This is a genomic window from Bradyrhizobium sp. CCBAU 25360 (assembly GCF_028128695.1).
GTDB classification, from domain to species: Bacteria; Pseudomonadota; Alphaproteobacteria; order Rhizobiales; family Xanthobacteraceae; genus Bradyrhizobium; species Bradyrhizobium ottawaense.
This window is the reverse complement of the sequence record NZ_LBJA01000037.1, coordinates 57,013-280,677: the sequence shown is the minus strand read 5'-3', so window position 1 is coordinate 280,677 and position 223,665 is coordinate 57,013. Positions and strand designations below refer to the sequence as shown.

The 223,665-nt window shown below is 64.6% G+C and carries 228 protein-coding genes and 4 tRNA genes (2 of these 232 cut by a window edge); 86 read left to right on the top strand and 146 right to left on the bottom strand.

The features are described 5' to 3' along the window. The 6 genes from XH81_RS15615 to XH81_RS15590 form a co-directional block, all read right to left on the bottom strand. Window positions 1-605, bottom strand: partial view of an SDR family oxidoreductase gene (locus XH81_RS15615; RefSeq protein WP_028140971.1) — the 5' portion only. 274 nt of this gene lie to the left of the window's left edge; 605 of the gene's 879 nt are visible here — the first part of the coding sequence; the start codon lies at window positions 603-605; its stop codon lies beyond the left edge, outside the window. A gap of 159 nt (window positions 606-764) precedes the next feature. Beyond that, on the bottom strand, window positions 765-1,625 hold the full coding sequence (locus tag XH81_RS15610) for a MaoC family dehydratase (protein WP_028140972.1): 861 nt from the start codon (window positions 1,623-1,625) through the stop codon (window positions 765-767). Window positions 1,626-1,769: 144 nt separating this feature from the next. Continuing rightward, window positions 1,770-2,159, bottom strand: a complete 390-nt coding sequence (locus tag XH81_RS15605) for a Zn-ribbon domain-containing OB-fold protein (RefSeq protein ID WP_014494555.1) — start codon at window positions 2,157-2,159, stop codon at window positions 1,770-1,772. Continuing rightward, window positions 2,159-3,316, bottom strand: a complete 1,158-nt coding sequence (locus tag XH81_RS15600) for a thiolase domain-containing protein (protein ID WP_028140973.1) — start codon at window positions 3,314-3,316, stop codon at window positions 2,159-2,161. The genes XH81_RS15605 and XH81_RS15600 overlap by 1 nt, the downstream gene beginning before the upstream one ends. Window positions 3,317-3,878: 562 nt before the next feature. Continuing rightward, window positions 3,879-4,685, bottom strand: a complete 807-nt coding sequence (locus tag XH81_RS15595; protein WP_179879914.1) for a hypothetical protein — start codon at window positions 4,683-4,685, stop codon at window positions 3,879-3,881. Between the two features lie 364 nt (window positions 4,686-5,049). Next, entirely contained in the window at window positions 5,050-8,541 is a 3,492-nt protein-coding gene (locus XH81_RS15590) for an indolepyruvate ferredoxin oxidoreductase family protein (protein ID WP_028140974.1), read from the bottom strand. Window positions 8,542-8,825: 284 nt separating this feature from the next. Between XH81_RS15590 and XH81_RS15585 the strand changes: the two genes are divergently transcribed. Beyond that, on the top strand, window positions 8,826-10,046 hold the full coding sequence (locus XH81_RS15585) for a c-type cytochrome (protein ID WP_038973505.1): 1,221 nt from the start codon (window positions 8,826-8,828) through the stop codon (window positions 10,044-10,046). A gap of 56 nt (window positions 10,047-10,102) precedes the next feature. Here the strand turns inward: XH81_RS15585 and XH81_RS15580 are convergent, their stop codons facing one another. Continuing rightward, a complete protein-coding gene (locus XH81_RS15580; protein ID WP_038950427.1) occupies window positions 10,103-10,747 on the bottom strand; it encodes a trimeric intracellular cation channel family protein in 645 nt (214 codons plus the stop codon). 175 nt (window positions 10,748-10,922) lie between these two features. On the opposite strand from XH81_RS15580, the gene XH81_RS15575 reads away from it, so the two are divergent. Further along, complete coding sequence (locus XH81_RS15575; protein ID WP_271596270.1) at window positions 10,923-11,315, top strand: hypothetical protein; 393 nt, start codon at window positions 10,923-10,925, stop codon at window positions 11,313-11,315. 63 nt (window positions 11,316-11,378) lie between these two features. Here the strand turns inward: XH81_RS15575 and XH81_RS15570 are convergent, their stop codons facing one another. From XH81_RS15570 to XH81_RS15560, 3 genes are all read right to left on the bottom strand, one after another. Then, window positions 11,379-12,188, bottom strand: coding sequence for an isocitrate lyase/PEP mutase family protein (locus XH81_RS15570; RefSeq protein ID WP_028140978.1), 810 nt, complete (start codon window positions 12,186-12,188; stop codon window positions 11,379-11,381). Between the two features lie 133 nt (window positions 12,189-12,321). Continuing rightward, the gene (locus tag XH81_RS15565) at window positions 12,322-12,672 is read right to left on the bottom strand and encodes an antibiotic biosynthesis monooxygenase family protein (RefSeq protein WP_026202720.1); all 351 of its coding nucleotides are present in this window, start codon (window positions 12,670-12,672) and stop codon (window positions 12,322-12,324) included. A 24-nt stretch (window positions 12,673-12,696) separates the two neighbouring features. Then, the gene (locus XH81_RS15560) at window positions 12,697-13,005 is read right to left on the bottom strand and encodes an NIPSNAP family protein (RefSeq protein ID WP_018322300.1); all 309 of its coding nucleotides are present in this window, start codon (window positions 13,003-13,005) and stop codon (window positions 12,697-12,699) included. Window positions 13,006-13,250: 245 nt separating this feature from the next. Between XH81_RS15560 and XH81_RS15555 the strand changes: the two genes are divergently transcribed. Both XH81_RS15555 and XH81_RS15550 read left to right on the top strand, forming a co-directional pair. Continuing rightward, window positions 13,251-13,949 (top strand): winged helix-turn-helix domain-containing protein, encoded by a 699-nt coding sequence (locus XH81_RS15555; RefSeq protein WP_028140979.1) that lies wholly within the window; start codon window positions 13,251-13,253, stop codon window positions 13,947-13,949. A gap of 344 nt (window positions 13,950-14,293) precedes the next feature. After that, window positions 14,294-14,542 carry a GCG_CRPN prefix-to-repeats domain-containing protein gene (locus XH81_RS15550; protein WP_026202719.1) on the top strand — a complete coding sequence of 83 codons (249 nt, stop codon included), beginning with the start codon at window positions 14,294-14,296 and terminating at the stop codon, window positions 14,540-14,542. Window positions 14,543-14,717: 175 nt separating this feature from the next. On the opposite strand, the gene XH81_RS15545 is transcribed toward XH81_RS15550, so the two are convergent. Both XH81_RS15545 and XH81_RS15540 read right to left on the bottom strand, forming a co-directional pair. Then, complete coding sequence (locus XH81_RS15545) at window positions 14,718-14,993, bottom strand: twin-arginine translocation signal domain-containing protein (RefSeq protein WP_097668573.1); 276 nt, start codon at window positions 14,991-14,993, stop codon at window positions 14,718-14,720. A 132-nt stretch (window positions 14,994-15,125) separates the two neighbouring features. Further along, window positions 15,126-15,440 (bottom strand): hypothetical protein, encoded by a 315-nt coding sequence (locus XH81_RS15540; RefSeq protein ID WP_028140981.1) that lies wholly within the window; start codon window positions 15,438-15,440, stop codon window positions 15,126-15,128. A gap of 130 nt (window positions 15,441-15,570) precedes the next feature. Between XH81_RS15540 and XH81_RS15535 the strand changes: the two genes are divergently transcribed. Further along, the gene (locus tag XH81_RS15535) at window positions 15,571-16,227 is read left to right on the top strand and encodes a glutathione S-transferase family protein (protein WP_271596269.1); all 657 of its coding nucleotides are present in this window, start codon (window positions 15,571-15,573) and stop codon (window positions 16,225-16,227) included. Between the two features lie 118 nt (window positions 16,228-16,345). Here XH81_RS15535 and XH81_RS15530 read toward each other — a convergent pair whose 3' ends face one another. Together XH81_RS15530 and XH81_RS15525 are read right to left on the bottom strand one after the other, a co-directional pair. Then, on the bottom strand, window positions 16,346-16,693 hold the full coding sequence (locus XH81_RS15530) for a hypothetical protein (RefSeq protein ID WP_028140983.1): 348 nt from the start codon (window positions 16,691-16,693) through the stop codon (window positions 16,346-16,348). 110 nt (window positions 16,694-16,803) lie between these two features. After that, window positions 16,804-18,336, bottom strand: a complete 1,533-nt coding sequence (locus XH81_RS15525; protein WP_028140984.1) for an acyl-CoA carboxylase subunit beta — start codon at window positions 18,334-18,336, stop codon at window positions 16,804-16,806. Window positions 18,337-18,474: 138 nt separating this feature from the next. Here XH81_RS15525 and XH81_RS15520 point away from each other — a divergent pair, with 138 nt between their 5' ends. The 3 genes from XH81_RS15520 to XH81_RS15510 all read left to right on the top strand — a co-directional run bounded on the left by XH81_RS15520 (window position 18,475) and on the right by XH81_RS15510 (window position 20,841). Continuing rightward, window positions 18,475-18,879, top strand: a complete 405-nt coding sequence (locus XH81_RS15520; protein ID WP_028140985.1) for a DUF4260 domain-containing protein — start codon at window positions 18,475-18,477, stop codon at window positions 18,877-18,879. Between the two features lie 153 nt (window positions 18,880-19,032). Beyond that, window positions 19,033-19,626: a hypothetical protein gene (locus tag XH81_RS15515; protein ID WP_038950218.1), complete on the top strand. Its 594-nt coding sequence runs from the start codon at window positions 19,033-19,035 to the stop codon at window positions 19,624-19,626. A 210-nt stretch (window positions 19,627-19,836) separates the two neighbouring features. After that, window positions 19,837-20,841, top strand: coding sequence for a dienelactone hydrolase family protein (locus XH81_RS15510; protein WP_028140987.1), 1,005 nt, complete (start codon window positions 19,837-19,839; stop codon window positions 20,839-20,841). A gap of 154 nt (window positions 20,842-20,995) precedes the next feature. Here XH81_RS15510 and blaOXA read toward each other — a convergent pair whose 3' ends face one another. The 4 genes from blaOXA to XH81_RS15490 all read right to left on the bottom strand — a co-directional run bounded on the left by blaOXA (window position 20,996) and on the right by XH81_RS15490 (window position 24,653). Next, window positions 20,996-21,835, bottom strand: a complete 840-nt coding sequence (gene blaOXA / locus XH81_RS15505) for a class D beta-lactamase (protein WP_028140988.1) — start codon at window positions 21,833-21,835, stop codon at window positions 20,996-20,998. Window positions 21,836-21,939: 104 nt separating this feature from the next. Further along, a complete protein-coding gene (locus XH81_RS15500; RefSeq protein ID WP_028140989.1) occupies window positions 21,940-22,203 on the bottom strand; it encodes an EscU/YscU/HrcU family type III secretion system export apparatus switch protein in 264 nt (87 codons plus the stop codon). Further along, complete coding sequence (locus tag XH81_RS15495; protein ID WP_271596268.1) at window positions 22,200-23,801, bottom strand: flagellar hook-length control protein FliK; 1,602 nt, start codon at window positions 23,799-23,801, stop codon at window positions 22,200-22,202. The genes XH81_RS15500 and XH81_RS15495 overlap by 4 nt, the downstream gene beginning before the upstream one ends. Before the next feature lie 57 nt (window positions 23,802-23,858). Then, window positions 23,859-24,653: an ATP12 family chaperone protein gene (locus tag XH81_RS15490; RefSeq protein WP_028140991.1), complete on the bottom strand. Its 795-nt coding sequence runs from the start codon at window positions 24,651-24,653 to the stop codon at window positions 23,859-23,861. A gap of 122 nt (window positions 24,654-24,775) precedes the next feature. On the opposite strand from XH81_RS15490, the gene XH81_RS15485 reads away from it, so the two are divergent. Continuing rightward, window positions 24,776-25,222, top strand: a complete 447-nt coding sequence (locus XH81_RS15485; RefSeq protein ID WP_028140992.1) for a hypothetical protein — start codon at window positions 24,776-24,778, stop codon at window positions 25,220-25,222. Between the two features lie 192 nt (window positions 25,223-25,414). On the opposite strand, the gene XH81_RS15480 is transcribed toward XH81_RS15485, so the two are convergent. Genes XH81_RS15480 through XH81_RS15470 form a run of 3 tightly spaced genes read right to left on the bottom strand, consistent with a single transcriptional unit; the run spans window position 25,415 to window position 29,437 of the window. Further along, window positions 25,415-26,647, bottom strand: coding sequence for an RluA family pseudouridine synthase (locus XH81_RS15480; protein ID WP_028140993.1), 1,233 nt, complete (start codon window positions 26,645-26,647; stop codon window positions 25,415-25,417). A 52-nt stretch (window positions 26,648-26,699) separates the two neighbouring features. Beyond that, complete coding sequence (locus XH81_RS15475; RefSeq protein ID WP_028140994.1) at window positions 26,700-28,034, bottom strand: replication-associated recombination protein A; 1,335 nt, start codon at window positions 28,032-28,034, stop codon at window positions 26,700-26,702. Beyond that, window positions 28,031-29,437, bottom strand: coding sequence for a DegQ family serine endoprotease (locus XH81_RS15470; protein WP_028140995.1), 1,407 nt, complete (start codon window positions 29,435-29,437; stop codon window positions 28,031-28,033). Before XH81_RS15470 ends, XH81_RS15475 begins: the two co-directional genes overlap by 4 nt. A gap of 312 nt (window positions 29,438-29,749) precedes the next feature. Between XH81_RS15470 and XH81_RS15465 the strand changes: the two genes are divergently transcribed. Then, a complete protein-coding gene (locus tag XH81_RS15465; RefSeq protein WP_028140996.1) occupies window positions 29,750-31,363 on the top strand; it encodes an OprO/OprP family phosphate-selective porin in 1,614 nt (537 codons plus the stop codon). Between the two features lie 174 nt (window positions 31,364-31,537). Here the strand turns inward: XH81_RS15465 and XH81_RS15460 are convergent, their stop codons facing one another. Further along, entirely contained in the window at window positions 31,538-31,915 is a 378-nt protein-coding gene (locus tag XH81_RS15460; RefSeq protein ID WP_028140997.1) for a winged helix-turn-helix transcriptional regulator, read from the bottom strand. A 133-nt stretch (window positions 31,916-32,048) separates the two neighbouring features. On the opposite strand from XH81_RS15460, the gene XH81_RS15455 reads away from it, so the two are divergent. Further along, window positions 32,049-33,062: a zinc-binding alcohol dehydrogenase family protein gene (locus tag XH81_RS15455; protein ID WP_028140998.1), complete on the top strand. Its 1,014-nt coding sequence runs from the start codon at window positions 32,049-32,051 to the stop codon at window positions 33,060-33,062. A 132-nt stretch (window positions 33,063-33,194) separates the two neighbouring features. Here XH81_RS15455 and XH81_RS15450 read toward each other — a convergent pair whose 3' ends face one another. From XH81_RS15450 to rpsL, 33 genes are all read right to left on the bottom strand, one after another. Beyond that, on the bottom strand, window positions 33,195-33,983 hold the full coding sequence (locus XH81_RS15450) for an SDR family NAD(P)-dependent oxidoreductase (protein ID WP_028140999.1): 789 nt from the start codon (window positions 33,981-33,983) through the stop codon (window positions 33,195-33,197). A gap of 200 nt (window positions 33,984-34,183) precedes the next feature. Next, window positions 34,184-34,600, bottom strand: a complete 417-nt coding sequence (gene rplQ, locus XH81_RS15445; protein ID WP_018322277.1) for a 50S ribosomal protein L17 — start codon at window positions 34,598-34,600, stop codon at window positions 34,184-34,186. 120 nt (window positions 34,601-34,720) lie between these two features. Further along, window positions 34,721-35,752, bottom strand: coding sequence for a DNA-directed RNA polymerase subunit alpha (locus XH81_RS15440; protein WP_008136316.1), 1,032 nt, complete (start codon window positions 35,750-35,752; stop codon window positions 34,721-34,723). Between the two features lie 112 nt (window positions 35,753-35,864). Beyond that, window positions 35,865-36,254 carry a 30S ribosomal protein S11 gene (rpsK, locus tag XH81_RS15435; protein ID WP_007603045.1) on the bottom strand — a complete coding sequence of 130 codons (390 nt, stop codon included), beginning with the start codon at window positions 36,252-36,254 and terminating at the stop codon, window positions 35,865-35,867. 121 nt (window positions 36,255-36,375) lie between these two features. Beyond that, window positions 36,376-36,744, bottom strand: coding sequence for a 30S ribosomal protein S13 (gene rpsM / locus XH81_RS15430; RefSeq protein ID WP_008549231.1), 369 nt, complete (start codon window positions 36,742-36,744; stop codon window positions 36,376-36,378). A 187-nt stretch (window positions 36,745-36,931) separates the two neighbouring features. Beyond that, window positions 36,932-37,822: an adenylate kinase gene (locus XH81_RS15425; protein ID WP_028141000.1), complete on the bottom strand. Its 891-nt coding sequence runs from the start codon at window positions 37,820-37,822 to the stop codon at window positions 36,932-36,934. After that, complete coding sequence (locus tag XH81_RS15420) at window positions 37,819-38,943, bottom strand: preprotein translocase subunit SecY (protein WP_240536483.1); 1,125 nt, start codon at window positions 38,941-38,943, stop codon at window positions 37,819-37,821. Before XH81_RS15420 ends, XH81_RS15425 begins: the two co-directional genes overlap by 4 nt. 83 nt (window positions 38,944-39,026) lie before the next feature. Then, window positions 39,027-40,358: a preprotein translocase subunit SecY gene (gene secY / locus XH81_RS15415; protein ID WP_028141002.1), complete on the bottom strand. Its 1,332-nt coding sequence runs from the start codon at window positions 40,356-40,358 to the stop codon at window positions 39,027-39,029. Window positions 40,359-40,508: 150 nt separating this feature from the next. Beyond that, a complete protein-coding gene (gene rplO, locus XH81_RS15410) occupies window positions 40,509-40,994 on the bottom strand; it encodes a 50S ribosomal protein L15 (RefSeq protein ID WP_028141003.1) in 486 nt (161 codons plus the stop codon). 15 nt (window positions 40,995-41,009) lie between these two features. Further along, a complete protein-coding gene (gene rpmD / locus XH81_RS15405) occupies window positions 41,010-41,204 on the bottom strand; it encodes a 50S ribosomal protein L30 (RefSeq protein ID WP_018322272.1) in 195 nt (64 codons plus the stop codon). Between the two features lie 23 nt (window positions 41,205-41,227). Beyond that, window positions 41,228-41,824, bottom strand: a complete 597-nt coding sequence (rpsE, locus tag XH81_RS15400) for a 30S ribosomal protein S5 (protein WP_018322271.1) — start codon at window positions 41,822-41,824, stop codon at window positions 41,228-41,230. A gap of 44 nt (window positions 41,825-41,868) precedes the next feature. Continuing rightward, entirely contained in the window at window positions 41,869-42,231 is a 363-nt protein-coding gene (gene rplR, locus XH81_RS15395) for a 50S ribosomal protein L18 (protein ID WP_007603036.1), read from the bottom strand. Window positions 42,232-42,242: 11 nt separating this feature from the next. Continuing rightward, a complete protein-coding gene (gene rplF / locus XH81_RS15390) occupies window positions 42,243-42,776 on the bottom strand; it encodes a 50S ribosomal protein L6 (RefSeq protein WP_028141004.1) in 534 nt (177 codons plus the stop codon). Window positions 42,777-42,792: 16 nt separating this feature from the next. Next, complete coding sequence (gene rpsH, locus XH81_RS15385) at window positions 42,793-43,191, bottom strand: 30S ribosomal protein S8 (protein ID WP_018322269.1); 399 nt, start codon at window positions 43,189-43,191, stop codon at window positions 42,793-42,795. A 14-nt stretch (window positions 43,192-43,205) separates the two neighbouring features. Then, window positions 43,206-43,511: a 30S ribosomal protein S14 gene (gene rpsN, locus XH81_RS15380; RefSeq protein ID WP_018322268.1), complete on the bottom strand. Its 306-nt coding sequence runs from the start codon at window positions 43,509-43,511 to the stop codon at window positions 43,206-43,208. Window positions 43,512-43,557: 46 nt separating this feature from the next. Beyond that, on the bottom strand, window positions 43,558-44,115 hold the full coding sequence (gene rplE / locus XH81_RS15375; protein WP_018322267.1) for a 50S ribosomal protein L5: 558 nt from the start codon (window positions 44,113-44,115) through the stop codon (window positions 43,558-43,560). After that, complete coding sequence (gene rplX, locus XH81_RS15370) at window positions 44,108-44,422, bottom strand: 50S ribosomal protein L24 (RefSeq protein ID WP_007603031.1); 315 nt, start codon at window positions 44,420-44,422, stop codon at window positions 44,108-44,110. The genes rplE and rplX overlap by 8 nt, the downstream gene beginning before the upstream one ends. Beyond that, on the bottom strand, window positions 44,422-44,790 hold the full coding sequence (rplN, locus tag XH81_RS15365) for a 50S ribosomal protein L14 (RefSeq protein ID WP_007603030.1): 369 nt from the start codon (window positions 44,788-44,790) through the stop codon (window positions 44,422-44,424). The genes rplX and rplN overlap by 1 nt, the downstream gene beginning before the upstream one ends. An 83-nt stretch (window positions 44,791-44,873) precedes the next feature. Next, window positions 44,874-45,122 (bottom strand): 30S ribosomal protein S17, encoded by a 249-nt coding sequence (rpsQ, locus tag XH81_RS15360; protein ID WP_007603028.1) that lies wholly within the window; start codon window positions 45,120-45,122, stop codon window positions 44,874-44,876. Between the two features lie 13 nt (window positions 45,123-45,135). After that, entirely contained in the window at window positions 45,136-45,342 is a 207-nt protein-coding gene (gene rpmC, locus XH81_RS15355; protein ID WP_026202715.1) for a 50S ribosomal protein L29, read from the bottom strand. Between the two features lie 5 nt (window positions 45,343-45,347). Further along, window positions 45,348-45,761: a 50S ribosomal protein L16 gene (gene rplP / locus XH81_RS15350; protein WP_008136349.1), complete on the bottom strand. Its 414-nt coding sequence runs from the start codon at window positions 45,759-45,761 to the stop codon at window positions 45,348-45,350. A gap of 30 nt (window positions 45,762-45,791) precedes the next feature. Next, window positions 45,792-46,517, bottom strand: coding sequence for a 30S ribosomal protein S3 (gene rpsC, locus XH81_RS15345; RefSeq protein WP_014494500.1), 726 nt, complete (start codon window positions 46,515-46,517; stop codon window positions 45,792-45,794). A gap of 17 nt (window positions 46,518-46,534) precedes the next feature. Beyond that, window positions 46,535-46,921, bottom strand: a complete 387-nt coding sequence (gene rplV / locus XH81_RS15340) for a 50S ribosomal protein L22 (RefSeq protein ID WP_008136353.1) — start codon at window positions 46,919-46,921, stop codon at window positions 46,535-46,537. 10 nt (window positions 46,922-46,931) lie between these two features. After that, entirely contained in the window at window positions 46,932-47,210 is a 279-nt protein-coding gene (gene rpsS, locus XH81_RS15335; protein WP_008136357.1) for a 30S ribosomal protein S19, read from the bottom strand. 12 nt (window positions 47,211-47,222) lie between these two features. Then, window positions 47,223-48,056, bottom strand: coding sequence for a 50S ribosomal protein L2 (gene rplB / locus XH81_RS15330; RefSeq protein ID WP_018322265.1), 834 nt, complete (start codon window positions 48,054-48,056; stop codon window positions 47,223-47,225). Window positions 48,057-48,068: 12 nt separating this feature from the next. Beyond that, on the bottom strand, window positions 48,069-48,371 hold the full coding sequence (locus tag XH81_RS15325) for a 50S ribosomal protein L23 (protein ID WP_018322264.1): 303 nt from the start codon (window positions 48,369-48,371) through the stop codon (window positions 48,069-48,071). Beyond that, window positions 48,368-48,988, bottom strand: coding sequence for a 50S ribosomal protein L4 (gene rplD, locus XH81_RS15320; RefSeq protein ID WP_020508797.1), 621 nt, complete (start codon window positions 48,986-48,988; stop codon window positions 48,368-48,370). The genes XH81_RS15325 and rplD overlap by 4 nt, the downstream gene beginning before the upstream one ends. 1 nt (window position 48,989) lies before the next feature. Then, the gene (rplC, locus tag XH81_RS15315; protein ID WP_028141005.1) at window positions 48,990-49,706 is read right to left on the bottom strand and encodes a 50S ribosomal protein L3; all 717 of its coding nucleotides are present in this window, start codon (window positions 49,704-49,706) and stop codon (window positions 48,990-48,992) included. A 52-nt stretch (window positions 49,707-49,758) separates the two neighbouring features. Beyond that, the gene (gene rpsJ / locus XH81_RS15310) at window positions 49,759-50,067 is read right to left on the bottom strand and encodes a 30S ribosomal protein S10 (RefSeq protein WP_002712302.1); all 309 of its coding nucleotides are present in this window, start codon (window positions 50,065-50,067) and stop codon (window positions 49,759-49,761) included. A gap of 83 nt (window positions 50,068-50,150) precedes the next feature. Further along, complete coding sequence (gene tuf / locus XH81_RS15305) at window positions 50,151-51,341, bottom strand: elongation factor Tu (protein WP_008136415.1); 1,191 nt, start codon at window positions 51,339-51,341, stop codon at window positions 50,151-50,153. 40 nt (window positions 51,342-51,381) lie between these two features. After that, on the bottom strand, window positions 51,382-53,454 hold the full coding sequence (gene fusA / locus XH81_RS15300; protein ID WP_038950207.1) for an elongation factor G: 2,073 nt from the start codon (window positions 53,452-53,454) through the stop codon (window positions 51,382-51,384). A gap of 30 nt (window positions 53,455-53,484) precedes the next feature. Beyond that, the gene (gene rpsG / locus XH81_RS15295) at window positions 53,485-53,955 is read right to left on the bottom strand and encodes a 30S ribosomal protein S7 (RefSeq protein ID WP_018322260.1); all 471 of its coding nucleotides are present in this window, start codon (window positions 53,953-53,955) and stop codon (window positions 53,485-53,487) included. 15 nt (window positions 53,956-53,970) lie between these two features. After that, complete coding sequence (gene rpsL / locus XH81_RS15290) at window positions 53,971-54,342, bottom strand: 30S ribosomal protein S12 (RefSeq protein WP_007603006.1); 372 nt, start codon at window positions 54,340-54,342, stop codon at window positions 53,971-53,973. A 688-nt stretch (window positions 54,343-55,030) separates the two neighbouring features. On the opposite strand from rpsL, the gene XH81_RS15285 reads away from it, so the two are divergent. Then, window positions 55,031-56,275, top strand: a complete 1,245-nt coding sequence (locus tag XH81_RS15285; protein WP_028141008.1) for an FAD-dependent oxidoreductase — start codon at window positions 55,031-55,033, stop codon at window positions 56,273-56,275. Here XH81_RS15285 and XH81_RS15280 read toward each other — a convergent pair. The 14 genes from XH81_RS15280 to XH81_RS15215 all read right to left on the bottom strand — a co-directional run bounded on the left by XH81_RS15280 (window position 56,197) and on the right by XH81_RS15215 (window position 77,456). Then, complete coding sequence (locus XH81_RS15280) at window positions 56,197-58,224, bottom strand: ABC transporter ATP-binding protein (protein WP_028141009.1); 2,028 nt, start codon at window positions 58,222-58,224, stop codon at window positions 56,197-56,199. The genes XH81_RS15285 and XH81_RS15280 overlap by 79 nt on opposite strands. A gap of 134 nt (window positions 58,225-58,358) precedes the next feature. Beyond that, entirely contained in the window at window positions 58,359-60,419 is a 2,061-nt protein-coding gene (locus XH81_RS15275; RefSeq protein ID WP_028141010.1) for an FAD-dependent oxidoreductase, read from the bottom strand. A gap of 191 nt (window positions 60,420-60,610) precedes the next feature. Further along, window positions 60,611-64,807 (bottom strand): DNA-directed RNA polymerase subunit beta', encoded by a 4,197-nt coding sequence (gene rpoC, locus XH81_RS15270; protein ID WP_271596267.1) that lies wholly within the window; start codon window positions 64,805-64,807, stop codon window positions 60,611-60,613. Between the two features lie 129 nt (window positions 64,808-64,936). Next, window positions 64,937-69,055 (bottom strand): DNA-directed RNA polymerase subunit beta, encoded by a 4,119-nt coding sequence (gene rpoB, locus XH81_RS15265; protein ID WP_028141012.1) that lies wholly within the window; start codon window positions 69,053-69,055, stop codon window positions 64,937-64,939. Between the two features lie 482 nt (window positions 69,056-69,537). Then, the gene (rplL, locus tag XH81_RS15260; RefSeq protein WP_018322255.1) at window positions 69,538-69,915 is read right to left on the bottom strand and encodes a 50S ribosomal protein L7/L12; all 378 of its coding nucleotides are present in this window, start codon (window positions 69,913-69,915) and stop codon (window positions 69,538-69,540) included. 54 nt (window positions 69,916-69,969) lie between these two features. Further along, on the bottom strand, window positions 69,970-70,488 hold the full coding sequence (gene rplJ, locus XH81_RS15255; protein WP_028141013.1) for a 50S ribosomal protein L10: 519 nt from the start codon (window positions 70,486-70,488) through the stop codon (window positions 69,970-69,972). A gap of 579 nt (window positions 70,489-71,067) precedes the next feature. Next, the gene (locus tag XH81_RS15250) at window positions 71,068-72,021 is read right to left on the bottom strand and encodes a 2-hydroxyacid dehydrogenase (RefSeq protein ID WP_028141014.1); all 954 of its coding nucleotides are present in this window, start codon (window positions 72,019-72,021) and stop codon (window positions 71,068-71,070) included. Window positions 72,022-72,110: 89 nt separating this feature from the next. Next, window positions 72,111-72,803, bottom strand: a complete 693-nt coding sequence (rplA, locus tag XH81_RS15245; protein WP_014494487.1) for a 50S ribosomal protein L1 — start codon at window positions 72,801-72,803, stop codon at window positions 72,111-72,113. Between the two features lie 6 nt (window positions 72,804-72,809). After that, complete coding sequence (gene rplK, locus XH81_RS15240; RefSeq protein WP_006611824.1) at window positions 72,810-73,238, bottom strand: 50S ribosomal protein L11; 429 nt, start codon at window positions 73,236-73,238, stop codon at window positions 72,810-72,812. 133 nt (window positions 73,239-73,371) lie between these two features. After that, a complete protein-coding gene (gene nusG / locus XH81_RS15235; protein WP_008136441.1) occupies window positions 73,372-73,926 on the bottom strand; it encodes a transcription termination/antitermination protein NusG in 555 nt (184 codons plus the stop codon). Further along, entirely contained in the window at window positions 73,926-74,117 is a 192-nt protein-coding gene (gene secE / locus XH81_RS15230; RefSeq protein ID WP_026202711.1) for a preprotein translocase subunit SecE, read from the bottom strand. Before secE ends, nusG begins: the two co-directional genes overlap by 1 nt. Window positions 74,118-74,482: 365 nt before the next feature. After that, window positions 74,483-75,751, bottom strand: a complete 1,269-nt coding sequence (locus tag XH81_RS15225) for a class I SAM-dependent methyltransferase (RefSeq protein ID WP_028141015.1) — start codon at window positions 75,749-75,751, stop codon at window positions 74,483-74,485. Between the two features lie 85 nt (window positions 75,752-75,836). Then, entirely contained in the window at window positions 75,837-76,856 is a 1,020-nt protein-coding gene (locus tag XH81_RS15220; protein WP_028141016.1) for a lysylphosphatidylglycerol synthase transmembrane domain-containing protein, read from the bottom strand. Window positions 76,857-76,868: 12 nt separating this feature from the next. After that, window positions 76,869-77,456 (bottom strand): SIS domain-containing protein, encoded by a 588-nt coding sequence (locus XH81_RS15215; protein ID WP_240536482.1) that lies wholly within the window; start codon window positions 77,454-77,456, stop codon window positions 76,869-76,871. Between the two features lie 165 nt (window positions 77,457-77,621). Between XH81_RS15215 and XH81_RS15210 the strand changes: the two genes are divergently transcribed. The 19 genes from XH81_RS15210 to XH81_RS15120 all read left to right on the top strand — a co-directional run bounded on the left by XH81_RS15210 (window position 77,622) and on the right by XH81_RS15120 (window position 98,775). Beyond that, complete coding sequence (locus XH81_RS15210; protein WP_028141018.1) at window positions 77,622-78,638, top strand: SDR family oxidoreductase; 1,017 nt, start codon at window positions 77,622-77,624, stop codon at window positions 78,636-78,638. Between the two features lie 82 nt (window positions 78,639-78,720). Further along, window positions 78,721-80,286 (top strand): PfkB family carbohydrate kinase, encoded by a 1,566-nt coding sequence (locus tag XH81_RS15205; RefSeq protein ID WP_028141019.1) that lies wholly within the window; start codon window positions 78,721-78,723, stop codon window positions 80,284-80,286. Window positions 80,287-80,313: 27 nt separating this feature from the next. Further along, window positions 80,314-81,315, top strand: a complete 1,002-nt coding sequence (locus tag XH81_RS15200) for an NAD-dependent epimerase/dehydratase family protein (RefSeq protein WP_028141020.1) — start codon at window positions 80,314-80,316, stop codon at window positions 81,313-81,315. Between the two features lie 5 nt (window positions 81,316-81,320). After that, window positions 81,321-81,932 (top strand): hypothetical protein, encoded by a 612-nt coding sequence (locus XH81_RS15195; protein WP_240536481.1) that lies wholly within the window; start codon window positions 81,321-81,323, stop codon window positions 81,930-81,932. Beyond that, entirely contained in the window at window positions 81,929-82,966 is a 1,038-nt protein-coding gene (locus XH81_RS15190; protein ID WP_049801998.1) for an aminoglycoside phosphotransferase family protein, read from the top strand. The genes XH81_RS15195 and XH81_RS15190 overlap by 4 nt, the downstream gene beginning before the upstream one ends. Continuing rightward, complete coding sequence (locus XH81_RS15185; protein ID WP_080670094.1) at window positions 82,941-83,789, top strand: transketolase; 849 nt, start codon at window positions 82,941-82,943, stop codon at window positions 83,787-83,789. Before XH81_RS15190 ends, XH81_RS15185 begins: the two co-directional genes overlap by 26 nt. 10 nt (window positions 83,790-83,799) lie before the next feature. Continuing rightward, on the top strand, window positions 83,800-84,759 hold the full coding sequence (locus XH81_RS15180) for a transketolase family protein (protein WP_028141024.1): 960 nt from the start codon (window positions 83,800-83,802) through the stop codon (window positions 84,757-84,759). Window positions 84,760-84,767: 8 nt separating this feature from the next. Beyond that, entirely contained in the window at window positions 84,768-85,874 is a 1,107-nt protein-coding gene (locus tag XH81_RS15175; protein WP_028141025.1) for a DegT/DnrJ/EryC1/StrS family aminotransferase, read from the top strand. Then, complete coding sequence (locus XH81_RS15170) at window positions 85,864-86,982, top strand: DegT/DnrJ/EryC1/StrS family aminotransferase (RefSeq protein WP_028141026.1); 1,119 nt, start codon at window positions 85,864-85,866, stop codon at window positions 86,980-86,982. The genes XH81_RS15175 and XH81_RS15170 overlap by 11 nt, the downstream gene beginning before the upstream one ends. Continuing rightward, window positions 86,979-87,785 (top strand): sporadic carbohydrate cluster 2OG-Fe(II) oxygenase, encoded by an 807-nt coding sequence (locus XH81_RS15165; protein ID WP_018322239.1) that lies wholly within the window; start codon window positions 86,979-86,981, stop codon window positions 87,783-87,785. The genes XH81_RS15170 and XH81_RS15165 overlap by 4 nt, the downstream gene beginning before the upstream one ends. Further along, window positions 87,778-88,170 carry an LIC12192 family sporadic carbohydrate cluster protein gene (locus XH81_RS15160; RefSeq protein ID WP_028141028.1) on the top strand — a complete coding sequence of 131 codons (393 nt, stop codon included), beginning with the start codon at window positions 87,778-87,780 and terminating at the stop codon, window positions 88,168-88,170. The genes XH81_RS15165 and XH81_RS15160 overlap by 8 nt, the downstream gene beginning before the upstream one ends. Before the next feature lie 25 nt (window positions 88,171-88,195). Beyond that, complete coding sequence (locus XH81_RS15155) at window positions 88,196-88,861, top strand: class I SAM-dependent methyltransferase (RefSeq protein WP_028141029.1); 666 nt, start codon at window positions 88,196-88,198, stop codon at window positions 88,859-88,861. After that, window positions 88,839-89,414 (top strand): WbuC family cupin fold metalloprotein, encoded by a 576-nt coding sequence (locus tag XH81_RS15150; RefSeq protein ID WP_049801999.1) that lies wholly within the window; start codon window positions 88,839-88,841, stop codon window positions 89,412-89,414. Before XH81_RS15155 ends, XH81_RS15150 begins: the two co-directional genes overlap by 23 nt. Further along, window positions 89,380-90,456, top strand: a complete 1,077-nt coding sequence (locus tag XH81_RS15145) for a lysylphosphatidylglycerol synthase transmembrane domain-containing protein (RefSeq protein ID WP_244439230.1) — start codon at window positions 89,380-89,382, stop codon at window positions 90,454-90,456. The genes XH81_RS15150 and XH81_RS15145 overlap by 35 nt, the downstream gene beginning before the upstream one ends. Before the next feature lie 28 nt (window positions 90,457-90,484). Further along, a complete protein-coding gene (locus tag XH81_RS15140; RefSeq protein ID WP_080670098.1) occupies window positions 90,485-92,773 on the top strand; it encodes a hypothetical protein in 2,289 nt (762 codons plus the stop codon). Window positions 92,774-92,821: 48 nt separating this feature from the next. Continuing rightward, the gene (locus XH81_RS15135) at window positions 92,822-95,047 is read left to right on the top strand and encodes a hypothetical protein (RefSeq protein WP_131233056.1); all 2,226 of its coding nucleotides are present in this window, start codon (window positions 92,822-92,824) and stop codon (window positions 95,045-95,047) included. Between the two features lie 276 nt (window positions 95,048-95,323). Then, entirely contained in the window at window positions 95,324-96,541 is a 1,218-nt protein-coding gene (locus XH81_RS15130) for a class I SAM-dependent methyltransferase (protein WP_028141034.1), read from the top strand. Further along, the gene (locus XH81_RS15125) at window positions 96,534-97,727 is read left to right on the top strand and encodes a class I SAM-dependent methyltransferase (RefSeq protein ID WP_028141035.1); all 1,194 of its coding nucleotides are present in this window, start codon (window positions 96,534-96,536) and stop codon (window positions 97,725-97,727) included. The genes XH81_RS15130 and XH81_RS15125 overlap by 8 nt, the downstream gene beginning before the upstream one ends. Window positions 97,728-97,740: 13 nt before the next feature. Continuing rightward, window positions 97,741-98,775 carry a Gfo/Idh/MocA family protein gene (locus XH81_RS15120; protein WP_028141036.1) on the top strand — a complete coding sequence of 345 codons (1,035 nt, stop codon included), beginning with the start codon at window positions 97,741-97,743 and terminating at the stop codon, window positions 98,773-98,775. Here XH81_RS15120 and XH81_RS15115 read toward each other — a convergent pair. Beyond that, the gene (locus XH81_RS15115; RefSeq protein ID WP_049802000.1) at window positions 98,765-100,435 is read right to left on the bottom strand and encodes a hypothetical protein; all 1,671 of its coding nucleotides are present in this window, start codon (window positions 100,433-100,435) and stop codon (window positions 98,765-98,767) included. The genes XH81_RS15120 and XH81_RS15115 overlap by 11 nt on opposite strands. 152 nt (window positions 100,436-100,587) lie before the next feature. Between XH81_RS15115 and XH81_RS15110 the strand changes: the two genes are divergently transcribed. The 3 genes from XH81_RS15110 to XH81_RS15100 all read left to right on the top strand — a co-directional run bounded on the left by XH81_RS15110 (window position 100,588) and on the right by XH81_RS15100 (window position 102,515). Continuing rightward, window positions 100,588-101,094: a hypothetical protein gene (locus XH81_RS15110; protein ID WP_028141038.1), complete on the top strand. Its 507-nt coding sequence runs from the start codon at window positions 100,588-100,590 to the stop codon at window positions 101,092-101,094. A gap of 9 nt (window positions 101,095-101,103) precedes the next feature. Further along, window positions 101,104-101,610 (top strand): hypothetical protein, encoded by a 507-nt coding sequence (locus XH81_RS15105; protein WP_028141039.1) that lies wholly within the window; start codon window positions 101,104-101,106, stop codon window positions 101,608-101,610. Between the two features lie 143 nt (window positions 101,611-101,753). Then, window positions 101,754-102,515, top strand: a complete 762-nt coding sequence (locus tag XH81_RS15100) for a glycosyltransferase family 2 protein (protein ID WP_038950191.1) — start codon at window positions 101,754-101,756, stop codon at window positions 102,513-102,515. A gap of 121 nt (window positions 102,516-102,636) precedes the next feature. Here XH81_RS15100 and XH81_RS15095 read toward each other — a convergent pair. Both XH81_RS15095 and XH81_RS15090 read right to left on the bottom strand, forming a co-directional pair. Then, window positions 102,637-102,712 (bottom strand) — tRNA-Trp (locus XH81_RS15095). Between the two features lie 95 nt (window positions 102,713-102,807). Beyond that, on the bottom strand, window positions 102,808-103,434 hold the full coding sequence (locus XH81_RS15090) for a hypothetical protein (protein ID WP_038974958.1): 627 nt from the start codon (window positions 103,432-103,434) through the stop codon (window positions 102,808-102,810). Between the two features lie 210 nt (window positions 103,435-103,644). Between XH81_RS15090 and XH81_RS15085 the strand changes: the two genes are divergently transcribed. Next, entirely contained in the window at window positions 103,645-104,868 is a 1,224-nt protein-coding gene (locus XH81_RS15085; RefSeq protein ID WP_028141042.1) for a serine hydrolase domain-containing protein, read from the top strand. A 166-nt stretch (window positions 104,869-105,034) separates the two neighbouring features. On the opposite strand, the gene XH81_RS15080 is transcribed toward XH81_RS15085, so the two are convergent. Next, window positions 105,035-105,802 carry an SDR family NAD(P)-dependent oxidoreductase gene (locus XH81_RS15080; protein ID WP_028141043.1) on the bottom strand — a complete coding sequence of 256 codons (768 nt, stop codon included), beginning with the start codon at window positions 105,800-105,802 and terminating at the stop codon, window positions 105,035-105,037. A gap of 81 nt (window positions 105,803-105,883) precedes the next feature. After that, window positions 105,884-106,582, bottom strand: coding sequence for a histidine phosphatase family protein (locus XH81_RS15075; protein ID WP_028141044.1), 699 nt, complete (start codon window positions 106,580-106,582; stop codon window positions 105,884-105,886). A 134-nt stretch (window positions 106,583-106,716) separates the two neighbouring features. Here XH81_RS15075 and XH81_RS15070 point away from each other — a divergent pair, with 134 nt between their 5' ends. Next, the gene (locus XH81_RS15070; protein WP_028141045.1) at window positions 106,717-107,502 is read left to right on the top strand and encodes an SDR family NAD(P)-dependent oxidoreductase; all 786 of its coding nucleotides are present in this window, start codon (window positions 106,717-106,719) and stop codon (window positions 107,500-107,502) included. 890 nt (window positions 107,503-108,392) lie between these two features. Continuing rightward, window positions 108,393-109,565, top strand: coding sequence for an acetylornithine deacetylase (gene argE, locus XH81_RS15065; RefSeq protein ID WP_028141046.1), 1,173 nt, complete (start codon window positions 108,393-108,395; stop codon window positions 109,563-109,565). A gap of 205 nt (window positions 109,566-109,770) precedes the next feature. Here the strand turns inward: argE and XH81_RS15060 are convergent, their stop codons facing one another. Further along, entirely contained in the window at window positions 109,771-110,829 is a 1,059-nt protein-coding gene (locus XH81_RS15060) for a phosphotransferase family protein (protein WP_028141047.1), read from the bottom strand. Between the two features lie 240 nt (window positions 110,830-111,069). Beyond that, window positions 111,070-112,305, bottom strand: a complete 1,236-nt coding sequence (locus XH81_RS15055; RefSeq protein WP_028141048.1) for an acyl-CoA dehydrogenase family protein — start codon at window positions 112,303-112,305, stop codon at window positions 111,070-111,072. A gap of 320 nt (window positions 112,306-112,625) precedes the next feature. Here XH81_RS15055 and XH81_RS15050 point away from each other — a divergent pair, with 320 nt between their 5' ends. Continuing rightward, on the top strand, window positions 112,626-113,288 hold the full coding sequence (locus XH81_RS15050; protein WP_028141049.1) for a TetR/AcrR family transcriptional regulator: 663 nt from the start codon (window positions 112,626-112,628) through the stop codon (window positions 113,286-113,288). 4 nt (window positions 113,289-113,292) lie between these two features. Here the strand turns inward: XH81_RS15050 and XH81_RS15045 are convergent, their stop codons facing one another. From XH81_RS15045 to XH81_RS15020, 6 genes are all read right to left on the bottom strand, one after another. Then, complete coding sequence (locus XH81_RS15045) at window positions 113,293-113,685, bottom strand: RidA family protein (RefSeq protein WP_028141050.1); 393 nt, start codon at window positions 113,683-113,685, stop codon at window positions 113,293-113,295. Between the two features lie 98 nt (window positions 113,686-113,783). After that, window positions 113,784-113,999 carry a hypothetical protein gene (locus tag XH81_RS15040; RefSeq protein WP_028141051.1) on the bottom strand — a complete coding sequence of 72 codons (216 nt, stop codon included), beginning with the start codon at window positions 113,997-113,999 and terminating at the stop codon, window positions 113,784-113,786. 104 nt (window positions 114,000-114,103) lie between these two features. Further along, complete coding sequence (locus tag XH81_RS15035; protein WP_028141052.1) at window positions 114,104-114,982, bottom strand: 3-keto-5-aminohexanoate cleavage protein; 879 nt, start codon at window positions 114,980-114,982, stop codon at window positions 114,104-114,106. A gap of 100 nt (window positions 114,983-115,082) precedes the next feature. After that, window positions 115,083-116,312 carry a CaiB/BaiF CoA transferase family protein gene (locus tag XH81_RS15030; RefSeq protein WP_028141053.1) on the bottom strand — a complete coding sequence of 410 codons (1,230 nt, stop codon included), beginning with the start codon at window positions 116,310-116,312 and terminating at the stop codon, window positions 115,083-115,085. Window positions 116,313-116,491: 179 nt separating this feature from the next. After that, window positions 116,492-117,697: an MFS transporter gene (locus tag XH81_RS15025; protein WP_028141054.1), complete on the bottom strand. Its 1,206-nt coding sequence runs from the start codon at window positions 117,695-117,697 to the stop codon at window positions 116,492-116,494. A gap of 131 nt (window positions 117,698-117,828) precedes the next feature. Beyond that, window positions 117,829-118,557: an NUDIX hydrolase gene (locus XH81_RS15020; protein WP_028141055.1), complete on the bottom strand. Its 729-nt coding sequence runs from the start codon at window positions 118,555-118,557 to the stop codon at window positions 117,829-117,831. Window positions 118,558-118,658: 101 nt separating this feature from the next. Between XH81_RS15020 and XH81_RS15015 the strand changes: the two genes are divergently transcribed. Together XH81_RS15015 and XH81_RS15010 are read left to right on the top strand one after the other, a co-directional pair. Continuing rightward, window positions 118,659-119,705 (top strand): SPFH domain-containing protein, encoded by a 1,047-nt coding sequence (locus tag XH81_RS15015; RefSeq protein WP_028141056.1) that lies wholly within the window; start codon window positions 118,659-118,661, stop codon window positions 119,703-119,705. Then, window positions 119,689-120,624: a sugar kinase gene (locus XH81_RS15010; protein ID WP_028141057.1), complete on the top strand. Its 936-nt coding sequence runs from the start codon at window positions 119,689-119,691 to the stop codon at window positions 120,622-120,624. Before XH81_RS15015 ends, XH81_RS15010 begins: the two co-directional genes overlap by 17 nt. A 23-nt stretch (window positions 120,625-120,647) precedes the next feature. On the opposite strand, the gene XH81_RS15005 is transcribed toward XH81_RS15010, so the two are convergent. The 11 genes from XH81_RS15005 to XH81_RS14955 all read right to left on the bottom strand — a co-directional run bounded on the left by XH81_RS15005 (window position 120,648) and on the right by XH81_RS14955 (window position 129,357). Further along, window positions 120,648-120,818, bottom strand: a complete 171-nt coding sequence (locus XH81_RS15005; protein WP_162832278.1) for a hypothetical protein — start codon at window positions 120,816-120,818, stop codon at window positions 120,648-120,650. Window positions 120,819-120,856: 38 nt separating this feature from the next. After that, entirely contained in the window at window positions 120,857-121,060 is a 204-nt protein-coding gene (locus XH81_RS15000) for a hypothetical protein (RefSeq protein ID WP_028141058.1), read from the bottom strand. 67 nt (window positions 121,061-121,127) lie between these two features. Further along, complete coding sequence (locus XH81_RS14995; RefSeq protein ID WP_028141059.1) at window positions 121,128-122,465, bottom strand: PQQ-dependent sugar dehydrogenase; 1,338 nt, start codon at window positions 122,463-122,465, stop codon at window positions 121,128-121,130. Continuing rightward, complete coding sequence (locus tag XH81_RS14990; protein WP_038950489.1) at window positions 122,462-122,902, bottom strand: DUF2231 domain-containing protein; 441 nt, start codon at window positions 122,900-122,902, stop codon at window positions 122,462-122,464. Before XH81_RS14990 ends, XH81_RS14995 begins: the two co-directional genes overlap by 4 nt. A 136-nt stretch (window positions 122,903-123,038) precedes the next feature. Next, window positions 123,039-123,362 (bottom strand): hypothetical protein, encoded by a 324-nt coding sequence (locus tag XH81_RS14985; RefSeq protein ID WP_028141061.1) that lies wholly within the window; start codon window positions 123,360-123,362, stop codon window positions 123,039-123,041. Window positions 123,363-123,462: 100 nt separating this feature from the next. Further along, window positions 123,463-124,251: an ABC transporter permease gene (locus XH81_RS14980; protein WP_028141062.1), complete on the bottom strand. Its 789-nt coding sequence runs from the start codon at window positions 124,249-124,251 to the stop codon at window positions 123,463-123,465. Continuing rightward, window positions 124,248-125,111: an ABC transporter permease gene (locus XH81_RS14975; RefSeq protein ID WP_038950492.1), complete on the bottom strand. Its 864-nt coding sequence runs from the start codon at window positions 125,109-125,111 to the stop codon at window positions 124,248-124,250. Before XH81_RS14975 ends, XH81_RS14980 begins: the two co-directional genes overlap by 4 nt. A gap of 18 nt (window positions 125,112-125,129) precedes the next feature. Next, a complete protein-coding gene (locus tag XH81_RS14970; protein WP_028141064.1) occupies window positions 125,130-126,176 on the bottom strand; it encodes an ABC transporter substrate-binding protein in 1,047 nt (348 codons plus the stop codon). Window positions 126,177-126,198: 22 nt separating this feature from the next. Further along, window positions 126,199-127,506, bottom strand: coding sequence for an NAD(P)/FAD-dependent oxidoreductase (locus tag XH81_RS14965; RefSeq protein ID WP_028141065.1), 1,308 nt, complete (start codon window positions 127,504-127,506; stop codon window positions 126,199-126,201). Window positions 127,507-127,522: 16 nt separating this feature from the next. Next, complete coding sequence (locus tag XH81_RS14960) at window positions 127,523-128,239, bottom strand: HAD family hydrolase (protein WP_028141066.1); 717 nt, start codon at window positions 128,237-128,239, stop codon at window positions 127,523-127,525. A gap of 35 nt (window positions 128,240-128,274) precedes the next feature. Continuing rightward, window positions 128,275-129,357, bottom strand: a complete 1,083-nt coding sequence (locus XH81_RS14955; protein WP_028141067.1) for an ABC transporter ATP-binding protein — start codon at window positions 129,355-129,357, stop codon at window positions 128,275-128,277. A 213-nt stretch (window positions 129,358-129,570) separates the two neighbouring features. Here XH81_RS14955 and XH81_RS14950 point away from each other — a divergent pair, with 213 nt between their 5' ends. Beyond that, window positions 129,571-130,509 (top strand): LysR family transcriptional regulator, encoded by a 939-nt coding sequence (locus tag XH81_RS14950; protein WP_028141068.1) that lies wholly within the window; start codon window positions 129,571-129,573, stop codon window positions 130,507-130,509. 209 nt (window positions 130,510-130,718) lie between these two features. Here the strand turns inward: XH81_RS14950 and XH81_RS14945 are convergent. After that, window positions 130,719-130,792: transfer RNA gene (locus XH81_RS14945), tRNA-Gly, on the bottom strand. Window positions 130,793-131,120: 328 nt separating this feature from the next. Beyond that, window positions 131,121-133,526 carry an ATP-binding protein gene (locus XH81_RS14940; RefSeq protein ID WP_028141069.1) on the bottom strand — a complete coding sequence of 802 codons (2,406 nt, stop codon included), beginning with the start codon at window positions 133,524-133,526 and terminating at the stop codon, window positions 131,121-131,123. Window positions 133,527-133,872: 346 nt separating this feature from the next. Between XH81_RS14940 and XH81_RS14935 the strand changes: the two genes are divergently transcribed. Next, complete coding sequence (locus tag XH81_RS14935) at window positions 133,873-134,586, top strand: substrate-binding periplasmic protein (RefSeq protein WP_028141070.1); 714 nt, start codon at window positions 133,873-133,875, stop codon at window positions 134,584-134,586. A 12-nt stretch (window positions 134,587-134,598) separates the two neighbouring features. Here XH81_RS14935 and XH81_RS14930 read toward each other — a convergent pair whose 3' ends face one another. Both XH81_RS14930 and XH81_RS14925 read right to left on the bottom strand, forming a co-directional pair. Then, a complete protein-coding gene (locus XH81_RS14930; protein ID WP_028141071.1) occupies window positions 134,599-134,802 on the bottom strand; it encodes a hypothetical protein in 204 nt (67 codons plus the stop codon). A gap of 22 nt (window positions 134,803-134,824) precedes the next feature. Further along, window positions 134,825-135,007 carry a hypothetical protein gene (locus XH81_RS14925; protein ID WP_038950498.1) on the bottom strand — a complete coding sequence of 61 codons (183 nt, stop codon included), beginning with the start codon at window positions 135,005-135,007 and terminating at the stop codon, window positions 134,825-134,827. A gap of 211 nt (window positions 135,008-135,218) precedes the next feature. Between XH81_RS14925 and XH81_RS14920 the strand changes: the two genes are divergently transcribed. Beyond that, window positions 135,219-135,599, top strand: coding sequence for a YciI family protein (locus tag XH81_RS14920; RefSeq protein ID WP_028141072.1), 381 nt, complete (start codon window positions 135,219-135,221; stop codon window positions 135,597-135,599). A gap of 9 nt (window positions 135,600-135,608) precedes the next feature. Here XH81_RS14920 and XH81_RS14915 read toward each other — a convergent pair whose 3' ends face one another. Continuing rightward, window positions 135,609-136,199 carry a TMEM175 family protein gene (locus XH81_RS14915; RefSeq protein WP_028141073.1) on the bottom strand — a complete coding sequence of 197 codons (591 nt, stop codon included), beginning with the start codon at window positions 136,197-136,199 and terminating at the stop codon, window positions 135,609-135,611. A gap of 126 nt (window positions 136,200-136,325) precedes the next feature. Between XH81_RS14915 and XH81_RS14910 the strand changes: the two genes are divergently transcribed. Then, entirely contained in the window at window positions 136,326-138,383 is a 2,058-nt protein-coding gene (locus tag XH81_RS14910) for an ATP-dependent helicase (RefSeq protein WP_028141074.1), read from the top strand. Window positions 138,384-138,439: 56 nt separating this feature from the next. Continuing rightward, complete coding sequence (locus tag XH81_RS14905; protein ID WP_028141075.1) at window positions 138,440-139,420, top strand: NADPH:quinone oxidoreductase family protein; 981 nt, start codon at window positions 138,440-138,442, stop codon at window positions 139,418-139,420. A gap of 41 nt (window positions 139,421-139,461) precedes the next feature. Here the strand turns inward: XH81_RS14905 and XH81_RS14900 are convergent, their stop codons facing one another. The 3 genes from XH81_RS14900 to XH81_RS14890 are packed head-to-tail and all read right to left on the bottom strand — an operon-like array spanning window position 139,462 to window position 142,579. After that, window positions 139,462-140,709 (bottom strand): metal-dependent hydrolase family protein, encoded by a 1,248-nt coding sequence (locus XH81_RS14900; protein ID WP_028141076.1) that lies wholly within the window; start codon window positions 140,707-140,709, stop codon window positions 139,462-139,464. A gap of 17 nt (window positions 140,710-140,726) precedes the next feature. Next, the gene (locus tag XH81_RS14895) at window positions 140,727-141,224 is read right to left on the bottom strand and encodes a GAF domain-containing protein (RefSeq protein WP_028141077.1); all 498 of its coding nucleotides are present in this window, start codon (window positions 141,222-141,224) and stop codon (window positions 140,727-140,729) included. Continuing rightward, on the bottom strand, window positions 141,221-142,579 hold the full coding sequence (locus XH81_RS14890) for an MFS transporter (RefSeq protein ID WP_028141078.1): 1,359 nt from the start codon (window positions 142,577-142,579) through the stop codon (window positions 141,221-141,223). Before XH81_RS14890 ends, XH81_RS14895 begins: the two co-directional genes overlap by 4 nt. 87 nt (window positions 142,580-142,666) lie before the next feature. Here XH81_RS14890 and XH81_RS14885 point away from each other — a divergent pair, with 87 nt between their 5' ends. Both XH81_RS14885 and XH81_RS14880 read left to right on the top strand, forming a co-directional pair. Next, window positions 142,667-143,614, top strand: coding sequence for a LysR family transcriptional regulator (locus XH81_RS14885; protein WP_256379470.1), 948 nt, complete (start codon window positions 142,667-142,669; stop codon window positions 143,612-143,614). A gap of 150 nt (window positions 143,615-143,764) precedes the next feature. Beyond that, window positions 143,765-144,796, top strand: coding sequence for an LLM class flavin-dependent oxidoreductase (locus XH81_RS14880; protein WP_028141080.1), 1,032 nt, complete (start codon window positions 143,765-143,767; stop codon window positions 144,794-144,796). Window positions 144,797-144,813: 17 nt separating this feature from the next. Here the strand turns inward: XH81_RS14880 and rlmB are convergent, their stop codons facing one another. Beyond that, on the bottom strand, window positions 144,814-145,641 hold the full coding sequence (rlmB, locus tag XH81_RS14875; protein WP_028141081.1) for a 23S rRNA (guanosine(2251)-2'-O)-methyltransferase RlmB: 828 nt from the start codon (window positions 145,639-145,641) through the stop codon (window positions 144,814-144,816). A 206-nt stretch (window positions 145,642-145,847) separates the two neighbouring features. Between rlmB and XH81_RS14870 the strand changes: the two genes are divergently transcribed. Further along, window positions 145,848-145,933, top strand: a tRNA-Tyr gene (locus tag XH81_RS14870). Window positions 145,934-146,134: 201 nt separating this feature from the next. On the opposite strand, the gene XH81_RS14865 is transcribed toward XH81_RS14870, so the two are convergent. Together XH81_RS14865 and XH81_RS14860 are read right to left on the bottom strand one after the other, a co-directional pair. After that, window positions 146,135-146,626, bottom strand: a complete 492-nt coding sequence (locus tag XH81_RS14865) for a hypothetical protein (protein ID WP_097668565.1) — start codon at window positions 146,624-146,626, stop codon at window positions 146,135-146,137. 43 nt (window positions 146,627-146,669) lie between these two features. Then, window positions 146,670-147,155: a hypothetical protein gene (locus XH81_RS14860; protein ID WP_028141083.1), complete on the bottom strand. Its 486-nt coding sequence runs from the start codon at window positions 147,153-147,155 to the stop codon at window positions 146,670-146,672. Window positions 147,156-147,437: 282 nt separating this feature from the next. Here XH81_RS14860 and XH81_RS14855 point away from each other — a divergent pair, with 282 nt between their 5' ends. Then, complete coding sequence (locus XH81_RS14855) at window positions 147,438-147,914, top strand: hypothetical protein (RefSeq protein WP_028141084.1); 477 nt, start codon at window positions 147,438-147,440, stop codon at window positions 147,912-147,914. 166 nt (window positions 147,915-148,080) lie between these two features. Continuing rightward, window positions 148,081-148,155 (top strand) — tRNA-Thr (locus tag XH81_RS14850). An 18-nt stretch (window positions 148,156-148,173) separates the two neighbouring features. Here XH81_RS14850 and XH81_RS14845 read toward each other — a convergent pair. The 4 genes from XH81_RS14845 to XH81_RS14830 all read right to left on the bottom strand — a co-directional run bounded on the left by XH81_RS14845 (window position 148,174) and on the right by XH81_RS14830 (window position 153,416). Then, complete coding sequence (locus tag XH81_RS14845) at window positions 148,174-148,587, bottom strand: GFA family protein (RefSeq protein WP_271596266.1); 414 nt, start codon at window positions 148,585-148,587, stop codon at window positions 148,174-148,176. A gap of 195 nt (window positions 148,588-148,782) precedes the next feature. Then, window positions 148,783-150,615, bottom strand: coding sequence for an outer membrane protein assembly factor BamB family protein (locus XH81_RS14840; RefSeq protein ID WP_028141086.1), 1,833 nt, complete (start codon window positions 150,613-150,615; stop codon window positions 148,783-148,785). Window positions 150,616-150,714: 99 nt separating this feature from the next. After that, complete coding sequence (locus XH81_RS14835; protein WP_028141087.1) at window positions 150,715-151,428, bottom strand: class I SAM-dependent methyltransferase; 714 nt, start codon at window positions 151,426-151,428, stop codon at window positions 150,715-150,717. A gap of 290 nt (window positions 151,429-151,718) precedes the next feature. Beyond that, a complete protein-coding gene (locus XH81_RS14830) occupies window positions 151,719-153,416 on the bottom strand; it encodes a methyl-accepting chemotaxis protein (RefSeq protein WP_028141088.1) in 1,698 nt (565 codons plus the stop codon). Window positions 153,417-153,653: 237 nt separating this feature from the next. On the opposite strand from XH81_RS14830, the gene XH81_RS14825 reads away from it, so the two are divergent. Further along, window positions 153,654-153,854 carry a hypothetical protein gene (locus tag XH81_RS14825; protein WP_038950518.1) on the top strand — a complete coding sequence of 67 codons (201 nt, stop codon included), beginning with the start codon at window positions 153,654-153,656 and terminating at the stop codon, window positions 153,852-153,854. A 3-nt stretch (window positions 153,855-153,857) separates the two neighbouring features. Here XH81_RS14825 and XH81_RS14820 read toward each other — a convergent pair whose 3' ends face one another. Next, window positions 153,858-154,124 (bottom strand): hypothetical protein, encoded by a 267-nt coding sequence (locus tag XH81_RS14820; RefSeq protein WP_131233057.1) that lies wholly within the window; start codon window positions 154,122-154,124, stop codon window positions 153,858-153,860. Between XH81_RS14820 and XH81_RS14815 the strand changes: the two genes are divergently transcribed. After that, a complete protein-coding gene (locus XH81_RS14815) occupies window positions 154,123-154,497 on the top strand; it encodes a hypothetical protein (RefSeq protein WP_028141089.1) in 375 nt (124 codons plus the stop codon). The two genes, XH81_RS14820 and XH81_RS14815, sit on opposite strands and share 2 nt — an antisense overlap. A gap of 407 nt (window positions 154,498-154,904) precedes the next feature. After that, window positions 154,905-155,159: a hypothetical protein gene (locus tag XH81_RS14810; RefSeq protein WP_028141090.1), complete on the top strand. Its 255-nt coding sequence runs from the start codon at window positions 154,905-154,907 to the stop codon at window positions 155,157-155,159. A gap of 27 nt (window positions 155,160-155,186) precedes the next feature. Here the strand turns inward: XH81_RS14810 and XH81_RS14805 are convergent, their stop codons facing one another. From XH81_RS14805 to XH81_RS14790, 4 genes are all read right to left on the bottom strand, one after another. Further along, window positions 155,187-155,429: a DUF6719 family protein gene (locus tag XH81_RS14805; protein WP_028141091.1), complete on the bottom strand. Its 243-nt coding sequence runs from the start codon at window positions 155,427-155,429 to the stop codon at window positions 155,187-155,189. A 252-nt stretch (window positions 155,430-155,681) separates the two neighbouring features. Then, on the bottom strand, window positions 155,682-156,389 hold the full coding sequence (locus XH81_RS14800; RefSeq protein ID WP_028141092.1) for an outer membrane protein: 708 nt from the start codon (window positions 156,387-156,389) through the stop codon (window positions 155,682-155,684). A gap of 288 nt (window positions 156,390-156,677) precedes the next feature. Further along, window positions 156,678-157,112: a hypothetical protein gene (locus XH81_RS14795; RefSeq protein ID WP_038974968.1), complete on the bottom strand. Its 435-nt coding sequence runs from the start codon at window positions 157,110-157,112 to the stop codon at window positions 156,678-156,680. Between the two features lie 211 nt (window positions 157,113-157,323). Continuing rightward, a complete protein-coding gene (locus tag XH81_RS14790; RefSeq protein WP_028141094.1) occupies window positions 157,324-157,716 on the bottom strand; it encodes a His-rich protein BRANT in 393 nt (130 codons plus the stop codon). Window positions 157,717-157,968: 252 nt separating this feature from the next. Between XH81_RS14790 and XH81_RS14785 the strand changes: the two genes are divergently transcribed. Then, window positions 157,969-158,511, top strand: coding sequence for a tetratricopeptide repeat protein (locus tag XH81_RS14785; protein WP_028141095.1), 543 nt, complete (start codon window positions 157,969-157,971; stop codon window positions 158,509-158,511). 106 nt (window positions 158,512-158,617) lie between these two features. Next, entirely contained in the window at window positions 158,618-160,000 is a 1,383-nt protein-coding gene (locus tag XH81_RS14780) for a serine hydrolase domain-containing protein (RefSeq protein WP_028141096.1), read from the top strand. A gap of 51 nt (window positions 160,001-160,051) precedes the next feature. On the opposite strand, the gene XH81_RS14775 is transcribed toward XH81_RS14780, so the two are convergent. After that, complete coding sequence (locus XH81_RS14775; protein WP_028141097.1) at window positions 160,052-161,620, bottom strand: S10 family peptidase; 1,569 nt, start codon at window positions 161,618-161,620, stop codon at window positions 160,052-160,054. Window positions 161,621-161,868: 248 nt separating this feature from the next. On the opposite strand from XH81_RS14775, the gene XH81_RS14770 reads away from it, so the two are divergent. The 3 genes from XH81_RS14770 to XH81_RS14760 all read left to right on the top strand — a co-directional run bounded on the left by XH81_RS14770 (window position 161,869) and on the right by XH81_RS14760 (window position 163,901). Beyond that, window positions 161,869-162,648, top strand: coding sequence for an NAD kinase (locus XH81_RS14770; protein ID WP_028141098.1), 780 nt, complete (start codon window positions 161,869-161,871; stop codon window positions 162,646-162,648). A gap of 100 nt (window positions 162,649-162,748) precedes the next feature. Further along, window positions 162,749-163,294 carry a response regulator gene (locus tag XH81_RS14765; RefSeq protein ID WP_008549760.1) on the top strand — a complete coding sequence of 182 codons (546 nt, stop codon included), beginning with the start codon at window positions 162,749-162,751 and terminating at the stop codon, window positions 163,292-163,294. 28 nt (window positions 163,295-163,322) lie between these two features. Beyond that, a complete protein-coding gene (locus XH81_RS14760) occupies window positions 163,323-163,901 on the top strand; it encodes an Hpt domain-containing protein (protein WP_028141099.1) in 579 nt (192 codons plus the stop codon). Window positions 163,902-164,054: 153 nt separating this feature from the next. On the opposite strand, the gene XH81_RS14755 is transcribed toward XH81_RS14760, so the two are convergent. The 4 genes from XH81_RS14755 to folE all read right to left on the bottom strand — a co-directional run bounded on the left by XH81_RS14755 (window position 164,055) and on the right by folE (window position 167,890). After that, window positions 164,055-165,230 carry a DUF2336 domain-containing protein gene (locus tag XH81_RS14755; protein ID WP_028141100.1) on the bottom strand — a complete coding sequence of 392 codons (1,176 nt, stop codon included), beginning with the start codon at window positions 165,228-165,230 and terminating at the stop codon, window positions 164,055-164,057. A gap of 285 nt (window positions 165,231-165,515) precedes the next feature. Further along, the gene (locus XH81_RS14750) at window positions 165,516-166,577 is read right to left on the bottom strand and encodes a transglycosylase (protein ID WP_028141101.1); all 1,062 of its coding nucleotides are present in this window, start codon (window positions 166,575-166,577) and stop codon (window positions 165,516-165,518) included. A 170-nt stretch (window positions 166,578-166,747) separates the two neighbouring features. Next, entirely contained in the window at window positions 166,748-167,170 is a 423-nt protein-coding gene (gene hisI / locus XH81_RS14745) for a phosphoribosyl-AMP cyclohydrolase (protein WP_028141102.1), read from the bottom strand. Between the two features lie 27 nt (window positions 167,171-167,197). Continuing rightward, on the bottom strand, window positions 167,198-167,890 hold the full coding sequence (gene folE / locus XH81_RS14740; RefSeq protein WP_028141103.1) for a GTP cyclohydrolase I FolE: 693 nt from the start codon (window positions 167,888-167,890) through the stop codon (window positions 167,198-167,200). A 236-nt stretch (window positions 167,891-168,126) separates the two neighbouring features. On the opposite strand from folE, the gene XH81_RS14735 reads away from it, so the two are divergent. Further along, the gene (locus XH81_RS14735) at window positions 168,127-168,582 is read left to right on the top strand and encodes an iron-sulfur cluster assembly scaffold protein (protein WP_028141104.1); all 456 of its coding nucleotides are present in this window, start codon (window positions 168,127-168,129) and stop codon (window positions 168,580-168,582) included. A 66-nt stretch (window positions 168,583-168,648) separates the two neighbouring features. On the opposite strand, the gene XH81_RS14730 is transcribed toward XH81_RS14735, so the two are convergent. Further along, window positions 168,649-169,548 carry a hypothetical protein gene (locus XH81_RS14730; protein WP_028141105.1) on the bottom strand — a complete coding sequence of 300 codons (900 nt, stop codon included), beginning with the start codon at window positions 169,546-169,548 and terminating at the stop codon, window positions 168,649-168,651. Window positions 169,549-169,795: 247 nt separating this feature from the next. Here XH81_RS14730 and yidD point away from each other — a divergent pair, with 247 nt between their 5' ends. Together yidD and XH81_RS14720 are read left to right on the top strand one after the other, a co-directional pair. Then, on the top strand, window positions 169,796-170,134 hold the full coding sequence (yidD, locus tag XH81_RS14725) for a membrane protein insertion efficiency factor YidD (RefSeq protein ID WP_028141106.1): 339 nt from the start codon (window positions 169,796-169,798) through the stop codon (window positions 170,132-170,134). A gap of 92 nt (window positions 170,135-170,226) precedes the next feature. Then, the gene (locus XH81_RS14720) at window positions 170,227-170,466 is read left to right on the top strand and encodes a hypothetical protein (protein WP_028141107.1); all 240 of its coding nucleotides are present in this window, start codon (window positions 170,227-170,229) and stop codon (window positions 170,464-170,466) included. Here XH81_RS14720 and XH81_RS14715 read toward each other — a convergent pair whose 3' ends face one another. Both XH81_RS14715 and XH81_RS14710 read right to left on the bottom strand, forming a co-directional pair. Then, a complete protein-coding gene (locus XH81_RS14715; RefSeq protein WP_028141108.1) occupies window positions 170,467-171,681 on the bottom strand; it encodes a hypothetical protein in 1,215 nt (404 codons plus the stop codon). 2 nt (window positions 171,682-171,683) lie between these two features. After that, complete coding sequence (locus tag XH81_RS14710; RefSeq protein ID WP_028141109.1) at window positions 171,684-173,051, bottom strand: APC family permease; 1,368 nt, start codon at window positions 173,049-173,051, stop codon at window positions 171,684-171,686. Window positions 173,052-173,401: 350 nt separating this feature from the next. On the opposite strand from XH81_RS14710, the gene XH81_RS14705 reads away from it, so the two are divergent. After that, entirely contained in the window at window positions 173,402-174,691 is a 1,290-nt protein-coding gene (locus tag XH81_RS14705; RefSeq protein ID WP_049802004.1) for an alpha/beta hydrolase, read from the top strand. Window positions 174,692-174,862: 171 nt separating this feature from the next. Further along, window positions 174,863-175,189, top strand: a complete 327-nt coding sequence (locus tag XH81_RS14700) for a GrlR family regulatory protein (protein WP_028141111.1) — start codon at window positions 174,863-174,865, stop codon at window positions 175,187-175,189. 34 nt (window positions 175,190-175,223) lie between these two features. Here the strand turns inward: XH81_RS14700 and XH81_RS14695 are convergent, their stop codons facing one another. Both XH81_RS14695 and XH81_RS14690 read right to left on the bottom strand, forming a co-directional pair. Continuing rightward, complete coding sequence (locus tag XH81_RS14695) at window positions 175,224-175,601, bottom strand: hypothetical protein (RefSeq protein ID WP_028141112.1); 378 nt, start codon at window positions 175,599-175,601, stop codon at window positions 175,224-175,226. Window positions 175,602-175,692: 91 nt separating this feature from the next. Further along, a complete protein-coding gene (locus XH81_RS14690; protein ID WP_028141113.1) occupies window positions 175,693-176,862 on the bottom strand; it encodes an MFS transporter in 1,170 nt (389 codons plus the stop codon). Between the two features lie 184 nt (window positions 176,863-177,046). Here XH81_RS14690 and thrS point away from each other — a divergent pair, with 184 nt between their 5' ends. Then, window positions 177,047-179,101, top strand: a complete 2,055-nt coding sequence (gene thrS / locus XH81_RS14685) for a threonine--tRNA ligase (RefSeq protein ID WP_028141114.1) — start codon at window positions 177,047-177,049, stop codon at window positions 179,099-179,101. Between the two features lie 6 nt (window positions 179,102-179,107). Here the strand turns inward: thrS and XH81_RS14680 are convergent, their stop codons facing one another. Both XH81_RS14680 and XH81_RS14675 read right to left on the bottom strand, forming a co-directional pair. Further along, window positions 179,108-179,479, bottom strand: a complete 372-nt coding sequence (locus tag XH81_RS14680) for a helix-turn-helix domain-containing protein (RefSeq protein ID WP_028141115.1) — start codon at window positions 179,477-179,479, stop codon at window positions 179,108-179,110. A gap of 10 nt (window positions 179,480-179,489) precedes the next feature. After that, window positions 179,490-179,795, bottom strand: a complete 306-nt coding sequence (locus XH81_RS14675) for a type II toxin-antitoxin system HigB family toxin (protein WP_028141116.1) — start codon at window positions 179,793-179,795, stop codon at window positions 179,490-179,492. Window positions 179,796-179,940: 145 nt separating this feature from the next. Here XH81_RS14675 and XH81_RS14670 point away from each other — a divergent pair, with 145 nt between their 5' ends. Next, a complete protein-coding gene (locus XH81_RS14670; protein WP_028141117.1) occupies window positions 179,941-180,504 on the top strand; it encodes a nitroreductase family protein in 564 nt (187 codons plus the stop codon). Between the two features lie 63 nt (window positions 180,505-180,567). Next, on the top strand, window positions 180,568-181,836 hold the full coding sequence (locus XH81_RS14665) for a serine hydrolase domain-containing protein (RefSeq protein WP_028141118.1): 1,269 nt from the start codon (window positions 180,568-180,570) through the stop codon (window positions 181,834-181,836). Here the strand turns inward: XH81_RS14665 and XH81_RS14660 are convergent. Continuing rightward, the gene (locus XH81_RS14660) at window positions 181,822-184,284 is read right to left on the bottom strand and encodes a putative bifunctional diguanylate cyclase/phosphodiesterase (RefSeq protein ID WP_271596265.1); all 2,463 of its coding nucleotides are present in this window, start codon (window positions 184,282-184,284) and stop codon (window positions 181,822-181,824) included. The two genes, XH81_RS14665 and XH81_RS14660, sit on opposite strands and share 15 nt — an antisense overlap. Window positions 184,285-185,594: 1,310 nt before the next feature. Then, window positions 185,595-186,455 (bottom strand): LysR family transcriptional regulator, encoded by an 861-nt coding sequence (locus XH81_RS14655; protein WP_271596264.1) that lies wholly within the window; start codon window positions 186,453-186,455, stop codon window positions 185,595-185,597. Between the two features lie 102 nt (window positions 186,456-186,557). On the opposite strand from XH81_RS14655, the gene XH81_RS14650 reads away from it, so the two are divergent. Continuing rightward, window positions 186,558-187,550 (top strand): zinc-dependent alcohol dehydrogenase family protein, encoded by a 993-nt coding sequence (locus XH81_RS14650; RefSeq protein ID WP_244439233.1) that lies wholly within the window; start codon window positions 186,558-186,560, stop codon window positions 187,548-187,550. Between the two features lie 36 nt (window positions 187,551-187,586). Here XH81_RS14650 and XH81_RS14645 read toward each other — a convergent pair whose 3' ends face one another. Together XH81_RS14645 and XH81_RS14640 are read right to left on the bottom strand one after the other, a co-directional pair. Beyond that, on the bottom strand, window positions 187,587-187,781 hold the full coding sequence (locus XH81_RS14645) for a hypothetical protein (RefSeq protein WP_018322145.1): 195 nt from the start codon (window positions 187,779-187,781) through the stop codon (window positions 187,587-187,589). A 434-nt stretch (window positions 187,782-188,215) separates the two neighbouring features. Then, window positions 188,216-189,289, bottom strand: a complete 1,074-nt coding sequence (locus tag XH81_RS14640; RefSeq protein WP_028141122.1) for a hypothetical protein — start codon at window positions 189,287-189,289, stop codon at window positions 188,216-188,218. 244 nt (window positions 189,290-189,533) lie between these two features. Between XH81_RS14640 and XH81_RS14635 the strand changes: the two genes are divergently transcribed. Then, the gene (locus tag XH81_RS14635) at window positions 189,534-190,568 is read left to right on the top strand and encodes a patatin-like phospholipase family protein (RefSeq protein WP_028141123.1); all 1,035 of its coding nucleotides are present in this window, start codon (window positions 189,534-189,536) and stop codon (window positions 190,566-190,568) included. Here the strand turns inward: XH81_RS14635 and XH81_RS14630 are convergent, their stop codons facing one another. Then, complete coding sequence (locus tag XH81_RS14630) at window positions 190,569-190,997, bottom strand: CBS domain-containing protein (RefSeq protein ID WP_028141124.1); 429 nt, start codon at window positions 190,995-190,997, stop codon at window positions 190,569-190,571. A 190-nt stretch (window positions 190,998-191,187) separates the two neighbouring features. Next, complete coding sequence (locus XH81_RS14625) at window positions 191,188-192,009, bottom strand: rhomboid family intramembrane serine protease (RefSeq protein ID WP_028141125.1); 822 nt, start codon at window positions 192,007-192,009, stop codon at window positions 191,188-191,190. Window positions 192,010-192,317: 308 nt separating this feature from the next. Between XH81_RS14625 and XH81_RS14620 the strand changes: the two genes are divergently transcribed. The 3 genes from XH81_RS14620 to XH81_RS14610 all read left to right on the top strand — a co-directional run bounded on the left by XH81_RS14620 (window position 192,318) and on the right by XH81_RS14610 (window position 194,973). Then, window positions 192,318-192,620, top strand: a complete 303-nt coding sequence (locus XH81_RS14620; protein ID WP_028141126.1) for a GIY-YIG nuclease family protein — start codon at window positions 192,318-192,320, stop codon at window positions 192,618-192,620. Window positions 192,621-193,175: 555 nt separating this feature from the next. Continuing rightward, window positions 193,176-193,730, top strand: a complete 555-nt coding sequence (locus XH81_RS14615; protein WP_018322140.1) for a PAS domain-containing protein — start codon at window positions 193,176-193,178, stop codon at window positions 193,728-193,730. 109 nt (window positions 193,731-193,839) lie between these two features. Beyond that, on the top strand, window positions 193,840-194,973 hold the full coding sequence (locus XH81_RS14610; protein ID WP_028141127.1) for a DJ-1/PfpI family protein: 1,134 nt from the start codon (window positions 193,840-193,842) through the stop codon (window positions 194,971-194,973). Between the two features lie 8 nt (window positions 194,974-194,981). Here the strand turns inward: XH81_RS14610 and XH81_RS14605 are convergent, their stop codons facing one another. Then, on the bottom strand, window positions 194,982-195,368 hold the full coding sequence (locus XH81_RS14605) for a COG4315 family predicted lipoprotein (protein ID WP_271596263.1): 387 nt from the start codon (window positions 195,366-195,368) through the stop codon (window positions 194,982-194,984). 138 nt (window positions 195,369-195,506) lie between these two features. Between XH81_RS14605 and XH81_RS14600 the strand changes: the two genes are divergently transcribed. Together XH81_RS14600 and XH81_RS14595 are read left to right on the top strand one after the other, a co-directional pair. Then, the gene (locus tag XH81_RS14600) at window positions 195,507-196,013 is read left to right on the top strand and encodes a GNAT family N-acetyltransferase (RefSeq protein ID WP_028141129.1); all 507 of its coding nucleotides are present in this window, start codon (window positions 195,507-195,509) and stop codon (window positions 196,011-196,013) included. Window positions 196,014-196,139: 126 nt separating this feature from the next. Beyond that, window positions 196,140-196,439, top strand: coding sequence for a hypothetical protein (locus XH81_RS14595; protein ID WP_028141130.1), 300 nt, complete (start codon window positions 196,140-196,142; stop codon window positions 196,437-196,439). A 78-nt stretch (window positions 196,440-196,517) separates the two neighbouring features. Here the strand turns inward: XH81_RS14595 and XH81_RS14590 are convergent, their stop codons facing one another. Then, window positions 196,518-198,488, bottom strand: a complete 1,971-nt coding sequence (locus XH81_RS14590) for a DEAD/DEAH box helicase (RefSeq protein ID WP_028141131.1) — start codon at window positions 198,486-198,488, stop codon at window positions 196,518-196,520. 284 nt (window positions 198,489-198,772) lie between these two features. Here XH81_RS14590 and XH81_RS14585 point away from each other — a divergent pair, with 284 nt between their 5' ends. Both XH81_RS14585 and XH81_RS14580 read left to right on the top strand, forming a co-directional pair. Continuing rightward, window positions 198,773-199,513 (top strand): metallophosphoesterase family protein, encoded by a 741-nt coding sequence (locus XH81_RS14585; RefSeq protein ID WP_028141132.1) that lies wholly within the window; start codon window positions 198,773-198,775, stop codon window positions 199,511-199,513. 122 nt (window positions 199,514-199,635) lie between these two features. Further along, complete coding sequence (locus XH81_RS14580; RefSeq protein WP_028141133.1) at window positions 199,636-199,989, top strand: cupin domain-containing protein; 354 nt, start codon at window positions 199,636-199,638, stop codon at window positions 199,987-199,989. Window positions 199,990-200,010: 21 nt separating this feature from the next. Here XH81_RS14580 and XH81_RS14575 read toward each other — a convergent pair whose 3' ends face one another. The 4 genes from XH81_RS14575 to XH81_RS14560 form a co-directional block, all read right to left on the bottom strand. After that, on the bottom strand, window positions 200,011-200,523 hold the full coding sequence (locus XH81_RS14575) for a hypothetical protein (RefSeq protein ID WP_028141134.1): 513 nt from the start codon (window positions 200,521-200,523) through the stop codon (window positions 200,011-200,013). A 108-nt stretch (window positions 200,524-200,631) separates the two neighbouring features. Beyond that, a complete protein-coding gene (locus XH81_RS14570) occupies window positions 200,632-201,060 on the bottom strand; it encodes a VOC family protein (RefSeq protein WP_028141135.1) in 429 nt (142 codons plus the stop codon). Between the two features lie 106 nt (window positions 201,061-201,166). After that, window positions 201,167-201,649 carry a DUF5680 domain-containing protein gene (locus tag XH81_RS14565; protein WP_028141136.1) on the bottom strand — a complete coding sequence of 161 codons (483 nt, stop codon included), beginning with the start codon at window positions 201,647-201,649 and terminating at the stop codon, window positions 201,167-201,169. A 3-nt stretch (window positions 201,650-201,652) separates the two neighbouring features. Then, the gene (locus XH81_RS14560) at window positions 201,653-202,804 is read right to left on the bottom strand and encodes a zinc-binding dehydrogenase (protein WP_028141137.1); all 1,152 of its coding nucleotides are present in this window, start codon (window positions 202,802-202,804) and stop codon (window positions 201,653-201,655) included. Between the two features lie 471 nt (window positions 202,805-203,275). Here XH81_RS14560 and XH81_RS14555 point away from each other — a divergent pair, with 471 nt between their 5' ends. The 3 genes from XH81_RS14555 to XH81_RS14545 all read left to right on the top strand — a co-directional run bounded on the left by XH81_RS14555 (window position 203,276) and on the right by XH81_RS14545 (window position 206,218). Further along, window positions 203,276-204,517: an MFS transporter gene (locus XH81_RS14555; protein WP_028141139.1), complete on the top strand. Its 1,242-nt coding sequence runs from the start codon at window positions 203,276-203,278 to the stop codon at window positions 204,515-204,517. A gap of 135 nt (window positions 204,518-204,652) precedes the next feature. Next, window positions 204,653-205,264: a PilZ domain-containing protein gene (locus tag XH81_RS14550; RefSeq protein ID WP_026202686.1), complete on the top strand. Its 612-nt coding sequence runs from the start codon at window positions 204,653-204,655 to the stop codon at window positions 205,262-205,264. A gap of 330 nt (window positions 205,265-205,594) precedes the next feature. Further along, window positions 205,595-206,218 carry a transglutaminase-like cysteine peptidase gene (locus XH81_RS14545; RefSeq protein ID WP_028141141.1) on the top strand — a complete coding sequence of 208 codons (624 nt, stop codon included), beginning with the start codon at window positions 205,595-205,597 and terminating at the stop codon, window positions 206,216-206,218. A gap of 118 nt (window positions 206,219-206,336) precedes the next feature. On the opposite strand, the gene XH81_RS14540 is transcribed toward XH81_RS14545, so the two are convergent. The 4 genes from XH81_RS14540 to XH81_RS14525 all read right to left on the bottom strand — a co-directional run bounded on the left by XH81_RS14540 (window position 206,337) and on the right by XH81_RS14525 (window position 212,822). Next, entirely contained in the window at window positions 206,337-208,094 is a 1,758-nt protein-coding gene (locus tag XH81_RS14540; RefSeq protein ID WP_028141142.1) for a CYTH and CHAD domain-containing protein, read from the bottom strand. Window positions 208,095-208,561: 467 nt separating this feature from the next. Continuing rightward, on the bottom strand, window positions 208,562-209,920 hold the full coding sequence (locus tag XH81_RS14535) for a metal-dependent hydrolase family protein (RefSeq protein ID WP_028141143.1): 1,359 nt from the start codon (window positions 209,918-209,920) through the stop codon (window positions 208,562-208,564). A gap of 237 nt (window positions 209,921-210,157) precedes the next feature. Continuing rightward, a complete protein-coding gene (locus tag XH81_RS14530) occupies window positions 210,158-211,705 on the bottom strand; it encodes an FAD-dependent oxidoreductase (RefSeq protein ID WP_028141144.1) in 1,548 nt (515 codons plus the stop codon). A 409-nt stretch (window positions 211,706-212,114) separates the two neighbouring features. Further along, window positions 212,115-212,822, bottom strand: coding sequence for a GntR family transcriptional regulator (locus XH81_RS14525; RefSeq protein ID WP_028141145.1), 708 nt, complete (start codon window positions 212,820-212,822; stop codon window positions 212,115-212,117). 270 nt (window positions 212,823-213,092) lie between these two features. Between XH81_RS14525 and XH81_RS14520 the strand changes: the two genes are divergently transcribed. The 6 genes from XH81_RS14520 to XH81_RS14495 all read left to right on the top strand — a co-directional run bounded on the left by XH81_RS14520 (window position 213,093) and on the right by XH81_RS14495 (window position 218,698). Continuing rightward, window positions 213,093-214,079: an ABC transporter ATP-binding protein gene (locus XH81_RS14520; protein ID WP_028141146.1), complete on the top strand. Its 987-nt coding sequence runs from the start codon at window positions 213,093-213,095 to the stop codon at window positions 214,077-214,079. A gap of 42 nt (window positions 214,080-214,121) precedes the next feature. Beyond that, complete coding sequence (locus XH81_RS14515; RefSeq protein ID WP_026202682.1) at window positions 214,122-215,411, top strand: ABC transporter substrate-binding protein; 1,290 nt, start codon at window positions 214,122-214,124, stop codon at window positions 215,409-215,411. Window positions 215,412-215,415: 4 nt separating this feature from the next. Then, entirely contained in the window at window positions 215,416-216,375 is a 960-nt protein-coding gene (locus XH81_RS14510) for an ABC transporter permease (RefSeq protein WP_028141147.1), read from the top strand. A gap of 3 nt (window positions 216,376-216,378) precedes the next feature. Then, entirely contained in the window at window positions 216,379-217,257 is an 879-nt protein-coding gene (locus XH81_RS14505; protein WP_028141148.1) for an ABC transporter permease, read from the top strand. A 37-nt stretch (window positions 217,258-217,294) separates the two neighbouring features. Then, window positions 217,295-218,026 carry an aspartate/glutamate racemase family protein gene (locus XH81_RS14500; protein ID WP_028141149.1) on the top strand — a complete coding sequence of 244 codons (732 nt, stop codon included), beginning with the start codon at window positions 217,295-217,297 and terminating at the stop codon, window positions 218,024-218,026. 177 nt (window positions 218,027-218,203) lie between these two features. Next, window positions 218,204-218,698: a hypothetical protein gene (locus XH81_RS14495; protein ID WP_028141150.1), complete on the top strand. Its 495-nt coding sequence runs from the start codon at window positions 218,204-218,206 to the stop codon at window positions 218,696-218,698. 175 nt (window positions 218,699-218,873) lie between these two features. Here XH81_RS14495 and XH81_RS14490 read toward each other — a convergent pair whose 3' ends face one another. Next, window positions 218,874-219,248 carry a hypothetical protein gene (locus XH81_RS14490; RefSeq protein ID WP_028141151.1) on the bottom strand — a complete coding sequence of 125 codons (375 nt, stop codon included), beginning with the start codon at window positions 219,246-219,248 and terminating at the stop codon, window positions 218,874-218,876. Window positions 219,249-219,351: 103 nt separating this feature from the next. Next, entirely contained in the window at window positions 219,352-219,690 is a 339-nt protein-coding gene (locus tag XH81_RS14485; protein ID WP_038974974.1) for a hypothetical protein, read from the bottom strand. A gap of 94 nt (window positions 219,691-219,784) precedes the next feature. Between XH81_RS14485 and XH81_RS14480 the strand changes: the two genes are divergently transcribed. Next, window positions 219,785-219,949 carry a hypothetical protein gene (locus tag XH81_RS14480; protein WP_162832279.1) on the top strand — a complete coding sequence of 55 codons (165 nt, stop codon included), beginning with the start codon at window positions 219,785-219,787 and terminating at the stop codon, window positions 219,947-219,949. Window positions 219,950-219,977: 28 nt separating this feature from the next. Here the strand turns inward: XH81_RS14480 and XH81_RS14475 are convergent, their stop codons facing one another. The 3 genes from XH81_RS14475 to XH81_RS14465 form a co-directional block, all read right to left on the bottom strand. Further along, complete coding sequence (locus XH81_RS14475; RefSeq protein ID WP_028141153.1) at window positions 219,978-221,672, bottom strand: PAS-domain containing protein; 1,695 nt, start codon at window positions 221,670-221,672, stop codon at window positions 219,978-219,980. Between the two features lie 128 nt (window positions 221,673-221,800). Further along, window positions 221,801-222,331, bottom strand: a complete 531-nt coding sequence (locus tag XH81_RS14470; RefSeq protein ID WP_028141154.1) for a gamma carbonic anhydrase family protein — start codon at window positions 222,329-222,331, stop codon at window positions 221,801-221,803. An 89-nt stretch (window positions 222,332-222,420) separates the two neighbouring features. Further along, window positions 222,421-222,750, bottom strand: coding sequence for a DUF6949 family protein (locus tag XH81_RS14465; RefSeq protein WP_028141155.1), 330 nt, complete (start codon window positions 222,748-222,750; stop codon window positions 222,421-222,423). Window positions 222,751-222,973: 223 nt separating this feature from the next. On the opposite strand from XH81_RS14465, the gene XH81_RS14460 reads away from it, so the two are divergent. Beyond that, a protein-coding gene (locus tag XH81_RS14460) for a hypothetical protein (RefSeq protein ID WP_028141156.1) crosses the window boundary here: on the top strand, window positions 222,974-223,665 show its 5' portion. 16 nt of this gene lie beyond the right edge of the window; 692 of the gene's 708 nt are visible here — the first part of the coding sequence; it begins with the start codon at window positions 222,974-222,976; the stop codon falls past the right edge of the window.

Here is a 223,665-nt window from a genome sequence, read left to right as displayed (position 1 = left end):
GCGGTCATGCGGGTCAGGGCGCCCGGGGCCAGCGTCCAGATCCGGATGTTGTATTTGCGGCCCTCGATCGCCAGCACGTTGGACAGGCCCCAGATGCCGCCCTTGGCCGCGCCGTAATTGGTCTGGCCGAAATTGCCGATCAGCCCTGATGTCGAGGAGGTGTTGACGATGACACCGCCGCCATTTTCCCGCATCCAGCGAAACACCGGCATGGTGCAACAAAAGGTGCCCTTCAGATGCACCTTGATGACCTTGTCCCAGTCGGATTCGCTGGCCTTTGCGAAGGTCTGGTCGCGCAAAATGCCGGCATTGTTGACGAGGATGTCGGCGCGGCCGAAATGCTTGATGGCGTCGTCGAACACCGACTGGCCGCCCTCCATGGTGGAGATATCGGCGCCGTTGGCGACCGCCTTGCCGCCCTCGGCCGTGATCGCGTCCACCACGAGCTGCGCCATCGACTTGTCGGCGCCGGAGCCGTCACGGGGACCGCCGAGGTCATTGACGACGACCGAGGCCCCCTCCCGCGCAAACAGCTTCGCGTAGGCCTCACCGAGCCCGCCGCCAGCGCCGGTGATCAGCGCGACCTTGCCGTCGAGTAGTCCCATGGTGGCCTCTCCCTTGCTCTTATTGTTTCGCGTCCCGGACGCGATGCAGCGTGAAACGCTGCTTCGCAGAGCCGGGACCAGCTCTTTGCGACCGCCTCTGGGCCCCGGCTCTGCAGCGCATCACTGCGTGCTGCGCTGCGTCCGGGGCACGAGACTGCCCTAACCTAAGACCGTCTTGCCGTTCTTGATCACGGTGACGCCGCGCGACTTCACCTTGGCTTCGAACGAGATCGTGTTGCCGTCCTTCCAGAGGTCCATGGTCACGGTCTCGCCGGGATAGACCGGCGAGGAGAACCGCGCGACGTGCTGGCGGAAGGCGCTGGCGTCGTAGTCGGCATAGGTCTGCAGCACGCCGCGGCAGGTGATGCCGTAGGTGCACATGCCGTGCAGGATCGGACGCGGGAAGCCGGCCTTCTTGGCGAACTCGGGATCGCTGTGCAACGGGTTGCGGTCGCCGCAGAGGCGATAGACCAGCGCCTGGTCGGGACGCGTGGTGATGTCGATCGTCTTGTCGGGCGTGCGCGAGGGGATCTTGTGCGGATCTGGCTGGGTCAGGCTCGGCCCGCCGAAGCCGCCGTCGCCGCGGGCAAAGCGCGAAGCGACGAGTGTCGCGAGCTTCTCGCCCTTCTCGTTCTTGAGCACCGTCTGGTGCGCGATGACGACGCCCTTGTCCTTGCCCTTGTCGTAGACCTCGACGACGGAGGAGTCGGCCGTGATGTGCGCGGCCACCGGCAGCGGCTGGTGGAAGGTGATGTCGCGCTCACCGTCGACGACCATGACGCGGTTGAGGTTCATCTCGCCGGGGCCCGCGCCCCAGGCTGCGACGGACGCAAACGTCGGTACCACCTTCAGCGGCCGCGGCGTCAGCGTGCCCTCGTTGACGAAAGCGAGCTCCTTCTCGTCCATGGGATCGGCGCCGAGGCCGATGCCATAGGCATAGAGCATCACCTCGCGGTCGGTGTAGGCGTATTTCTGGCCAAGGTTCTTCAGGCCTTTGAGCTCTTCGTATCTGGCGGACATTTTTTTGGTTTCCTCTGGTTCTCATCCTCATGGTGAGGAGGCGCTCTTGCGCCGTCTCGAACCATGAGGATGCCCGAAACGCTTCTTTGCCGCGGCCATCCTTCGAGACGCTTGCTTCGCAAGCTCCTCAGGATGAGGACCGCCCTAGGCCGGTGTGAAGAACGGCAGCGGTGCGCCGTCGGTCGGCTTGAACACCACCTTCACCTTCTGACCGATCTTCAGCTTCTCGAGATCGCAGTCGACGAAATTGGTCTGTACCGACGGCCCCTCCTTCAGCGTGACGTAGCCGATGGCATAGGGCCCGGTCGGCGATTTCCGCATCAGGCTCCAGGTGTAGATCGTGCCCTCGCCCGACGCTTCCTCCCACACCGTCTTGTCGGAGTAGCAGAACGGGCAGATCGAGCGCGGGAAGTAATGCGCTTCGCCGCACGCCGTGCAGCGCTTGATCATGAACTTGCCTTGCTTGGCTGCGTCCCAGAACGCTGCGGTCTCGGGGTTCGTCACCGGAGCCGGATATTTCTTTGCATCTACCATCACACGCGCTCCAGAATGGCCGTCGAGGCGGCGTGGCGGACGCCCAGGAGGCCGCCGGTGCCGTGGGCAATGGCGAGATCGCAATTCCTGACCTGCACCTTCGGATGCGCCTCGCCGCGCAGCTGCCTGACGGCCTCGATGATCTTGGTCATGCCGCCGCGGTTGACGGGATGGTTGCTGCAGAGGCCGCCGCCATCGGTGTTGAACGGCAGCTTGCCGACGCCCGAGATCAGATTGCCGTCGGCGACGAACTTGCCGCCCTCGCCCTTCTTGCAGAACCCGAGATCCTCGAGCTGCATCAGCACCGTGATGGTGAAGCTGTCGTAGATCGAGGCGTATTTGATGTCCTTCGGCGTGATGCCGGCTTCCTCGAAGGCGCGCGGGCCGGACCAGATGCCGGCGGAGTACGTGAGATCGAGATCCTTGCCGCCGCGCGGGCCCTTCATGGCTTCGCCATGGCCGATCAGCTTGACCAGCGGCTTCTTCAGGCTCTTGGCAATCTCCGGCGTCGTCACGATCAGCGCGCCGCCGCCGTCGGAGACGACACAGCAATCCATGCGGTGCAGGGGATCGGAGATCATCGGTGAGTTCAGGACGTCCTCGACGGTGACGACGTCCTTGAGCATGGCATGCGGATTGTATTGCGCGTGATGGGAGGCTGCGACCTTGATCCAAGCCAGTTGCTCCGAGGTGGTGCCATAGTCGTGCATATGGCGCATGGCACACATGCCGTAGGCATTGTGCGTGGTCGCGCCGTAAGCGGATTCGAAATCGACCTCGGCGCCGGCCGCACGCGGCGGCATCGCGCCGGTGCGCGGCTTGCCGGCGAGCGTGATCAGCGCGATCGAGCACTTGCCTGCCGCGATCGCCTCAGCGGCGTGGCCGAGATGGATGATGTAGGAACAGCCGCCGGTCTCGGTGGAATCGACGTGGCGGAGCTTTTTGGTGTTGAGGCCGAGATAATCGACCATCGGCCAGGCGCCGCCCGGAGCATCGCCCGCGCAGAAATAGCCGTCGACGTCGTCCTTGCTGATCCCGGCATCCTCGATCGCGCCCTTGGCGACCTCGGCATGGAGCTGGGCGGTGGATTTGTCCGGCGCATGCCGGGTCGGGTGTTCGTAGATCCCGGCAATGTAGGCCTTGCCCTTGATGGTCAAACTTCAGGTCTCCGCTGGCTTTTCTTATTTGCCCCGTTTTTCTGAACCGCACTGGGCAGATTGGCAAGCGCGGAAATATTCCGCCCCGCGAGAGGGCAGCGGACTGGCGCAAGTGGGGTATGTTCTGGTGTCCCGGACGCGCTGCAACGCTTCGGCGTTGCTGCGCAGAGCCGGGACCCATGCGGCCGCGTTTTCGTTGCGAGATGGGCCCCGGCTCAGCAGCGCATCACTTCGTGCTGCGCAGCGTCCGGGGCACGAGACCTTGTCCTGCAGACACGCCCCCGCATCCTCGCGGCATGTTTCGCCCGAGCTTTGCTTCCGTCTCGCTCCCTCCTTGAACAGAGGGCGCAGGGAAGACCGGGTGCCGGCTGGGCACCCACGGTCCGCTGTGCGCGATTGCGCGAAGAACAGATGCACAGCGGCATACAGGTGCGGCCAAACATCCGGCCTTCCCTGCGCAGTGGCTTTACGGCTTATGTCGCGCTCTCCCCGGGGAGCGATGCACTATTGCCCCCGTCGCCTTGCGAGCGAAGCGCAAGACTTGACGCCAGCCTGCGGGGCGTCAGGACCACACGATTTTGCCGAAACTGATATGGGTCGGTCCGTAGGCCTGCTGTCGTCCGCTCTTGTCGATCCACGCCAGCGTCACGAGATAGCTCGGGGCCTCACCGGCCTTGTTCACCTCACCGTAGGCGCGGGTAACATCGGCGGTAGCTTCATCGCCATGGGCGAGGATCTCATTCAACGTGCTTTGCTCAATGTAGGAGTTCACCAGCATGTAGCCGCCGAACGGAAGCATCACAGCAGTCAGGGTCCCGAGGATGTAAGGAAAGGGACGCCTTGCTCCGGCGGCGATCGTCGCGCTCCCCGGCCCGCCTCGACGCGCCGACCATGCCTGCCATCCGATCACGAGCATCATGAGCACGGCGCAAACGCCCGCTCCCGCCGCCATGAACCTCGACGTGGACCGGATGTGGCTCAGATGGTCGTCGAGATCTTCGACAATGACCGGAAGCGATGAATCGTCGTCAACGGCCTGGATTGGGATCGTCAGGAGCTTGAGCTGATTGCCAACCATGATCCGCGCCGCATAGGCAGCACTGACCGCTATGCCCGTGCGCTCGCGCTGGACGCCATCCCTGCCGGTCCACTGCAATCCGATCGACAGATTTTCGTCGACATAGCGCGGCCAGCCGCCGTCAAACACGAACGGAAACCGCGGCGAGACGACTTTGGCCGAAATGATATTTCCGGTGGTGCCATAGCCATCGCGCATGACGCGTTCGATGGCATGCTGATTCCAGAACATCCCCAACGCCGCCAACACACCGACGGCCAGAAACAGAATCAACACAGTGCGCAATGACATCGATCATCGCCCCGCATAGCGCACGGCCGCATCGCCCGGCGCGCTTCACTATCGCAAGTTGCTGATATCGCGCGGCCACAACTCTTGTCAAACGGATGAATTTAGTCCGTAGGGAAAAAGCGACTTGTCCGCTGTAGCTCGAAGGGCGACGGCGGAAGCGTGCCCACGTCTTCTGGTGCAGTCGTGGCGAGATGGTGGGCACGGCGCTTTGCGCCTTTGCCCACCCTACGAGAGCGCCTTATTCCTGGAAGGAGTGCCGTAGGGCGGATTAGCCGAAGGCGTAATCCGCCGTATTGATCTCCACGGCAACGGACGTGGCGGATTACGCTTCGCTAATCCGCCCTACAGCACCTACGGAACCGCCCTACTCCGCCGCGATCTGCCTTGGCGCGGGCGGCGGGTTGGCGAGATCGGCGGCGAGCTGGGCGTAACGCATCTTTGCGTCCGCGACAGCTTTCTCCTTCACCGGGCCGTAGCCGCGGATGCGGTCGGGGAGTGAGAGCAATTCCACCGCGGTGTCGATCGTGACCGGCGACAACAGGCCGAGCACGGTTGCGACGTCCTTTTCGTAGCCGGCGATCAAATCACGCTCGAGCTTGCGGTCGGCGCTGCGGCCGAAGATGTCGAGCGGCGTTCCGCGCAGGAATTTGAGTTTCGCCAGCACGCCGAAGACGTTCAGCATCCAGGGGCCGAAGGCTCGCTTCTTCGGGCGTCCCAGCGCGTCGAGGCCGCCGCCGAGGATCGTCGGCGCAAGGTTGAAGTTGAACTTGAAGTCGCCCTCGAACTGATCGCGGAGCTGCTGGGCGAAGGCGCCGTCGGTGTAGAGGCGCGCGACTTCGTATTCGTCCTTGTAGGCCAGCAGCTTGGCGTAGTTCACTGCGACCGCGCGCGGCAACGCATCGCCATAACCGCCCTTCACCGCGGCGTCGCGCACCTGGTCGATCAGCCTGCGATATCGCTTGGCGAGACGGCTGTTCTGATAGGCCGTGAGGTGCTTGGCGCGGTGCTCGATGACTTCATCGAGCGTCATGGCCTCCAGCGACTTGGGCGCTGCGACCTGGTCCGTGCCCTTCAGCATGTCGGCCAGACGCGCGGGATCGGCGACCGCGAGGCGACCAAGGCGGAAGGCCTCCTTGTTCATCTTGATCGAGACGCCGTTGACCTCGATCGCCTGCTCGATCGATTCCGCCGAGAGCGGGAACAGGCCCCTCTGATAGGCGTAGCCCATCATCATCATGTTGGTGGCGATGCTGTCGCCGAGCAGCTGCTCGGCCGGCTTGGTGAAATCGAAGAAGACCGAGTCCTTGTGCAGCGCCGTTTCCAAGAGCCCATTCAGCTTGCGGGTCTGGAAATTGAAGTCGCGGTTGAGGACGAAATCGGCGGTCGGAATGACGTGGCTGTTGATGATGCCGCGGGTCCGTGTGGAGTCGCAGAGCGAGATCGTGTCCTTGGCGACCGCGACCACCTCGTCGGCGGCGAGCACGAGATCGGCCGTGCCGGTGACGATGCGCGAGCAGGTCACTTCCGCGGGGTGATCCGACAGGCGGACATGGCTGAGCACCGCCCCGCCCTTCTGTGCAAGGCCCGACATGTCGAGGATCATCGAGGCCTTGCCCTCGATATGGGCGGCCATGCCGAGCAGCGCCCCGATGGTGAGAACGCCGGTGCCGCCGACGCCGCCGACCGCGATGTTATAGGGCTTGTCGAGTGTCGGCCGCGACGCCGGCTCGGCAATCGCACCGATGTCGGAAAGGTCGGCCGGCGCGCGGTGGCGTGGCTTGCCGCCATCGACGGTGACGAAGGACGGGCAAAAGCCCTTCAGGCACGAATAGTCCTTGTTGCAGGAGGACTGGTTGATGGCGCGCTTGCGACCGAACTCGGTCTCCAGCGGCTCGACCGAGATGCAGTTCGATTGCACCGAGCAGTCGCCGCAGCCTTCGCAGACGGCCGGATTGATCATGACGCGGCGCGCCGGATCCTCCATCAGGCCGCGCTTGCGGCGGCGGCGTTTTTCCGCGGCGCAGGTCTGCACGAACACGATCGCCGATGTGCCCTTGTGTTCCCGGCACATCTTCATGACGTTTTGCAGCTCGTCGCGATGGTAGAGCTTCACGCCCGGCGCGATGGTGCTGGCCGGATAGGCATCGGGCGCCTCCGAGACCAGATAGATCTCGCGGATGCCTTCGGCGTGGAGTTGATGGGTGATCTGCTGCGGCGAGAGATCGCCGTCATGGCGCTGGCCGCCGGTCATGGCCACCGCGTCGTTGTAGAGGATCTTGTAGGTGATGTTGGTCTTGGACGCCACCGCCTGGCGGATGGCGAGAAGGCCCGAGTGGAAATAGGTGCCGTCGCCGAGATTGGCGAAGATATGGTTCTCGTTGGTGAAGGGTGCGATGCCGACCCACGGCACGCCCTCGCCGCCCATATGCGTAAAGGTCTCGGTCGAGCGGTCCATCCACAGCGCCATGAAGTGGCAGCCGATGCCGGCGAGCGCCCGGCTGCCTTCGGGGACCTTCGTCGAGGTGTTGTGGGGACAGCCGGAGCAGAAATACGGGGTGCGGGAGACAGGTGCGACCGCTTGCATCTGGGTGGCCTGACGGCCGTTGAACCAGTCGGCCTTGGCGCGGAGCATCGAAGCAATCTCAGGGTTGAGATCGAGCTTGAGAAGTCGCTCGGTAAGCGAGGTCGCAAGCGAGGCAACGCTGAGCTCGGCGGCGAAGGTCAGGAAGCGCTTGTCGTGCTCGTCCATCTTGCCGACGATGCGCGGGCGCACGTCATCGCGCCAGTTGAACAACACCTGCTTGACCTGGTTCTCGACGATCTCGCGGCGCTCCTCGACGATGAATATCTCTTCGAGGCCGATGGCGAATTGATGCACGCCTTCCGGCTCCAGCGGCCAGGGCATGCCGATCTTGTAGAGGCGAAGGCCGATCTTGGCAGCGACCTCTTCGGTGACGCCGAGCTCGCGCAGCGCCTGACGGACGTCCTCATAGCTTTTGCCCGACGCCATGATGCCGAAACGGGCGTTCGGCGAATCCATGGTGATGCGGTTGACCTTGTTGGCGCGCGCAAAGGCGATCGCGGCAAAGCCCTTGTAGTCCTGCAGGCGACGGTCCTGCTCGAAGCGGTCGTCGGGCCAGCGCAGATTGAGTCCGCCTTGCGGCATCTCGAAATCGGCGGGGATGATGAACGGCTTCATCTCGTCGGTGAGATCGATCTCGGCGGTGGTCTCCACCGTCTCCGTGATCACCTTCATGCCGACCCAGCAACCGGAATAGCGTGACATCGCGATGCCGAGCAGGCCCATCTCGATCATCTCGTGGATGCTCGAGGGATAGAGATACGGCATCAGCGCCGACATGAAGGCGTGGTCGGACTGATGCGGGACGGTCGAGGATTTTGCGCCATGGTCGTCGCCGGCAAGGCACAGCACGCCGCCGTTCTTGGCGGAGCCTGCGGCATTGCCGTGGCGGAACACGTCGCCGCAGCGATCGACGCCGGGGCCCTTGCCGTACCAGATGCCGACCACCCCGTCATATTTCGCGCCGGGCGAGAGGTTAAGCTGCTGCGAGCCCCAGATGGCGGTGGCCGCCAGATCCTCGTTCACGCCGGGCTGGAACTTGATGTTGTACTGTTCGAGATGCTTGCGGGCGGCAAACAGCTGCTGGTCGTAGCCGCCGAGCGGCGAGCCGCGATAACCGGAGATGAAGCCCGCGGTGTTGAGGCCGCTGGCGCGGTCGCGCCGGATCTGGGCCATGGGCAGGCGGACCAGGGCCTGGATGCCCGTGGTGAAGACATGCCCGGTTTCCTGGGTGTATTTTTGATCGAGACTGATCGGACCCTGGTTGATGCCCATGCTGTCCTCTTTTTGCGCCCTGTTCAGGTCTTGCTGACTTAAGCCGTTGCCTTCCCGTTGTTTTTAGCTAGGGCGCGCCGACCAGTTTCGCCACTCTATGTCGGATATTTCAGGATCCGCATCACAAATCTGGACCAAAGGGAGCGCCGGGTAAAAATCGCAACTTCGTGGCCTGAAACACGCTGGGCATTTTCAATTTGTGTCACCATACCCCCACTGTGGCGAAACGAACTGATGCCCCTGTCGTGCCCGATGCGGGCGATTGGTCGCAGGAGAGGCTTGCGATGCGGACGATTCTGACTGGCTCGGCTCTTGTCGGCCTGGCGTTGTGCAGTGCGGTTGCAAGCGCAGCCCGCGCTGCCGAGCCGTCGCCGGAGCTGATCGCCTACGGCAAGACGCTGGTCGAGGCCGGCGACTGCGCGGGCTGCCACACCGCCGATCCGGCAAAACCGTTCGCGGGCGGCAAGCGCATCGACACGCCATTCGGCGCGATCTATGCGCCGAACCTGACCCCGGACCGCGACACCGGGATCGGCGCCTGGCTGGATGCCGATTTCACCCGCGCATTGCGCACGGGCGTCGCGCCCGACGGGTCGAACTACTATCCGGCCTTCCCCTATCCCTACTTCACGAAGATGACGAAGGACGACACGCTGGCGATCCGCGCCTATCTCGGCACGCTTGCGCCCGTCGTCAGCCGCAACAAGCCGCCGGAGCTGCGCTGGCCGTTCGGCTATCGCGGCCTGATGCGGGTCTGGAACGCGATGTATTTCAAGCCCGGCCTGTACGAGCCGGACCAGAGCCAGAGCGCGGCGTGGAATCGCGGCGGCTATCTCGTCACCGGGCTCGGTCATTGCGGCGCCTGCCACACACCGAAGAACTATTTTGGCGCGGACAAGCAGGCGCAGGCGCTCGCGGGCAACGAGGTCGGTGGCTGGTACGCGCCAAGGCTCGACGGCGCTTCCCGCACGGGCCTGAAGTCGTGGAGCGAGGCGGACATCGCCGAATATCTGCAGAGCGGGCGCAATGTCAGGAGTCATGCCGGTGGGCTGATGGCGGAGGTCGTCGTCAATTCGACCTCGAAGATGAGCGATGCCGATGTGCGCGCGATCGCGGTGTACCTGAAGAGCCTGCCGCCGTCGCGGCGCGAGACGATCGTGGCGCCGCCTGATGATGCCGAGATGAAGGCGGGCCAGGCGGTCTACGCAAAGCTCTGCATCGCCTGCCATGAAGCCGACGGCTCGGGTGCGCCGCGCATCTATCCACCGCTGCCGGGCAATGCACTGCTGCAATCGATCAATCCGTCCTCGACGTTGCGCATCATTCTCGACGGCGCCCACACCGTGACCACACCGCGCGCGCCCAACACCGGCGAGATGCCGCCCTATGCCAGGCTGTCCAATGAGGAGATCACGGCGGTGACGAACTACATCCGCAACTCCTGGGGCAATGCGGCCCCGCTGGTGACGCCGGCGCAGGTGGCGAAGGCCAGGAAGCAGGAGTAGCTCCATCCCCGTCATTGCTGTAACGACGATGTGGATGGAGTGAGGTCACGTAACCTCTACCTCTCCTCGTCCCCGGTGAACACGAATTTCGGCATCTCCCATTTGTAGCGCACCGCGAGCAGGCGCAAGCTGAGACCGAGCACGAAGGTCAGGATCGTCCAGAGCTCGGCGTTGAGGTTGAGGCCGAAGGCGGTGGCGTAGAACAGTCCCGTCACGACCGAGACGCTGGCGTAGAGCTCGGACCGAAACAGCAGCGGCACGTCGTTGCAGAGCACGTCGCGCAACACGCCGCCGGCGCACCCGGTCACCATGCCCGAGACGATCACGATCGGCAGCGAAGCATCCATCTGCCAGGCGACGTCGCAGCCGGCCATGGTGAAGACGACGAGCCCGATCGCGTCGAGCACGATGAAAGCGACCTTCAGCCGGTGCACGAGGCGCGCGAACAGAATGGTGAGGAAGGCCGCACCACCGGCCAGCGCCAGATAGATCGGATTGGCGACCCAAACCAACGGATAGTGCCCGAGGAAGAGATCGCGCAACGTGCCGCCGCCAAGCGCGGTGATGCAGCCGAGGAAGCACACACCTAACCAGTCCATGCTGCGGCGTCCGGCAGCAAGTGCAGCCGTCATGCCCTGGGCGGCTATCGCAACCAGGGACAGGAAATGCAGCACGGTATCGCTTGGCGGCACACTCCACATTGGCTTGTTCCCTCGGGCTTGTTCTCGTCGCAGCCATGGAACTCGCGTCCAGTTCCCGAATGAACAGGTTCCCGATTCCCGGTGGCGGGGCAACATGCGACGAAAGCATAAGGAGGCGCGGAACAGAATCTCGCATCCACGGGTTGTCCGGGCGTCACAACCGAGGAGACAATCGATGGCTGACGACCGTTTTCCCAACGATCCGTACCGCCCGAACCTCGCCGACGATGAGTATCTTCGCGCGGCGCGCCGGGATGGCGACCTTCAGGCCGATCCCGAGCTGGGCGAAGGCCCCGCCTCCAGCGGCAAGGTTGCGTTATTCGCCGTTGCGATTGCACTGGTGCTGGGTGCCGTGTTCTACGGCTTGAAAAATACGACCACTGGCAACCAGGCCAGCAACGCGCCGGCGACTCAGACCGCACAGCAGGCGCCTCCTGCCAATCCGGCCGCGCCTCCCGGTATGCGCGACGTGACGCCGCGCAACAACACCGAGCCGGGCGTGACGACCGGTGCGGCGCCGACGAAGCCGGCCCCGGACACGCAGAAGCCGTCTGACGGCGCGAAGTAACACTTCGCAATAGCGCGTGAAGCGGCGGGACTCAAAAAGTCCCGCCGCTTTTTCGTTGTGTTCCTAGCTGAACATCTTGTTGAGTTCGCCGCCGGGATAACCGCTGCCGAGCTCGGTGAATGTCCCCTTCTCCGCCATCTCCTTTGCCGCACGCATGAAGCCGCCCCAGGCAGCGCGGGCGAGCGAGCCGCCGACGCTGATCCGGCGCACGCCGAGATCTTCGGCCTGCTGCAATGACAGGCCGGATGCGCCGATCAGGAGGTTGAACGGCTTTGGTGCGACAGCCTTCACCACAGCAGAGATGTCCTCGCGGGTCTTCAAGCCCGGCGCATAGAGGCAGTCCGCGCCGGCATCGGCGTAAGCGGTGAGCCGGTCGATGACGAGCTTCAAATCGGTCACGCCCCACAGATAGGCTTCGCAGCGGCCGACCAGCAGCGTGCCGCTGTCGCCGATCGCCTTGCGCGAGGCCTTGATGCGCTCGACCGCGAGGGCGCGATCGTAGAGCGGCTTGTCCTTGTCGCCGGTGGAATCCTCGATCGACAGGCCGGCGACGCCGGTGCGCACGCAGCGCTCGACATTGTCCGCGACCCTGTCCGGCTCGACCGCAAAGCCGCCCTCGAAATCGGCGTTGACGGGGATGTCGACGGCCGAGCTCAATGCTGCCAGATGCTGACAGACGTCCTCGACGTTGACGTGGTTGTCGGCCTTGCCGATGGTCCAGGCAAAGCCCGCGCTCGACGACGCAATCGCCTTGAAACCGAGATGCTGCAATGCCTTGGCACTGCCGTTATCGACCGGATTGGGCAGGATGAAGCAGCCGCTTTCGTGCATCTTCTTGAAGGTGGCGCGCTTGTCCGCGGTCGTGACGTGCATGTTTCTTCTCCCTTTGTTGGCCGCGCAGACATAGGCGCCCTAACCTGGCAGCGCCAGTGCGCGCCTGGCAGCGCCAGTGCGCGCCCGGCAGCGCCAGTGCGCACCCGGCAGCGCCAGTGCGCACCCGGCAGCGTTAGTGGGCGTCGTGCACCGCCCGGCTGTCCTTCGGCGCCTGCTCGCGGTCATTCATGCCGTAGTCTCTGACCACGCTGGCGATGCGCAGATGATAATCGGCAAAGATCTGCGCCCGGCCCTTGGCCTGGGTGCGGCGGTGCTCCATCGTGTTGCGCCAGGCCTGCACCGCCGCCTCGTCGCGCCAGAACGACACCGACAGGATCTTGCCCTTCTCGGTCAGGCTCTCGAAGCGCTCGACCGAGATGAAGCCGTCGATGGTTTGCAGGATCGGCTTCAGATCGGCTGCGAGGTCGAAATAGTCCTGGCGGTGTTCCGGCTTCGGCCAGACCTCGAAGATCACGGCGATCATGGGCATCTCCTGCTGCTATCGGACCTACAATACCACCTTGCGCAGGAAGGTGCGCTCTTCCGCGAGGATGAATTTGTGTTCCTCGGCGAAATGGAAATTCGCCATTCCTTCCGCGTCCTGCCGCAGCCGCGCGCGATAGGCCTCGTATGCGGCCAGACTCTCGAAGCTGATCAGACCGAAGGCGATGTTGTTGGTGCCTTCATGCGGCATGAAATAACCGATCAGGTCACCGCCGCATTTCGGGATGATGGTGAGCCAGCGCTTCGAATATTCCTCGAACTGCGCGCGCTTGAACGGGTCGATCTGATAGCGGATGAAGACGGTGACGGACATGATGGGCTCCTGGGTTTCCGTCGTCACTGCAAGCCGCGAAGTCTCGTAGGGTGGGCAAAGCGACTTGTCCGCCGTAGCTCGAAGAGCGAAGGCGGAAGCGTGCCCACGTCGTTTCCCCGCAACGACGAATGGTGGGCACGTCGCTACGCTCCTTTGCCCACCTACGGCTTCGCTGCGCGCGCAATGACGACTTGGTGAGAAGCTACGCCCTTGCCCGACCACAATGCTTCGGCTACCATCGAAGCATGAAATCAGGACCCGACATCGCCCTGGTCGCTTCGCTGGTCGGCGATCCCGCGCGCGCCAACATGCTCACCGCGCTGATGAACGGCCGCGCGCTCACGGCGAGCGAGCTGGCGCAGGAGGCCGGCATCACGCCGCAGACTGCGAGTTCGCATCTGGCCAAGCTCGAGGCCGGCGGGCTGGTCGAGCCGGAGAAGCAGGGCCGCCACCGCTACTATCGCCTCACCGACGACGACGTCGCCGGCGTGCTCGAGGGCCTCGCAGGCCTGGCCGCGCGGACCGGCCACATGCGGGTGCGCACCGGGCCGAAGGACCCGGCGCTGCGGCGCGCGCGGATCTGCTACGACCACCTCGCCGGCGATCTCGGCGTGCAGATGCTGGATTCCCTGCGCGAGCGGAATCTGGTCAGGCAGAAAAAGCAGGACATCGAGCTGACGGCTGAGGGCGAACGCTTCCTCGCCAAGCATCTGCAGATCTCGACCGGCATGCTCACCCATCCGCGCCGCCCGGTGTGCAAGGCCTGCCTCGACTGGAGTGAGCGGCGGCATCACCTCGCCGGCACGCTGGGGGCCGCCATGATGCAGCGTTTCGCCGAGCTGAAATGGGCGGCGCGCGACGCCACGCCCGGCAGCCGCGTCGTCAACTTCACCCGCACCGGCGAGAAGCAGTTTGCCGCGCTGTTCGGCGACGGGAAGGACTGACCCGCGCGCCGCGGCACCGGCAGTGCGCGCCTGAACGCTCCCGGGCCGGCGTCCTGGAGGATTTCTGCCGAGCCGGCCGCCAACACCAGTTTCTGTCGCGCCAAGCCGCATGCGGGGAACGTTCATGCCGCATTCAGGTCATGATTGGCAGATTTGGATCGCGCCGTGTCGGCATGTTGCAAAATTTAACATGTCGAATCGTGTCTTTTGATTCATTGTGCGCCGCGAGCGCCAAGCCGCTAAAGACTTGCTCCAAAGACTTGCCCCAAAGACTTGCCCCAAAGACCCGCCCCCGAAAGACCTGCCCCCGAAAGACCTGCCCCAAGGACGAGAAGGAAGATCACATGAAATACCTGTTCGCCGCCGCCATGCTCGCCAGCGCGGTTGTCGGTTTCAGCGAGGCCGCCAGCGCCGCGCAGGGTTGCGGCCCGGGTTGGTATCGTGGCGCCTACGGTGGCTGCCGCCCGATGCGCGGCGCGGTCGTTGTGCGCCCCGCCCCTGTGGTGGTCGCTCCGCCCGTCGTCGTCGTGCCGCGCGCGCGCGTTTGCCCCTATGGCTTCCGCTGGTACGCCGGCCGCTGCCGCCCGTTCTGATCTGTTTGCATCGCAAGATGGCCGCGCAGGTTCAGCCTGCGCGGCCATTTTCGTTTTCAGGCTCGTTCGCTTTCAGGCTTGCCGCCGACGATTCGTCCGCCGTGGAATTGAGCGGCCTGGAATCGAAACGGGGACCGCAGCAGCGATCCCCGTCCAATTCGCGGCTTGCCGCGGCTTACCAGTGACGCCGATGCCAACGCCGGCGACGCCAGCCCCAATGACGGCGACCCCAGCCCCGGTGGCGGCCATGCCAGTGAACCTGTTCCGGCGTCAGCTTGGCGGCTTCCTCGCTGGTGGTGACGGCAGGATGAGCGTCGGGGTTGCCTTGCGGCATGCGCGCGGGATCACTGAGCGGCTGCGGCGACAACGGCGCGGCCTGTGCGGTCGCGGCGAAGGCGGCGGCGCCCGCCGTCACTCCCAATGCAAGTTTCAAAAAGTTCCGGCGCTCCATGACATGTCCTCTAGGCTATCGAGCAAGTGATGCCCGAGGAGTGTCGCGGTCACGACATGAACCAAGGCTGAATCCTGTGTTCAGATTCAAGAATGAAGTGAGGTGGAGAATTCGTAGCTTGGATGGACCTCGCTACTTCGCAAACTCCTGCGCCAGTACCAGCGTCTCGCGCGAGCGCTTGACGTCGGGCCAGTCGCGGTTGAAATCGGCGACGAGCTGCTTGAGCGCATCGCCCTTCAGCACCGCCGCAAGCTTGGCCTCGTCATCGAACTGATACATCGCCTGATGCAGCGAGGGATCGTCCAGGCTCCAGAACCGCCAGGCTTTACTCACGCCGAATGCCTTCACCGCGTCGGGCACATGTTCCGTCTCGTACCATTTGTCGAAAGCAGCGCGCTGGGCGGGATCGGAGACGGTGGCGCGGACGACGAAGAAAGCTGATGGCATCGGGTTTCCTCCTGTTGTTTGGCGCGAGCCTAGCCGGATACGCCGCCGCCGACAAAAAGACTTGGCGCGGGTGTCGGAACGGGCGCCCTTCGCTCGTCCTTTGTTTCGAACCAGGACACGGAGACAGCAAATGGCCGACCTCACCCTGACCACCTTCAATTGGGTTCCCGAACAACCGCGAGGATTCGTGCGCGACCTTCGCGTGCGCTGGGCGCTCGAAGAGGCCGCGCTGCCCTATCGCGTCGCGAGCGCCCCGTTCGACGATCGCGGCGCCGCACATTTCGCGCACCAGCCGTTCGGCCAGGTGCCGTGGCTGACCGACGGCGACCTCTCGATCTTCGAGACCGGCGCGATCCTGCTGCATCTCGGCGGGCTCAGTGCGAAGCTGATGCCGACCGATCCGCGCGGCCGCGCCGAGACGACGGAATGGGTGTTCGCGGCACTCAATTCGGTGGAGATGGCGAGCCTGCCCTGGGGAATGTCGAAATTCATGGGCCATCCCACCGACACGGCTGCGTGGAAATTCGTCGACGACTTCCTCAAGCTTCGGCTGAAGCATCTCGAGCCGGTGCTGGCCGGCCGCGAATGGCTGGCCGGCTCCTTTTCCGTCGCCGACATCCTGATGGCGGACGTGCTGCGCGTCATCGGTGGTTTCGACGGGCTGGCGGACAGTCCTGCCTGCCGCGCTTACGTCGCGCGCGCCACAGCCCGCCCGGCGTTCATCAAGGCCCATGCCGACCAGATGGCGCATTTCGCCGCCGCGGATAAGGCACGCACCGGTGCGTAGGGCGGATTAGCGGAGCGTAATCCGCCAACGCCTCCATCCGGCGAGGCGGACGTTGGTGGGTTACGCTAGCGGACTGCGCTTCGCGCAGCCGCAAGCTAACCCACCCTACGGCACCGCGTCACACCAGCTTCAGCGGTGCATCAGCGACGACGCGCAGGTCGATGCTGCCGATCAACGCCGCACGGCGTGCCTCCGCTGCGCTGATGGCGTCGTCCGTCTGTCGCAACGTGCTGATGTTCGAGCCGAGCGACACGATCCCGCCAAGCACCAAGGCGATCGATCCGAGGGCTGCGGTCTGACCGAAGCCGAACACACCGAGGATCGTCACCAACAGCAGCGCCGCCCCGCCCCCGATCGCGATCTTGGACGCCAGGATGTACTTCCGGCACCGCTCGGCGATCTCGGCCAGCCGCTCGATGCGATCTTCGATGTCGGAGATTTCGTCGGTCGGATCGTCTTCGGTCATTGGATCGAGGATGCCAAATCAGCAGAACGCGGTCGCCCGCACGAGCAAAGGGACATGCGGGACCTCGGCAAAGACCCGGATGTCGCTGCGCTCATCCGGGCTACGTTCCCTCACAACGGCAAATTGTCGTGCTTCTTCGCGGGCGTTTCGACCTTCTTGTCCTTCAGCATCGCCAGCGCGCGGGCGATCCGCTTGCGCGTCGAGTGGGGCATGATGACGTCGTCGATATAGCCGCGCTCGGCGGCGATGAAGGGGGACAGGAAGCGGTCCTCGTATTCCTTGGTGCGGGCGGCGATCTTGTCGGGGTCGCCGATGTCACTGCGGAAGATGATCTCGACCGCGCCCTTGGCGCCCATCACCGCGATCTGGGCGGTCGGCCAGGCGTAGTTCATGTCGGCGCCGATCTCCTTGGAGGCCATGACGTCAAAGGCGCCGCCATAGGCCTTGCGGGTGATGATGGTCACCAGCGGCACGGTGCACTGCGAATAGGCGAACAGCAGTTTCGCGCCGTGCTTGATCAGGCCGCCATATTCCTGCGCGGTGCCCGGCAGGAAGCCCGGCACGTCCACGAAAGTGACGATCGGGATGTTGAAGGCGTCGCAGAAGCGGACGAAGCGCGCGGCCTTGCGCGAAGCGTCGCTGTCGAGCACGCCGGCCAGCACCATCGGCTGGTTGGCGACGAAGCCGACGGTGCGGCCCGCGATGCGGCCAAAGCCGGTGACGATGTTCTTGGCGAACATGTCCGCGATCTCGAAGAAGTCGCCCTCGTCCACGACCTTCAGGATCAGCTCCTTCATGTCGTAGGGCTTGTTCGGATTGTCGGGGATCAGCGTGTCGAGCGACATGTCGACGCGGCCGATGTCGTCGAAGCTCGGCCATTCCGGCACGCCGTCGCTGTTGTTGGATGGCAGGAAGTCGATCAGGCGACGCATCTGCAGCAGCGTCTCGACGTCGTTCTCGAAGGCGCCGTCGGCGATCGAGGAGCGCGTGGCGTGCACCGAGGCACCGCCCAGCTCTTCGGCGGTGACGACCTCGTTGGTCACGGTCTTCACCACGTCGGGGCCGGTGACGAACATGTAGCTGGTGTTCTTCACCATGAAGATGAAGTCCGTCATCGCAGGCGAGTAGACGTCGCCGCCGGCGCAGGGGCCCATGATGACGGAGATCTGCGGGATCACGCCGGAGGCGAGCACGTTGCGGCGGAACACGTAGGAATAGCCGGCGAGCGCGGCGACGCCTTCCTGGATGCGGGCGCCGCCCGCGTCATAGAGGCCGATGATGGGCGCCCGCGCCTTCATCGCCATGTCCTGGAGTTTCGTGATCTTCAGCGCGTGCGTCTCCGAGAGAGAACCGCCGAACACCGTGAAGTCCTTCGCGAACACGAACGTCTTGCGGCCATTGACGGTGCCCCACCCGGTAACGACGCCGTCGCCGGGCACCTTGTTCTTCTCCATGCCGAACTCGGTGGAGCGGTGCTCGACGAACATGTCGAATTCCTCGAACGACCCCTTGTCGAGCAGCAGCTCGATTCGCTCACGCGCGGTCAGCTTGCCGCGGGCGTGCTGCGCCTCGATGCGCTTCTCCCCGCCGCCGAGCTTTGCGCCGGCGCGACGATCTTCAAGGGCGTCCAGGATGTGTTTCATTTGCTCCCGCCAGTTCTTAAGTGATGCGAGGTTCTAACACGGCATTTTGCGGACCGGAAAGCGCCTTTCCGCGCCGCAGGGCTGCCCTGTCCGGGCTAAAAGCGTGAGAGATTACAAAGTTTTGCCCGGGAGGCGAGCATGGATGAGAGAATGGCCGAGACCGGTGCGGCGACGGGCGGCGTCAACATCCTGTTGCGATTGGAGGGCCTCACCCTGTTTATCGGGATGGTGATGCTTTACTGGGCCTGGGACGGCTCCTGGCTGGTCTTTGCCCTGCTCTTCTTCGTCCCCGATCTCAGCTTCCTGGCATACCTGTCCGACGCCAAATTCGGCGCGCTGGTCTACAACGCTGCCCATAGCTACATGGCGCCGGTGTCGCTGCTGACGCTGGGCTTCGGCCTCGGCTCGCCGCTCACCTTGTCCATCGCCCTGATCTGGCTGGCCCATATCGGCATCGACCGGGCACTCGGCTATGGCCTGAAATATTCCGCAGGGTTCGGCTTCACCCATCTGGGCCGGATCGGGCGGCAAAAGGACGCCTGACACCGGCAAATTTGGTGGCCCGGCCCGGTTGACCGGGCCTGCCGATTCAGGCTTGCTTCGACCTCGCGATCAGGCGCCGAATGTTGCGTGAGCCCAGTTGGTACGGCGGCGGTCGTTACGCCTTGGCTCGAGCATCACGCAAGCATCACTGAGATGTCCGCGACGGTCGTCCCCCTGCCGCCGAACTCGTCATCCCAAACCATCGACTTCTTGCGGCGGATGGCCAGCATGGTGTCGAGGCGGAACGGCGAGATGCTGCTGCGTGCCGCAAGCCTCATCGAGTCACTGGCACGGCGGGCAATGTCGGCCGAGCGGCTCTATCATGAGCAGCTGGATGCGAGCACGCGTAACGCCGAGCTGCGCAAGGCCGCCGATCTCGCCTCCGATGCCATGGTCGGCCAGATCGAGGTGCTGCGCGTACAACTTGCCGAGGTCACCGCGGCCGCCGCCGCCGAGCGCGCCGCCTTCGACGCCGAGCGCGGCAAGCTGATCGGCGTGATGCAGAATGCCGAGAGCCATATCGGCAAGCTCACGACCGAGCTGGACAGCTTGCGCGCCTCCGTCGACAGCTTCAACGCGACCGCGGTCTCGGTGCCGATCGAGGTGCTGCGGCTGGCGCGGACGCAGTTCGATTTCCTCTCCGCCGGCTTTGCCCGCAACGGCGACGTGATCTCGCAGGCGATGAGCGAGATCGGCGGCTTTGCGATCGACCAGGCGCTGACGGCGAAGAAGGCGGACACCGCGTGAGGCGGTGCCCAAGGAGGTCGTCATGCCCGGGCTTGTCCCGGGCATCCACGTTCTTAGCAGCAGTCGATAGACAAGATCGTGGATGGCCTGTGGAAGCGTCGAGGTCTCGAACTCTCACCTCATATGCGGTTGCGCTGAATCTGCCTGCGTCAAATTGACAGCGCGCAGGACGGTTGATCTACTGCCCGAAAATATCAGGGAGGGATCGCGATGGCCACCAACTGGCGCGCTACAGCAGTGCTCATGGCGCTGTGCATTTCGAGTTCGTTAGCGGCCTGCGAAGCCGTCGCGCAATCCCTGCCCAAGGAAGTCGCCACCCGGGCCGAGATCTATCCGATCCCCTCGCTCACTCTCTCCGACCAGCAATTTCTCAGCGGCGAGGCGGCGGCCGGCAAGCCTGTGACAGTCGCCGGCGAATTCCGCGTCGCGCAAGGCAGCGGAAAGCTCCCCGTCGTGGTGCTGATGCACGGCTCCAGCGGCGTCGGCGCCACCACGGAGGCCTGGGTGCACGCGTTCAACGCTATGGGCATCTCGACCTTCGTGATCGACGGATTCACCGGCCGCGGGCTGACGGTGGTGGGACCAAATCAGGCGCTGCTCGGCCGGCTCAATTTGATCGTCGACATCTACCGCTCGCTGGAAATTCTGGCAAAGCACCCGCGCGTCGATCCTGACCGCATCGTGCTGATGGGCTTTTCGCGCGGCGGACAGGCGACGCTCTATGCGAGCCTCGACCGCTTCAACAAGCTCTGGAACAAGTCCGGCATCCAGTTCGCCGCCTATATCCCGTTCTATCCGGATTGCTCGACGACGTATCGGAGCGACGACGAGATCGCCCCGCGTCCGATCCGCATCTTCCACGGCACGCCGGATGACTACAATCCCGTCAAGAGCTGCAAGGCTTTGGTCGAGCGGCTCAAGGTCACCGGCCGCGACGTCGTGCTGACGGAATATCCTGATAGCGCGCACGGGTTCGACAGCGGCCTGCTTGGTGCCAACACGGTGGCCGTATCAGCCAATGCGCAGACCGTGCGCAACTGCCACATCAAGGAAGGCGACGGCGGCGTGCTGATGAACGGTGATACCAATGCGCCGTTCACGTACAAGGATGCCTGCGTCGAGCTGAACCCGCATGTCGGCGGCAATCCGAAGACGGCCGCCGAGTCGCGCAAGGCGGTGGAGGAGTTTTTGCAGGTGTTGTTCAAATTGGGCTGAGAACGCCCTCGGCCTGCACCGGTGCCGTAGGGTGGGCAAAGCGTAGCGTGCCCACCATTTGCCGATAACTAGAGAGATGGTGGGCACGGCGCTACGCGCCTTTGCCCACCCTACGGCGGCTGCGCTCGACGAGAACGATTGCACGACTCACAGGCTAGATCGCGCCGATCTCGGCAAGGCAGGCTTGCGTCAGCGTCATGCGCTCGCCGACGAGACGCGGCTCCTTGCAGTCCATGTTGAGCGCGAACACCGTGTGCGCCTCGCCCTTCTCGGCCCAGCCCACCATCCAGCCGAGCGACGGCTCGCCGCGTTCGGCCCCCAGCAGTCCGGACTTGGCGCGAATGACGCTGTCGCCGACCTTGGTCACCGGCAGAATATCGGCGACGAGATCCTGGCTGCGCTTGCTGACCGGCAACGTGCGGCGCCGCAGCCGGTCGACGAAATCGACCTGCTCGACCGGATCGATGCGTAAATTCCCGGTGAGCCAGAACTGGTCGATGCCGCCGCCGATGTCACGGTTGCCATAGTCGAACTCGTCGACATATTTCTGCATCCGCTCCTGCCCGATCCGTCGCGCGATCTCCTGATAGACCGGCACCGCGCTCACGGCGATCGCGCTACGCAACGTGTGATCCTTGTTCCAGGCTTCGATCGGACGCTTGACGCCGTCCCAGGGGAATACGTCCTTGTCGGGGTCAGTGACGACGCCCGTCTCCAGCGCGATCAGCGAGTTCGGGATCTTGAAGGTCGAGGCCGGCAGCTTGCCCTCGCCCGAGCGCTCCTTGTCACTGGCGACGATGAGATAGTCCTCGACCTTGTAGCCGACAAAGGTGCCTGATGTGCCGAGGTCGGTGAAGCGCTTTGCGAGGCTATCACGGATCTCATTGCGCGGCGGCGCGACATGGGCGAGCGCGCGCTGCGGCAGGATGGCAGATGCGGCGAGAAGGCCGAGGGTGGAACGGCGGGTGAGCAAGAGCGATGTCCATTGAGTCATGAAAGCGGCGCGACCATGCAGCCGCTCCATGGTGAAACGATGACAGGTCACTTCTTGAGCATGATCTATTCGGAAAACCGCTGCACACTTTTCCGGATCATGCTCTACCGCCCCCGACCCGACAGCCGCAGCACGAACACCAGCACCTCGGCGACGGCCTTGTAAAGGTCCGGCGGGATCTCCTCGCCGAGCTCGACCTTGGACAGCGCGCCGGCCAAAACCTCGTTTTCCTCGATCGGGATGTCGTGGGCCTTGGCGATCTCCACGATCTTTTCGCCGATCGTGCCCTTGCCCTTGGCGACGACGACGGGCGCGTTGGTACCCTTTTCGTAATGCAGCGCGATGGCGAGCTTGGACGGATCGCTCATGTCGCCCGATCCAGAAAGTGGCCGGCGCGGGCTGGTGCCGGCTGCGGTGGCGTGCCCTCGCGGACCAGAATGTCGCCGGGATTGAGCTCGGCTCGTGTCAGCGCCTGATTGAGCTCACCGATGCCGGCGCGGAGCTGCTGGACCGTCGCCGGCCGCTCCGCCCACATCCGCACGAAAGTCTTGTCGCCGTTCAGCGTGATCAGCGCGTGCACGGGGCCGGCCGGCTCGACGTTGAGCGAGAAGCGCGCGCGCCAGGCGCGCTTGGCGGCATCGGCGGATTCGCCAGCGCCATCGCGCGAGATCTCGAACTGCGCCATCGCGGTGCCCTGCGGCGTTGCGAACGGAATCTCGAAATTCCACTGCGGCACGGCCGGGTCGATGCGGTGGCCACTGGCGTCGGTGCGATCCGGGAGCGAAGCGATTTGCAACAATGTCTGCCGCGCAATCGCCGCATCAGTGTCGTCGATCAGGCGATGCACGGTTGCAGAGAGCGGCGTGTCCGGCGCGAGCGAGGGCGAGGCGATCGCCTGCGGCGAGGGCAATGCACCGCGGAACGGCGGTGGCGTCGCGCGTGAGGCTGCTTCGAAGATCTGGCCGTCCGGCACGGCTTTGTTCGAGCCGGGCACGTTGCCGGTCAGACGCGGCAGGTTTTGCGTGACCTCCTGCAGCAGGCTCGCGGCAAGGCCGGCGGACATGGTGCGCGGCATCGCGGCTTGCTGAGCGTTGCCGGCAACGTCCGCCAGCACGGCGGCCGCGAGATTGGCGTTGCGCGGCGTCTGCGCGATCTCGGGGCCGGACGGGGGCGCGGATTGCGCGGCCTCACCTGCGGCCTGAGCAGGCGCGATGGCGACCTGCGGTGTCCCCGTCGTCGCAGCCGGAATTGCCGCGCCGTGTGGCGCGGCGGTTTCGAGCGTGGTCAGCGTCTGGCGCAGCACCAGCAGCGCCGCCTTCAGGTCGGGCGTCGTGCCGGCGGGCGGCCTCGCGCCGGCGGCCAGCGAAGCCTCGAAGAACAAGCCGGATTTCTGGAACGCGGTTTCGACATCGGCGCCATCGAGCCCGGGACTGAGCGGCGTCTGCTGCGCCAGCACGTCCAGCACCGCCTGCTTCAAGCCCGCAGGCAAATCGCTGGCGGTGACGACGGATGCCAGATTGGCGAACAGCGGCGCCTGGCTGCCCTGTTTTGTGGCGGCCTCAGCCGAGGCCGCGGTGACGGCGACCTGCTCCAATGGCGTCAGCGTGTTGCGCGTCGTGGTCGCGGATGGCGCCAGCGGCGGGCTTTCCACCAGCGAAGCCGCACGCGGCGTCAGCGTGATCTGATCGGGAGTTGCCTCGCCTGCCCCGCTCATCACGGCGAGCCTGATGGTGCCGTCGTTCTGCGACACCGCCAGCTGGAGATTCTGCCCGGGCGTCAGCGCCACCTCCGACACCACGTCCATCGAGAGGTTGGCGATCGCGATCCGCACCAGATTGTCGGCCATCACGCTGACGACCCTGGCATCGACGACGCTGCCGGCCTGCAGCACGAGGTCCGGCGTCGTCGCATCAGCCACGGGGCTGGCGGCACTGACGGGAAGGATGGAAGTGACCGGCGTCGGCATCTCAGGGGGCCCATGGAGCGCTGGCCACACCCTAAGGCCGCCGTCGTAAACCTCTCGTTAAGGACCTTCGACTGCGGACGCCTTTGCCGCCGCCAGAACCGCCACGGCGGCCTCGAAATCCCTGAGACGGGTGGCCCGGCGGCTGGCGGCCTCCTCGTCCACGCCCCATTGGTCGATGTTCCAGTCCTCATCGACATGGGCGGCGGCCCAGACCTGGCCGGCATCGCGCACGCCATGAGCGAGCGCCAGCGCCAGCAGCGCCGAGCCGGTCAGGGTCGTCACCACGTGGAGTGCGGCGACCGACCAGGCGTCCCCCGGCAGCGCCGCGCGCGCGGCCTCGACCGCCTCGTCGGGCTGCTTCACATGCATGACGCCCTCGGACAGGATGAAATGCGCGCCCAGCGCGTCCGCGGCCCAGAACAGCACGGGATCCCAATGCGCGGCCTCGCGGGCGACCAGCCCTTCGGGATGGCCGGCACGATAGAACAGCAAATCGGACTCGAGATATTTCGCGAGGTCGTCGCTGACCAGCTCGACCTTATCGACCACGCCCTCGACCACGCTGTTGGCGATCCGCGTCAACGGCATGGTCATGGGGTCGATGCTCTCGCCCTGAGCCGCCCATTCCGCGGCCACCGCATCGGCGAGCGCGCGCGACGGAATCACCACCTGGCGGCCGGAGGGCGTGCGGATCGGCTTGCCGTCGAGCGTGATGGCGAAACCGCCCTCGGCTTCGGTCGCGCTCGCCTCCTTGTAGAAGCGCTTGCGCTGCGGCGTGCGCGCGGACGCGCGCGCAGATTCCCGCGGATCCGGTGGGGGCTGCCCTGCAGCTTCTTCGAACAATTCGCGCATGTGAGTTCTCGGTCCCGGTCGCTGGATGCTAGGCTTTTAAGATAAGACCGTTTTAAGCCAAGACCGTCTTAAGCCAAGACCGTCTTAAGCCAAGACTTGCGGCCGATAAAGCGAGCGCGGGCATGAGGGAACTTGCGGGCATTGCGGCCCTGTTCGCCGGGCTATGGCCAGCTGCGGCGGAGGCGGGCTTTCGCACCCCGGAATCGCTGGTGCGCAACGTCTACGCCCATTACGGCGACGGCGCGCCGGAGCTGTCCAAAGGCCTGCCGCGGGATGCGGTGACCGCCCGGCAATTTTTCGATGCGCCCCTGCGCAGGGCCTGGAGCGCGCCGCGGGTCGAGCCCTACGACTTCCTGGTGCAGAGCCCGAGCTGGCAGCTCGGCCCTGTTACGATCGCGGTCGTGCGCAGGCAATACGACAAGACCTATGTCGCGGCGAATTTCGACAATCGCGGTCGGAAGGTCGCGCTGAACTTCGTCCTGGTCAACGGCCCCGATGGCTGGCTGATCACGGACATCGAGAGCGCGCATGACAGTTTGCGGATGTTTCTGGAGCAGTTTCGGAAGTGAGCAACGTTAGCCAGCCAAATCCTTGGTGTCGTCCCGGCGAAAGCCGGGACCCATAATCACAGGGAGAAGTTTGGCGAAGACCGCAGTTGAACTTCTTCGTCGGTACGAAGACTGCGCGTCACAGATAGATTCCGCGGTATGGGTCCCGGCTTTCGCCGGGACGACACCGGGGAAACTCGCGCCCTCCGCCCCCTACTCCTCCGGCGCGTTCTCGATTGGATCAAACCGGCTTGCATCGAGCCCGAGCAGATTCCACGACTGCTGCATGTGCGGCGGCAACGGCGCCGTGGCGTCGATCACGCCGCCGCGCGGATGCGGAATGACGATGCGGCGTGCCAGCAGATGCAGCCGGTTTTGCAGGCCCCCCGGCAGCTGCCAGTTCTCGATGTTGAAATATTTGGGATCGCCGACGATGGGATGGCCGATATGCTCCATGTGGGCGCGCAGCTGATGGGTGCGCCCCGTCACCGGCTTCAGCGACACCCAGGTCAGCTTGTTGCCGGCGGTCTCGACCACCGCGTAATATGTCACCGCGTGGCTGGCGCCCTCGTCGCCATGCTGGGCGATGCGCATGATGGTGTCGTCCTCGCTCTCTTCCTTGGCGAGGAAGGTCGAGATGCGGCCCTGCTTCGGCTTCGGCAGGCCCGGCACCAGCGCCCAATAGACTTTTCGCGCCGAGCGCGAGCGGAACGCGCCGGTCAGATGCGAAGCGGCGAAGCGCGTCTTGGCGACCAGCAGACAGCCTGACGTCTCCCGGTCGATACGATGCACCAGGCGTGGCTTCTGGCCCTTGGAATCGCGCATCACCTCCAGCATCTGGTCGATGTGCCGCGTCATGCCCGAGCCGCCCTGCACCGCAAGGCCGGCCGGCTTGTTCAGCACGAGGACGTCGTCGTCCTCAAAGATCGTCATCTCCTTCAGCGCCTTGAGCGTCTTCTGGGCAGCTTCCGAGAGCTCGCCGACGGCCTTCGGCGTGTCGAGCTTGAGCGGCGGAATGCGGACGCTCTGGCCCTCCTCCAGGCGGTCCTTGCTGTCGACACGCTTGCCGTCGACGCGCAACTCGCCTTTGCGGACGACACGCTGGATGTGGGAGAACGACAGGCCGGGAAAGCGCGCCTCGAGGAAACGATCGACGCGCATGTTGTTCTCGTCGGCGGTCACCTTGACGGTCTGCACCTTGGTCGGCAGCAGCGCCTCCACGGGCTTCTCGGGCGCGGCCCTTTCCAGCTCAGCCTTCTCCAGCCTGGCCTTGGGCGCGCGCCGCTCGGCACGCTCGCCGGCAAAGCGCGGCGGCTTGCTGCCGCCGGGCTTGCCACCCGGCCGCGGTCCCGCGGTCTTCGCGCTACGCGCCTTGAACGGGCGGGATTCCTTGCGCTCGTCGCGCGAGCGGGGCTTTGGATCGGTTCTTTTGATGCGGCGGCTCATGGTTGCCTGCGTACCCTAAAAGCCGGGTCCCGTCACGGCGAAATGGCCGTTTTTAGCGCGAGCCGCCCCGCTCCTTCCGCAGCTTGGCCCAGTAATCCAGCCGCTTCCGGATCTCGCGCTCGAAGCCGCGCTCGGGTGGGTCGTAGAAGGTCTGGCGGCCCAGGGCTTCCGGAAAGTAGTCCTGGCCGGAAAAGGCATCGGGGGCGTCGTGGTCGTATTCGTAAGACGCGCCGTATCCTTCCGACTTCATCAGCTTGGTCGGCGAATTGAGGATGTGCTTGGGCGGCAGCAGCGAGCCGGCTTGCTTTGCGACCTGCATCGCGGTGCCGAAGGCGGTGTAGACTGCGTTCGATTTCGGCGCGGTGGCGAGATAGACGACGGCCTGCGCGATGGCGAGCTCGCCTTCGGGATGGCCGAGGAAGTCGAACGCGTCCTTGGCCGCACTGGCGATGACGAGCGCCTGCGGATCGGCAAGGCCGATGTCCTCCACCGCCATGCGCACGACGCGGCGGGCCAGGAACAGCGGGTCCTCGCCGGCATCCAACATGCGCGCGAGATAATACAGCGCAGCATCGGGATCGGAGCCGCGCACGGACTTATGCAGCGCCGAGATCAAATTGTAATGGCCATCGGCCGATTTGTCGTAGATCGGCGCGCGACGCTGCAAAATCTCCTGCAACTGCGCAGCATTGAAAATCTCGTCCGCCCTCGCCGAGCGCCAGACCTCTTCGGCGAGCGTCAGCGAGGCGCGGCCATCGCCATCGGCCATGCGCACCAGCACCGCGCGCGCCTCGGCATCGAGCGGCAGCTTCTTGCCTTCGACCTCCTCGGCATGCGCGAACAGTTTTTCGATCGCGGCGGCATCGAGCGAGCGAAACACCAAGACGCGCGCGCGCGAGAGCAACGCCGCGTTGAGCTCGAAGGACGGATTCTCGGTGGTGGCGCCGACCATCACCACCGTGCCGTCTTCCATCACGGGCAGAAATGAATCCTGCTGGGCACGGTTGAAGCGATGCACCTCGTCGACGAACAGCAGCGTGCCCTTGCCCATCTCGCGGCGGGCGCGCGCGGCGTCGAACGCCTTCTTCAGATCGGCGACGCCGGAGAACACCGCGGAGATCTGCTCGAAATGCAAATCCGTCGCATCCGCGAGCAGCCGCGCCACCGTGGTCTTGCCGGTGCCGGGCGGGCCCCAGAACACCAGGGAGCCGAGCGTGCGCGTCTCCAGCATGCGGGTCAGCGCGCCGTCAGGGCCGAGGATGTGATCCTGGCCGACGACCTCCGACAGCGCGCGCGGGCGCAGCCGGTCCGGCAGCGGATGCGGAGCCTCGTGGTCGAGCCCCGCCGCGGCAAAGAGCGTTGGCGTTTGTGGTCGCTTCGGACTCATCCGCCCAGCGTGACGTTGATCTGCTGGCCGCCGCGCACCAGCGTGATACGCCAGATGCGCGGGCGCTCTCCGGCCGCCTTTTCGAGGTCACCGGTCCTGCTGATCTTCTGGTTGTTGACCGCCAGAATGATATCACCCTTCTGGAAGCCGACATTTGCGGCCGCACTGTCGCCGCCGAGATCGGTGATCACGACACCCTCGGTATCTGCATCCAGATGCAGCTCATCGGCCACCGCCGGCGTGATGGTCGAAACCTTCGCGCCCTGGAACGGCGATCGCGCGGTGACGACGAGCTCGTTACGTCCCGTATCGGGCGCGGTCTCCAGCGCCACCGTCAGCTTGAGCGGCTTGCCGCTGCGCTGCACGTCGATCTGCGCGCTGCCGCCGAGCGGACGGGTGGCGAAGCGATAGTCGAAGGCATTGGGATCATCCACGGTCTGGCCATCGATCCCGGTGATGAGATCGGAGGACTTCAGGCCGGCCTTCGCGGCGGGGCCGTTCGACACCACGCTCGCGACCAGCGCGCCGGTTGGCGAACGCAGGCCGAGGCTCTCGGCGATCTCGGGCGTCACCGCCTGCAATCTTGCCCCGAGCCACGGCCGCTTCACCGCTTTGCCGCCGCTCTTGGCGGAGGCGACGACGACACGCACCATGTTCGCAGGGATCGCAAATCCGATGCCTTGCGAGCCGCCGGAGCGCGAATAGATCGCGGTGTTGATGCCCGCCAGCTTGCCGGCCATGTCGACCAGCGCGCCGCCGGAATTGCCGGGATTGATCGCCGCATCGGTCTGGATGAAAAACTGATAATCGGTGATGCCGACCTGCGTGCGCGCCAGCGCCGAGATGATGCCGTGAGTCACGGTCTGGCCGACGCCGAAGGGATTGCCGATCGCGAGCACGACGTCGCCGACCAGCAATTCGTCGGAATTGGTGAAATCGAGGGTCGGGAATTTCTCCTTGGTGTCCTTCAGGCGCAGCACGGCAAGATCGGTGCGCGTATCCTTCAGCAGGATCTCCGCCTCGAACTCGCGCTTGTCCGACAGCGACACCTTCACCTGGTCCGCGCCCTCGATGACATGGACGTTGGTGACGACGAGGCCGGACGCATCGACGATGACGCCGGAGCCGAGCGAGCGCTGCATCTGCTCGGGCTGCTGGCCCGGCACGCCGAAGAAGCGGCGGAAGATCGGATCGTCCAGCAGCGGATTGCGGTTCTGCACCACCTTGGCGGCATAGACGTTGACCACGGCCGGCTGCACCCGCTGCACGATCGGCGCATAGGACAGCCGCAGCTCGGCCGGCGACGACGGGACCCGACGGTCCTGCGCCGCGGCCGGGTTGAAGTGGGCGGAAAAGCCTATGCACAGTGCCGTGACGACGGCGGTCCGGATCGATCGAAACATTCCTACCTCTTGGAAAAGACGCCGGAATATAGGCGCGTTCGCCCCCCAATAGAAGGGCGCCGGGCGGCAATTCGCCCCCCTTTCCGGTGTGTCCGGAATGCAAGCTCGGCGTGCGAATCGGCAATTTGCCTGAGGGCTCGATTGGCATGATGTGCATCATCCCGCATTGTGGAGCCGAGGGGATTCGGTTGCGGCGAATTTGCATCAGCAGGAACCCGCTTAACGGGGCGCAGCGTCGCGGGGCAGTCATCTATCATACCTAGGCTCTTCCGCCGGCGGCTTAGAATTTTCGTCAAACGATGGAGTCATGACGTGAGCAGGACAAGGATTGCAGCCACGGCGATCGGCCTCGCCGGAGCGTTGGCGGCCTCGCAGGCCCAGGCCCAATCAGCAAGCAGCAGCGAGCAGGAGATCGCGCTGCTCAAACAACAGTTGAAGATGCTGGAGCAGAAGCTCGACAAGCTCCAGAGCCAGACCGCCGCAAACACGGCGGCCACGGCAAAAGCCAAGGCCGAAGCAAAGGCCGAGGCCAAAGCCGAAGCGCGCTCGGAGGCGAAGGCGGTGGTGGCCAACGCGAACGCGGCGATCCCCGTCAAGGGACCGGCGACTGCGTCCGGCGTGGTCGTGACCATGCCGAACAACCGGCCGACCATCTGCACCGCGGACCAGGCAAATTGCGTCGCCATCACCAGCCGCCTGCACTGGGATGTCGGCGGCTATGACTATCGTCCCAACACGGCGGCGACCGTGCCGCAGAAGCTCGACAGCGGCCAGAACGTCCGCCGCGCGCGCATCGGCGTCACCGGCAAATTCTTCAACGACTGGAACTTCGCGCTGGTCTACGATTTTGGCGGCTCGTCCGACGGTTTTGGCGGCACGGCTCCTGGATCACTGCCGGGCGGCGGCGTCTCCGGCGTCGAAAATGCCTATCTCAGCTACACCGGCTTGAAGCCGTTCGGCGGCAAGATGGCGATCGAAGCCGGCATCATGGATCTGCCCTACACGCTCGATGAGGCCACGAGCTCCAATGACATCATGTTCATGGAGCGCGCCTCGGCCGGCATCATCGCCACCAATATCGCTGCCGGCGACTTCCGCTCCGCGGCCGGTACGCGCTGGTACAACGACCAGCTCTGGATCGGCGGCTATGTCACGGGGCCGTCGACCGGTGCGATCCACTCGGCTTCAAGCGCGGCGCCGGCAGGTACGAGCGAGCAATACGGCGCTGTGGCGCGCATTGCCGGCAACCCGATCAGCGGCAAGGACTATTCGGTGCATATCGGTGCCGACGCCCAATGGCTGATCCAGCCGCCGCGCAATCTCATCGCCAACACGCAAACCGTCACGCTCAGCGATCGTCCGGAATTGCGTCTCGACCCGACCACGCTGATCTCGACCGGCGCGATCGCCAATGTCTCGGGCGCGCAGGTCTATAGTGTCGAAGCGGCCGCAACCTACGGTCCGCTCATCGTTCAGGGCGAATATTTCTGGTACAATGTCGACCGGACCGCCAACACCGGCGTGCCGCTGGTCGGCGCATCCAGCCTGAAATTCCAGGGCGGCTACGCGCAGGCCGGCTACGTGCTGACGGGCGAAGGCCGCAGCTACAACGCGGCGAACGCGGCCTATAGCGGCGTCAAGCCGGCGCATCCGTTCTCGCTCGAAGGCGGCGGCTGGGGTGCGTGGGAGATCGCGGGGCGCTTCTCGACGGTCGACCTCAACAATCAGTTGGGCACAGCAACCGGCATCGCCGGCGGCCGGCAGACCGTCTACACGCTGGCGCTCAACTGGTACGTCAACGGCAACGTCCGCTTCATGCTCGACTATCTGCATGGCACGGTGTCGAGGCAAGCCTCGCCGATCTCGACCGCAGACGTCGGCTCGAAGTTCGACGCGGTCGCGATGCGCACGCAATTCGCGTTCTGAGGCCATGGACGTCGTCCCGGGGCGCGCGACCGCGGGAACCCGGGACCCATAACCACAGGGAGTAGTTTGGCGAAGGCTCGGAGTTGGCAGCTCGTGCTGAAACTTCTTCCTGGGGTTATGGATCCCCGCGTTCGCGGGGATGACACCGAGAGTGCGGCGCCACCTTGGACAAACTCACGCCGCGCGCTTCGGCTTCTTCACCACGGCCGGCGCCGGCGCGCAGGACAGGCGCTGCTGATGGCTCTCGCCCCAGGCCTTCAGGATATCGATCACGGGCTTGAGGCTCTCGCCGAGGTCGGAGAGGCAATATTCGACGCGCGGTGGCACCTCGGCATAGACCTTGCGGATGACGAGCTTGTCCTCCTCCAGCGCACGCAGCTGCTTTGTCAGCATGCGCTGGGTGATGCCGGGCATCCGGCGGCGCAATTCGCCGAAGCGCTGGGTGCCGCTCTGCAGATGGTAGAGGATCACGCCCTTCCACTTGCCGTCGATCAGATCCAGCGTCGCTTCGACCGAGCAGCCCGGGCGCCGGGCAAAATTGCGCCGTTTCATGCGTGTTCCCCAATAGTATCCAAACAGGGACTATACCCCCGAATTTACAGTACTTGCCAAATTGGAGCTAGCGGGACAGTTAGCAGGCCAGGCGCGCCCATGCCAAGCTGCGCGCATCTGATGGAGACAAGCCATGAAAGCCGTCGGCTACAAGAAATCGCTTCCGATCGAGGATCAGGATGCGCTGATCGATTTCGAAACCGCAAAGCCCGAGCCCGGAGGGCGCGACATCCGCGTCGCCGTGAAGGCGATCTCGGCCAATCCGGTCGATTACAAGGTGCGCAAGCGCGCAGCGCCGCCCGAGGGCGAGACCAAGATCCTGGGTTATGACGCGGCCGGCGTGGTCGATGCCGTCGGGCCCGAGGTCACGCTGTTCAAGCCGGGCGACGAGGTGTTCTACGCAGGCTCGATCCTGCGCCAGGGGACCAATTCCGAATTCCATCTGGTCGACGAGCGCATCGTCGGCAACAAGCCGAAGAGCCTCTCGTTCGCGCAAGCCGCTGCCCTTCCCCTCACCTCCATCACCGCCTGGGAATTGCTGTTCGATCGGCTCGGCGCGGTGCCCGGCAAGAGCGTCGATCCGCGTACGCTATTGATCACGGGCGGCGCCGGCGGCGTCGGCTCGATACTGATCCAGCTCGCCCGCCGCCTCACCGGATTGACGGTGGTTGCGACCGCGACGCGGCCGGACTCGCAGAAATGGTGCCTCGATCTCGGCGCGCATGCGGTGATCGACCACGGAAAACCGATGAAGGAGCAGATCGAGAAGCTCAAGCTGCCGCCGGTCGCGCTGGTGGCGAGCCTCACCTTCACCGATCAGCACTACAAGGCGATCGCCGAGTTCATGGCGCCGCAGGGCCGGTTCGGCCTGATCGACGATCCCCCGGAATTCACCATGGGCACGTTCAAGGGCAAGGCGATCTCGGTGCACTGGGAATCGATGTTCACGCGCTCCTCGTTCCAGACATCAGACATGATCGCGCAGCATCATCTGCTGAACGACGTCGCCGACCTCATCGACAAGGGCGTGCTGCGTACCACGCTCGACCAGACTTTCGGCACGATCAACGCTGCCAACCTCAAGCGCGCGCATGCGCTGCTCGAGAGCGGCAAGTCGCGCGGCAAGATCGTGCTGGAGGGGTGGTAGGCGAAGGCCTCGTAGGGTGGGTTAGCGCAGCGTAACCCACCTCTTCTGCGTCCGCGGATAGTACCAGTGGTGGGTTACGCCGAGCAGATGCGCTTCGCGCATCTGCTCGGCTAACCCACCCTACCGCCTCACCTAGGCGATGGTATTGACGATGCCGCCCTCGGCCCGCAGCGCCGCACCGTTGGTCGCGGACGCTTGCTTCGACGCAACATAGACCACCATGTTGGCGATCTCGTCGACACTGGCGAAGCGTTGCAACAGCGAGCTCGGGCGATGCTGCTTGACGAAATTGGCGGCGGCCTCGTCCACGGACTGACCGTTCTGCTTCGCGAGATCTTTCACAAAAGTCTCGACGCCCTCCGACATGGTCGGGCCCGGCAGCACGGAATTGACGGTGACGCCGGTGCCGCGGGTAAGCTGCGCAAGACCGCGCGCGACCGAGAGCTGGGCCGTCTTGCTCATGCCGTAGTGGATCATCTCGACGGGAATGTTGAGCCCGGACTCCGATGAGATGAAGACGATGCGGCCCCAGTTGCGCTTGAGCATGCCCTTCAGATAAGCGCGCGACAACCGCACGCCGCTCATGACGTTGACTTCGAAGAAGCGGCTCCAGTCCTCGTCCGGAATCTCGAAGAAATCCTTGGGCTCGAAGATGCCGGCGTTGTTGATGAGGATGTCGACCTCTGGCAGCGCCGCAACGAGCGCCTTGCAGCCCGCCGCGGTCGAGACGTCGGCAGCGATACCGCGCACCTTCGCGCCCGTCCCTTCCAGCTTGCGCACGGCGGCATCGACCTTGTCCTGGCCGCGCCCGTTGATCACGACACTCGCGCCGGAGGCCGCGAGGCCTTTGGCGATGGCGTGGCCGATGCCGGCCGTCGAGCCGGTTACGAGGGCGGTCTTTCCGGAAAGGTCGATGTTCATGTCTCATCTCCATCAATGTCGGTGGAGATATCGGGCGCTCGACATGAGACCGCAATTGGCGCTCACTCAGGCGTGAGGAAGGCATGGACTCGTCGTCACGGCGAAAGCCGGGACGATACCGCAAGCACCGATAAGGTACGGCGCCGGCCAAAAAAAAGCGGCGCCCGAAGGCGCCGCTCTCGAATTCAATGCCGATCGGCTTACGCCGCCTCGGCTTCCTTCTCCTGCACCGGACCGGAATCCTGGCCCTTGGCATCGACGTCGCGATCGACGAACTCTATCACGGCCATCGCGGCATTGTCGCCGTAGCGGAAGCCGGCCTTGATGATGCGGGTGTAGCCGCCCTGACGGTCCTTGTAGCGAGGCGCCAGCACGTCGAACAGCTTCTTGACCTGGTCCTTGTCGCGCATCTCGGAGATGGCCTGGCGGCGCATGGCCAGCCCACCCTTCTTGCCGAGGGTGACGAGCTTCTCGACGATCGGACGCAATTCCTTCGCCTTCGGCAGCGTGGTGACGATCTGCTCGTGCTTGATCAGCGCGGCGCACATATTGGCGAACATCGCGCGGCGATGCTCGGCAGTGCGATTGAGCTTCCGATGAACCTTGCCGTGACGCATGTGACTATTCCTTACGTAAAAACTGCCGCGACGGTTCGTCGGACATGTTGCTCAGGTGGGCTGCCTGCGTTCGCCCGCTAAAGCGCGATGAACTCGCGCTTTAGCCTGTCGTAGCTCGGATCAGTAGTGATCCTCGAAGCGCTTGGCGAGCTCGTCGATGTTCTCCGGCGGCCAGCCCGGCACTTCCATGCCGAGATGCAGACCCATCTGGGCCAGCACTTCCTTGATCTCGTTCAGCGACTTGCGGCCGAAGTTCGGAGTGCGGAGCATTTCCGCCTCGCTCTTCTGCACGAGGTCGCCGATGTAGACGATGTTGTCGTTCTTCAAGCAGTTGGCCGAACGCACCGACAGCTCGAGCTCGTCCACCTTCTTGAGGAAGGCCGGGTTGAAGGCGAGGTCCGGGATGATCTCCTGGGCAACTTCCTTGCGCGGCTCTTCGAAGTTGACGAACACGTTGAGCTGATCCTGCAGGATGCGCGCGGCGTAAGCCACGGAGTCATCCGGCGAGATCGCGCCGTTGGTCTCGATCGTCATGGTCAGCTTGTCGTAGTCGAGGATCTGGCCCTCGCGGGTGTTCTCGACCTTGTAGGAGACCTTGCGGACCGGCGAGTACAGGCTGTCAACAGGGATCAGGCCGATCGGCGCGTCCTCGGGGCGGTTGCGCTCGGCGGGCACGTAGCCCTTGCCGGTGGCGACCGTGAACTCCATGCGGATCTCCGCGCCCTCGTCGAGGGTGCAGATCTGCAGATCGGGGTTCAGCACCACGACGTCGCCGACGGTCTGGATGTCGCCGGCGGTGACGACGCCCGGGCCCTGCTTCTTCACGACCATGCGCTTGGGGCCTTCGCCCTGCATCTTGATCGAGATGTCCTTGATGTTGAGCACGATGTCGGTGACGTCCTCACGAACGCCAGCGATCGAGGAGAACTCGTGCAGCACGCCGTCGATGTGCACCGACTGCACTGCCGCGCCCTGGAGCGAGGAGAGCAGGATGCGGCGCAGCGCGTTGCCGAGCGTCTGGCCGAAGCCGCGCTCGAGCGGCTCGGCGACGATGGTCGCGAAACGGTTCGAATCGCTGCCGGGCGTGACCTGGAGCTTGTTCGGTCGAATCAGTTCTTGCCAATTTTTCTGGATCGTCACTGTTTCACCCATACAGGCCAGTCAATTTGAAAGCTCAAATACTGGCGTTGGAGAAAGGCCGCGGATCATTCCCGCGGCTTCTTAGAAAAGTCATTGCGGGCGCCAATGCGCCCGCAACTCGAAATCAAACGCGCCGACGCTTGCGGGGACGGCAACCGTTGTGCGGGATCGTGGTCACGTCACGGATCGAGGTGACGGTGAAGCCCGCGGCCTGAAGCGCGCGGAGCGCCGACTCGCGGCCCGAACCGGGACCTGCGACTTCGACTTCCAGCGTGCGCATGCCGTGCTCCTGCGCCTTCTTGGACACATCCTCGGCGGCAACCTGCGCGGCGTACGGGGTCGACTTGCGCGAGCCCTTGAAGCCCATCGTGCCGGCGGAAGACCAGGCAATCGTGTTGCCCTGCGCGTCGGTGATGGTGATGGTCGTGTTGTTGAACGACGAGTTCACGTGCGCGACGCCGGAGGCGATGTTCTTGCGCTCACGACGACGAACGCGGGTGGCTTCCTTGCCCATAGAGTACCTTTCCTGAAGATCTCAAACGCCGCCGTAATGCCAGCGGCTACACCTGTGGAACGAAAGGCGCGTGGCGAACGGGTCATCCCTGTTCGCCACACGCCGCGATTGGATTCGAAACTTACTTCTTCTTGCCGGCGATGGCCTTGGCCGGACCCTTGCGCGTGCGCGCATTGGTGTGGGTGCGCTGGCCGCGTACCGGCAGGCCGCGACGATGACGCAGGCCGCGATAGCAGCCGAGGTCCATCAGACGCTTGATGTTGATGCCGACCTCACGACGCAGGTCGCCCTCGACGAGATAGTCGCGGTCGATCACTTCGCGGATCTGGAGCACTTCGGCGTCGCTCAGCTGATTGACGCGACGATCCACGGGGATCTTCACCTTCTCCAGGATCTCACCGGCGATCTTCTGACCGATGCCATGGATATACTGGAGCGCGATCAGCACGCGCTTGTTGGTCGGGATGTTCACGCCGGCAATACGGGCCACGGCCTTCTCTCCTGTTGCCGATCCCTCGTCAGGAACCGGTCTTTAAGTGCTTGGTTTCTCGGGCAGGTGTTCACAAACGCGAACACGACGCCCACCCCTGGTCTTCCTGGGGCCCGGCATCGTTTGAAACTATCCGACTTGGATGCGGGGCTTATTAGGGGATTCCAGGGGCTTTCGTCAACCGCTGCTAGCGCTTAGCTCGCTTTTTCGTGACCTTTTTTGCGGCCTTTTTGGCACCCTTTTTGACAGCCTTCTTGGCGGTCTTTTGGGCTGCCTTTTTCGCCGCTTTCTTGCCGGCTTTCTTGGCCGTCTTCTTGGGGCCCCTCACCGCCGTCTTGGCGGCCTTTTTGGCCGATTTGGCGGGTTTTTTGGTCGTTTTGGAGGGCTGTTTGGCTGTTTTCCTGGCTTTCTTGCTCGCCTTCTTGCTGGCCTTGGCCTTCTTGGCCGGGCCCGCCTTGGCTGCGCTTTTGGCGTGGGTCTTGGGCTCGACTGCCCCTAACGCCAGGAGCTGGCGATGAATGGCGCGGGTGACCTCGTCGATGGCCATCATACCGTCGATGGTCGAGAGCTTGCGCCGCTCGGAATAGTAGTGAATCAGCGGTTCCGTCTGGTTGCGGTAGCTGGCTAAGCGCTTGGTCAGGACCTCCGGCGTGTCGTCGAGTCGGACCTCCTCCCCGCGCTCACGCATCTGGGCGACGCGGGTCTCGACACGGTTCAGCAGCGCGCTCTCGTTGACGCGGAGCTCGATCACGGCGTCGAGCTTGAGGTGCTTGTGCTTGAGCAGCTCGTCCAGCGCCTCGGCCTGCGGCACGGTGCGCGGGAAACCGTCGAGGATGAAACCGTTCTTGGCGTCCGGCTGGTCGATCCGATCGGAGATGATTCCGACCACGACCTCGTCGGGTACGAGACCACCGCTGGCCATGATCTCCTTGGCCTTCAGCCCGACCGGCGTACCGGCCGCAACCGCGGCACGCAGCATCTCGCCGGTCGAGAGCTGGACGATGCCATAGCGTTGCACCAGCAACTGCGCCTGGGTCCCCTTGCCCGACCCCGGCGGTCCCAGAAGTATAATTCTCATCGGCGTACGCCCCCCGGATTGGTGAGCGATACGTCGCGCACCTGTGTTTTGATATCAAGAGCGGTGCAAACCACAACCAGCGCCCCACCGCCATTGATCATCATACTATAAGGCAGCCCGATCCCGTAAAGCTCGAAGACCTCCGGAATCAACTGCAACACAGTCAGGTAGACGGCTCCGACGACTGTCGTCAATGACACGACGCGGTCGAGATAGTCGGCGGTCGCCTCGCCCGGCGCGACACCGGGAATCGTGCCGTCGCGCGCGGCCAGGGATTTGGCCGCGTGCTCGGGATCGACGACGTAGGCCGTGTAGATGAAGGCCAGCACAAAGATCGCAACCGATCCAAGCACCAGATGGGCCAGCATGCCAAAACCAAGGTGCCGGTAGGCGGCGGCGACCCACGGCGTATCGGCACCAAAGACGTAGGCCAAACCGGCCACCGGCAGAAACAGGATCCAGGGCGCCACCGTGGCCGGCACCAGAAAACCTGCGCTGTTGATCTTGATCGGGAGAATCGCTGCTCGCGCGGGCAGCAGGCGATCTCCGAGTCTGCGCTCGGCGAACTCGACGCCGACATTGCGTCGCGCACCCTCGACGAAGACGATCAGGGCGATGACCCCGATCCAGACGATCGCGTGGACCAGCACGACACTGCCGGATACCTGGCCGTCCTGCAGAAGGCGTGCGATGCCGGCGATGTCGACCGGGACATGAACGAGAATATTGACGCTGAGCAGCAGCGCCAGGCCATTGCCGATGCCGTGGCGGGTGATCTGTTCGCTGAGCCAGACCAGGACGAACACGCCACCCACGATCGAGGCCGTGGCCGCGAGCACGGGCCATTCGTCGGGATCGGGGACCAGCGCCGGAATTGTCCGAATGGTCGAGGCGTAGCCGTAGGCCTGGAAGGTGGTGAAGACCAGAGTCACGATCAGCGTGTAGCCGGAGATCCTGCGCCGGCCGCGCTCGCCCGATCTCTCGAGCGAACTCAAGCGCCGCGATACCAGCGAAACAAGCCGGACGACGATCGCGGCCGTCAGATAGGGAAGGATACCGAGCGCGAAGATCGAAAAGCGAACCACATGTTCGCCTGAGAACGACGGGCCCGGCGCCCCCATCCCGACGAACGGGACCTGGGTGCCGAGCCTGAAGAGGAGCAGCGCGCCAATCGTGAAAGCGATCCGGCGCGCGAGCTCCCTTCTCATCTACGGCGGCCGCGCAGCTTCGACTTGCGGATCAGGCCTTCGTACTGATGCGCCAGCAGATAACCCTGCACCTGTGCCACCGTGTCCATGGTGACGCTGACCACGATCAGCAGCGAGGTGCCGCCGAAGTAGAACGGCACCGAGGCGTAGGAGATCAGGATCTCCGGGATCAAGCAGACGATCGCCAGATAGACCGCGCCGAGCACGGTGATGCGCGAGAGCACGTAGTCGATATATTCCGCGGTACGCTCGCCGGGACGGATGCCCGGAATGAAGCCGCCGTGCTTCTTCAGATTGTCCGCGGTCTCGGTCGGGTTGAACACGATCGCGGTGTAGAAGAAGGCGAAGAACACGATCAGCGCCAGATACATGATCAGGAACAGCGGACGGCCATGGCCGAGCTGGGTCGTGATCCACTGGAACCATTCCGGCCCGCTGCCCGCGTTGAAGTTCGCTACCGTGGTCGGCAGCAGCAGCAGCGAGGACGCGAAGATCGGCGGGATCACGCCGGAGGTGTTGAGCTTGAGCGGCAGATGCGAGGACTGGCCCTCGAACATCTTGTTGCCGACCTGGCGCTTCGGATACTGGATCAGGAGGCGGCGCTGCGCGCGCTCCATGAACACGATAAAGGCGATCACGGCGACCGCCATGATGATGACGACCAGGATCAGGCCGGTCGACATCGCGCCCTGACGGCCGAGCTCGAGCATGTTGGCGAGCGCGGCGGGCAGTTCGGCGACGATGCCGGCGAGAATGATCAGCGAGATGCCGTTGCCGATGCCGCGCGAGGTGATCTGCTCGCCCAGCCACATCAGGAACATGGTGCCGCCGGTCAGCGTGATCGCGGTGGACAGGCGGAAGAACAGGCCGGGGTCGCTGACGACGTTGCCGGCGCCCTCGAGGCCCACCGCGATGCCGTAGGACTGGAACGCGGCCAGGATCACCGTGAGATAGCGGGTGTACTGGTTCAGCAGCTTGCGGCCGGACTCGCCTTCCTTCTTCAGCGCCTCGAGTTGCGGCGAGACGGTGGTGAGGAGCTGGATGATGATCGAGGCCGAGATATACGGCATGATGTTCAAGGCGAAGATCGCCATGCGGTGGATGCCGCCGCCGGCGAACATGTTGAACATGCCGAGGATGCCGCCCGCCTGGGAGCGGAACACCTGCTCCCAGATATTGGGATCGATGCCGGGGAGCGGGATGTAGGTCCCGAGCCGATAAACGAGCAGCGCACCCAGGGTGAACCAGATGCGCTTCTTCAGTTCGTCAGCCTTGGCAAACGCACCGAAATTGAGATTGGCTGCCAGTTGTTCCGCTGCAGAGGCCATCTTGGACTTTCTCCCGCCGCCTATTGCGCCGTCATGCCCGCGGCCGGGCTACATTATACCGGACACCGGACATTATCTGGGGCTCGGCTTCGATAAGTCCACGTCCCGCACGCGTAAAGGCCCGCGAGCCGCGGGCCAATGACGCAGTTGTTACGCCGCCTCGCCTTCTTCCTTGGCAGGGGCGAGGATCTTCACCGAGCCGCCGGCCTTCTCGACCGCGGCGATCGCGGTCTTGGTGGCGCCGTGGACTTCGATGTTGAGCTTGGACTTGAGCTCGCCGCGGCCGAGCAGCCGCAGGCCACCCTTGGGCCGGCGCAGCACGCCGCCCTTCACCAAGGCCTCGACGTTCACGACGCTGCCGGCGTCGATCTTCTTGGCATCGACCGCTTCCTGGAGCCGGTCGAGATTGATCTCGGCGAACTCGACACGGAAGATGTTGTTGAAGCCGCGCTTGGGCAGACGGCGATGCATCGGCATCTGGCCGCCTTCGAAACCCTTGATGCGCACGCCCGAACGCGCGGTCTGACCCTTGCCGCCGCGGCCGGACTGCTTGCCCTTGCCCGAACCGATGCCACGGCCGACGCGCATGCGCTTCTTGCGCGAGCCGGCGTTGTCGGCGATATCGCTGAGCTTCATCGCCCTTCTCCTTATTTACTTCTCGTCGACGATGCGGACGAGATGGTGAACCTTCTCGATCATGCCACGGACTGCCGGGGTGTCCTGCAGTTCGCTGGTGCGACCGATCTTGTTGAGCTTGAGCCCGATCAGCGTCGAGCGCTGCGAGTGATGGCGCCGGATCGCGCTGCCGGTCTGCTCGAGCTTGATCGTCTTGCTGGCCTTGGCCATGGGAGTCTACTCCAGAGCTTCCGTTAGTCGGCAGCCGCCTCGGCATCACCACCGATACGGCGGGACTGCAGAGTGGACACCTTGATGTTGCGGCGGGCTGCGACCGAACGCGGCGAATCCTGATGCTTCAGCGCGTCGAAGGTCGCGCGAACCATGTTGTAGGGGTTCGACGAGCCGATCGACTTGGCGACCACGTCCTGGACGCCGAGCGTCTCGAACACGGCGCGCATCGGGCCGCCGGCGATGATGCCGGTACCGGCGGGAGCTGCACGCAGGTAGACACGGCCCGCGCCATGACGGCCGGCGATGTCGTGATGGAGCGTGCGGCCCTCACGCAGCGAGACGCGGGTCAGGTTGCGCTTGGCGGACTCGGTGGCCTTGCGGATCGCCTCCGGCACTTCGCGCGCCTTGCCGTGACCGAAGCCGGCGCGGCCCTTCTGGTCGCCGATCACGACCAGCGCTGCGAAACCGAAGCGCTTGCCGCCCTTGACGACCTTGGCCACGCGGTTGATGTGGACGAGCTTGTCGACGAACTCGCTGTCGCGCTCCTCGCGCTCCCTGCGTTCACGTCCGCCGCCGCCGCGTTGATCGCGTCCACCACGTTGTTCGCGTTCTGCCATTTTTCCAATCCTTCAGAGGCTTGCGCCTCAATCCTCAAATTCTGTTAGAAGCTCAGCCCGCTCTCACGCGCTGCGTCGGCAAGAGCCTTGACGCGCCCGTGGTAGAGGTAGCTGCCGCGATCGAACACGACTTCCTTGACGCCCTTCTCGGCGGCGCGCTCGGCCAGCAGCTTGCCGACCGCCTTCGCCGCATCGATGTCGGCGCCGGTCTTGCCGCCGTCGCGCATCGACTTCTCGAGCGAAGAGGCAGAGGCCAGCGTCTCGCCCTTCAGGTCGTCGATGACCTGGGCGTAGATGTGCTTGGACGAGCGGAACACCGACAGACGCGGACGACCACCACCGGAGCGGCGCAGCTTCAGCCGCACACTCCGCTTGCGCCGGGCATTGGTAACCTTGGCTTTGGACATGACCGGCTCCGTTACTTCTTCTTGCCTTCCTTGCGGAAGATGAATTCGCCAACATACTTCACGCCCTTGCCCTTGTAGGGCTCCGGCGGGCGATAACCGCGGATCTCGGCCGCAACCTGGCCGACGCGCTGGATGTCGCTGCCCGTCACCGTGATCTCGGTCGGCTTCGGCACGGTGATCGTGATCCCCTCGGGGATCGTGTAGATCACGTCGTGGCTGTAGCCGAGCGCGAGCTGCAGGTTCTTGCCCTGCATCGCGGCGCGGTAACCGACGCCGGTGATCTCGAGCTTCTTCTCGAAGCCCTTGGTGACGCCTTCGACCAGATTCGCGACCTGGGCGCGAGCGGTACCGTAGAGCGCGCGGGCGCGATTGGTCTCGAGCCGCGGCTTGACCATGATCTGGCCGCTCTCGAGCTTCACCTCGACGTCGTCATGAACGACGAACTGAAGCTGGCCCTTCGGCCCCTTCATCTTGACGGTCTGCCCATCGACGGTCGCGGTCACACCCGACGGAACCGCCACAGGCCTTTTGCCAACACGTGACATGGATCAAAAATCCTTCTCAGAACACCGTGAAGAGGACTTCACCGCCCACATTCGCGTCGCGCGCGCTGTGGTCGGCCATGATCCCCTTCGGCGTCGACAACACCGAAATGCCGAGCCCGTTGTTGACCCGCGGCAGGTTCTTCACCGAGGCGTAGACGCGACGCCCGGGCTTGGAAACACGTTCGATCTCGCGGATGACGGGCTCGCCGTCGAAATACTTCAGCTCGATCTCGATCTCGCTGCGGCCCGAGGAGTGCTCGAGCGTGGCGTAACCGCGGATGTAGCCCTCGGACTTGAGGACCTCGAGCACGTTCTCGCGCATCTTCGAGCCAGGCGTGGAGACCTTGGTCTTGGAGCGCATCTGCGCGTTGCGGATACGGGTGATCAGATCGCTGATTGGATCGTGCGTAGACATCTAAACGACCCTCCTTACCAGCTGGACTTCACGAGGCCCGGGACCATGCCCTTGGAGCCAAGTTCGCGCAGCGCGATACGGGACAGCTTGTTCTTGCGGTAGTTCGAGCGCGGGCGGCCCGACAGCTCGCAGCGCAGGCGGATGCGGGTTGCCGACGAGTTGCGCGGCATTTCCGCCAGCTTCAACGTCGCAGCGAAACGCTCCTCCATCGGCAGCTTCTTGTCGGCGATGATCGCCTTCAACCGCTCGCGCTTGGCGGCGGCGTTCTTCACCATCCGCTTGCGCCGGTTGTTCTTCTCGACTGAACTCTTCTTTGCCATGCTTGGCTCCTGGGTATCCGCGTTTGAGAGGCTTTAGGTCAGCGTCTCACTGCCGGAACGGGAAATTGAAAGCGGTCAACAAGGCCCTCGCCTCTTCGTCGGTCTTGGCCGTGGTGCAGACGGTGATGTCCATGCCGCGGGCTTCCGTGACCTTGTCGAAGTCGATCTCGGGGAAAATGATGTGCTCCTTGATGCCGAGCGAGTAGTTGCCGCGGCCGTCGAAGCTCTTCGGGTTCAGGCCGCGGAAGTCGCGGACGCGCGGCAGCGCGACCGTCACCAGGCGATCGATGAACTCGTACATGTGGGCCTTGCGCAGCGTGACCTTGCAGCCGATCGGCTGGTTCTCACGCAGCTTGAAGGTCGCGATCGCGATACGCGAATAGGTCACGATCGCCTTCTGGCCGGCGATCTGGGTCAGCTCGGCAGCGGCGGTCTCGGCCTTCTTGCGATCGTTGACGGAGTCGCCAACGCCCATGTTCAGCACGACCTTGTCCAGACGCGGAACCTGCATGACGTTCTCATAACCGAACTTCTCGGTCATGGCCGTGCGGATCTTCGCATCGTATTCCGCGCGCAGGCGCGGCGTGTAAGCGGCCTCAGCCATCGATCTCAGCTCCCGAGCTCTTGGCGATGCGGACCTTCTTGCCGTCCGCCAGAATCTTGAATCCGACGCGGGTCGGCTTTCCGTCCTTGCCGACATACGCGATGTTGGACAGTTGGATCGGCGACTCCTTCGAGATGATGCCGCCCTCCTGGGCCTGCGTCTGCTTCTGATGACGCTTGACCATGTTGATGCCGCGCACGAGCGCCGTGCCGGCGTCGGGACGCACTTCGAACACTTCGCCGGTGCGGCCCTTGTCGCGGCCGGTCAGCACGACGACCTTGTCGCCCTTGCGGATCTTGGCAGCCATCACAGCACCTCCGGCGCGAGCGAGATGATCTTCATGTGGTTCTTCGCGCGCAGCTCGCGCGGCACGGGCCCGAAGATACGGGTGCCGACCGGCTCGGACTGGTTGTTGATCAGAACGGCGGCGTTGCGGTCGAAGCGGATGACCGAACCGTCGGCGCGGCGGATGTCCTTGCGGACGCGCACCACGACGGCCTTCATCACGTCGCCCTTCTTCACCTTGCCACGCGGAATTGCTTCCTTGATCGAAACGACGATGATGTCGCCGATCGTGGCGTAGCGGCGCTTGGAGCCCCCGAGCACCTTGATACACATGACACGGCGTGCGCCAGAATTGTCGGCCACGTCGAGGTTGGTCTGCATCTGAATCATTGATGCACCTCGTCCTCTTCTCTTTGCGCCAGCCCAGCCGGCGCTCAACATTTCCCTGAAGTCAGTCGGCTAAAGCCAACAGATCAGGCGCTTTTCTTGTGTTCGCCCCGGATCACGACCCAGCGCTTCAACTTCGAAATCGGCTTCGATTCCTCGATCCACACCATGTCGCCCGGCTTGAACTCGTTGCTCTCGTCGTGCGCGTGGTAGTTCTTCGAACGGCGGATCGTCTTCTTGTAGATCGGGTGCGTGAAGCGGCGATCGACGCGCACCACGATGGTCTTGGCTTGCTTGTCGCTGACGACCACGCCCTGCAAAGTACGTTTCGGCATCTTCGTAAGCCTCTTACTTCTTCTTCGCGCGCGTCTGCGCGGCGACGGTCTTGATCCGGGCGATGTCACGGCGGGCCTCGCGCAGGCGCGAGGTGTTCTCGAGCTGCCCGGTGGCGCGCTGGAAGCGCAGGTTGAAGCGCTCCTTCTTCAGGTTCAGGACGGCGTCGTCCTGCTGGTCGGGGCTCATCGCGCGGATGTCTTCGATCTTCATCTGGGCCATGGCCATTACTCCGCAATGCGCTCGACGAAGCGCGTCTTGATCGGCAGCTTGGCGGCCGCCAGGGTCAGCGCCTCTCGCGCCGTCTGGGTGTTGACGCCGTCGATCTCGAACAGCACCCGGCCCGGCTTGACGCGCGCGACCCACAATTCCGGCGAACCCTTGCCGGAGCCCATGCGGACTTCGGCCGGCTTCTTCGACACCGGAACGTCGGGGAACACGCGGATCCAGACGCGGCCGGCGCGCTTCATGTGGCGGGTCAGCGCGCGGCGAGCGGCTTCGATCTGGCGCGCGGTGACGCGCTCAGGCTCGGTCGCCTTCAGGCCGAACTGGCCGAACGCCAACGTCGCGCCCGAAGACGCAACGCCGTGGATGCGGCCCTTATGCGCCTTCCGGAACTTCGTTTTCTTAGGTTGCATCATGGCTTTAAGCCCTCAAATTCCTGTGCGGCTTTAGGCTGCAGCCGTATCGCGGCGCTGACGGCCACCACGATCACCACTGCCACCCGTCTCGCCTTCGGCCATTCTCTTGTCCTGGGCCATCGGATCGTGCTCGAGGATCTCGCCCTTGAAGATCCAGACCTTGACGCCGCAGGTGCCGAAGGTCGTGAACGCGGTCGCAACGCCGTAGTCGATGTCGGCGCGCAGCGTGTGCAGCGGCACGCGACCTTCGCGATACCACTCCATGCGCGCGATTTCCGCACCGCCCAGACGTCCCGAGCAGTTGATGCGGATGCCTTCCGCGCCGAGACGCATCGCCGACTGAACGGCGCGCTTCATGGCACGGCGGAACGCCACGCGGCGCTCGAGCTGCTGCGCGATCGACTCGGCCACCAGCGTCGCATCGAGTTCCGGCTTGCGGATCTCGACGATGTTGATGACGACGTCGGACGAGGTGATGTCCGCGACCTTCTTGCGCAGCTTGTCGATGTCGGCGCCCTTCTTGCCGATCACCACGCCCGGACGAGCCGAGTGGATGGTGACGCGGCACTTCTTGTGCGGACGCTCGATCACGATGCGGGCGACGGCCGCCTGCTTGAGCTCCTTGTGCAGGATCTCACGGATCTTGACGTCCTCGTGCAGCAGCTTGCCGTATTCCTGCTTGCCGGCGAACCAGCGGGAATCCCAGGTGCGGTTGATGCCGAGACGCAGACCGATCGGATTGATCTTTTGACCCATCGTGTTCTCCTGCGCCCTTAAGCGGCTGCTTCGGCTTCGACCTGACGAACGATGATCGTCAGCTGCGAAAATGGTTTGTAGACACGGCCCGAACGGCCACGGCCACGAGCGGCGAAGCGCTTCATCACGAGGCCGTTGCCGACGAAGGCCTGAGCCACGACGAGATCGTCGACGTCGAGATCGTGGTTGTTCTCGGCATTGGCGATAGCCGATTCCAGGCACTTCTTCACGTCGACCGCGATCCGCTTGCGCGAAAACTGCAGATCGGCGAGCGCAGCAGCTGCCTTCCGGCCGCGAATGAGCTGGGCGACCAGGTTGAGCTTCTGCGGGCTCACCCGCAGCATCCGGGCGACCGCCTTGGCCTCGTTCTCGGCGAGGCTCCGTTCGCGCTTAGGTTTGCTCATCGTTTAATCCTCAAGCCTTCTTGGCTTTCTTGTCGCCGGAGTGGCCATGGAAGGTCCGGGTCGGCGAGAACTCGCCGAACTTGTGACCAACCATTTCCTCGTTGACGGCCACCGGCACGTGCTTCTGACCGTTGTAGACGCCGAAGGTCAGGCCGACGAACTGCGGCAGGATCGTCGAGCGACGGCTCCAGATCTTGATGACGTCGTGACGGCCGGACGCGCGGGCGGCATCTGCCTTCTTGAGCAGAGAACCCTCGACGAACGGGCCTTTCCAGACTGAACGAACCATGTCCGGCGTTCCTTACTTCTTCCGCTTGTGGCGGCTTAGGAGAATGAATTTGTTGGTCGACTTATTGGTGCGGGTCTTCTTGCCCTTGGTCGGCTTGCCCCACGGGGTGACCGGGTGGCGGCCGCCCGAGGTACGACCTTCACCACCGCCGTGCGGATGGTCGATCGGGTTCATCGAAACACCGCGGTTATGCGGCTTGCGGCCCAGCCAACGGTTGCGGCCGGCCTTGCCGATCGAGGTGTTCATGTGATCCGGGTTCGACACCGCGCCGATCGTGCCGCGGCAACGGCCGTGCACCAGGCGCTGCTCGCCCGAGTTCAGGCGGATGATCACGTAGTCCTGGTCGCGGCCGACGAGCTGGGCATAGGTGCCGGCGGAACGGGCGAGCTGGCCGCCCTTCCCGATCTTGACCTCGATGTTGTGGATGATCGTGCCGACCGGCATGTTGCCGAGCGGCATGACGTTGCCCGGCTTCACGTCGACGTAGTTGCCGGCGATGATGGTGTCACCCACGGCCAGGCGCTGCGGCGCCAGGATGTAGGCCTGCTCGCCGTCCTGATACTTGATCAGCGCGATGAAGCCGGTGCGGTTCGGATCATACTCGAGACGCTCGACGGTCGCGGGGACGTCGATCTTCTCGCGCTTGAAATCCACGGTGCGCAGCGTCTTCTTGTGGCCACCGCCACGGAAGCGCACGGTGATGCGACCGGTGTTGTTGCGGCCGCCCGAGGAGTGCTTGCCCTCGGTGAGCGCCTTGACCGGCTTGCCCTTGTAGAGGGCCGAACGATCGACCATGACCAGCTGGCGCTGGCCCGGCGTCGTAGGATTGAATGTCTTCAGTGCCATCGTCGTACGACCTTACAGACCGGTGGTGACGTCGATCCGGTGGCCCTCTTCGAGGGTCACGATCGCGCGCTTGGTGTTCGACTGCGAGCCGAGATTGCCGCGGAAGATCTTGGTCTTGCCCTTGCGGACCAGCGTGTTGACGCTCTTGACCTTGACGTCGAACAGCTTCTCGATCGCTTCCTTGATCTGCGGCTTGGTCGCCTTGGCGGCCACCTTGAACAGCACCTTGTTGTGCTCCGAGGCGATCGTGGCCTTTTCGGTCACGACCGGCGACAGGATCACGTCGTAGTGGCGAGCCTCGATGTTCTTCGTCATTTGAAGCGCGCCTCCAGCGCATCGATGGCGGCCTTGGTCAGAACGAGCTTCTGACGGCGCAGGATGTCGTAGACGTTGATGCCCTGGATCGGCAGCACGTCCATGTTCGGGATGTTGCGGGCCGCAGCGGCGAAGCCGTTGTTGAGCTCGGCGCCGTCGATGATCAGCGCGTTGGTCAGACCCAGACCCGAGAAGTGACCGAGCAGCGCCTTGGTCTTGGCGGCTTCCAGCGCGGCCTTCTCGATCACGACGAGATCGCCGTCCTTGGCCTTGGCCGAGAGCGCATGCTTCAGCGCCAGCGCGCGGACCTTCTTCGGCAGGTCGGTGGCGTGCGAACGCACCACCGGACCGAAGGCACGGCCGCCGCCGCGGAACTGCGGCACGCGGGCCGAGCCGTGACGAGCACCGCCGGTGCCCTTCTGCTTGTACATCTTCTTGCCGGTGCGCCAGATCTCGGCGCGGCCCTTGGCCTTGTGGGTGCCGGCCTGACGCTTGTTGAGCTGCCACTGCACGCAACGCGCAATGATGTCCTGACGCGGCTCGAGGCCGAAAATGGTGTCGGACAGCTGGACCGAGCCGGCTTCCTTACCTTCGAGGGTGGTGACCTTCAATTCCATCTCACGCACCCTCCTGCTGGGCCGCAGCCTCGGCTTCGCCACCGGCAACCTTAAACTTGCCGGGCTTCGGAGCTTCCTTCGGCAGCGGCTTCTTGACGGCGTCGCGCACGCGGATCCAGCCACCCTTGGAGCCGGGAACGGCGCCTTCGACGAGGATCAGGCCGCGCTCGACATCGAGCTGAACGACGCGAAGGTTGAGCGTGGTGATGCGGTCGACACCCATGTGGCCGGGCATCTTCTTGTTCTTCCAGGTCTTGCCGGGGTCCTGACGGCCACCGGTCGAACCGATCGAGCGGTGCGAGACCGAAACGCCGTGGGTGGCGCGCAGACCGCCGAAGTTCCAGCGCTTCATGCCGCCGGCGAAGCCCTTACCGACCGAGGTGCCGGTGACGTCGACGAACTGGCCGACGACGAAGTGGTCGGCCAGGATCTCGGCGCCGACCGGGATCATGGCATCCGCGGTGACGCGGAATTCCTCGACCTGCCGCTTCGGCTCGACTTTGGCGACCGCGAACTGGCCGCGCTCCGCCTTGGGCATGTAAACGGTCTTGCGGCTGCCAGAACCAAGCTGGAGCGCGACGTAACCGTTCTTCTCTTCGGTACGGTGGCCCACGACCTGGCAATTGCCGAGCTTCAGCACGGTCACGGGGATATGTTCGCCGGCCTCAGTAAAGACCCGCGTCATCCCGACCTTTTGTGCGATCACTCCGGAGCGCATCGGCTTGCTTCCTGTTCTTTCTGTCCGCTTGCGCGAACGGGATCCAAAAATCTTAGAGCTTGATCTCGACGTCGACACCGGCGGCCAGGTCGAGCTTCATCAAAGCATCGACGGTCTGCGGGGTCGGATCGACGATATCGAGCAAGCGCTTGTGAGTGCGCATCTCGAACTGCTCGCGGCTCTTCTTGTCGACGTGGGGCGAACGGTTGACGGTGAACTTCTCGATGCGGGTGGGCAGCGGAATGGGTCCGCGGACCTGCGCGCCGGTGCGCTTCGCCGTGTTCACGATCTCGCGGGTCGACGTATCGAGGATACGATGGTCGAACGCCTTGAGACGGATACGAATGTTTTGGCCGTTCATTGCCGTGGTCTCTCTTCAGTGGGGTGGCGAATAGCGAATAGCGAATGTCACCATTCGCTACTCGCCGATCCCTGTTCTCGTAATTACTCGATGATCGAGGCGACGACGCCGGCGCCGACGGTGCGGCCGCCTTCGCGGATCGCGAAGCGGAGCTTCTCTTCCATCGCGATCGGCACGATCAGGTGCACTTCCATCGCGATGTTGTCGCCCGGCATCACCATCTCGGTGCCTTCCGGCAGGTGCACGACACCGGTCACGTCGGTGGTGCGGAAGTAGAACTGCGGACGGTAGTTGGTGAAGAACGGGGTGTGGCGACCGCCCTCTTCCTTGGTGAGGATGTAAGCCTCAGCCTTGAACTTGGTGTGCGGCTTGACCGAACCCGGCTTGCACAGCACCTGGCCGCGCTCGACGTCTTCGCGCTTGGTACCGCGGAGCAGCGCACCGATGTTGTCGCCGGCCTGGCCCTGATCGAGCAGCTTGCGGAACATTTCGACGCCGGTGACGGTGGTCTTCTGGGTCGCACGGAGACCGACGATCTCGATTTCCTCGCCGACCTTGACGATGCCGCGCTCGACACGGCCGGTCACGACGGTACCGCGGCCCGAGATCGAGAACACGTCTTCAACCGGCATCAGGAACGGCTGGTCGATCGGACGCTCCGGCTGCGGGATGTACTCGTCGACGTTCTTCATCAGCTCGAGGATGGCGTCGTGGCCGAGCTTCTTGTCGGAATCTTCGAGAGCGGCGAGCGCCGAACCCTTGATGATCGGGATCTTGTCGCCCGGGAAGTCGTACTTCGAGAGCAGCTCGCGGACTTCGAGCTCGACGAGCTCAAGCAGTTCCGGATCGTCGACCATGTCGCACTTGTTGAGGAACACGACGAGTGCGGGCACGCCGACCTGGCGGGCGAGCAGGATGTGCTCGCGGGTCTGCGGCATCGGGCCGTCAGCGGCCGACACGACCAGGATCGCACCGTCCATCTGGGCGGCGCCGGTGATCATGTTCTTGACGTAGTCGGCGTGGCCGGGGCAGTCGACGTGGGCGTAGTGGCGGTTCGGCGTCTCGTACTCGACGTGCGCGGTCGAGATGGTGATGCCACGCGCCTTCTCTTCCGGCGCCTTGTCGATCTGATCGTACGCGGTGAACGTCGCACCGCCGGCTTCGGCGAGAACCTTGGTGATCGCCGCGGTCAGCGACGTCTTGCCATGGTCGACGTGACCGATGGTGCCGATGTTGCAGTGCGGCTTGTTACGTTCAAACTTTGCTTTGGCCATTTGACTCTCCGTTCAATCGTCAGTTCGTGACCGACGACAATCAGGCAAACTTCTTCTGGACTTCTGCCGACACGTTGGCCGGCGCTTCTGCGTAGTGGTCGAACTGCATGGTGAAGGTTGCGCGCCCCTGGCTCATCGAGCGCAGGTTATTCACGTAACCGAACATGTTCATGAGCGGCACCATCGCATTGATGACGTTGGCGTTGCCGCGCATGTCCTGACCCTGGATCTGACCGCGCCGCGAATTCAGGTCGCCGATGACCGAGCCGGTGTAGTCTTCCGGGGTCACCACTTCGACCTTCATGATCGGCTCGAGCAGGACGGACTTGCCCTTCTGCAAGGCTTCGCGGAATGCCGCGCGCGATGCGATTTCGAAGGCGAGCGCCGACGAGTCGACGTCGTGATACTTGCCGTCGACGAGCTGAACCTTGACGTCGACCACGGGGAAGCCCGCGACGACACCAGAGCTCATCACGCTGTTGAGGCCCTTTTCAACGCCGGGGATGTATTCCTTCGGAACCGCACCACCGACGATCTTGGATTCGAACTCGTAGCCCTTGCCGGGCTCGTTCGGCTCGACCACGATCGACACTTCCGCGAACTGACCGGTACCGCCGGTCTGCTTCTTGTGAGTGTACTTGACCTCGGCCTTCTTGGTGACGCGCTCACGGAACGCAACCTGGGGCGCGCCGATGTTGGCGTCGACCTTGTAGGTGCGGCGGAGAATGTCGACCTTGATGTCGAGGTGGAGTTCGCCCATGCCCTTGAGAATGGTCTGGCCGGACTCCTGGTCGGTCGACACGCGGAAGGACGGATCCTCCGCAGCGAGCTTGGCCAGAGCCACGCCCAGCTTTTCCTGGTCGGCCTTGGACTTCGGCTCGATCGCGATCTCGATGACCGGCTCGGGGAATTCCATCTTCTCGAGGATCACCTGCTTGTCGGGATCGCACAGCGTGTCACCGGTGCGCGCTTCCTTCAGGCCGGCCAGTGCGACGATGTCGCCGGCATAGGCTTCCTTGATGTCTTCGCGATTGTTCGCATGCATCAAGAGCATGCGCCCGATGCGCTCCTTCTTCTCACGGGTCGAGTTCACGACGCCGGTGCCGCTCTGCAGAACGCCGGAGTAGATGCGGCAGAAGGTGATGGTGCCGACGAACGGGTCGTCCATGATCTTGAACGCGAGCAGCGCGAGCGGCTCCTTGTCGTCCGCCTTGCGCACGACTTCGTTGCCGCGATCGTCGGTGCCCTTGATCGCGGGCACGTCGATCGGCGACGGCAGATAGTCGACGACGGCGTCGAGCAGCGGCTGAACGCCCTTGTTCTTGAAGGCCGAGCCGCACAGCACGGGATAGAACGCGCCGGTCAGGACCGCCTTGCGGATCAGCCGCTTCAGCGTCTCTTCGTCCGGCTCCTTGCCGTCGAGATAGGCGGCCATGGCGTCGTCGTCGAGCTCGACGGCGGCTTCCACCATCTTCTCGCGGTATTCCTTGGCCTGCTCGACCAGATCTTCCGGGATGTCGACATAGTCGAACTTCGCGCCGAGCGATTCATCGTTCCAGATGATGCCCTGCATCTTCACGAGGTCGACGAGACCCTTGAAGTTGTTCTCGGCGCCGATCGGAAGCTGGATCGCGATCGGCTTGGCGCCGAGGCGGTCGACGATGTCGGCCAGGCACTTGAAGAAGTCGGCGCCGGTCTTGTCCATCTTGTTGGCGAAGACGATGCGCGGAACCTTGTACTTGTCGCCCTGGCGCCAGACGGTCTCGGTCTGGGGCTCGACGCCCTGGTTCGAGTCGAGCACGCAGACGGCGCCGTCGAGCACGCGCAGCGAACGCTCGACTTCGATGGTGAAGTCGACGTGGCCGGGGGTGTCGATGATGTTCAGGCGCTTGCCGGCCCAGAACGCAGTGGTCGCAGCCGAGGTGATCGTGATGCCACGCTCCTGCTCCTGCTCCATCCAGTCCATCGTCGCGGCACCTTCGTGCACTTCGCCGATCTTGTGGCTCTTGCCGGTGTAATAGAGGATGCGCTCGGTGGTCGTGGTCTTACCGGCATCGATATGCGCCATGATACCGAAGTTGCGGTAATTCTCTATGGCATGAACGCGGGGCATAGGGTGTTCCTTAGATTCCGTGTGTCGCCGTTACCAGCGATAGTGCGAGAAGGCGCGGTTGGCTTCCGCCATCCGGTGCACGTCTTCACGCTTCTTGACGGCATTCCCGCGGTTGTTCGACGCGTCCAGGAGCTCGGCCGAGAGCCGCTCGGTCATGGTCTTCTCGTTGCGATCACGCGCAGCGGAGATCAGCCAGCGGATGCCCAGCGCCTGACGGCGGGTCGAACGAACTTCGACCGGAACCTGGTAGGTCGCGCCGCCGACGCGGCGGGAGCGCACTTCGATCGTCGGCATGACGTTCTCGAGTGCCTGCTCGAACACGCCGAGCGGGTTCTGCTTGGTCTTGGTTTCGATGATACCGAACGCACCGTAGACGATGCCTTCGGCGACCGACTTCTTGCCGGCGTACATCACCGAGTTCATGAACTTCGTGACGATGATGTTCCCGAACTTCGGATCGGGAAGGACTTCGCGCTTTTCCGCTGAGTGGCGACGAGACATGGAGCTGGTTCCCGCTTACTTCGGACGCTTCGCGCCGTACTTCGAACGACGCTGCTTACGGTTCTTGACGCCCTGGGTATCCAGAACGCCGCGGAGGATGTGGTAGCGCACGCCGGGCAAGTCCTTGACGCGACCGCCGCGGATCATGACCACCGAGTGCTCCTGGAGGTTATGGCCTTCACCGGGGATGTAGCCGATCACCTCGAAGCCGTTGGTCAGGCGCACCTTGGCGACCTTACGAAGCGCCGAGTTCGGCTTCTTCGGGGTCGTGGTGTAGACGCGGGTGCAAACACCACGCTTCTGCGGCGACTGCTGCAGCGCCGGCACCTTCTTGCGCGACTTCTGCACTTCACGCGGTTGAGCGATCAGCTGGTTGATCGTCGGCATCCTGGCCTTACCCTTTGTTCTGTCGCAGACCCTTTTCGGATCCGCTGTCTTGCCGCAGCCCGTCGCCGGGACTGCAAATTCTTTCGAGCTGCCCGCCCGACGAGGTCGCCTTGCGCGGAACAATCCGCACAAAGCGAAATCGCGCCAACCGCCCCATCAACGGGCGGAAAGCGCTTCGACGCCACAGAGGACCGCAGTATTGAGGCCGCTCAGCATAAAGCCGCGGCCCGCGCACTGAGGTCATGCATCCGAATTCGATCTCAAGAGAATAAGCTCAAGAGAACTAGAATCGCACTGGCATTGCCTAGCTATGATCGACAGCGTTTGAGCGGCATTCGTCGAGGTTGGTGCCCGCCTTTTAGCGATCCCTGGTGGCTTTAGTCCTTGGGGATCTAACGGGTGGCCCGTTCCGACGCTGGCGATGCTCACCGCCTGTCGTTAAGTGAGGCGCTTTCTATGCGTGAGAATCGATCAAGTCAAGGCGAAACGACAGCCACGAAGCGCTTCAGGAGCCTGTCAAAATCGCGGTTTGCCGCCCTCGCCGCACCACTCCGATATGGGAACGGACTCTCGGTTCCGCCAGCTTGAGAATTATTATACCCGGGCGAAAAGTACTTTTATAACCAGGGCTAAGGCTTTTTTTCCTGTTGATGCGTCAATCTGGGCCCTTCGGCAGGAAATGGGCGCCATGCGGTACACCGACATTGCCATTATCGGCGGCGGATTGGCGGGCTCGACCGCCGCCGCGATGCTCGGCCGGGCCGGCATTTCGACCGTCCTGATCGATCCGCATGAGAGCTATCCGACGGACTTTCGCGTCGAGAAACTCAGTGGTCAGGAGCAGGTTGGGCGATTCCTGAAGACCGGAATCGCAGAATCAGTGCTGCGCCGCGCGACCTTTACCGGCGAGAACTGGATCGCCCGCTTCGGCCGCCTGCTCGACAAGGCACCGAGCCGGCAGTTCAACATCCTCTACGATTCCCTGGTCAACGCGGTCCGCGACGAAATCCCCGCTTCCGTCGAGCGCATCTGCGCCAAGGCCATCGCCGTCGAGACGAGCGAGGAGCGGCAGCGGGTCGTGCTCTCCAATGACGAGACGATCTCGGCCCGCCTGGTGGTGCTCGCCAATGGCCTGAATGTCGGCCTGCGCCACCAGCTCGGCATCGCCCGAAAAGTCATCAGCGCCTGCCATTCGATCTCGATCGGGTTCGACATCGTCCCGGTCGGGCGCTCAGCATTCGCCTTCCCGGCTCTGACCTACTTCTCCGAACGTCCGAGCGACCGCATCCCGTACATCACGCTGTTTCCGGTCGGCACGCGGATGCGCGCCAATCTGTTCGTCTATCGCGCCTGCGACGACCCCTGGCTGCGCGAGCTGCGCCGCGCCCCGACCGAGACGCTGGATGCGGCCCTGCCCCGGCTCGAGGCCGTCACCGGCCCGTTCGAGATCCCGGGCGAGATCAAGATCCGCCCGGTCGATCTCTACGTGAACGATTGCCGCGGCCAGCCCGGCCTCGTGCTGGTGGCCGATGCCTTCGCGACCTCCTGCCCGGTCGCCGGCACCGGCTGCGACAAGGTCTTCACCGACGTCGAGCGGCTCTGCAACGTCCACATCCCGGCCTGGCTCGCCTGCGACGGGATGAGTGCGGCCAAGATCGCTGCCTTCTACGCAGATCCGGTCAAGCGGGCCTGTGACGAATGGTCGGCGGCGAAGGCGTTCGACTTCCGCTCAGTCTCGATCGGTACGAGCCCCTACTGGACGGCGCAGCGCTGGGCCCGCTTCATCGCCTGGTCGGCTCAAGGCCTGCTGCGGCCGCTTGGAGGCGCCTTCGAGCTGGAGCCGAACTTGCTCGGTCATTCCTCCTCGTCGTCCTCGTCCTCGGCATCCTCGAGGTCGTCTTCGTCCTCATCGTCCCTGCCGTCGTCGGCGTGAGCCGCCGCGCCGTGCGGCTGATGGATCTGGTCGTTCCACAGCTTGCGATAGGTCCCGTTCTTGGCGAGCAGCTGGGCATGCGAGCCGCGCTCGATCGCCCTGCCCCCTGAGATCACGATGATCTCGTCCATCTCCACCACCGAGGTCAGGCGGTGGGTCGACCAGATCATGGTGCGGCCCTTGGCGACCTTGAGCAGCGTGCGGTTGATTGCGGCTTCCGTGGTCTGGTCCAGCGCCGAGGTGGCTTCGTCCAGCAGCAGCACCGAGGGGTTGCGGATGACCGCGCGCGCGATCGCGATGCGCTGGCGCTGACCGCCCGACAGGGTGTCGCCGCGCTCGCCGACCGGCGTGTCGTATCGCTGCGGCAGGCTCATGATATAGCGGTGGATCTCGGCCTTCTTGGCGGCCTCCTCCACCTCCTCGTCGGTCGCGCCCTCCTTGCCGAGCCGGATGTTCTCGCGGATCGACATGTTGAACAGCATGTTCTCCTGGAACACCACCGCCATGCTCCGGCGCAGCGAATCCAGCGTCACTTTGCGGACGTCGACGCCGTCGATGGTGACCCGCCCCTCGTCGGGCACGTAGAGCCGCAGGATCAAATTGAGCAACGTGCTCTTGCCGGAGCCGCTGGGGCCCACGATCGCGATGCGCTTGCCCGCGTTGAGCTTGAGACTGAGATTGTCCAGCACCGGGGTCTGACTGCCCTCGTACTGGAAGGTGACGTGATCGAACGTGATGTCGTTGGTGATGCGCGGCAAATCGGGCGCGCCGGGGCGGTCGGCAGCGCGGGTCGGCTCGTCCAGCAGCTCCTGCATGTGCCGGATCGCCGCCGCCGAGGAGATCGACACCGGGATGAAATGCATCACATGGGCGATGTTGTAGGAGACCTCCCAGAAGGCGCTCTCGAAGGTGACGAAGGTGCCGATGGTGATCTGGCCCTTGGTGGCAAGATAAGCGCCGATCGCGAGCACCACGAGGTGCAGCATCAGCACCGAGATGGTGACCGTCCGCTCCACCATGGTCGACAGGAACGCGGCTGAGGCGATCTTGTCGCGCGCCTCGTGGTTGCGGAAGGTGAAGAAGCCGAACATCTTGCGCTGCAGGCTGAACGCCTTGATCACGGCCTGCGCCGCCACGTTCTCCTGCACCATGCCGAGCAGCGCGCTCTCGTTGAGCTTCTGCTCGTAATTGGCCTGCACCGCCTTGGGCGTCAGGATCCGCGGGCCGATCAGTGTGATCGGGAACACAAGCAGCGCGACCGCCGCGAGCTGCCAGTTCAGGAACACCATCAGGATGATGCCGGCGATCAGCTCCAGAAACGGCAGCGCGGCACTGTTGGCAAACGTCTTGACCGAGCCTTCGAAGGCCGACAGGTCGACGGAGAAGCGCGACAGGATCTCACCGCGCTTGGTGCGGCCGAAATAGGCCGCCGGCAGGTCCTGAACGTGCTCGAACAGGCGCTTGCGGACGTCGGAGATGATGCAGGCGGCCAGCCGCGCGTCCCAGCGCTCGTACCAGACCGCGACGATCGAGGTGAAGATGCCGGCGACGGCGAGCACGCCGAGGATCTTGTACAGCGCCTGGAAGTCCTCCTCCCCGAGCGCGTCGTCGATCAGGAACTTGAGGCTGAGCGGCATGATGACGTTGAACAGCGTCTCGACGCAGACGCCAAACGCCACGAAGGACAGCATCCGCTTGTAGTTCGCCAGGAACGGCTTGACGAACCCGACGATGGTCGCGAGCGCGCCCGCGGCCTCGCGCGCGGTAAAGACGACGAGGTCCTCGTCCTCATCATCGTCGTCGAGCTCCAGCTCGTCATCCGCCTCGTCTTCGCCATCCTCGTCGTCTTCGAGGTCCGGCTTGGCAGTCGACGCGAGCTTGTCGTCGAGCTCGGCCGCCTCTTCGGCGGCGAGCTTCTGTTTGTCGGGCGAGAAAGGCTTGGATGCCATGAAACCAACCGATGCTGACGGCCGGCATGACCGCAGAGAAAGCAGGACATAGCGGAAAGCCGCTATTGCACCGATTCTATGCGATCAGGATGAATTCGGCAAAACAATTGGCGAATTCGACACGCGCCCCGCGGCTAATCCTCGTCCTCGTCCTCGACCTTGTCGAAGAAGGAATAGCGCAGGCTATCGGCGTCGGCGTACCACTGCCCCGGCCCCTTGTTGGCGGCGAGCGTCGCCTCCCAGAGCGCATCGGTGCAATCCTTGCGGTGCATCGAGAGGTCGAAACCGTTGCCGAAGAACAGTTCGGACCATTCCCACCACGTGCCGAGTTTCTTGACCCCGCGCAGGAGGTCGTAGCGGTCGATCAGCGCGGGCGCCATGTCCGAGGTAATCGAGCCGAACACGAGGCCGGTCTTGACCACGCGGTTCAGTTCCTTGATTGCGCGGACCACCTGCTTCGGGGAAACGTGGCAAAGGCTGGTTTCGAACACGAAGTCGAACGCGCCGTCCTTGAACGGCATGTCGGTGATCGAGCCGAGCTTGTTGTACTTCTTCAGCGCCTTCGGCGTCCTGGCGTGGATGGCGCGGTTGCTCTCGATGCCGAAGGCATCGATGCCGCGCTCGCGCAGCGCGCCGACCAATTCGCCGCTGGCCGAGCCCGCGACGAGCAGCCTGGCGCCCTTGGTCTTGCCCCAGACGATGCCGAGCAGCCGGGTGAGGTAATCGGGATCGGTGAAGTGGCGCCATGCCTCGTGATAGGGGCCGAGGCCGCGATAGTTCTCGAAATAGTCCCGATCGATCTTGTCGGAGAGCGGCTTGTCGTCCTGCGCGCGCTCGCGGCGCAGGCGCATCATCTCGGTCAGGATGATGTCGGTTGCCGCATCCGAGGAGTCGAGCAGGCCGTTCAGCGTCGAGTCGAACAGATAGTCGCCGACCACCACGATGCCGGGATGCTCCTTCGGCTCGGGCCGGTGATTGGTCATGACATCGCGCACCGGCAGGCCGCCCGGAATCGCGTTCACCGACGACAACCAGCGATGGATCTTGCCTTCCATGAAATGCAGGCGCGCATCGCCGAGCGAGGCCGGCAGCGATTTCAGCGCGGCATCGATCAGCTCCTGGTCGGACAGATTGGCGAAGGCCAGCGCGTCGGAGCCGGGAATCAGCCAGTTCAACACGCCGTGCTTGCCGACGTCGTGGCGCGCACCCTCGTTGTAGACGCAGCAGCCGCCGAAGGCTTCCGACATGAACCAGGCGCCTGGAATCTTCTCGCCCCAGAACGGCGTGTCGAACAGGATCGAGACGCGCAAATAGTGCGCGGGACGGTCGAAGTAAGAAACGTGCTTGACCATCGACTTGCGGAGCTGTTCGCCTTCCCACCCCATGGTGGCGAGCCAGGAATGCGGCAAGCAGACCAGCACGAGATCGAAGTCGCGCGTCTCCGGTCCCTTGCCGTTCATCATCTTGAGCTGGTAGCGGCCGGTCGGCGCCTTGCCGACGGTTAGCACGCGGTGATTGAGCTGGATGTCGGCGTTGACCTCCGACTGCAGGCATTCGATCAACTGCTCGTTGCCGTTCTGGATGGAATAGAGGCCGATATAGCCGTCGACATCCATCAGATAGTTCTTGAGCGCGTTGAGGCCGTTGGTGTTGTGGCTCTCGGTGGCGATGTCGGAGCGTGCCATCACCTTGAAGAACCGCTTTGCGGTTTCGTCCTCGACCTCCTCGTCGAGCACCTGCTCGGCGGTCTTGTAGGCCCAGGGATTCTCATTGTCGTGCGCGCCGACGCCCTCGTAATATTCGATCGGTGACATCGCCTCAGCACAACGCTTGCGGAACGCCTCGATCGCCGCGGCGGTCTTGGCGCCATACTTGCGGCGCATGCCCGGCACGTCGTCGAGAAGCTCGCCGCCGAACTGCACCTGCTCGGCATCCATCGGAATCGTCTGCAGCCCGAAATGCTGGATCAGCTCGCGCAGCGGATCCGGCCCGGTCATCGAGTAGTCGTAGATCTCGGCAACGCCGGCCTCGTACATCGCGGGCGCGGAATCGAATTTGCGGGTGACGATCTTGCCGCCGAGCCGATCGGAGGCCTCGTAGATGGTGACGCGACAGAGGTCGCCGAGCTTGCGCTTCAGATACCAAGCGCTCATCAGCCCGCCGGGGCCGCCGCCTACGATTGCAAGATCAAGCATGTGAGTTCCGTGGTCTCCGGCCCGCCCCCTTCACGGGACCACCGGTCTAAACTCTCCTAGCAGAAGCGCTTTTGCGGCTGAAGGAAAGATGAACAAAGGTTGATCTCGCATCGCAACAGACAAGCAAAGCAACAAAAAGGCCGGCTTTCGCCGGCCTTTTCATTGTCCTCGGTAGTCCTACGGATGAACGATCATTCCGCGGGCGGCAGCGCAGGAAGCTCCGCTTCCGGCGCGGGCGACACGACCGCCGCCTGCTTCTCGCGCTCGTCCAGGATCAGCTTGTCGCGCTTCATGGCGACTTCGCGAATCTTGGCCATGGAGGCGCCGGTGCCTGCCGGAATCAGCCGGCCGACGATGACGTTCTCCTTGAGGCCTTCGAGCGGATCGACCTTGCCGTTGACCGCCGCTTCCGTGAGGACGCGGGTGGTCTCCTGGAACGAGGCCGCCGAGAAGAAGGAGCGGGTCTGGAGGCTCGCCTTGGTGATGCCGAGCAGAACCGGCGTCCCCGTAGCGATCTTCCTGCCCTCTTCCTTCGCCTTCTCGTTCAGCGCGTCGAACTCGATCTTGTCGACCTGCTCGCCGGAGATCATGTCCGTGTCGCCCTGGTCGGTGACTTCCACCTTCTGGAGCATCTGACGGACAATCACCTCGATGTGCTTGTCGTTGATGAGCACGCCCTGGAGCCGGTAGACCTCCTGGATCTCGTTGACTAGGTAGGCCGCGAGTTCCTCGATGCCCTTGACCGCCAGGATGTCGTGCGGCGCCGGGTTGCCTTCCACGATGAAGTCGCCCTTTTCGACAACGTCGCCGTCCTGAAGGTGGATGTGCTTGCCCTTCGGGATCAGGTACTCGCGCGGCTCGTCGGTCTTGTCCATCGGCTCGATCGAGATGCGACGCTTGTTCTTGTAGTCGCGTCCGAACCGGATGGTGCCCGAGATTTCGGCAATGATCGCCGCATCCTTCGGACGCCGTGCCTCGAACAGTTCCGCCACCCGCGGCAGACCGCCGGTGATGTCACGCGTCTTGGCGCTTTCGGTCGAGACACGGGCGAGGATATCGCCCGGATTGACCTTGGCGCCGACGTCGACCGAGAGAATGGCGTCGACCGACAGCATGTAGCGGGCATCGCCGCCACGGGCGAGCTTGAGCACCTTGCCGTCCTTGCCCTTGACCACGATGGCCGGACGCAGGTCCGCGCCGCCGCGGGTCGAGCGCCAGTCGATGACCACGCGCTTGGCGATACCGGTGGCTTCGTCGAGCGTTTCCGAGATCGACTGCCCCTCGACCAGATCCTCGAAGCCGATGGTACCTTCGACCTCGGTGAGGAGCGGACGGGTGTAGGGATCCCACTCGACGATGCGCTGGCCACGCTTGACCATGTCGCCTTCGTCGACGTGCAGGCGCGAACCGTACTGAACGCGGTGCGTCGCACGCTCGGTGCCGTCGGCATCGACGATCGCCACCACCATGTTGCGCACCATCGCGACCAGGTGGCCTTCGCTGTTGCGGGCGATGGCCTTGTTCCGGATCACGATCTTGCCGTCGAAGTTGGCTTCGACGAACGACTGCTCGTTGAGCTGCGCCGCACCACCGATATGGAAGGTGCGCATGGTGAGCTGGGTGCCCGGCTCGCCGATCGACTGCGCCGCGATGACGCCGACCGCTTCGCCGTGGTTGACCGGCGTGCCGCGGGCGAGGTCGCGGCCATAGCACTTGCCGCAGATGCCGTTGACGAGTTCGCAGGTCAGCGCCGAGCGGATCTTCACCTCCTGCACACCACCCTGCTGGATCGCGTCCAGATGGCTTTCTTCCATCAGCGTATCGCGCTTGATGATCACCTTGCCGGAGCTGTCACGGATATCTTCGCAGGCCGTGCGTCCGAGGATGCGCGAGCCGAGCGAAGCCACCACGGTGCCGGCATCGACGATGGCGCGCATCTTGATGCCGAGCTTGGTGCCGCAGTCGCTCTGCGTGATGATGCAGTCCTGCGCGACGTCGACGAGACGACGGGTCAGGTAGCCCGAGTTCGCGGTCTTCAACGCGGTGTCCGCGAGGCCCTTGCGGGCGCCGTGGGTCGAGTTGAAGTACTCGAGAACCGAAAGGCCTTCCTTGAAGTTCGAGATGATCGGCGTCTCGATGATCTCGCCCGACGGCTTGGCCATCAGGCCGCGCATGCCGGCGAGCTGGCGCATCTGGGCCGGCGAACCGCGGGCGCCGGAGTGAGCCATCATGTAGATCGAGTTGATGTCGGCATCCGCTCCACTCGCCGTCTTCTTGGTGGAGGAGATCTCCTTCATCATCGCCTTGGCGATTTCTTCCGTGGCCTTCGACCAGGCGTCGACGACCTTGTTGTACTTCTCGCCATGGGTGATCAGGCCGTCGTTGTACTGCTGCTCGAAATCCTTCGCCAGCGTACGGGTGGTGTCGACGATCTTCCACTTGGAGTGCGGCACGACCATGTCGTCCTTGCCGAACGAGATGCCGGCCTTGAACGCGTTGTAGAAGCCGAGCGCCATGATGCGGTCGCAGAAGATCACCGTCTCCTTCTGGCCGCAGTGGCGGTAGACCTGGTCGATGACGCCCGAGATCTCGCGCTTGGTCATCAGCTTGTTGATGATCTCGTACGGGACGCGCGGGTTCTTCGGCAGCAGATTGCCGAGCATGACGCGGCCAGCGGTGGTCTCGATCCAGCGCTTCGAGATCTTGCCGGTCTCGTCGATGCCTTCCCACCGGTACTTGATCTTGGTGTGGAGGTGGATGACCTTCGCGTGCAGCGCGTGCTCGAGTTCGGCCATCTCGCCGAACACCTTGCCCTCGCCGGGCAGGCCTTCGCGCATGATCGAGACGTAGTAGAGACCGAGCACGATGTCCTGCGACGGCACGATGATCGGCTGTCCGTTCGCCGGGTGCAGGATGTTGTTGGTCGACATCATCAGGACGCGCGCTTCCAGCTGCGCTTCGAGCGACAGCGGGACGTGCACGGCCATCTGGTCGCCGTCGAAGTCGGCATTGAACGCGGAGCAGACCAGCGGGTGAAGCTGGATCGCCTTGCCCTCGATCAGCACGGGCTCGAACGCCTGGATGCCGAGACGATGCAGCGTCGGTGCGCGGTTGAGCAGCACCGGATGCTCGCGGATGACCTCATCCAGGATGTCCCAGACCTCGGGCCGCTCCTTCTCGACCAGCTTCTTGGCCTGCTTCACCGTGGTGGACAGGCCCTTGGCGTCGAGCCGCGAATAGATGAACGGCTTGAACAGCTCGAGCGCCATCTTCTTCGGCAGGCCGCACTGATGCAGGCGCAGCTCGGGACCGACCACGATCACCGAACGGCCCGAATAGTCGACACGCTTGCCCAGAAGGTTCTGACGGAAGCGGCCCTGCTTGCCCTTGAGCATGTCGGCGAGCGACTTCAGCGGGCGCTTGTTGGCGCCCGTGATGACGCGGCCGCGGCGGCCGTTGTCGAACAGCGCATCGACCGCTTCCTGAAGCATGCGCTTCTCGTTGCGGATGATGATGTCGGGCGCGCGGAGCTCCATCAGCCGCTTCAAGCGGTTGTTGCGGTTGATGACGCGGCGGTAGAGGTCGTTCAGATCCGACGTCGCGAAGCGGCCGCCGTCCAGCGGCACCAGCGGACGCAAATCCGGCGGAATCACCGGGACCACGGTCATGATCATCCATTCCGGCTTGTTGCCGGAGTGGCGGAACGCTTCCACGATCTTCAGGCGCTTGGCGAGCTTCTTGTGCTTGATGTCGGAGTCGGTCTCCTGCATCTCCAGGCGCAAGGTCGCCTCGAGCTTCTCGAGGTCCATGCCCTTGAGCAGCTCGCGGATCGCTTCCGCGCCGATCATGGCGGTGAAGCTGTCCTGGCCGTACTCGTCCTGCGCCTTCAGATACTCGTCTTCCGACAGCAGCTGGCGGTCCTTCAGCGCGGTGAGGCCCGGCTCGAGCACGACGTAGTATTCGAAGTAGAGGATCCGCTCGAGATCCTTCAGCGTCATGTCGAGCAGCAGGCCGATGCGCGAGGGCAGCGACTTCAGGAACCAGATGTGGGCGACGGGGGCTGCGAGCTCGATATGGCCCATGCGCTCGCGCCGGACGCGCGACAGCGTGACCTCAACCGAGCACTTCTCGCAGATGATGCCCTTGTACTTCATGCGCTTGTACTTGCCGCACAAGCACTCGTAATCCTTGATCGGCCCGAAGATGCGGGCGCAGAACAGGCCGTCGCGCTCGGGCTTGAAGGTGCGGTAGTTGATGGTCTCCGGCTTCTTGATCTCGCCGTAGGACCAGGACAGAATCTTCTCTGGAGACGCGATCGAGATCCGGATCTGGTCGAAGACCTGAGCCGGCGTCGTCGGGTTGAAGAGATTCATAATTTCTTGGTTCATCGTCTTCTCCTCGCGTGCCGGTCGCCTCCGGCCGCAAATTCGAAAATCACTCAAGCAGGGCGCCCTGCCCTCAAGGCATCGGGAGGGGCGCCAATGCCCGGCCGTGAAGGCCGGGCATGAAAGGTCGTGTTACTCGGCCGCTTCCGACGTCGGCGCCGGTCCAACCTTGGAGTTGTGCAGGTCGACGTTGAGGCCGAGCGAGCGCATTTCCTTGACCAGCACGTTGAACGATTCCGGAATACCGGCCTCGAACGTGTCGTCGCCGCGCACGATCGCCTCGTACACCTTGGTACGGCCGGCGACGTCGTCCGACTTCACCGTCAGCATTTCCTGGAGCGTGTACGCCGCGCCGTAAGCCTCGAGCGCCCACACCTCCATTTCGCCGAAGCGCTGGCCACCGAACTGCGCCTTGCCGCCCAGCGGCTGCTGGGTGACGAGCGAGTACGGACCGATCGAACGCGCGTGGATCTTGTCGTCCACGAGATGGTGCAGCTTGAGCATGTAGATGTAGCCCACTGTCACCTTGCGATCGAACGCATCGCCGGTACGGCCGTCATAGACGGTCGACTGACCCGAAGCGTCGAGACCGGCAAGCTTCAGCATCTCCTCGATGTCGGCTTCCTTGGCGCCGTCGAACACCGGCGTCGCGATCGGCACACCGCGGCTGAGGTTATGGCCGAGCTCGATCAACTCGTTGTCGTTGAGCGTCTTGATCGTCTCGTCCTCGCCGTAGACCTTCTTCAAGGTCTCCTTCAGCGGCTTGATGTCCTGCTTCGACAGGTACGCATCGACGGTCTGGCCGATACGCTTGCCGAGGCCGGCGCAGGCCCAGCCGAGATGGGTCTCGAGGATCTGTCCGACGTTCATGCGCGAAGGCACGCCGAGCGGGTTGAGCACGATGTCGGCGTGCGTACCGTCTTCGAGGAACGGCATGTCCTCGATCGGCACGATCTTCGACACCACGCCCTTGTTGCCGTGGCGGCCGGCCATCTTGTCGCCGGGCTGGATCTTGCGCTTCACCGCGACGAAGACCTTGACCATCTTCATCACGCCGGGCGGCAATTCGTCACCGCGCTGAAGCTTCTCGACCTTGTCGAGGAAGCGCTGTTCCAGCCCCTTCTTCGACTCGTCGTACTGCTTCCGCATGGCCTCGATCTCGGCCATCAGCTTGTCGTTCGGCGAGGCGAACAGCCACCACTGCGACTTCGGGTACTCCTCGAGCACCGCACGGGTGATCTTGGTGTCCTTCTTGAAGCCCTTCGGGCCGGCAATGCCCTGCCGCCCTTCGAGCAGCTCGGCAAGACGGTTGTAGACGTTGCGGTCCAGGATCGCCTGCTCGTCGTCGCGGTCCTTGGCCAGACGCTCGATCTCTTCCCGCTCGATCGCCAGCGCACGCTCGTCCTTGTCGACGCCGTGACGGTTGAACACGCGCACTTCCACGATCGTGCCCTGCACGCCCGGAGGAACGCGCAGCGAGGTATCGCGAACGTCGGAAGCCTTCTCGCCGAAGATCGCGCGCAGGAGCTTCTCTTCCGGCGTCATCGGGCTCTCGCCCTTCGGCGTGATCTTGCCGACCAGGATGTCGCCGGCGCGCACTTCCGCACCGATGTAGACGATACCGGCTTCGTCGAGGTTCTTCAGCGCTTCTTCCGAGACGTTCGGAATGTCGCGGGTGATTTCCTCAGGTCCGAGCTTGGTGTCGCGGGCCATCACCTCGAACTCTTCAATATGAATCGAGGTGAAAACGTCTTCCTTCACGATCCGCTCGGAGAGCAGGATCGAGTCTTCGAAGTTGTAGCCGTTCCACGGCATGAACGCGACGAGCACGTTGCGGCCGAGCGCGAGCTCACCGAGATCGGTCGACGGACCGTCGGCGATGATGTCGCCCTTCTTGACGATGTCGCCGACCTTCACCAGCGGACGCTGGTTGATGCAGGTCGACTGGTTCGAGCGCTGGTACTTCATCAGACGGTAGATATCGACGCCCGACTTGGTCGGATCGAGATCTTCCGTGGCGCGGATGACGACGCGGGTGGCGTCGATCTGGTCGATCACGCCCGAACGGCGCGCCGCGATCGCGGCGCCCGAGTCACGCGCAACCACGCCTTCCATGCCGGTGCCGACGAACGGCGCCTCGGCACGAACCAGCGGCACCGCCTGGCGCTGCATGTTCGAGCCCATCAGCGCGCGGTTGGCGTCGTCGTTCTCGAGGAACGGGATCAGCGCCGCGGCCACCGAAACGAGCTGCTTCGGCGAAACGTCCATGTAGTCGACCTTGTCGGGCGTCACCGGCAAGACTTCGCCGGCATGACGGCAGACCACGAGGTCTTCGGTGAAGCGGCCCTTCGGGTCGAGCGGCACGTTGGCCTGCGCGACCGTGTAGCGGCCCTCTTCCATCGCCGAGAGATACACGACCTCGTCGGTGACGCGGCCATCCTTGACCTTGCGATACGGCGTCTCGACGAAGCCGTACTTGTTCACGCGCGCGAAGGTCGCGAGCGAGTTGATCAGGCCGATGTTCGGACCTTCCGGCGTCTCGATCGGGCAGATGCGGCCGTAATGCGTCGGATGCACGTCGCGCACCTCGAAGCCGGCGCGCTCGCGGGTCAGACCGCCCGGTCCAAGCGCCGAGAGACGACGCTTGTGGGTGATCTCGCTGAGCGGGTTGGTCTGGTCCATGAACTGTGAGAGCTGCGAGGAGCCGAAGAACTCGCGCACGGCGGCAGCCGCCGGCTTCGCGTTGATCAGGTCCTGCGGCATGACCGTGTCGATGTCGACCGAGGACATGCGCTCCTTGATCGCGCGCTCCATGCGCAGCAGGCCGATGCGGTACTGGTTCTCCATGAGCTCGCCGACCGAACGCACGCGGCGATTGCCGAGATGGTCGATGTCGTCGATCTCGCCCTTGCCGTCGCGCAGATCCACCAGCGTCTTGATGACGGAGAGGATGTCTTCCTTGCGCAGCGTACGCTGGGTGTCGGGCGCATCGAGGTCGAGGCGCATGTTCATCTTGACGCGGCCGACCGCGGAGAGGTCGTAGCGCTCGGCGTCGAAGAACAGCGACTGGAACATGGCCTGCGCCGAATCCAGCGTCGGCGGCTCGCCCGGGCGCATCACGCGGTAGATGTCGAACAGCGCGTCTTCACGCGTCATGTTCTTGTCGGCCGAGAGCGTGTTGCGGATATAGGCGCCGACATTGACGTGGTCGATGTCGAGCAGCGGCAGTTCCTTGTAGCCGTGCTCGTTGAGCACCTTCATCGACTTGTCGGTGATTTCCTCACCGGCCTCGGCGTGGATCTCACCGGTCTTCGGGTTGACGAGGTCCTCGGCGATGTAGTTGCCGACCAGCTCCTCATCGGCCATGCGCAGCGCCTTCAGCCCCTTCTCCTGGAGCTGGCGGGCGGCACGGACGGTGAGCTTCTTGCCGGCCTCGAGCACGACCTTGCCGGTGTCGGCATCGATCAGGTCGTTGATGGTCGAGTAGCCGCGGAAACGGTTGGCGTCGAACGGAACGCGCCAGCCTTCCTTGGTCCGCTTGTAGAGGATCTTCTTGTAGAACGTCGACAGGATCGCCTCGCCGTCGAGGCCGAGGGCGAACATCAGCGACGTCACCGGAATCTTGCGGCGGCGGTCGATACGCGCATAGACGATGTCCTTGGCGTCGAACTCGATGTCGAGCCAGGAGCCGCGATACGGGATGACGCGGGCGGCGAACAGCAGCTTGCCCGAGGAATGGGTCTTGCCTTTGTCGTGATCGAAGAACACGCCGGGCGAGCGGTGCATCTGCGAGACGATGACGCGCTCGGTGCCGTTGACGATGAAGGTGCCGTTCATCGTCATGAGCGGGATATCGCCCATGTAGACGTCCTGCTCCTTGATGTCCTTCACCGACTTCGCGCCGGTTTCCTCGTCGATATCGAACACGATGAGGCGCAGCGTCACCTTGAGGGGAGCCGCGAAGGTCATGCCGCGCTGGCGGCACTCGTCGACGTCGTATTTCGGCTGCTCGAACTCGTAGCGGACGAATTCCAGCATCGAGGTGCCCGAGAAATCGGAGATCGGAAACACCGAGCGGAACACCGCCTGCAGACCCTCGTCGAGACGGCCACCCTGGGGTTCATCGACCATCAGGAACTGGTCATAGGACGCCTTCTGAACCTCGATGAGGTTCGGCATCTCGGCGACTTCCTTGATGTGTCCGAAGAACTTGCGAACGCGTTTGCGACCGGTGAATGTCTGCTGCGCCATCGTGGCCTCTCATTTTCGTCGCCCGCTCTGGGCGAACCGTCCGAGACGCGGCTGCCACCGCTCCCCGGGTTGAATTTTTCGAACCCGCTTTGGGGGCCGGAGACTCAGCTTCAGGCCGGAATGTCCTGAATCTGTTCTTCAGACCTTCAAAACGCAAAACGACGCGCGGGGCGCTGGTGCGCGCCCGCCCGTCACAACGATCGTTTCACGGACTGCAAAAGCCCGAAATAGCTTGCTCTCCCAACGGCTTACAGGGAATCCGCTATCCCTGCCCACCGCGCTTTCGTGCTGCCGAACCGATATGGGGCGACAATAGTGGAGATTCGAGGGGCGAACCCTCAAATCCCCACACTTTTTCGTGTTCGGCCTGCGTCGGGACGTTCCGTCGCACGCCTTTTGCATCAGGCTCGCCCCTTTTTGAGGGGCAAGCAGGATCTCGGACCAAGCTTACGCTCGCCCGAGACCTCGCCAGTAAGCGGTGCTTACTTGAGCTCGACCTTCGCGCCAGCCTTCTCGAGCTGGACCTTGATCTTGTCGGCTTCGTCCTTGTTCACGCCTTCCTTGACAGGCTTCGGCGCGCCCTCGACGAGGTCCTTTGCTTCCTTCAGGCCCAGGCCGGTGATGGCGCGGACTTCCTTGATGACCTCGATCTTCTTGTCGCCGGCGCTGGCGAGAACGACCGTGAACTCGGTCTTCTCTTCCGCCGGAGCGGCGGCAGCGCCACCACCAGCCGGGCCGGCCACGGCGACAGCCGCGGCAGCCGAAACGCCCCACTTTTCTTCGAGGAGCTTCGCCAGTTCAGCGGCTTCGAGCACGGTGAGGCTCGAGAGGTCGTCAACGATCTTCTGCAAGTCAGCCATTGTTCAGTTTCCTTACGTGTAAGTCTGGTTCGGGTTTGAGTTTTGCGAAGGGCGTCAGGCCGCTTCGCCCTTTGAGGCATGAGCCTGGATGACGCGCGCGAGCTTGCCCGCGGGCGCATTGGCGAGCTGAGCGATCTTGGTCGCCGGGGCCACAAGCAGGCCGACGATCTTGGCGCGCAGTTCATCAAGCGACGGCAGCGAGGCAAGCGCCTTCACGCCGTCGACATTCAGGACGGTCTTCCCCATCGAGCCGCCGACGATGACGAACTTTTCGTTCGCCTTGGCGAATTCGATGGCGACCTTTGGCGCCGCTACCGGATCGTTCGAAGTGGCGATCACGGTCGGTCCCTTCAGCATGGGGCCGATGGCAACGACGTCAGTGCCTTCAAGAGCAATTTTGGCGAGACGGTTCTTCGAGACCTTCACCGAAGCGCCAGCCTGCTTCATCTGCATGCGCAGCTTCTGCATCTGGGCGACGGTCAGGCCGGAATATTGAGCAACGACCGCGACGCTCGTGGTCTTGAAGACCCCGTTGAGCTGTTCGACCGCTTCCTTTTTTGCCGCTCGTTCCACAGCAAGCTCTTTCCGGTTGGCGGTCATCGCGAAAAGCGGGACCGCCGGGTTGCACCCATCGCCCCACCCAAAACCTGAACCTCCGGGTCAAAACCCATCGGACACGCGCCGGGCGAGACGACGATTCAAAGCCTGCCCTCCGGGAGCTCGTGAGAGCCCACGGCGTGTCGAGGTCCGAACCAGACCCGTTTCGCAACCACCCTTAAGGTGGAAGGCGAAGTGAAATCCGGTCTTCACCCGTCTATGCAGGCCATGCGATTAAGCCCTTGAGAAATCGAAATTCCCCGCAGGCGCCTGCAGTCTTGGACAGGACAAGGTCAGCCGGCGAACCGCCCGACCTCTGCCCGCACTCCACCAGCCGACGGGTCTTTCTTCCTTTTCGGGCAAATCCTCACGGACGTCCTGAAAAGGAATTTCTCCTGTCTTCGGTTTTCGGAATGCGTGCACGAACGCGCCAGCCGAGGCCGGCACGTCCGGAAGCGGTTCTTTAACCGCTCCGTGCCTGCTTGCCAAGAGCAAAATTCACACCAGTTCCAATCCGTTGCCCTGGGCGCTTGATCCGGGCCGATAAGGACCGATTCAGGCCGATTTGACCGCATGAGGCAGCGGCCTGCCCTCGAAGGACGCGGTCAGATTGGCCAAGACGCAGCCTTGCATGGCGACGTGCGATTCGAGGGTGTGGCCGCCGATATGGGGGGCGAACACCACGTTCGGCAGCGCGGTCAGGGCGTCGGGGGCGTGCGGTTCCTTCTCGAAGACGTCGAGGCCGGCGCCGGCGATGGTCTTGTCGGTCAGCGCCGCCACGAGCGCCTTCTCGTCGATCACGGAGCCGCGGGAGATGTTGACGACGTAGCCGTCCGCGCCGAGGCGCCCCAGGATATCGGCATTGACGACGTGCTGGGTCTCGGCCCCTGCCCGGACCGCGATCATCAGCACGCTGCACCAGTCAGCCAGTGCCTCCAGGGTCGGGAAATATTGATAGGGCAGATCGTATTTGCTGCGGCTGAAATAGCCGATCTCGCTCTCGAAGGCGGCGCAGCGCGCCGCGATCTTGCGGCCGATTTCGCCCATGCCGTAGACGCCGATGCGGCGGCCGGGCATGCCGGCCTGCGGCCGCATCATCGGCGATTGCTTCGACGCCGCCCAGTCACCGCTGCGGACATATTGGTCGGCCACCAGGATCCGCCGGGTCGTCGCCAGCATCAGGGTCATCGCGATGTCGGCGACCGAGGCCGCGTTGGCGCCCGGGCTGTGGCCGACCGCGATGTTGCGGCTGGCTGCCGCCTTCAGATCGACGCCGTCATAGCCGGTGCCGTAGCAGACGATCGCGCCGAGCTTCGGAAACAGGTCCATCGCCTCCGCGCCGAGCGGCGAGCCGCCTGCGGTCAGCAGTGCGCGGATGCCACTGAGCTCCTCCGCCGAAAACACCTCGCTAGCGGGCTTGCCACCGGTGTCGAGCAATTCGAACCGCTCGGCGAAACGCGCCATCATCGTCTTGGGAAAGCGCGAATAGATCAGGACCTTGTCAGCCATTGCTCTTGTTTCCGGTGAGCCCTGCCACAAACGACGAGGGGCGGAATCGGTTGCCCAATTCCGCCCCTCGCCTCATGCAATTTTCAGACTTAGCCGAGAATGGTGCCCGGCTCGACCTTCACGCCGGGGCCCATGGTCGAGGACACCGCAACGCGCTGGATGTAGGTGCCCTTGGAACCGGCCGGCTTCGCCTTCGAGACAGCATCGGCCAGAGCCTTGATGTTCTCGACCAGCTTCTCCTCGGAGAACGAGGCCTTGCCGACGCCGGCCTGCAGGATGCCGGCCTTCTCGACGCGGAACTCGACCGAGCCGCCCTTGGCACCCTTCACCGCACCAGTGACGTCCATGGTCACGGTGCCGATCTTCGGGTTCGGCATCAGGCCGCGCGGGCCGAGCACCTTACCGAGACGGCCGACCAGCGGCATCATGTCGGGGGTGGCGATGCAGCGGTCGAAATCGATCGAGCCGTTCTGCACCTTCTCGACCAGGTCCTCGGCACCGACGACGTCGGCACCAGCAGCCTTGGCCTCATCGGCCTTGGCACCGCGGGCGAACACGCCGACGCGGAGCGTACGGCCAGTGCCGTTCGGCAGGGTCACGACGCCGCGGACCATCTGGTCGGCGTGACGCGGATCGACGCCGAGATTGATCGCGACCTCGATGGTCTCGTCGAACTTCGCTTTCGCGCGTTCCTTGACCATCTTGATGGCGTCCGCGAGCGGGTAAAGCTTTTCGCGGTCAACACCTTCGCGGGCTTTGTTCAAACGCTTTCCGATTGCCATGACCGCTTACCCCGCCACTTCCAGGCCCATCGAACGGGCAGAGCCCTCGACCATCTTCATGGCCGATTCGATGGAATCGCAATTGAGATCCTTCATCTTCTTCTCGGCGATCTCGCGCACCTGCGCCTTGGTCACCTTGCCGGCCTTGTCACGGCCCGGCGCCTTCGAGCCGGACTGGATCTTGGCGGCCTGCTTGAGGAAGAAGGACATCGGGGGCGTCTTCATCTCGAACGTGAACGAACGATCGGCGTAGATCGTGATCACGACGGGAATCGGGGTGTTCTTCTCTTCCTTCTGGGTCTGCGCGTTGAACGCCTTGCAGAACTCCATGATGTTGAGACCGCGCTGACCGAGCGCGGGACCGATCGGGGGCGAAGGATTCGCCGCACCGGCCGGGACCTGAAGCTTCAGGTATCCGGTCACTTTCTTTGCCATGTATCACTCCTGTTGTGCCGGCAGGCTGCCAGCGGTTTCAGGTTCGTGGTCTGGGTCGGATGCGGCTGGCAACCGCCCTCTCCCTCCCACGGCCTCTTGCTAACGCGAGACCGAAGTCTCACGCCTCGTCCGGTCAGACCTTCTCGACCTGACCGAATTCCAATTCGACCGGCGTGGCACGGCCGAAGATCGACACCGCGACCTTCACGCGCGAGCGCGCCTCGTCGATTTCCTCGACGACACCCGAGAACGAGGCGAACGGGCCATCGGCCACGCGCACGTTCTCGCCGATCTCGAACGACACCGACGCCTTCGGCCGTTCCACGCCTTCCTGCACCTGGTGCAGGATGCGCATGGCCTCGGATTCCGAGATCGGCATCGGCTTGTTTTCAGCGCCGAGGAAGCCCGTGACCTTCGGCGTGTTCTTGATGAGGTGAAATGCTTCGTCGGTCAGCTTCATCTTCACCAGCACATAGCCGGGGAAGAACTTGCGCTCGGCGTCGATCTTGCGGCCGCGGCGCACTTCCGTGACCTTCTCGGTCGGAACCAGCACCAGCTCGAACAGTTCCTCGAGCCCGCGCTGCTTGGCCTGCTCGCGGATCGATTCGGCGACCTTCTTCTCGAAGTTCGAGTAGGCGTGGACGATGTACCAGCGCTTGTCGGACAGTTGAGCGGTTGCGGTTGCCATCAGTGAATGCCCAGAAGGTAAGTGATGAGGACACGGATGATCTGGTCGGCGGCGAAGAAGAAGATCGAGGCCACGGCGACCATGACGAACACCATGATGGTGGTGATCGTGGTCTCGCGGCGGGTCGGCCAAGTGACCTTGGCGGTCTCCGAGCGCACTTCCTGCAAGAACTTGAACGGGCTGACTGCCATCGTTTTGATGTCCAACGTCCGTCGACAGACGCGAATGAATTTCAGGGATCCGAACAGCCGCCGTTGGCCCAGCCCTCTGTCTCGAAGGATGAGCCGGAAACCGGGCTCGATTGTTCGGGGATTTCAAAGCCGCGCCGGAGATCCGCGTCTAACGGGCCGGCTGCGAGTGCGGGGTATCTACTGCGGATAGGACCAAAGGTCAAGATATAGAGGGCCCGACTGGACCAGCCGACCTTCCCGGGCGCTCGAGCAGAGCCCAGCCGGATCAAAGGCTTATCCACCCACCCTTCAGGGCGCAATCGCAGCGCCCGACCGGTTCCTTCCGGACGCTCCCCCGGAGCGCCCGCCTCGGCGCCGTTGCGCGGTCAGTCGGCCCGCTCGACCATGGAAATGCCCGGCAGCGGCACCACGAACTTTCCGCCTTCGGCGAAATAGCGGGCGTGCTTGGCCCGGATCGGGTCGACATAACGCCAGGCGAAGACGACGACGAACGCCGGCTTGCGCTCGTAAAGGGCGGCAGGCGGCAGGATCGGGATGTCGTAACCCGGGCCGGCCATCACGTTCCCCTTCTTGGGATCGTCGTCGACCAGGAAGTCGATCTTGTTCTCCAGGCCGAACTGCGGCAGCAGCGTCGTGGTGCCGACCGAGACGCCGTAGCCGGCAACGAGCTGCCCGCGCGCATGGGCGGCATCAGCCATCGCGACCAGCTCGTCGCGGATCGCGGCGATCCGCTTCACATAGGGCGCATAATAGGCCGGCTGATCGACGCCGAGCCGTTCTTCCTCGGCGACGAAGCGCGCGACCTCAGCCGACGGCTTCTTGGCGCCACCGGCACGCTGCACGGTCACGCGGATCGAGCCACCCTTGGTCCAGATGTGCTGGACGTCGATCAGCTCCATGCCGAGCCGGGCAAAGAAGCGGATCAGCGGCTTGATGTTAAAATACGACAGATGCTCGTGATAGACGGTGTCGAGCAGGTTCTTCTCGGTGACGTCGACGCCGTATTGCGTTTCGAAGACGAACAATCCGTCCGGCGCGAGCACGTCGCGAACCCCGATCACCAGCGGATCGAGATTGTCGACATTGGCGATCATGTTGTTGGCGATCACGACGCTCGCCGCACCGTGGCTCTGCAGGATGCGGTGACCAATGGCATCGGTGAAGAAGTCGCCGATGGTCTCGATCCCCGCTTCCGTCGCGCGCTTCGCGATGTCCACAGCGGGATCGACACCCAACACCCGCATGCCGCGCTCTTTGAAGAAGCCGAGCAGCGATCCATCGTTGCTGCCGAGTTCGACGACCAGCGAGCCGGGCGCGACACCGAAGCGGCTGACGACGTCGTTGGCGTAGCCGGCGAAGTGCTCGCGCAGACCGAGCGAGAGCGAAGTGGTGTAGACGTAGTTGCGGTACTGGATCTCGGGATTACCAACATGGAGAATCTGGAGATGACCGCAATCCCTGCACAGATGCAGCGCCATCGGCACCGCAGCGCGGAACACGGGATCGTCGACGCTGGCGTCCGGGACCTGGAAGTTCGGCGTGCCGATCGGCATGCCTGCCATCGGGACGACAAGCTCCTGCTTGTCCGAATGACAGAGGCGGCAGGTGTGGCGGACGTAGAACAGATTTTTCATCGTGGAACCGAAAAATGAGATACGCGATCGGGTGAGGCAATCCCACCCCGTGAAGACCAGACCGCCAGCAACGGACTCAAGCGGGTCATGGGTGGCTCGAGACTTCCTTGCCCAGCCCGTCGTAGCTGGGGGCTTCCTCCGCCGCCTTGGCGGCCTTGTCCGCTGAATACGATCCGCGCTCCGGACTTGCCAGCCAGATCGCTCCGCCGACGAGCCCGATGATCACGCTGATGGCGCCCAGCAGCAGCGAAACCGACAGCGCCTCCTCGGAAGGGACACCCGCCAGACCGAGGCAGGCGACCATCGCCCCCTCGCGAACACCCCACCCGCTGATCGAGATCGGGACCGCCGTCAACAGCACCACGGGCGGAATCAGGATGCCGGCGTCCACCACCGAAAGCTGTGCTCCGACACCGCGCGCCAGGGCGAAGCAAGCCGCCGCGGTCACGAGATGGATGAGCAGCGCCGACCCGAACAGCAAAGCACGGCGCTCGGACTGCAGCAGGAGAAACCTGACCAGCGCTCCGAACCGGACGAAGCTTGCGATCGCCGGATGGGCGGTGAGGCGCTTGGGCAGACGGTCGAGCGTCAACAGAACCACGGTGCCAGCGACGCCGGCCAGCGTCAGCCCGCCGATGGCCAGGATCGCGGCCTGATCGGACACGCGCGACAACAGGAACGGCAATCCGGCCACCATCAGCGCGATCAGCCCGATCAATGCCGTGAAACGGTCGGCTGCAACGCCCTTGACCGCCTCCGGCCACTGCACGCCGCGCTGGCGCAGCAGCCACATCCGCACCGCATCACCGCCGACCGAGGACGGCAACACCTGATTGAACCAGAGGCTGATCATGAGGATCCGCCAGCCCGCGAGCCAGTCCAGCGACACGCCGAGCGCGCGCATGATCAGCTCCCACCGGCCGTTGAGCACGAAGGTCTGGAAGAAGATCAGCGCCAGCGCCAGGACGAACAGCAAAGGATCGACCGAGACGAGATGGCTGCGCAACCGCTGCAGATCGAGACCGCGCGCGATGTAGACCAGGACGGCAATCGACAGCAGCAGCTTTACCGAAAACAGGGCCGCCTGTTTGAACCGCGACTGCATCGGATGCCCGCCTCAGGATGCCGGATATTCCGCGCGACCGATCACGAGATCGATCGCGGCCATCATCCAGAACTGGTGCGTGGTCTCGACAATGTTGTAGCTGCGGCTATCGACGAAGAAATTGACGTCGCCGAGATTGCGCAGCGGATTGTCCGCATTCATGCCCGACAGCGTGATCACATCGAGCTTCATCGTCCGCGCCTGCGCAACCGCGTTGAGAATGTTCTTCGAGCGCCCCGAGGAGCTGATCGCGACGAGGCAGTCGCCGGCACGCGCGCTCAGCCGCACGGCGTGCGCGATCCAGTCCTCGAATCCGTAATCGTTGGCAAGGCACGACATCATGCTCGCGTCGCTGAAGCAGAGCGCAGGCACCGATGCGTTCTTCGCCAGATCGATCGCCAGATGCGAAGCGATGCCGGCCGAGCCGCCATTGCCGATGAAGATGACGCGGCCGCCCTGCTCGCGCGCGCGCAACCATGTGGCGCGGGTGGCGGAGATTGCGGCGAAAGCGCCGTCGTCGATCGCCGTCGCGCGGTGGAGGCGCCCCACGTAATCGTCAAGGAAAGCCTTGTGATCGGGATCGACGGACACGGCGGGCATGGGCTGGCGGCTCGATTGCAACATGACCGGGTGATACCGGCTATTACCAAGGATTGCAAAGGTATAATACTTGCAAAGTCGGCGAGCGGCTGGTAGTCGGCTTTCGGGTTTCACTCAACATTGGCGGGCCTGTTTCGCTGGGCATTCGCGTCACGGATGTTCCTCATGAAATGCATCGTTACTGGCGGCGCCGGCTTCATTGGAAGTCACCTCGTCGATCGTCTCCTCGACGACGGCCACGAGGTCATCGCGCTCGATAATTTCGTGATCGGTCGCCCCGAAAATCTGGCCGCACGCGCCGGTTCGAGCCAGTTGAAAGTCGTCCGGGCCGACGTCACCGATCTCGAGTCGATCAAGCCGTATTTCCACGGTATCGACTGGGTCTTCCATCTGGCGGCGCTGGCCGACATCGTTCCCTCGATCGAGTCCCCGATCCCGTATCATCGCGCCAATGTCGACGGCACGGTCAACGTCCTCGAAGCGGCGCGGCACGCGGGCGCCAAGCGCTTCGTCTACGCCGCCTCGTCGTCCTGTTACGGCATTCCCGACGTCTATCCGACGCCGGAGAGCGCCGAGATCCGGCCGATGTATCCCTACGCGCTTACCAAGAATCTCGGCGAGCAGTGCGTCATGCACTGGTGCCAGGTCTACAAACTGCCTGCGGTCGCGCTGCGCCTGTTCAACGTGTACGGGCCGCGCCATCGCACCACCGGCACCTACGGCGCCGTGTTCGGGGTGTTCATGGCGCAGAAGCTTGCCGGAAAGCCCTTCACGGTGGTCGGCGACGGCGAGCAGACGCGCGATTTCACCTTCGTCAGCGACGTCGCGGACGCCTTCGTCACCGCCGCGCGCTCCGATGTCTCGCACGAGATATTCAACGTCGGCTCGGACAACACCTACAGCGTCAACCGGCTGGTCGAGCTTCTCGGCGGCGACAAGGTCCATATTCCCAAGCGTCCGGGCGAGCCCGATTGCACCTACGCCGACATCACCAAAATCAAACGGGTCCTGAACTGGACGCCGAAGGTGAAATTCGAGGACGGCGTCGCGACGATGCTGAAGTCGATGGATCAGTACAAGGACGCGCCCTTGTGGACGGTCGACAAGATCGCCGACGCCACCAAGGACTGGTTCAAATATCTCGGTGACGACGACGGCTCACCGCAGAAGGCAAGCTCTTGAACAGGCTCGCCGGATATCGTTGCTGCGAGTCGATCATTTCAGGCCGGCCATCTGAGACCTGCCGGCGCTTTGGGTAATCCACATGGGTAATGCTGCGACAGACAAGCCGACCGGCCATCCGGCACCGCACGACAAGATCAGGACGATCGAGGAACTGGGCGAGATTGCTCGCGCCGCGCAGGCCAAGGGCCTGACCGTCGCGCTCTGCCACGGCGTGTTCGATCTGGTGCATCTCGGCCACGTCCGGCACATCCTGGCGGCGCGCAACGAGGCCGACGTGGTCATCGTGACCATCACCGCCGACCGTTTCGTCAACAAGGGCCCGGGACGGCCGATCTTTCCGGAAAACATGCGCGCCGAGATGCTGGCCGCGCTCGGCACGGTCGACTGGGTCGGCATCAACCGGACCTCCAGCGCCGAGCCGGTCCTCGATACCGTGCGCCCCGACACCTACGTGAAGGGCTCGGACTACGAGAATCCCGAGGATGACGTCACCGGCAAGATCGCCACCGAGCGCGAGGCCGTCGAACGTCATGGCGGACGGATCGTCTTCACGCGCGACGTCACCTTCAGCTCGTCGTCGCTGCTGAACCGCTATTTCGACATCTACGATCCCCCCCTGCGCGACTACCTCCAGAAGGTACGCGAAGGTGGCGGCGCCGAACGCCTGCTGAAGCTGATCGACAAGATCCAGGACATGCACGTCGTGCTGGTCGGCGATACCATCATCGACGAATACCAGTACGTCACGGCGCTCGGGAAGGCTTCGAAGGAGAACATTGTCGCCACTCTGCTCAAGAATGGCGAGCAATTTGCCGGCGGCGTCATTGCCGCGGCCAATCACGTGGCGAGCTTCTGCAAGTCGGTGGAGATCGTCACGACGCTGGGCGGCAACGACTACCCCGAGGAGTTCATTCGCGCGCATGTCCGCCCGAATGTCACGCTGACGCCGATCCGCATTCAGGGCCGACCGACGACCCGCAAATTGCGGTACGTCGAGATGGGCTATCTGCACAAGCTCTTCGAAGTCTACACCATGGACGACACGCCGCTCGACGAGGCCGAGCGCAAGGAGATCGACCGAATCACCGCCGAGCGCGTTCGTGGCGGAGACGTGGTGATCGTCACCGATTTCGGTCACGGCATGATCGCGTCCAGCACCATCGACACGCTCATCGCGAACTCCAAGTTCCTGGCGGTCAACGCCCAGAGCAACAGCGGAAACCACGGCTACAATCTGATCACGAAATATCCGCGGGCCGACTACGTCTGCATCGACGCGCCGGAAGCGCGGCTGGCCGCGACCGACAAGTTCAGCGACATCGCGTCGGTGATCGAGAATCGCCTGCACGGCAAGATCGATTGCGACAACATGATCATCACGCACGGCTCCTTCGGCTGCTACCCCTTCTCGTCGAAGACCGGCGTCGCGCGCGTGCCCGCTTTCACCAAGACCGTCGTCGACACGGTCGGCGCCGGCGATGCCTTCCTGACGATCACGGCGCCGCTGGTGGCGGCCGGCGGCAATATCGAGGACGTCGCCTTCATCGGCAACGCGGCAGGCGCGATCAAGGTCGGCATCGTCGGTCACCGCAACTCGGTCGAAAAGGCGCCGCTGGTCAAATTCGTCACCGCGTTGTTGAAGTAACGCGAACCGGAAATCTGGAGAACGACAGTGATTGATCAGAAATGGAACGTGATGGTCACCGGCGGCGCCGGCTATGTCGGCAGCGTGCTGGTTCCCCAGTTGCTGGCAGCGGGCCACAAGGTCACGGTGCTCGACCTGTTCATGTATGGCGAATCCGTCTTCGACGCGGTTCGCAACAATCCGAACCTTCGCCTGATCAAGGGCGACATCCGCGATGAGGCCGCGATCAACGAGGCCCTGCGCGGCAACAATGCGGTGATCCACCTCGCCTGCATCTCCAACGATCCCTCGTTCGAGCTCGATCCGGGGCTCGGCAAGTCCATCAACTACGACTGCTTCCGTCCGATGGTGCGCGCCGCGAAGAAGGCCGGCATCAAGCGCTTCATCTACGCCTCCTCCTCGAGCGTCTACGGCATCAAGGACGAGGCCGAGGTGACCGAGGAACTGTCCTGCGAGCCGCTCACGGACTACTCCAAGTTCAAGGCGATGTGCGAGACCGACCTCGCCGAAGAGGCCGCGGCCGGCTTCGTCACCTGCACGGTTCGTCCCGCCACCGTCTGCGGCTATGCACCGCGGCAGCGGCTCGACGTCGTGGTCAACATCCTGACCAACCTCGCGGTCAACACCGGCCGCATCCGCGTGTTCGGCGGAACGCAGAAGCGGCCCAATCTGCACATCGAGGACATGTCGGCGGCCTATCTGTTCCTGCTGCAGCAGGATGACGCGAAGATCGACGGCAAGACCTACAATATCGGCTACGAGAACCACTCGCTGATGAAGATCGCCGACATCGTCAAATCGGTGGTCGGAAACAACGTCGAGGTCGCCGTCGAGCCGACCGACGATCTGCGCTCCTACCACGTCTCCTCGGAGAAGATCCGCCGCGAACTCGGATTTGCACCGACGCACACGATCGAGCAGGCCGTGTCCGGCCTCGTGGACGCCTTCAGGTCCGGCCGCCTGCCGAACTCGCTCAACGATCCCCGGTATTTCAACATCAAGATGATGCAGAACATCAGCCTGAAGTGAGCGGCGTGCGGATCGGCATCGATTTCGACAACACGATCATCTGCTACGACAAGGTCTTTGCCGCCGCGGCGCGTCAGCGCGACCTGGTGCCGGAGGGCTGGGAGGGGCTGAAGAACGATGTGCGGGATCTCTTGCGATCCCGCACGGGTGGCGAACTCGCCTGGCAAGGCCTGCAAGGCTTCGTCTACGGCAAGGGCATTGGCGGCGCCGAAATTTATCCGGGCGTGCGCGAATTCCTCGCGGCGTGCAGACAGGCCGGCGCCAGGGTGTACATCGTCAGCCACAAGACCCGATTCGGTCATCAGGACCCCGACCATACCGACCTGCGCGAGGCCGCACGCGGCTGGCTGCGTGGCGCCGGCCTCATCGACGCTGCGGAGGCGGCAGTGGCCAGTGGCGATGTTTATTTCGAGGACACGATGGCGGCCAAGGTCGACAGGCTCGCGAGCCTGGAGCTGGACATCTTCATCGACGATCTCGTCGAGGTCTTCGAGCAGCCGCATTTCCCGAAGGACACGCGATCGATCCTGTTCACGCGTTCGCAGTCCCCGCACCCCGAACATTGCACGCCGATCGCGACATGGGCCGGCATCCGCGACGAGGTGTTTGCGGCATGAGCGAGCCCGACATCAGCGCAGCGGATGCGATGTCGATCGGCAGCCGCCTTGCCGGAGCAACGGTCGCGGCCGCCCACCCGGCGCGGTCCGGCGGCAACAACAGGGTGTTTCGGCTGGAGATGGCGGAGGGTCCACCCCTCGCCCTCAAGCATTATCCGTCCGACGGGCGCGACCGGCTGGGACAGGAATATGACGCGCTGACGTTTCTGTCGCGCCATGGGATTACATCGACGCCGCGGCCGATTGCAAAGGACGCGGATGCGTTCTGCGCGCTGTATCAATGGTTCGACGGTGACGCGGCGGTGCTGCGTCCCCGGGACGACGATGCCGACCAGCTGGCCGATTTCCTGATCGAATTGCAGAAGCTGCGCGACGCCGAAGGTGCGCAGACCTTGCGCAATGCGTCAGCCAGCATCTTTTCACCCGAGGAAGCCATCGCCCAGTACGAGCAGCGCCTCGACGGGTTGACGCGCGAGTCGCAGGATCACCCCGAGCTGCGTACGTTCATCGACGGCAGCCTGGTTCCCAGCACGGCCGTCGCCATCCAAAGGCTCCGCCAACGTTATGCGGAACTGGGGCGGGATCCCGCAGCGGACCTTCTGCCCGCGCATCGCGCATTGAGCCCGTCCGATTTCGGACTGCACAACGCGCTGCGCGGCGAAGACGGCCGCCTGCGCTTCATCGACTTCGAATATTTCGGCTGGGACGATCCGGTCAAACTGCTGTCCGATACCGCGATCCACCCCGGCAGCGATCTGCCCGCAACAAGCGCGAATCGCCTCATCGAACGCCTCACGCAAGCCTTTGCGGCTAGGGATGACGCGTTTGCGATCCGCCGTGACGTACTGTATCCTGTGTTCGGGGCGATCTGGTGCCTGATTGTCCTGAATGCCTATTTGCCCGAAAGCCGCTCCCGGCGCGCCTTGGCTGCGCAAGGTGGCGATCTGACGGTCCGCCTTGCCGGTCAGCTCGACAAAGCACGCCGGCTTCATCAAACGATTTGCCAACGTGATCCAGATCTCACCCCACGCTGAAGCCGCCCTCACCTGCACGCTGGACGAGCGCAGTCTCTATTTGCGCCGCCTGGTCCTTGGTTCTGTTCGCTCCGCAGGACGCGGCCATGTCGGTCCGGCCCTGTCGCTGATCGAAATGGTCCGCGTGCTCTACGACGACATCCTGCGGATCGATCCGAACAACCCGCGCGATCCGGAACGCGACCGCGCGATCCTCAGCAAGGGGCACGGGTGCCTGGCGCTCTACGCGCTGCTCGCCGATCGCGGCTTCTTCCCGCTGTCGGAGCTCGACGGCTTTTGCGGCTCCGACAGTATCTTGGGCGGACATCCCGAATACGGCATGGTGCCGGGTGTCGAGGCGTCGACCGGCGCGCTCGGACACGGCCTGTCGATCGGCGTCGGCCTTGCGCTCGCCGCCCGCATGCGCGAGCGCAATTACCGGACCTTCGTGCTGCTCGGCGACGGCGAGATCAACGAAGGATCGGTGTGGGAGGCCGCCATGGGCGCGGCCAAGCACGGGCTCGACAACCTCGTCGCGATGATCGACTACAACAAGCTTCAGAGCTACGGCCCCACCGACTACGTGCTGCCGCTGGAGCCGCTTGCGGACAAATGGCGCAGCTTCGGCTTTGCCGTGCAGGAGCTCAACGGCCACGACGTCGGCGCCCTGCGCACCGTCCTGAAGCAGGTCCCGGCCGTACCGGGCAAGCCCACCGCGGTGATCTGCCATACCGTCAAGGGCAAGGGTCTGCCGCCCGCAGAATCCAACGCCGATTGGCATCACAAGAACAAGCTGTCCGACAGTGAGCTCGACGCCATCCGCGTCGCCGTCGGCGATTTTTGATCGGCTCCCCATGCGCAACACCGCGATGAACATGGTCCACAAGCTCGCCGCGCGCGACGAGCGTGTGCTTTACATCGGCTCCGATCCCGGCGCCGGCACGCTGCGTGCGATGAGCAAGGAGTTTCCCAAGCGCCATCTGATCGAGGGCATTTCGGAAGCGCACATCATCGGCATGTCGGCCGGCCTCGCGATGGAAGGCTTCGTGCCTTACGTCAATACCATCGCGACCTTCCTCACCCGCCGCTGCTACGAGCAGGTGGCCGTCGATCTCTGTTTGCACAATCTGCCGGTGCGGCTGATCGCCAATGGCGGCGGGCTCGTCTACGCGCCGCTCGGCCCCACCCACCAGGCGATCGAGGACATCGCCATCATGAGGGCGCTGCCGAACATGACGGTGGTCTGCCCATGCGACGCCGACGAGGCCGCGCGCATGATGGACAAGACGCTCGACTGGACCGGACCAATCTACATCCGGCTCGGCAAGGGCGGTGATGCCATCGTCTCGAAGGCCGAGCACGGCTTCGAGATCGGCAAGGCCATCCTGATGCGCCCGCCGGGCGACGTCCTCATGGTGACCACCGGCATCATGCTCCAGCGCGCCATCGCCGCAGCCGACCTGCTGGCCGCGCAAGGCATTCGCGCCGGCATCCTGCATATGCATACGGTGAAGCCGCTCGACACCGAAGCGCTACTGCAAGCGATCCGCGGCATCAAGCTCGTGGCAACGCTGGAGGAGCACGTGCCCTCCGGCGGCCTCGGCAGTGCGGTTGCGGAGACGCTGATCGACAAGCTCGGCTCCGGCCTGCCCGCGATGCTGCGGCTGTCGCTGCCGGACCGCTTCATGCACAATTACGGCTCGCAGGACTCGCTGCTGAAGAAGCACGGCCTCGCGCCCAACGCCATTGCGACCTCGATCGAGCACGCGCTCGCGGCGTCGCGCACCTCCGCTCCTCAACTCCATTCCACCTGACGGGTCACATGTACGACGTTCGATATTCCTATCTGCTCGAGCAATTCTCCGACCCCGCCCCGATCCTGGCCGAGATCGGCCGGCTGGTCGCGACCGGTGACTTCACCCTTGGCAAGCCCGTCGCCGAATTCGAGAAGCGCTTTGCCGAACTGATCGGCGTGCGTCACGCCATCGGCGTCGGATCCGGCACCGACGCACTCAAGCTGCCGCTCAAGGCGCTCGGCATCGGCCATGGCGACGAGGTCATCACCGCCGCCAACACCTTCATCGCCACCGTCGGCGCGATCGCGGAAACCGGCGCCACCCCGGTGCTGGTCGACTGCGACGATTCCTTCTGCATGAACGTCGACCAGGTCGAAGCCGCCATCACCAAGAAGACCAAGGCGATCATGCCGGTTCAGTTGACCGGCGAGGTCACCGACATGGGCAAGCTGATGGCGATCGCGCAGCGCCATAACCTTCCCGTCGTCGAGGACGCCTGCCAGGGCATCCTCTCGGAGTTTGCGGGAAAGCGCTCCGGCACCCACGGCATCGCCGCCGGCTTCTCCCTGCATCCGCTCAAGAACCTCAACGTCTGGGGCGATGCCGGCGTCGTCGTCACCAATGACGACGGCATGAACGAGAAGCTCCGCCTGATCCGCAACCACGGCATGAAGAACCGCGACGAGATCGCGATCCTCGGCTGCAATTCGCGGCTCGATTCCCTGCAGGCCGTCGTCGGCAACTGGCTGATCGGCCAGACCAGCGAGATCACGCGGCGCCGAATCGAGAACGCGGCCTATTACGACGCGGGCCTTGCCGGCCTGCCCGGCCTGCGCGTTCCGCCGCGCCGGCCCAACGTGAAGCACGTCTACCATCTCTACATGGTGTTCGCCGAACGCCGCGACGAGCTCTACCAATACTGCCTGGACAACGGCATCGAGGCCAAGATCCACTATCCGATCCCGCTGTATCAGCAGGAAGGCCTCAAGCATCTCGGCTACGCGCCCGGCACCTTCCCGGTCACCGATCGCCACGCCAAGGAAGTCATCAGCTTCCCCGTCGACCAGCATCTGACGCGCGCACAGCAGGACCGCGTCATCGAGACCGTCAGGAAGTTCTGCCATGGACGCTGACACCGGCCGCCGGCGCATCGGTTACGTCAATCTTCCCGCCCAGTTCGAGGAAGAGCGCACCGAGATCATGCAGGCGGTGGAAGGCGTATTCCAGCGCGGCGATTTCATCGGCGGGGCGGCGGTCGGAAAGCTCGAGGAGGAATTGTCCGCCTATCTCGGCTCGCCCCATGTCGTGACGCTGAATTCCGGCACCGACGCGCTGATCCTTTCCTTGCGGGCGCTCGACATCGGTCCCGGCGACGAGGTGATCACCCCGCCGAATTCGTTCGTGGCCTCGACCGCCGCGATCATCGCGGTCGGCGCCACGCCTGTCTTTGCGGACGTGCTGCCGGACCAGAACATCGATCCGGCCGCGGTCGAGGCGGCCGTCACGCCGCGCACCAAGGCGATCATGCCGGTACACCTGACCGGGCGCATGGCCGACATGACCCCGCTGATGGCGATCGCGGACAAGCACGCGCTCGCCGTGATCGAGGACAGCGCCCAGGCGGTCGGCTCGACCTATGACGGGCGGATGAGCGGCACCATCGGCACGTTCGGTTGCTTCTCCGCCCACCCCTTGAAGAATCTCAACGCCGCGGGCGATGCCGGCTTCCTCGTCACTGCCGACGCCGAGCTCGCCGCAAGAATCCGCCGGCTGCGCAATCACGGCCTCATCAACCGCAGTGACGTCCAGGAGTGGGGCATCGTATCACGGCTCGACACGCTGCAGGCCGAGGTGCTGCGCATTCGCCTGCGTCACCTGCCCTCCGTGATCGAGCGTCGGCGGCGCAACGCCGCGCAATACCGCGCCGAGCTCGCAGGGCTTCCTCTGTTCATTCCGCCCTGCCGCAACATCGAGTTCAACACCTTCCACACCTTCGTGGTGCAGACCGACCGCCGCAACGACTTCCAGAAATATCTGGCCGACAAGGGCATCGAGACCGCGATCCATTATCCGGTCCCGATCCATTTGCAGCCGGCGGCGGCGCATCTGGGTCAAGGCCGCGGCGCGTTCCCGGTGACCGAGCGGCAGGCAGACCAGATCCTCACGCTTCCCATCAACCAGTTCCTGTCGGCCGCCGATATCAGCTATATCTGCGCGACCGCCCGGGAGTATTTTGCATGACGGATACGGACTTCCTTCAGGCCGATGAGCAGGCGCTGGCGCAGCGCTTCATCGACAACGGCTTCGTCACCACGCCGGCCGACGATCGCGCAGGCCTCGACCGCATCCAGCGGCGCGCCGCTGAACTCGCGGCGGACTATCTCAAGCTGCCGCACAGCAACGATCCCTATGCGATGCTGGACAGCATCCACACCCGGGTGAGCGTGGACGATCTCAACGGCCTGCGGCTGCACGTCTTCAACGGCCTCAACGCCGAGCCGTGGTTCCGGCCGACTTATTTCCGCCTGGCGCGTTCGACGATCGAGACCATCGTCGGCAACGAGCTCTGCATGCAGCGCCGCGTCAATCTCAGCATCCAGATGCCCGGCGACGATTCTTCGCTGCTCGCCACCCATTCCGATGTCTGGTCGGGCGACTCGCCGTTCGAGGTCGTGGTGTGGGTGCCGCTGGTGGACGTCCACCACACCAAGGCGATGTATCTGCTGCCGCCGTCGCTGAACGGCGATATGCAGGACCGGATGGCAAGCCTGCGCAGCGCCGAGGAGCTGTACAAGACGATCAAGCCGCACGCGACCTTCATCGAGATCCCCTACGGTCACGTGATGCTGTTCAACCAGACCCTGATGCACGGCAATCGCGTCAACGAGGAGCCCGGCACGCGCTGGAGCATGAACTGCCGCTTCAAGAGCATCATGTCCCCCTACGCGGATAAGCGCTTCGGCGAGTTCTTCGAACCGATCCTGCTGCGCCCGGCGACGCGGGTCGGCATGCAATACAAGCTCCCAGGGGGCTTCCATGGCTGAGCGAGCCGGCCATCGCGGCTATATCGGCGCGCGGCCGCTGAACGGCAGCCGCACCCCGCAGCACGTCCAGAACATCGTGATCCGCGACTACGCGCGGCGCAAGAACCTGCAATTTCTGCTCAGCGCCGTCGAGCACATCATGCCCGGCAGCTACATGGTGCTCGAGGACATCCTGGACGAGTTGCCCCGCCTGGATGGCCTGATCCTCTACAGCATCTTCATGCTGCCGCCCGACGAGGCACGGCGACGGGAGATCTACGACCGCGTGCTGCGCGAGGGCTGCGACCTCCACGCCGCCGTCGAGGAGATCACGCTGTCGTCGCAGAAGGACATCCAGGCCGTCGAGGACATCCTGCTGGTCAATAAATACGCCACCATCCTGTGACGATGCCGCGGACCGGTTGGGCCCCATGAGCGAGATCAACCTGCTCCAACCGATGCACGCATCGACCAGGCGGAACTACGTTCAGCGCGTGGTCGAGCACGACAAGGCAGAATCCGCCACCGTCGCGCGGCAATGGGGGCAGGACTACTGGGACGGCGACCGGCGCTACGGCTATGGCGGCTATCGTTATGACGGACGCTGGCGCCCGCTCGCCCAGACCCTGATCGATCGCTACGGCATCAAGCCCGGCATGAGCGTGCTCGACGTCGGCTGCGGCAAGGGCTATTTGCTCTACGAGTTCAGCCAGCTTGTCCCCGACCTCAGGATCGCCGGCATCGACATCTCCGACTACGGCATCGCCAACGCCAAGGAGGAGGTGCGGCCGCTGCTGAAGGTCGGCAGCGCCGTCGAGCTCCCCTACCCCGATCACAGCTTCGACCTCGTGGTGTCGCTCGGCGTGCTGCACAACCTTCCGCTCGAGGACGTGTTCCGCGCGGTGTCGGAGATCGAGCGCGTCGGGCGCGGCACCTCGAAATATCTGATGGTGGAATCGTTCCGCAACGAGCGCGAGAAGGCGAATCTCCTCTACTGGCAGCTCACCTGCCTGAGCTTCCACGGCCCGGAAACCTGGGCGTGGATCTACGACAAATGCGGCTATCGGGGCGACCATGGGTTCATCTTCTTCGAATGAAGCCGGCCTGCGCCGGCCGACGTCGCTACGCGCGCAAAATCCGGAAGTGTATTATTCGGACGACGCCATCGTCACGGCGGATGACGCCACGATCGCGGAGCTGAAACGCATCGCCGCCGGCAACCCGCGTCTGCGCAGCCGGCTGTGCACGCACCCCGATCCCGCGTCCAGCCTGCACGAGATGCTGATCGTGCATCATCGCGAGGCCTATGTCCGGCCCCACAAGCATTTTGGCAAACCTGAATCGTTTCACGTGATCGAGGGCACTGCGCAGGTCGTGATCTTCGAGGATGACGGCCGCATTCGCGACGTCCTCGAGATGGCGCCCTACGGCCAGGGCAAGCGCTGCTATTACCGGATGCCCGAAAAGGTCTTCCACTCGATCCTGATCACCTCGGAATGGCTGGTGTTCCACGAAACCACCGCCGGCCCGTTCGATCCCTCACGCACGGCATTTCCCGACTGGGCCCCGGATGGCGGCGACGCTGCCGAGGTCCACGACTACGTCACGCGGATTGGTGCGCTCGCCGTGGAGCATCTGGCGAGACGGTAAATTTCGACCCCTATCGCTGCTCGACGATCCCGCCGTGAATGATCGAGGACGAAACCAGACGATGAAGCCGCCTGCAAAAGCACTGGTTACCCTGGTCAAGTTCGCGGTGTCGATCGGGATCCTGGTATTGCTCTTGCGCAGCCAGGACTTGTCGTCCCTGAAAGCCGATCTTCTCGCCGTCAACTTGAACATGCTGGCGCTTGCTGTGTTGCTGCTGTTCGCCCAGACCTTCATTCTCTGCCACCGCTGGATCCTGATCCTCCGCGCCATGAGCGTGCCCCTGAGATGGCTGGCCGGCTGGCGCATTCTGATCATCAGCACCTTTTTCAATCAGGTGCTACCCGCGGGCGGTGACGCGGTCCGGATCTGGATGCTGCGGCGGAATGGCGTGCAATGGTCGCAGACGATCGGCAGCATCGTGGCCGATCGCTTCCTGGCGCTGCTGGCGCTCGGTCTCATCGTCCTGGCGGGAATGCCGTTCCTGCTGCCTCGCGTCCACGACAACTCACTCCTTTTCGCGATCGTGACCGTTCTGGCGGCTGCATGCCTCGGCGCAATCGCCCTGGCGACGCTGGACCGGTGGCCGCCACGCTTGATCGCGGCCGTGCCGGCCAGGATCGTGCAATTCGCGATGCTGGTCAGGGCTCCGTTGCTGGCGGCCGGAGGGCGGGCAATGTTGATCGTATCAGCCATTGTCGTCCACCTGATCACCGTTGCGACCTGCTATGTCCTCGCGATCGGACTGGAGGCGCCCCTCACCGCACTTGACGCCTTCGTGCTGGTCCCGCTCGTCATCCTGTCTTCCGCGGTCCCCATCTCGATCGGAGGCTGGGGCGTGCGCGAAGGCGCGATGGTCGCTGCGCTTGGCCTCGCCGGGATCGCATCCGACAAGGCGCTCGCGATATCGGTCCTGCTGGGTCTTGGCGGCCTGATCGTCGGGCTGTTCGGCGGGCTGGTATGGCTGATCGCGCCCGAGCGCACCGGCTTCAGCCCTGAGGAGGCGCGGGCCATCGCCGAACGAACCGATGCAGCGCCGGTCTAGCATGGGCAACGCCGGACAAGACCATGCGATGACATCTGCCGAGGTGCGTTTTCGTACCATCGTCGAGACATGGTCGTGGCGCGCGCTCATTTTCGCGCCGGCCGCTCTTTCCATCTGGTGCCTGAACCGCGACGGCACTTATCGAACGCTGCTATTTGACGGTGGCTGGACAACGCGATTTTACGTCCTCGCCTGGATCGTCCTGACGCCGTATCTCGGCTGGTTCATCATGGCGACCGGCCGCCTGACATTCTCGCTCATCAGGCACGAACCCACTCAGCGCGTCGACGAGTTCTTTGTCGGCGCGGCCACGCTCATCTTGACGGGATTTGGACTCGGCGCTCTTTCCATCCTGTACCCACAAATCGTTCTCGGATTTGCGATCGCGGTGCTGCTGTGGGACAGCCGCAGCTTTCGGAAGCCGCAGAAACCCGCGGTGACCTTGCCGCTGATCGCAACATCGCTGCTGGGTCTTTGGCTTCTGGCGACGGTGTTCCTCGACCGCGCCATCATACCCGATGTCATTTCGACCGACGTTCAACAGCTCTACGCCCCGTATCTGGCGGAGGTCGCGAGAAATCACAGCATCTGGCTTGCGGCCGACAATCCCATCTTCTCCGACTTCGAGATCGGTCACGGAAACGGGCTGCACCTGTTGCTGGCGACGTTCCTGCCGCCCCACGTCGCCCAGATCATTTCGTTTCTCTATTTCGTCGGGATCGGCGCTGTCATTTTCGAACTCGCCCGCCTCGTTCTTCCATTCAAGGCTTTCGGACGCCGGTGCGAAGAAGCTGCGATCCCGATCGCACTCGGCCTGGCAATTCTCGGGCTTGCTTGGCCGAGGACGGTGCCGACCGTTACACCCGGCCTCCACATCATGGAGTTTGGAAAGTACCACCTTCAGACAGCGGCATTCTTCGTCTATTTCCTGCTGGTCGTCATCCGCTCTTCCCAAAGTCGAGACAGGCTCGCCGCCGGCATTTGCGCCTTTGCCGTCGCGGCTTCCTATCCGCTCTACGCCGCGTTCGTCTTTTTGATTTCGGCGTTGGGAGTGCTCACCAAGGCGCTTCAGCGCGACCTGTCCGGCGTCATGACCGGCGTGCTGCTCGGGGTCGGAGCGATCGCCGGGTGCATATTGGCCTTCTCCGTCAATTATCTCTACCTCGGAATCCCGGCCACCAACCCGTATTCGCTGTTCCGGGGCGCCGCATCGGTCGAGCGTTTCTCACAATTCGGAAGCCTCGATATTCTCGACTATTTCGTGCTGGCGCAGTCGCTGGAGGTCAGCGACTTCCTCAGCAAGGCGGGGTTGTTCGCCTTCTTCAAGCAGGTCAGGTCCGTTCTCCTCGTTGCCATTGCTCTCGCGGCGGCAACTTGCACCGTGGCTTACATCGACTCGAAGCTGTTTCCGGATCGCTCCGGCGCCTCGAAGTCGCGAATGTCGTTCAATGCTGCGGGGCTCTTGATCATCATCGCCTACGTAGCCAGCGTCCGGCTTCTGGATATGACGCTGAATATTCCGAGCCTGATCAGGCTATCCGTTCATGTCACCGCGCTATTCCCGCTGGCGACCGTGGCCATCGCCTGTTGGGCACTGGTTGTCGTGCGGCGGTTGGCCTCAACCTGGTCCCCCGGGCGCTACGCGCCTCATGTGGCCCTTCTGGCGCTCCTGATCACCTGCGCCTGGACAACCCTTTCCTATCCCTGGCAGAGCTTCAGGGACGACGGGACCCTCGCCTTTGTGACCGGGCGGCCCCTTCGCCAGTTGCCCCGTGTCAGCCTGGACTGGCAGCGCTGTGACGAACTGCAGCAATCGACGGGGTCTGAGCGCATTTTGCCTCTCAACGGCTATCGCGCGTTGGTGCCATGCTATTTCTCGCCGCTCCTCACGCGAGGCAAGGTCATTCATACCTATCAGAGCGATGTCGCGCGCGATTTCAAGAAGGTCGCGCTGGGGACTGCCGATACGGCGCAAGCCACGCTTCGCGCGTTGGGGGTGAATCTCTTCTACGTCCAGAGGGAGAATTGCGATTTTTGGCTGAATGGGTTCTCAGACCTCTTCCAGAAAGAAGAACTGGCGAGACGTTTTGCGGTTCGCGCCGAGACTCCGCATTACTGGCTATTGACGTGGCGGGCTGGTGATCAGCCATTGACTCCGGAAACGGCAGCGGCAATCTCGACGCTGAGGACGAGATCGAAGGATATTTATCGAATGGCTTACGGTGTCGAGCCCTTTGAGGTGGTGAGGCACCAGTTGCCACCAGACGGCAAGCCAAGAGACCTCGCGATTCTCGATCAGTTGTCCAAATGCCGCTGAGGGTTGCTGATTTGACGGCGGAAAGCGATCCTCCGCGGAGACATCTACATGCATTCCGGTAAACGCAGGTCTTGGGGAGGCTGGCGAACAAGCGCGCGCGCCGGCTTGATGACGGCTCCATTCCTCATCGCGGCCTTAGGCCTGCTGATCAAGGTTCCTCCCGAGGTCCAGTTCTTCAGCGGCGGCCCCTTGGTCGCCTGGAACAGCTTGTGTCTCGCTGTCCTCGCTCCCTACGTGGCTATTGCGTTTGTCGGAATGGGGGCCCTGCTCGTTCACCGGCTCGACGAAGGCAACGACCTCGACGCCGCCGATTTGCTCGTGCTGCAGTTCTTCGGCGGCGCTGCTCTGTGCGTCTTGATTGGCGTTTGCCTCGGTGCGGCGGGATTGCTCTTCCCGTGGATCACCATCCCATTCTTGACGGGCATCATCGCCTGGCACCTTGCGCGTCCATCCCGTGGCCGTTGGATGCCATCTACGGCTGCGGAGTGGCTGCTGGTTGGACTAATCGGTTTGTCGGCCGTCGTGCTTCTGCTGGTGAAGGGCGTCGTGCTCGACGCGACGCGCGGTGATATCCCGCAACTTTATCTTCCGCTCCTCGCTGACCTGCAGAACCGCCACACCCTCTGGCTCGACTCCGAACAGCCAAAGCTGTTCTGGTTCTTGCTCGGCCGCGGCCACGGGGCCGACATGTTGCTCGTGAGCTTCGGTGGTCCGACGGCTCATCAAATCCTCTCGGTCGTCTACTTGCTGTCCATCGCGGCTCTGGTCCATCGCATGGCGGTGCGGCTGACAACCGGCTGGATATTGCCGGGATGCGCGGCCCTGATCGCAATGTGGTCGAGCTTCATCGGATTGGAGACGGGGCGCTTTCACTATGAGACCGGCGCCTTCCTCCTGTTCGTCTGTTGGGCAGGGCCGCTCTATGCCACCACCAAGGCCCGCGTGATCTTCCGCGCCTTGGTGCCAACCGTGATGTCGATCGCCATCATGGTCCCCCAGGCGGCGATCATCGCCACGGCCTTCTTGATGGCGGGAGCGGGCGCCGGCTGGTTCGCTCATGGCCCGCGCGGCATCGTGCGGCCACTCGGAGTGGCCGCAATCGGTCTTGGCACAGCGGCTCTCAGCCTTCTGGTCAACCAGATCTATCTCGGCATCGCCGAGGTCAATCCGATCGGCGTGTTCATGCCGCTCATCAACGTGGAGCGCTTTCGTCAAATCTCGAGCCTGGAGCTCATGGTCTACGTAAACAACGCGCAGGGCATCAAATATGCAGGATTCTCGATGCGCGACATCGTGGCTGCTTTCGGCCGCCTGCGGGAGGTGCTCTGGAGCCTATTCTTTGGCACGAACTTCTGGACATATCCGGCTTTCATTGTCGCGTGCGCAGCCTTGCTCAGAGTACGGCGCCCCCAAGGAAATGGCCCATTCGTCGTAGGTCTCGCTCTCTGCCTGCTCGCTGTCATCAGCCTGATCACACTCACCTCACATGGAAGTCTGGAGCGCATGCTGGCCTTCCGATCGGTCGCGACTCCGCTCATTGCCATTTCAATCATCGTGCCGCTCGCCGATCTCTTTCGGCGGCGTCAGTTGCAACTTCGCCTCGTCTCTCTGCCTTCTGCGATGGTGACGATCGGTTTGGCGGCCCTTGTCGCGACTGTGGTTGCGAGGTCGCAGGGCGAGATAACGCGCGTGCGCATGCAGGGCGCCTTGGCGTTTGTCACCGGTCGCATCGGCCTGGTTGGCACCTCCCCGTCCTTTGACGACCTCGATCCACGCCGCTGTCGGGAGGTTTCAAGTCACGTCCCTGCTGACTGGCACATCCTCCCCGTCAATTCCGCTTTGCGTTTTCTGCCGACCTGCGCCGAGTCCCCTCTCCTGCCATCTGGCCGGGTCGTGGATACCTTGCATCCGGTGTTTCTGCCCGATTATGGAGACGTCCTGCTTGGGCCCGCCCCAATCAGCATTGCCGCGCTACGCCGCCACAATGTGAATGCCTTTTACATAGAGGGCGACCGGCTGGATTTCTGGGCGCATGGGCAAAGCCCGCTTTTTGATTCAGACAGCATGCCGCGCAATCTGGACGTCCTCCACGTCGGAGCTGATTACATCTTGCTGACTTGGAAGGGCCTGGGAGCGCCAATCAGCGACGAACAGGTTGCAGCAATCACCGCGCTACGGAACCGCAGCCGCGTGACCGGTCCAGGCAAAGACTATTGGGATGGTATCGCAACGCTTGCGGCGTGGCGGTCGCGGCAAGACTCTACCGAAAAGTGAGCGGCCGCGCGCTTCCGCCTCCACCGCGGCGCGGAAAAGAGTCTTCGCGCGAAGCCGGACCCCATCCTGAATGGTCACCGCAAAATCCTGCCGAATCGGCTCTGTTTTTCGCGAGTCCGACGATCGGATAAGATGCCGGCGGACAGCGTGGGGGATCTCAACTTATCAATTGAGGTGCACGCTGTGGCCCTATATAGCCGTACAATGGCTGCCAGCCGCGGGCCGTAATGGCTCGGAACGCCGATTCCAGACCTGCTCCTGCAAAGAGTTAAAGCCGTGACCGACCATTGCCGCCTTTGCCATTCGACCAACCTGCGTCCGGTCATCGACCTCGGACTGATGCCGATTGCGCATCGGCTTCGGCATAGCCGAAACGAGCAGGACGAACGCTTTCCGTTCGAGGTGATGGCCTGCGCCGAATGCGGCCTCCCCCAGATCGTCAAGCCGATCGATCCAGATATTCTGTACCGGCAGTTCAACTACAATTTCAGCAGCTGGAAGCCGGAGCCGCATCAGGCAGACGAGCTCGACACCATCGCGAAATTCTCCAAGCACCAGTCCGTGTTCGAGATCGGATGCAACGACGGGCTGTTCATGGACAAGCTGCGCGAGCGCGGCACCAAGGTCATGGTCGGCGTCGAGCCCAATCCGGTGTCGGGCAAGATCGCCCGCGAGCGCGGCATCAAGGTCTATGCCGACATGCTCAGCCCGGCGATGGCCCACGATGCTGTCGCTCAGTCCGGCAAGTTCGACCTCGTCATATCGCGCCAGGTGCTGGAGCACATCGTCGATTTCGAGAACTTCTTCGACTGCGTCAAGATCGCGCTCAGCGACGACGGTTTGCTGTTCATCGACGTGCCTGATTTCGCCCCGGGGTCAGCGGAGGGAGACCTCTCCGTCCTCTGGGAGGAGCACGTCAGCTATTTCACCGAACCGACCCTGCTCGCGCTGCTGGCGCGCCACGGCTTCGAGGCGGTGTCCGTGAAGAAATACAATTTCAGCGGCGGAAGCCTCGCGATCGCAGCCCGCCGTGCCAAGGGCGCCGTGACGGCGCCGCCCGCGCCGTCCGGCGTTGGCGAGAAATTCGGTCAGCGTGCGAGAGAGTATGGCGCGCGTCTCCGCCCGATTCTCGAAAAAGCCCGCGCCAACGGCGCCGAGATCGCCATCTACGGTGCCGGCTGCCGCGCCTGCACCTTCACCAACGCCCACGAGCTTGCGAATCTCGTCGACCTCTCGGTCGACGACCAGAAGGAGCGCCAGGGGCTGTTCCTGCCCGGCACCGGCATTCCGATCCGTTCGCCCGAGGATCTCACCGCCAAGTCGGGTCCGCTCGTCTGTCTTCTCGCCGTGAACGAGGAGAACGAGGCCAAGGTCAGCAGCCGGCTGCGCGAGAGCGTGAAGCGTCCGCTCGAGATCGTTGCGATCTTCGCGCCGAACGACATCTGGAGCGAGCTCGATCGTCTCGAGGCGGCGCTAAGGTCGCGGCATGGCTGAGGACAAGCTCTTCAACTATTACGAACGTCAGGATGTTCTGCCGACGTTCGGGAATTTCAAATCGTCCACCGAGCTCGGGGCCTACGCCAGCCAGCGGCGCGAGCTGTTCTCGGACAAGCTGGTGCTGCCGCCGCGGCTGTTCCGCGATGCCGATGTGCTCGAATTCGGTCCCGATTCCGGCGAGAATGCACTGGTGTTTGCCGGTTGGGGCGCGAACATGACGCTCGCCGAGCCGAACCGGCATGCACACCCGAAAATCCAGGCCTACTTTGCACATTTCGGCCTGACCCAACGTCTCCGCGAGCTCGGACTGGCCGACGTCGAGGGCTTCCGCAGCGAGCGCCGCTTCGACATCATCGATGCCGAGGGCTTCATCTACACGGTGCAGCCGAGCGAAAAATGGCTCGGCATCTTCCATCGGCTGCTCAATCCGGACGGTTATGCCGTCGTGTCCTATTACGAGCGCTATGGCGGCTTCTTCGAGCTCGCGCTCAAGGCGATCCATGCGGCCGGCAAGGCATTGGGCGGTCGCGCTCCGCTCGACACGGCAAAGATGCTGTTCGAGGCGAAGTGGGACAGCATTCCGCACACCCGCAGCTTCGAATCCTGGCTGATGGACGTGCTGGAAAATCCTTTCGTCCGGCATCGCTACTTCCTCGACGCGGCCACCTTGTGCGCGGCGGCGCATCAACAGGGGTTCGACGTCCATTCGGCGTGGCCCGCCTACCGCGACAGCCTCGACATCTACTGGCACAAGAAAGTCCTGTCCGGCGACGAGAAGCTGCATCGCGCCAGACGCCATCTCGACCGCAGCCGGCTGAGCTTCCTCGGCGGACGAAAGCTCTATCTGGTCGGCAAGGCCGATGCCGTGCAGGCGATCTCGGCCTCGATCGAGGCGCTGGTGCTCGACGTCGATGGCATGATCGACGATCCCTTCGGCGAGAGCCTGCCGCGCGTGGTCGCGGGCCTTGCGTCGCTGCGCGAGACGATCCGGACCACCGACATTCTGGCCGACGATGCCGCCGACATCGACGCCATCATTGCGACGCTCGACAGCTTCCATCGCATCTTTGGCGCAATCGGGCGACGGGATGCGTCTGCGGTCGCCGCCCTCACCCAGTCGGATGCGGCCTTCATCAACATTTGGGGACAGCCGGCGCATTTCCTCGTGATCCGGAAGCGCTAAGGGATCATAGTCAGTGAAGCCAGGCATTGGCATCATCGGAACGGGCATGGTCGGCCAGATGTGCCACCTCGCCAATTTCGCTGCCAATTCCGCCTGCCGCGTCGTCGCGATCGCCGATCTCCGGCCGGACCTCGCCGCCGCCGCGGCGCAGAAGTTCGGCATCCCCCGGGTTTACAGCACGCACCGGGAACTGCTCGCGGACAGTGCGGTGTCCGCCGTCGTCGTCGTGACGAAGCGTCGTGCCACCGGCCCGATCGTCCTGGACGCGTTGAACAGCGGACGGCACGTGCTGTCGGAAAAGCCGATGGCCTACACGACGGCCCAGGCCAGTTCGCTGGTCGAAGCCGCGCGGCGGCAAAACCTCGTCTACAGCATCGGCTACATGAAGCGTCACGATGCCGGCGTGGCGCGGGCGCTGCAGGTGCTGACGCGCCTGCGCGAAGACCAGTCGCTCGGACGCATTGTCCGGGCCGAGGGCTGGTGCTTCGGCGGCGACACCGGCCGGTCGCACGACAATTTCGTGATGACCGGCGAAGCGCGACCGGACGGGATTGAACTCTGGCAGGATGGCCCCGACTGGATGCCGCGCGCGGCGCGTCCCGGCTACGATAATTTTCTGAACGTCTTCAGCCATATCATCAACCTGGCGCGCTACCTGCTCGGTTCGTCGCCGACGGTCGCCGAAAGCGCGATCGAGGCTTCGGGTGCCGGGCGCATCACGCTCGACTTCGACGGCATCGCCTGCGCACTGGATCTCGTGAACGGCTCCGAAGGCAGCTGGCGCGAAGGGCTGACGATCGATTTCGAGCGCGGTGCGGTGACCCTGGAATTGCCGCCACCTTTCGCCGAGCAAGAGGCGGAGGTCATCGTCGATCACGATGGTCAGAGCACGCGGCTGACGGGCGAAAAGAGCTGGGCATTCCGGCGCCAGGCCGACGCCTTCGTTTCCGACGTCGCCGCGCGAGGCGTACCCTTGGCCTCCGGCGCGGATTCAGTGACCGACATCGCGCTTGCGGAGACCGTCTGGAAACAGCGGGCTAGCGGCTAGGCGCTGCATCCTTGCTTGCGCCCTCGAGCGGCAGGACGCCCGCGATGGGCCCAAGCTTGATCGTGACCTGCGCAAGTTGAGCCAGGAACTCTGCAACATCGCAGCGCGCCAGGAACCGGCACGCATAGTACTTCCGCACCAAGGTCTGGTTCGGTGCGGCTCCCGGGCCCGGCTGGAACGAGATCGTCGCCTGCGGCCCCGTCGGATCGAAATGATGGAATGCACTTCCCGGAGCGGTCCGCGCCTCGTCCATTCCCCGCAGGATGTCGGGCCGCTCGGCGCGCAGCGCAAATCCGAAGAACGGCTGATTGCCCCAGGCAAGTCGCAGCATGCCGGTGACCTCGGCGAGGCCGAACGGCACGTGCCGTGAGGGGTAGTCGAAAAAGCCGTCATCGAGCGCATAGACCGTCGCCGCGGGCTGGGCGCCGCCGGCAAGGTTGCGCGTCAGGGCCTCCTGCTTCAGCGTTCTCGCCTGCATGAAGACGTAGTCGCTCCACAGCATGCCGATCGACATGATCAGGCCCGATCCGAATATGGCTGCAAAGGCGATGCTGGGACTGGTCCAACGTTCGGCCAGCCGCTTGATTGCGAGAAACGCCAGCGCCGACGGCACACCCAACATCAGCAGATGACGGCTCTCGTAGAAATGCGTCGACGACGGCCGCAGGCCGGCGATCAGATAGGGCGACGACAATGCGAGGAACAAGACCAGGGCGAGCACGAGCGGCAAGGCGATCGCGGTTCCGGACGTGGTCGGCTTCGGGTCGGCGCGCAGCAGCAGCAAGACGAAGCCGACGAGCACCGCCGCCAAAATGAACAGCCCCGGGACGGCAATCGCCGCGCGCAACGCGTGGGCCAGGACGTCCCTGTAGCCGGTGATGAAGAATGCCAACCATCCCTTCGCCAACTCGCCGAGCGTCGGGAAATGGGCATCATAGTGCTGCGCGTACACGCCGATCCGCTTGAACCAGATATTGAGCGTGCCCCAGTAGATCAGAGGAAGCAGGATCAATTCCGGATAACCCAGGGCGCAGCGCCAGGCTGCGAGCCATGTGCGGCGAACGAAACCGTCCGTCGCCTTCCCGCCCCGCCAAATCGCAACGAAGAGACCCAGCATCACGAAGGCATAGAGCACGATCGTCGAGTTGAGCGCGAAGCTCAGGAGGAACACGAGCGCACAGGCCACGCGAAGCTGCGTGCGCCGCAGGCCGCGGGCGCTGAAGGCCAGCGTCAACAGCCATGCGCCGACGAACAGCAATCCGAAGCTGAAGACGTAGACCGCGTTCGCCTTGCCCGCCCAAAGCTGATAGCCGGGATAGGTCCAGACGATCAGCGCGAAACCGACCGCCTCGGCGCGGTCGAGCAGACCGAGACGCGTTGCGGTGAGCGCGAGCGATGTTGCGCCAAAGACGATCCCGGCGAACGCCAGCGAGACCATCACGACAACCGGGGCGCCCGTCCAGTTCGCGAACGTGTCGTAGCTGTAAAAGATCGGATGACCGGCGCCGTTCAGCAGGAAATCGATGTTGATGAAATAGTCGGGACGCGGCTTGAGCACCAGCCAGTCGTCCATGAAGAGACCATCGTTCACGAGCATCGGCGCATGCGCAGCCAATAGCACGACGAGGAGGACGACTATCGCACGCAGCAATGGGGACATCTCGGACGGAGGAACGGCATCGCCGGCAGGATTCGCACGCCCACGTGACGTCCGCAAGGCGGGATGATGGGCTCCCTTGACCGGAAAAATGCGACCTTTTATAGACTTTTGCTCTGGCTGGGCCTCAGAGGCGTCCGGGACGATTTTCCGCAATGAACATGCTCCCGGGCCCGGCGCAAGCCGCTGCGATTGGTCTCAGTGTCGCGCTGCCGCTGCTGTTGCTGTGCTACGCGCGCATCGCCGCCACCGGCGGATCCGGCCGCCGCTTCCGGCTCGGCTGCATCAGCATCTTGGCCCTTTACGCGATCGCCTGTCTCGCGCTTCCCGGTCAACGCCATTATGACGACGTGCTTGGCGGCTTGTTCCTGCTCGCGACTGCGATGATGTTTTTCTACATCCTGTTCAGCCTGCTCGCCTGGGGCTTTACGCTGACGCTGCTCACGGCACTCGTTAAGGCCGGGCGTCCCCTCACCTGGGAGCAATGGGCCGTAGCCTACATGCAGGGCGGAGATCTCGGCACCTTCACGCACAACCGCCTGAAGCTCCTGGTCGGCGCGGGGATGTTGACCATTGCAGACGGCAGGCTGGCTCCGACGGCCAAGGGGGTGGCGGTCGCGCGTCTCGTCAAACTCGTTCGTCTGTCGACGGGCCTTGGGTAAGAGGCCGCGATGTCCTTCGTTGTCGGATTCCTCGCCGCCGTCAGCTTCGTCCTGCTGTCGCCTGCCTTGCAGCTCATGGCCCGCGCTCGCGGGTGGCCTGTTGGAGCCGTGACCCTGCTCGCGATCGCCGCGATCCTCACCCACGGTCTCGGCGTGATGCTCGGAATCCTCGTCGTCCCGGAATTCCAGTATTGGGACGCCGCGTCGATTTTCGGTTTTTGCGTCATGGGTTACGTGTTCGCTTTTGGCGCAGTGTACAAATCGGTTTCCCTGGAGATTCTGCTCGGCATCGTCGACCGGCCCGAGCGGAAGGCTCCGCTTTCCGAAATCGTCGAACGGCAGGTTCCAGATCTGTTCCAGGGACGAATTAGGAACCTGGTCGACGGCGGCCTTGTCGAACCGGTGGATTCACACTTCGCGGCGACGGCGGCGGGCCGAAATATGGCAGGCCGCGTCGGACAGCTGCGCCGCGCCTTCGGTATCGGCGATACCAGTCTCTATGATTTTTCCGAATAGTTGCCGGGAACACACACATCGCCGGTTTCGTGCCGGTTGTGCAGGGCATATCTGCGGGCCCCTTATTGTTCGGTCGGCGCAGATGACCTAGAGTTGCGCTGGGGTTCCACCAGTAAAGAGTGGCCGGCAACAGGCGGCATAAGATGACACCTTCCAGGGCGGCAAAGAGACTTACGATCGTCATCCCTGCACTGAACGAGCAGGACAAGATCGCCGACACCATTGACGGCGTGCTGCCGCTCGCCCGCGAGCTGCTCGACGATTTCGAGATCTTCCTGATCGACGACGGCAGCACCGACGCCACCGGCGCGATCATGGACGAGTTCGCGGCCGGCGAGCCGCGCATCGTCGTGCAACATAACGCCGAGCCGCGAGGTGTCGGTGCCGGCTTCGAATACGCGCTGTCGCGCGCGAAATTCGATGCCATCACGCTCATTCCCGGCGATCACGCCTTCCAGAACGAGGGTATTGCCCGGATGTTCAAGGCGGCGGGCGCCGCCGACCTCGTCATCACCTATCGCGACAACCAGTCGGACCGCTCGGTCAACCGCTCGCTGCAGTCGCATTCGCTGCGGTTCATCCTGAACTGCCTGTTCGGCTTCTGGCTGTCCGACTACCACAGCATGATCGTCTACCCCGTGAAATGGCTGCGCCAGATCGCGGTCAAGGCCGACGGCTACGGCTATCAGATCTGCGCGTTGATCTCCCTGCTCCAGCTCGGCCTCACCTATGTGCAGGTGCCCGTGAGCCTGAACGCGGAGCTGAAGGGCTCCTCCCGTGCGCTGCGGCTGCGCACCTATTTCGAGCTCGGCGGCACCATCGTCTCGCTGCTGCGCCGCGTTCCCATCCGGCACGTCGACCTCAGCCAGGTTCCTACCGACGCGGAACGGGCCCCGGCGCGCTAGTCGAGGGCCTCGTCGGGCTTGGGCTTGGGAAATCGAGCGGATGGGCAGGCGCGCGGCGATTCGCCCGCGGGACGCCCTCGTCCCTATCCTGCCAGCACCTGACTTAAGTGATTGATTTGACTGGCAGGAGTGGCAGGGCTCGAACCTGCGACCCCCGGTTTTGGAGACCGGTGCTCTACCAATTGAGCTACACTCCTACGGACCCTGCGTCGCCCCAGGATCAGGGCCGCTTTCAAGCACAGAGAGCGGCCGGATTGCAAGAGCGAAGCGAGTGCCATGCGCGTACTTCGCGCTAGGCCCCCCCATCTTTCAGCAGCCAGTTGCGGTAGATCTCCCCGTAGCGCACGCTCACCTTGTCCACCGGGGTTTGCGTCGCGTTATTGTCGATAGCAGCCTGCACCGCCGCCCCAACGATCCCCTGCCCGGTATAGAGCGCTGCGTTCAGCTCGGGATAGGCGACGATCAGCGCACCGGTTCGGGCATCGACGAGATTGGCGTCCGCGATCATGCCGCGATGGCCGCCGATCACGACACGCTGGATGGCTGACGGGAACAGCAAGCTCTTCACCCGGATGTCGAGCCGCACCGGCCGCGTGCCCGCCAGCCGAGCGGCCAAGACCTGCTCGACGCCGGCCTTGATCCGCGGCGTCAGCAGGCCTTGAACGAAAGCCTTTACCTCCGGAACGTCGGCCATTGTTGCCGCCTGCTCCAGGCTGACCGCCTTCGAGTCCGCATAGGCGCGGAGACCGTCCTCCCACTGTATGCGTGCGTCGGGTGCAAAACTGACCGCAACGCCGGTCAGCTTCATGCCGGCTATGTCGCTCTGCGACAGCGAATTATTGGCGGCGGTTACGCAGCCCGCAAGCGCAAGCATTCCGCCCAGCGCGACAATCCGCGCCAGTCCCAGCAGCAATCTCAACAACGCCCCCTGTCCCCGTAACCCAATCTCAGCCCGGCCCAAAAATAGGGTGTTCCGCCCGCTGCTGTCTACCCCGAATTGTATTGCCGTGCATAAGACCCGATGCCGAGCGTCCGCTGCAGATGTCACCGCGCCGAATGCATCTGTTCTTCACGGGGCTTCTGAGCCACACTTTTCCGATCGACCAAAAACAAGAGCCCGGGAGCCTCCATGAACGCCCAAGCCGCCACGAAAGCCACCTCGACGCCGCTGACCCCGCCCTTGCCCGAGGTCCGCCCGGAGACGCTCGGGCTGTCGCGGCTGCGGCTCCAGGCCATGTCGGACGCCTTCAGGCGCGAGATTGACAAGGGAACCGTTCCCGGCCTCACCGTGCTGGTGGCGAGGCGCGGCCAGGTCGGCTGGTTCGAGGCGCTCGGCAGGCAGAGCCCGGCGGACGCCGCGCCAATGGCGCGGGATTCGATCTTCCGGATCTTCTCGATGACCAAGCCGATCGTCTCGGTCGCCATCATGGCGCTGGTCGAGGACGGCCACCTCCTGCTCAGCGACGCCGTCGCAAAATTCATCCCGGAATTTGCCAGCCAGCAGGTCGGCATCGTCAAGGACGGCAAGCTGGAGCTGGTGCCGCCGGCGCGGCCGATGACCGTGCAGGACCTGCTTCGCCACACCTCGGGCCTGACCTACGAGCACCAGGGCGACGGCCCCGTGCACAAGCTCTACCAGGAGTCCCGCGTCCGCAGCCGCAAGATCACCAACGCCGAGCACGCCGCCCTGGTGGCGAGCTTCCCGCTGGTCTGCCAGCCCGGCGCGGAATTCAACTACAGCCGCTCCACCGACATCCTCGGCCGCATCATCGAGGTCGTCAGCGGCAAGTCGCTCGGCACGTTCCTCACCGAACGCGTGCTCGCCCCGCTGCAGATGGCCGAGACCGGCTTCTCGACCTCCGAGGCCAATGCGGGCAGGCTCGCCGAGCCTTTCGCGGCCGATCCCTGGACTGGCGACAAGGTCGCGCTGTTCAACATGCACGAAGCACCGGTGATGGAGTCCGGCGGCGGCGGCCTGGTCTCGACCACGATGGACTATGCCCGCTTCTGCCTGATGCTGCGCAACGGCGGCACGCTCGACGGCCACAGGATCATCGGCCGCAAGACGCTGGAGCTGATGGCGTCCGATCACCTCGGGCCGCAGGTTCAGACCAACGGCACCCTGCTCTCGCCCGGCCACGGTTTTGGTCTCGGCTTCGCGGTGCGCCGCGAGGCCGGTATCGCCCCCTTCCCCGGCAGCGTCGGCCAGTATTTCTGGAGCGGCATTGCCGGCACGTTCTTCTGGATCGATCCGAAGGAGGATCTGTTCGCGGTGTTCATGAGCCAGGGCCCGGGCCAGCGCGATTTTACGCGCACGCTGGTGCGGGATCTGGTTTACGCGGCGGTGGAGTAATCGCCGCTCTCGTGCCCCGGACGCAACGCAGCGCGTAGCGGTGCGTTGCTGAGCCGGGGCCCACGTCTCCGCGATCTCGTTCTTGGCTTTCTGGGCCCGGCTCTGCGGAGCAGCACTTCGTGCTGCGCCGCGTCCGGGACACGAGAAACTCAGCGCGTCGTCGACCTCAGCTGATCGTCGCGCCGCCGTCGATCACCATGGTCTGGCCGGTCATGAAGTCGCCGGCCCTGGACCCCAGGAACACCGCGGCGCCCGCGATCTCGTCGGGGATGCCGATGCGCAGGAGCGGCGAGCGCGCGGTCGAGGCCTTCAGGTTCTCCGGATTGTCCCACAGCGCCTTGGCAAAATCGGTCTTGATCAGGCCGGGCGCGATGCAGTTCACGCGGATGTTGTCCTTGCCGTATTCGCAGGCGAGGTTGCGCGCGAGCTGCATGTCGGCGGCCTTCGAGATGGCGTAGGCACCGAGGATGGTCGAGCCTTTCAACCCGCCGATCGAGGAGACGATGATGATGGAGCCGTCCTTGCGCTCGATCATCTGCGGCACCACCATCGAGATCAGCCAGTTGTTGGCGACGATGTTGTTGTCGAGGATCTTCCTGAACTGATCGTCGGAGATGCCGGCGAGCGGACCATAATACGGGTTCGAGGCGGCGTTGCAGACCAGCACGTCGATTTTGCCGAAGGCGCGGTTGCTCTCATCGACGAGGTTTTGCAGATTCTCTTTCGATGAGATGTTGGCGGCAACCGCGACCGCGGTGCCCTTGCCGAACCTGTCGTTGATGCCCTTGGCCACCTGCTCGCAGACATCGGCCTTGCGCGATGAGATCACGACCTTGGCGCCGTGCTCGGCCATGCGCTCGGCGATCGCAAGCCCGATGCCGCGCGTCGAGCCGGTAATGACGGCGACTTTCCCCTTCATGTCGAACAAGGTCATGTTTCTCTCCCAGATTGATCTTGGTATTCACGTCGAGATTCCGGGCCTGGTCCTTCGGACCATCCCGGAATGACGCCTTACTCAGGCGAGCTTCTTGACTTCCGGTCCCGCGGGCTGATGCATCGCCGCATGCGCGGCATCCGCGATCCACGGCTGCTGGTTCACCATCGGCAGCCGCCAGACCTTGCGCTCGGGAGTTGCGAAATAATCCAATCGCGTCACCGAGCAATTGTCGATGTCGAACGACAATCCCCGCTCCGGCTGGCCGTCGAGCGCGAGCCCCAGCGCCGCCTTGATGGTGCCGCCATGCGCGACCGCGATGATGTCCTGGCCTGCCGCCTCGGCGTTGATCCGCTCTATGGTGCGGCGCGTGCGGTTGTAGAGATCCATGAAGCTCTCGCCGCCGGGCGCGGGCTCGTTGATGTCGGCAAACCAGCTCGTGCCCACGGGGCGGCTGGCGATGAACTGGGCGCGGTTCATGCCCTGCCATCGGCCGAGATTTTGCTCGGCAAGGTCCGCTTCCCATTTCATCGACGCAGGCCTTGGGAAGCCGGCCGCCCAGATCGCTTCCGCGGTCTGGTGCGTGCGCACCAGATTGCTCGAATACCAGACCGCCGTGCGTGGCAGCACCTTGGCAACAGCGTTGAACACATAGGTATCGCTGGTGTCGCAGGCGATGTCGCTTTGTCCGTAGATGTTGCCGCCGTCGTTGCGCACCGGCGCGTGACGGACCCACCACCACCGTGTCATGACCACATTGGGCTTGTCTGCGCCTGCCATCGAAACCCTTCCATCCCGTTTGATGTCGCTGTACGTCAGGTGTGAACGTGTCTCAAGACACTTTACCGTTTGAAATCTTGTTTGAAATTCCGTCGCGCGGCAAGCGTCGCGCGAGGCACCACAGGGAGAAACGCATGGGCCGCCTGCAAGGCAAATCCGTCATCATCACCGGCGCCGGCAGCGGCATCGGTCGCGCCGCCGCGCTACTGTTCACCCGGGAAGGCGCCAAGCTGATCGCGGTCGATCGCACCGAGGCGGTGAAGGAGACCGTCGACGAGGTGAAGAAGGCCGGTGGCATCGCGGAAGCCATGATCGCCGACGCGGGCTCCGAGACGGACGTCATCGCCGTGATCGACAACGCGGTGAAGACCCACGGCCGGCTCGACGTGATCTGGGCCAATGCCGGCGTCAGCGGCGGCCTCGTTCCGCTCGGTGAGCAAACCGTCGAGCATTGGCAGGAGGTGTTGCGCGTCAATCTGATCGGGCCGTTCCTCGCGGTGAAGCATGCGATGCCGCATATGGTGAAGCAGCAGTCCGGCGCGATCGTGCTGACCGCGTCCGTCGCAGGCCTCAAGGCCGGCGCCAGCGGGCATCCCTATGCCGCGAGCAAGGCCGGCGTGATCAGCCTGGTGCAGACCACGGCGTATTCGCTCACCGGAACCGGCGTGCGCATCAACGCGGTGTGCCCGGGCCTGATCGAGACCGGCATGACAAAACCGATCTTCGACCGCGCCAAGGAGCGCGGCACCCAGGACAAGATCGGCCAGCTCAATCCGCTCAAGCGCCCCGGCCAACCGCACGAGCTCGCGGCGATGGGCCTGTTCCTGGCCAGCGACGAAGCCTCGTATGTGAACGGCCAGGCGTTCCCGGTCGACGGCGGCCTCACCGCGTCGATGCCGTATACGGGCAAGCCGGTTTAACTCTCGCGTGTCCCGGACGCGCTGCAACGCGAAGCGTTGCTGCGCAGCGTCCGGGGCACGAGAGCTTGGTTCAACGATAGACATAGTTCGTCATCCTCGCGGCTCATCTCGCCCGAGCTTTGCTTCGTCTCTTCACCCTCATAATTGAAAGAGGGCGCAGGGAAGACCGGGAGCCCGCTGGCACCCGAGGTCCACTGTGCGAAATTGGAGTAAGAAGTTTGCACAGCGGCATACAGGTGTAGCCAGGACATCCCGGCCTTCCCTGCGCAGTGGTTTTACGGCTTATGTCGTGCTCTCCCCGGGGAGCGTTGCACTATTGCCCCCGTCGCCTTGCGGATGGCTGACGTATGCGTCCGGTTGGACGACACCCATCACCGCAAGACTTGGCGCACAGACCCCGGGCGCCAGGACCACACGATTTTGCCGTACGCCGATCACACCGGTCGTGTGCGCGAGGTGTCTTTGCTCACGGCTCTCCGCCCTGCAAAACCCTTCGCGCCGATGTCACCCACGTCCACCGCCGCCCAGCCCGCATTCGTGACGATCGCGATACGCCCCTCTTCCTTGGGCCGGGTTGCGGCGACACATACGCCGTTTCCGAATTTCGGTAAAGTGGAATCTTTTCGCCGCCATGCGTTGACCGATACCTTGGGTGTTTTGCCCGTCAGGCAACGCAAGGGATTGTGGCTCCCCTCGTCATTCCGGGGCGCGACGAAGGCGCGAACCCGGAATTCATTTCGCAGCGCGTGATGCGGACCGATGGATTCCGGGCTCGATGCTGCACATCACCCCGGAATGACGGTTGCGATGTTGATTTGCCCGACGAGGCCTCACGTTGGTATGGTTCCTGCAAGCACTTCAGCCTCCATACTCCCTGACAGAACGAGACAATGCCAAGACCCGACCGTATTCGCAAACTCCTCGCCGACCTCGTCGGCTTCGACACCGTCAGCGACCGCACCAACCTGCCCCTGATTGCCCATATCGAGAGCTACCTCGCCGCGTTCGGCGTCAAGGGCGAGCGCATCGTCGACGTAACAGGGCAAAAGGCCTCGCTGTGGGTCACGATCGGCCCTGAAGATCGCCCCGGTTTCGTGCTGTCAGGCCATACCGACGTTGTGCCCGTCGTGGGGCAGGACTGGAGCCACGATCCGTTCAAGCTGATCGAGCGCGACGGCAAGCTCTATGGCCGCGGCACCACCGACATGAAGGGCTTTGTCGCGGTGTGCCTCGCCATGGTGCCGGAGATGCTGGAAGCAAGGCTCGCAACGCCGATTCATCTCGCGATCTCCTATGACGAGGAAATCGGCTGCGTCGGCGTGCGCCCGATGCTCGGCGAGGTCGCGAAGAAACGGATCATACCGCTCGGCGCCTTTATCGGCGAGCCGACCGAGATGAAAGTCATCATCGGCCACAAGGGCAAGCACGGCGTGCGCGCGACCTTTCGCGGCCTCGCCCGCCACTCCTCGATCGCGCCCGACGGCGTCAACGCGATCGAATATGCCGCCGAGTTGATCGTCGAGATCCGCCGCCGCGCCGTGGCGCTCGCAGCCGTGCGAGCGAGCGACAGCCTCTACGACGTTCCCCACTCGACGCTGCTCACCAGCATCGTGCACGGCGGCGCCGCGCTGAACATCGTGCCCGACACCTGCACGGTGGACTTCGAATGCCGCGGCATCGGCATCACCGAGTCCAGGGAGGTGACGGATGCGATCGTCGCCTGGGCCAAGGCCGAACTCGAACCGGCGATGAAGAAGCAGCATCCGGAGTGCGGCATCGATTTCGAGGAGATCCTCGACTACCCCGCCCTGGACACCGCCGCCGACGCCGCGATCGTCACGCTCGCCAAGAGCCTTGCCGGGCGCAACGACCACGCCAAGGTCGCCTTCGGCACCGAAGCGAGTTTGTTTGCCAGCATGGCCGACATCCCCTCGGTGGTGATCGGACCGGGCTCGATCGCGCAGGCGCACACGCCGGACGAGTTCGTCGAGATGGCGGAGCTGGAGAAATGCGCAGGCTTCGTGGAGAGGCTGATCGCGCATTGTGCGAAAGCCACGGCGTAGGTGCCGTAGGGTGGGCAAAGCGGAAGCGTGCCCACCACTCTGCCCGCGAACGCTGAAGGATGGTGGGCACAGCGCTACGCGCTTTTGCCCACCCTACGAAGACTGGATTTGCCCGCCTTCGAGGGGAATGGCAGCGGCTGTGTGGAAACACCGACGCGGCCCAAAGAAAAAAGGCGCGGCCACATCGGCCGCGCCTTCGTCATTTCTACACCGCGCCCGCCTTTTGCGCGTATTCCCATGAGGCCTGCGACAGCGGTACGGTGCGCTTGGCGGACTCCAGCGCCTTGGCGTTGGCGGCGGTGCCGTCGCGGACGCGGCCGGCGATGCCTTGCGTGATGCCGGCGAGACGGAACAGATTGTAGGCGAAGTACCAGTTGAGATCAGGCACCGTCATCTTGGTGACGTTGCAATAGATCTGCGCGGCTTCTTCCACGCTCGGGATGTTGAGCGCCTTGAGGTCCGCGCCCTGCAGACCCGGCATGATCCACTGCATCAACAGGTAGGTGAAGTCGGCCATGGGATCGCCGAGCGTCGACAGCTCCCAGTCCAGCACGGCCTGCACGCGCGGTTCCGTCGCGTGGAAAATCATGTTGTCGAGACGATAGTCGCCGTGGACGATCGAGACGCGCGCCTGCTCCGGCACGGTCTTGGGCAGCCATTCGGCGACCTTCTCGAACTCGGGAATGTGCTGGGTCTCGGACGCCCGGTACTGCTTGGTCCAGCGGTCGATCTGCCGCGCGAAATAATTGCCGGGCTTGCCGAACTCGCCGAGCCCGATCGCAACAGGATCGTACATATGGAGCTTCGCCAGCGTCTCGATCTTGCTGGTGAAGATCTTGCGCCGCGCGTCGCCATCCTGGCTCGGCAGCGTCGGATCCCAGAACACCCGGCCCTCCTCCATCGACATGATGTAGAAGGCCGCACCGATGACGCTGTCGTCCTGGCACAGCGCATAGGCGTGCGCGACCGGGAAACCCTGCTTGCCGAGCGCTGCGATCACGCGATATTCGCGATCGACCGCATGCGCCGAGGGCAGCAATTTGCCGAACGGTTTTCGGCGCATCACGTAGGAACGGTTCGGCGTGTTCAGCCGGTAGGTCGGATTGGACTGGCCGCCCTTGAACTGGAGCACGACCAGCGGTCCCTCATAGCCTTCGACGTTGTCGCGCATCCAGGCTTCCAGGCGCAGTTCGTCGAAGCGATGACGCTCCTCGACCGGCTTGGTGCCCGAGAACTCTTCGTCTTTCCTGACGCCGTCAGCCACGATGACGCTCCCTCTTCAGTCCTGACCATTTCAGGTCGGAGCATGATCCTAATCGGTAACCGCTGACGCACTTGCGTCAAGCGGTCACCGCATCATGCCCTGTCGTTTCTTCAGATCGGGAGCGCCTCCCGGCTCTCCCTCCAGAGATTCCGTTCCGAAAAATCGGAACGGTATCCCTAGTTTCTTGTTTTGACGCGTTTTCTTAGCGCGAACCGGTGTCCACTTCGCTGGAAAACGCTCTCAATGATTGGGAGAATTTGCATACTTCCGAACCTCAAGTCTGGCAATGGCGCGATTGTGCACCTCGTCCGGACCGTCGGCGAGACGGAGCGTGCGGATGTGGGCGTAGTCCTTGGCGAGGCCCGCCTCGTCCGAGACACCGGCGCCGCCGAAAGCCTGGATCGCCTCGTCGATGATCTTCAGCGCCATGTTGGGCGCTGCGACCTTGATCATGGCGATCTCGGCCTGCGCGGTCTTGTTGCCGACCTTGTCCATCATGTCGGCAGCCTTGAGGCAGAGCAGGCGCGTCATCTCGATATTGGTGCGGGCATCGCCGATGCGCTGCTCCCACACGGAGTGCTCGACGATCTTCTTGCCGAAGGCGCTGCGCGAGGACAGGCGCTTCACCATCTTCTCCAGCGCCTCCTCGGCCTTGCCGATGGTGCGCATGCAGTGATGGATACGGCCGGGGCCGAGCCGGCCCTGCGCGATCTCGAAGCCGCGGCCTTCGCCGAGCAGGATGTTCTCCTTCGGCACCCGCACGTTGTCGAGCAGCACCTGGGCGTGGCCGTGCGGGGCGTCGTCGAAGCCGAACACCGGCAGCATCTTCTCGACCTTGATGCCGGGGGTATCGAGCGGAACCAGGATCTGCGACTGCTGCTGATGCTTGGCCGCCTTGAAATCGGTCTTGCCCATCAGGATCGCGATCTTGCAGCGGGGATCGCCGACGCCGGACGACCACCATTTGCGGCCGTTGACGACGTAGTGGTCACCGTCGCGCTCGATGCGGGTCTCGATGTTGGTGGCGTCCGACGAGGCCACCGCAGGTTCCGTCATCAGGAAGGCGGAGCGGATCTCGCCGTCCATCAGCGGACGCAGCCATTTGCGCTTCTGCTCCTTCGAGCCGTAGCGGATGAACACTTCCATGTTGCCGGTGTCGGGCGCGGAACAGTTGAACACTTCCGAGGCCCAGCTGATGCGGCCCATCTCCTCCGACAGCAGCGCGTATTCGAGATTGGTCAATCCCGCGCCGCGGAATTCGTCATCCTCATGCTCGCTCGGCGGCATGAACATGTTCCAGAGGCCTTCGGCCTTCGCCTTCTTCTTGAGGTCCTCGAGGATGGGGATCACCTTCCAGCGCTCGCCGGCGTGATCCTGCTGATCATAAATCGGCACCGCCGGGCGCACGTGCTTGGCCATGAAAGACCGCACGCGGTCGAGCCATTCCTTCTGCTTGGGGGACAGATCGAAATCCATGGGACGCTCCTCGTCTCTCTTTGCGAACCTGTTTGCTTCGCGAGCCTGTTTTGCGCCGGACCGTCCTCCCGCTGCGCGCGGCCCGCAAGCGCGCGGCTTGCGGGCGCTTCGGAACCGGCTTCGCGAGTTGCGAACGAGTCCCGATTGCGATTGACATCTCCGGCCTTCAAACGATAGTTTCATACAACTGTTTGAATTGCAACTCCCTCGCTCACGACGTCATTCCGGGGCGGCCCGCAGGGCTGAACCCGGAAACTCGAAATGTGGGGCGAGATTCCGGGTTCTCGCTTCGCGAGCCCCGGAATGACGGGATGAAGGTCATGGCCAGCGATCATACGAGATCTGCCATTCTCGCCGCCGCCGAACGGCTCTATGCCGATCGCGGCTTTGGCGACGTGACGCTGCGCGACATCGTCGCGGAGGCGGGCGTCAACCTCGCCGCGGTGAACTATCATTTCGGCTCGAAGGACGAGCTGATCGCGGAATTGTTCGTCACCCGCTCGATCGCCACCAACCGCGAGCGCCTGCGCGAATTGAAGGCGGCAGAGGAAGAAGGCGGCGGCCGCGCGCCGATCGAGGTGATCTTGCATGCGCTGGTCGGACCGACGCTGCGCGGCTGCCTTGGCCCTGAGAACCAGCGCTCCACCGCGGCGCGCTTCATGATCCGCGCCTCGATCGAATCCGTGCCGCCGATCCGCCGCATCAAGAACCGCGAGATCGACCATTTGCGCAAATTCGCCGGCGCGATGCGCCGCGCCTTGCCCGACCGCAGCGACGTCGATATCTACTGGGGCCTCAACTTCGCGCTCGCGATGGCGCACCACACCATCCGCGAAAGCGAGCGGCTGACGAAACTGTCGGAAGGCAAATGCGACCTCGACGACGTCGAGGACGTGATCGCGCGCGTGGTCAGCGTGGCGACGATGGCGCTGACGGCGGGACGGAGCGAGGCAAAGGCGCCGTCGAGGGTGGCGGCGCGGTAGTCCATCACGCCATCGCGATGCAGTCGATCTCGACGTCGAAGGGACCGAACCATTCCGGCGTGCAGACGAAGATCCGCGCCGGCGGATCGATCGGGAAATAGCGCGCATAGATGGCGTTGAACGCGGCGAAATGTTTCGTCGAGGTGCAGTAGACGTTGCACTTCATGACGTTGTCGAGCGAGGCGCCGGCCGTCTGGAGGCACAGCTTCATCTGCTCCATGACGATCTCGCTCTGCCGCTCGATCGGCATTTGCGCGATCTCGCCCGTCTCCGGGTCGAACGGCGGCAGGCCGGCAACAAAGATCATGTTGCCGGCGCGCGTCACCGGCGAGACCGGTGCGTTGCGGCGGTCAAGAAAGGTCGAGATCGGTTCGACGCGGAGCGCTTCGCGTTTCATGGCAGCCACCTTCGGTTCGAGCGAAACCGACGCCTGACTACATTATCCTGCAGCCGGCATGCTTCGCTTCTAATCGAAGTGTGGTTGGGGCCGCGGGTTCAGGCCCGCTGCGGCATCTCCTCGGCCTCTTCCTTGGCGAGCAGCAGCAGCATCTCGATGCCCATCTCGCCTTCCTGCGGCGAGCGGATGAACTTGATCTCCTCGGCACTCTGGCGCAGTGCGGCAATGATGGCGACGGCCTGATTGGCGGTGGCCGCCTCGGTCGCCAGAATTGCCTTCTGGTCCTTGGCCTGGAACCCGATCGTGTAGGACATCCATTTCCCTCCCGACATTACTGGAGAGATCGAATCAGAGTCGGGCGCAAAGCGGAAGCCTGTGCGACTACGGACCGGGATTATCTGGGGATGGCGGGCAAGCCTCAGGCAAGCCCCAGCATCGCCCGCGCGTCCTCCGCGCGCGCAACGCTCGCCCCCAGGCTTTTCAAGATACCCGCGGCATGGGCGACCAGCTCGGCATTGGTCTTCGCCAGCACGCCCTTGGACATATAGAGATTGTCCTCCATGCCGACCCGGACATGGCCGCCGAGCAGATAGGCCTGCGCCACCATCGGGAATTCGGCGCGGCCGATGCCGAAGCCGGACCAGATCGCGCCCGGCGGCAGCAGGCTGCGGGCGTAGAACATGGTCTCGGGCGTCGCCGAGAAGCCGTATTTCACCCCGAGCACCAGCGAGAACAGGCCCGGCCCCTTCAGCGTGCCGTCGGCGAACAGGTCGCGCGCCAGATGGCAGTCGCCGCTGTCGAACAGCTCGATCTCCGGCAGCACGCCGGCCGCCTTCATCCGTTCGGCCATGATGCGGACATTGCGCGGCGTGTTGATCACGACCTCGCCGCCGGAATTCATGGTGTTGAGGTCGAGCGTGCAGATGTCGGGCTTGAGCAGCTCGATATGCTCGACGCGCTTCTCAGGGACAAGCAGCGTGGTGCCGGGGCCGGCGACGCGGGGGTCTTCGACCGAGGGCACGAAGCGGCCGCCGGGGCCGGTCGTCAGGTTGATGACGAGCGAGGTGTTGCGGGCGCGGATGCGCGCCACCACGTCGCGGTAGAGATCGATCTCCATCGAGGGCCGCCCCGTCGCGGGATCGCGCACATGGATGTGGACGATGGCGGCACCGGCCTCGGCGGCTTCCAGCGCGGAGGTCGCGATCTGCTCGGGGGTGATGGGTAAATACGGCGACTGCTCGGGCTTTGTGAGGTTGCCCGTGATGGCGCAGGTGATGATGGTTTTGCCTGATGTCATGGAATTCCTCCGCTTCGCAACTCAATGAGTCTAGCTGAACGCGTTGCCGCAGAGTAGCTGCGCCCCCTCTCCCCGCACGCGGGGAGAGGCGAAGACAAGCCTAGATGATCCCCTGCTGCTTCAGCGTCTCGATCTTGCCGGCGTCATAGCCGAGCTTGCCGCCGAGCACCTCCTGCGTGTGCTCCCCTAACAGCGGCGGTGCGCGATATTCGGTGATGGGGGTGCCCGACAGGGTCAGCGCGTTGCGGATCAGCGAGAGCTCGGGCTCGAACTTGTGCTCGGTCTTCACCCGCATGCCGCGCGACTGGACGTGCGGATCGGAAAACACCTGCTCGAAATTGTTGATCGGGCCCGAGGGCACGCCGGCCTCCTCCAGCTTGTCCAGCCAGTAGGCCACCGGCTGCTTCAGGAACAGGCCGGCGAAGATCGCCATGATCTCCTTGCCGTGCACGACGCGGTCGTTGTTCTTGATGAAGCGCGGATCAGTCGCCAGCTCCGGCGCGCCGAGCACGGCGCAGGTGCGCTGGAACTGACCGTCATTGCCGACCACCAGCATCAGCTCGCCGTCGGTGCAGCGGAACACGCCGGCCGGCATGCCGCCATTGCCCCAGGTGCCGCGGCGCGGCGGCGTCTTGCCGTTGACGAGGTAGATCTGCAGCCAGTGCGACAGCGAGGCGATGACGGTGTCGAACAGGCAGACGTCGATATGCTGCCCCTCGCCGCCGTTGACGTCGCGATGATAGAGCGCCGAGAGAATCCCGATCGAGGTGTTCATGCCGGTCATGTAGTCGACGATCGACGGGCCGACCTTCATCGGGCCCTCGCCGGGCTCGCCGTCGATATGACCGGTGACGCTCATCAGGCCGCCCATCGCCTGCAGGATCGCGTCATAGCCGGCGCGCGGCGCATACGGTCCAGTCTGACCGAAGCCGGTCACCGAACAATAGATGATGCCGGGGTTGATCGCCTTGATCGTCTCGTAGTCGAGGCCGTAGCGCTTGAGATCGCCGACCTTGTAATTCTCCATGAAGACGTCGACGTCCTTGGCGAGCTCGCGGATGATCGCCTGCCCCTCGGGCTTGGCGATGTTGACGGTGACCGACTTCTTGTTGCGGTTGGCGCAGAGATAGAAGGAATTGTTGTTGTTGGCCTTTCCTTCCGGATCGGTCAGGTAAGGCGGCCCGAACGCGCGCGCGTCGTCGCCGGTGCCCGGCCGCTCGATCTTGATCACCTCCGCGCCCAAATCGCCCAGCATCTGGGCCGACAAGGGCCCGGCAAGCACGCGCGTGAGGTCAAGGATCTTGATGCCTGAGAGCGGCAAGGCCGACATGTCGATTTCCTCCGGGGAACTGGATCTTGGCGCGGCGGCTTTGAGCGGCCGCGCTCCCCAGCGGATACACTATTTTGGCGCCTTGAGCACTGCACTGGCGGCATACGGCTATCCGCGGCTCCGGCAGCAAGCGAATTCGTGTCCGCAACTTTCCACGCCGCGAATATTGCCTGATCGGCTCAGGTCACGGCTGCCGCCGCAACCCGCGGCCGCCGCCGTCCGAGCAGGACCAGGATCAGCACCGTCGCGCAGGAGAACACCAGCGTGAGACCAAGCGCGCCGCGGCTGCCGAATTGGGTGAGCAGGCCGACCAGAAGCGGCGGCGAGATCGCGGACGCCAGATTGAGCGGCAGCGCGATCATCGACATCGCCTTGGCGAACTCGGCCTGGTCGTAGAACACGAGCGGGATGGTCGCCCGCGCCACCGCCATGGCGCCGCTGCCGGCGCCATAGAGCAGGATGAAGACCGCCACCGCCCAGGTCGCGCCCTCACTCAGCATCAGCAGCAGCATCGCGACGGGCAGTGCCGTGCCCGCGACGAGCCCGGTCGTGATCCCGTCCCACCGCCCGCCGCCGAGGAGATCGAGCCCGCGGGCGCTGACCTGGATCACGCCCAGCATCGAGCCGAACGCGAGGGCCTGCGCGGGCGTGAGCCCCTCCGCCCGCAACAGCTCGATCATGATGGCGCTGATGCCGAAATTGACGAAGGCGTTGAGCGTGATCGCGGCGACGACGAGGCCGAACGTGCTCCTCGGAATCGCGGGCACATCGGCAGACCTGGCCAGCGTGCCGCCATCGTCCTTCGCAAGTCTCCGGCGCGGCGCCACGAATGCATAGAGCGGAAGCGACACGAGGGTCAGCATGGCCGCGTAAACCAGGCACGTCCCCCGCCAGCCGAGGTGCCCGCTGAGGAACGAGGTCGTCGGCCAGAAGATGCTGCTGGACAGGCCCGTCACCAGCATCAAGGCCCCGATCGCGTTCTTGGCCTGCCGCCCCGCGACCTCGTTCAGCATGATATAGGCGCCGGTCGACAGCGTGGCGCTGCCGGCGATACCGAGGACGATCCAGGCGGCGAAATAGAGCATCGGCTCGCGCGCCAGCGACAGCAGCACGAAGCCCGGCGCGGTGACGACCGTGCCGACCATCATGACCGTCCGCGCGCCATGCCGCGCAAACGATCTGGCAAGCCACGGCGCGCACAGCCCCATCGAGACGTAGAGGACGGATGTCCCGGCGAACACCGCCGGCAGGCTCATGCCGAGATCGGCGGCGAGATCACGCCCGACGATGGCAGGAAGCCCGATCGTGCCCCATCCGACCAGCTGCGTGATGGCGAGAACCAGCAGGACGCCGGTCAGCCTGCTGTCAGATTTCAAGAACCGCATTCCAAACGTTCGCCTGCCTGCCAGGCGCAGATCGCGCCGGCGACCAATGTCTTACCTGCAGACCGAGGCCACGGGCATGCCGGTTCCGAATGGCACCGCGGCGCCAGCCGCAGAGCGGCGCAGGACCACGCTCATTCCGGCGGATTGAACGTCCGCACGAAATACACGGGCTCGCCGCCCTTCTTCAGGCGGTAGAGTTGCGCCGGACGGTTGGGACCGCGCCGCATCTTCGCGACCGGCTCGATCATGTCGGCCGCCAGGATCCGGGTCCGGAAGGCGCTTTTCTCGAGCGGGCGGTCGAGCACGATCTCATAGACCCGCTGCAGATCCGGCAGCGTGAATTCCGCCGGCATCAGATAGGCCGGCAGCGAGGTGTACTCCACCTTGTTGCGCAGGCGCTGGATCGCGGTCGCCAGGATGTCGCCGTGATCGAAGGCGAGCTTGTCCTTGAGCCTTCCGCCTCGAATCGGAAACCACCGCGCATCGTTCGCCAGCACGCTTGCGTCCGCCGGGATCAGCGCGAAATAGGCGTGCGTCGCCGACCAGCCGCGCGGATCGCGCGTCGCGCTTCCCCAGCTTCCGAGTTGCTCCAGATAAGGGCTGGTGACCCCGGTCTTCTCCCTCAGCTTGCGGGCGGCGCAAGCCGCGAGGTCGCGGTCCTTCGTGACGTCCACGAAGCCGCCCGGCAGCGCCAAGCTGAGCGGAAACGGCTCGCCCTCGCCGGCCGGGCGCTGCATCAGCAGCACCTGAAGGCTGTCGTCGAGGATCGTAAAGATCACGACATCGACCGTGGTCAGGGGTCGTGGAAAGTCCAATTGCCCCGATTTACCAGACCCTTCAACCCGACCTTCGCCCGCCATCGGCAGCCTCCCCTGTTCGGACTTGACAGTAGCATAGTTAGTTGTACAGTCCAACTTACTTAGTTGCTCAGGCACACTTATAACGACCATCGGAGACGGACATGTTCGGCGTCAGGTTCATCAAGGCCCAGCCCACCACCTATCTGATGAAGTATCGCGCCGGCGCCATCGTCGCCGAGGGTGCTGGTCTTTCCGCGCTGTATTACGCGCCGGTGACCATGCTGGTCGCGGTGCCGATCGGCAGCCGCGACGCCTCGTTCATCTTCGAGCAGACCGCGCGCGACTTTCAGACGCTGACCGTGCAGGGTCAGGTGACTTATCGCGTCAGCGACCCGAAGAAGGCGGCATCAATGCTCGACTTCACCCTGAAGGCTGACGGCAAGACCTATGCGAGCGACGATCCGGAAAAGCTGCCGGAACGCATCCTCGGCACGGTCGAGGTCCTCGCCCAGCAAGCGGTGAAGGAACTGACGCTGAGGGACGCGTTGCAGGCTTCCGACCGCATCGCCGACATCATCGCGGGCGGCTTGAGGGTGCGCGCGGACATCGCCGCTCTCGGCCTCGAAATCCTCGGCGTGTCGATCCGCGGCATCAAGCCGACGCCGGACACCGCAAAGGCGCTGGAGGCGCAAGCGCGCGAAGCGATCCTGAAGAACGCGGACGAAGCCATCTTCGCCCGGCGCAACTTCGCCGTCGAGCAGGAGCGTGCCATTCGCGAGAGCGAACTCGACACCGAGATCGCGGTCGAGCAGAAGAAGCGGTCAATTCGCGAGACCCAGATGGATGCCGAGGCGAGCGTTGCCGCAAAGCGCAATGAGCTGCGCGAGGCCGGCATGGCCGCGGACATCGTGCTGGAAGGCAAGCGCAAGGATTTCGTCGGCCTCAATGCCGAGAATACCAGGACCCTGGCCGACGCCGAGGCCTACCGCGTCGGCGCGCTGATGAAGATCTTCGAGGGCGTCGACACCCGCGTGATCCAGGCGCTTGCCGCCGCCGGCATGCAGCCGGGTCAGCTGATCGCGCAAGCCTTCTCCGGCATTGCCGAGAAGGCCGAGAAGATCGGCCAGCTCAACGTCTCGCCGGACCTGCTCAGCCAGTTGATGGAGAAGCCGAAGCCGACGGAGGCCGCCAATGCCCGCCGCCAATGACCGCAAGGTGGTGCTGGTGACGCGCAAGACCAGGTTAGAGGACCTGATCGCGCGCCACCTGACGGCGGCGCAGGCCCGCTTCTACGTCGAACATCTCGGCGCCGACTTCTCCGACTATGAGCGCGAGCACGAGGTCTATCGTGCGCAGCGTCACACGACGCTGCAAGTGCTGGAGCAATGGGGGCGCTATCAGGTCATCGACCGCGGCTTCCTGCCGAACTTCCTCTTCGGGCCTGATGACATCGTGGTCGCGCTCGGCCAGGACGGCGTCGTCGCCAACACGATGAAATATCTGAACGACCATCCGCTGATCGGGCTCAATCCGGATCCCGCGCGCCACGACGGCATCCTGCTGCCCTTTGCGCCGCACGACCTCGCCAAGCTCCTGCCGGAGGTCGCCACTGAGAAGCGCAGCAGCCAGGCCGTGACGATGGCGGAAGCACGGCTCAACGACGGCCAGGTGCTCCACGCCGTCAACGACCTCTTCATCGGCGCCCGCACGCATGTCTCCGCGATCTACGAGATTGCGGCCGGCGGGGCGACGGAACGGCAATCTTCGAGCGGACTGATCGTCTCGACCGGGCTCGGATCGACCGCCTGGTTCAAGAGCATCGTGACCGGCTCGCTGGCCATTGCCGGCAGCTTTGGGCAGCCTCCGCCGCTGAGCAGTTACGACGCCCTGCCCTGGGACGCAGCCGAGCTGCGTTTTGCGGTGCGCGAGCCCTTCCCCAGCCGCCATTCGCAGACCCATCTCGTCTGCGGCCGGCTCGCGTCGGCGGACCAATTGCGCATCCGCTCGCTGATGGCGGAGAACGGCGTCATCTTCAGCGACGGCATTGAAGCCGACCGCCTCGACTTCAACGCCGGTGCCGAGGTCACGATCGGGATTGCCGCACGGCGCGGGCGGCTGATCGTCTGATCATGTTAGGCCGCCGAGCCGCCTCACGCCGTGTGGCCGGGATCGATATGCTTCGGCGTCTTCTTCTCGCGCTGCGGCGTCATCTTGGCCGGATCAGGCGCACCGGGCACGCCGCGGGGACCAAGCTGTTCGCGCTGGATGTCGTCCTCGGAACGGGATGGCTCGACGCCGTTCGGCTCACGCGGCTTGGTCATCGCGGCCTCCTTCTCAAATGCTGCTTCGTGGTTCGGCTCTAGACGCCGAGCGCGTTGTCTCCGGCTTCGCGGCCGGGCACGCTGACCTGGACTTCATGTCCCTCACGAAGCGCGAGGGATGCGGCGGCGACCGCCGATTCGAATGCAGCCTCCTTGGTGGCGTAGGTGTTCTTGACGTCACCGTCGTGCAGCACGCCCCATTCGTTCCGCACCGGCACGATGGCATATTGAGCAAGGCCCATTGTCCAACTCCTGGCTTGAGTTTCAGAATTTGGCTTTCACCGTCTGTCCGATAACGCGCCGGCGGGCTTAACGTTGCGTCAGCTGCGGATGCGCGGCGGTGACGCGCCACACCGTGTTGCCGCTGTCGTCGGCGACCAGCAACGCCCCGGTCTTGTCGATGGCGACACCCACCGGCCGGCCGCGCGCCTGGTTGTCGCTGTTGAGGAAGCCCGTCACGACGTCCTGCGCCGGTCCGCTCGGCTTACCGTCGGTGAACGGCACGAACACGACCTTGTAGCCGTTGAGCACCTGCCTGTTCCAGCTGCCATGCTCGCCGACGAAGGCGCCACCGCGATAGGCGGCCGGCAGGCTGGAGCCGGTGTTGAAGGCGAGCCCGAGCGGGGCGACATGCGAGCTCAGGGCATAATCCGGCACGATCGCCTTGGCGACGAGATCCGGCCGCTGCGGCTTGACGCGGGGATCGACATGCTGGCCGTAATAGCTGTACGGCCAGCCGTAGAAGCCGCCGTCCTTCACCGAGGTCATGTAGTCAGGGACGAGATCGGGACCGAGCTCGTCGCGCTCGTTCACCACCGTCCACAGCGCGCCGGTCTGCGGCTCGAAGCTGAGCCCGTTCGGATTGCGCAGGCCGCTTGCGAACACGCGCCAGCGCCCGCTGGCACGGTCGACCTCGAGGATCGCCGCGCGATTGTGCTCGGCCTCCATGCCGTTCTCGGTGATGTTGCTGTTGGAGCCGACGCCGGCATAGAGTTTCGAGCCGTCGGGGCTGGCGACGACACTCTTGGTCCAGTGATGATTGATCGGCCCGCCCGGCAGCGGCGTCAGCACCGTGCCCGGCGCGGTGATCCTGGTGTCGCCTTCGGTGTAGGGATATCTGACGATCGCATCGGCATTGGCGACGTAGAGATCGTTGCCCACCAGCGCGATGCCGAAGGGCGAGTTGAGATGGTCGAGGAAGACGCTTTGCGTATCCGGCACGCCGTCGCCATTGCTGTCACGCAGCAGCGTGATGCGATTACCCGGCCCGGTGTCGTTGCCGCCCGAGGTCGCCCAGGACTCGATATAGCCCATGACGATCTCCTTGGGCCGCTTGATCGCGCCCCCCTTTGGCGCCTTGGATTCCGCCACCAGCACGTCACCATTGGGCAGCACGTAGAGGAAACGCGGATGCTGCAGACCGGTCGCGAAAGCCTTGACCTGCAGGCCTTGCGCCACAGTCGGCGTCTCGTCCTTCTTCCAGCCGACGATGCGCGCGATGTGGACGGGCGGCAGCAGATATTGCTGGATGTCGGGAAGCTCAGGGTTGGCGCCGATCTGCGCCTTGGGGTCGCCGCTGCCGTCATCGCAAGCAGCCAGCAACGGCAGCGACGCGCACGCCAGAGCGCGGGCGAGCTTCGATATCATCGCGCAACTCCCACGCCGTGGCGATAGACCATGGCCCAGCCGAGCCAGCCGGTGACGGGCAGGATCAGCACGGTGATCACGGACAGAACGAGCCCCGTCGGCCACACCGAGGTCCAGGCATCGCGGGTGTGGATCAGCGCGTTGACGATGGCCAGGATCAGCGCCACGGCATTGCCGATCAGATGCGGCCAGGCCGGCGTCTGCACACGCACCAGGCGGTTGCCGAGGAAATCAGTGAGGCCCGCGATCGCCGCCAGCACGCCGAAGACGACGCCAACGAGCAGAAGCCAGGCGGAAAAATTCGCCCACATGATCTCGGCGCTGGCGACATAGGCGATGTCGGTCAACAGCGCCCCGACGAAGCACGCGATCGGGATCGGCACCAGCATCGGATGAATGGGATGACCCGCGATCTGCGCGGTGGTGCGCACGCGCATGTCGTCTTGCACGGTTTGGCCTCGTGTGACTTTCCTCCAGCCCGACCGGCCAACTCGTGCGGGATGTGATGGTTCCTAGGGGATCCGCCTTGCTCCGCTTTGACCCGCGCAGATCGCGCTCATCGCGGCGGCGATATCACCGACCGCGGCCGCCCTGGATACGCGTCAGACCCAGCCTTTCGCGGACCTCGTCATCCTCGATCGCCTGATCAAGACGCGCGTCCTTGCCGGCTTCGAAATCTTCCGCGATCGTCTCGAGCGCCCGAAACGCCTCCCCGGCGCTCGGTGCCGCTTCGATGTGAGCAAGCGACTGACCGTTGACCGTGAGATCGGCCTCGCCCCAGGGCGTGGTGTCAATCTCCAGGCGGTCGCCGCCGGCATTTGCGATGAAGTGCTGGACGGTGGATTTGGAGGTCGGCAGCGTGAGATCCGGCGTCCAATCGATCGGCTTGTCGGTCATGTCATGGTTGTCCCGAAGTTGCGACCAACGAATAGACCATCCGGAGCGCGCGACATTGACCTGGATCAGGCCCGGTGCGGCCGGGCCGTCAGCGCAGGATTTATCCCACCTTCCTCTTCTGTCGCGTGGTTGCGAGCAATACCAGGAGGAACGAGGCCGCAGTCATCAGCGTCGATATCGCTCCAATCGTCGGGTCGATCTCGTCTCGAAGCGCGGTGAACATGCGCTTGGTCAGCGGCTGGTACTGGCCGCCGGAAATGAACAGCGCGACGATGGTCTCGTCCATTGCCGAGATGAAGGCAAAAATGCCGCCGGCGACCACGCTCGACTTGATCTGCGGCAGGGTCACCGCGAAGAAGCTGCGCAGCCGGTTCATGCCGAGGCTTCGCGCAACCATCTCCTGCGCCGGATCGAAGCTCTGCAGGCCCGCCAGCACCGATATGACGACATAAGGCAAGCCCAGCATGACATTGGCGAGCACGAGGCCGGGCATGGTCGCGACCAGGCCGACCTTGGCGTAGACGAAGAAGATGCCGACTGCGGTGATGATAATCGGCACCACCAGCGGCAGCAGCAGCGCCATATGAACGACGCGCATGATGCGCAGCTTGGACTGGCTGATGGCATAGGCGGCAGCCACCCCACACGGCGTTGCGATCACGACGGTGAAGAGCGCAACCGTCAGCGTCACGCGCGTTGCCTGCATCCAGGCCGGGTTTGTGAAATATTGCTGATACCAGCGCGTCGAGAACGACGGCGGCGGGAAGGTCAGGAAGCGCGCGCTGGAGAACGAGATCGGCGCGATGATGAGAACGGGCAGGATCAGATAGACCAGCACCAGCGCGCTGATCGCGTAGAGGGCAATCCGTGCGGGCGAGATGCGCATCATTTCTGCCCCAGCACGCGGTCGAGCGAGATGAAGCGGCTGACGACGAAGAAGATCGCGAGCACACTCATGAGCAGCACGACGGCGACGGCGCTGGCCGCACCGAACTGGTTGTAGAGCTCGACGTTGCGACTCACGAGCATCGATACCATCACGGTGCGGCCGCCGCCTAGCAGCTCCGGCGTGATATAGAAGCCGAGGCAGAGCACGAACACCATGGTGCAGCCGGCGAGCACGCCAGGCAGCGACAGCGGCAGGAACACGCGAAAGAATGTCAGCGACGGGCTCGCGCCGAGACTGGCGCCGGCTTGCATGAGATCGCCGGGGATCTTCTGCATCGTGGCATAGAGCGGCAGCACCATGAACGGCAGCAGGATGTGCACGGTCGCCACCACCGTACCAAAACTGTTGTGGACCAGCGCGAGTGGCTCGGAGATCACATCGAAATAGCGCAGGAATTGGTTGATCACACCGCTACGCTGGAGCAGCGCCAGCCAGGCATAGGCGCGGACCAGCACGCTGGTCCAGAACGGCAGCACGACCAGCGACAGGATCAGGATGCTCCAGGCCTTCGGCACCGAATTGGCGAGATAGGCCAAGGGATAGCCGAGCAGCAGAGCGATCAATGTGACCGCGAGGCTGATCTCGAAGGTCAGCGCGAAACTTCGCCAGTAGATGTCTTCGGTGAAGACTCGCCGGTAGTTCTCCAGCGTGAAGCCGTCATGGTAGATCGACTGCCAGGCCAGCCAGCCGACCGGCAGCACGATCAAGAGCAAAATCACGAGCAGCGCCGGCGACACCAGCGCCAGCATCAGCCCGTGCTCACGGCGCTGATGCTTTTGCGAAGGATCGGACACTGTCATCGTCAACGCTGCCTCGTCTCACTTCTGCATGAACGATGCCCAGCGCTTCTCGGCGGCTTCGCCGGCCGGCGATGACCACCAGGCGTAGGACATCAGCGCCTGCTTGGCCGCGTTCGCCGGCTCGCTCGGCAATTGCGCGGCACGTTCGGACTTGATCACGTTGGTTTCAAACGCCTTCGGATTGCCGGGGCCGTAGTCGATGTGGAGCGGCAGATTGGCCTGGTGCACGGGATCGACGGCCTCGTTGAGGAATTTCAACGCGGTGTCGAGATTCGGCGCGCCCTTGAGAATGCAGAGCGAGGTGCTCTGAAGGACGCCCTGATTGTAGGTGAAGGCAACCTTGGCGCCTTCCTTGGCGACCGCGCTGACTCGGCCGTTCCAGGCCATCTCCATGTCGACCTCGCCGTCGTTGAGCAGTTGCGCCGACTGCGCACCCGAAGTCCACCACACCGTGATGTGCGGCTTGATCTCCTCGAGCTTCTTGAAGGCGCGATCGACGTCGAGCGGATAGAGCTTGTCCGGCGCGACACCGTCAGCCATCAATGCGGCCTCAAGCGTGGCGAACGGGTGGTTGCGCAGGGCGCGGCGGCCGGGGAATTTCTTCACGTCCCAGAAATCTGCCCAGCTGTTCGGCGCGTCCTTCGGGAACGTCTTCTGGCTGTAGGACAGCACGCTGGAATAGAACTCGTAGGAGATCGAATAGGGACTGCGATAGGCTTCCGGCATCGCCGCGCCGTTGGGAATCTTCGAGAAGTCGAGCTTCTCGATCAGCCCCTGCTCGCCGCCACGCAGGCAGTTGCCGGTGGGCGTGTCGACGACATCCCAGATCGGCCTGCCGCTGCCGACCTGGGTTTTGATCGCGGGCCAGGCGTCGGGAATCGAGTCCTGGTTGATGGTGATGCCGAGCTTCTTGGCGGTGGGATCCAGGATCGCCACCGTCTGCGCCTGCTGGTAGGCGCCGCCTTGCGAGACGAAGGTGATTTGGTCGGCGGCATCGGCCGCACCGGCAAATCCGATTGCGCCGAGCAGCGCGCAGCCCAGTCCAAACTTCTGCTTCATCGTCATCCTCGCCTCCTCCAAAAGAATCTCACTGACCGATCGCATCGAGAAACTGATACCAGCCGGCGACCATGCGCACCGCGGGCTCGCGCAGCGGATAGAACGGAATGGGCCTCATGCCCCTGACATCGAGCAGCCCGACATCGGGGCTCTCGCCGCGCACGAGGGCTGCGAGATAGCGGCCCATCAGGCTCGACATCGCAACGCCCGCGCCATTGTAGCCCAGCGAGACCAGCGTGCGGTCGTCGATCCGGCCGATATGGGGCACCGAGTCCAGCGTCATCGCGACGAGGCCAGACCATTTGTATGCGAGCGGGACCTCGGCCAAATCCGGAAAGATTCCGACCATCGCCTTGCGCAGCGCGTCGAAGGCGGCTTGCGAGTCCTGCTTGCCGAAGGCGCCGCGGCCGCCGAAGATCACGCGGTTATCGACCATGCGGAACCAGCGCATCATGCGCTTGGTCTCGGTGTAGGTCCGCCCCGTCGGCATCAGCTTTCCAGCGAGATTGCGCGGCAGCTGTTCGGTCGCAACCATGGCGCTGCGGAACGGGATCAACGTGCGCTGCATATGTGCGGTGGCGCCAGTCAGATCGGAATAGCTGTTGGTGGCGATGATCGCCTGTTTGGCACGCACGGCGCCTTGCGGCGTCTCGGCGACAATACCGTTCTTCTCGCGCCGCAGCTTGACGACCGGGGATTCCTGGAAGATCGGAACACCACGGCGCGCCACGCCGTCGGCGAGGCCCCGCAGATAATTCAGCGGATGGATGCCGCCAGAGCCGGGATTGAGCACGCCGCCGACAAAGATGTCGGAGCCGGTCTCTTCGCGCACTTCGCGCTTGTTGAGGATGCGGACCTCGGCAGAACCCATCTCACGCGTCATCCAGTTGGCCTCGTCGATCGCGGCCTTCAGCGTCGTCTGGTTATGCGCGGCCTTGACCTGTCCGGTGCGCGTCAGGTTCGCACTGGTAATGCCGAATTCGGACACCAGCTCCTCGACCATGTCGGTCGATTCATGCGCGATCTCGTACATGCGCTTCGCCATGGCGCGGCCATGCGCGGCATCGATCTCGCGGAACGACAGACGAAACTTTGCGGTGATCACGCCTCCGTTGCGTCCGCTGGCGCCCCAACCGGGGCGGTTGGCTTCGAGCACGATTGGCGATGCGCTGTCCTTGGCGATGTGGTGCGCGGCGGACAGGCCGGTGTAGCCCGCGCCGATGATCACCACATCCGCCTTGTGTTCGTCCGACAGCACGGGAAAGTCGCGTGCCGGCTCCGCGGTGGCTTCCCACAGCGAGTTGACCGATGGCAATGCGCTCCAGTCGCGTGTCATGCCGGCGCTCACGGATTTACGCCGCCGGCCCGATGGCGGCGTCGGCCAGTGCCTTCAAGGTCGGGAAATGGAAGTCCGGCTTGGTCAGCGTCTCCACCGCCGGCGTGCCGCCGAAACCAGCGACGCCCTGGCGGCGCTCGATCCAGCACACCTTGTAGCCGAGTTTCCGCGCGATCCCGATGTCGTGGTACTGGCTCTGGGCGACATGCAGAATGTCGGACTGCTTGTAGCCGAACGCCGACTGACGCCCCCTGTTGTAGGCGAAGAATTCCGGATTGGGCTTTGCCACGCCGGTGTCGTCGGCACAGACGGTGTCGTCGAAGGGATCGCCGAGCGCGTGCGCGTAGGCGGACAGCGCGACACGGTCGGCATTGGTCATTGCGACCAGGCGGAATTTCGTGCGCAGGCGCTTAAGCGCCTCGGCCGAATCCGCGAACGGCCCCCAGCGTAGCACCGAGAGCTGGAAGGTGTCGCACGACGCGTCGTCGGACGGCAGTCCGACCTCCTTGGCCAGATGGCGGTAGACGTGGAACATCGCCTCGCTGGAGCGCTCGTAGTGCTTGTCGCGGCCGCGCTTGTAGGGCTCGAATATCTGCTCGTCGCTGAGCTCGGCCGGCGTCTTGCCCGAGATCTTGCGCACCGCTGCGAGCACGCCGGCCTCGAAATCGATCAAGGTGCCGACGACGTCGAAGGTGAGGACCTTGAAATTGCTGAACGCGGCTTGGGTCGACATATCGGTTTCTTCTTTCGGTTGGACAAGGCTTGAGTTCAGTCCTTCATCTTCGGCACGACGATGGTGTCCTGGGGATGAAGGGTGACGGTGAGGCTGCCGCCGAGCGGCGGGATGCGGCTGTAGGCCTGATGATAGCTCGGCTGGCGCAAGCTGAGCGCGATGCCGTCAGCGAGCGCCAGGAAGATGCGCAGGCTCTCGCCCTGATAGACGATATCGGTGACCGTGCCGGTGAGCCGGTTGCAGGCGGCATCCTGTGCGCCATCGTCGATCAGCAGCTTTTCGCTGTGCACGGCCAGCATCAGCGCATCGCCGTCGGGGATGGCGCGGGCGCTACGCAGCAGCGCGTTGCCGAGCGCGACGCTGGTGGCATCGACACGGCGCACCGACAGCATCGTGGCTTCACCGATGAAGCTCGCGACGAAGGAATCGGCGGGATGGTCATGCAGCCGCGCGGGCTCGTCGATCTGGATCAGCCTGCCGTCCTTCATCACCGCGACACGGTCGCTCATGGTCAGCGCCTCGCGCTGGTCGTGGGTGACGTAGATGATGGTGGCGCCGATTCGCCGGTGCAGCGCGCGCAGTTCGATCTGCATGGATTCGCGCAGCTGCTTGTCGAGCGCGGAGAGCGGCTCGTCCATCAGGATCAGCCGCGGCTCGAAGATCATGGCGCGGGCGAGCGCGACGCGCTGGCGTTGGCCGCCGGAGAGCTGCGCGATGCCGCGCTCCTCGTAGCCGGCGAGGCCGACCATCGCGAGCGCCGCGCGCACCTTGTCGGGCCAGCTTGCCTTCGGCAAGCGACGTGCACGCAAGGGAAAGGCGACATTCTCGCCGACGCTCATATGCGGGAACAGCGCATAGTTCTGGAAGACGACGCCGATGTCGCGCTTGTGCGGCGGCATGTAAGTGACGTCGCGACCGCCGAACAGGATCGTGCCAGTCGTAGGCAGGATGAAGCCGCCCAAGATGCCAAGCAGCGTGGTTTTGCCGGAACCGGAGGGACCGAGCAGCGAGACGAACTCGCCGGCGCCGACATTGAGGGAGACGTCGTCGAGAGCGCGAACGGCGCCGTACGCCTTGCTCGCGGACCGGATCTCGACGCTTTCCGCTCGTCTGTCCAACGATCGCCCTCGCCTCGTTCCCTGTCATGACGTGCCTCACTGCGCGCCATAAGCCTGCTTTATAGACAGCATCCCGGAGCAATCGCGGGTACAGCGTGCGCCGCACCAAAACTGTCTCCCGAACGCCCTGTCTTTAGGCTGTGACACGAATGACACCAGACTTGGCAAAACTCGGCAATTGCCAAATTCTCACTGCGCCCATAACATGACGTTATGCCCGAGCTGCGCAGGATGCTGCCCTCAAGTAACGCCCTGTTCGTCTTTGACGCAGCAGCGCGCAATGGCAGCTTCACGGCGGCTGCCGCCGAACTCAACGTCACGCAGCCGGCGGTAAGCCGGATGCTCGGACAATTCGAGGAGCATCTCGGCGTTCGCCTGTTCGACCGCAAGGCGGGCCGCGCGGTGCTCACCGAGGAAGGCGAGCAGCTCTATCGCCGCGTGCTCGAAGGCTTTCGCAGCATCGAGAACGGCCTCGTCGAGATCGAGCGGCGCCGCAAGGGCACCGAGACCGTGACGCTGTCGGTCTCCTCTGCCTTTACCACGCACTGGCTGATGCCGCGCATCGACAAACTCCAGAAGCAGTTTCCCCAGGTCGATCTGCGCTTCCAGCTGATCTCCGGCGCATTACGCGGGCCGGTGGAGAACGTCGATCTCGGCATGCGCTTCCGCGATCGCGACGAGCCGTCGTCCGGCGGCACGCTGGTGATGAAGGAAGTGATGCTGCCGATGTGCAGCCCGACCTATCTCGGCGCGACCGATCCCACCGAGGGCAACACCATCATCCGCCTCGCCGAGACGCCGGGCGACTGGGCCGCGGATTACGCATCACTGCTCACCGGTCGTCGCGGTGCGGCCAAGGGGCTCAGCTTCACCGATTATGCCGTCGTGATGCAGGCCGCCCTGCTCGGCCAAGGCATCGCGCTCGGCTGGCTGACGGTCGCCTCGCATTGGCTCCTGACAGGCGCGCTGGTGCCGGCCTCCGATACACTCACCACCACGCGCCGTCTCTGCGAGTTCCTGCCGCCACGCAACCGGCCCATGCGGCCCATTGCCGCCGAGATCCGGGATTGGATCATCGCGCAAATGCGGATCGAGCTGGCTGCAATCGATCGGCAATATCCACGACTTGGCTTGATGCCTGCGTGCTACTGAGCTTTCAGGTGGATTTGCCTTCCTGACCGTCGGCTCGCCCGAGCGAATGAGCCGGCTGGCTCAGGTCGCTGTCCAAAGGTACGAACAAGCAGGCAACCGTCAGCTCCTATCGCAAAGCTCCGGCCATCTGGCGATCGACGTCAGCAAGCAGGCTTCAACTTTTCTGCGATCCACAATGAGCCCTCATTTCAAGCGGAGGGCTTGGGCGTTGGAGCGGGTGAAGGGAATCGAACCCTCGTATTCAGCTTGGAAGGCTGCTGCTCTACCATTGAGCTACACCCGCGTTACGGGCTCCCTAACACGGCCGGGCGGCGGTCTCAACTGTTCAGGAGGTCGCTTTCCGGCCGTCCTGAGCCTTGCGAATCGCGCCCGGTTCCTTCCGACCCGCCGCCTCTTAACAGCGGCGGCAATGCCGCCTATATTGAAATCTTCCGAAACCAACGAAAGGAGGTGATCCAGTGTCTCTTACCAAGCGCTGTCACCTCGCTGGGATCGCCCGCTAAGCTTTGAACAAGGCTTGGCATCGGGGCGCTCTCAGCCCTGGACCAGCGAGCAAGAAATCGGGCGCGACGGGGCTTCCCCGCCGCGCCTTTTTCGTCCGCCGGCGCCGCTCAGTCCGGCGGCTCGCCCGCAAGCACCTCGCGTATCTTCTGCGACAGCTCCGACTTCCGATAGGGCTTCCTGAGCAGCGCCACACCGGGATCGAGATGTCCTCCGTGGACGATGGCATCGTCGGTGTAGCCGGAGGTATAGAGCACCCTTGCTCCCGGCCGCCGGAGCCGGATCGCGTCGGCCAATTCCCGCCCGTTCATGCCGCCGGGCATGATGATGTCCGTGAACAGCAGATCGAATTTGGCGCCCTGGTCGACCAGCGCCAGTGCGGAGGCGCCGTCGCCTGCCACCAGCGTGCGATAGCCGAGGCTGCCGAGCCGGGCGATGACATAGCCCTGCACCAGCGGATCGTCCTCGACCACGAGGATCGTTTCGTGCCCGCGTGCCGTGTCGAGCGCCTGGACCGGCGCGGTCCTGGCCGGCGCCTCGCCCTTCGACCGCGGCAGGAACAGCCGCATCACCGTGCCGCGCCCCTCCTCGCTCTCGACCGCGACGGTGCCGCCGGTCTGCTTGGCAAAGCCGTAGACCATGCTGAGCCCGAGGCCGGTGCCGCGGCCGACGCCCTTGGTGGTGAAGAACGGCTCGAACACGTGCTCGCGGATGTCGGCGGGGATGCCGTGGCCGGTGTCGGCGACCGCGACCATCACGAAGGCGCCGCGCATGGCATCGCCGTCGCCCGCAGCGTCGGTGTCGTCGAGCTCGCGGTTCGCGGTCTCGATCGTGAGCTTGCCCCCGCCCGGCATCGCGTCGCGCGCGTTGACGGCGAGGTTGACGATCGCGGAGGAGAGCTGCGATGGATCGGCCATCGCGGACCACGCATCGTCGGCGAGCCGGGTCACGATCTCGATATGGGCGCCGAGGATCGGCCTCAGCAGTTTAGCGGTCTCGATCACGAGGGCGTTGACGTCGATCTCGCGCGGCTCCAGCGGCTGGCGGCGCGCGAAGGTCAGGAGCTGCGAGGTGATCTCCGCGCCGCGCGCGGCCGCATCGTCGATCAGCTGCGCGATCGCGGCGAATTCGGGCTTGTCCGCAAGCCCCTCCTGGATGATCTCGATGGTGCCGGTGATGACCGTGAGCACATTGTTGAAGTCGTGCGCGACGCCGCCGGTGAGCTGGCCGATCGCATCCATCTTCTGGGATTGGCGCAGCCGCTCCTCGGTCTCGTGCTGCTCGGTGAGATCGGTCGCGGAGCCGCGATAACCCATGAAGCTTCCGTCGGCAGCGAAGACCGGCTGGCCGTTGACGCTGAAATGATGCATCCGCCCCGTGGTGTCGCGGCCGCGATATTCGAACTTCCGGAACGGCTCATGGCGGTCCAGCATCGCCATGTGCGCGCGCCATTTCTCGGGCTCGGCGTCGCAGCCGGACGCGGCATCGGTGCGGCGCTTGCCGATCAGCGCCTTGTTGTCCATGCTGAAGGCACCGGCCCGGTCGGAAATGTAGGTGAACCGATGGTCCGGTCCGGTCTCCCAGAACCAGTCGGACGCGGTCTCGGCATAGTCGCGGAAACGCTCTTCACTCGCACGCGCGTCCTCTTCGGCGCGCCGGCGGACCTTGAGGTCGCGCTCGAGATTTGCATTGGCCTCGCGCAGCTCGCCATAGGCCCGCTGGAGGTTCGCGCACATCGCGTTGAAGGCGTCGATGACCTTGTCCAGCTCGTCGGCATCGTAGGGCGGCCGGCGCTCCAGGCGCAAAGGCGGCGGCGGCCGCGCAAGGCTGTATTTGCTGACGAAGTCTGCGATGGCGACCAGATGCCGCGTCACCAGCAGATGGAACATGTAGATGATGAACAGCGAGACGAGGAACGTCTTGGCCGCCTGGCTTGCCAGGATCACCAGCGCGCGGTTCAGCAGATGCTGGTAGACGTCGGTCAGCGTCGCCTCGACATGGAGCACGCCGATCTCGCGTGCGGTCCCCTGCACATTGGTGTTCAGCGGATAGTCGCGCGTCACGACCGAGCGGGTGCTCGGCTCGCCGATGGCGAGACGGATCGGATTGGGACGGTCGTCAACCTCGCGCACCTCGGCGGCGCGGATGTCGGGCAGCCGCAGGATACCGTCGAGCTGGAGCTTGAGCTGGTTCTGGTCGAGATTCCACAGGCTCTCGCCGAGACTGCCGGTGGTGCTGCGGCCGATCTCGTCGAGCCTGGTCTCGATGAGGCCGACCTCGCGATCATAATCGAGATAGAGCTGGAGCGCAGTCAACGTCAGCGTCACGACCGAAGAGAACAGCAGCACGGCGGCGAGCAGGCGCGGCCCGACGCCGCTGCGCGACCAGTTGAAGAGCCGGGACAGCAGCGCGGCGAACATCGAAGGCGCGAGCGCGGTGCCGATCAAATCCTGCTTCGCAGCCGCCGGTGCAACGGCGCGGCCGCGATTGGAGTCCTCGTCACCAGCCTTGGCCATGCACCACATCCCCGGAAACGGCGGCACGCTGCGGCCGAGCGGTCGCAGCCTCGAGCATTTCGATCGTCGAGACTTCCCCTTCCCGCGATGCGCGCGGCGATCCCGTCGGCCGATTTCCTGTCAACCCCTGGGCGGCTTGAGGTCGGCGGGGTCATATCTTGCGTCCGCTAGCAGGATTGTCGCGCAAACTACCACTTCGCGTGGTAGAATGACATCGGTGAAAGTCCGGACGTCGCCTGCACCTCGGGCGGGGCAGTGACCTCTATGGCCTCGCGCAGGCGCCGTCTCCGGTAGATCGGCGGACATCGGAATCCAGCGGTAGCTTCGGGCAACGAGGAGGCGCGTCATGTGGCGGATTATCGTCGCCTGCCTGTCACTGCTTGCAAGCGGTCCATCGCCGGCGCAGGAGGTCATCCGGCTGGCGCGCATCGCAGACATCCCCGATCAATATGTCGGCGGCGAGATGTTGCGGGCCGTTTACGCCAGGCTGAACATCAGGCTGGAGTTCGAGGACGTCCCCGGCAAGCGCGCGCTCGCGCTGTCGAGCGCCGGCGCGGTCGACGGCGAGATCCAGCGCATCGGATCGCTCTCGCGCGACTACCCGACGCTGGTCCAGGTCACGCCGGCGATCAACTATATCGAGCCGGCGGTGTTTGCGACGAAATTCCGGTTCGACGTCGCCGGCTGGGACTCGATCAGGGACTACAGCATCGGCATCGTCCGCGGCGTCGGCTCCTCGGAGGCCGGCACGCGCGGCATGGCCCGCGTCACGGCGACCACTGGCCTCGACAACATGGTCAGGATGCTCGATGCCGATCGTTTCGACGTGATGGTCACCGACCTCTTCAGCGGGCTCGCCGCGGTGCGCAAACTCAATCTGCAGGCCAGGATCCACCCGCTCTCGCCGCCGCTCGAGCGCATCCACATCTACCATTACCTGCACGAACGCCATCGCGATCTCGTGCCGAAGGTAGGCAAGGCGATCGCCCAGATGGAGGCGAGCGGCGAATTGGCGGCGCTGCGCGAGGCCCTGGTCAAGCAGGTCTTGAACGCCCCGTAACGGGCCGCCGGCTCAGCCCGTGCGAAGCCTCTCGCGCAAGGCGACGGCGGCGATCAGCATGCCGACGCACCAGGCCACGACGGCGCGGTGGGGCTCCCCGCCGAGCAGCACCGTGAAGATGCTCGTCAGCAGGCACGGCACGATGACCTTGCCCGTCCGGCTCGTCAGTGCGAGCAGGAACGGCATCGCCGCGATCGATATTTGCAGGACGTCCATATGGGACATCGGGCGCGAGGCTTCAGAAGCCGCAAACACCGAGCGCGCGCGGCCGCTTGCCGCGCCGGCTTTCGACGATGCGCTCGCCGCCATTCTCGGCCGAACTGCCGTAATAGCGGTGATGGCCGCTTTGGTCGTGCAGATCGGCCGTCTGAGATTGTCCGGCGCGACGTGCGTCGCAGATGATCTTGATGTGACCCGACATTGCCGCCTCCAGCAGAAATCTTGTTGTTGTGGTCATCAGTCGCGACCACTTCCGGCGGCGTTCACACGGCAACGCCGCAATCGGGTTTCAGGACGGTTTCGTCGCGGCCCGGCCACGCAATATCTTATGCTTGAATTTATTTTGGGGATTGTCGGCATCGCCTGCGGTGCTACGTCCTCTGGGATCGGTGCAGAAAAACAACGAGGTGACGATGCTGTACGCCATCCTGGCCTACCACGTGGAAGACGAGATCCTGTCCTGGACGCCTGAGCAGGACGCCGCAGTCGTGGCCAAGGTCATCGAGGTTCAGGCCCCCTTGCGGGCCAGCGGGCAGTTCGGGCCGGCCGCCCGTCTGGATGAGACCCGAAAGGCCCGCACCTTGCGCGGCCCCGGCGCGGGCATGGTGCTGGACGGCCCGTTTGCGGAGACCAAGGAGCAGCTTCTGGGCTTCCACCTGATGGAATGCGCCAGCGAGGAGGAGGCGATCGCGGCGGCGCGGAAACTGCGTGCGGTCAACCCGACTGCGGTTTACGAAATCCGCCCGGTCAAGCTTTACGTGCCGGCCGATGGGTTCGGGGCGACGTCCGGGTGAGGCACGGCCTCACGCGCCCGGCCCGGTCCGCGCACCGTAGAAGCGCTGGATCGCGAGCCCGCCGAAGGCGATGAACCAGACGAAAGGCGCGATATGCGGAGCGAACGCCGCCACGATCGTGCCCGGGATGAACACCAGGAGCGGAAACAGCGAGGCCATGATCTCCTGGCGCCAGCCGCCGAGGATCGTCCACCACAGCCAGGCATTGAGGCCGGCGATCGCGGTCAGGTGCAGCCCGTAGAGCACCGCAACCGCACTGCTCATGCTGTAATTGGTGTAGAGGCCGTTGGTGACAGGCAGCAGAACGATCGAGAGCAGGAAGAACAGGTTGAGGATCACGGCGCCGCGGCTGCCGACCGGTTGGCGCGCCAGCCGCCGGTGATGGCTGATCCAGAACACGCCGGCGATGATGAAGCTGAGGGCAAGGCCGGCGAGCTTGCCGGAATAGACGTGGGCGAGATCGCTCCAGTCGGGCACGCTGGTGAAGACCGCAGCTTTGGGCAGGTCGTAGGCCAACAGCGTCATGGCGACACCGAAAATGGTGTTGCTGAGCGATTCCAGCCGCCGCATCTCGAACTGGTCGGATTTGAGCTCGGTCATGCCGGGTGCGCTTTTCGGACTGGAACCTGTGGGCGTCTTTCCCCTAAATCCTAAACCCGGTCCCGTCCAGCCGCATTGCGATTCGCGACGGGATCGCCGACTCTCGCCCTTTCACCGGGGCGATTCGTGGCGACATATCTGGACACGCTCAATGCGGAGCAGCGCCGCGCCGTCGAGCATGGCGTGGCCGATGGCGCGACCGTGGGCGCTCCCCTGCTGGTGATTGCCGGCGCCGGCTCCGGCAAGACCAACACGCTGGCCCATCGCGTCGCGCATCTGATCGTCGCCGGCGCCGATCCACGCCGCATCCTGTTGATGACCTTCTCCCGCCGCGCGGCGGCCGAGATGGCCGGCCGGGTCGAGCGCATCGCCCGCAAGGTGCTGGGCGAGAACAACGCCGCCATCATGCGCGATGCGCTCAGCTGGGCCGGCACCTTCCATGGCATCGGCGCGCGTCTGCTCCGCGAATATGCCGAACGGATCGGCGTCGATCCCGCCTTCACCATCCACGACCGCGAGGATTCCGCCGACCTGATGAACCTGGTCCGGCACGAGCGCGGCCTGTCGAAGACCGAGAGCCGCTTCCCCGCCAAGGGCACGTGCCTGTCGATCTACTCGCGCTGCGTCAACGCCGAGATGGAGATCGAGAAGGTGCTGGGGGTGCACTATCCCTGGTGCGCCGGCTGGGCCGCCGAGTTGAAGGGCCTGTTCGCGGCCTATGTCGAGGCCAAGCAGGCCCAGCACGTGCTCGATTACGACGATTTGTTGCTGTACTGGTCGCAGATGATGAGCGATGCGCTGATCGCCGAGGAGATCGGCGGCCGCTTCGATCACGTGCTGGTCGACGAATACCAGGACACCAACCGCCTGCAATCCTCAATCCTCCTGGCGCTCAAGCCCGACGGACGCGGGCTCACCGTGGTCGGCGACGACGCTCAGTCGATCTATTCGTTCCGCGCCGCCACCGTGCGCAACATCCTGGATTTCCCGCAGAGCTTCTCGCCCCGCGCCGAGATGATCACGCTCGATCGCAACTATCGCTCGACGCAGACCGTGCTGGCGGCGGCCAACGGCGTCATCGGGCTCGCGCGCGAGCGCTTCACCAAAAATCTGTGGACCGACCGCACCGCCTCGCATAAGCCGCAGCTCGTCACCGTGCACGATGAGGCCGACCAGGCGCGCTACATCGTCGAAGCGGTGCTGGCGAACCGCGAGCAAGGCGCGCTGCTCAAGCACCAGGCGGTGCTGTTCCGAACGTCCTCGCATTCAGGCCCGCTCGAGATCGAGCTGACCCGCCGCAACATTCCGTTCGTCAAGTTCGGCGGGCTGAAATTCCTCGACGCCGCGCACGTCAAGGACGTGCTGGCGCTGCTGCGCTTTGCCGAGAACCCGCGCGACCGCGTCGCCGGTTTCCGCATTTTGCATCTGTTGCCGGGCGTCGGCCCCGCGACCGCGCAGCGCGTGCTCGACCAGATGGCGGAAAGCACCGATCCGCTCGCCGCACTCGGCCAGCTCCCGGTGCCCGCGCGCACCGGCGCCGACTGGACCGACTTCGTCCGCACCGTCGGGAATTTGCGCTATTCGGAATGGCCGGTCGATCTCGAACGCGTGCGGCTCTGGTACGAGCCGCATCTCGATCGCCTCCACGAAGATTCCGAGACGCGCCGCGCCGATCTGATGCAGCTCGAGCAGATCGCCAGCGGCTATGCCTCTCGCGAGAAATTTTTGACCGAGCTCACGCTCGACCCGCCGGACGCGACCAGCGACAAATCCGGCCCGCCCTTGCGCGACGAGGACTATCTGATCCTGTCCACCATCCACTCCGCCAAGGGCCAGGAATGGAAGTCGGTGTTCGTGCTCAACGTCGTCGACGGCTGCATGCCGTCCGACCTCGGCGCCGGCACCAGCGCCGAGCTCGAGGAGGAGCGACGCCTGCTCTATGTCGCGATGACCCGCGCCAAGGACGATCTGCACCTCGTGGTGCCCCAGCGCTTCTTCACCCACGGCCAGCAAGCCAAGGGCGACCGCCACGTCTACGCCTCGCGCACCCGCTTCATTCCGGAGCAGCTGGTCTACCTGTTCGAGCGCACCGCCTGGCCAAAGGCAGCAAGCGGCGCGGCCCGCACCGCGGCGCAGGGGCCGAAGGTCGACATCGGCGCGCGTATGCGCGGGATGTGGCGGTAGACACAAGAGGCTCGTGTCGGGACCTGTCAGGATAACCGGAACAACAGAGGTCCGACATGAAAGCCGTCGTCGTCGAGCAATACGCACCGATCGATCAGATCGAACTGAAGGACGTCCCGCCGCCGTCCATGGAACCGGGACAATTGCGCATCCGCGTGGAAGCTGCCGGGATCGGCTTCGTCGACGGCTTGAAGATCGAGGGACGCTATCAGACCAAAGATCCCCTGCCCTTCATTCCCGGGACGGAGTTCGCGGGCGTGGTGACGGACGCGCCCGGCGCACCCGGCGGCTATCAGCCCGGCATGCGCGTGATGGGGATGACGCGCGCGGGCGCGCTTGCCGAAGAGATCGTCGTCAGACCCGAAGCGCTCCATCCCCTGCCCGACGGTGTCGCGGCCGAAGTCGCCGCCTCGTTTCGCGCCAATTATCTGACCGCCCTCTATGCGCTCAGCTCACGCGCCATGCTGGTCGCAGGGGAACAGCTTCTGGTGCTGGGCGCAGCTGGCGGCACCGGAATTGCGGCAGTCCAGATCGGCAAGCTGCTTGGCGCCCGTGTGATCGCAGCAGCATCGACACCGGACAAGCGCGCGTTCGCGCTGGCGCACGGCGCCGACGCTGTGATCGACTACACGCAGACTGGCTGGCGCGACACACTGAAGGAATTGACGGGAGGACACGGCGCTGACGTGATCTTCGACCCCGTCGGCGGCGAGATCTCGGTGCAGGCCTTTCGCTCCATCGCCTGGCGCGGCCGTCATCTCGTGGTCGGTTTTGCCGCCGGCGCGATCCCCGCGCTACCGTTCAACCTGCCCCTGCTGAAGGGCGGCGCCCTGCTCGGTGTCGACCTCGCACAGATCCCGTTGCGCGAGCCCGACGTGCAGAAACGCCTGATGTTGCAGTTGACGGGCTGGCTTGCCGACGGCCAGCTGAAGCCTGTGGTCGGTCGCGTCTTCGCGCTGGGCGATTTCCGGGAAGCGTTCAGGACCATGCAAACGCGCGGGGCGCTCGGCAAGATGGTCGTGCGCATCTCGACATAGGACGCACGAGCGGCGCGAGGGCGTCCGTGACGCGGCGGCAGCTACGTGTTCAGCCTGTCGAACTGGACCTTGCCCGCCTTCATCACCAGTGGAATATGCTCGCCCTGGCCGAGCAGGCAGGCGACGTCGCGCAGCGGATTGCCGTCGACCACCAGCAGGTCCGCGATCGACTCGGGCACGATGCGGCCGAGCTTGCCCTCCATGCCGAGCACCTCGGCGCCGATCACCGTGGCGCTGGCGATCACCGCGCGCGGACCGAGAATCTCGGCGCGAATGCGGAATTCGTCGCTCTGGAGGCGCTGCGACGGCCCGAGCAGATCGCTGCCGAACCCCATCTTCACGCCGGCGTCGCGATAGATCGCGAGCGAACGCAGGCCGGCGTCGCGGACATCGGCGATCTTGGCGACGCTCTCGGGCGGCAGGCCATATTGCGCGCCTTCATTGGCCAGCGCCTCGTAGGTGACGAGCGTCGGCACCACATAGGCGCCCTTCTCGGCCATCAGGCGCGCGGTCTGGGCATCGACCAGATTGCCGTGCTCGATGGTGCGCACGCCGCAGCGAACCGCGCGCTCGATCGCGGCAGCGGTATAGGCGTGGGCGAGCACATAGGTCTGGCGCCCGCGCGCCTCCTCGACGATGGCGCGGATCTCGTCCTCGGAGTAGCCGAAGGCGCCAACCGGATCGGTCGGTGACGCGACGCCGCCGGACGCCATGATCTTGATCTGGTCGGCGCCCATCTGCAGCTCCTCGCGCGCCGCCTTGCGCACGCCGTCGACGCCGTCGGCGACGCGCGCCAGCGCGCCGACGCGCACGCAGCAGGGGCACGGTGCGTCGCTGGCGAGGTAATCCGAACGTGCCCGCATGTCGCCATGCCCGCCGGTCTGGCTCAGCGCGCGGCCGGAGACGAACAGCCGCGGGCCGTCGGTGAGACCGGTCTCGATCGCCTGCTTCAGCGCATGGCCGGCGCCGCCGGCGTCGCGAACGGTGGTGAAGCCACGCCGAAGCATGCCGCGCAGCAGCAGCGTCGAGCGCAGCGTCACCAGCACGTTCGGCATGTGCACCTGCTGCGACAGATTGAGCTCGACCGCCACCGCATGGACATGCAGGTCGATCAGGCCGGGCATCAGCGTCTTGCCGTTGAGGTCGATGGTGCGGTCGACTGAAGCCTGGAGCGGCCGGTCCGAGACCTCCTTGATCACATTGTCCTCGACCAGCACGTAATGGCCCTCCAGCAAATCCGGCTGAAGCGGATCGAGCAGAGCGGCGTTCTTGAAGAGGGTGCTGGGCATGGTCGTTTCCTGTCTGGTCAGGACGGTGTGAGCAGCGCGGGCAATGCGAGCTGGGCGAACGGAAGACACGCAGCGACGTCGTCCGCACCGTACCAGCCCGCTTCATGGAGCAGGTTGAGCGAGCCGAGCGTGCGCCCGCGCCAGCGCACGGGCATGTTGAGCACGCTCTCGCAGCCGAGTGAAGCGATCAGCTCGTGATCGGCGAACACATTGCGCAGATCATCGAGAGTGCGGCCGATATAGGCTTCGCCGCGGTCGAGCACGGCCTCGGTCCACGGGCCCGGCGCCAGCCGCTTGCGGCCGCCCGTCGGGTAAGGCTCGGGGAGATTGGAATAGATCCGCGCCGCTTCGCCCGTATCGTCGTCATAGGTCAGGATCGTGAACAGCTTGTGCCCGATCGCCGATTTCAAGGCTTGGTCCAGCGCCGAGAACAGCGCCTCCGGCTGATCCGCCCTGCCCTGCGCCGCCGCCACGGCGTTGAGCAGTGGATCGGGCGGGCGCGTCGTTGCCCTCATGCGACTTCGCCCGCCGCAATGTCTTCCAGCGACCGGCCGCGCGTCGGCACGCCCATCACCACGACGGTGAGCGCACCGATCAGCAGAACGCTGGTGGTGATCCCGAACACGCCGGCAAAGCCGAAATTGGGATAGAGGTAGCCGACCAGGATCGGCGAGACGATCGCGCCGATCCGGCCGATCGCCGAGGCAAGCCCGGCGCCGGTGGTCCGCACCGGCGTCGGGAACACCTCGGCCGTATAGGCATAGACGCCGGCATAGGTGCCGTTCATGAAGAACGACAGCAGGATCCCCGCGACCATGATGTGCTGGTCGCTCTGCGCGAAGGCGAGTCCGAGCGCGCTGATACCGCCGAGCACCATGTATGACGCAATGGTCGCCTGCCGGCCGATGCGCTCGTTGAAATACGCGGCGCTGAAATAGCCGGGGATCTGCGCGCAATAGATCGCGAGCGAATAGGCGAAGCTCTTAGTGATGCTCATGCCGTTCTGGACCAGGAGGCCGGGAATCCAGACGAAGAAGGAATAATAGCTGAAGGTGATCGCAAGCCACATGATCCAGGTCATGACGGTGATGCGCGCCTGCCGGGGCGCCAGAAGCGCCGCGAAATTGGCAAGCAACGTTCCCCCGGCGACGGGCGGGCTGACCGCGTCGACGACCGGCTGCGGCAGCACATGCCCCTGGCGCGCGAAGCCGGCTTCGATCCTGTCCAGCACCGCTTCGGCTTCCTTCGCCCTGCCCCGGCTTTCCAGCCAGCGCGGCGATTCCGGCAGCGCCCGGCGCCACCAGAGCAGCATGACGACCGGCACCGCGGTGATCACCAGCACGATGCGCCAGCCGTTCTCATAGGCGGGAACGATGAAGTAGCCGAGCAAGGCCGCCGCGACGAAGCCGAAGGAGAAGAACCCGGCCAGCGCGCCGGTGAAGCTGCCGCGGAAGCGCCGCGCCACGAACTCGGCGAGATAAGGCGCGATGATCGCGCTCTCGGCGCCGGTGCCCATGCCCGCGACGACGCGGGCGGCGAAGAAGGATGGCCAGCTGTCCACGGCGGCGCTGACGATCGATGCGGCACAATAGAGCGCCAGCGCCGACATCATCACCGCGCGGCGTCCGATCAGGTCGCCGAGCGTGCCCGCCAGCAACGCGCCGAACAGGAAGCCGATATAGGTGCTGCTGCCGAGCACGCCGATCTGCACGCTCGTCAGATTCCAGGCGGTGCGCAGCACCGGCAGGATGAACGCCAGCACGGCGGCGTCCATCGCGTCGAACATGTAGCCGAGCCCGCCCATCAACAGCAGATGCGTGTGGAAGCGTGCGAATGGCAGGCGCTCGATGCGCGCCGAGATCATCGACATGTAAGTCCCCTCTGTCCGGCGGCCCGGCATCCGCAAGTCCCTGGGGGAACCATAGACAAAGAGATATTATCGTCATAATTTATAATCGTGATCCCATACATCACTACGGTGAATGTTCTGTCGTTTCGATCGCTCGACCTCAACCTGCTGAAAGTCTTCGAAGCCCTGATGACCGAGGGCAGCGTGACGCGCGCCGCCAACGCACTGCTGATGACGCAGCCGGCGGTCAGCAACGCGCTGGCGCGGCTGCGCGACGCGCTCGGCGATCCCCTGTTCGTCAGGTCCGGCACCGGCATCCGTCCGACCCAGCGCGCGGTGGTGTTGTGGGAGCCGATCGGCGAGGCGCTCGAAACCGTCCGCGGCGCGCTCGACGAGCAGGTGTTCGATCCGCGCCGCGCGCAGACCGAGTTCAGCCTGTCGATGTCGGATTACGTCGCCTCGCTGGTGATGCCGAATCTGCTCGGCCATTTCGGCAAGGTCGCGCCCAAGGCGCGCGTGCACACCGTCCCCAACACCATTCTGGAGATCGCCGATCAGCTCGAAGACAATCGCGTCGATTGCGTGCTCAGCGTCTATGTCAACGAGGCGCAGCAGCCGGCCGCCATCCGCTCGCGCTCGCTGTGGACGGTCGACTATGCCTGCTTCATGCGGCGCGGCCATCCGCTCGCCGCCCAGAAGCGGCTCAGCACGCGCAGCTTCCTCGGCGCAGGCCATGTCGACGTCAGCCTCGCCGGCAAGACCCTGCCGTCCTACGACCTCTTCCTCGCTTCGCGCGGGCTGTCGCGCAATCTGGTCGCGACCGTCAATCACTACAGCGCCGCCTACGAGGTGGTGCGCCAGTCCGACCTGATCGCGGTGCTGCCGAGCGATCTGCGCTCGCAATCCCGGCACGCGCCGTTCCTGCACGCCATGCCGCTGCCGCTCAAGGCGCCGCCGCGCATCGTCAGCCTGTTCTGGCACCAACGCAACGACACCGTGCCGGCCCAGCGCTGGCTGCGCGAGACCCTGGTCGAGATGTTCACCAGGTCCGACTGAGCGTACGGGCGCGGGCCTGGCACGATCCAAAAAGGAAACGGTGGGTTTCTCAAAGCAGCATTGTTGCACCGGCCGCCGCGGCCTAGCTCCATCGCAGACGATTCCCTCCCACAGCGACAAGCGCAAGCTGCGCCCGCAGAGACCTCACCGATGACCGCATCGCTTCAATTCGGACTGGATACTTTTGGCGACGTCACCAGGGATGCCGCAGGCGCCATGCTTCCGCACGCGCAGGTGATCCGCAACGTCGTCGACGAAGCGGTGCTGGCCGACGAACTCGGCCTCGACTTCATCGGCCTCGGCGAACACCACCGCGCCGATTTTGCGATCTCCTCGCCGGAGACCGTGCTCGCCGCGATCGCATCGCGGACCAAGCGCATCCATCTCGGCTCGGCCGTAACGGTGCTGTCTTCGGACGATCCCATCCGCGTCTTCCAGCGCTTTGCCACGCTGGACGCGCTCTCCAACGGACGCGCCGAGGTGATCCTCGGCCGCGGCTCGTTCACTGAATCCTTTCCGTTGTTCGGTTTCGACCTGCGCAAATACGAAGAGCTGTTCGAGGAGAAGCTGGACCTGTTTGCTGCCCTGCTGGCGCAGAAGCCGGTGAGCTGGGAGGGCAAGCTGCGTCCGCCGCTGCGGGATCAGCTGGTCTATCCCCCGGTCGAGAACGGCCGGCTTAAAACCTGGATCGGCGTCGGCGGCAGCCCGCAATCGGTGGTGCGCGCTGCGCATTACGACCTGCCTTTGATGCTCGCGATCATCGGCGGCGATCCCGCGCGCTTTGCGCCGTTCGTCGATCTCCATCACCGCGCCGCCAAGGAGTTCGGCCGCCCCGCGCAGCCGATCGGCGTGCACTCGCCCGGCTATGTCGCCGAGACGGATGAAGAGGCGCGCGAGGAGCTATGGCCCGACTACAAGGCCATGCGCGACCGCATCGGCAAGGAACGCGGCTGGCCGCCGATGGGCCGCGACGAGTTCGCGAGCGAGGTCGAGCACGGCTCGCTCTATGCCGGCTCGCCGGAAACGGTGGCGCGCAAGATCGCCAGGACGGCGAAGACGCTCGGCATTGCGCGGTTTCAGCTGAAGTATTCGGCGGGTCCCTTGCCGCATCAGAAGCTGATGAAGAGCATCGAGCTTTATGGGCGCAAGGTGGTGCCGATGGTGCGGGAGATGATGGGGTAGCGGCTTGAGGCGGCCGCCTACTTCATCAGCCCGAGCCGGCTCGCGCCGACATAGAGCGAAAGCACGGCGGCGTTGGAGACGTTGAGGCTCTTGATCTCGCCGGGCATGTCGAGCCGCGCCACGACGCTGCAGGTCTCGCGGGTCAATTGCCGCAGGCCCTTGCCTTCGGCCCCTAACACCAGCGCGAGCGGCTCGCGCAGCGCGACGTCGCTGAGATCCGCGCTGCCTTCGCTGTCCAGCCCGACGGTCTGGAAGCCGATTTCATTCAGCGTGGTCAGGGCGCGCGCGAGGTTCTGCACGGTCACAACAGGCACCAGCTCCAGCGCGCCGGAGGCGGCCTTGGCGAGCACGCCGGTGGCTTCCGGGCTGTGGCGGGCAGTGGTGACGATCGCCTTCACCGCGAACGCTGCGGCGGAGCGCAGGATCGCGCCGACATTGTGCGGGTCGGTGATCTGGTCGAGCACCAGCACCATGCCTTCCTGCTTCAAGGTCTCGATATCAGGCGAAGGCAGAGGATCGGCTTCCGCAAGCAGGCCCTGATGCACGGCATCGGGCGAGAGCAGACGGTCGATCTCCTGGGGCCGGACGATCTCGGGCGTGACGCGGGTCTCGATATTCTCGTCCGCAAGTCGCTTCGCAGCGTTCTCGGTCAGCGTCAGCTTGCGGATCCGTCGCTCCGGGTTGGCCAGCGCCATGGTGACGGTGTGCCAGCCATAGAGGATGACCGGCCCGTCGGCGTGCGAATCGCGGTCGCGCCAGGCCGGCCGGCCGGCCGATTTCCCGGGTCTGTTGAAGGGCTTAGCCCCGCCGCGGGGGCCCCTGGGGGTGAATTTTTTGTCCTTCATGGGCTCGCTTGTGTCACGGGTGCCGGAATATGGCAATTTGGGTGGCTTCGAAGGCGATTTTAGCTGTTCGCCTCGGTTGACTTTGCCCCACCGGATCGCCCATAACCGCGCCCGGTCGCGCCCCCATCCGGGCTGTCGCGGCCTTCACGTTCCATGGCCGTCTTCGGTCGCCGGCAAGGTCCGGCCCGATTGTGCTGCCGTCGAGCGGGGGAGTGTCCCGAGTGGCAAAGGGAGCTGACTGTAAATCAGCCGCCTCATGGCTTCGCAGGTTCGAGTCCTGCCTCCCCCACCAGCCTTCGCTCGCTTCGCGAGCTTCGGCTTGGCAAGCCAATCCAGATCATCATTCAGCGAAGCGAGCGAAGGCTGCCACGCCGTAGCCGTCAGGCGTAGGCGGGCTATCGACCTGATTGATCGCGCCCGCACATAATCAGAAAAGCAAAACGCCCGTCCGCATCGCGCGAACGGGCGTCTCGTCAGCTCAACCGATCAGGGATCAGTAATAGCGGCGCAGCACGCGGTGACCGCCATAGTACGGCGCCGGCGCGTGACGGTGGGCGTAGCCGTAGCGCGGACCATGGCCGTAGTGCACGCGCGGCAGATAGCCGTAGCGCGGGCCGTAGCCGTAGCGGTACGGACGGTAGTACGGGCGGTGATAGGGAGCCACGGCGGCGCGATAGCCGTAGCCGTAATTGGCGGGCGCGACGACCGCGTCTTCACGATAGGTCGGATACGGCGCGAAGGCGCCCGGGCCGGTATAGGTCGGGCCCTGGTTGACGTGATAATATTGCGTGGCCGGCTCGGCGAGACGCTCATAGGCACCATAGCCGTAGCCGGCACCATAGCCGTAGCCGCCGCAACCGGTGTTGCAGCCGGAATAGACCGGCGCGACCGGCTGGCACGGGTTGAAGCCGCACGCCGCGGCGGGTGCCGTGGCGACGAACATCACGGCAGCCGCCGCAACCAGTCCCGAAATCATTTGACGCATTACTCTCTCCTGTTGATTTCTGTTTGTTGGATTTTGACGTTTCTTAACCCGGCGGTTTGCCGGGGACCTGGACATGCGGCCGCGGTCGCGGTGGCCGCGGACGATCGTTGATTTCAGGCGCGAGGATCACCGGCGGCGCATCGACGGGCGCGTCCATCTGCGGCGGCAGCGGCGCCGATTGCGCGCCCCAGCTCTGATGGTAGCTCTCGGCGGGCTTCGGCAATTTCCGGTTCGCGGGCGGCTCGACCTCGAGCCGGCCGTAGCCGGGCCGCAGGCCCAGCGTCGGATAATAATGGCCGACATCGGCAGGCTGCCGCTCGGCGACATAGCGCCCGCCATAGATCGTGGGCTGCACCTGCTGGTTCTTGCCAAGACCCCAGGTGCCCTCGACCACGGCATAGGACGCGTCGATGTTGTTGATGATGATCGGCACGCCGGGCCGGCCGGGCACGACGATATCGAAGCCTTCGCCGGCAAACGCCGTCGCGGGCAGTCCGATCAGAAAGGCAGCGAGCGCCACAATGCGCATGAGGGGGACCCCGGTTATGCGGCGGCAACCTATCCGATCGCGGCGCAGAGAGGGTTAAGGCCCGCTCACCAAATTCCGGTAAGCCTAATGTGTAAGGATTGCGGGCCGCTCAAATGCTGCACGGCGGACTAGCGAAGCATTAACGGCACGCGGCTTGGCCAAGCGGAACCGCGGCTGCTCACATCGGTTTGACCACCGCTTGCGAGAAAATCCACCGGTTTCATCGGAACGTCCGGCGCCGCAAGCGTTTAGCCCCCGTCAACAAAATGGGAGCCAACAACCATGAACATCAAGCTTCTTGGAGCGACGGCGATTGCGGCGACCATGCTGGCAGGCTCTGCCATGGCGCAGGCCGTCGTCACCAATCCCGGCCGCTGCTCGGCGCAATTCCCCAACGCCAATTGCCAGAATCTCGGCCCGGGAAATCCTTACACCGATAGCGGATACCGCCATCGCCGCGCGTCCTATCGTCAAACCAATGGCGACTGGAATAACGATTGGAACAGGAGCCGCACCGGCTTCTGGCCGACCGACGTCGCAGCCGGCGTAGCCGGCGCCGCGATCGGCACCGCGGGCGCGATTGCCAGCGCGCCGTTCCGCGCCTGGGACAATTCCTACGCCTACGACAATTCGTGGGACAACCGCGGCTGGGACAATCGTGGCTGGGACACCCGCACCTACGCCCAGCGTAACGGCTTCGTCTGTACGCCTGGCACCTGGTTCAAGGGCGCAGACGGCCGCCGGCACATCTGCCAGTAAGGCGATCTAAATCGATGCGAGAGATCAGGCGGCCTCCGGGCCGCCTGATTCATGTTCGCGGCGACGGCCTTTCCGGTTCTGGCACTTTCCGATCAAGTCTGGTATTGCGGCGCGCAACGGGTGGACACCCCGGCCCATGCCGGCCCTGCCCGCGTCGTCAGGCGTCGCCGGCTTAGCTCAGCGGTAGAGCAGCGGTTTTGTAAACCGAAGGTCGGGGGTTCAATCCCCTCAGCCGGCACCAGCATCTGGCGTACAGGTCTCAGCTCGAATGCTTCGGCGCGCTGCCTTGCTGGAAGTGCTCGGCACCTGACATCTCCACCCAGCCATGCTTGGACTGCTCGAACACCGATCTGTTCGGCGGCGGAAAATCCGGATTTGCGATCGCGCCGACGGCAACGCCGATCATCGCGGGCAGATTCTCGGCTTGCCAATAGACGGTCGAACCGCAGTCGGGACAAAAATAGCTGCGGACCTTGCCGCCGCTCGCGGCTGTCCGAACGTACTCCTTTGACGGTCCCGCGATCGTGACAGCGTGCGCCGGATAGAACGCACCCACGCCGAACGGCGCGCCGGTTCGTCGCTGACAGTCGAGGCAATGACAGGCGACGACGAACTGCGATGGTCCCGGCAGCGACAGCGAAAGAGCACCGCAGCGGCATCTGGCATCGATCATCGAATCTGCTCTCCCTGCTGGACGGATGCGAATTGAAAAGGCGGTCCGTGCCCCGGACGCAGTGCAGCGCCTCTTCGGCGATGCGCCGCAGAGCCGGGGCCTATCGCGCCGCATTTCTTCGTTCCGCTTTCTGGGTCCCGGCTCAGCGCCGCAACACTGAAGGCGTTGCGGCGCGTCCGGGACACAGCAAGATCCTCACTCCGTCCCCACCTCGAACGCCAGCAGCACGTTGCCGGCGACGCCGCTCCATTGGCCGTAGCCGGAATTGGTGTAGAGCATGCCGCCGGCGATGACCGGCCCGGGACCGTCGATTGCGCCGCCATGGGCGGGGACGCCGTTCACGGCCTTGAAATCCTGCGCGGTGTCGAACTCCCAGAGCAGCTTGCCGTCGGTGGCATAGGCGCGCAGGAAGCCGCTGACGCCGCCGGAGAACACCACGCCCGGAATCAGGCTCACCGCTGCCGAGAGCGCGGGGCTGCATTTGGGGCGGTCGCCGCAGGCGACCGGCGGCACTTCCATGGCAATCTTGCCGCTGACGAGGTCGAGGCCGAACAGGCCGCCGCCTTGCGTGGAATCGAGTTGCCGCGTGCCGTCACGCATGAAGCGCACGTCGGAGTTGGCGACATAGATCCGCTCACCGTCCGCGGCCGAGCCCCATTCGCTCCCGCCGAGCGCTCCGCCCTTCCCGATCCGGGTCTGCCACAGGATCTTGCCGCCGTCGTCAGGATCAAGCGCGTGCACGACGCCGGACTTCTGCGCGATGACGAGCACGCGCCTGCCATCGCGCAAGGCCACGAGGATCGGCGACTGGCCGAAATCGTGATCGGGTCCGTGATCCTCCGGGCAATTGGACTTGTCCGCGGTGAAGCACGCCACGACGAAGGCGTCCTTGGGCGTGGCCTGCTGCTTCCAGAGCAGCTTCCCGGTCCCAAGCTCAAAAGCGAGGATCGCATCGGCGGTTGCCGCCGGCGGGTTCGAGTAGGAATTGCTGGTCGCCACATAGACGGCATTGCGCTTCACATCGATCGTCGGCGCCGACCAGATCGCAGCGCCCGACGGACCGAACAGCTGCGTGCCCCTGGCATTCTTGCCGGTCGGATGCGGCACTTCCGGAATCGTATAGGCCTGCCAGACCAGCTTGCCGGTCGCGGCGTCGAGCGCCACCACGCTGCCGCGGAAGGTGCAGCATTCGTAACTCGCCTGCGAGCCGGCGGCTTCCTCGAGCGAGGACACCGGCACGTAGAGCACGCCGGAATGCAGCGTCGGCGCGCCGGTGATGCGCGCGGCGGCATGCTCCTCGACCTTCGTCTTCCAGATCAGCGCGCCGGTCAGCGCGTTCACGGCATAGGCGTTGGCGCGCAAATCGCCGAAGAAGATCGCGAACTGGTCGGAGCCCGGAAGTGGTGCAAAGCTGATCGCGGCCCGCACCGCCGCATCGATCGCCAGCGTCCACAGCGTGCAGCCGCTGCGCGCGTCGAGCGCGTGCATCTTGCGATCGGTGCCGCCGATGAACAGCATTCCGCCCACGATGGTCGGCGGCGCAAACGACACCGAGGCGCCGGGGAATGCATAGGCCCATTTCAACCGCAGGCGCGGCACCTGTTCCGCCGTCAGCCCCGCCATGTCGGCGGGCTGGAATCGGCTGTTGTTGGTGTCGACGCCCCATCCGTTCCAGCGCGGACCGTCAAGGGCTTGCGGAAAACCGCTGGCCTGCTGCGTACAACGGCCTTCCGCGTCGGCCGCAACGCCGCCGGCCGCGATCTTGCCGGTGACGAAAGACGCGATCGCGCGGCGTTCCGCGTCGCTGCGATCCTTTGCCATCGCAGCCATGCTGCCGGAGGTCAACGCCGCCAGCACATGATCGAACGACATCGCCTGCATGGCGCCGCGGCCCGGCACGCGGGTCTGCACATCGCCGTCGTGGCATTGCGCGCAATGCGCGGCATAGAGCGCTGCACCCTCCTGCTGTGCCAGCGCCGGCGCGCTGCACCAGATCAACAACGCGGCCAGGACAGCACATGCTCTCATGGTAGGCTCCGGCAGGTCACCGCGATGCGAGATCGCCACACAACCCAAAGTCTATCGCCGGGGCGAGCGCGGACGCAATGGACGTTCTGCTCGCAGCTGTCACACATCCGTGGCCGTGCGGACGCGATCCGGCAACTCATCCAGCCGCCAGAGCCCGAGGCTCTTGTCGCGCCAGCCGCCATCGCCCTCCTCGCAGCGCTCGTCGATCAATTCGCGCGGCACCGGCCAGTCGAACGGCGCCTTCGTCATGTTGAGCGCGCGCCAGTCGCCATCCTCGCAATCGCAGTTGTCCTCCCACTCCGGAAACGTCGTGACGAGCAGGAATTGCGCGCCGCTCTCGCGAAAGCGGGCGATCACGCGGGCGATGTTCTGAAAACTCAGATGCACGAGGCAGTCCCGGCACAGGATCAGATCGGCACGCGGCAGTGCATCGCGCGTGATATCGGCCACCAGGAATCGGCCGGACAATTCGCCGCGCGCCGCACGCGCGTTGTTGGTCTCGATCAGCGACGGGACGATGTCGATGCCGATATAGTCGAGGTCGAGCTTGACGCGGCCGATCCAGCCGGCATCGCCGCAGGGCGCATCGAGCAGCGAGCGCGCGCCGAGCCGTTGCAGCAGCGAAGGAAGCGCCTCCCGGATCGCGGTGGTGGCCGTATCCTCCGAACCGAGGCCCGACACCGAACGGGCCGCGCCCCAAAGGTTCGTCCGCTCGATCCGCTCGAACCGTGCGGCGAGATCTAGCCCTGAGAAATTGTCGCGGTCGGCGACGAAGCGTTCGTGGGCGAGCACGGGAGGACGATTGGAGATCATCAGCAAGCCTCAAATCAAGTCGCATGCCAATACGACAGGCGGAGCGTCGCATTCAAAACTGCGCGCCTCCGCCGCTCAATCCGGCTTCTGCCACACCGTCACGACAGATTGGATCGGAATTCAACATGAGGTAGCATGCGCATGCAATGCGTCCCACCTCGCTCCGAGAGAAGGCCAAGATCGTCGCTGGCGCGGTGGCCGCCATCGTCATGACGGCCATGCTGTTCGTGTTCGTGCTCGGTTTCCTGCTGGCGTGATCGAGGGCGCGCCATGAAAGCCGCCGCGCACACTCAGGCCGTGCGCACCGTCCGCAGGAATTTCCCGACCTCGTCCTTCAGCCGGTTGCTATCGGTCGCCAGCATCTTGGCGGTCGAGAGCACCTGCGAGGAGGCCGAGCCGGTCTCGGCTGCGCCGCGCTGCACGTCGGTGATGTTCGAGGAGACCTGCTGGGTGCCGTGAGCGGCCTGCTGGACGTTGCGCGAGATCTCCTGGGTGGCGGCGCCCTGCTCCTCGACGGCCGCGGCAATGGTCGAAGACACCTCCGACAGCCGCTCGATGGTCACGGAGATATCGCGGATCGCGTTGACGGATTCCTGGGTCGCGGTCTGGATGCCGGAGATCTGCAGACTGATCTCGCCGGTCGCTTTCGCGGTCTGCTCGGCCAGCGTCTTCACTTCGGACGCGACGACCGCGAAACCGCGGCCGGCCTCGCCGGCACGCGCCGCTTCGATCGTGGCGTTCAGCGCCAAAAGGTTGGTCTGGCCGGCAATCGTGTTGATCAGCTCCACGACGTCGCCGATCCGCGTCGCGGCAACCGAGAGCTCGCTGACCCGCTCCGTCGTGGTGCGGGCCTGGGTGACGGCTTCGCCCGCCATCCGCGCGGATTCCTGCACTTGCCGGCTGATCTCGTTGACCGAGGAGGACAGCTCCTCCGTGGCGGTCGCTACCGACTGCACGTTGCCGGTAGCTTCGCCGGACGCGACGGCGACGACCGAGGTCAGCTCCTGCGCGCGCTGCGCGGTGGTCGCCAGCGTCGAGGACGACGCTTCGAGCTCGGTAGAGGCAGATCCGACCGTCTCGATGATCTCGCCGACTGCGCGTTCAAAGCCGTCGGCGAGGTTGACCATGTCGCGGCGGCGCTGCTCGGCAGCCTGCTTCTCGACTTCGAGCTGCGCGGCCTTGAGGCGCTCGACTTCCAATGCATTGGTCTTGAACACTTCGACCGTCTTGGCCATGTCGCCGATCTCGTCGCGCCGGTCCTTCTCGGGCACCTCGGTCTTGAGATCGTTGCGGGCAAGCCCCTCCATGGCGAGCTTGAGCCGGGCGATCGGCTGCGACATCGCCTTGAGGCCGATGAACAGCGCGATCGCAATGCCCAGGATCAGACCGCCGGCGCTGACGCCGATCACGGTCCAGGTCGCGGCGTGAGCGTCGCGGCTGATGGTGTCCTTGCGCTTGGCCACGGCCTGGGTCGTCTCGGTCGTGAACTTGGCGATGCGTGCCAGGGCCGCATCGAGCAAGGGATCGCACTCCTTGTGCGCGCGTTCGGCTGCCCTGGCGTTCTCTTCCGTGCTGCTGGCCTGTGAGCCGGCCTGGAGCACCGGATCGCAGCCGGTGAACGCAGCTTTCAGCTGGTCGCCGATGCCCTTCAGCTCGCCGGCACGCGATGGGTCGTCCTGCTCGGCCGCATCGAGGAATTGACGAATTTCGTCGCGGTTCTGGGTCGCGGTCTTGAGGCGTCTGGCGTTGCCTGCTTCGGTTGCCTCGGTGAAGATCGCATAGAGCGCCGCGTGGTAGGTCTCGGCGCGGCGCTGGGCGCGGGTGAGGTTGAGAGCGGAAGATTGCGCGGCGGAGAGCTCGCCGAAACCGTCGACGGTCGCGGAGAGTTCGCGCACGCCAAAGGCCGCGACGGCGATCATCGCACAGCCCATCACGGTCACGATCAGCGCGACCTTCCAGACGATCTTCAGATTGTTCAAAAAGCTCATCGCAGCCGTCCCAATGATTTTCTGCGCCTATCCCGGCGTGCATTGGAACCGGCGGGCGTTAAGATTTAATGCAAATTGAGGGCGTCATCTTACGGAAAAATAACCCTTTTGAGCCCTCGCCGTAAGTTTCGCGTAAGCTTCGACCGGTTGCGCGGGCGATCCCGACATTCCAGACGGGAACCGAGCCTCGGCGTCGGCCGTTGTTGGCCCATGCGGATCAGGGAAGAAAACCGAAATATGTTTCTGCTGGCGACCGTGACGCTGTGCTGTGTCGCCGTGGCCGGGACATTGATGTTGTTCGAGCCGATGCTTGGGTCGGCCCCCGAAAAGCGGGTCGCCGAGACAGCCGTGATCGACGACACCCGGACACCGGTTCAGACACCGGTCCGGGTGGTTGGCGCACCGTTCGAGCCCAACGTCAATCCGCGCCAGCGATAGCGCTCACCTCGGCGACGCCTGCGTGCCCTCCTCTGGCCGGCCATGCGCACGCGCCAATTCCTCGACGAACGCGATCACCTCCGCCCGCTTGTCGGGCGGCAGCGACAAGAACGCGCGGATGAGCCTCAGGCCCTCCACTTCGTCCGACCGTTCTTTTCCGGAATCCATCTGCCTATTTTCGGGCGACCGGGAAAAATATGCAATCCTTTGTTTACCGCCTTGATTCGCCGCAGCCGCTTTGCTGGAATGGGACCGGCTGAGGTGGATCATGAAATGGATCGTGGAACGTGACGCGCTGATCGCGCAGACACTGGCCTTCGTCCAATCGGTGACCGGCATGAAGGATAATGTCCTTCAGCCGGAAGGGACCCCGGTTGCCACGACAGCCGCGGTCGAGATCGTTGCCGTGGAGGTCGCTGCAGTCGAGATCGAGCTGACGCAAGCTCCGGTACCGCCCCCACCCACTCCTCCGCCGCCACCGCGGGCGATCGGTGATTTCCGCACCGAGATGCAGGCCCGCATCGCCAATTTCCGCAAGCATCAGGAGCGGTTCGAGCGCGAGCGCGAGGAATATTGTGCCGAAACCCTGACCAGATTGCGCGCCGCCATCCACGACGCCCCGGCCCCACCGGTCAGAAAATAACGCGCCACCCCCCATCGGAGGGGCCTACAGCCAGGACCACACCAGCCAAAGATTGGCCGCGCAGGCGCCGAATAACGCCAGCGTCAGCGGCAGGAGCATGTGCCCGCAGGAGGTCTTCAGGTCGCTCGTCATGGCGGAAAACATCCGCTGATTCCGCCAAACGAGTCCCAAGGATTCTTTTTTTCGCGATTCAGGAGTCGTTAAGGACTCAAGGCCCGGCTAAAGCGCGATGCGATGAGGATGAATCGTCATCGCGCTTTAAGTTGTTGTTTAATCATGATCTTTTCGGAAAACCGCTGCTCGCTTTCCGGATCATGCTTTAGCCTGGATCACGGGCCCGTGATCGCCAGCCCCCCCGGAACCCGCGGCCCGTGAGGTCGTTAATGCGCTTTCCGGGAGCGGGAAGAATGCCCTACGCCTTGTTCTGCAACGACGCCCAGATCAGCAAGGCCTATCCGAGCGAATCCGACGTCTGGAAGCTCGCTTATCGGAGCGGTCTGGTCGTGGACATCAGCGCCGACGAGGAGCGTCCCGGGCCACGCCGGGTGCTCGACAACGACTACGAGATTAAGCCCTGCCGGGTCGCCCAAGGTGAGGACCCCGCCCAAAACAAGGCCGAGGCCGACCGCCAGTCGACGATGGAGCTCGAGCTGAATTCGTGAGGTCCGGCGGCGGAAGCCGCAAAGCGGTCAGGGCGTTGCGGTTGCCAGCGAGGCCTGCTCACCGGCCAGCGCCACGCAGGCCTTGCGGCGATGTAGCCCGCGGATCGCGCCGGTGACCTTGAGCACCTTGCCCGACGGGCAGGACGCGTCCTTGACGAAAGCCACCTCGTAAGGTGCCAGCATCAGAGGCTCGGATTTGAGGATTGTCTGTGCAGAGCACGGCAGGCCGACAAAGCACGAGAGCACCACCGCCGACACCAAGATACGCATGTCCGTCGTCCCACCAGCCCGGTAATTCTCATATAACGCTTTCCGGAGCGCGAGTTCCGTAAGCGGCAAAAATTATTTTTGCTTTACCCAAGTCCCATGACGCGCGTGAGAAAGCGCCCGCCGGAATGTTTTCCTGCAAATGACGCGCCAGATGGTTCACGCAAAGCAAACATGGGGCCGACAGGCAAGAGGCTGACAAACGAAAGGCCGGCGGGAAGCCGGCCTTTGTCAGAGCGTGGTCGCGGTAGAGGGTCAGTAGCGCGAGGCTGCCGGACCGCCCCAGCCGAAGCGGTAGTTCACACCGACCTTGACGGTATGCTCGTCCTCCCGGCCGCGAACGCCGACGATGTCTGCCGGACCGGAGGTGAAGGTGGTGCTGCCGAAATTGTAGTACTGGTACTCGGCCTTGGCCGACCAGCTGGGCGCGAACATGTATTCGAGGCCGGCGCCGACGGTGTAGCCGTCCTTGCTGTTGCCGGTGGTGGTGAAGCCCTGCGGCACGCCTGCGACATTGACGCCCAGGCCGCCATTGCGCCAGGCGTAACCGCCCTTGGCATAGAGCAGCGCCGGACCCCAGGTGTAGCCGATGCGGCCGGTCACCGACCCGAGCTGGTCGGTGTTGGAGGTCACCTGCGTGCCCAGCGGGAACGTGACGCCGTTGTTGTTGGTCGGCAGCCAGGAATACTGGGCCTCGATACCCACCACCCAATTGGGCGCGAACTGGTAGTCGAAGCCGCCCTGCACGCCGCCGAGGAAGCGGGCGTCGCTGGACTGGAAGCTGCTGTCGCCGGCGAACGCGCCGCCGACATGGCCGCCGATGTAGAAACCGGTCCAGTTATAAATCAGCTGCGGCGGCGTGTAGGCCGGGGCCTTGGCGTAGGTGCGCGGCTGCATGTCCGCGGCGGCGGCCGGCGCGGCCAGCGCAAGCAGAGCAGCTGCACCCAGCAAAATCGATTTCATGATCATCCCCGTTCTTTCATTTGCGACACTCAGGAAACAACGTGGCGTGAATTGGGTTGCTTCGCGGCGATGCCGGAACGTTGATCGTTCGTGACTGTGACGGTGGGGCAACAACGCGATTTTGTTCCGTCACGTCGTCCTGCACCGACTATTTTTTGTCGTCTGCGCAGGGCCTACCGTAACAATTTGTCGCGAGGTCGAACCACCCCGTTCAAAGCTCGCCGAAATGTGATCCGGCGGCTCCGGCAGTCATCGTTCTAACACCCGGCGATGAAGGCGGGCTTTGCGCTACCGCGTCATCTTTTCCAGTTCCGGAAAGGGTACGTAAACCGCGCCGGCGCAGAGCTCGCTCGTGCGGTCGACGACGCGGTCCGCCCGTCCGTTGACGAAGATCACAGCGCGTTCCCGCATGGCCTTGTAGCTGCCATCGGTCTCGCGCGGGGTGAAATGCAGACAGCTCACATAGAACTGCCGGCCGCCGACCTCGCGCTGGACCGGCTCGGCCATGCTGGCCTCGCGCACGCCGACCGGGTTGTTCAGATAGGTGCGCATCAGCGCCAGGATGTCGCCGCGGAAATTGTCGGGAAACGGCTGCGGCCCTCCGGCCTGGGTCCCCCCGATGATGGTCGGACGATCACCGTCGCTGCCGAAACACGCCGCGAGCGCCAACGCCAATAGCAGGACCGATGCCAAGCTCGCCGCACGTTTCGCCAATCGCCCCACAGATCCCGCTCCCGCTCGAACAGACTAAGGGGACGTTCTAGCCGCAAGGTCGTGCAAAGGGAATTCGCGTCCCCGGGGCTTTGCGACGCACGCACCGTCCCGCCGCCGGCGTCTCGCGCTTTCGCGCAAGGCGCCGAGACGACGGGCCGGGTCTGAAGTCCTGACGCGGCGGCGGGGCAATGCTTGGGATGCCGCCGCGCAGGATCAGTCGTTAGCTGCGCTTCTCGGTGGTTGCCGGCTTGGTGAGGTCCGGCTGCGCCTTCAGCGACTTCTTCGCCGACAGATGCTTGTGGTGATGGCGATGCGTCCGCACGGTCTTGTGCTCGTCGGGCGTGACCGCTGCGTTGGCATTCAGCGCCTTCGACTTGGTATCCACCTTGGCGTCCGCCTTGACGTCGGCGGGCTTCACGTCGCCGGCCTTCGCGTCGGTCTTGGCATCGGCCTTGATGCCGGTGTCCGGTTTTGCGGCGGTGGTCGAGGCCTTGGTCTGGCTCTGGTCCGCCTTGATCACCGGGGCCGTGTTGGTCTTGCCGGCCTCGGCAGCGAAGGCCGGGGCTGCGATCACGGAAGCGGCGAGCAAGGCTGCGGAAATGGTCTTCAACATGGTGGTCTCCTCTTGGAAGGATCTTGAGGCGGCGCCCTCTCGCCTCCCCTTCGATCGTGGGTGGGAGCCTAGGGGCAGCGCGCTGAACCCTGTCTGAAGCCCCCTGCAGGCTTCCGTTCATCTCGATGACAAAAGTTTGTCATCTGCGCCCGGGCGAATAGATCGTGCGAAGCGGGAATGTTTTCGCCAGACGGGTGTTCCGGTCTTCGGGCAATCGTGTAGGATCGCCACGTTCCATACGGGAGAATTTAGATGCGCAAACTCTCAATGCTTGTCGTGCCGGGATTGGTCGCCATGTCGCTGGCGGCCGCGCCGGTGCTGTCCAGCGCCTATGCCGCCGGCAGTGACGAGCCCTCGCCGCCGCCGAAGTCGGACTCCTCGTCCAAGAAGGGCAAGAAGAAGAGCTCTTCCGTCAGCGATCCCAAATTCCTCGCCGCCTATCGCACCGCCTACACGGCGATCTACGACAACCACGACTACACCGGCGCGATCGATCAGCTGAAGTCGCTCAAGCGCGACGACGTCGCCGACGTCGCCAATCTGATCGGCTACTCCTATCGCAAGCTCGGCGACTACCAGTCGTCGAAGGTCTATTACGAGCTGGCGCTGAAGGACGATCCGAACCACGTCCGCACCTGGCAGTATTACGGCCTCTGGCAGCTTGAGCAGGGCAACCGCGAACAGGCGCAGTATCATCTGAACAAGATCGCCTCGCTCGCCGGCACCGACAGCTCCGAGTATCGCTCGCTTGCCACGGCGCTCGACAAGCCGACCGGCGCGACGCTCGTCTACTGAGACAATCGCATCTTCGACCTCGCGAACGGGCACAACCTTTCGGTTGTGCCCGTTCGGCTTTCTCGGCTAGCCTCTCGCATCGATTTTCCCAGCAAATTGGTGTGCAATGGACCCGTGGCTGCGATCCGCGATCGACTACATCGGCTCCTGGATCGAATTCCAACTGACGACCATCCAGCAGCCAGGCGTCATCGTCGCATTCGCCCATCGCGGCGAGATCGTCGCCGAGCATGCGTTTGGCCTCGCCAATCTCGACACCGGCGAGAAGCTCACCCCGCGCCACCGCTTCCGCATCGCCTCCCACTCCAAGAGCTTCACCTCGGCCGGCATCATGAAGCTGCGCGAACAGCGCAAGCTCCGGCTCGACGATCCGGTCGGCCAATATGTCGGTGGCCTCAATCCGCGCGTCGCCGAGACCACGATCGCGCAGGTGCTATCGCACAGCGCCGGACTGACGCGCGACGGCGCCGATTCCGGCCAGTTCATCGACCGCCGTTCCTATCTCGACGCGAAAGAGTTGCGCGCGGAATTGAAGCTGCCGACCGCGATCGAGCCCGGCACCCGCTTCAAATATTCCAATCACGGCTTTGGCCTGCTCGGTCTCGTCATCGAAGCGGTGACCAAGCAGCCCTACTCCGCCTGGATCAAGCGCGAGATCATCGAGCCCGCGGGCCTGCGCGAGAGCGAGCCGGACGCGCCCCTTCCCAAAGGCGCATCGTTCGCGCGCGGCCATACGCGAAAGCTGCCGTTCGGCGAACGATGCGTGATCCCCGGCGACAATCCCGCGCACGCGATGGCGTCCGCTGCAGGCTTCGTTGCGACGGCCGGCGACACCGCACGCTTCTTCGCGCAGCTTGCGCCCAATGCGAAGAAGAGCGTGCTCTCGGTCGCAAGCCGCCGCGAGATGACGCGACACCATTGGCGTATCCCGCAGGGCTTCGAGGGCTATTACGGGCTCGGCGTCAATGCCGGCAAGACCGACGGCTGGGACTGGTTCGGCCATGGCGGCGGCTTTCAGGGCTACATCTCCCGCACCTGCGCCATTCCCGCTTGCGAGCTCACGATCAGCATCCTCAGCAACTCCATCGACGGCGGGGCGCCGTTCTGGATGGACGGCGCGATGCAGATCTTGCGCGTGTTCAAGACGCGCGGCAGGGCCGACCGACGCCTGCGCGACTGGACCGGCCGCTGGTGGACGATCTGGGGTGCGAGCGACCTCGTGCCGATGGGCAATCGCGTGCTCGTCGCCAATCCGCAGTTCAACAATCCGTTCATGGATGCCGCCGAGATCGAGGTCACCGGCCGCGACACCGGCAAGCTCGCCTGGGCTGCGGGCTATTCCAGCCATGGCGAGCCGGTGCGCCGTATCCGCGACAAGCGCGGCAGGATCAGCGAGGTCTGGATCGCCGGCGCCAACGTCAAGCCTGCGCGCGTCGTGGCGAAGGAGATCGCCCGTCGATATAAGCCGCGCAAACGGCGGCCTCTTTAATCGGAGCATGATCCTATCGGAAAACCGCTATACACTTTTCCGGATCATGCTCTACTCCCTGATCAGCGCCTCGACCTCGCTGCGAAACGCCTGCCGCGAGCCTCCTTGCGAATAGAACATGTGGCCGCCGGGGTAGACGACGAACTTCACGCGCTGCCTTGCGAAGGCCGGCATCTGATCGAGCACCCGCTTCGTTCCGAAATAGGGCGTGGCAAGGTCGAACAGGCCGTGCGCGACCAGCACGTTAAGCTTGGCATCAGTGGCGAGGATCTGGCGCAGCTCGGACACCGATTGCGGCGGGTTGATGCCACGGCCGAAATCCCAGTGACCTTCCACGGTGCCGTTCAGGACTTCATAGGAGCCGTCGGGCCGCCAGTTGAGCTTGCGCGTGAGCACGTCGACCGCGGCGCTCGTCAGCGGCGCCTGGAGCGCGTCGCCCGAGGGGTCGCCGAACCGCGAGCTGCTCGAATCCGGATAGGGATCGAAGCCGCGCACCGAGGCATCGTAACGTCCCGTCACCTTGCCGTTCTTGCGGTCGAATTCGCGGCGGAATTCACCGACGTCGAAACGGCCGGCGAGCCGGCGGCTCACCGCCTGGTCGATGCCGGTGAGCGCGGCGACCTTGTCGGCAAGACGATTGGTGGCCTCCTTGTCCGCCTCGCCCTTGACGAGGTCGGCCAGGAATTCGCCGCGCGCGTAGGCCTCGACGTCTGCGAGATCGGCGCGCTTGACCGGCCCTTTGGCCTCGCGCGCCACCGCCACATAGCTCGGCAAGGTCGCGACATATTGCAGGAGGCTGGTGCCGGTGAACTCGCGGAAATCCAAGAGCGGCGACACCAGGATCAGGCCCTTGACGCCGACGCCGTGCTGGAGCTGCAACTGGCGCACCACCTTCGGCCCGCGAATGCCGCCATAGCTCTCGCCCGCGACGTATTTCGGCGAGGTCAGCCGGTCGTGCTTCTCGAGCCAGCGGCGGATCACCAGCGCGATCGCGTTGACGTCGCCGTCGACGGAGTAGAACGATTTTCGTGCGTCCTCGCCGCTCGCAATGAAGCGGCTGTAGCCCGTGCTGACGGGATCGATGAAGACGAGATCGGTGAAATCGAGCCAGGTCTCCGCGTTCGGCTTCACCTCGGGCGAGGCTGACGGCGACAGCCCTTCGCCGTCGAGCGGCAGCCGCCATGGACCGGCCGCGCCGAACTGGAGCCACGCCGAGGACGCGCCGGGCCCGCCATTGAACAGGAACGTGACCGGGCGCGTGGCACGGTCGGCGCCGTCGAGCTGGTAGGACGTATAGGCGATGTCGGCCAGCGGCTCGCCCTTGCCGTCGAACACCCGGATGGAGCCGGCGGTCGCGGCGAAATTGAGGGTGCGGCCGGGCAGATCCAGCGTCTGCTTCGTGGTGGAATCCGGGGGGAGACGATGCGGCTCGGCCGCGGACGGCGAGGCCTGCGTCGCGCTTTGCGGATTGGCGGCGCGCCCACCCTTCTGTGCCGCTGGCGATGCCGCCTCGGAGCGCGGCTGCGGCGGATCATCCGCGCGCGCGACACTCGCGAGCGCGGCCGCGGACACGGCCAGCACGAGCCCGGTTCGTCGCAGAGTCGGCAAGATCGTGAACATGATCGTTCTCCCTGCCCGGTTGTCACAGCCGGCGCGCTTCGAACTAGCGCGGAATTGCGACGCTTTGCGGGATCACCGGTCCGATGGGCAAGTAAGGCGCGCGGGCTGGCTCAAATCAACCCGTTTTGTTCTCTGGATCGACAATCGCCCGTTTGCCTTGAGAGGCGGTCATCCTCGACAATGGAGCCCCAGGTCGTATAGACGAGCCCGGCGGAACTTCCTCCAGCAAGCGGCCTGCCCGACAAGCCATGACCAAGCCCCAGCGATACGACCGCATCGCCTTCGTCGCCAGCCCGAGCAGCGAGGCGCAGGCCGCCTTCAGCCAGCTCACCAGGGACTATGGCAATTGCGACCCCAGGGAGGCCGACGTCGTGGTTGCGCTGGGGGGCGACGGGCTGATGCTGCAGACGCTGCACCAGAACATGCGCACGGGAAAGCCGATCTACGGCATGCATCGCGGCACCGTCGGCTTCCTGATGAACGAATACGCGACGCACGATCTGCGGGCGCGGCTCGAGACGGCGCATGAATCCGAGATCAATCCGCTCCTGATGCGCGCAACCGACGCCAACGACCGCGTCCACCTGCACCACGCCATCAACGAGGTCTACCTGTTCCGGCAGACCTCGCAGGCGGCGCGCCTGCGGATCCTGATCGACGAGCGCGAGCGCATGCCCGAGCTGATCGCCGACGGCATCATCGTGGCGACGCCGGCCGGCTCGACGGCCTACAATCTGTCGGCGCAGGGACCGATCCTGCCGATCAACGCCGCCCTTCTGGCACTGACCCCGATCAGCGCCTTCCGCCCGCGCCGCTGGCGCGGGGCGCTGCTGCCCAACACCGCCTATGTCGTGATCGAGGTGCTGGAGGACGACAAGCGTCCGGTCGCGGCCGTCGCCGACCATGAAGAGGTCCGCAGGGTCCGGCGCGTCGAGGTCCTGTCCGACAAGAGCATCTCGATGCGCATGCTGTTCGACCCCGGCCACAGCCTGGAAGAACGCATTTTGCGCGAGCAGTTCGGCTACTGAGCCCCCGCCCCCCCGCGCGCTGCGGGAGCCCGGTCGCAACCCTTCGTTAACCCTCGCCATGATATGGTTAACGAAGGTTGACCGCTTTGGCCCGGGCGTCATGTTCCGTATCGACTTCAACAAGCTGCGCTTCCTCGTCTGTGACGACAATCCGCACATGCGCCGCATCCTGCGCACGCTGCTGCATTCGTTCGGCGCGCGCGAGGTCTATGAGGCCGAGGACGGCGCCACCGCGCTGGAAATGTACAGCCACTACGTGCCTGACATCGTCATCACCGACTGGGCCATGCCGATCTTCGACGGGCTCGAGCTCGCGCAGATGATCCGGCAGCCGGAATCCAAGGGCAACCCCTACGCGCCGATCATCATGCTGACCGGCCATTCCGAGAAGCGCCGCGTCACCGTGGCGCGCGATGCCGGCGTCACCGAATTCCTGGCCAAGCCGATCTCGGCCAAGGGGCTCTATCAGCGCATCCTCAACGTGGTCGCCAATCCCCGCCCCTTCATCAAGACCAAGACCTATTTCGGGCCGGACCGGCGCCGCAACACCAACTCCGCCTATATGGGCCCCGAGCGCCGCGTCGGCGAAAAGCACGAGGTGCTGCAGCAGCCCTCGCTGCTCGACAAGGCCCGCTCATCCATCTAGCGCAACGTCTTCAGACGAGGCAGGCATCATGGCGAAGAACAGCGCAAAGGACATCGAGGTCACGGCCTTCGCCACGCATCAACTCATCACGCAGCCCAACCCGCTGCGGAAAGTTCTGCGCCGGGTCGAAGACAAGGACATGGACGATCCGATCGGCCGCGCCGAGCAGGCGCTGGCGGGCCTGTCCGGCGAGTTCAAGGATTGGATGACGACCGAGGTCAATCGTCTGTCGGCCGCCTATGTCGCCATCCGCAATGACGGCTTCACCAAGGAGCGGCGCGACGAGCTGTTCCGCGCCGCGCACGACATCAAGGGCGACGCCGCGACCTTCGGCTATCCGGCCGCGGCCGGAATCGCCGAGAGCCTGTGCCGCGTCATCGAGCACGCGCCTGATCTGGAAAAGGTGCCGGCCGAACTGTTCACGCACCACATCAACGCCATCCTCGCCATCGTGCACGAGAACACCAGGCTCGACAGCATCAGCGTCTCCGCCGAGCTCAGCCGCCGCCTGCGCAAGGTCGCCGACGACTATCTCGCCCACGTCAACCGCGACCGCCCCGAGCATCTCGAAGTGATCCTGGCGCCGAGCATCGCGCCGACGGAGTAAGGGTTCGGCTCTATCACCACGATCAGAATCGTAGGGTGGGTTAGCGTAGCGTAACCCACCACTTCTCTGTTTGCGTGGAAAGCAAAGAGGTGGGTTACGCCTGCGAGCTGCGCTTCGCGCAGCCGCAGGGCTAACCCACCCTACGGCAGCTCGCTACGCCGCGATCAGATCGCCATACACAGGATCGATCGCATCGTCCGCGACCAGCTCGTCGCAGAACAGCCTTGCCTCCTCCCGCGCGGATTCGGTGGCGAAGCGGCGCAGCAGGACCATCAGCGGCTCGGTGACGCCGCGGTCGGTCTCGCAATGGGTGAGCACGCGCTCGACCATGCGCCGGCGCAACCGCACCGCGCCGTCGTCGCTGTCGACGAAGCCCTGCTCGTGGCAGGCATCGAGCGCGACCTGGAACGCCGCGAACGTCGCCTCGGGTAGCCCGGCGCGGCGCAGCAGCGCGTGCAGGCTGTTGCCGCCGCGGTCGTGCAGCAGCGCGGTGACGCGCGCCAGCGGCAGGTCGGCAAGCTCGGCCAGCGCCGCGTCGAAGAGGTCGAGATTGCTCGACAACAGCGCGCGCAAGATGAGACCCGCCGTGAGCTGGCCGGTGATGCGCAGGTGTCGCACCAGGCCCTGCATATCCTCGCCGCGCGAGCGCGATGCGATATTCATGGTGGAGCGGTCGCGCGCCTCGAGCGCGATGCGTTCGGCGCGGTCGGCGCTGAGCCAGTTCCGCGCCACGACGAACTGCGCCAGCGTCTCGGAGAGTTTCGCGACCAGCGCGGCGCGGGTTGCGGACGGCAGATCGTCCAGCACCAGCATCGCCTCGCGGATCGCGGCGAGATGGCCGTGGCGCTCGACGATGCGATCCCAGGAGAACGGCGCAAGCTCGGCGTTGGGATTTTCGATCAGCTCCAGCGCGGCCGCCGCGCAGCCGACTTCGGCGATGGCGGCGCAGACCGAGACCGGCAGCGCGATGCGGCGTGCGACCGCGCATTGCACCTCGTGATTGCCGGTCGCGACGAGGTCGACGAGATCGGCGTCGATCAGCAGCGGGGAATGTTCGAGCACGGGCAGCGCGACGGTCGGCTGGTCCGCCGACAGCGCCCGCACGATCGAGGCCGGCGCATCCGTGCTGCGCGCAAAGGCCTCGGCCATCGCCTGCCGCACCAGCGGCGAGGGATCGTCGAGCTGCATCAGAAGCGCGCCTTCGGCGGCGATGCGGTCGTCTGTCGAAAGGTCTGAGATCAGCCAGGCCCGGGCCAACGCCCGTGTGGCCTCGGCCCGCTCGCCGGCGGGCGCCGTCCTGATCCAATTGATGAACTGCCGAACAATCATGCTGCTTCCGGCTTACACAACAAACGAAATTGGTGACGGCTCGTCACCTGCAACACAAAATAAACCACGACGCTTAACAAAGCGTTCACCATAACTGGCTGGTTTTATTGACGTTTTGTTAAGGGAACAAAGGCGCTCGGCTTGCGTGCCCCGGACGCAGCGCAGCACGAAGTGATGCGAGCTGAGCCGGAGTCCATGTCCGACAGGATGATTTGCTGCGGCATGGGTCCCGGCTCTGCGCAGCAGCGTTTCACGCTGCGGCGCGTCCGGGACACGAGACCTCGATTAGCTCGAGAACGTGCCGCTGCGATCGCTGAACAGATCGAGCGGCTGCGGCGGCCGCACATCCGGCGTCGCGGATGCGACTGACGTGAGCGAGGCGTTGTTGCCCCACAGCTTCTGCACCGTGGTCGAAACCGGCTGCGTGGCATCGCCGGGCTGATAGATCGAACGAAACACCGGCGTGGTCGGGGCATTGTCCGCGACCGTCGTCGGCGATGTCGCACTGACGGGCGTCACCGCGCGTGTGTTCGGGAAGGTCTGGAGATAGGCGGCGTTGTCGATGACAGGTGCGGTCGGCTGCACGCCGCTCGCGCTCGCAACCTCCGTGGTCGACGGCGTGCCGCCATACATCGCCATCGCGCTGCGGGTCGTTTTCGAATTGGCCGCGCTGGCATAGCGCGAGTCCAGCACCGAATAGACTTCGGAGACGCTGCGGGCGCGGCCGTCCCTGGCATAAAAAATCGAACGGTTGGCGGATGCCGCATTGGGAAACAGCCGCGCGCCGACCGCTTGCGGATTGTCCTCGGCATTGGCAATCAGTTTCGCGGCCCCGCCGACGCCCATGAAATGTGCCATGTAGAGTTCGCTGTCGCTCGGCCTGCGCCCGAGCAGGCCCGTCAACTTGAAACTGTTCGACTGCGTCAGCGCCGCCGCCATGCTGGAGGCGGCCTCGGGATCGTCGCGCAGCTTCATGATCGACCGCTTCATCGCGGGATCGTCGACGGCGTAGCCGCCCGACGTGGTCCTGGAGATCGCGTTGGCATAATTGCCATAGCCGAGCTGGGGGCCCGCCTCCTTCACCGTGCCGAGCCAGGTCTGGTCGATGAACTGGTAGAGCCCGTGCGCGGATGACGTCGTTGCACCCGCCGTCGGATCGAAATCCGATTCCATCTTGGCGGTGGTCAGCATGTACTGGAAGCTGACGCCGGAGACATTCGAGGCCTGCTTGATCGCACCGGCGACGCGCGCCCGCGACGGATCGAGAACCGCCGTCTGCGTGGCACTGGAATTGTCGACCGACATGATGAAGTGCCCGCCCCGCGCGGCGTTGAGCAGCGCCGGCAATTCGGCGCCTGTCGTCTCACCGTGGGACAGGTATGGTTAATGCGGGGTTAAATTGGCCCTCGCTGTCGTGCCGGGGCGCGCGTAGCGCGAGCCCGGAATCCATAAGGCATTGCGCGTAGCTGAAGGGATTCCGGGCTCGCACCTGCGGTGCGCCCCGGAATGACAGCGAGCTACTTCTTGTAGACCGCGTTCGGGTCGAACAGCCGCTCCGCATCGGCGAAGACCAGCTTCGCCCCGCCACCTTCGGCCTCGACCTTGCGATAGAAGCAGGATCGCCGCCCGGTGTGGCAGGCCGCGCCGATCTGCTCGACACGGATCCAGACCGCGTCCTGGTCGCAATCGGTCCGCATCTCGATCACGCGCTGGGTCTGACCCGAGGTCTCACCTTTTCGCCACAAGGCATTGCGTGAGCGGCTGAAGTACCAGGCCTCGCCGGTCGCGATCGTCTTGCGCAGCGCCTCCTCGTTCATGTGCGCGACCATGAGCACATCACCGGTGGCGACGTCGGTCGCGACGCAAGTCACGAGGCCGCTCGCGTCGAAGCGCGGGAGGAAGGACAACCCTTCCTCGATCTCATGGGAGTGAGCGGACATAGCGACCCTCGCCGTTAACTTGCGAGGTCAGCGCTGCAGGCCTCGCACCAGGGACAGGAAACGGGCCTGCTCCGCAGGGTTGTCGCGGAACATGCCGGTGAAGCGGCTGGTGAAGGTGGAGGCGCCATGCTTGGCGACGCCGCGCACCGACATGCAGGTATGCTCGGCCTCGATCAGCACCGCGACGCCGCGCGGCTTGAGGACCTCGTCGATCGCAGCCGCGATCTGCGCCGTCAGATGCTCCTGGGTCTGGAGCCTGCGGGCGAAGATGTCGGTGAGGCGGGCGAGCTTGGACAGGCCGACGACGCGTTCCACCGGCGTATAGGCGATGTGCGCCCTGCCGTAGAACGGCATCATGTGATGCTCGCATTGCGAGGTGAACTCGATGTCGCGCACCAGGACGAAATCGTCATAGCCCGCGGTCTCGCCAAAGGTGCGGTCGAGCACCTCGGCCGGGCATTGGTGATAGCCCTGATAGAGCTCGTCGAAAGCCTCGACCACGCGGCGCGGCGTGTCGAGCAGGCCCTCGCGCTCGGTATTCTCGCCGATATAGGCGAGCAGCGTCTTCACCGCCTGTTCGGCCTCGGCGCGCGCCGGGCGCGGCTGATCGGCGCGGACGGCGGCCGCGAGGAATTCGGCGGGATCAAGCTCGGCCGGTCGGCTCTCGGGCTGCCGGTCGGAGGGCATGTTGGGGCGGATGGATTTGATGGTCGCGTCCATGTCTACTCCGTTCGACGGCCTTGCGGCCGGAGTGTCACCGGCAGACGGGGCGGCATGCCGCCGGACGCCTGAAGAGAACAAGTTGAACCCGGCGAAATGGTCCTCATCTCTCCCGTCGGCCGCATGGCCTATCGCCACCGCCGCTGGACTGTTTTTCCGCCAGTTCCGACCCTATATAGGACCGTGGACGGCGCCCGCCAAGGCCGATCCGATGCGGAAGTGCTGGACTCCATCACATGCTGAACGACATCTACAACAAGCGGATCATCGAGTTGGCCGGGAATATTCCGCGCCTCGGACGGCTGCCGGACCCCGATGCCTCCGCCACCGCCCACTCCAAACTGTGCGGCTCGACCGTGAAGATCGATCTCAAGATGGAGGGCGACAGGGTCACCGACTTCGCCCATGACGTGAAGGCCTGCGCGCTCGGACAAGCCTCCTCATCCATCATGGCAAGTCGCATCGTCGGCTCGACTGCGAGCGAACTCCGTGAGTTACGCGAAACTGTTCGCAAGATGCTGAAGGAGAACGGTGCGCCTCCTGAAGGCAAATGGGAGGAGATCAAGTTCCTCGAGCCGGTCCGCGACTACAAGGCGCGGCACGCCTCGACGCTCCTGACCTTCGATGCGGTGGTCGACGCCATTGGCCAGATCGAAGCCAAGGCCAAGCAGCCGGCTGCGGCGCAGGGCTGAACTCCCCGGAACGACACGGGGCGTCGCAAAGCGACGAACCCGGAATCACTATCAAGATTTCAGAGCTTACTTCTGCGTCGCCGGAGCCGGCGCGGCCACGCCACCGGTCGGCACCAAGGCTTCGGCCGTCTTGGTCGACTTGGCAGGCTGCGACTGCTCCGGTTCCGCGCCGAACCTCGCCTGAGTCTTCGGCGCAAGCTCCGCCATTGCCGGCGCAGAGATGTCCACATGCGGCAGCACGTCGGCGACGAGGTCGGTCGTCACGAGATTGGTGAGCTTCAGCTCGCCGGCGTCCAGCTCATGCAGGTCTTCCCAGGGCGGCACGCTGAGCGCGAGCGACAGCAGGTCACCGGCTCCGCCCATGTCGAAGGTGTATTTGGCAAGCCGGCCGATGTCGCGTTCCACGATCATCAGGTCCTGCGCGCTGTAGCTCGCCGCCTTCGCATCGTCGGCGCGGTCGCCCATCCAGATCTGGTGGACGCGGACATGGGCAGCTTCGGGCACGTAGCGCTTCTTGCCGGCCAGCAGCAGGAACACACACATGGATTCGCAATAGGCCTCTGGCGCAACCGCCGGGCGGGCGGACTGCCCGCCGCGGAGACTTACGCCGACCGTGGTCAGGAGTCCGAGATTGCGGAAGCGTCGGCCGAGGGTGATCGCGTCGTTGACGGAACCGCCGCTGGAATCGAGCACCACGGTGGCGCCGCCGAGCTGCCGTCCGCGGGAAAACTCCTCGAAATCCTTCGGTGTGTCAGCGGTGATGATGCCGACCGCGCTGACCCAGCCGCGGCAGTTCGGCTCGCAGGCAATCCAGTTGAACTTCATCGGCAGCTTGCGCTCTTCGAGAGCAACACCCGCGCGGGCCGATGACCCGAGTGTCGCGACGGCGCCAGCCAGCACGACTCCACAGACGGCGGTTCCCACCAGCAACCAGCCGCGAAGATTAAGGGAGTTCAGAAGTCTCAATCTGGTTCCTTCCCCAAGCCCCTAAGGTCCCTAACAATCCTTGGTAGCGCCCTCTGAGTCCATCATACAGGCGTATGTTTCTACACATGGACGTCACAAAAATGGTATCCGTGGGAATACAGATCGTCCACAGGTACTTGCTGCACTGCTCCCAAAAAGCACGCAAAATATGGCGCGCAAACAACAGCTTACAGTTCCCTGCGCCGGAACCGTGCAACACCTCGCCTAACCTCGCAGCACATCGCACATGAAGCATTCAGCCTGCGGGCATTGTTCCAGTTCCGTCGAAGGGGCGTTTCGGCTCCCGCGCAGATTCGGCCGTGCGTTGATTTGGCTTTACCGGCACACGCTGTCGCCCCTGGTCGGTTACAATTGCCGGCATCTGCCGACTTGCTCCGTCTATGGCGACGAGGCGATCGAACGGTTCGGGCTCTGGGCCGGCGGCTGGATGACGCTTGCGCGCCTGCTGCGCTGCAATCCGTTCGGCACGTCGGGCATCGACAATGTACCGCTCACGGCACCGCCAGGCGCGCACTGGTATCTGCCATGGCGCTACGGCCGCTGGCGCGGCGTCAATGCATCCTGAGATTGCTGTGATGCTTTGCGCATCGGTGGCCTGAGGGGAACCGCAAGCTTTCTTCCCGCGTTGTTTCGATGCTCCCCCGGGAGGAAACAACAATGCGCTGGAAAATCAGCCCTCATCTTCACTTCAGGCCTTTTCACTTCAGGCTTTCTCACTTCAGGCCTGGGCCCACCCCCGGCTCCAGGCGGCACCACGACCCCAGAACCCTGGATCTGCTCGCGATCGTCGCCTTGCTCGCGCTCGTGCTTGGCTCCGGCTGGTATCTGGCGACGAGCTTAGCCACCGCGCCGAGCACGACGGCGTTCATCGTGCCAAGCCAGAGCGTGCACTGGTAATTAGCGGAACCAGTAAAAGCGCCCGGGCGGCGGCGGGATCGGCTCGGGCGGCCGCAGCCGTTTCGGACGCGGCGGCTTCGGCGCCGGATCGGCCGACGAGGTGGCCTCCCCGCCCGGCGCCGTTTCGGTACCCGGCACCCTCACCGCCAGCAACAAATTGGACTCGTGCATCCGCCAGCGGTAGCCGACGCCGAAATCGATCGGCTGGGCCCGCGTGAACAACTCGGAATAGCGCTCCTGGTAGCGGCCGGGGAATTCGTCGATCGGCCCGAGATAGCGGCCGAACGGGAAGAACCGCCATTGCCGCGCGCCGTAGTTCGCAAGCGGAATACCGGAATCGTCCTGGATGATGGTGGCGCTGTTGGCGAGCAGCCAGTCGCGAACGACGGTGAAGTTTCCGGAGTGCATGAGATAGGACGCACTCTTGAGCAGGCTGTTGCCGGGCCCGAGCGTCTCGCAAAATTTCAGGAACCCCGTGTTGCGCGCGCCGGAATTGGAAAGATCGGTCGAGAAATAATACAGCGTGCGTGTTTCCCCATCGCTGCCGGCGAAGGCGATGCGAACGCCGCGCGTCGCGTTACGCCCCGGATTGTCGTCGCCGACATGCAAGCCCCCCTTGTCGTCGAGCGCGATCATCTCGACGTTGCGGATGGTCTTGCCGGAGCGCGCGAGGAAGACATAGAGGATCGGCAAGGTGCCGTTGACCTGGTTGGCGTGCAGGTCGACCTTCATCTGCTTGGTGATGAAGAAGGAAAAGCTCAGGATCGAGCCGAGCGAGCGCTCGACATTGTAGAGCGCCGCGCCGACCGCGCCGCGCGGCAGCCGCGTCAAATCGGGCACGGCGCCGACCGGCTCCAGCGCGCCGAGCACGTAGGTGCTGGCCTTGGAATGGAAAGCGTTGGCGTAGAGGAAATCGGGGCCGCTGAACATGTAGAACATGGTCGGCCGGGGCGCGGCGAGATTGACGTCGGCCCAATCGCGGATCTTGGAGAGCTGGCGCTGTTCGAGCTGGGCGAAGGCGCCGTCGAAGAATTTTGCATGGCGCTGCCAGCCCGGATCCTTCGTGAGCGGCACCAGCGGCGAGTCCGCCGAAGGCTGCATGCCCGCGAGGAAGCGCGCGGTGTCGTCGAAGCTCACCTCGGCGGCGTGCGCGGACGAGACGGCCGCAGCCAGCAGGGCAAGAGCTGTGGCCGCAATTCTGAGGGGACGAAACATGTCTATGCGCGATCGTGTGAATTGCCAGCGGCGACCGGCCGCCTGCGGAAAACAGCATAAATCAACAGGCCCGAGAGCATGACGAGCATCCCCGCGAGCGACTGCAGCGGCCGCTCGGTCAGCAGGTAGTACATCATGAACGCGGTCACGAGCAGGAAAACCAGCGGCGTGAACGGGTATCCCCAGGCGCGATAGGGTCGGGGCAGATCGGGATCGGTGATGCGCAGCTTGATGACGCCGGCGACCGTGAAGAACGAGCAGAACAACAGTGCGAACTGGATGAAGTCGAGCACCGCCTCGAAGCTGCGCGTGAACAGCAGCAGATTGGCGACGGCGAGCTGGAACAGGATCGCATAGGCCGGCGCGCCGCTCGCCGATCGCTTCGAGAACACGCGCAAGGCGGGAATGTCCTCCCCCATCGTCATCATCACGCGCGGGCCGATCCACATCATGGCGCTGATCGAGGAGATCAGGCCAACGCAGATCATCGCGCCGACGATCCGGCCACCGAGGCTGCCGAAGATGGCGCTGCCGGCGACGCTGGCGACATCGAGCTGACCGGCAAGCGCACCGACCGGCGTCGAATGGAGAAACACCGCGTTCAGCGCGACGTACAGCACGAGCACGATCAGCGTCCCCGCCAGCAGCGCGCGCGGCAGATTCCGCTGCGGCATGTTCATCTCGCCGATGATGTAGGTGGCGGCGTTCCAGCCCGAGAACGAATACATCACGAAGACGAGCCCGATCGCGAACGGCGCGCTGACGATGTGGGCGAGATCGCCCGGCTGCGGCGTAAACGTGATCGGTTGCGGGGCAGCGATGACGAAGCCGGCGACCAGGAAGGCGACGATCAGCGCGACCTTGATGATCGTCGCGATCAGCTGGAAGGTCGAGGAGTGCCTGACGCCGGTCAGTTGCACGAGCGAGACCAGCCACACCACGGCGATGGCGAGCGGGATCGGGGGCAGATCGGGCACGACAGATTTGGCGTATTCGCCGAACGCCATCGCGGCGAGCGCAACGGGCGCGGCAAAGCCCACCGTCGCCGACACCCAGCCGGCGAGAAAGCCGAAGGCGGGATGATAGGCGCGACCGAGGAAATTGTACTCGCCGCTCGAGCGCGGAAACATCGCCCCGAGCTCGCTATAGGCGAACACGCCACACAGCGCGACGATGCCGCCGACGGTCCACAGCAGCAGGATCGAAAAGCCGGACGGGATGTCCTTGACCTGGAAGCCGAGGCTGGTGAAGACGCCGACCCCGATCATGTCGGCCACGACGATGGCGGTTGCGACCAGAACTGAGACCCCGGTCCCGCTTCCGGTCAGCCGGCCAGTCCAGGGCGCGGTTCCCGCATTTGATGCCGTCATCGGGGTCCTTAACCTCAGGCGTCGTGCCTCATGGGCGCATCGTGCAGGTTGGCCCAGTCAATTCAAGCAGGGTTAACAAGGGCTAAATGAGGCGACGGAAGCGGGTAATTGAGCACCGCTTATTCCGCCCCCGAGCGATAAAGCGGCGCCCGCCCCGGCAAATCCCGTTCCTCCTCCCCACAATCAGGACACGATTGCATGGTCCTTTTGAGCGTTCCGGATGTGGGGAAGTTTCTCCGGACACTTAACGTCACCTAAACGCCAGCGGCGCAATTGTCTTGAGATGCCGATGGACGTGACTTTGGGGTCATGGGTGGATGGTCGGGGCCGTTCCGAAATTGAGAGCTGACATGCGTGCCGACCGGACGACGTCCGGTGCGCGCGGTCATGCGCTCCGGATCGGCCTGATCTCAGCCTTGGTGCCGCTCTCCCTGACACTGGTTCAATGCGGCAAGGCGCCCAATCCGGCGGCGCTCGCCGCGAACTCGCAGGCCAATGTTCAGGTCGTTGCGAAGACAAATCAGCAAGTCGCGAGCGGCGACACGTTCGAGGATCGCTTCCCGGCCCCGCAATTCGGGGAGCGCTTTCCCTCGGCGAGCGAGAGTTTTCTGCAGCGGCAGATGTCGGACTTCTCGCCGAAGCGCGCCGTGCAGCAACCGTCGCCGGAGCAGGCTCCCTACAGGGTCGCTTCGCTCGAGCCGCAGGTCCCCTACAAGCGTTCGCCCCGCGACGACCTGACGACGCTCGTCAGCATGAAATCGTCGGCCTTTCCCTATTTCGGCAACAACCCCGCCTCCGACGCGCCGTTCCTCAACATCGCCAAGGGCGACCGCCGCGGCCATCGCAGCTATTCCGGTCGCGTGTTCTGGCAGGACGAGACCTACAATGACAGCCGCGTGCTGATGCACGTGCCCGAGCATTTCGACGTCCGCAAGCCGGGCGTGATCGTGGTGTTCTTCCATGGCAATGGCGCGACGCTCGAACGCGACGTGCGTGATCGCCAGCTGGTGCCGAAGCAGGTCACCGATTCCGGCGCCAATGCCGTGCTGCTTGCCCCACAGATGGCGGTCGATGCCGCCGATTCCAGCGCCGGCAAGTTCTGGCAACCGGGCGGCTTCAAGCGCTTCATGGCGGAATCGGCCGACCACCTCGCCCGCGTTACCGGCGATCCCAACAGCGCCCGCGCCTTCGCCAACATGCCGATCGTGATCGTCGGCTATAGCGGCGGCTTCCTGCCGACGGCCTGGAGCCTGGAGGTCGGCGGCATCAGCGACCGCGTCCGCGGCGTCGTGCTGCTCGACGCCGTCTATGGCGAAATGGACAAGTTCGCGTCCTGGATCGAGAGCCACCGTTCCGGCTTCTTCGTCAGCGCCTACACCCGCCACACCGCGCGGCGCGACCGCGAGCTGATGAGCATGCTCCGGCAGAAGGGCATCGGTGTCGCCGAGGACATGGACGGCCCCTTGCGTCCCGGCAGCGTGGTGTTCGTGGAGACCGGCGACGGCATCACCCATCGCGACTACGTCACCCGCGCCTGGACGCGGGATCCACTCAAGGACGTGCTGGTGAAGATGTCGGCGACGCCGGCGCTGGCGCTGACCCGCGTGGCGGCCACCAGTTCCGCCGCATCGAGCCGATAGGTTTGGATATTGGTGCAGCCGGTGTCCGGCTGCATTGCCTGCAATTCCCTCAGGCTCTGATCAAAATGTAATGTTGATGGTCGAAATCCCCGGAAGCCACCGGATTGCTTCCGCCAGCAAGGCTCATACTTTGCCGGCCAGTTTGTGATTGGAATTTCGCGGGGACAGGCAGTGCGTCAGGGATTGTACAAGGTCGACTTCCACACCGTTCATGGAACGGGCTGCGGCGTCGTCTACGTGATGGATGGCAAGATGCGCGGCGGCAATTCCGCTTTCGCCTTCATCGGCACCTATACGGGCGAAGGCGACAGCATCAAGGTCAAGATCTCGACCCAGCGCTACAACGACGACCCCTCCTTCAAGGCTCTGTTCGGCACCGACCGGATCACGCTGGCGCTCGCCGGCCGGGAGGACGGCGACAACGCGGAATTCGAAGGCAACGCGCTGCAGGCGCCGGGCGTTGCCTTCCGGGCCGTGCTGAGCCGGATCAGCAACTGAGCATCAGCTCATTCGAGATTAGCTCTTGTCAGTATTAGCTCTTGGGCAGCTTCGGAATGCTCTCGGCAAAGCCGTTGAAGCAGGCCAGCCGCTCGTCCTCTTCCTTGAAGAAGCGGCAATCGGCGTAGCCCTTGGCCTTCGCCGGCTTCGGCTTCGGCGCTGGCGCGATCACCGCGTCGTAGCAGTTGAGGCGGTCCTTGGTGCCGTCGTCGAGTTCGAGGCAGGCCTGGAGCCTGGCCGCGATCGACTGCGGCTTGCCCTTCGGCGCTGCGGCCGGCTTGGCCGCCGCCTCTTTGGTCCCTTTGGGCTTGACCTGCACCAAGGGCTTGTCCCCCACCATCGGTGGCTTGTCGGCTTGCGCAAACGCGGAGGCTGAATAGAGCACCGCGGCAACCGCCAGAATCATCCTCATTTCAGTCAACTCTCTTTGGTCCCCATGACCGGCGTTCTAGCGCTCCCGCGCGCGGTTTGCCAAGCACATTGCGTACACGAAGCCGCGGGATTCAGGCCGTTGCAGCCGCAGGCCGGGGCCGGGTCAGGACCACCAGGATCAGCGCCAGCACGACGAAACCGACCGCGACGAAGCCGAGCGCATGCAGGAGTTCGCGGGCGAACAGCAGCCCGCCGACGGCGGAGCCGACCGCCTGGCCGATATAGAGAACGGACGTATTGAGCGCGACGGTTGCCGATGCCAGCGGCGGCGCGGCCGCGACCAGCCGCACCTGCTGCATCGAATTGGTCGAGGCAAAGCCGAGGCCCCAGATCGCGACTCCGACCGTCATGAAGGCAAGCGTGCCCGCGCCGAGCGCCCAGCCCGTGATGCCCGCGAGCAGCAGGCAGGTGAACAGCAGCGAGGTCCGATAGGGGCCCGAGGTGTCGACGATGCGGGTGGCGATGACGACGCCGAGGAAGCCGCAGACGCCGTAAAGCGCGAACACCATGCCGATCGCATCGGGACCGGCGCCAGTGAGCTTCTTGAGCAGCGGGCCCATGAAGGTGAACACCACGAACTGCCCCGACATCTGCAGCATGGTGATCGCCAGCAGCAGCCGGATCGTCCTGTTACGGCCGACCTCGCGCCAGGTCTTCAGGTCCACCGGCGCGCCCTTCAGGCCTGCCGGCAGCCGCAGCAGCAACAAGAGGAAGCTGATGCAACCGAGCACGCCGATCTCGCCATAGGCCGCGCGCCAGCCGTAGCGGCTGGCAATGAAGGTGATCAGCGGAAGGCCGACGGCGGCAGCCAGCGACCAGCCGAGGAAGATATAGGCGATGGTGCTGCCCCGCCGCTCCACCGGCACGATCAACGCCGCCGTGCCGGCGGCCTGCGGCGTGTAGAGCGCACCGACCGCGAGCATCACGAGACGGATGGCGAGGAGGCTGGTGTAATCGGGTGCAAAGGCCGAGGCGAGATTGCCGAAGGCGAGCACCGCCAGCGTCGTCGTGAGCAGCGTCCGCCGTTCGATGCGGCTCGTCAGCCAGGCCATCAGCGGCGAGCCGATGCACAGCGTGATCGCGCCGAAGGTGATGAGGAGCCCGGCTGCATGAATGCTGACGTCGAGCCCCGTCGCCAACTCCGGCAGCATGCCCGCCGGCGCCAGCACCGAGCAGCCGGTGACGAGATTGCCGAGCATCAAGGCGGTTGGCGCGAAACGCGGGGCGCGTGCATTTTCCATGCAAGTGCATGTAGAGCAGCCGCCGGGCCAGTTAAAGGGCCGGTGCGAAATAGTTCGTGCGCACGCCCGTTTTATGCGCCGATTTTCTTGGAATTGCCGGATTGCGCAGGCCGAATCGCCTGATATATCGCTCGTTCCCGCTTACCTGCGCTCGTTCGCAGGAGTGAGCCTCAGGAGAAAAGCAATGACCGACCAGTCCAAGGACCAGCCGAAGTCCGAATCCGGCTTCCAATATTCCCTCAGCAATCTGAAGCCCGTGACCCCCGCCGCCAAAGTTACCCTCACCTTCCCGGACGGCGCCCAGCGCCAATACGACCAGAGCATCACCGGCCTCGATATCGCCAAGGGCATCTCGCCGTCGCTGGCCAAGCGCACGGTCGCGATGGCGCTCGACGGCGTGGTCGCCGACCTCAACGATCCCATCGAGGCCGACGCCAAGCTCGAGCTGATCAGCCGCGACGATCCGCGCGCGCTCGAACTGATCCGCCACGATTGCGCCCACGTGCTCGCTGAGGCCGTGCAGACGCTGTGGCCGGGCACGCAGGTCACCATCGGTCCCGTGATCGAGAACGGCTTCTATTACGACTTCTTCCGCAACGAGCCGTTCACGCCGGAAGACTTTGCCGCGATCGAGAAGAAGATGCGCGAGATCATCGCGCGCGACAAACCTTTCACCAAGGAAGTCTGGGATCGCGAGAAGACCAAGCAGGTGTTCCGCGACAAGGGCGAGGCCTTCAAGGTCGAGCTGGTCGACGCCATTCCCGGCACCGAGCCGATCAAGATCTACTACCAGGGCGACTGGTTCGACCTGTGCCGCGGCCCGCACATGACCTCGACCGGCAAGGTCGGTAACGCCTTCAAGCTGATGAAGGTGGCCGGCGCCTATTGGCGCGGCGACAGCAACAATCCGATGCTGACCCGCATCTACGGCACCGCCTTCGCCAAGCAGGAGGACCTCGACGCCTACCTGAAGCAGATCGAGGAAGCCGAGAAGCGCGACCATCGCAAGCTCGGGCGCGAGCTCGACCTCTTCCACTTCCAGGAGGAAGGTCCGGGCGTCGTGTTCTGGCACCCGAAGGGCTGGACCATCTTCCAGCAGCTGATCGCCTATATGCGCCGGCGCCTGACCGGCGATTACAGCGAGGTCAACGCGCCGCAGATCCTCGACAAGGTGCTGTGGGAGACCTCGGGCCATTGGGGCTGGTATCGCGAGAACATGTTCGCGGCGCAGTCGGCCGGCGACGAGGCCGAGGACAAGCGCTGGTTTGCGCTCAAGCCGATGAACTGCCCGGGTCACGTGCAGATCTTCAAGCACGGCCTGAAGAGCTACCGCGACCTGCCCTTGCGCCTCGCCGAGTTCGGCGTGGTGCATCGCTATGAGCCCTCCGGCGCCATGCACGGCCTGATGCGCGTGCGCGGCTTCACCCAGGACGACGCGCACATCTTCTGCACCGAGGACCAACTCGCCGAAGAGTGCCTGAAGATCAACGAACTCATCCTGTCGACCTATGCGGACTTTGGCTTCACCGGCGATCTCACGGTGAAGCTGTCGACGCGGCCGGACAAGCGCGTCGGCACCGACGAGATGTGGGATCACGCCGAACGCGTGATGGCGACGGTTTTGCGCGAGATCCAGTCGCAGAACAATCACATCAAGACCGAGATCAATCCGGGCGAAGGCGCCTTCTACGGGCCGAAGTTCGAATATGTGCTGCGGGACGCCATCGGCCGCGACTGGCAGTGCGGCACCACGCAGGTCGACTTCAACCTGCCGGAGCGGTTCGGCGCGTTCTACATCGACCATGACGGCGGCAAGAAACCGCCTGTCATGGTGCACCGGGCGATCTGCGGCTCGATGGAGCGCTATATCGGCATCCTGATCGAGCACTATGCCGGCAACTTCCCGCTCTGGCTGTCGCCGGTGCAGGCGGTGGTCACGACCATCACCTCGGAAGGCGACGAATACGCCAAGGTGGTGATGGAGCAGGCACGGCGCGCCGGGCTTCGGGTCGAGATCGACCTGCGCAACGAAAAAATCAACTACAAGGTCCGCGAGCATTCGCTGGCCAAGATCCCGGCGCTGCTCGTGGTCGGCAAGAAGGAGGCCGAGACGCATTCGGTGTCGGTCCGCCGCCTCGGCAGCGACGGCCAGAAGGTGCTGACGACCGAGGAGGCGATCGCCGCCCTGGTCGACGAGGCGACCCCGCCGGACGTCAAGCGGGCGCGGGGCGCGGTCTGACGGCGTTCAAGCGGCTCTATCTTGCCCGACTTTGATGAGGGACTCGGCCGGAATGCCGAGGCCCTCATGCAGCCGTCGGATCATGCTGAGTGTCAATTCGCGCCGCCGGTTGAGCACTTCGTGGACCCGGTTGCGGCTGCCAATAAAGGGAATCAGGTCCCTCGGCTGCAGACCGCCCTGTTCCATATGATACTTGATGGCTTCGACCGGGTCCGGAAGGTCCAGTCGGTAGTGCTTCCGCTCCCACGCCTCCACGAGCGTCACAAGCACGTCAAGCCGATCGCCCTCAGGCGAGTTCCGGCGCGCACTCATCAACGTCTCGATCTCCTTGAGCACGCGACGATAGTCTCGGTTAGACTTGATTGGCGCGATTTCCATCATCGACCTTCTAAATGGTTTGCGCGTCGATTGCGTCGTACTGCCGGTGTGTTCCAACAAAACGGATATAGACCACGCGGTATGGATAGTTGATCCAGACCACCACGCGATATTTGTTGCCGGCGACGTTGAACGTGACGCGGCCATCCCTGAGGATACTGGCGGTTCGGATATCTCTCTTGACGTCCGCGGGCTTCGCCCAATCGGCCTGCTTTACCTGCCGAAACCAGGCCATCAGGGGATCGCGCGCATCGGAGGCCGCCTCGCCGGCCCGATCTAGAAAAGCCTTGATCGTGCTGAGCGCGATGATCCTCATTCAACTCATCTTAGCATAGTCCCATCTTGGGACCATAACTTTCTGGACGGGCGCAGCTGTCGAACTCATAATCGCTCTAAAATCCCTTCCATTCGTCCCCTGCCGGGCCTATCTCCCGGCGAGAACAAAGCCATAAGGACGCCCCGTGCCCGACGCCATCGAACTCCTGAAGACCCGCCGCTCGGTCAAGCCGCGCGAAATGACCGGGCCTGGCCCCTCGGCGGCCGAGCTCGAGACCATCCTCACCATCGGCGCCCGCGTGCCCGACCATGGCAAGCTCGCGCCCTGGCGCTTCATCATCTTCGAGGGCGACGCCCGCCAGCGCGCCGGAGAGGTGATTGCCAAGGTGTTCGCCCGGAAGAATCCCGGTGCGCCCGCCGCCGACGTCGAGATCGAGCGCAAGCGCCTCACCGACGCGCCGCTGGTGATCGGCATCGTCAGTTTCACCAGGCCGCATCCGAAGGTGCCGGCGTTCGAGCAGGAATTGTCCGCCGGCGCCAGCGCCATGAACATCGTCACGGCCGCAACCGCGCTCGGCTACGGCGCCTGCTGGCTGACCGGCTGGTTCTCGTTCGATCGCGACGTGCTCGACGGTCTCGGTCTCAAGCCGGACGAAAAGCTCGCCGGCTTCATTCACGTGGGCAAGCCGACCAAGCCGAGCGAAGACCGTCCGCGACCGTTCCTTTCGGAAATCGTGACGCGTTTTTAATCGAACGCTTGTTGACGCCTCTGGCGTCTTGCGGCTTTCATCCCGGCCAGGGAGGAAGCCGGTATGAAGCGTCGTGATTTTCTGGTCGGGGCCGCGCTGCTCGCCGGCACGATGGCACGAAGCCGCGCCGCCGACATCCCCGCCCCGTCGTCCGAGGGGCTGGATCGCATCACTTCGTATTTCGACAACGAGGTGGGAAGCGGCCGGTTGCCGGGCGCCGTGATCCTGGTGCAGCAGCACGGCAAGCCGGTCTATCAGAAGACGTTTGGCGTGCGCGACGTCAGGACCAGTCTTGCGATGACGCCGGACACGATCTTCGCGATCCACTCGATGACCAAGCCGATCACCTGCCTTGGTGCGATGATGCTGATCGACGAGGGCAAGCTCGCCCTCACCGACCCCGTGTCGAAATACGTTCCCCTGTTTGCCGACACCAAGGTCGGCCTCGAAGTCACCCTGCCCGACGGCAAGCTGGAGCTCGATCTCGTGCCGCCGGTCCGCCCCGTCAACATCGAGGATTTGCTGCGGCACACCTCGGGCATCAGCTACGATTATATCGGCGGCAAATGGGTCGAGCAGGCCTACAAGGCCGCCAACATCTTCGAGGGCCAGTTCAACAACCGCGAATTCGCCGACCGCATCGCCAAGCTGCCGCTGGCGCGGCAGCCGGGAACGCTGTGGCGCTACGGCCATTCCACCGACGTGCTCGGCAGCGTCATCGAGATCATCTCGGGCCAGACGCTGTATCAGTTCCTGAAGCAGCGCATCTTCGATCCGCTCGGCATGAGCAGCACCAAATTCGCGCTGGCGACCGAGGACGAGCTCGCCCGGATGGCGCGGCCGCTGCCGAGCGATTTCATCCTGCTCGCCGCCGAGCGTGACCGCCTCGATCATCCCGAATGGCAGTCCGGCGGCGGCGGCCTGCTCTCGACCATCACCGACTATCAGCGCTTCTCGCAGATGCTGCTCAACGGCGGCGAGTTCGAGGGCAAGCGTTACCTGAGCCCTGCCGCGTTCAAGGCCATGACGACCGATCATATCGGGCCCGGCTCCGGCGTCGGACGCGACTATTTCTATTTTCCGGGCGACGGCTTCGGTTATGGCTATGGCCTTGCGGTGCGGACCGATCCGGGCAACGCCAAACCGCCGCCGCCGGGCTCGCTCGGCGAGCTGAAATGGGACTCAGGGAGCGGCACCTATTTCGGCGTCGATCCCAAGCTCGACATGGTCTACCTCATGATGCAGCAGACCCAGAACGAGCGCAGCCGCATCACGCCCGCCTTCAAGGCGCTGGTCTACGACTGCTACCCCGAGGGGCTACGCCGCCCGTGAGGCGCGCTGACCGAAATCGGCGAGCAGCTTTGCGATCTCGGCCGCAGGCCGCGCCGCGCTGAACAGAAAGCCCTGCACTTCGTTGCAGCCTTCGGCGCGGAGCCAGTCGAGCTGATCCTCGGTCTCGACGCCCTCCGCGGTCGTGGTGATGTTGAGGCTGCGGCCGAGCCCGGAGATCGCGCGCACGATCGCGCTGCAATCGGGCCGCTGCGCCAGATCCTTGACGAAGGAGCGGTCGATCTTGATCTTGTCGAACGGAAAGCTCCTGAGATAGCTCAGGCTGGAATAGCCGGTGCCGAAATCATCCATGGAGATGCCGACGCCGAGCTCGCGGAGCTGGTGCAGGATGGCAAGGTTGGCATCAGTCTCCGCCAGAAAGACCGACTCCGTGATTTCGAGCTCGAGCCGCCGCGGCGACAGGCCGGACTGCGCCAGCGCCGAGATCACGATTTGAACCAGGTTGCGGCTGCGGAATTGCGCCGGCGACAGATTGACCGCGACCTTGACGTCGGCAGGCCATTTGACGGCCTCGGCGCAGGCTTCGCGCAAGACCCACTCCCCTAACTGCGTGATGAGGCCGATGTCCTCGGCAACCGGGATGAACTCCGCCGGCGAGATCATGCCCTTGTCCGGATGGCGCCAGCGCAGCAGCGACTCGAAGCCCGAGATGCGGTCGGAGGCGATCGACACCAGCGGCTGATAGTGCAGCTCGAACTCGCCATTGGCGAACGCATGGCGCAGATCGAGCTCCATGTCGCGGCGCTTCTGCGCCTGCAGGTCCATCTCGCGCTCGAAGAAATGGTGCACGCCGCCGCCGTCGGACTTCGCCCGGTACAGCGCCATGTCGGCATTGCGCATCAGCTCTTCCGGCGTCGTGCCGTCGCCGGGCGACAGCGCGATGCCGATGCTGGCGCCGATCACCATCTCCTGACCGTCGAGATCGTAGGGTGCCTTCAGCATGTCGATCAGCAGGCCAGCGCAGGCGCTGGCCTCGTTCGGCGAGACGTCGGCGGCAAGGATCACCGCGAATTCGTCGCCGCCGAGCCGGGCCGCCAGATTGCCGCCGCGGACGGCAAGGGTCAGGCGTTCGGCGACGTCCTTGAGCAGGCGATCGCCGACGGGATGACCGAAGGAATCGTTGATGTTCTTGAACAGGTCGAGATCGATGTAGAGCACGCCGACCCGTTTCCCCGCTGCCTGCTCCAGCGCCTGCTTCAGGCGCTCCCGGAAATATTCGCGGTTCGGCAGGTCGGTGAGCCCGTCATGGTGGGCCATGTGCGCGATGCGCGCCTCGGCCTTGCGGCGTTCGGTGATGTCGACCACTGCGACCAGATAGCCGTCGCGATCGTCGAAGGCGACACGGCGGCCGAAGGTGAGCACCTCGATCTCGCTGCCGTCGGCGCGCAGATGCCGCCAGTTGCGCGAGGAGTGATAGGCTTCGCCAACGCGCTCCAGCGCCTCGGCGTGGCTGTCCCACTCGTCCTCCGGCCAGATCTCGTGCAGCTTCATGCGCAGGAAGGTGGCGCGGCTGTAGCCGTAATGCTGGACCGCGGCGTCGTTGACGCCAAGGAACTCCTTGGTCTGCGCGTCGAACACCCACATCGGCATCGGGTTGCTGTCGAACAGCAGGCGGAACGAGGCGTCGCGCCGCTTCAACGCGGTGACATCGGAGATCGTCAGCGAGACCACGTCGGCGAAGGCCGTGGCGCTGAGGCGGAGGTAGCGTCCGTCGCTCTCGATCTCGAGCTGCTCGCCGCGGCCGCCCGCGACGGCCTTGAGCAGGAAGCCCATGATCTCGGACGAGGCCAGCAGCGTGTTGCCCTCGCCGATCCGCCGCCACAACAGACCTCCGCTCGCGACCTTCAGCAGCGCGCTTGCGCTGTTGTTGTGGTGCACGACCTGGAGATCGGACGGCTTGCCGCCGGCGTCGCGCAACGTCGCCAGCGAGATCACCGCATCGTCGGTCGAGGCGAAAATCGCATCCAGCAGATTGTACTGCGTGCCGCGCTCGTTGATGTAGGCGCCGACCAGCGTAGCGCCCCAGCGCGAGGCCGTCGGCAGCGCCAGCACATCGTAGGTCCGGACCATGCCGTCGCGCACGCAATGCGCGCTGGCGTGGTAAGGTCGTCCATTGGCAAGCGCGCTCGTCGCCGCTTCCGACAGTGCGGTGGCGCAATCCGGCGACAATTCGGCGACGGGAATGTCCCAGCGCTCCTCGCCGAGCCATTTCTGCACGTAGCGTCCGCTGCGCGACAGCTCGAGCGTGCCGTCGTTCCTCAGCAGCGCGATGTGATCGGCGAGCCGTCCGAGACTGCCGAGCATCACGTCCTCATAGCGCGGCAGCCGATCGCCCGGCTTCAGTGCGGCACGCCATTTGCGCTGAAGCACCGGGATGTCGTCGAACATTTCGGCGGCCGGTTTTCCCGACACTTTCTTCGCGGCATTCATGGCAGTCCCCAACGCACTTTCCCGGCGCATCCAATGCAGCTGCGCTTAACGACATGTAAAAAGGCCGCAGGCGCGGGTTCCATTCGGCGATTATGACAGTTTTAAGTCGGGTGTTGGTTAGTGGGCGTTAGAGACTATGACGGTCGTGCGAAGGGGCTACGTCCGGGTGTGCGTTCGAAGTTTGGGCGCGCGTCTCTCGTGTCCCGGACGCGCTGCAACGCCCTTCGCGTTGCGGCGCAGAGCCGGGACCTAGCTGGCCGCAGCACGTGCTGCAACATGGGCCCCGGCTCTGCAGCGCACCGCCGAAGAGGCGCTGCGCTGCGTCCGGGGCACGAGAGTCGTCATTGCGAGCGCAGCGAAGCAATCCAGGCTGCCGCCGCGGAGACAGTCTGGATTGCTTCATCGCAAGAGCTCCTCGCAATAACGGCGTGTGAAGTAGCAGCTTCCGGCTCTCTCGTGTCCCGGACGCGCTGCAACGCCCTTCGCGTTGCGGCGGGGACCCAGCAAGCCACAGCACGTGCTGCAACATGGGCCCCGGCTCTGCAGCGCACCGCTGAAGAAGCGCTGCGCTGCGTCCGAGGCACGAGACCTATTCAATAGACACACCTTCGCAGCCTCGCGGCGCATTTCGCCCGAGCTTTGCTTGATCGCTTCACCCCCATTTGAAAGAGGGCGCAGGGAAGGCCGGGAGCCGGTTGGCTCCCATGGCCGCCTGTGCGCAAGATCTGCGTGTGCAGAAAGGCACAGGCGGAAAGACCACAGGGCAACCGGAGCATCCCGGCCTTCCCTGCGCAGTGGCTTTACGGCTTATGTCGTGATCTCCCCGGGGAGCGTTGCACTATTGCCCCCGTCGCCTTGCGGATGGCTGACGGGCGCGCCCGGTTGGACGACACCCATCACCACAAGACTTGGCGCACAGACCCCGGGCGCCAGGACCACACGATTTTGCCGTACGCCGATCACACCGGTCGTGTGCGCGATACTTTCGCTCACGGCTCTCCGCCCTGCGAAAGCACTTCGCGCCGATGCAACTAGCGTCCACCGCCGCCCGGCCCGCGTTCGTGACGATCGCGATACGCCCCTCTTCCTTGGGCCGGGTTGAGGCGACACATACGCCGTTTGAGAATTTCGGTAAAGTGGGATATTTTTGATGACACGGATTGACCCACGGCTCGGGTGTTTTGCCCGTCGGGCAACGCAAGGGCTCGTGGGAACGCGTTCGTAGGGTGGGCAAAGGCGCAAAGCGCCGTGCCCACCATCTCTCTCCACTCGGGCCAATCGTGGGCACGCTTCCGCCTTCGCTCTCCGGGCTACGGAGCCGCGCCGGCGAGACGTTCGATCACGATATCGAGCAGCGCGCGCAGACGGGCGAGCCGCCTGAGATCGCGATGATAACCGACATAGGTGTCGCGGCCGGGCGGCGCCGTTCCGATGTCGAGCGCGACCAGACGGCGGTCGCGGTCGCCGAGCGGACGCGGCAGCACGGCAAAGCCGCCGCCGCTCGCGCAAAGCTCGGCCTGCACCTGCCTGTTGTTGCTGCGCGAGGCGACGGCTGCATTCGGCAGCGCGCGCTTCAGCCAGACGGCGTCCGGCATGTCGGCGAACTCGGCATTCATCGTCACGACGCGGACAGCGCTGCCGTCGCCGGCGCGCGGCGGCTTGCTGCCCCTCTTGCCATAGAGCGCGTAGGGAATGTGCAGCAGCTTTCTGGAGATCACCTCGGGCTCCCTGAACGGCTTGATGCGAAAGACGAGATCGGCTTCACGCCGCGGCAGACTGTAGAGCCGCGCATCGGTCAGGAGCTCCACCGTCACCTTGGGGTGACGCTTGCCGAATGCGGCGATCACCGGCGACAGCATCACCGTCCCGAACCAGTCCGACGATGACAGGCGGAGCAGGCCGTCGAGTTGCGTCTCCGCACCGGACACATGGCGCTCCAGCGCGAGCGCCTCGTCCTCGATCCGCTCGGCATGGCGGAGCACGGCGGCGCCCTCGTCGGTCAGCACCAGGCCATCCGCCGTGCGCTGGAACAGCGTCTGTCCCAGCGACGTCTCGAGCGCGCGAAGCCGCCGGCCCATCGTCGGCTGGGTCTGGCCGATTTTTCGAGCGGCAGCGCCGAGCGTGCCTTCGCGCGCAATTGCCAGGAAGATGCGCAGATCACTCCAGTCCATCAGGATTCCTGCCATACAGAAATGTATGACGATTGTACAACCTTGTTCCTTCTCATGCAAAATTTCATGGGCATATTGAGCCGATCACGGAGCAAGACGATCATGACGAGACAATCGACGATGCGCGCAAATGTCCTGGAGACCCACAACGCTCCCTTGCGCCTCTCAACCATCTCCACGCCCGAGATCGGCCCGCACGACGTGCTGGTGCGGGTGCGCGCAAGCGCGGTCAATCCGCTCGACACCAAGATCCAGGCCGGCGCCGCGGCGCATGCGCGCCACCCGCTGCCGGCAATTCTCGGCATCGATCTCGCCGGCGTGGTCGAGCTGGCCGGGCGCGAGGTCTCGCGGTTCAAGCCGGGCGACGAGGTCTACGGGATGACCGGTGGCGTCGGCGGCGTACAGGGATCGCTCGCCGAATTCGCCGCGGTCGATGCCGATCTCCTCGCATTGAAGCCTGCCAATCTCGGCATGCGGGAAGCTGCCGCGCTGCCGCTGATCGTCATCACGGCCTGGGAAGGCCTGATTGATCGGGCGGCGTTGAAGGCGGGCCAGAAGGTATTGATTCATGGCGGTGCGGGCGGCGTCGGTCATGTCGCGATCCAGATCGCGCGCGCCTTCGGAGCGGAGGTGTTCGCAACCGGTTCGCCGTCGCAGCGCGCCACCATCGAAGGTTTCGGCGCCGTATTCATCGACCGCGACAGTTCGGTCGAAGCCTGCGTGGCGCAGCACACCGGCGGCCGCGGCTTCGACATCGTCTACGACATCGTCGGCGGCAAGGTGCTCGACGCTTCCTTCGAAGCGGTGCGCCGCTTCGGCCATGTGGTGAGCGCGCTCGGCTGGGGCACGCATGCGCTTGCGCCGCTGTCATTCCGGGCAGCCACCTATTCAGGCGTGTTCACGCTGCTGCCGCTGCTGTCGGGCGAAGGCCGCGCGCATCATGGAGAGATCATGGCGGAGGCCACGCGCCTCGCCGAGGCCGGCAAGCTCGTGCCGCTGCTCGACGCCAGGCGCTTTACGCTGGAGAACGTCGACGACGCCTATGCCCTGATCAGGGATCACGCCGCCAAGGGCAAGCTGGTCGTCGATATCTGAGGTGGAGCTTGTAGCCGGATGGAGCTGTGCGCGCCGCTAGTCTTCGCTGGACGCGGCGGAGCGGTTGCGCAAATAGGCCTGCGACAACAGGAAGAACAACGCGCGCTCGCCATGATATTTGGCGGAGGGCCGGGTGCGCTCGAAACCGTCGGCAAAGATCTTGCCAGACTGGTCGCACACCTGCCATCGCCAGCCAAACCGCTTGCGCCTGGTGAGGATCACTTCGAACATGCCGACGAGCTTGGTCCCCTGCTCCTTGCCGGTCTGGCAAAGGCATCCAAGCCCCTGCTCCGGCCTCCCCCATTAGACGGATGCCCGACATATAACCCAGCGGAGTGGAAAGAGAATAAAATTGATGATCGGAAATTCGTCTCTTGCACCGCTGTGATGAGGACGGCGGGGGTGCGGGAATAAGCTTTCGCCAGCGGTGTTTGCCTCGGCCCCAGGAGGCAATCTGCTGGCGCTTGCAGTATTCAAAGCAGAACACAGGGGGTGATGGGGATGAGCATTTTGCTTACCAGTCCCCACGACGCATGCGACGGTAACAGGAGATGCACGTTCGTGCGCTCGATGAGAATTGCCGTGCCGGACGTCAGGTCGGTGTCAGGTTGCGGGCGGCACCGCCGCCAGGACCTTAGCGCGCGAGACCTTAGCGCGCGACGGCCTTAGCGCGCGACGACTTCCACCTCGCCGTCGACGCCGTTGACGACGTTGAATCCGCGCTCGTAGACCTTGCCCTCGTTCTTGGCGATGGCGCGGTATTCGCCTTCGGAGAGCACGACGCGCGGGAAGGCGCCGATCGATTCCTTGATGACGTCGCCGCCCGGGGTCAGCACCGACCAGGCGGTGTTGGCGAGCGCCTCGCCGCCCCTGTCGCTGACCAGCTTGAGCGTGATCACGGCTGCGCGGTGGGTGATGGTGACGTCGGTGAGCTTGCTGGCCTGGACGCGGATGTCGGAGCGCACCACCGAATTGGCGTCGCCATAGTTGGAGATGATGTAGTAGGTGCCCTCCGGCAGCAGCACGACGTCGCCGGCGGCGACGTTCGGCACCAAGGAGGCACGCTCGCCGGATTCGAACTGGCTGCCCTTGTAGATCGCGAACGAGATCTGGTTCTGCGGAATGCGGCTGGTGCCGACCCGGCCCTCGATCCGCAGGCCCCCGGCCGGGAGCACGAAGGACTCGCGGTCGGTCTCGGCCTTCAGGCTGACGGTGCGCACCGCGCTGACGAGGCCGAAGGCGACGTGCACGACGTAATTGCCGGGCGGCAGCACGATATTGGGCGTGGCGCTGCGGTCCTCGCGGATCAGCTTGAAGGTGCCGTTCTCATCGGGACGGTCGGCAAACACGCGCCAGACCAGGCCGCTGGTGATCGCCGGAGAATCCTTGCCGTATTTCGCGGTCAGCGACAGCACGCCCTGTCCGGGCACGGCCGCATTGAGCGGGGCGGCCGGCGGCACGGTCGTGACCGCGGGCGGCGGCATGCTGGGGGTCGTCGGCTGCATCAGGGTCGGCGGCAGGCTCGGGGGGCCGGCGCCAGGGCCGGAGGGCGGCGCCAGGCTGACGGCGCCGCCGGGGTCGGGCACCGAAGCCGGCGGGACCGGCGGCGGACGATCGGAGAATAGCTGCGCCTGCGCAGCGTTTTGGCCTGAGGTAACGAGGCACGCGGCAAGGATCAGCGCCGGCAGCAGCCTGCCGCTGCGCCGCCATCCGATGATGCCGTCACCCCCGCGTGTCATGCCCCCTGCTTTTCACCGAAAACGCGGCAAATTCAAGCCTCTGAAACCCCAGGAAATACGGGCCCGGTCCGATTGATGGAACCCGGTTGACGCCTGCGTGATTAGTCCAGCGGCAGCCAGCTCTCGCCACACTGCTGCCCCCTGCTTCCCGAACGGTATAAACCATGCTTGGCCCTCGCTCTGGTGCGGCGGAAGTCCGGTGCCTACTCTGGTGTCGAGGGCTGGCCCGGGTAGGAGAGTTTCGGTGCTTGATATCTTGAAGGGTCGTGGTGGGAACGGCTCGAACGGTGAGAAGATTGGCCTTGGCCCCACCCGTCGGCCGATCATCGGCCTTGCCCTCGGCGGCGGCGCGGCGCGCGGCTTTGCCCATATCGGAATCCTCAGGACCTTGATCGCCAACGGCATCGTGCCCGACGTCGTGGTCGGCACCTCCATCGGCGCCGTGGTCGGCGGCCTCCATGCGGCCGGCCGACTCGAGACGTTCGAAGAGTGGGGGCGCAGCCTGCAAGGGATGCGCAACATCCTCGGCTATCTCGACATCCGCCTCAACGGCTCCGGCCTGCTCGGCGGCGAGAAGCTGGCGACCCGCCTCGAGAACGCGGTCGGACAGACCCTGATCGAGGACCTGCCCATCAAGTTCGCAAGCGTCGCGACCGAGGTCCGCACCGGCCACGAAATCTGGCTGACTCGCGGCCGCGTCGTCGATGCGATGCGCGCTTCCTACGCGCTGCCCGGCATCTTCTCGCCCGTCCTGATCGGCGACCGCTGGCTGGTCGACGGCGCGCTGGTGAACCCGGTGCCGGTCTCGGCCGCCCGCGCGCTCGGCGCCGAAATCGTCATCGCCGCAAATCTTTCCAGCGACATCTTCACCCATTCCACGACGATCTATTCGCACGGCGCACCGCCCACGCCGGTCGCTCCGGGGGCCGAGGAGCCGACGGCCAAGCGGCGCTTCCCGCGCCTGTTCTCGCCCGAGAGGACGATGAAGCGCGAGTTCTTTGGCGGCAATGGCCGGCCCGGCATCTCCTCGGTGATGGTGGATGCCTTCAACATCATGCAGGACCGCATCACCCGCGCCCGCCTTGCCGGCGATCCGCCGGATCTGTTGATCACGCCGCGGGTCGGCCAGTTCGGCTGGTTCGACTTCCACCGCTCCGAAGACCTGATCGCTCATGGCACCCGCGCCGCGGAGCGCGCGCTGGAGTCGATCCAGGAGGCGATCCATGTGCTGGCGCCGGCGCCCGAAGGCACCGCTCCGAAAGCGGGCGAGCAGACCTGATCAGGCCGTCTTGATGTAGTCGCGCAGGGCTTCCTGCTCGGACTCGTATTCCTGGACCCGGCGCTTGACGATGTCGCCGATCGAGATCAGGCCGACCACCTTGCCGTTGTCGATCACGGGCAGATGGCGGAACTTGCCCGACGTCATCATCTCCATGAGCTCGGCGACCGTGTCGGTCTCCTTGCAGGTCACCACCTTGCGGGTCATGACCTGAGCGACCGGCTCCTCCAGCGCGCCGGCGCCGCGCTCGCCGAGCACGCGGACGATGTCGCGCTCCGACAGGATGCCCTCGAGCCGGCTCTGGTTCATCACCAGCACCGCGCCGATCTTCTTCTCACCGAGCAACTTGACCGCGGCAGCCAGCTTCGCGTCGGGCTCGACGCTCATGATCTGGTGGCCCTTGGTGTTGAGAATGGAACGTACCGTCATTGTTGCCTCCCTGAATCGGACCCGTCCGCCTCTTGGCGGTCCGGACTTGTTCTTCGAGTCTTCAACTAACAGTTTAGGCGCCGGTTGCAGGCTCAGGCGCTTTGCGAAGCATCGCCGCTAGCGGCTTGCAGCTTCGGAACATTCTTCCTGCAAATGATGGATGAATTCGGGCCGCGCCGCAAGCGCCGCTTCAAATACGGTCTGAAACGTCCTGTGATGACGCATCCGCAGCATCGTTTCGCACGCGCGGCACGGGATCGAACAGGGCGAACAGCAGCAGGCCGGCGAAGAAGCCGCCGATATGCGCCTGCCAGGCCACGCTCGTGGTTTCGGAATCGATGCCGATCGCACCGACGCCGAAGATGATGTTGACGCCGAACCACACGGCGAGGAAGCCGACCACCCGCCCGTCGCGCAGCGCACGCGATAGCGGCAGCGCCGGAACCTTTGCTGCGGTATCGGCGTCCGACCGGTTGAACGACAGGAAGCTGCCGCGCACGAAGGCGAAGCGGATCGCGGCTGCCATCGCGCCCGACACCGAGGCGGAGGCGCCGATCATCGGCGCCACCGCGTGCTCATGGGTGACGAGATGGGCGAGCGCGCCGGCCGCCGCCGTCACCGCCAGAAACAGAAAGAACCTGACCGCGCCGAACCGCCGCGCCAGCGCGCTGCCGAACGGCAAGAGCCAGAGCACGTTGAAGCCGAGATGGGTCAGATTGGCGTGCAGCAGCGAATAGGTGACGAACGTCCAGACCTTGGCGCCCGACCCGCCCGGGATCTGCAGATTGAGCAGCGAGGAATCGTATCGCTTCGGGATGAAGCCGAAGACGTCGATGGTCCAGTTCTCGAGCTCCGCCGGCAGCAGCACCCGCAGATGGATCACCGCCAGCAGGACGATATAGGCGGTCAGCGCCACAGGCAGCGTCAGGACCGGCTCGCGCGGAGCCTCCTCATGGGCGGCCGGCAGGCCGGGCTGAGAATCCTGCGGCGGAGAATCGTGCGGGGAATCCAAGGCAGCTTCGCTTTCAGGCGCGATCGGAACGATCCGTTTGGAGATAGTCGCCTTTGCCGGCCTTGCGCAAGTGCACAAAAGGAAATCGTAAAACGGCGTCTCATTTCGATGTCGGACGCGACGCTGGGCCCCGGCTCAGCAGTGCAGCGCTGAAGAAGCGCCGCACTGCGTCCGGGGCATGAAACCAGCCCAGCCCGTGTCCCGGACCAGGCGCGGCACGAAGTGACGCGCCGCAGAGCCGGGACCCAGATTGGCGGCAAGCTCGAACCATGCAATTCTAGGTAGTTTCTACTTTCTGGTTCACGCCGATGCCAACCGCATTCTTCGTCTACATCCTCGCAAGCCAGCGAAACGGCACATTGTACGTCGGCGTCACCAACGACCTCGCGCGCCGGATGGCCGCACACAAGGCGAAGCGCGTCCCCGGGTTTACGAAGCAATACGGGGTCACGTTGCTGGTCTATTTCGAGAGCTACGAGTCCATCCTCGAAGCGAGAGCGCGCGAGCATTCGCTGAAGCGATGGCGGCGCGCCTGGAAGCTCAAGCTGATCGAAGACCTCAATCCGGACTGGCGCGACCTGACGGAAGACCTGAACTCGCTGGCAAACTGACTGGGTCCCGGCTCTGCGCAGCAGCGCTATGCGCTGCAGCGCGTCCGGGACACGGAACGCTAGTGTCCCGGACCAGGCGCGGCACGAAGTGACGCGCCGCAGAGCCGGGACCCAGCTCTTCGTCGGTTGAGCCCGCGACATGGGCCCCGGCTCCGGGGCACGAAAGCCGGCGGCTGAAAAGGAAAAGGCAGGGCCCTGGGAAGCCCTGCCTGTCCGTGTCGGCCTTCCGGTGCCGGAGGAATGAAGGTGTATCCCCACCCCTCCCCGCGGCCCGTGACCAAGCTGTTTGACGCCCTGTGTACAGACCCCGCCGAGAACCTGGATGAAAGCGGCGAGGCTTGCGACTGCGATCACCATAGCAGCGACGCGTGAGGCGCAAAGGCCATAGTTAATTTAACGTTAACGACGCAAAGACTGCCTTAACGAGGGCGAAAACGCCCTCCCGGCATGGACGCTGCAAATCCCCTCCTGCACAACATCACAAGGGATCGCGGGTGCACTGAAGCGGGACAGCTTTGTCCCTTCGAGGTTGCACCCCGGGATAAGCGTTCAGACATGAAACATCCGTCGAGCCGCGCGTTCTTCGCGTATTGGGACAAGAAGCGCGGCGCCGCACGGGCCCCTGATAGGGCCGACATCGATCCGGCCGCGGTCCGCGGCCTGCTCGGCGACATTTTTGTCCTCTCCTGCGAGCCCAATCTCGGCTTTCCCTTCCGCGTCGCGGGCACGCGCGTCTGTGCGCTCGCGGGGTGTGACCTCAAGGACCAGAGCTTTGCGGCGCTGTTCACGGCCGCGAGCCGCGGCGAGATCGAGGAGATCACGACCATCGTCGCCGACGAGGCGTTAGGTGCGATCGCCGGCATCACGGCCGCGCGCGAGGACGGCAGCAAGGCCTATCTCGAGCTGTTGCTGCTGCCCTTCAACGCCCGCCCGCACACGCCGGTGAGCGTGACAGGCGTGCTCGCGCCGTTCGACGACGAATGCGGCGCGCTTTCAACCTTCACCCTCACCTCCTGGCGCTATCTGCACCAGCCGGAGAAGCTGCTGCCGCGCGCGATCCGCAAATTGCAGATCGCACGCGGGCTGATGGTGTATGAGGGGCTGAGATAGTCTCGCGCACGCGGATGGCCGTTTTTGCCGGATCTGCGTCATTCCTGATGTCGTTGCCAAGGGTTAGCTTCCGCCTCGCGTGAAGCAACGAGGTTCGGGTGACATCATCATGACATGGCGCGTTCTGGCGTTGAGCGGCCTCGGCTGCGTGGCGCTGCTGGCGGCGATCGGCGGAACCTGGCTGTTCCTGCTGCCAGGCACTCCGGCTCGGGGAGCCGCGCCCGCAATTTCCAGGGACGAGACCGAGGCGACGCTTGCGGCGCTGAAGCCGCCGAAGCGCGAACGCCCGCTGATCGCCATCGTCGGCATCAACGACATGACCGAGACGACAGACTATCTGATGCCCTACGGCATCCTCGCGCGCGCCGATGTCGCCGACGTCCTCACATTGGCGACGCAGCCCGGACCCGTCACGCTCTATCCCGCGCTGAAAGTGCAGCCGCATGCGACCATCGCCGAGTTCGACGCTGCGCATCCCGACGGCGCCGACTACGTGATCGTGCCCGCGATGAGCCGCGAAGACGATGCGGTCGCCCTGCAATGGATCAGAAGCCAGGCCGGCAAGGGCGCGATCATCGTCGGCGTCTGCGTCGGCGCCAAGGTCGTTGCCAACACCGGGCTGCTCGACGGCCGGCAGGCCACCACGCACTGGTATTCGGTGCGCGATCTGCAGAAGCATTCCGCGATCCGCTATGTCGCGGACCGCAGGCTGGTGGTCGAGCGCGGCGTCGCGACGACGACCGGCATCACCGCGTCCATGCCGATGGCCCTGACCCTGGTCGAGGCCATCGCCGGCCGCGCCAGGGCCGAAGCGGTCGCCGGCGACATCGGTCTTGCGGAGTGGAACGCGCGCCATCGCAGCGCGGCGTTCCAGTTCACACGCCCGTTCGCGCTGACGGCGATCGCCAACACGCTCGCATTCTGGAACCGCGAGCAACTCGGAATCGCGCTGACGCCAGGCATCGACGAGGTCTCGCTTGCGCTAATCGCCGATGCGTGGTCGCGCACCTATCGCTCGCGTGCCCTCACCTTCGCTGCCACGGCAGAGCCGCAGACGAGCCGCGGCGGTCTCCGCATCCTGCCGGACAAGATCGCGGCCGACTGGCCGGCAAAGCTGACGCCGCCGGCCGCCGCCGGTTTGCCGCCGGCGCGAGCGCTGGACCAGACGCTATCCGCCATCGACGCGCGCTACGGCTCGCGCACGGCCGACTTCGTCGCGATGCAGCTCGAATATCCGAGATAGATGCGCCGTTACGGCATCGCCAGATGCCAGGCGCCGTTCAAGAAGCCGTCGCCGGTGACGTCGCCGGGCTTCTGGTCCTTGGCGAAGGTGTAGAGCGGCTTGCCCTTGTAGGCCCACTGTTTCGAGCCGTCGTCGCGGGTGATGATGGTGTAGCCGTCACCGGCCGCATCGCTCGCCTCGGCCTTCAGCACCGGCCAGTTCGTCGCGCATGGACCGTTGCAGGCGGACTTGCCGTCCGCGTCCTTGTCGAAGATGTAGAGCGTCATGCCCTTGGCATCGGTGAGCACGTTGCCCTTGTCGGTCTTGCCGGTCTTGGCCGGCGGTTCGGCGAAGGCGGCGGGAACGATCGCGAGCGAGAGTGCGAGCGTGAGCGCGAGGCGGATCGAGGACGTCATGATATCTCCTGTCATGCAATTGGCTTGCATGGGTAGGACGCCGCACGCGGCGTCGTATTCCTGAGATGGCGGCAAAGATATTTTTCGCTGCGCGCGCCGACGCGGCGGAATAAACTGGGTCAACCGAGACGGAAAGACATGAGCAAGCCGCATTGGCGTCCCGCGCACGCATCCGACCTGCCCGCGATCAGCGCGATCGCGGCGCAAATTCATCCTGCTCTTCCTGAGAGCCCCGAAGTGCTCGCGGAGAAGATGCGGCTCTATCCCGACGGATGCCGCGTGCTGGTCGCGGGCGACGAGATCGCCGGCTACGGTCTCGCGCATCCCTGGAAGCAACACCGGATCCCGCCGCTCGACGGCTTGCTCGCACGACTGCCTGACGATGCGGATTGCCTCTACGTGCATGACGTCGCGGTCCTGCCCGATTTTCGCGGCGGCGTCGTGCGCCCCTATGTTGCTGATGTCGAACAGCTGGCGCGTGCGTCAGGCATCGCAACGCTCGCGCTGGTCTCGGTCTATGCCACGCGGCCGCTGTGGCAACGTCTCGGCTTTCGGCCCGTCACGGCGGACGCGGCACTGCGCGCAAAGCTGGCATCCTATGGCGAAGGCTCGACGTACATGCTGCGCGACCTTACCGCGGTGTAATGTCCCTCGCCGGCCGGCCGGCTCACGCGGGCGTGAAGCCGCGCCCTCGAACCGGGTCAGGTGGCGCTCCGTCGAAGGTGTGTGCGAGCCGTTCCGGTCTCGCCGAACCGAGGCTGGAGAATATCCATGAAGCTCACGTTGTCGAAGATTGCCTTGATTGCATGCGTTGCGACGAGCGCGTTCGCCGCGACCAGCGCCAACGCGGCGCCCCACCGAACCGATGGCTGCCAGTTCGCCTTTTTCGAAGGCTGTGGCATCGTCTTCGAGCAGCCGAACCCCGGCCGCTCCCGCAGCAGCGTCATTCCCGTCCGCGATACCTCGCCGACCTACATGAAGCAGACCGACCCGCGCTACAGCTCGTCGATGCGCGATGCCGGCGGCGGTGGCGGCGGCGGTGGTGGTGGTGGTGGCGGCGGTGGTCGCTGAGCTCACACCCGACTTTTCAGATGATGTCGCCGGTGCAACCCGGCGGCATCATTGTCGTCTGCGCTGAACGGTGCCGGTTCAGCCGCGATGCTTTTTCTTCTTCGGCTTCTTTCCAGGCGCGCCCTTCGCGGGCCACGGCGTGACCGACGGCTCTGCGTGACCCGGCTTGTTCTTGTGCTTCTTCTTGCCGAAGGACGGAGCATCGTCGAATTTCGGCCCGCGCTCGCCCTGAGGCTTGCTGCGCGGCTTGAATTCACTCTTGTCGCGTGGACGATCGTCGCGACGTTCCCGATGATCGCTGTCGCGGCTCTCGCGCCGGGGCGGGTGTGACCGCTCCTCCGCAGGCGCCTGTTGCTGCGGCGCGCCCGCCATCGGCTCGAGGCGGATATTGTCTTCCTTGTCCGGACGCTTGATCTTGACCGCGAAAGACTCCGCGACCCGCTCGGAAATCTCGAACTCGGTCGTGGTGTCCATGATCTTGATGGCGCCGATATCGCCCTTGTCGATGCCGCCGCGACGGCAGATCATCGGCAGCAGCCAGCGCGCTTCCGCATTCTTGCGTCGTCCGATGTTGGCGCGGAACCAGACGCTGGCCTCTCCCATGCCGTGACGCGGCGAGGATTTGCCTGATTTCGATCGCGGCCCTGCGGCGCGATCGTCGCCGCGTGAGGTGCGGCCATCGTCGCGCGGCGTGCGAACATTGTCCCGACCGCGATCATCGCGCGGCCGGCCGCTGCGCTCGCCGGGATCGAGGATGTCCTCGGGCGACGGCAGCCGCGCGCGATAAAGCCGCGCCAAGGCAGCTGCGATATCCTCGGCCGACCGCTCGGCCAGCAGCGCTTGGGCCAGCACCAGATCGTCCGCCGTCGTCTCCTCGGTGAACAGCACGTCCTTCATGCGCTCATGGTCGAGCTTGCGGATTTCGTCCGCCTGCGGCGCCGTGCCCCAGTCGGCATCGACACCTGCGAGATTGAGCAGCAGCTCTGCGCGACGCCGGCGGGCGGGCGGCACCAGCAGGACGCTGGTCCCCTTGCGTCCGGCGCGCCCGGTTCGGCCCGAGCGGTGCTGCATCACCTCGGCGTCGTTGGGCAGGTCGGCATGAATGACGAGGTCGAGGCTCGGCAGGTCGATACCGCGGGCGGCAACGTCGGTAGCGACGCAAACGCGCGCGCGGCCGTCACGCAGCGACTGCAACGCCATGGTCCGTTCGTTCTGCGTCAATTCACCCGACAGAGCGACGACGGAAAATCCGCGCTCCAGGAGCGCCGCCTGCAAATGCCTGACGTGATCGCGCGTGCTGCAAAACACCAGCGCGCTCGGCGCCTCGTAGAAGCGCAGCACGTTGACGACCGCATGCTCGGCATCGGCGGGCGCGATCCGGATGGCGCGGTACTCGATATCGGCATGACCGCCTTCGTCGCCGGCGACTTCGATCCGGAACGCCTGCTGCTGATATTGCTTGGCGAGCGCGACGATGCCGCGCGGAAAGGTCGCCGAGAACAGCAGGGTGCGGCGCGTCTCCGGCGTGGTCTCGAGGATGAACTCCATGTCCTCGCGAAAGCCGAGATTGAGCATCTCGTCGGCCTCGTCGAGGACGACCGCTTTCAATTCCGAGATGTCGAGGCGGCCGCGGCGCAAATGATCGCAGAGCCGGCCGGGCGTACCGACGACGATGTGAGCGCCCGCGGCGAGCTCGCGCTGCTCGCGGCGCGGATCCATGCCGCCGACGCAGGAGACGACGCGCGTCTCCGCATGCTGGTAGATCCAGGCGAGTTCGCGCTGAACCTGCATCGCGAGCTCGCGGGTCGGCGCCACGATCAGGGCGAGCGGAGCGGCCGCCCGCTCGAACCGCTCGGCATCGCCGAGCAGATCCTTGGCCATGGCGAGGCCATAAGCGAGGGTCTTGCCGGAGCCGGTCTGGGCCGAAACCAGCAGGTCGCGGCCGGCGGCTTCGTCCGCGAGCACGGCGAGCTGAACGGGGGTCGGTGAATCATAGTTCCGCTCGGCCAAAGCGCGGGCGAGCGGCGGGGTCAGGGCCGGAAAAGACACGGGATGGAGAACCTTGGTTAATTCAGGCGCGCAAACGGTGAGCCGAGGGGCCTGAGCTCGCGTGCGCGGCAAACGGCCCGGCCGCACGCTGGATTTGATCTGGGTGCTCTTTACGCCAAGAGTTCGGAAATCACCATGCCAATGATGCATGGCTTCGCGAAAAGAGCCGCGCCTCAGAGGTTGCAGCGGATTTTTGCGGCCACCTTGATTAACATCGGCGCAACGGGGTCCGGCGGCAAGGCAAATGGGCCGAGACCGAACCGAGTTAGAGGGGGAGCGCAACGATGCGATTGGCAGTCATTTCCGACATCCACGGCAACCTTGCTGCGTTGGAGGCCGTGCTGGCCGACATCAAGGCGCGTGGCGTCGATTGCACCGTGAACCTCGGCGATTGCGTCACCAGCCCTTTGTGGCCGAAAGAGACTTTCGAAGCCCTGCAATCGCTGGCGTTGCCGACCGTGCGCGGAAACCATGACCGCTGGATCGAGGAGTTTCCGGACGACAAACTCTCGCCGGCAGGCCTGTTTGCGCGTCGCGCATTGACTGCGGAGCAACGACGCGCGCTCCATGGCCTGCCCTCGCAAATTCGTCTCGACGACGGGATCCTCGCCTGCCACGGCACGCCCGACAACGATACGGCGTGCCTGCTGGAAGAATCGCTCGACGACGGCCGCTTTGTCCCGGCACGCCGCGAGGTGCTGGCGACGCGCCTCGCAAGCGAGCCGACGGCGCGCGTGGTGCTGTGTGGCCATAGCCACCGCCAGGCCGCGGTTCAGGGACCGGGCGACTGCCTGGTTCTCAATCCGGGAAGCGTTGGTTGCCCCGTCTTCGCGGACATTCCGTTTGCCGCAAACCTGGAGCACCGCTCGCCTCACGCCCGCTATGCGATCCTCACGAAGAAAAAGAGGGGCTGGCAGGTCGAGCTGCTGGCCCTCGAATATGATTGGGACGCCGCATCGGCGCGCGCGCTGGCCAACAACCGCCCCGAATGGGCGCAGGCCATGTTGACCGGATGCGTCAAATAGCCGGCTGCGGCGAGATCTCGGACCGCATCGGTACGGCAAGATCGACCGGTCAACGAGGACGGTCTTGTCGCACCCGCCCCGCGATCCCAAATCGTGCCTCACGAGAGAGCAACGGAGAAAACATGACAGGTAGCATATCGCTCGCCGACAAGCTCGCGACCTTTGAGGATCATTGGTCGCCGCGCACGGTCACGACCTTCAACGATTGCGACGTGATGGTGGTGAAGGTGAAGGGCGAGTTCACCTGGCACAGGCACGAGGACACCGATGATTTCTTTCTGGTCCTGAAAGGCAATCTGGACATCGAGTTGCGGGATCGCACGGTGACGCTTGGTCCGGGCGAACTCTACGTCGTGCCCAAAGGCGTCGAGCATCGCCCGGTGGCGCGCGAGGAGGTTCATCTCCTGCTCATCGAGCCGACCGGCACGCCGAATACCGGGGACAAGGCAACCGCAGCAAAGCGCAAGCTCGCATAGCGCGCAGCGCGCCTGCGCGGTCTAATCCCTGGAGGCCGCCAGTCCGCTGAAGCTGCCGACCAGCCTGGCTCTCACGCGCGCAACAGCGTCCTTGACCGCACGGGCCAGCGCCCGGATGGCGCGCCAAGCTTCGGTCGCCTGCAGCCACGCCTTCGCCCCGGCGTATTTTCCGTAAGCCCAGGCAAAGGCGCGAATTCGCATCAGCTTGTCGCGTGTGAGATGAAACAAGCGCTCGACCAGCACCAGCTTGAGCAATTCGCCGACAATGAACGTTACCGCGCCGCTCAGGAACTGACCGGTTGCGGTGAGATAAGCAGCGACCGGCTTGACCGGCTCCAGAACGATGACGGGCACGGAGAACAGAGCGAGCGACGCATAAGGCGACAGCGATCTGATCCAGGTGCGCAAACGCCTGAATTCGGAATGCCGTCCGACCCAGCGCGCTATTGGCCGCGCCACGGCCATGAAGACAGCATCCACCACGAAGTAGATGGCAGCCAGAACGTAAGTGACGGGTTTCAGGATTCGCTTCACGATCGCTCTCCTGGGAACTGAAAGCCGCAACCTGGACCTAAGTTTCACCGCGGCGTGAATAAGTCGGGGATTTCCGGTGGAACTTTTCGGGCGACGGGACGGTAACCGCTAAATCTCGGCATAGACCTCCAGAAGATTGCCGTCGGGATCGCGGAAGAACAGCGTGCGATGCCCGAACGACTGGTTCGTCGGCGGCGACACCAGCGCAACGCCCTGCCGCACGAGTTCGTCGGCGCATGCATCGACCTCGGCCGCGGAGACCTTGAACGCCAGCTGCAGCGAAGCACTGCCCGGCGGCGTCGGCGCATCGGCGGCGGTTCGGCTCGGTCGCGCCAGAGCCAGCGTGTTGCTGCCCAAGCCAAACTCGATCCAGTTCGGCGACAGCTCGCGCAGCAGGGGAAAGGCGAGGATGTTCTCATAGAAGCGGCGCATCGCCGCCATGTCGCGCACGAAGATGACGGTGTAGTCGATCGCGCGGATGGCGTTGAAGGGGGAGGAGGCGCGTGGGGTTCGGTCGGGTGTCTGTTCGTTTGTCATCGCGTCCTTCATTCCGTAATTCCGTCTCGTTGCCCGCATGGAGCAAAACGGAAAGCAGGGCCGGTGTCCCCGGATGTCGCTTCGCTCGTCCGGGCTACGGGATCGTCTATCGCAGCAAGCCGCCACTGAAGCGCAGCTCATACAACTGCGTGCCATCCTGCCGCGCAATCGTCTCGACCCCATGAAAACGATCGAGCGCGCCTTCGACCTCGTTGCGGTAGAGCATCCCCGCCTGTTCGAACCGGCGCGGTCCGCGGTATGGCTGCTCGACGCTCACAGCCAGCAGCGCGTGACGCAGGAATTTGTAGATCGCGAGGAAAGTGTCCCGGTCCGTGATCTCGGCACGGGCGCCACCGCTGTAACTCATCGACCAGATGACGCGGTCGTCCCGGGAGACGGTCTCCTGCCCGACGAAAAATCCCATCCCGAAATAGATATCGCGATAAGCGTAAGGCGGCGCGCGATGCTCGAGCTGTTTTGAGCCGGCGAGCAGCGGCGCGGCCACCGTCGCGTCGTCGTCGAGGCCGGCATAGGTGCGCCGCTTGGCCTCGACCAGGAACGCCGCGAGATCGTGCGGGATCGACGGCATCTTCTATTCCACCAATTCGGGCCACGGCACGATGGTCGACTTCACCGTCTTCATCGCCATGGCGTCCTTCACCGCCTGCGCGACGCCTTCCTCCGTGAACGGATAGATCGTCTGCATCTTCAGCCAGGGATATTTGCCCGCCGTGCGATAGAGCATGTCGACGCCGAGCGGCAGGTCATTGCCGGTGAAGCCCCAGGACCCGAGCACGTTGAGGTCCTTGGTGCAGATGCGGTGCCACGAGGTGTCGATCGAGCCGGCATCGGTGAACTGGCCCATCTCGACATAGGTACCGCCGTCGCGCAGCATCTCGATGCCTTCGGGGCCGGCGGTGGGGTGCCCCGAGCAGTCCATCACCAGATCAGCCCCGAAGCCGCCGACGATCTCGCGCACACGCGCGATGCGCTCCTGCGGCGATCTGATCTCCTCGATGTTCACGGTCGCCTCCGCGCCGAACTCACGCGCCAGCTTGAGCCGCGGCTCCTCGGGCGCACCGACGCAGATCACGCGCCCTGCCCCCATCTCCTTCGCAGCCGCGACCGCCAGAATGCCGATCGGGCCCGATCCCTGGATCACCACCGTGTCGCCCCAGGAAAAACCACCGGCGCGGCTGGCGCGGTTGAAGGCGCGGATGCAGGAGGTCAGCGGCTCGGAGAGAGCACCGAGGCGCAGCGACATGTCGTCGGGCAATTTGTAGATCTTGGTGCCCGGCAGCATCTCGAGATCGACATAGACATATTCGGCCCAGCCGCCCCACATGTGCGGCGCCTTGTCGAAGCCGAGATAGCGGCCGTAATAGACCGGCGTCAGGCACTTGTTGGCCGTTTGCGGATAATGGATGCAGTAATAGCAATGGCCGCAGGGCATGAGCGGCGGGATCATCACTTTTGATCCGACCTTGAGCGGCTTGCTCATGAAGTCCTCGGTGAACTCCTCGCCGCATTCGACGATGACACCGCCGAGCTCGTGGCCGAGCGTAAACGGCCAGGGCAGCGGCTTCGGCCAATGTCCCTTGAGGATATGCAGATCAGTGCCGCAGACCCCGCAGGCGCCGACCTTGATCAGCGCGGCCTTGCGGCCGACCTTCGGCCACGGCACGGTGCGAATGACGGGCTCTGAGCCCGGCCCTGCATGGGTGCAGACGCGAATGGATTCCATGGCTATTTCCTCGATGCCCGTCTGTTATGATTGATTGGCGCGGGCTGAGGCGAAGCGTATGTGAGATGTACGCGCGTGCCAAGATGCAGGAATTCGTGGCCCTCATGAGCGACTTGTCCGCCGTAGCTCGGAGAGCGAAGGCGGAAGCGACATGCGGGATCAGCGGCCCCGGATATCGCTGCGCTCATGCGGGCTACGGGGCTGCTACAACCTCAGCCGTCATCCTGAGGTGCGAGACGTGCGGCGCGTAGCGCCCCGCGGGGAGCCTTCGAAGGATGGCTCCGGGAGCTTGCGGCTCATCCTTCGAGGCGCGCAACAGCGCGCACCTCCAGCGACAACCGCTTCGCGGTTGCGCAGGGATGATGATTGAGTGTGCTGCGACAGTGCATGGCTGATCTTCGTGAGCGTCCAAGTCTTGAGCGCATACCTGCGACCGTGTAGGGACGAATTGAACCCCACCCAGGTGCCCCCTTGAACCCCCTCCCCCAAAATCCCGTCGCTGCGTCCGGCTCGTTCGCGGCGATGAAGTCGGTGCCGTACCGGCTGCAGTTCACCGCCTATGTGCTGGCGATGATGGCCGACAACATCGAGCATGTGATCAGCTATTGGGTGGTGTTCCAGAAATTCCATTCGCCGGCGCTGGCGGGTTTTGCCGTGCTGTCGCACTGGCTGCCGTTCCTGCTGTTCTCGGTCGCCGTCGGCGGGCTTGCCGACCGGTTCGATCCGCGCCGCATCATCCAGTGCGGCATGCTGCTGTTCATCGTGGCATCGAGCGGATGGGGTTTCTTCTTCATCACCGACACGATCCAGATGTGGCACGCGATGCTGCTGCTGGTGATCCACGGCTGCGCCGGCGTGCTGTGGCAGACGCCGAACCAGTTGCTGCTCTACGACCTCGTCGGCCCCGCCGACCTGCCGAGCGCGGTGCGGCTGAACGCGATGGCGCGCTATCTCGGCATCCTGGTCGGGCCTGCCGTCGGCGGAATCATCATGCTGACGCTCGGCACCTCGCACGGCATCATCTTCAACACGCTGTTCTATCTGCCGATGCTGCTCTGGCTGTTCTGGGCGCCTGTGCGCGACAACAGCGTGGCGGTGCGGCGCTTTGCCGTGCGCGGCCTTGCCGACATCGTGCTGACCATCCGCGCCATCGGCACCCAGCCGACCCTGACGGCGATGACCTGGCTTGCCGGCCTCACCTCCTTCATGATCGGCAATGCCTACCACGCCCAGATGCCGGGCTATGCCGGCGATCTCGGTCATGGCGATCCCGGCGTCTCCTACAGCGTGCTGCTCGCGGCGGATGCGGCCGGCGCGGTGCTCGCCGCTATCGCGCTGGAATCCTGGGGACGGCTCAAGGGCACGCCGCGCACCGCGATCATGCTCGCGATGCTCTGGAGCGCGGCGCTGCTCGGCTTCGCCACAGTGCGGATCTATCCGGTTGCGATCGTGCTGCTGTTCTGCGCCGGCTTCTTCGAGCTATCGTTCAATACCATGGCGCAGGCCCTGGTGCAGGTGAATGCCCCGCACGACATTCGCGGCCGCGTCGTCGGTCTTTATAATATGGCGGGGCTCGGGATGCGGGCGTTCAGCGGCATCACCGTCGGGCTGTCGGGCGCTGCGATCGGCATTCACTGGTCGCTCGGGCTGTCCGCCGCGGTGCTGCTGGCGCTGCTGGTCCTGCTGCAGCGGCGGGCGATGAGGCCGGCTTGAGCATCCCTCCGGGTGTGGCTTTTCGAACGCATTGTGTCAGTCCGTTACCGCCGCACCCAATCCTAACGCGGCATTAACCCTATGCACCTTAGGGTCGTCCCGGACTCCGCCCGGGCGGGGGGTCGGGTGTTGAAAATGGCGTTGGCGAACAAAAAATTTCTTCCGGCCGCCGAAGAGCGTCGGCGTTTCCAGCGGGTGAAGGTGCACCTGCTCGGCCGCTACATGCTGCCGGACCGCCGCGAATTCCCCTGCCAGGTGATCAACATGTCGCCGGGCGGCCTCGCGCTGCTCGCCCCCGGCATCGGCAATGTCGGCGACCGCGTCGTCGCCTATCTCGACCATATCGGCCGCGTCGAGGGCAAGATCACCCGCATCATCGACAATGGCTTCGCCATGACGATCGGGGCGACGCCCCGAAAGCGCGACAAGCTCGCCGCGCAGCTGACCTGGCTCGCCAACCGCGACATCCTCAATCTGCCGGAGGACCGCCGCCACGACCGTATCGTGCCGCGCAACCCGATCGCGGTGCTGACGCTCGAGGACGGCACCAAGATGACCTGCCGCATCATCGACCTTTCCTTGTCCGGTGCCGCCATTGCCGCGGAGAACCGGCCGCCGCTGAAATCGACCGTCATGCTCGGCCGGGTCCAGGGCCGCGTGGTCCGAAACCTCGAAGACGGCTTCGCGCTGGAGTTCGTCCACGCGCAGCCGATCGAGACACTCGAAGAGAGCGTTACCGCGCGGTAAAGCGCAAGGACGCCAAAACCCCTGTATTTTCAGCCCTGAAGGCGGCCTCCGCAATGCGGACGCCGCCTTTTTCATGCGTGATGGCCGACCTCGCGCCGGTTAACGCGCGGCCCGTTTGGAGTGGAAACGGCCGTTCCGCCAGCGTTTCCGCGTTAATCGATAAAATTTGAATCAATTGCAGTTGTTTCAAATTTTATGAGACTTAGATTCAAGTATAGATCGAATTCGCCGCGCCTTTTACTTGTATTCGTCTCGACTTGACTTGGTTGACTTAGCGGCAACTCAAAAGCTCCGTGCGAAATGTGGTCCCAACAAGAAACGGGGGCCGCAATGTTTGACTTCAAGGGACAGGGGAAAGGGCTGGCGCTGGCTGCCATGCTCTTCGGGATCAGCGCGGCAGCGCAGGCCGGCGAGAGCCGTCTGCTTTACGCAAGCCTCGGTGACACCACGCGTGCGCCGATCGGCTGGGTCGAGTTCTGCGCGGACAATACCGCCCAGTGCCAGGGCACGCCGGCACAGCCGCGCGACATCGTGATGTCGCAGGCCGCATGGCGTGACCTCGTCAAGGTCAATCGCTGGGTCAACGAGACCGTCAAGCCTTTGACCGACCAGGAGCACTGGGGCGTGATCGAGAAATGGTCGCTGCCGACCGACGGTTACGGCGACTGCGAAGACTACGTGTTGTTGAAGCGCAAGATGCTGATCGATGCCGGATGGCCGCGCCAGGCCCTGCTGATCACCGTCGTGCGCGACAAGAAGGGCGAAGGACACGCGGTGCTGACGGTGAAGACCGACAAGGGCGAGTTCGTTCTCGACAATCAGAACGAGAACGTCGTTGCCTGGACGGAGACCGGTTACCGCTTCGTCAAGCGCCAGTCGCAGAGCGATCCCAACGTCTGGGTTTCGCTCGGCGATACCAAGCCGGCGGTCTCCACCGCCAGCGCCAGAGATTGAGAACGAGACAAGGAGTTACGCGGCCCGGTCACATCCCCACCCCTCCCCGTCCCAGACCGGTTCGCGCGCGGCCAGCCATCCCCCAATGGCTGGCCGCAACTTTTGGGGGGATGCGTGATCAGTCCTGTGAGGACCAAGGCACGCGCGCGGCGGTGAAATCGCGCCAGGTGCCTTGCAAGGCCGGCTTGATGCCGATCGATGCACGCGCCTGCCAGCCGGCGATCGCAGCGGCGGCGATGGCGCTGTCGGGATCGGCTCCGAGCCCGTCGAGCAGCGAAGCCGTGACCGCCATGTCGTTGTAGGCGCCGAGCTCCTCCTGCAAACCGGCCAGCCTGCGGGCAAATTTCCTCGCGGACTTGCGATCCGCAAACAGCGGCAACAGGAACTCGCTGAGATAACGCAGCCGTTTGGTCGCGAGCCGCACCCGGTGCAGCTCGTCCATCGTGAGCGACTTGAAGCGGCGGCCGCGCTTGAGCACCTTGGCGTATTGCTCCGACAGAATGCGCTGGGCGAAGTTGACGGCGGGCTCGGCGAGCCGGCCGAGATCTTCGGCGGCGACGTCGTTGCGCCAGCCCCGTGTCTCGATCCAGTTGCCGAGGCCGATCAGGAACATGGCGCAGCGGCGATCGTCGAGCGCCTGATGCGCCTTGCGATAGGCGTCGGACTGGCGCTCGGCCGCAGCCCGGCCGAGCGCATCGAAGCCGGCGATCGAAGGGCAAGCCTTCGCGATCGTCGGCAGGGTCTCGAGCTGGAACACATCCCAGTCGCGTGCGGCGGACAGGTCTTGCGCCAGCCAGCGCGCTTCCGACCTCAATGCGTCGAGATTGCTGAGCGCGCCGACCGAGCGCATCAGGTCGAGCGCCGATCGAATCCGGCGCAGCGAGACACGCAGCTGATGCACGCCTTCCGGATTGCGCCCGTCCTCGGCCGCCGGCAGCGACTGAAGCAGATGGAGGAAGCACGAGCGCAGGATCGTCGCGAAGGCTTCGTCGAGCGTCACCGACGGATCGAGGCGAAGTTTTCGCGGGCGTCGTGCCGAGGGCGGCACGCCTGCGGCAAGGTCGAAGCCGCGCGCCGACTTGCTGCGGATGGACGGCTTCACCGCGCCGTGCTCCGCAAGCCGCAACGCGACCTCGTAGATCGTGCTCGCGTTGCCGCTCTTGAGCTCCAGCTCGATCTCGCTTACCGGCAGCGATCGATCACTCGCCGTGAGCACGCCCTGGTCGAAGGCGATCTCGACCGTGCCGGACGGCAGGTCGATCATCCGCGCGTGGCGATGGACATCGGCGGTGAAGATAGCTTCGAGCGGCTGCGCTTCGAGATGGCTGCGAAGCTTCTCTGGAATGAACGGCATCGCCAGAGCGAGATCGGGCGCAAGCGAGGCCACGCTCGCCTCCCACTCGCCGCGGCGCAGCGGATCGTCCGCCACGTCGGTCTTCACGGTCTGCACGAAGCGCGCGCCGCTCTGGCGAACGCGCAGGCTCAGGCCGTTGCGCCGAAGCATCCGATCGGGCGTATCATAGTAGACGGATTTGAGGTGTTTTCGCGAGCCCTTGTTGCGCGCATTCGCCGCAATGACCGGCGCGGCGTTGAAATGCGCCATGCGATCGGCATCGACGAGCAGCTTGAGCTCGATCTCGCCGGGGTGCGCGGCAAGGCTCGACCGAGTTGGTTCCGGAGCAGGCGGGGCATCTTGCGATGGCGTCTGATCACTCACAGCGCCCTCGACGATCGCAGGTTCCGCGCCGGGCTCGGCCGGTTCAATCTGCCTGAGGAAGCCGGCGACGACTTGCGTCCTGTTGTTGTCCTTCGGGACAGGATTCCCGTCCGGCGCACTCGGGGTTTTGCGAGCCGGGGTTGCGTCTGATTTCAGCATTTACGGTGACATGACAGTTCAATGACAGAGCGACAGCATATAGCGGGAGCGGCCCGCGAGGAATAGTCACGTTATGCAGCAGTGCGTGATCATCGACACGACGTGCCAGACGCAGGAATCCGGCAACGCTTGTCACAATCCGGCGTGCCAATACGAGCTAAACTGCCCTGAGCGCAGCAAATGATCAATTCGACGAGCGAAATTCGCTGCTCTCGAAACCGAAATGAACGCGCCAGCGAGTTTGACCCATGCTAGCCGAGAAATTCTTCCTGGTTCTGGAGACGCTGAGAAGCCATGCCCCCGATGACAGGCCTGCAATTGTGACAAGCCCTGGCCGGCCTGCCGCGGTTCCGGAGATCGCGGCCGGTTCGCGGCGCAACAGGCCGGTTGCGGAGGATCGCCCCTAGGAGCGATCCCGCCACCTCATGTCTGGCAGGCGCGCAAGATGTGATCGACGCGCGCGCTTGTCAGCGTGCGAGGATGTTCTTGTAGACCTTGCCGCCCTTCATGATCACCACAAAATTCTTCGCGGGATCTTCGACGAGCTTGATGTTGTCGAGCGGATTGCCGTCGACCAGAAGGAGATCGGCGAACGCGCCCTCCTCGACCACGCCGAGCTTGCCCGGATAGGGATTTCGCGGACCCGACAGGCTCAGCAATTCGGCATTGGCCGACGTCGCCATCGCCAACGCTTCGGCCGATGTGTACCAGCGCGTGAGTGCGGCCAGCATGGCGCCCTGTCGATCCGCCAGCGCCTGCGAGAACAGGACGTCGGTGCCCCACGCGGTCTTGATGCCGTACTTCTTCGCGAGCGCATAGACGCGGTCGGTTCCGGCAACCACCTGTTTCATCTTGTCCTGCTCGGCGGGTCCGAGCGCGGCGGCACCGGAGATATCCAGGAACGGTTGCGTGCTCAACCAGATCCCCTTCTCCGCAATCAGCTTGGCGCTCGCCTCGTCCATGAGATGACCGTGCTCGATGCATCTGACGCCGGCCGCGACCGAGCGCTGGATCGCGACCGATGTATAGGCGTGCGTAGCAACATAGGTGCCCCAATTGTCGGCGGCTTCGACCGCCGCGCGCAGCTCGGGCTCGGTGAAGGTGGAGACGTCGAGCGGGCTGAAGGGCGATGCAACGCCGCCGCCTGCGGTGAGCTTGACCTGCGAGGCCCCCTGCATGAGCTGCTCGCGCGCGCGCACACGCACCTCGTCCGGACTGTCGGCCACCATGCTGCCGCCGATCCGCTCCATGCGGCTCAGCATGCCGCCGATCGTTCGCGGCAGATCGGAGAGCTGGCGGAAGTCGCCGTGACCGCTGGTAACGGTGATTATGGCGCCGGAGGGATAGATGCGGGGACCTGCGACGAGGTCCTCGTCGATGGCCTGCTTCAGGCCGAAGCTCGGCCCGCCCATGTCGCGCACGGTGGTGAAGCCGCGCATCAGCGTGGCCGTCGCCTCGCTGGCGGCAAGCAGGTTGTTGTAGCCGATATCGCCCGCAAGCGCGGCCATCGGCGTCGGGCGCACCAGCATCACGTGCCAATGCGCATCGATCAGTCCCGGCATCAGCACGCGGCCGCCGCCGTCGATCACCTGGCCGGCGGCCGCGATGTCCGCGGTCGAGATCTTCTCGATCTTCCCATTTCTGACGAGGACGTTGGACGCGGCTGACAGCGCGGCGCTCTTGCCGTCGAATATCCGGACGTTGCGAAACAGGACGACGGAGTCCTGCTGGGCCTTCGCCGAGGAGGCGCTGCCGAGGATCGTTACAACGGCCGCAAGCAGCGTGGCGATTCCGGACACTCTGGCCGGCATCCTCAAACCCGACATGGCCGGCCTCCGCTAGGTGCAGGGCTACGCGAGGGGTGATGGCAGGCACGCAACGTCTCGGCGCCAGTTGACGCCGACGTCTGGCCTCCGTCAACTGGCCACCACAGTGGCAAATATGCAGTCCTGCCATCTACATTGATGAGAGGTCGCCGCGATCGGCTCCAATTTGAATCAAACAGATATTGCCGTGTGCGAAATCAGGGACCGCGCCCAGCGCGTCCGCAAGGACTGCACGCCTCACTCTGCGGCTTCAAGATTGGCGGGTTTGTCGATGTCGCCGAGCGGAGACACCGCAGGGCCGTTCAGCGCGGTGCCATCAGGAGCGAATTGCGAGCCGTGACACGGGCAATCCCAACATTGCTCGAGCGCATTCCAGTGCACGACGCAGCCGAGATGGGTGCAGCTTGCCGAATGCAGATGCAAATGTCCGTTCCGGTCCCGGCATGCCGCGATCTTCTTCAGGCCGCTCCGGACGAGGCGCCCCTCCCCGGGGCGCAGACGTTCGACGCCCGCGATCTCGCTCGCCGTCAGATACTCCGCGAAATTCTTCAGCGGCGTGATGTTCTCGCTGATGAACTCGCCGATGTTTTTCTGAATCTTGCGTGCCGGGGCGTAGACTTCCTCCCACGGGCTCGCCCCGGTCATGACGAGATCTGCAATCAGCATGCCCGCCACCAGCCCGTTCGTGATGCCCTGTCCGGAGTCACCACTGACGATGAAGAGATGCTCCTCGCCGGGGCTACGGCCAATGAAGCCGACGAAATCGCTCGGCTCCAGCACCTGACCTGACCATCGGTGAGTGACCCCGCGCAGCGCCGGCAATCGCTCGCGCGCCCAGCGCTCGAGCGCGGCAAGGCGCTGTGCGCCGTCGTCCGCTTCACCGGATTTGTGATCTTCGCCGCCGATGATGACGAGATCCTCCTCCGCAGAGAGCGGCTGAAGCCTGACATAGTGATAGGGATCGAGCGTGTCCCAATACAGCGCATCCTTGAGCGCGCCGGCCGGGATTTTGGCGGCGAGCGCATAAGTGCGGTAAGGTGCCTGCTTGGTATGGATCGCGACCTGCACATTGACCGGCGAGTTCGTCGCGACGACCACGTCGGCGGCGCGGACCTCGTAGCCCGAGCCGGTCGTCACGATCATGTCGCCACGCGCTTGACGGATGCTTTCAACGCAGGTGTCGGCGTAGAGCTGCGCCCCGCGGCGCTGAAGTGCGCCGGCCAGTCCGGCAAGATATCTGGTCGGGTGCAGGCGCGCCTGGCGGGCAAAGCGCAACGAGCGCACCAGACCTCCAGAATGGAATACGGTCGGCTCGGCGCAATTTTCGACGGGAATCCCGAGCTTGCGACAGCAATCCAATTCTGTATCCAGCTCGGATGCAGGGGTTTCGGGCGCCTGCACCCAGTAGCCGTCGACACGCCGAAAATCACAATCGATGTGCTCATCGCGCTGAATGGCCTCGGCGCGGGCGATTGCGGCTTCGACGCTCTGATAATAGTGCCGCGCACAATCTGGGCCGCGGACCCTGACCAATTCGCCGTAGCCATCGTCGAGCGCCGTCGCCAGATGCGCCGTGGTGCGCGCCGTCATCCCGCTACCAATGCCGCCGCGATCGAGCACCGCGACGGAGCGTCCATGGCAGGCCAGTTCATAAGCCACGGACAGCCCGGCTATTCCAGAGCCGATGATAACGACGTCCACGGCCACGGTGCGCGACAGCGCGGGGGCATCCGCGACCGAAACATCCATCCAGAGCGATCGCGTGTACTCGTCCCGTACGTTCATGACGCTGCTCCTTCGAAAAGAACAACGATGCGGCAGAATGTGGGTTCCTGCCCACCCTGCGCAGCGCAAACGCCATCGAAAGTCCCGGCGCTGATTAGGAACCTTCGTCGCGCTCGCGCTTGAACCGGCATGAAAGATCCATCACCCGGGATGCGCAGGGCATTACGTCATGCCCAACTGTACGGTCACTTGCTCGTCCGAAATGACAGGCTGTATTACCCGGGAGGTAACCATCCCATCTGCTCGGTGCAGCTTGCACGGGAGATGGTCAGGTCAGGATGGATGACAAAGCGAGGCGGCGACTACGAGATCACCCCCGACGGGCAGCTCGCCGCAGAACGCGAACTCAGCCACTGACGCGGGATCGCAGCTCTCGGCGGCGATTCCCGGCGCTTGCGATCGATGCGGATCAGACGCCCAGCACGTCCGCGAGCCGCAGCTCGTCGGCGGCGGGGTCCTTGAGGAACAGCTCGTCCTCGATCTCGGTCAGATGCGAGAGCATCTGCGCGCGCGCAGCCTGCTTGTCGCGATTGCGGATCGCGGCGACGATGCCGGCGTGATGATCGGTGCCGCAGGCGGGCGTGTCGTGGCGGCGGTACAGCAGGATGATGAGCGAGGAGCGCGCGATCATCTCCTTGAGGAAGCCGATATAGATGCTGTGGCCGCTCATCTCGGCGACGAGCTTGTGAAACTCACCGGAAAGCCGAACCGAGGCGCGCGCGTCGCCGCGCAGCTCGGCCTCGCGCTCCTCGGTGAGATGTTGCTGGAGACGATCGAGCCAGGCCGGCGACATCGCGTCGATGGCATGATCGACGATGGTGGGCTCGATCAGGCGCCGCGCCTCGAACACCTCGCGGGCATCGGCGGGCGTGGGGCGCGCGACGAACGCGCCGCGGTTCTTCTCGATGTTGACGATGCCCTCATGTGCAAGTTGCTGCAGCGCGGTGCGGACCAGGGTGCGGCTCGCGCCGTAGATCTCGCCAATCTCGTCCTCGCCGAGCTTCGTGCCCGGCAGCAGGCGATGCTCGAGGATCGCGGCGGTCACGCCCTCCCGGATGCGGCTGACGCGATCGCTCGCGTCTGGCGCGTCGGATTTGGGGCGGGTCTTGGCGGCCATTGGTTCGAGAGTTGGGCTTGAGGGCTCGGTCGACGACGTTCGCTTTCGAATGTTAGTCGACGACCTGTATCCAATCACAGGCGAAACTTTATACAATCTTCGCCTATTTTGTGTGCAAATGACCGTGCAGGCGGCGGGCAGCCCGGATGCACCGGATTCGATCTAACGATCTGACTCCGCTGCACAGTTTTGAGAAATCGGCGGACCGAAGCTGGTTGGCACGGACCTTGCGGAGAGAGGCCGGAAGCACCGCCCCCCCCCGGACACGCCATGGCCACTCCCGCCGCTCTCGAACTGGTCGCCGTCACCAAGCGCTACGACACGACGCTGGCGGTCGACACCGTCAATTTGAAGATCCCGGCCGGCACCTATTGCTGCCTGCTCGGCCCGTCCGGCTGCGGCAAGACCTCGACCCTGCGGATGATCGCGGGCCACGAGGCGGTCAGCGGGGGCGACATCATCCTCGGCGCGCAGAACGTCACCGACCTGCCGCCGGCCGAACGCGGCACCGCGATGATGTTCCAGTCCTACGCGCTGTTTCCGCATCTCAGCGTGATCGACAACGTCGCCTTCGCCCTGAAGATGCGCGGCGTCGACAAGCCGACGCGTCACAAGCGCGCCGGCGAACTGCTCGAGCTGGTCGCGATGAGCCAATATGCGGGCCGTCTCCCGGCACAGCTCTCCGGCGGCCAGCAGCAGCGAGTCGCACTCGCCCGCGCGCTGATCACCGAGCCGCAGATCCTCCTGCTCGACGAGCCCCTCTCCGCGCTCGATCCGTTCCTGCGGGTGAAGATGCGCGGTGAATTGAAGCGGCTGCAGCGCGAGCTCGGCATCAGCTTCATCCAGGTCACCCACGGCCAGGAAGAGGCGATGGCGCTCGCCGACCACATCGTGGTGATGAACCACGGCCGGATCGAGCAGCAGGGCACCGCGCGCGACATCTTCCACCATCCCCGCACCGAATTCGTGGCGCGCTTCATCGGCGGCCACAACGTGCTCAGCGACGCCGGCAATCTGATCGCCGTGCGGGCCGATCAGCTCGGCATCGCGCCGTTCATCGACGGTGCGTTCGGCGCGCCGGCGCGGCTGATCCAGACCGAGTACCAGGGCTCCTACATCGCCGTCTCGCTCACGCTCGACGACGGCACCGCCCTGTTCTCCCACGTTCCCGAAGCCACTTTCGACGTCCACCCGTTCCGTCCGGGCGATCGCGTGCTGGCCACCTGGGATCCCGCCAAGGCGCAACGCCTGCAATAGCGCCGATCGATCACTGGAATGCGCAACAGAGGAGTGACTGACATGAGCGAGACCACCAGGACAAAGGGCGTCAGCCGCCGCACGCTGCTCAAGGGCACCGCCAGTCTGGCCGGCCTTGCCGCCGGCTCCGGCGCCATCACCGGCTTTCCCTATGTGAAGTCGGCCGAGACCAAGGTGCTGCGCTATCTCGGCACCGCCGTGAACGAGGGCGACGACATCTCCAAGCAGTGCCTGAAAGACACCGGCATCAAGATCGAATACATCACCGCGACCACCGACGACGTCACCAAGCGCGTGATGACCCAGCCGAACTCCTTCGACGTGCTGGACACCGAATATTTCTCGCTGAAGAAGATCGTGCCGTCGGGCAACATCCTTGCGCTCGACGCCAGGAAGATCAAACAGTTCGACAACATCACGCCTGTCTTCACCAAGGGCGAGACGCCCGGTGGCAAGAAGATCGGCGGCCAGGGCACCGCGCCCTGGAAGGTCCTCTATCTCGAAGGCAAGGACTCCAAGAAGTTCGCGACGTCGGCGACTGAATTCGTCACGCTGATTCCAACGGTCTACAACGCCGACACGCTGGGCATCCGCCCCGATCTGATCAAGCGTCCGATCAGCTCCTGGTCCGAGCTGCTCAACCCCGAATTCAAGGGCAAGGCCTCGATCCTCAACATCCCCTCGATCGGCATCATGGACGCCGCAATGGTCGTGGAAGCCACCGGCAAGTACAAATATGCCGACAAGGGCAACATGACCAAGGAAGAGATCGATCTCACCATGAAGGTGATGACCGAGGCCAAGAAGGCCGGCCAGTTCCGCGCGTTCTGGAAAGACTTCAACGAGAGCGTCAACCTGATGGCATCAGGCGAAACCGTGATCCAGTCGATGTGGTCGCCGGCAGTCACCAAGGTCCGCTCGATGGGCATTGCCTGCACCTTCCAGCCGCTGAAGGAAGGCTATCGCTCCTGGGCCTCGGGCTTCTGCGTCTCCAAGGGCGTCTCGGGCGCGAAGCTCGAATGGGCCTATGAGTTCGTGAACTGGTTTCTGTCAGGCTATGCCGGCGCCTATCTCAATCGCCAGGGCTACTACTCCGCCGTGCTCTCCACCGCGAAGGCGCATATGGAGCCCTACGAGTGGGCGTACTGGATGGAAGGCAAGCCGGCCGAGAAGGACATCAAGGCACCCGACGGCTCGCTGCTCGAAAAGGCGGGCGCCGTGCGTGACGGCGGCTCCTATGAGGACCGCATGGGCGGCGTCGCCTGCTGGAACGCGGTGATGGACGAGAACGACTACATGGTCCGCAAGTGGAACGAGTTCATCGCAGCGTGATTTGATGGACACGTCAGAGGACATCCTGCAACAGGCATCCCCGGACCTCGTCCGGGGACCCGACACCGCGCGCGCCGCAAAGGCCGCGCGGTTGTCGCCGTCCTTCATCTCCTGGCTCCAGGCCGGGCCGATGATGCTGGTGTTTCTCGCCTTCTTTCTCATTCCGCTGGTCTTCGTCGTCATCGTCTCGTTCTGGGACTACAACGAATACCAGTTGCTGCCGGCGTTCTCCGGCCGCGGTTACACCGACACGTTCGAAGGCTGCATCGCGCAGCTGCCCGATCTCTGCACGATCGGCAAGACTTATGTGAAGACGCTGAAGCTCTGCTTCCTGGTCTGGGCGATCACGCTGTTCATCGGCTTCTGGGTCGCCTATTTCCTCGCCTTCCACGTCAAGTCCAAGACCTGGCAGATGGGATTGTCGCTGCTCTGCACGATCCCGTTCTGGACCTCCAACGTGATCCGCATGATCGCCTGGATCCCGCTGCTCGGGCGCAACGGCCTCGTCAATTCGGGCCTCGTCAAGACCGGCCTGATCAACCACCCGCTGGAATGGCTGCTGTTCTCCGAATTCTCGGTGGTGCTGGCGCTGGTGCACCTCTTCACCTTCTTCATGGTGGTGCCGATCTTCAATTCGATGATCCGCATCGACAAGTCGCTGATCGAGGCCGCCTATGACGCCGGCGCGACCGGATTCCAGACGCTGGTCAACGTCATCATCCCGCTGGCAAAGCCGGGCATCGTCATCGGCTCGATCTTCGTCATCACCATCGTGATGGGCGACTTCATCACCATCGGCGTGATGGGCGGCCAGCAGATCGCAGCTGCCGGCAAGATCATCGAGACGCGGGTCAACGCGCTGCAATTCCCGGCCGCAGCGGCCAACGCCGTGATCCTGCTCGCGATCACCTTCCTGATCATCACCATGATGTCGCGCATCGTGGACATCAAGAAGGAACTCTAGAGCATGAAGGAAGGACGCCCGCGCTCTTTCTACGTGCTCGCGATCTTCTTCGCGGCCTATGTGCTGTTTCTCTATGGGCCGATGATCGCGATCTACGTGCTGTCGTTCCAAGGGCCGCAGGGCGGCCTCACCTTCCCGATGAATGGTGTGTCGACCTTCTGGATCGCAAAATTGTTCCAGGGCACCGGCATCGTCGATCTCGGCGCGGCCTTCCGCCGCTCGCTGCTGCTCGGCATCATCGTGATGATCGTCACCGTCGTGCTGTCGGTCGCCGCCGGCATGGCCTTCCGCAGGAAGTTCAGGGCGCAAAGCATTCTGTTCTATTCGGCGATCGCCAGCCTGATCGTGCCTTCGATCATCACCTCGCTCGGCATCTCCCTTGAATTTCGCATCATCGACGATCTGATCAAGGCGCATTGGAACGAGAATTTCGAGACCTCGATGGGCCTGCTCACATCGGGTCTCGGCGCACACCTGACCTGGACGTTGCCGTTCGGCCTTCTGATCATGTTCGCGATCTTCAACCGCTTCGATCCCCGCCTCGAGGAAGCCGCGCGCGATCTCGGGGCGACGCCGTGGCAGACGTTCCGCCATGTCGTGCTGCCGATCATCCTGCCTTCCGTGATTGGCATCGGCCTGTTCGGCTTCACGCTATCCTGGGACGAACTCGCCCGCTCCAGCCAGGCGATCGGGGCGGTGAATACGCTGCCGCTCGATCTGCAGGGCCTGACCACCACGGTGACGAATCCCGACATCTATGCGCTCGGCACAGTGATCTCGGCTGTCTCGTTCACGGTGATCACGCTTGCGCTCGGCACCATCCACATGCTCAACAAGCGGCAGGCGGCCAAGGGTTCGGACGCCGGCAAAGGCCTTGTCTGAGAAGGGACTTGTCTGCGAAGGGACTCGTCTGATCGAAATGCGACTGCACCTCGTCAATCCCAACACCACTGCTACGATGACGGCGAAGATCGCCGCTGCAGCGCGCAGCGTCGCCCTGCCCGGCACGGTGATCGATGCGCGGCAGCCGACAATGGGCCCGGTCTCGATCGAGGGATTTTACGACGAAGCCTTCGCCGTGCCCGGCATGCTCGGCTGCATCCGCGAGGCCGACCGCGATGGCGCGGAGGCCCACATCATCGCCTGCTTCGACGACACCGGCTTGGATGCCGCCCGCGCCATCGCGAAGGCGCCAGTGATCGGCATTGGAGAGGCCGGCTTCCACATGGCGAGCCTGGTCGCCGCGCGCTTTGCCGTGGTGACCACGCTCGGTGTCTCCATCGTCCCGATCGAGCATAATCTCAAGAAGTACGGCCTCGCCGAACGCTGCACCCGCGTCCGCGCCGCCGAGGTCCCGGTGCTCGCGCTCGAGGAGCGCAACACGGACGCGCTCGCAAAGATCTCCACGGAGATCACGGCCGCGATCCGCGACGACCGGGCGGAAGCCATCGTGCTCGGCTGCGCCGGCATGGCCGATCTCGCCGCTGAGCTTGCCACCACCCACGGCCTGCCCGTGATCGACGGCGTCGCTGCTGCGGTGACGCTGGCGGAATCACTGGTGCGGCTGGGCCTGAAGACTTCCCGCCTCGGGCCCTACGCGGCACCGCGCGCGAAGACCTATTCCGGGCCGTTTGCGCCGTTTCAACCTTGATTCCCGCGCCAGGGCGGAGCCTTGGAAGCCGCAAGACCCGCTGATTCCTGGTTTTTTGGCCCTTAGCCTCTTTTTGGTCCCATTCCTTGCGGAAACGTAACACTTTCGGGACGCCCCGGCGACCTCTGGTTGCCGGTCTTCGCCACTCACCAAGTTTCAATTTGGGTTTTGTCAGCGATGATCGATCTCGCCCAGGACACACCGTCGAACCCCCTGCTTCGCCTTGGCGCCCAGCCCATCGCGCTGACCGCCGCTGCGCTGCTGCTCCTGATCGCGGGGGTGACCTCGATCGCGATCTGGCGGGCCTATACCGGCGCCGCACCTGAAGCTGACCGGGTGGTGGCATCGCGGCAGCTCCAGGCCCGTACGGCCCAGGCCTCCGAGCAGCTGGTCGAGAAGACCAAGGGGCTGGAGGCGACCCAGCAGGAATCGATCGACCAGCTCCAGGTCGTGCAGGACCAGCTCCAGACGATGAAGCGGCTGATGGCGGCGCAGCAGGCCGACACCAAGCGCCTGTCCGAACAGGTCGCCTCGCTGAACGAGTCCATCGACGGCTTGCGGCAATCGTTCGCCAGCGCACGGGCGAGCGAGGTTGAAGCGCCCTCGGTTACCCGCAGGAAACCGGCGCGGCACCGTGTCCACGCCAGTGCGCGCAAGCGCTCGCGCGGCTAACTCCCCACCTCGCCGTGGAACTTTATTTTTGCCACTTGTGAACTGGATCACATTCGGCCGTATGATTCCGCGCGATGGTCGCGCTTACCGGATGGCGTGAGCCGATTTCAATGTCCGGGGCTGGCAAGGTCGTTGACGGTATACTGCGTCAACGGCCTTGTTTTTTTGTGGGACGCTATTCGCAGACGTCCACGCGGCGGATGCGCCAGCCCGCCGGCGTCATGACGCGCTTGCGCGCGACGTAGCAGCCTCCATAGCCGTCGTTGTAGTCGCCGTAGCCGGTACTATAATAGTACGGATTGCCGTAGTAGGGGGAGCCGTAGCCGTAATAACCGCCGTAGTAGCCGGCACCGGCGATGCCCGCTCCGATCGCGACACCTGGCCAGAACCCGCCGCCATGCCAATGGCCGCCATGGCCCCAGCCGCCCCCGCCGTGCCCCCAGCCGCCATGTCCCCCGCCATGTCCGAATCCGCCTGCGTGGACCACCTGCGGCGCCGACAGCCCGACTGCCGCGACGGCCAGCGCCGCCATCATCATCCTGCGTAACATCACTCGATCCTCCGCGTGGACACGCTCCACGCTTCAAAGCGGGATCAAGCTAACGTCACTTGGGCATTCGGGACAGCCACGCTGTCTCACTTCCGCGCGAGGATCAGCAGCCGCGGCAGATGCTCTTGAGCTTCTTGTCGAGCATCCGATTCTCGGCATTGACGGCGGCATCGGCGCCGCCGCCTGTGCCGCTGCCAGTCGTACCGCCGGAGCCCGGGCCGGATGACTGAGCCGTACCCAGGCTGTTGGTGCCGGGCGGTGGAGCCGGCGAGTTGGCGACGCCACCGCTCGATCCAACGGAGCCTCCAGTCGATCCCGCGGCGCCTCTGGTCGATCCGGCCGAACCGCCGCTCGCCTGCGCGAACGCGACGGCCGGCATCGCTGCGAGGGCGAAGATCACCATCATGGTCTTGATCGAGACGGTTGCAGGCGATGCAGCCATGAGAATTCTCCTTTGCCGGTCAACCGCTGCGGCGAAGGCAGGTTCCGGAACAAATGCCGTCACATCAGCTTGAAAGCGAGGAGGCTCAATCACGATGACCGATCGCGATCCTTTTGCAGAAGGCGAACGCGCCGCGCGCGACAACATTCCGGCCGAGGCCAATCCCTACCTCGGCGGCAGCGACGAGCATGCGCTGTGGGCCGCCGGCCACGAGAAGGTCGCAGGCGCGACCGAAGCGCGCGAATCCGAGGGAAGCTGACGTCCCGCTCCGGATCGAGCGCCGATCGCTATGCGGCCGCCACCATATTCTCGGTCCGGTCCTCGACCATGGTCACGAACATGTGGGACTCTTCGCTGGCGCCGCCGATCTGAACCCGCCGTGCGGAGATCACGCGACGCCCGCGCGCGGGATTGTCGATGGTGTCGATGATCGGCGCGAGCTGCTGCTTCTGCGCGAGCAGCTGCTTGTCGCGCCGCTCGATCAGCTCGGCCGCCTCCGGGGAGAACAATTCCCGCGCGGTCTTGCCGATGATCTCGCCGCGCGACATGCCGATCATCTTCTCGGCCGCCTTGTTGACGAAGACGTAGCGCAGATTGCGCGCATCCTTGGCGATGATGCCCTCGGCCACGTTCTCGATGATGGTGGCGAGGAAGCGCTCCATCCGCTCGAGAATGCGCTCGCGCTGACGCTGTTCGGTGACGTCCTCCTGCACGGAAACCCAGCCGCCGCCGTCCATCGGACGCTCGTAGATCTTGATGATGCGGCCGTCGTTCAAGGCGATCTCGTAGGCCGCCGGCTCGCGCCTGGCGATCCGGTCGAGAACGGCCGCGACATATTTCGCGACGTCGCCGCTGAACAGCCCGCTCTTGACCCGGTGCTGGAGGATATCCTCGAGGGTCGATCCAGCCTGGATCGTCTCGGGCAGATTGTAGATCTGCCGGTAGTTCGAGTTCATCGCGACCACGACCGCCTTGCCGTCGAGCATGATCAGTCCCTGCGGCATGCTGTTGATAGCGGCCGAGAGCTGCCACTTCTTGGCCTGGTACTTGTCGTTGAATTGGTCGCGCTCGGTCCTCGCGGCGTCGCGCGCCTGGGCGGTGCCGAGCTCGAGCTCCTCGAGCTCGAAGATGCGCGCGACGGCGTCGCGGAAGTTCTGCACGGCGCGCGCAAGACGTCCGATCTCGTCGTGACGGCCGAGATGCGGCACCTCGCTCTTGACGTCGCCCTGCGCGATCCGGTCGGTCGCCTGCGTGATATCGGCCAGGGCGCCGACGACCGAACTGCGCATGACGACGACGTTGAGCGCCGCCAGCATCAAGGCGGCGAGTCCGAGTGCGAACAGATAGGCAGCCGCATAGCGGTTCTCATTGGCAAGCTCGTCCGCCTCGCGGGCGCGCTGCTGGTAGATGCGCTCGAGCGCCTCGATATCGCTGTTGAGCTTGCTGCGCACGATGCGGTTGGCGTCGTTGTCGCCCCATTCGCGCCCCGCGGCCGGGCTGATCTCGATCCCGCGCCGCACCAGTTCCTGACGGAAGTCGATGAATTGCATGATGCGCTGGCGGAAGCTCGCGAACAGCTCGGCGTCGTCGTTGCCGACGTTCTTCTCCATGCTCTTCACGGCCTCGGCGAGCTCGTGGTTGCGCCGCACCAGCCCGTCCGCGAACGGCTTCATCGCACGACGATCGGCCGACATGTAGATGCCGCGTGATTCCATCACGATGGCATAGATCAGCGCATTGATGCGCCCGACGCCGATCGCCGCCTCGGCGGCGGTGACATGCATGTGGCGATACGTCGTCTGCAAGCGTACGGACTGGACCGACATCACCAGGAGGAAGGTGGTGACAATCGCAAGGAAGGCGGCAATGCTGTAGACCTTCTCGGCGACCGTCAGCGTGTCGGCGCCGCGCGCGAGTCTTACGAACTTCTTCAATAGATTGGTTCCGGCACCGAAGCCGGATCCCAGCGCCGTCGCATCCATGGCGCCGCTCCTCCTGGTTGAAAACGCTCAACAATAAGCGTGATCGCGCTAGCGGAGGATTAAAGTACCGGCCTGTATTTGTACGGTACGGAACCGTGCCACTGGGCGGACCGGCCGCGCAGACTTTCTCAACCGATCCGCTTCAAGCCCTTTTTGAAGCGCGGACCATTGGCGACGTAGAACCTGGCCGCGCCTCCCATTCGCTGCACCTGGGCGTCGTCGAGCGTGCGGATCACGCGCGCCGGTGAGCCGATGATCAGGGAACGTTCGGCAAACTCCTTGCCCTCGGTGATGACGGAACCGGCTCCGACGATGCTGTTGCGGCCGATCTTCGCCCCGTTCATTACGATCGAGCCCATGCCGATCAGCGCGCCCTCCTCGATGGTGCAGCCATGAAGGATGACATTGTGGCCAACCGTGCAGTTCCGGCCGATGTGAAGCGGAAAGCCGAGATCGGTGTGGCAGGTCGAGCCGTCCTGCACATTGGCGCCCTCGCCGATCTCGATCCATTCATTGTCGCCGCGCAGCACCGCGCCGAACCAGACGCTCGCACCCGGCTTCAGGCGCACGCGGCCGATCACGGTGGCGGTCTCGGCGATGAAATAATTGCCGTCGGCGGGAAGGTCGGGCGCCTGCCCGTCGAGTTCGTAGATCGCCATGGAGGTCTCCTGTCGCGTTGACCACTGGCATAGCCAAACGGCAGCCGCGACGCAAAGGCCCCGCGTCGGCAGCGCTCAATGCGCGGGCGTCAGCCCAGAACGCCGGCCGCGCGCAACGTCATCAGGAAGAAGGTGCCGCTCATCATGCTCCAGAAGCCGGCGATGAGGGTCGCCATCATCACGAACTCGGCACGGCGGCTTTCCACGCGCATGCCGCGCAGCGTGTTGCGCATGATGATGAAGGGCGCGGCGAACACCAGGAACGGCACCGCAGCGAAGGTCTTCGGCGCCACGCCGTCCTGCAACAGGCCGAAGCCGGCGGGCCGCCGCGCCAGCGCCTGGTATCCGTTCACGAGCGCGCCCGCGAGCGCGAAGCCAATGCAGATCGAGAAGAAGGTGTTGAAAGCTTCAGGTGTCATCGGAACGGTCCGCCCTTACGCAACGCCGGAGCATTCCTGTGACAAATGGTGCGGGTTAACGCTACATTATCCTTAAGGGAAGGTTAACGCCGCCGTCCCGTCCACGCAGGGCCGTCCCCGCCCCCCGCAGCCGGGATCGCTGCGCGAAATCGGCGCCGCATGGCATATTCGCCGCTGATTCGTCGGCCACCGGCCGACTTCCGGCTCGACCTCGCGCAAGCTCATGACGGTGTTTTCGGCAGTTCCCCATAGGTCCCCCCGCACGCGCACCTGGGCGCATGCCGTCCCGATCGTGCTCGGCGGCATTGCTGCGGTGTGCGCGGTCGCGCTCGTCGCCTATCTGTTGTGGCCGACCTGGGGCACCCGCGGCGCGAACGCCCCGGACAAGCTGCCGGTGAGCGTCGGCGGCACGCTGTTCAACCTGCCGGTGACCGCGATCCGCATGAAGATCCAGCGGCACTCCGGACCGCAGGAGCGTATCGACCTCGACTTCCTCTATCCCTCTCTGGAGCCGCCCGGCACGCCAAAGCACGTCACCGCCGACACGGTGGAAGCGGCGGTGCAATCGATCGACCGCATCTTCCTGTCGATCACAGCCCACCACGATGCGCTCTCGCCCGAGCAGCGAACTGCGACGATCTATCCGCGCTATCTCGACCAGGCAGCAGCGATGCCCGCGGACGGCCTGACGATGCGGATGTTCCGGGCTGACACGCCCTACGGCAGCGAAGATTTTTATTCGGCTGCAAGCCCCGCGCTGACCGCGCGCTGCACCCGCGATGCGTCAACGCCCGGCATGTGCCTGTCCGAGCGCCGCGTCGGCGGCGCCGACCTCACCTTCCGCTTTCCGCGCAGCTGGCTGTCACAGTGGCGCGATGCGGCGGAGGCGATGGACAGGCTGACGGCGCAGTTGCG

Coding starts and splice junctions, on each gene's coding strand:
- rplB (WP_018322265.1), bottom strand. CDS start 48,056: ATGGCACTGAAGACATTCAATCCTACGACGCCGGGCCAGCGCCAGCTG.
- XH81_RS14800 (WP_028141092.1), bottom strand. CDS start 156,389: ATGAAATCGATTTTGCTGGGTGCAGCTGCTCTGCTTGCGCTGGCCGCG.
- XH81_RS14570 (WP_028141135.1), bottom strand. CDS start 201,060: ATGACAAACGAACAGACACCCGACCGAACCCCACGCGCCTCCTCCCCC.
- XH81_RS15480 (WP_028140993.1), bottom strand. CDS start 26,647: ATGAGCCGCCGCATCAAAAGAACCGATCCAAAGCCCCGCTCGCGCGAC.
- XH81_RS15515 (WP_038950218.1), top strand. CDS start 19,033: ATGTCCGCGACGGTCGTCCCCCTGCCGCCGAACTCGTCATCCCAAACC.
- XH81_RS14940 (WP_028141069.1), bottom strand. CDS start 133,526: ATGGCCAAGGCTGGTGACGAGGACTCCAATCGCGGCCGCGCCGTTGCA.
- rplC (WP_028141005.1), bottom strand. CDS start 49,706: ATGCGCTCCGGAGTGATCGCACAAAAGGTCGGGATGACGCGGGTCTTT.
- XH81_RS15050 (WP_028141049.1), top strand. CDS start 112,626: ATGGCCAGCGATCATACGAGATCTGCCATTCTCGCCGCCGCCGAACGG.
- XH81_RS14790 (WP_028141094.1), bottom strand. CDS start 157,716: ATGTTGAAGACCATTTCCGCAGCCTTGCTCGCCGCTTCCGTGATCGCA.
- XH81_RS15000 (WP_028141058.1), bottom strand. CDS start 121,060: ATGGGCCTTGCTCAATATGCCATCGTGCCGGTGCGGAACGAATGGGGC.
- XH81_RS15565 (WP_026202720.1), bottom strand. CDS start 12,672: ATGATCGCCGTGATCTTCGAGGTCTGGCCGAAGCCGGAACACCGCCAG.
- XH81_RS14675 (WP_028141116.1), bottom strand. CDS start 179,795: ATGAGGATCATCGCGCTCAGCACGATCAAGGCTTTTCTAGATCGGGCC.
- XH81_RS15135 (WP_131233056.1), top strand. CDS start 92,822: ATGCATTCCGGTAAACGCAGGTCTTGGGGAGGCTGGCGAACAAGCGCG.
- XH81_RS15475 (WP_028140994.1), bottom strand. CDS start 28,034: ATGAGTCCGAAGCGACCACAAACGCCAACGCTCTTTGCCGCGGCGGGG.
- XH81_RS14525 (WP_028141145.1), bottom strand. CDS start 212,822: ATGGCCGCCAAGACCCGCCCCAAATCCGACGCGCCAGACGCGAGCGAT.
- XH81_RS15030 (WP_028141053.1), bottom strand. CDS start 116,312: ATGTCGGCCTTGCCGCTCTCAGGCATCAAGATCCTTGACCTCACGCGC.
- XH81_RS15535 (WP_271596269.1), top strand. CDS start 15,571: ATGGCCGACCTCACCCTGACCACCTTCAATTGGGTTCCCGAACAACCG.
- XH81_RS15115 (WP_049802000.1), bottom strand. CDS start 100,435: ATGTCCCCATTGCTGCGTGCGATAGTCGTCCTCCTCGTCGTGCTATTG.
- XH81_RS14895 (WP_028141077.1), bottom strand. CDS start 141,224: ATGAGGGCAACGACGCGCCCGCCCGATCCACTGCTCAACGCCGTGGCG.
- XH81_RS14620 (WP_028141126.1), top strand. CDS start 192,318: ATGCCAACCGCATTCTTCGTCTACATCCTCGCAAGCCAGCGAAACGGC.
- XH81_RS14500 (WP_028141149.1), top strand. CDS start 217,295: ATGCGACTGCACCTCGTCAATCCCAACACCACTGCTACGATGACGGCG.
- XH81_RS14650 (WP_244439233.1), top strand. CDS start 186,558: ATGACGAGACAATCGACGATGCGCGCAAATGTCCTGGAGACCCACAAC.
- XH81_RS15155 (WP_028141029.1), top strand. CDS start 88,196: ATGAGCGAGATCAACCTGCTCCAACCGATGCACGCATCGACCAGGCGG.
- rpoB (WP_028141012.1), bottom strand. CDS start 69,055: ATGGCGCAGCAGACATTCACCGGTCGCAAACGCGTTCGCAAGTTCTTC.
- XH81_RS14465 (WP_028141155.1), bottom strand. CDS start 222,750: ATGACACCTGAAGCTTTCAACACCTTCTTCTCGATCTGCATTGGCTTC.
- XH81_RS15025 (WP_028141054.1), bottom strand. CDS start 117,697: ATGCGGTTCTTGAAATCTGACAGCAGGCTGACCGGCGTCCTGCTGGTT.
- XH81_RS15585 (WP_038973505.1), top strand. CDS start 8,826: ATGCGGACGATTCTGACTGGCTCGGCTCTTGTCGGCCTGGCGTTGTGC.
- XH81_RS15035 (WP_028141052.1), bottom strand. CDS start 114,982: ATGACATCAGGCAAAACCATCATCACCTGCGCCATCACGGGCAACCTC.
- XH81_RS14655 (WP_271596264.1), bottom strand. CDS start 186,455: ATGGACTGGAGTGATCTGCGCATCTTCCTGGCAATTGCGCGCGAAGGC.
- XH81_RS14505 (WP_028141148.1), top strand. CDS start 216,379: ATGAAGGAAGGACGCCCGCGCTCTTTCTACGTGCTCGCGATCTTCTTC.
- rpsG (WP_018322260.1), bottom strand. CDS start 53,955: ATGTCTCGTCGCCACTCAGCGGAAAAGCGCGAAGTCCTTCCCGATCCG.
- XH81_RS15510 (WP_028140987.1), top strand. CDS start 19,837: ATGGCCACCAACTGGCGCGCTACAGCAGTGCTCATGGCGCTGTGCATT.
- XH81_RS14660 (WP_271596265.1), bottom strand. CDS start 184,284: ATGAATGCCGCGAAGAAAGTGTCGGGAAAACCGGCCGCCGAAATGTTC.
- fusA (WP_038950207.1), bottom strand. CDS start 53,454: ATGCCCCGCGTTCATGCCATAGAGAATTACCGCAACTTCGGTATCATG.
- XH81_RS14990 (WP_038950489.1), bottom strand. CDS start 122,902: ATGCGCGTGCGCACCACCGCGCAGATCGCGGGTCATCCCATTCATCCG.
- XH81_RS14805 (WP_028141091.1), bottom strand. CDS start 155,429: ATGCGTATCTTGGTGTCGGCGGTGGTGCTCTCGTGCTTTGTCGGCCTG.
- rpsL (WP_007603006.1), bottom strand. CDS start 54,342: ATGCCGACGATCAACCAGCTGATCGCTCAACCGCGTGAAGTGCAGAAG.
- XH81_RS14550 (WP_026202686.1), top strand. CDS start 204,653: ATGGCGTTGGCGAACAAAAAATTTCTTCCGGCCGCCGAAGAGCGTCGG.
- rpsK (WP_007603045.1), bottom strand. CDS start 36,254: ATGGGCAAGGAAGCCACCCGCGTTCGTCGTCGTGAGCGCAAGAACATC.
- XH81_RS15590 (WP_028140974.1), bottom strand. CDS start 8,541: ATGGGCATCAACCAGGGTCCGATCAGTCTCGATCAAAAATACACCCAG.
- XH81_RS14890 (WP_028141078.1), bottom strand. CDS start 142,579: ATGTCGATGATCTCGGCGCGCATCGAGCGCCTGCCATTCGCACGCTTC.
- rplD (WP_020508797.1), bottom strand. CDS start 48,988: ATGGAATTGAAGGTCACCACCCTCGAAGGTAAGGAAGCCGGCTCGGTC.
- XH81_RS15105 (WP_028141039.1), top strand. CDS start 101,104: ATGTCCTTCGTTGTCGGATTCCTCGCCGCCGTCAGCTTCGTCCTGCTG.
- rplR (WP_007603036.1), bottom strand. CDS start 42,231: ATGTCCAAAGCCAAGGTTACCAATGCCCGGCGCAAGCGGAGTGTGCGG.
- XH81_RS14580 (WP_028141133.1), top strand. CDS start 199,636: ATGACAGGTAGCATATCGCTCGCCGACAAGCTCGCGACCTTTGAGGAT.
- XH81_RS15175 (WP_028141025.1), top strand. CDS start 84,768: ATGTACGACGTTCGATATTCCTATCTGCTCGAGCAATTCTCCGACCCC.
- XH81_RS14470 (WP_028141154.1), bottom strand. CDS start 222,331: ATGGCGATCTACGAACTCGACGGGCAGGCGCCCGACCTTCCCGCCGAC.
- XH81_RS15080 (WP_028141043.1), bottom strand. CDS start 105,802: ATGACCTTGTTCGACATGAAGGGGAAAGTCGCCGTCATTACCGGCTCG.
- XH81_RS14520 (WP_028141146.1), top strand. CDS start 213,093: ATGGCCACTCCCGCCGCTCTCGAACTGGTCGCCGTCACCAAGCGCTAC.
- XH81_RS15170 (WP_028141026.1), top strand. CDS start 85,864: ATGGACGCTGACACCGGCCGCCGGCGCATCGGTTACGTCAATCTTCCC.
- rpsN (WP_018322268.1), bottom strand. CDS start 43,511: ATGGCAAAGAAGAGTTCAGTCGAGAAGAACAACCGGCGCAAGCGGATG.
- XH81_RS15210 (WP_028141018.1), top strand. CDS start 77,622: ATGAAATGCATCGTTACTGGCGGCGCCGGCTTCATTGGAAGTCACCTC.
- rpoC (WP_271596267.1), bottom strand. CDS start 64,807: ATGAACCAAGAAATTATGAATCTCTTCAACCCGACGACGCCGGCTCAG.
- rplK (WP_006611824.1), bottom strand. CDS start 73,238: ATGGCAAAGAAAGTGACCGGATACCTGAAGCTTCAGGTCCCGGCCGGT.
- XH81_RS15545 (WP_097668573.1), bottom strand. CDS start 14,993: ATGGAGCGCCGGAACTTTTTGAAACTTGCATTGGGAGTGACGGCGGGC.
- rplL (WP_018322255.1), bottom strand. CDS start 69,915: ATGGCTGACTTGCAGAAGATCGTTGACGACCTCTCGAGCCTCACCGTG.
- XH81_RS15455 (WP_028140998.1), top strand. CDS start 32,049: ATGAAAGCCGTCGGCTACAAGAAATCGCTTCCGATCGAGGATCAGGAT.
- XH81_RS15140 (WP_080670098.1), top strand. CDS start 90,485: ATGACATCTGCCGAGGTGCGTTTTCGTACCATCGTCGAGACATGGTCG.
- XH81_RS14835 (WP_028141087.1), bottom strand. CDS start 151,428: ATGATCTCCAATCGTCCTCCCGTGCTCGCCCACGAACGCTTCGTCGCC.
- XH81_RS14540 (WP_028141142.1), bottom strand. CDS start 208,094: ATGCTGAAATCAGACGCAACCCCGGCTCGCAAAACCCCGAGTGCGCCG.
- XH81_RS14480 (WP_162832279.1), top strand. CDS start 219,785: ATGACCGATCGCGATCCTTTTGCAGAAGGCGAACGCGCCGCGCGCGAC.
- folE (WP_028141103.1), bottom strand. CDS start 167,890: ATGGACGCGACCATCAAATCCATCCGCCCCAACATGCCCTCCGACCGG.
- XH81_RS14645 (WP_018322145.1), bottom strand. CDS start 187,781: ATGTTCGAAGTGATCCTCACCAGGCGCAAGCGGTTTGGCTGGCGATGG.
- XH81_RS15605 (WP_014494555.1), bottom strand. CDS start 2,159: ATGGTAGATGCAAAGAAATATCCGGCTCCGGTGACGAACCCCGAGACC.
- XH81_RS15110 (WP_028141038.1), top strand. CDS start 100,588: ATGAACATGCTCCCGGGCCCGGCGCAAGCCGCTGCGATTGGTCTCAGT.
- XH81_RS14690 (WP_028141113.1), bottom strand. CDS start 176,862: ATGGAAAATGCACGCGCCCCGCGTTTCGCGCCAACCGCCTTGATGCTC.
- rplF (WP_028141004.1), bottom strand. CDS start 42,776: ATGTCACGTGTTGGCAAAAGGCCTGTGGCGGTTCCGTCGGGTGTGACC.
- rpsH (WP_018322269.1), bottom strand. CDS start 43,191: ATGTCTACGCACGATCCAATCAGCGATCTGATCACCCGTATCCGCAAC.
- XH81_RS15005 (WP_162832278.1), bottom strand. CDS start 120,818: ATGACCAAGCCGCGTGAGCCGAACGGCGTCGAGCCATCCCGTTCCGAG.
- rpsQ (WP_007603028.1), bottom strand. CDS start 45,122: ATGCCGAAACGTACTTTGCAGGGCGTGGTCGTCAGCGACAAGCAAGCC.
- XH81_RS14830 (WP_028141088.1), bottom strand. CDS start 153,416: ATGAGCTTTTTGAACAATCTGAAGATCGTCTGGAAGGTCGCGCTGATC.
- XH81_RS15280 (WP_028141009.1), bottom strand. CDS start 58,224: ATGGCATCCAAGCCTTTCTCGCCCGACAAACAGAAGCTCGCCGCCGAA.
- XH81_RS14845 (WP_271596266.1), bottom strand. CDS start 148,587: ATGATCGATGCCAGATGCCGCTGCGGTGCTCTTTCGCTGTCGCTGCCG.
- rlmB (WP_028141081.1), bottom strand. CDS start 145,641: ATGAAGGACAAAAAATTCACCCCCAGGGGCCCCCGCGGCGGGGCTAAG.
- XH81_RS14665 (WP_028141118.1), top strand. CDS start 180,568: ATGAAGCGTCGTGATTTTCTGGTCGGGGCCGCGCTGCTCGCCGGCACG.
- XH81_RS15520 (WP_028140985.1), top strand. CDS start 18,475: ATGGATGAGAGAATGGCCGAGACCGGTGCGGCGACGGGCGGCGTCAAC.
- XH81_RS14695 (WP_028141112.1), bottom strand. CDS start 175,601: ATGAGGATGATTCTGGCGGTTGCCGCGGTGCTCTATTCAGCCTCCGCG.
- XH81_RS14970 (WP_028141064.1), bottom strand. CDS start 126,176: ATGACGATGAAGCAGAAGTTTGGACTGGGCTGCGCGCTGCTCGGCGCA.
- XH81_RS14985 (WP_028141061.1), bottom strand. CDS start 123,362: ATGACCGACAAGCCGATCGATTGGACGCCGGATCTCACGCTGCCGACC.
- XH81_RS15225 (WP_028141015.1), bottom strand. CDS start 75,751: ATGAAAAATCTGTTCTACGTCCGCCACACCTGCCGCCTCTGTCATTCG.
- XH81_RS15610 (WP_028140972.1), bottom strand. CDS start 1,625: ATGTCCGCCAGATACGAAGAGCTCAAAGGCCTGAAGAACCTTGGCCAG.
- XH81_RS14485 (WP_038974974.1), bottom strand. CDS start 219,690: ATGGCTGCATCGCCTGCAACCGTCTCGATCAAGACCATGATGGTGATC.
- rplE (WP_018322267.1), bottom strand. CDS start 44,115: ATGGCTGAGGCCGCTTACACGCCGCGCCTGCGCGCGGAATACGATGCG.
- XH81_RS14475 (WP_028141153.1), bottom strand. CDS start 221,672: ATGGATGCGACGGCGCTGGGATCCGGCTTCGGTGCCGGAACCAATCTA.
- XH81_RS14975 (WP_038950492.1), bottom strand. CDS start 125,111: ATGACAGTGTCCGATCCTTCGCAAAAGCATCAGCGCCGTGAGCACGGG.
- XH81_RS15015 (WP_028141056.1), top strand. CDS start 118,659: ATGTTCGGCGTCAGGTTCATCAAGGCCCAGCCCACCACCTATCTGATG.
- XH81_RS15125 (WP_028141035.1), top strand. CDS start 96,534: ATGGCTGAGGACAAGCTCTTCAACTATTACGAACGTCAGGATGTTCTG.
- XH81_RS14755 (WP_028141100.1), bottom strand. CDS start 165,230: ATGATTGTTCGGCAGTTCATCAATTGGATCAGGACGGCGCCCGCCGGC.
- XH81_RS14930 (WP_028141071.1), bottom strand. CDS start 134,802: ATGGACGTCCTGCAAATATCGATCGCGGCGATGCCGTTCCTGCTCGCA.
- XH81_RS15180 (WP_028141024.1), top strand. CDS start 83,800: ATGCGCAACACCGCGATGAACATGGTCCACAAGCTCGCCGCGCGCGAC.
- XH81_RS15250 (WP_028141014.1), bottom strand. CDS start 72,021: ATGGCTGACAAGGTCCTGATCTATTCGCGCTTTCCCAAGACGATGATG.
- XH81_RS14785 (WP_028141095.1), top strand. CDS start 157,969: ATGCGCAAACTCTCAATGCTTGTCGTGCCGGGATTGGTCGCCATGTCG.
- XH81_RS14610 (WP_028141127.1), top strand. CDS start 193,840: ATGACATGGCGCGTTCTGGCGTTGAGCGGCCTCGGCTGCGTGGCGCTG.
- yidD (WP_028141106.1), top strand. CDS start 169,796: ATGAAGCATTCAGCCTGCGGGCATTGTTCCAGTTCCGTCGAAGGGGCG.
- XH81_RS14640 (WP_028141122.1), bottom strand. CDS start 189,289: ATGACACGCGGGGGTGACGGCATCATCGGATGGCGGCGCAGCGGCAGG.
- rpmC (WP_026202715.1), bottom strand. CDS start 45,342: ATGGCCCAGATGAAGATCGAAGACATCCGCGCGATGAGCCCCGACCAG.
- XH81_RS15205 (WP_028141019.1), top strand. CDS start 78,721: ATGGGTAATGCTGCGACAGACAAGCCGACCGGCCATCCGGCACCGCAC.
- XH81_RS14960 (WP_028141066.1), bottom strand. CDS start 128,239: ATGTCGACCCAAGCCGCGTTCAGCAATTTCAAGGTCCTCACCTTCGAC.
- XH81_RS15490 (WP_028140991.1), bottom strand. CDS start 24,653: ATGCGCGAATTGTTCGAAGAAGCTGCAGGGCAGCCCCCACCGGATCCG.
- blaOXA (WP_028140988.1), bottom strand. CDS start 21,835: ATGACTCAATGGACATCGCTCTTGCTCACCCGCCGTTCCACCCTCGGC.
- XH81_RS15160 (WP_028141028.1), top strand. CDS start 87,778: ATGGCTGAGCGAGCCGGCCATCGCGGCTATATCGGCGCGCGGCCGCTG.
- XH81_RS15550 (WP_026202719.1), top strand. CDS start 14,294: ATGAAATACCTGTTCGCCGCCGCCATGCTCGCCAGCGCGGTTGTCGGT.
- XH81_RS14915 (WP_028141073.1), bottom strand. CDS start 136,199: ATGACCGAGCTCAAATCCGACCAGTTCGAGATGCGGCGGCTGGAATCG.
- XH81_RS15580 (WP_038950427.1), bottom strand. CDS start 10,747: ATGTGGAGTGTGCCGCCAAGCGATACCGTGCTGCATTTCCTGTCCCTG.
- XH81_RS14815 (WP_028141089.1), top strand. CDS start 154,123: ATGAAATGGATCGTGGAACGTGACGCGCTGATCGCGCAGACACTGGCC.
- XH81_RS14515 (WP_026202682.1), top strand. CDS start 214,122: ATGAGCGAGACCACCAGGACAAAGGGCGTCAGCCGCCGCACGCTGCTC.
- XH81_RS15440 (WP_008136316.1), bottom strand. CDS start 35,752: ATGGGTGAAACAGTGACGATCCAGAAAAATTGGCAAGAACTGATTCGA.
- rplV (WP_008136353.1), bottom strand. CDS start 46,921: ATGAGCAAACCTAAGCGCGAACGGAGCCTCGCCGAGAACGAGGCCAAG.
- XH81_RS14595 (WP_028141130.1), top strand. CDS start 196,140: ATGAAGCTCACGTTGTCGAAGATTGCCTTGATTGCATGCGTTGCGACG.
- nusG (WP_008136441.1), bottom strand. CDS start 73,926: ATGGCAACCGCAACCGCTCAACTGTCCGACAAGCGCTGGTACATCGTC.
- XH81_RS15020 (WP_028141055.1), bottom strand. CDS start 118,557: ATGGCGGGCGAAGGTCGGGTTGAAGGGTCTGGTAAATCGGGGCAATTG.
- XH81_RS15420 (WP_240536483.1), bottom strand. CDS start 38,943: ATGGGGGCGCCGGGCCCGTCGTTCTCAGGCGAACATGTGGTTCGCTTT.
- XH81_RS15100 (WP_038950191.1), top strand. CDS start 101,754: ATGACACCTTCCAGGGCGGCAAAGAGACTTACGATCGTCATCCCTGCA.
- XH81_RS14565 (WP_028141136.1), bottom strand. CDS start 201,649: ATGCCGTCGATCCCGCACGATCTCGCGGCGTTCCTGGTCGAGGCCAAG.
- XH81_RS14535 (WP_028141143.1), bottom strand. CDS start 209,920: ATGTCGGGTTTGAGGATGCCGGCCAGAGTGTCCGGAATCGCCACGCTG.
- XH81_RS15555 (WP_028140979.1), top strand. CDS start 13,251: ATGAAATCAGGACCCGACATCGCCCTGGTCGCTTCGCTGGTCGGCGAT.
- XH81_RS14900 (WP_028141076.1), bottom strand. CDS start 140,709: ATGCCCAGCACCCTCTTCAAGAACGCCGCTCTGCTCGATCCGCTTCAG.
- XH81_RS14530 (WP_028141144.1), bottom strand. CDS start 211,705: ATGAACGTACGGGACGAGTACACGCGATCGCTCTGGATGGATGTTTCG.
- thrS (WP_028141114.1), top strand. CDS start 177,047: ATGACCGACCAGTCCAAGGACCAGCCGAAGTCCGAATCCGGCTTCCAA.
- XH81_RS15275 (WP_028141010.1), bottom strand. CDS start 60,419: ATGCTTGATCTTGCAATCGTAGGCGGCGGCCCCGGCGGGCTGATGAGC.
- XH81_RS14880 (WP_028141080.1), top strand. CDS start 143,765: ATGACCGCATCGCTTCAATTCGGACTGGATACTTTTGGCGACGTCACC.
- XH81_RS14775 (WP_028141097.1), bottom strand. CDS start 161,620: ATGTTCACGATCTTGCCGACTCTGCGACGAACCGGGCTCGTGCTGGCC.
- rplA (WP_014494487.1), bottom strand. CDS start 72,803: ATGGCAATCGGAAAGCGTTTGAACAAAGCCCGCGAAGGTGTTGACCGC.
- XH81_RS14605 (WP_271596263.1), bottom strand. CDS start 195,368: ATGACGTCCTCGATCCGCCTCGCGCTCACGCTCGCACTCTCGCTCGCG.
- XH81_RS15190 (WP_049801998.1), top strand. CDS start 81,929: ATGAGCGAGCCCGACATCAGCGCAGCGGATGCGATGTCGATCGGCAGC.
- tuf (WP_008136415.1), bottom strand. CDS start 51,341: ATGGCCAAAGCAAAGTTTGAACGTAACAAGCCGCACTGCAACATCGGC.
- XH81_RS14560 (WP_028141137.1), bottom strand. CDS start 202,804: ATGGAATCCATTCGCGTCTGCACCCATGCAGGGCCGGGCTCAGAGCCC.
- XH81_RS14810 (WP_028141090.1), top strand. CDS start 154,905: ATGCCCTACGCCTTGTTCTGCAACGACGCCCAGATCAGCAAGGCCTAT.
- XH81_RS14920 (WP_028141072.1), top strand. CDS start 135,219: ATGCTGTACGCCATCCTGGCCTACCACGTGGAAGACGAGATCCTGTCC.
- XH81_RS15070 (WP_028141045.1), top strand. CDS start 106,717: ATGGGCCGCCTGCAAGGCAAATCCGTCATCATCACCGGCGCCGGCAGC.
- XH81_RS15215 (WP_240536482.1), bottom strand. CDS start 77,456: ATGCCCGCCGTGTCCGTCGATCCCGATCACAAGGCTTTCCTTGACGAT.
- XH81_RS15575 (WP_271596270.1), top strand. CDS start 10,923: ATGGCTGACGACCGTTTTCCCAACGATCCGTACCGCCCGAACCTCGCC.
- XH81_RS14865 (WP_097668565.1), bottom strand. CDS start 146,626: ATGCGTCAAATGATTTCGGGACTGGTTGCGGCGGCTGCCGTGATGTTC.
- XH81_RS15560 (WP_018322300.1), bottom strand. CDS start 13,005: ATGTCCGTCACCGTCTTCATCCGCTATCAGATCGACCCGTTCAAGCGC.
- XH81_RS15285 (WP_028141008.1), top strand. CDS start 55,031: ATGCGGTACACCGACATTGCCATTATCGGCGGCGGATTGGCGGGCTCG.
- XH81_RS14585 (WP_028141132.1), top strand. CDS start 198,773: ATGCGATTGGCAGTCATTTCCGACATCCACGGCAACCTTGCTGCGTTG.
- XH81_RS14630 (WP_028141124.1), bottom strand. CDS start 190,997: ATGACGGTACGTTCCATTCTCAACACCAAGGGCCACCAGATCATGAGC.
- XH81_RS14615 (WP_018322140.1), top strand. CDS start 193,176: ATGAAACATCCGTCGAGCCGCGCGTTCTTCGCGTATTGGGACAAGAAG.
- XH81_RS14495 (WP_028141150.1), top strand. CDS start 218,204: ATGATCGATCTCGCCCAGGACACACCGTCGAACCCCCTGCTTCGCCTT.
- XH81_RS14820 (WP_131233057.1), bottom strand. CDS start 154,124: ATGATCCACCTCAGCCGGTCCCATTCCAGCAAAGCGGCTGCGGCGAAT.
- XH81_RS14600 (WP_028141129.1), top strand. CDS start 195,507: ATGAGCAAGCCGCATTGGCGTCCCGCGCACGCATCCGACCTGCCCGCG.
- rplQ (WP_018322277.1), bottom strand. CDS start 34,600: ATGCGTCACGGCAAGGTTCATCGGAAGCTCAATCGCACTGCCGAGCAT.
- XH81_RS14925 (WP_038950498.1), bottom strand. CDS start 135,007: ATGTCGGGTCACATCAAGATCATCTGCGACGCACGTCGCGCCGGACAA.
- rplO (WP_028141003.1), bottom strand. CDS start 40,994: ATGAAGCTCAGCGATATCGCCGACAACGCCGGCTCGCGCAAGAAGCGC.
- rplN (WP_007603030.1), bottom strand. CDS start 44,790: ATGATTCAGATGCAGACCAACCTCGACGTGGCCGACAATTCTGGCGCA.
- XH81_RS14950 (WP_028141068.1), top strand. CDS start 129,571: ATGCCCGAGCTGCGCAGGATGCTGCCCTCAAGTAACGCCCTGTTCGTC.
- XH81_RS14545 (WP_028141141.1), top strand. CDS start 205,595: ATGTTTGACTTCAAGGGACAGGGGAAAGGGCTGGCGCTGGCTGCCATG.
- XH81_RS14980 (WP_028141062.1), bottom strand. CDS start 124,251: ATGATGCGCATCTCGCCCGCACGGATTGCCCTCTACGCGATCAGCGCG.
- rpsE (WP_018322271.1), bottom strand. CDS start 41,824: ATGGCAGAACGCGAACAACGTGGTGGACGCGATCAACGCGGCGGCGGC.
- XH81_RS14855 (WP_028141084.1), top strand. CDS start 147,438: ATGAACATCAAGCTTCTTGGAGCGACGGCGATTGCGGCGACCATGCTG.
- XH81_RS14840 (WP_028141086.1), bottom strand. CDS start 150,615: ATGAGAGCATGTGCTGTCCTGGCCGCGTTGTTGATCTGGTGCAGCGCG.
- XH81_RS14715 (WP_028141108.1), bottom strand. CDS start 171,681: ATGTTTCGTCCCCTCAGAATTGCGGCCACAGCTCTTGCCCTGCTGGCT.
- XH81_RS15010 (WP_028141057.1), top strand. CDS start 119,689: ATGCCCGCCGCCAATGACCGCAAGGTGGTGCTGGTGACGCGCAAGACC.
- rplP (WP_008136349.1), bottom strand. CDS start 45,761: ATGATGCAACCTAAGAAAACGAAGTTCCGGAAGGCGCATAAGGGCCGC.
- XH81_RS15570 (WP_028140978.1), bottom strand. CDS start 12,188: ATGCACGTCACGACCGCGGACAAGCGCGCCACCTTCAAGAAGATGCAC.
- XH81_RS15425 (WP_028141000.1), bottom strand. CDS start 37,822: ATGAGAATTATACTTCTGGGACCGCCGGGGTCGGGCAAGGGGACCCAG.
- XH81_RS14765 (WP_008549760.1), top strand. CDS start 162,749: ATGTTCCGTATCGACTTCAACAAGCTGCGCTTCCTCGTCTGTGACGAC.
- XH81_RS14510 (WP_028141147.1), top strand. CDS start 215,416: ATGGACACGTCAGAGGACATCCTGCAACAGGCATCCCCGGACCTCGTC.
- XH81_RS15450 (WP_028140999.1), bottom strand. CDS start 33,983: ATGAACATCGACCTTTCCGGAAAGACCGCCCTCGTAACCGGCTCGACG.
- XH81_RS14680 (WP_028141115.1), bottom strand. CDS start 179,479: ATGGAAATCGCGCCAATCAAGTCTAACCGAGACTATCGTCGCGTGCTC.
- XH81_RS15040 (WP_028141051.1), bottom strand. CDS start 113,999: ATGTCCTACACGATCGGGTTCCAGGCCAAGGACCAGAAGGCAATTCTG.
- XH81_RS14490 (WP_028141151.1), bottom strand. CDS start 219,248: ATGTTACGCAGGATGATGATGGCGGCGCTGGCCGTCGCGGCAGTCGGG.
- XH81_RS14780 (WP_028141096.1), top strand. CDS start 158,618: ATGGACCCGTGGCTGCGATCCGCGATCGACTACATCGGCTCCTGGATC.
- XH81_RS14710 (WP_028141109.1), bottom strand. CDS start 173,051: ATGACGGCATCAAATGCGGGAACCGCGCCCTGGACTGGCCGGCTGACC.
- XH81_RS15540 (WP_028140981.1), bottom strand. CDS start 15,440: ATGCCATCAGCTTTCTTCGTCGTCCGCGCCACCGTCTCCGATCCCGCC.
- XH81_RS14760 (WP_028141099.1), top strand. CDS start 163,323: ATGGCGAAGAACAGCGCAAAGGACATCGAGGTCACGGCCTTCGCCACG.
- XH81_RS14825 (WP_038950518.1), top strand. CDS start 153,654: ATGTTTCTGCTGGCGACCGTGACGCTGTGCTGTGTCGCCGTGGCCGGG.
- XH81_RS14935 (WP_028141070.1), top strand. CDS start 133,873: ATGTGGCGGATTATCGTCGCCTGCCTGTCACTGCTTGCAAGCGGTCCA.
- XH81_RS15525 (WP_028140984.1), bottom strand. CDS start 18,336: ATGAAACACATCCTGGACGCCCTTGAAGATCGTCGCGCCGGCGCAAAG.
- XH81_RS14770 (WP_028141098.1), top strand. CDS start 161,869: ATGACCAAGCCCCAGCGATACGACCGCATCGCCTTCGTCGCCAGCCCG.
- XH81_RS15045 (WP_028141050.1), bottom strand. CDS start 113,685: ATGAAACGCGAAGCGCTCCGCGTCGAACCGATCTCGACCTTTCTTGAC.
- XH81_RS15150 (WP_049801999.1), top strand. CDS start 88,839: ATGGGTTCATCTTCTTCGAATGAAGCCGGCCTGCGCCGGCCGACGTCG.
- rpmD (WP_018322272.1), bottom strand. CDS start 41,204: ATGGCCAAGGCCAGCAAGACGATCAAGCTCGAGCAGACCGGCAGCGCG.
- XH81_RS15470 (WP_028140995.1), bottom strand. CDS start 29,437: ATGTTTCGATCGATCCGGACCGCCGTCGTCACGGCACTGTGCATAGGC.
- XH81_RS14995 (WP_028141059.1), bottom strand. CDS start 122,465: ATGATATCGAAGCTCGCCCGCGCTCTGGCGTGCGCGTCGCTGCCGTTG.
- secE (WP_026202711.1), bottom strand. CDS start 74,117: ATGGCAGTCAGCCCGTTCAAGTTCTTGCAGGAAGTGCGCTCGGAGACC.
- XH81_RS15530 (WP_028140983.1), bottom strand. CDS start 16,693: ATGACCGAAGACGATCCGACCGACGAAATCTCCGACATCGAAGATCGC.
- XH81_RS15495 (WP_271596268.1), bottom strand. CDS start 23,801: ATGCCGACGCCGGTCACTTCCATCCTTCCCGTCAGTGCCGCCAGCCCC.
- XH81_RS14860 (WP_028141083.1), bottom strand. CDS start 147,155: ATGCGCATTGTGGCGCTCGCTGCCTTTCTGATCGGACTGCCCGCGACG.
- rpsJ (WP_002712302.1), bottom strand. CDS start 50,067: ATGAACGGCCAAAACATTCGTATCCGTCTCAAGGCGTTCGACCATCGT.
- XH81_RS15595 (WP_179879914.1), bottom strand. CDS start 4,685: ATGTCATTGCGCACTGTGTTGATTCTGTTTCTGGCCGTCGGTGTGTTG.
- rpsS (WP_008136357.1), bottom strand. CDS start 47,210: ATGGTTCGTTCAGTCTGGAAAGGCCCGTTCGTCGAGGGTTCTCTGCTC.
- XH81_RS14705 (WP_049802004.1), top strand. CDS start 173,402: ATGCGTGCCGACCGGACGACGTCCGGTGCGCGCGGTCATGCGCTCCGG.
- argE (WP_028141046.1), top strand. CDS start 108,393: ATGCCAAGACCCGACCGTATTCGCAAACTCCTCGCCGACCTCGTCGGC.
- XH81_RS15085 (WP_028141042.1), top strand. CDS start 103,645: ATGAACGCCCAAGCCGCCACGAAAGCCACCTCGACGCCGCTGACCCCG.
- XH81_RS15485 (WP_028140992.1), top strand. CDS start 24,776: ATGAGGGAACTTGCGGGCATTGCGGCCCTGTTCGCCGGGCTATGGCCA.
- XH81_RS14720 (WP_028141107.1), top strand. CDS start 170,227: ATGCGCTGGAAAATCAGCCCTCATCTTCACTTCAGGCCTTTTCACTTC.
- hisI (WP_028141102.1), bottom strand. CDS start 167,170: ATGTCCGCTCACTCCCATGAGATCGAGGAAGGGTTGTCCTTCCTCCCG.
- XH81_RS15500 (WP_028140989.1), bottom strand. CDS start 22,203: ATGAGCGATCCGTCCAAGCTCGCCATCGCGCTGCATTACGAAAAGGGT.
- secY (WP_028141002.1), bottom strand. CDS start 40,358: ATGGCCTCTGCAGCGGAACAACTGGCAGCCAATCTCAATTTCGGTGCG.
- XH81_RS15325 (WP_018322264.1), bottom strand. CDS start 48,371: ATGACGAAGAACATCGAGGCTCGCCACTACGACGTGATCCTGTCGCCG.
- XH81_RS14965 (WP_028141065.1), bottom strand. CDS start 127,506: ATGACACGCGACTGGAGCGCATTGCCATCGGTCAACTCGCTGTGGGAA.
- XH81_RS15055 (WP_028141048.1), bottom strand. CDS start 112,305: ATGGATTTCGATCTGTCCCCCAAGCAGAAGGAATGGCTCGACCGCGTG.
- XH81_RS15165 (WP_018322239.1), top strand. CDS start 86,979: ATGACGGATACGGACTTCCTTCAGGCCGATGAGCAGGCGCTGGCGCAG.
- XH81_RS15220 (WP_028141016.1), bottom strand. CDS start 76,856: ATGCAGTCGCGGTTCAAACAGGCGGCCCTGTTTTCGGTAAAGCTGCTG.
- XH81_RS14905 (WP_028141075.1), top strand. CDS start 138,440: ATGAAAGCCGTCGTCGTCGAGCAATACGCACCGATCGATCAGATCGAA.
- rplX (WP_007603031.1), bottom strand. CDS start 44,422: ATGGCTGCCAAGATCCGCAAGGGCGACAAGGTCGTCGTGCTGACCGGC.
- XH81_RS15460 (WP_028140997.1), bottom strand. CDS start 31,915: ATGAAACGGCGCAATTTTGCCCGGCGCCCGGGCTGCTCGGTCGAAGCG.
- rpsC (WP_014494500.1), bottom strand. CDS start 46,517: ATGGGTCAAAAGATCAATCCGATCGGTCTGCGTCTCGGCATCAACCGC.
- XH81_RS15075 (WP_028141044.1), bottom strand. CDS start 106,582: ATGGCAGGCGCAGACAAGCCCAATGTGGTCATGACACGGTGGTGGTGG.
- XH81_RS14735 (WP_028141104.1), top strand. CDS start 168,127: ATGCTGAACGACATCTACAACAAGCGGATCATCGAGTTGGCCGGGAAT.